At 70.7% G+C, this 230,686-nt stretch carries 194 protein-coding genes, 4 tRNA genes and 4 pseudogenes (1 of these 202 only partly in view); 110 read left to right on the top strand and 92 right to left on the bottom strand.

Annotated elements, in window-relative coordinates:
• Positions 1-687, bottom strand: the 5' portion of a protein-coding gene (locus QSK37_RS11375) for a GDP-mannose 4,6-dehydratase (protein WP_285620090.1). It extends 348 nt beyond the left edge of the window; the window shows 687 of its 1,035 coding nt (coding positions 1-687); the start codon lies at positions 685-687; the stop codon falls past the left edge of the window.
• 178 nt (positions 688-865) lie between these two features.
• On the opposite strand from QSK37_RS11375, the gene QSK37_RS11370 reads away from it, so the two are divergent.
• Positions 866-1,303, top strand: coding sequence for a Rieske (2Fe-2S) protein (locus tag QSK37_RS11370; protein ID WP_285619647.1), 438 nt, complete (start codon positions 866-868; stop codon positions 1,301-1,303).
• Here QSK37_RS11370 and QSK37_RS11365 read toward each other — a convergent pair.
• Both QSK37_RS11365 and QSK37_RS11360 read right to left on the bottom strand, forming a co-directional pair.
• Entirely contained in the window at positions 1,267-1,830 is a 564-nt protein-coding gene (locus QSK37_RS11365) for a CGNR zinc finger domain-containing protein (protein WP_285565785.1), read from the bottom strand. The genes QSK37_RS11370 and QSK37_RS11365 overlap by 37 nt on opposite strands.
• 84 nt (positions 1,831-1,914) lie before the next feature.
• The gene (locus tag QSK37_RS11360; protein ID WP_285619646.1) at positions 1,915-2,496 is read right to left on the bottom strand and encodes a hypothetical protein; all 582 of its coding nucleotides are present in this window, start codon (positions 2,494-2,496) and stop codon (positions 1,915-1,917) included.
• A gap of 369 nt (positions 2,497-2,865) precedes the next feature.
• Between QSK37_RS11360 and QSK37_RS11355 the strand changes: the two genes are divergently transcribed.
• Complete coding sequence (locus QSK37_RS11355) at positions 2,866-3,501, top strand: PaaI family thioesterase (protein WP_285619644.1); 636 nt, start codon at positions 2,866-2,868, stop codon at positions 3,499-3,501.
• A 77-nt stretch (positions 3,502-3,578) separates the two neighbouring features.
• On the opposite strand, the gene QSK37_RS11350 is transcribed toward QSK37_RS11355, so the two are convergent.
• Positions 3,579-5,327 (bottom strand): S53 family peptidase, encoded by a 1,749-nt coding sequence (locus QSK37_RS11350; RefSeq protein WP_285619642.1) that lies wholly within the window; start codon positions 5,325-5,327, stop codon positions 3,579-3,581.
• A gap of 335 nt (positions 5,328-5,662) precedes the next feature.
• Here QSK37_RS11350 and QSK37_RS11345 point away from each other — a divergent pair, with 335 nt between their 5' ends.
• Complete coding sequence (locus tag QSK37_RS11345; protein ID WP_285619640.1) at positions 5,663-7,087, top strand: NAD(P)/FAD-dependent oxidoreductase; 1,425 nt, start codon at positions 5,663-5,665, stop codon at positions 7,085-7,087.
• Between the two features lie 19 nt (positions 7,088-7,106).
• Here QSK37_RS11345 and QSK37_RS11340 read toward each other — a convergent pair whose 3' ends face one another.
• Both QSK37_RS11340 and QSK37_RS11335 read right to left on the bottom strand, forming a co-directional pair.
• Positions 7,107-7,406: a hypothetical protein gene (locus tag QSK37_RS11340; RefSeq protein WP_285619638.1), complete on the bottom strand. Its 300-nt coding sequence runs from the start codon at positions 7,404-7,406 to the stop codon at positions 7,107-7,109.
• Positions 7,407-7,473: 67 nt separating this feature from the next.
• Positions 7,474-8,436, bottom strand: a complete 963-nt coding sequence (locus tag QSK37_RS11335; protein WP_285619637.1) for a zinc-binding dehydrogenase — start codon at positions 8,434-8,436, stop codon at positions 7,474-7,476.
• Between the two features lie 334 nt (positions 8,437-8,770).
• Between QSK37_RS11335 and QSK37_RS11330 the strand changes: the two genes are divergently transcribed.
• The 3 genes from QSK37_RS11330 to QSK37_RS11320 all read left to right on the top strand — a co-directional run bounded on the left by QSK37_RS11330 (position 8,771) and on the right by QSK37_RS11320 (position 10,455).
• The gene (locus QSK37_RS11330; RefSeq protein ID WP_285619635.1) at positions 8,771-9,031 is read left to right on the top strand and encodes a hypothetical protein; all 261 of its coding nucleotides are present in this window, start codon (positions 8,771-8,773) and stop codon (positions 9,029-9,031) included.
• On the top strand, positions 9,031-9,681 hold the full coding sequence (locus QSK37_RS11325; RefSeq protein ID WP_285619634.1) for an AAA family ATPase: 651 nt from the start codon (positions 9,031-9,033) through the stop codon (positions 9,679-9,681). Before QSK37_RS11330 ends, QSK37_RS11325 begins: the two co-directional genes overlap by 1 nt.
• 189 nt (positions 9,682-9,870) lie before the next feature.
• Positions 9,871-10,455, top strand: coding sequence for a TMEM165/GDT1 family protein (locus tag QSK37_RS11320; RefSeq protein WP_285619633.1), 585 nt, complete (start codon positions 9,871-9,873; stop codon positions 10,453-10,455).
• Between the two features lie 72 nt (positions 10,456-10,527).
• Here QSK37_RS11320 and QSK37_RS11315 read toward each other — a convergent pair whose 3' ends face one another.
• A complete protein-coding gene (locus QSK37_RS11315) occupies positions 10,528-11,244 on the bottom strand; it encodes a helix-turn-helix transcriptional regulator (RefSeq protein ID WP_285619632.1) in 717 nt (238 codons plus the stop codon).
• A 313-nt stretch (positions 11,245-11,557) separates the two neighbouring features.
• On the opposite strand from QSK37_RS11315, the gene QSK37_RS11310 reads away from it, so the two are divergent.
• Together QSK37_RS11310 and QSK37_RS11305 are read left to right on the top strand one after the other, a co-directional pair.
• The gene (locus tag QSK37_RS11310; protein ID WP_285619630.1) at positions 11,558-11,713 is read left to right on the top strand and encodes a DUF1259 domain-containing protein; all 156 of its coding nucleotides are present in this window, start codon (positions 11,558-11,560) and stop codon (positions 11,711-11,713) included.
• Between the two features lie 127 nt (positions 11,714-11,840).
• Positions 11,841-12,389 (top strand): EF-hand domain-containing protein, encoded by a 549-nt coding sequence (locus QSK37_RS11305; protein WP_285619629.1) that lies wholly within the window; start codon positions 11,841-11,843, stop codon positions 12,387-12,389.
• A gap of 13 nt (positions 12,390-12,402) precedes the next feature.
• Here the strand turns inward: QSK37_RS11305 and QSK37_RS11300 are convergent, their stop codons facing one another.
• Positions 12,403-13,233, bottom strand: coding sequence for an SMP-30/gluconolactonase/LRE family protein (locus QSK37_RS11300; protein ID WP_285619627.1), 831 nt, complete (start codon positions 13,231-13,233; stop codon positions 12,403-12,405).
• A 141-nt stretch (positions 13,234-13,374) separates the two neighbouring features.
• Between QSK37_RS11300 and QSK37_RS11295 the strand changes: the two genes are divergently transcribed.
• The 10 genes from QSK37_RS11295 to QSK37_RS11250 are packed head-to-tail and all read left to right on the top strand — an operon-like array spanning position 13,375 to position 23,662.
• A complete protein-coding gene (locus QSK37_RS11295; RefSeq protein ID WP_285619625.1) occupies positions 13,375-14,415 on the top strand; it encodes a substrate-binding domain-containing protein in 1,041 nt (346 codons plus the stop codon).
• 26 nt (positions 14,416-14,441) lie between these two features.
• A complete protein-coding gene (locus QSK37_RS11290) occupies positions 14,442-16,013 on the top strand; it encodes a sugar ABC transporter ATP-binding protein (RefSeq protein ID WP_285619623.1) in 1,572 nt (523 codons plus the stop codon).
• A gap of 56 nt (positions 16,014-16,069) precedes the next feature.
• Positions 16,070-17,017 carry an ABC transporter permease gene (locus QSK37_RS11285; RefSeq protein ID WP_285565758.1) on the top strand — a complete coding sequence of 316 codons (948 nt, stop codon included), beginning with the start codon at positions 16,070-16,072 and terminating at the stop codon, positions 17,015-17,017.
• 37 nt (positions 17,018-17,054) lie between these two features.
• Positions 17,055-18,134 carry a zinc-dependent alcohol dehydrogenase family protein gene (locus QSK37_RS11280; protein ID WP_285619621.1) on the top strand — a complete coding sequence of 360 codons (1,080 nt, stop codon included), beginning with the start codon at positions 17,055-17,057 and terminating at the stop codon, positions 18,132-18,134.
• Positions 18,127-19,419, top strand: coding sequence for a DUF4380 domain-containing protein (locus QSK37_RS11275; protein WP_285619620.1), 1,293 nt, complete (start codon positions 18,127-18,129; stop codon positions 19,417-19,419). The genes QSK37_RS11280 and QSK37_RS11275 overlap by 8 nt, the downstream gene beginning before the upstream one ends.
• Positions 19,416-20,171, top strand: a complete 756-nt coding sequence (locus QSK37_RS11270; RefSeq protein ID WP_285619618.1) for an SDR family NAD(P)-dependent oxidoreductase — start codon at positions 19,416-19,418, stop codon at positions 20,169-20,171. The genes QSK37_RS11275 and QSK37_RS11270 overlap by 4 nt, the downstream gene beginning before the upstream one ends.
• On the top strand, positions 20,168-20,944 hold the full coding sequence (locus QSK37_RS11265) for a FadR/GntR family transcriptional regulator (RefSeq protein ID WP_285619616.1): 777 nt from the start codon (positions 20,168-20,170) through the stop codon (positions 20,942-20,944). The genes QSK37_RS11270 and QSK37_RS11265 overlap by 4 nt, the downstream gene beginning before the upstream one ends.
• A complete protein-coding gene (gene dgoD / locus QSK37_RS11260; protein WP_285619615.1) occupies positions 20,941-22,086 on the top strand; it encodes a galactonate dehydratase in 1,146 nt (381 codons plus the stop codon). The genes QSK37_RS11265 and dgoD overlap by 4 nt, the downstream gene beginning before the upstream one ends.
• Positions 22,080-22,718, top strand: a complete 639-nt coding sequence (locus QSK37_RS11255) for a bifunctional 4-hydroxy-2-oxoglutarate aldolase/2-dehydro-3-deoxy-phosphogluconate aldolase (RefSeq protein ID WP_285619613.1) — start codon at positions 22,080-22,082, stop codon at positions 22,716-22,718. The genes dgoD and QSK37_RS11255 overlap by 7 nt, the downstream gene beginning before the upstream one ends.
• Positions 22,715-23,662 (top strand): sugar kinase, encoded by a 948-nt coding sequence (locus QSK37_RS11250; RefSeq protein ID WP_285619611.1) that lies wholly within the window; start codon positions 22,715-22,717, stop codon positions 23,660-23,662. The genes QSK37_RS11255 and QSK37_RS11250 overlap by 4 nt, the downstream gene beginning before the upstream one ends.
• Before the next feature lie 7 nt (positions 23,663-23,669).
• Here QSK37_RS11250 and QSK37_RS11245 read toward each other — a convergent pair whose 3' ends face one another.
• The gene (locus QSK37_RS11245) at positions 23,670-25,490 is read right to left on the bottom strand and encodes a HAMP domain-containing protein (protein WP_285619609.1); all 1,821 of its coding nucleotides are present in this window, start codon (positions 25,488-25,490) and stop codon (positions 23,670-23,672) included.
• 359 nt (positions 25,491-25,849) lie between these two features.
• Here QSK37_RS11245 and QSK37_RS11240 point away from each other — a divergent pair, with 359 nt between their 5' ends.
• Positions 25,850-28,327, top strand: coding sequence for a WD40/YVTN/BNR-like repeat-containing protein (locus tag QSK37_RS11240; RefSeq protein WP_285619607.1), 2,478 nt, complete (start codon positions 25,850-25,852; stop codon positions 28,325-28,327).
• Positions 28,328-28,374: 47 nt separating this feature from the next.
• On the opposite strand, the gene QSK37_RS11235 is transcribed toward QSK37_RS11240, so the two are convergent.
• Positions 28,375-28,986, bottom strand: a complete 612-nt coding sequence (locus tag QSK37_RS11235) for a hypothetical protein (RefSeq protein WP_285619605.1) — start codon at positions 28,984-28,986, stop codon at positions 28,375-28,377.
• A 305-nt stretch (positions 28,987-29,291) separates the two neighbouring features.
• Here QSK37_RS11235 and QSK37_RS11230 point away from each other — a divergent pair, with 305 nt between their 5' ends.
• Positions 29,292-30,704, top strand: a complete 1,413-nt coding sequence (locus QSK37_RS11230) for a phospholipid carrier-dependent glycosyltransferase (protein WP_285619604.1) — start codon at positions 29,292-29,294, stop codon at positions 30,702-30,704.
• A gap of 220 nt (positions 30,705-30,924) precedes the next feature.
• Positions 30,925-34,401 (top strand): phosphodiester glycosidase family protein, encoded by a 3,477-nt coding sequence (locus QSK37_RS11225; protein ID WP_285619602.1) that lies wholly within the window; start codon positions 30,925-30,927, stop codon positions 34,399-34,401.
• A gap of 99 nt (positions 34,402-34,500) precedes the next feature.
• Here the strand turns inward: QSK37_RS11225 and QSK37_RS11220 are convergent, their stop codons facing one another.
• Genes QSK37_RS11220 through QSK37_RS11195 form a run of 6 tightly spaced genes read right to left on the bottom strand, consistent with a single transcriptional unit; the run spans position 34,501 to position 40,268 of the window.
• On the bottom strand, positions 34,501-35,304 hold the full coding sequence (locus QSK37_RS11220) for an SDR family NAD(P)-dependent oxidoreductase (RefSeq protein ID WP_285619601.1): 804 nt from the start codon (positions 35,302-35,304) through the stop codon (positions 34,501-34,503).
• On the bottom strand, positions 35,301-36,152 hold the full coding sequence (locus QSK37_RS11215) for a carbohydrate ABC transporter permease (RefSeq protein ID WP_285619600.1): 852 nt from the start codon (positions 36,150-36,152) through the stop codon (positions 35,301-35,303). Before QSK37_RS11215 ends, QSK37_RS11220 begins: the two co-directional genes overlap by 4 nt.
• On the bottom strand, positions 36,152-37,093 hold the full coding sequence (locus tag QSK37_RS11210) for a carbohydrate ABC transporter permease (RefSeq protein ID WP_285565736.1): 942 nt from the start codon (positions 37,091-37,093) through the stop codon (positions 36,152-36,154). The genes QSK37_RS11215 and QSK37_RS11210 overlap by 1 nt, the downstream gene beginning before the upstream one ends.
• Positions 37,093-38,358, bottom strand: a complete 1,266-nt coding sequence (locus tag QSK37_RS11205) for an ABC transporter substrate-binding protein (RefSeq protein WP_285619598.1) — start codon at positions 38,356-38,358, stop codon at positions 37,093-37,095. The genes QSK37_RS11210 and QSK37_RS11205 overlap by 1 nt, the downstream gene beginning before the upstream one ends.
• A gap of 39 nt (positions 38,359-38,397) precedes the next feature.
• Positions 38,398-39,390, bottom strand: coding sequence for an NAD-dependent epimerase/dehydratase family protein (locus tag QSK37_RS11200; RefSeq protein WP_285619597.1), 993 nt, complete (start codon positions 39,388-39,390; stop codon positions 38,398-38,400).
• Positions 39,391-39,413: 23 nt separating this feature from the next.
• Positions 39,414-40,268 (bottom strand): IclR family transcriptional regulator, encoded by an 855-nt coding sequence (locus tag QSK37_RS11195; RefSeq protein ID WP_285565733.1) that lies wholly within the window; start codon positions 40,266-40,268, stop codon positions 39,414-39,416.
• 115 nt (positions 40,269-40,383) lie between these two features.
• Here QSK37_RS11195 and QSK37_RS11190 point away from each other — a divergent pair, with 115 nt between their 5' ends.
• The 5 genes from QSK37_RS11190 to QSK37_RS11170 all read left to right on the top strand — a co-directional run bounded on the left by QSK37_RS11190 (position 40,384) and on the right by QSK37_RS11170 (position 45,166).
• Positions 40,384-41,577: a mandelate racemase/muconate lactonizing enzyme family protein gene (locus tag QSK37_RS11190; protein WP_285619596.1), complete on the top strand. Its 1,194-nt coding sequence runs from the start codon at positions 40,384-40,386 to the stop codon at positions 41,575-41,577.
• A gap of 2 nt (positions 41,578-41,579) precedes the next feature.
• Entirely contained in the window at positions 41,580-42,476 is an 897-nt protein-coding gene (locus tag QSK37_RS11185; protein ID WP_285619595.1) for a dihydrodipicolinate synthase family protein, read from the top strand.
• 131 nt (positions 42,477-42,607) lie between these two features.
• Entirely contained in the window at positions 42,608-43,255 is a 648-nt protein-coding gene (locus QSK37_RS11180) for a bifunctional 4-hydroxy-2-oxoglutarate aldolase/2-dehydro-3-deoxy-phosphogluconate aldolase (protein WP_285619594.1), read from the top strand.
• Positions 43,252-44,199, top strand: a complete 948-nt coding sequence (locus tag QSK37_RS11175; RefSeq protein ID WP_285619592.1) for a sugar kinase — start codon at positions 43,252-43,254, stop codon at positions 44,197-44,199. Before QSK37_RS11180 ends, QSK37_RS11175 begins: the two co-directional genes overlap by 4 nt.
• 115 nt (positions 44,200-44,314) lie before the next feature.
• Positions 44,315-45,166, top strand: coding sequence for a helix-turn-helix transcriptional regulator (locus tag QSK37_RS11170; protein ID WP_285619590.1), 852 nt, complete (start codon positions 44,315-44,317; stop codon positions 45,164-45,166).
• A gap of 27 nt (positions 45,167-45,193) precedes the next feature.
• Here QSK37_RS11170 and QSK37_RS11165 read toward each other — a convergent pair whose 3' ends face one another.
• Entirely contained in the window at positions 45,194-46,204 is a 1,011-nt protein-coding gene (locus QSK37_RS11165; protein WP_285620089.1) for a Dyp-type peroxidase, read from the bottom strand.
• A 209-nt stretch (positions 46,205-46,413) separates the two neighbouring features.
• On the opposite strand from QSK37_RS11165, the gene QSK37_RS11160 reads away from it, so the two are divergent.
• Positions 46,414-47,757 carry a right-handed parallel beta-helix repeat-containing protein gene (locus QSK37_RS11160; protein WP_285619589.1) on the top strand — a complete coding sequence of 448 codons (1,344 nt, stop codon included), beginning with the start codon at positions 46,414-46,416 and terminating at the stop codon, positions 47,755-47,757.
• 7 nt (positions 47,758-47,764) lie between these two features.
• Here QSK37_RS11160 and QSK37_RS11155 read toward each other — a convergent pair whose 3' ends face one another.
• Positions 47,765-48,562 carry a hypothetical protein gene (locus QSK37_RS11155; RefSeq protein ID WP_285619587.1) on the bottom strand — a complete coding sequence of 266 codons (798 nt, stop codon included), beginning with the start codon at positions 48,560-48,562 and terminating at the stop codon, positions 47,765-47,767.
• 700 nt (positions 48,563-49,262) lie between these two features.
• On the opposite strand from QSK37_RS11155, the gene QSK37_RS11150 reads away from it, so the two are divergent.
• A complete protein-coding gene (locus QSK37_RS11150; protein WP_285619585.1) occupies positions 49,263-51,662 on the top strand; it encodes an SdrD B-like domain-containing protein in 2,400 nt (799 codons plus the stop codon).
• 89 nt (positions 51,663-51,751) lie between these two features.
• On the opposite strand, the gene QSK37_RS11145 is transcribed toward QSK37_RS11150, so the two are convergent.
• Positions 51,752-52,147, bottom strand: coding sequence for an MmcQ/YjbR family DNA-binding protein (locus tag QSK37_RS11145; RefSeq protein ID WP_285619584.1), 396 nt, complete (start codon positions 52,145-52,147; stop codon positions 51,752-51,754).
• A gap of 360 nt (positions 52,148-52,507) precedes the next feature.
• On the opposite strand from QSK37_RS11145, the gene QSK37_RS11140 reads away from it, so the two are divergent.
• The 12 genes from QSK37_RS11140 (at position 52,508) to QSK37_RS11085 (ending at position 66,445) form a co-directional block, all read left to right on the top strand.
• Entirely contained in the window at positions 52,508-53,533 is a 1,026-nt protein-coding gene (locus QSK37_RS11140) for a lytic polysaccharide monooxygenase auxiliary activity family 9 protein (RefSeq protein WP_285619582.1), read from the top strand.
• A gap of 28 nt (positions 53,534-53,561) precedes the next feature.
• Positions 53,562-54,944, top strand: coding sequence for a glycoside hydrolase family 10 protein (locus QSK37_RS11135; protein WP_285619580.1), 1,383 nt, complete (start codon positions 53,562-53,564; stop codon positions 54,942-54,944).
• Between the two features lie 101 nt (positions 54,945-55,045).
• The gene (locus QSK37_RS11130; protein WP_285619579.1) at positions 55,046-55,642 is read left to right on the top strand and encodes a phosphotransferase; all 597 of its coding nucleotides are present in this window, start codon (positions 55,046-55,048) and stop codon (positions 55,640-55,642) included.
• A gap of 110 nt (positions 55,643-55,752) precedes the next feature.
• On the top strand, positions 55,753-56,571 hold the full coding sequence (locus QSK37_RS11125) for an alpha/beta fold hydrolase (protein ID WP_285619577.1): 819 nt from the start codon (positions 55,753-55,755) through the stop codon (positions 56,569-56,571).
• 7 nt (positions 56,572-56,578) lie between these two features.
• A complete protein-coding gene (locus QSK37_RS11120; protein ID WP_285619575.1) occupies positions 56,579-57,418 on the top strand; it encodes a VOC family protein in 840 nt (279 codons plus the stop codon).
• Positions 57,419-57,429: 11 nt separating this feature from the next.
• Positions 57,430-58,179, top strand: coding sequence for a 3-hydroxybutyrate dehydrogenase (locus tag QSK37_RS11115; RefSeq protein WP_285619573.1), 750 nt, complete (start codon positions 57,430-57,432; stop codon positions 58,177-58,179).
• A gap of 71 nt (positions 58,180-58,250) precedes the next feature.
• Complete coding sequence (locus QSK37_RS11110) at positions 58,251-58,877, top strand: cysteine hydrolase family protein (protein ID WP_285619571.1); 627 nt, start codon at positions 58,251-58,253, stop codon at positions 58,875-58,877.
• Positions 58,874-59,650, top strand: coding sequence for an alpha/beta fold hydrolase (locus tag QSK37_RS11105; RefSeq protein WP_285619570.1), 777 nt, complete (start codon positions 58,874-58,876; stop codon positions 59,648-59,650). Before QSK37_RS11110 ends, QSK37_RS11105 begins: the two co-directional genes overlap by 4 nt.
• Positions 59,647-61,278, top strand: a complete 1,632-nt coding sequence (locus QSK37_RS11100; RefSeq protein WP_285619569.1) for an FAD-dependent monooxygenase — start codon at positions 59,647-59,649, stop codon at positions 61,276-61,278. Before QSK37_RS11105 ends, QSK37_RS11100 begins: the two co-directional genes overlap by 4 nt.
• Positions 61,279-61,299: 21 nt before the next feature.
• Positions 61,300-63,402, top strand: a complete 2,103-nt coding sequence (locus QSK37_RS11095) for a hydantoinase/oxoprolinase family protein (protein WP_285619567.1) — start codon at positions 61,300-61,302, stop codon at positions 63,400-63,402.
• Positions 63,403-63,412: 10 nt separating this feature from the next.
• Complete coding sequence (locus QSK37_RS11090) at positions 63,413-65,737, top strand: hydantoinase B/oxoprolinase family protein (protein WP_285619565.1); 2,325 nt, start codon at positions 63,413-63,415, stop codon at positions 65,735-65,737.
• 60 nt (positions 65,738-65,797) lie between these two features.
• Positions 65,798-66,445 (top strand): TetR/AcrR family transcriptional regulator, encoded by a 648-nt coding sequence (locus QSK37_RS11085; protein ID WP_349497957.1) that lies wholly within the window; start codon positions 65,798-65,800, stop codon positions 66,443-66,445.
• Positions 66,446-66,587: 142 nt separating this feature from the next.
• On the opposite strand, the gene QSK37_RS11080 is transcribed toward QSK37_RS11085, so the two are convergent.
• The 12 genes from QSK37_RS11080 to QSK37_RS11025 form a co-directional block, all read right to left on the bottom strand.
• Complete coding sequence (locus QSK37_RS11080) at positions 66,588-68,027, bottom strand: glycoside hydrolase family 15 protein (RefSeq protein ID WP_285619564.1); 1,440 nt, start codon at positions 68,025-68,027, stop codon at positions 66,588-66,590.
• 125 nt (positions 68,028-68,152) lie between these two features.
• Positions 68,153-68,599, bottom strand: coding sequence for an ester cyclase (locus QSK37_RS11075; RefSeq protein ID WP_285619561.1), 447 nt, complete (start codon positions 68,597-68,599; stop codon positions 68,153-68,155).
• Positions 68,596-69,741, bottom strand: a complete 1,146-nt coding sequence (locus tag QSK37_RS11070) for an NDMA-dependent alcohol dehydrogenase (RefSeq protein ID WP_285619560.1) — start codon at positions 69,739-69,741, stop codon at positions 68,596-68,598. The genes QSK37_RS11075 and QSK37_RS11070 overlap by 4 nt, the downstream gene beginning before the upstream one ends.
• On the bottom strand, positions 69,738-72,032 hold the full coding sequence (locus tag QSK37_RS11065; RefSeq protein ID WP_285619558.1) for a hypothetical protein: 2,295 nt from the start codon (positions 72,030-72,032) through the stop codon (positions 69,738-69,740). The genes QSK37_RS11070 and QSK37_RS11065 overlap by 4 nt, the downstream gene beginning before the upstream one ends.
• A 1-nt stretch (position 72,033) precedes the next feature.
• On the bottom strand, positions 72,034-75,453 hold the full coding sequence (locus QSK37_RS11060; RefSeq protein WP_285619557.1) for an FAD-dependent oxidoreductase: 3,420 nt from the start codon (positions 75,451-75,453) through the stop codon (positions 72,034-72,036).
• Positions 75,450-76,178 carry a thioesterase domain-containing protein gene (locus QSK37_RS11055; RefSeq protein ID WP_285619555.1) on the bottom strand — a complete coding sequence of 243 codons (729 nt, stop codon included), beginning with the start codon at positions 76,176-76,178 and terminating at the stop codon, positions 75,450-75,452. The genes QSK37_RS11060 and QSK37_RS11055 overlap by 4 nt, the downstream gene beginning before the upstream one ends.
• A 113-nt stretch (positions 76,179-76,291) precedes the next feature.
• A complete protein-coding gene (locus QSK37_RS11050; RefSeq protein WP_285619554.1) occupies positions 76,292-77,893 on the bottom strand; it encodes a PfaD family polyunsaturated fatty acid/polyketide biosynthesis protein in 1,602 nt (533 codons plus the stop codon).
• On the bottom strand, positions 77,890-82,620 hold the full coding sequence (locus tag QSK37_RS11045) for a beta-ketoacyl synthase N-terminal-like domain-containing protein (RefSeq protein WP_285619552.1): 4,731 nt from the start codon (positions 82,618-82,620) through the stop codon (positions 77,890-77,892). Before QSK37_RS11045 ends, QSK37_RS11050 begins: the two co-directional genes overlap by 4 nt.
• Entirely contained in the window at positions 82,617-84,350 is a 1,734-nt protein-coding gene (locus tag QSK37_RS11040; protein ID WP_285619550.1) for an SDR family NAD(P)-dependent oxidoreductase, read from the bottom strand. Before QSK37_RS11040 ends, QSK37_RS11045 begins: the two co-directional genes overlap by 4 nt.
• Positions 84,347-88,879, bottom strand: coding sequence for a type I polyketide synthase (locus tag QSK37_RS11035; protein ID WP_285619548.1), 4,533 nt, complete (start codon positions 88,877-88,879; stop codon positions 84,347-84,349). Before QSK37_RS11035 ends, QSK37_RS11040 begins: the two co-directional genes overlap by 4 nt.
• Before the next feature lie 236 nt (positions 88,880-89,115).
• Entirely contained in the window at positions 89,116-91,926 is a 2,811-nt protein-coding gene (locus QSK37_RS11030) for an ATP-binding protein (protein WP_285619546.1), read from the bottom strand.
• Positions 91,927-92,179: 253 nt separating this feature from the next.
• On the bottom strand, positions 92,180-93,679 hold the full coding sequence (locus tag QSK37_RS11025) for a carboxylesterase/lipase family protein (RefSeq protein WP_285619545.1): 1,500 nt from the start codon (positions 93,677-93,679) through the stop codon (positions 92,180-92,182).
• Between the two features lie 961 nt (positions 93,680-94,640).
• Between QSK37_RS11025 and QSK37_RS51435 the strand changes: the two genes are divergently transcribed.
• The 3 genes from QSK37_RS51435 (at position 94,641) to QSK37_RS11010 (ending at position 97,408) form a co-directional block, all read left to right on the top strand.
• Positions 94,641-94,814, top strand: a complete 174-nt coding sequence (locus tag QSK37_RS51435) for a hypothetical protein (protein ID WP_349497956.1) — start codon at positions 94,641-94,643, stop codon at positions 94,812-94,814.
• A gap of 13 nt (positions 94,815-94,827) precedes the next feature.
• Positions 94,828-96,651 carry a bifunctional sugar phosphate isomerase/epimerase/4-hydroxyphenylpyruvate dioxygenase family protein gene (locus QSK37_RS11015; RefSeq protein WP_285619544.1) on the top strand — a complete coding sequence of 608 codons (1,824 nt, stop codon included), beginning with the start codon at positions 94,828-94,830 and terminating at the stop codon, positions 96,649-96,651.
• Positions 96,652-96,739: 88 nt separating this feature from the next.
• Entirely contained in the window at positions 96,740-97,408 is a 669-nt protein-coding gene (locus QSK37_RS11010; RefSeq protein ID WP_285565664.1) for a TetR/AcrR family transcriptional regulator, read from the top strand.
• Between the two features lie 11 nt (positions 97,409-97,419).
• Here the strand turns inward: QSK37_RS11010 and QSK37_RS11005 are convergent, their stop codons facing one another.
• Genes QSK37_RS11005 through QSK37_RS10995 form a run of 3 tightly spaced genes read right to left on the bottom strand, consistent with a single transcriptional unit; the run spans position 97,420 to position 100,200 of the window.
• Positions 97,420-98,208: a citryl-CoA lyase gene (locus QSK37_RS11005; RefSeq protein WP_285619543.1), complete on the bottom strand. Its 789-nt coding sequence runs from the start codon at positions 98,206-98,208 to the stop codon at positions 97,420-97,422.
• Positions 98,205-99,389 (bottom strand): CaiB/BaiF CoA transferase family protein, encoded by a 1,185-nt coding sequence (locus QSK37_RS11000; protein WP_285619542.1) that lies wholly within the window; start codon positions 99,387-99,389, stop codon positions 98,205-98,207. Before QSK37_RS11000 ends, QSK37_RS11005 begins: the two co-directional genes overlap by 4 nt.
• A 31-nt stretch (positions 99,390-99,420) precedes the next feature.
• Positions 99,421-100,200 (bottom strand): IclR family transcriptional regulator, encoded by a 780-nt coding sequence (locus QSK37_RS10995; RefSeq protein WP_285565657.1) that lies wholly within the window; start codon positions 100,198-100,200, stop codon positions 99,421-99,423.
• Positions 100,201-100,576: 376 nt separating this feature from the next.
• Here QSK37_RS10995 and QSK37_RS10990 point away from each other — a divergent pair, with 376 nt between their 5' ends.
• The 7 genes from QSK37_RS10990 to QSK37_RS10960 are packed head-to-tail and all read left to right on the top strand — an operon-like array spanning position 100,577 to position 109,472.
• Complete coding sequence (locus tag QSK37_RS10990; protein ID WP_285619541.1) at positions 100,577-102,052, top strand: aldehyde dehydrogenase family protein; 1,476 nt, start codon at positions 100,577-100,579, stop codon at positions 102,050-102,052.
• Entirely contained in the window at positions 102,049-103,035 is a 987-nt protein-coding gene (locus QSK37_RS10985) for a zinc-dependent alcohol dehydrogenase (RefSeq protein ID WP_285619540.1), read from the top strand. The genes QSK37_RS10990 and QSK37_RS10985 overlap by 4 nt, the downstream gene beginning before the upstream one ends.
• Positions 103,032-104,825, top strand: coding sequence for a thiamine pyrophosphate-binding protein (locus QSK37_RS10980; RefSeq protein WP_285619538.1), 1,794 nt, complete (start codon positions 103,032-103,034; stop codon positions 104,823-104,825). The genes QSK37_RS10985 and QSK37_RS10980 overlap by 4 nt, the downstream gene beginning before the upstream one ends.
• A 35-nt stretch (positions 104,826-104,860) precedes the next feature.
• On the top strand, positions 104,861-106,027 hold the full coding sequence (locus QSK37_RS10975) for an ABC transporter substrate-binding protein (RefSeq protein WP_285619537.1): 1,167 nt from the start codon (positions 104,861-104,863) through the stop codon (positions 106,025-106,027).
• A 6-nt stretch (positions 106,028-106,033) separates the two neighbouring features.
• The gene (locus tag QSK37_RS10970; RefSeq protein ID WP_285619536.1) at positions 106,034-106,903 is read left to right on the top strand and encodes a branched-chain amino acid ABC transporter permease; all 870 of its coding nucleotides are present in this window, start codon (positions 106,034-106,036) and stop codon (positions 106,901-106,903) included.
• Entirely contained in the window at positions 106,900-108,720 is a 1,821-nt protein-coding gene (locus QSK37_RS10965) for a branched-chain amino acid ABC transporter ATP-binding protein/permease (RefSeq protein ID WP_285619534.1), read from the top strand. The genes QSK37_RS10970 and QSK37_RS10965 overlap by 4 nt, the downstream gene beginning before the upstream one ends.
• Positions 108,717-109,472, top strand: coding sequence for an ABC transporter ATP-binding protein (locus QSK37_RS10960; protein WP_285619533.1), 756 nt, complete (start codon positions 108,717-108,719; stop codon positions 109,470-109,472). Before QSK37_RS10965 ends, QSK37_RS10960 begins: the two co-directional genes overlap by 4 nt.
• A 41-nt stretch (positions 109,473-109,513) precedes the next feature.
• On the opposite strand, the gene QSK37_RS10955 is transcribed toward QSK37_RS10960, so the two are convergent.
• Positions 109,514-110,500 (bottom strand): ThuA domain-containing protein, encoded by a 987-nt coding sequence (locus QSK37_RS10955; protein ID WP_285619531.1) that lies wholly within the window; start codon positions 110,498-110,500, stop codon positions 109,514-109,516.
• Between the two features lie 223 nt (positions 110,501-110,723).
• On the opposite strand from QSK37_RS10955, the gene QSK37_RS10950 reads away from it, so the two are divergent.
• The 6 genes from QSK37_RS10950 to pqqE are packed head-to-tail and all read left to right on the top strand — an operon-like array spanning position 110,724 to position 115,992.
• A complete protein-coding gene (locus QSK37_RS10950; RefSeq protein WP_285619529.1) occupies positions 110,724-112,862 on the top strand; it encodes an outer membrane protein assembly factor BamB family protein in 2,139 nt (712 codons plus the stop codon).
• Positions 112,863-112,914: 52 nt separating this feature from the next.
• A complete protein-coding gene (gene pqqA / locus QSK37_RS10945; protein WP_285619527.1) occupies positions 112,915-113,043 on the top strand; it encodes a pyrroloquinoline quinone precursor peptide PqqA in 129 nt (42 codons plus the stop codon).
• Positions 113,044-113,053: 10 nt separating this feature from the next.
• Complete coding sequence (gene pqqB, locus QSK37_RS10940; protein WP_285619525.1) at positions 113,054-113,938, top strand: pyrroloquinoline quinone biosynthesis protein PqqB; 885 nt, start codon at positions 113,054-113,056, stop codon at positions 113,936-113,938.
• Complete coding sequence (gene pqqC, locus QSK37_RS10935; RefSeq protein ID WP_285619524.1) at positions 113,935-114,648, top strand: pyrroloquinoline-quinone synthase PqqC; 714 nt, start codon at positions 113,935-113,937, stop codon at positions 114,646-114,648. The genes pqqB and pqqC overlap by 4 nt, the downstream gene beginning before the upstream one ends.
• Entirely contained in the window at positions 114,638-114,907 is a 270-nt protein-coding gene (gene pqqD, locus QSK37_RS10930) for a pyrroloquinoline quinone biosynthesis peptide chaperone PqqD (RefSeq protein ID WP_285565638.1), read from the top strand. The genes pqqC and pqqD overlap by 11 nt, the downstream gene beginning before the upstream one ends.
• Positions 114,904-115,992 carry a pyrroloquinoline quinone biosynthesis protein PqqE gene (gene pqqE / locus QSK37_RS10925; protein WP_285619523.1) on the top strand — a complete coding sequence of 363 codons (1,089 nt, stop codon included), beginning with the start codon at positions 114,904-114,906 and terminating at the stop codon, positions 115,990-115,992. Before pqqD ends, pqqE begins: the two co-directional genes overlap by 4 nt.
• A 22-nt stretch (positions 115,993-116,014) precedes the next feature.
• On the opposite strand, the gene QSK37_RS10920 is transcribed toward pqqE, so the two are convergent.
• The 7 genes from QSK37_RS10920 to QSK37_RS10890 all read right to left on the bottom strand — a co-directional run bounded on the left by QSK37_RS10920 (position 116,015) and on the right by QSK37_RS10890 (position 125,655).
• Positions 116,015-118,330 (bottom strand): transketolase-like TK C-terminal-containing protein, encoded by a 2,316-nt coding sequence (locus tag QSK37_RS10920; protein WP_285619522.1) that lies wholly within the window; start codon positions 118,328-118,330, stop codon positions 116,015-116,017.
• A gap of 34 nt (positions 118,331-118,364) precedes the next feature.
• Complete coding sequence (locus tag QSK37_RS10915) at positions 118,365-119,822, bottom strand: aldehyde dehydrogenase family protein (protein WP_285619520.1); 1,458 nt, start codon at positions 119,820-119,822, stop codon at positions 118,365-118,367.
• Complete coding sequence (locus QSK37_RS10910; protein ID WP_285619518.1) at positions 119,815-120,903, bottom strand: ABC transporter ATP-binding protein; 1,089 nt, start codon at positions 120,901-120,903, stop codon at positions 119,815-119,817. Before QSK37_RS10910 ends, QSK37_RS10915 begins: the two co-directional genes overlap by 8 nt.
• Positions 120,904-120,906: 3 nt before the next feature.
• Positions 120,907-121,779: a carbohydrate ABC transporter permease gene (locus QSK37_RS10905; protein ID WP_285619517.1), complete on the bottom strand. Its 873-nt coding sequence runs from the start codon at positions 121,777-121,779 to the stop codon at positions 120,907-120,909.
• Positions 121,779-122,630 (bottom strand): carbohydrate ABC transporter permease, encoded by an 852-nt coding sequence (locus tag QSK37_RS10900; RefSeq protein ID WP_285619515.1) that lies wholly within the window; start codon positions 122,628-122,630, stop codon positions 121,779-121,781. The genes QSK37_RS10905 and QSK37_RS10900 overlap by 1 nt, the downstream gene beginning before the upstream one ends.
• A gap of 105 nt (positions 122,631-122,735) precedes the next feature.
• Positions 122,736-124,073: an extracellular solute-binding protein gene (locus QSK37_RS10895; protein ID WP_285619513.1), complete on the bottom strand. Its 1,338-nt coding sequence runs from the start codon at positions 124,071-124,073 to the stop codon at positions 122,736-122,738.
• A gap of 31 nt (positions 124,074-124,104) precedes the next feature.
• Positions 124,105-125,655, bottom strand: coding sequence for an N-acyl-D-amino-acid deacylase family protein (locus QSK37_RS10890; protein WP_285619511.1), 1,551 nt, complete (start codon positions 125,653-125,655; stop codon positions 124,105-124,107).
• A gap of 96 nt (positions 125,656-125,751) precedes the next feature.
• On the opposite strand from QSK37_RS10890, the gene QSK37_RS10885 reads away from it, so the two are divergent.
• From QSK37_RS10885 to QSK37_RS10840, 10 genes are all read left to right on the top strand, one after another.
• Positions 125,752-126,495: an IclR family transcriptional regulator gene (locus QSK37_RS10885; RefSeq protein ID WP_285619510.1), complete on the top strand. Its 744-nt coding sequence runs from the start codon at positions 125,752-125,754 to the stop codon at positions 126,493-126,495.
• A gap of 12 nt (positions 126,496-126,507) precedes the next feature.
• The gene (locus QSK37_RS10880) at positions 126,508-127,593 is read left to right on the top strand and encodes an alanine racemase (protein WP_285619508.1); all 1,086 of its coding nucleotides are present in this window, start codon (positions 126,508-126,510) and stop codon (positions 127,591-127,593) included.
• Positions 127,594-127,612: 19 nt separating this feature from the next.
• Complete coding sequence (locus QSK37_RS10875) at positions 127,613-128,542, top strand: succinylglutamate desuccinylase/aspartoacylase family protein (RefSeq protein WP_285619506.1); 930 nt, start codon at positions 127,613-127,615, stop codon at positions 128,540-128,542.
• Entirely contained in the window at positions 128,532-129,263 is a 732-nt protein-coding gene (locus tag QSK37_RS10870) for an MBL fold metallo-hydrolase (protein WP_285619504.1), read from the top strand. Before QSK37_RS10875 ends, QSK37_RS10870 begins: the two co-directional genes overlap by 11 nt.
• A gap of 14 nt (positions 129,264-129,277) precedes the next feature.
• On the top strand, positions 129,278-130,024 hold the full coding sequence (locus tag QSK37_RS10865) for an SDR family NAD(P)-dependent oxidoreductase (protein ID WP_285619503.1): 747 nt from the start codon (positions 129,278-129,280) through the stop codon (positions 130,022-130,024).
• 8 nt (positions 130,025-130,032) lie between these two features.
• Positions 130,033-131,082, top strand: coding sequence for a threonine aldolase family protein (locus QSK37_RS10860; RefSeq protein ID WP_285619501.1), 1,050 nt, complete (start codon positions 130,033-130,035; stop codon positions 131,080-131,082).
• 30 nt (positions 131,083-131,112) lie between these two features.
• Positions 131,113-131,421, top strand: coding sequence for an RICIN domain-containing protein (locus QSK37_RS10855; RefSeq protein ID WP_349497955.1), 309 nt, complete (start codon positions 131,113-131,115; stop codon positions 131,419-131,421).
• Positions 131,422-132,141: 720 nt separating this feature from the next.
• Positions 132,142-133,632, top strand: coding sequence for a cellulase family glycosylhydrolase (locus tag QSK37_RS10850; RefSeq protein WP_285619499.1), 1,491 nt, complete (start codon positions 132,142-132,144; stop codon positions 133,630-133,632).
• Positions 133,633-134,619: 987 nt separating this feature from the next.
• Complete coding sequence (locus QSK37_RS10845) at positions 134,620-136,068, top strand: endo-1,4-beta-xylanase (RefSeq protein ID WP_285619498.1); 1,449 nt, start codon at positions 134,620-134,622, stop codon at positions 136,066-136,068.
• An 18-nt stretch (positions 136,069-136,086) separates the two neighbouring features.
• Positions 136,087-137,508: a non-reducing end alpha-L-arabinofuranosidase family hydrolase gene (locus QSK37_RS10840; protein WP_285619496.1), complete on the top strand. Its 1,422-nt coding sequence runs from the start codon at positions 136,087-136,089 to the stop codon at positions 137,506-137,508.
• Positions 137,509-137,713: 205 nt separating this feature from the next.
• Here QSK37_RS10840 and QSK37_RS10835 read toward each other — a convergent pair whose 3' ends face one another.
• Together QSK37_RS10835 and QSK37_RS10830 are read right to left on the bottom strand one after the other, a co-directional pair.
• Positions 137,714-140,050 (bottom strand): ABC transporter permease, encoded by a 2,337-nt coding sequence (locus QSK37_RS10835; protein ID WP_285619494.1) that lies wholly within the window; start codon positions 140,048-140,050, stop codon positions 137,714-137,716.
• Positions 140,047-140,757, bottom strand: a complete 711-nt coding sequence (locus tag QSK37_RS10830) for an ABC transporter ATP-binding protein (protein ID WP_285619492.1) — start codon at positions 140,755-140,757, stop codon at positions 140,047-140,049. Before QSK37_RS10830 ends, QSK37_RS10835 begins: the two co-directional genes overlap by 4 nt.
• 151 nt (positions 140,758-140,908) lie before the next feature.
• Here QSK37_RS10830 and QSK37_RS10825 point away from each other — a divergent pair, with 151 nt between their 5' ends.
• Both QSK37_RS10825 and QSK37_RS10820 read left to right on the top strand, forming a co-directional pair.
• Positions 140,909-142,195 carry a sensor histidine kinase gene (locus tag QSK37_RS10825; protein WP_285619490.1) on the top strand — a complete coding sequence of 429 codons (1,287 nt, stop codon included), beginning with the start codon at positions 140,909-140,911 and terminating at the stop codon, positions 142,193-142,195.
• The gene (locus QSK37_RS10820; RefSeq protein ID WP_285619489.1) at positions 142,192-142,863 is read left to right on the top strand and encodes a response regulator; all 672 of its coding nucleotides are present in this window, start codon (positions 142,192-142,194) and stop codon (positions 142,861-142,863) included. Before QSK37_RS10825 ends, QSK37_RS10820 begins: the two co-directional genes overlap by 4 nt.
• A 139-nt stretch (positions 142,864-143,002) precedes the next feature.
• Here the strand turns inward: QSK37_RS10820 and QSK37_RS10815 are convergent, their stop codons facing one another.
• From QSK37_RS10815 to QSK37_RS10795, 6 genes are all read right to left on the bottom strand, one after another.
• Positions 143,003-143,800 carry an endonuclease/exonuclease/phosphatase family protein gene (locus QSK37_RS10815; RefSeq protein WP_285619486.1) on the bottom strand — a complete coding sequence of 266 codons (798 nt, stop codon included), beginning with the start codon at positions 143,798-143,800 and terminating at the stop codon, positions 143,003-143,005.
• A gap of 133 nt (positions 143,801-143,933) precedes the next feature.
• Positions 143,934-144,395 carry an anthrone oxygenase family protein gene (locus QSK37_RS51690; RefSeq protein ID WP_432705553.1) on the bottom strand — a complete coding sequence of 154 codons (462 nt, stop codon included), beginning with the start codon at positions 144,393-144,395 and terminating at the stop codon, positions 143,934-143,936.
• 66 nt (positions 144,396-144,461) lie between these two features.
• A complete protein-coding gene (locus QSK37_RS10810; RefSeq protein ID WP_285619485.1) occupies positions 144,462-144,794 on the bottom strand; it encodes an alpha/beta hydrolase family protein in 333 nt (110 codons plus the stop codon).
• Between the two features lie 10 nt (positions 144,795-144,804).
• Positions 144,805-145,329, bottom strand: a complete 525-nt coding sequence (locus tag QSK37_RS10805; RefSeq protein ID WP_285619483.1) for an alpha/beta fold hydrolase — start codon at positions 145,327-145,329, stop codon at positions 144,805-144,807.
• A gap of 5 nt (positions 145,330-145,334) precedes the next feature.
• Complete coding sequence (locus QSK37_RS10800) at positions 145,335-146,192, bottom strand: NAD(P)H-binding protein (protein WP_285619482.1); 858 nt, start codon at positions 146,190-146,192, stop codon at positions 145,335-145,337.
• Between the two features lie 226 nt (positions 146,193-146,418).
• The gene (locus QSK37_RS10795; RefSeq protein ID WP_285619481.1) at positions 146,419-146,715 is read right to left on the bottom strand and encodes a hypothetical protein; all 297 of its coding nucleotides are present in this window, start codon (positions 146,713-146,715) and stop codon (positions 146,419-146,421) included.
• 151 nt (positions 146,716-146,866) lie between these two features.
• On the opposite strand from QSK37_RS10795, the pseudogene QSK37_RS10790 reads away from it, so the two are divergent.
• Positions 146,867-147,115 (top strand): annotated as a pseudogene (locus tag QSK37_RS10790) (IS3 family transposase); the annotation flags it as partial.
• A 59-nt stretch (positions 147,116-147,174) separates the two neighbouring features.
• Here the strand turns inward: QSK37_RS10790 and QSK37_RS10785 are convergent.
• The 3 genes from QSK37_RS10785 to QSK37_RS10775 form a co-directional block, all read right to left on the bottom strand.
• Positions 147,175-147,516, bottom strand: coding sequence for a putative quinol monooxygenase (locus QSK37_RS10785; RefSeq protein ID WP_285619480.1), 342 nt, complete (start codon positions 147,514-147,516; stop codon positions 147,175-147,177).
• A 200-nt stretch (positions 147,517-147,716) separates the two neighbouring features.
• Positions 147,717-148,568, bottom strand: a complete 852-nt coding sequence (locus QSK37_RS10780; protein WP_285619479.1) for an alpha/beta hydrolase — start codon at positions 148,566-148,568, stop codon at positions 147,717-147,719.
• Positions 148,569-148,646: 78 nt separating this feature from the next.
• Positions 148,647-148,949: a putative quinol monooxygenase gene (locus tag QSK37_RS10775; RefSeq protein WP_285619478.1), complete on the bottom strand. Its 303-nt coding sequence runs from the start codon at positions 148,947-148,949 to the stop codon at positions 148,647-148,649.
• 79 nt (positions 148,950-149,028) lie between these two features.
• Between QSK37_RS10775 and QSK37_RS10770 the strand changes: the two genes are divergently transcribed.
• From QSK37_RS10770 to sigJ, 4 genes are all read left to right on the top strand, one after another.
• The gene (locus QSK37_RS10770; RefSeq protein WP_285619477.1) at positions 149,029-149,682 is read left to right on the top strand and encodes a TetR/AcrR family transcriptional regulator; all 654 of its coding nucleotides are present in this window, start codon (positions 149,029-149,031) and stop codon (positions 149,680-149,682) included.
• 407 nt (positions 149,683-150,089) lie between these two features.
• Positions 150,090-151,034, top strand: coding sequence for an NAD-dependent epimerase/dehydratase family protein (locus tag QSK37_RS10765; protein ID WP_285619476.1), 945 nt, complete (start codon positions 150,090-150,092; stop codon positions 151,032-151,034).
• 25 nt (positions 151,035-151,059) lie between these two features.
• Positions 151,060-152,295 carry an alpha/beta hydrolase family protein gene (locus tag QSK37_RS10760; protein ID WP_285619473.1) on the top strand — a complete coding sequence of 412 codons (1,236 nt, stop codon included), beginning with the start codon at positions 151,060-151,062 and terminating at the stop codon, positions 152,293-152,295.
• 61 nt (positions 152,296-152,356) lie between these two features.
• On the top strand, positions 152,357-153,256 hold the full coding sequence (gene sigJ / locus QSK37_RS10755) for an RNA polymerase sigma factor SigJ (protein ID WP_285619471.1): 900 nt from the start codon (positions 152,357-152,359) through the stop codon (positions 153,254-153,256).
• Here sigJ and QSK37_RS51685 read toward each other — a convergent pair.
• Both QSK37_RS51685 and QSK37_RS10750 read right to left on the bottom strand, forming a co-directional pair.
• Complete coding sequence (locus tag QSK37_RS51685; RefSeq protein ID WP_432705561.1) at positions 153,238-153,567, bottom strand: Lrp/AsnC family transcriptional regulator; 330 nt, start codon at positions 153,565-153,567, stop codon at positions 153,238-153,240. The two genes, sigJ and QSK37_RS51685, sit on opposite strands and share 19 nt — an antisense overlap.
• Positions 153,568-153,571: 4 nt before the next feature.
• Positions 153,572-154,144, bottom strand: a pseudogene (locus QSK37_RS10750) (Lrp/AsnC family transcriptional regulator); the annotation flags it as partial.
• 36 nt (positions 154,145-154,180) lie between these two features.
• Here QSK37_RS10750 and QSK37_RS10745 point away from each other — a divergent pair.
• Positions 154,181-155,284, top strand: coding sequence for an alkene reductase (locus tag QSK37_RS10745; protein WP_285619466.1), 1,104 nt, complete (start codon positions 154,181-154,183; stop codon positions 155,282-155,284).
• 116 nt (positions 155,285-155,400) lie between these two features.
• On the opposite strand, the gene QSK37_RS10740 is transcribed toward QSK37_RS10745, so the two are convergent.
• The 4 genes from QSK37_RS10740 to gad all read right to left on the bottom strand — a co-directional run bounded on the left by QSK37_RS10740 (position 155,401) and on the right by gad (position 160,051).
• Entirely contained in the window at positions 155,401-156,570 is a 1,170-nt protein-coding gene (locus tag QSK37_RS10740) for a zinc-dependent alcohol dehydrogenase (RefSeq protein WP_285619464.1), read from the bottom strand.
• Entirely contained in the window at positions 156,567-157,478 is a 912-nt protein-coding gene (locus QSK37_RS10735; RefSeq protein ID WP_285619463.1) for an SRPBCC family protein, read from the bottom strand. Before QSK37_RS10735 ends, QSK37_RS10740 begins: the two co-directional genes overlap by 4 nt.
• 270 nt (positions 157,479-157,748) lie before the next feature.
• Entirely contained in the window at positions 157,749-158,615 is an 867-nt protein-coding gene (locus tag QSK37_RS10730; protein ID WP_285619461.1) for a class II glutamine amidotransferase, read from the bottom strand.
• A 32-nt stretch (positions 158,616-158,647) separates the two neighbouring features.
• Entirely contained in the window at positions 158,648-160,051 is a 1,404-nt protein-coding gene (gad, locus tag QSK37_RS10725; RefSeq protein ID WP_285619458.1) for a glutamate decarboxylase, read from the bottom strand.
• 584 nt (positions 160,052-160,635) lie between these two features.
• On the opposite strand from gad, the gene QSK37_RS10720 reads away from it, so the two are divergent.
• Complete coding sequence (locus tag QSK37_RS10720; protein ID WP_349497954.1) at positions 160,636-161,736, top strand: glutathione-independent formaldehyde dehydrogenase; 1,101 nt, start codon at positions 160,636-160,638, stop codon at positions 161,734-161,736.
• 116 nt (positions 161,737-161,852) lie between these two features.
• Here QSK37_RS10720 and QSK37_RS10715 read toward each other — a convergent pair whose 3' ends face one another.
• The 3 genes from QSK37_RS10715 to QSK37_RS10705 all read right to left on the bottom strand — a co-directional run bounded on the left by QSK37_RS10715 (position 161,853) and on the right by QSK37_RS10705 (position 164,938).
• The gene (locus QSK37_RS10715) at positions 161,853-163,235 is read right to left on the bottom strand and encodes an NAD-dependent succinate-semialdehyde dehydrogenase (RefSeq protein WP_285619456.1); all 1,383 of its coding nucleotides are present in this window, start codon (positions 163,233-163,235) and stop codon (positions 161,853-161,855) included.
• A 23-nt stretch (positions 163,236-163,258) separates the two neighbouring features.
• A complete protein-coding gene (locus QSK37_RS10710) occupies positions 163,259-163,933 on the bottom strand; it encodes an adenylate kinase family protein (protein WP_285619454.1) in 675 nt (224 codons plus the stop codon).
• Positions 163,934-164,092: 159 nt separating this feature from the next.
• Complete coding sequence (locus QSK37_RS10705) at positions 164,093-164,938, bottom strand: LLM class F420-dependent oxidoreductase (RefSeq protein WP_285619453.1); 846 nt, start codon at positions 164,936-164,938, stop codon at positions 164,093-164,095.
• A 109-nt stretch (positions 164,939-165,047) separates the two neighbouring features.
• On the opposite strand from QSK37_RS10705, the gene rpsD reads away from it, so the two are divergent.
• From rpsD to QSK37_RS10680, 5 genes are all read left to right on the top strand, one after another.
• Positions 165,048-165,683 carry a 30S ribosomal protein S4 gene (rpsD, locus tag QSK37_RS10700; RefSeq protein ID WP_285620086.1) on the top strand — a complete coding sequence of 212 codons (636 nt, stop codon included), beginning with the start codon at positions 165,048-165,050 and terminating at the stop codon, positions 165,681-165,683.
• A 287-nt stretch (positions 165,684-165,970) separates the two neighbouring features.
• The gene (locus tag QSK37_RS10695; protein WP_285619451.1) at positions 165,971-166,828 is read left to right on the top strand and encodes a DUF2267 domain-containing protein; all 858 of its coding nucleotides are present in this window, start codon (positions 165,971-165,973) and stop codon (positions 166,826-166,828) included.
• Complete coding sequence (locus tag QSK37_RS10690) at positions 166,828-169,743, top strand: helix-turn-helix transcriptional regulator (RefSeq protein WP_285619450.1); 2,916 nt, start codon at positions 166,828-166,830, stop codon at positions 169,741-169,743. The genes QSK37_RS10695 and QSK37_RS10690 overlap by 1 nt, the downstream gene beginning before the upstream one ends.
• A 166-nt stretch (positions 169,744-169,909) precedes the next feature.
• Complete coding sequence (locus QSK37_RS10685) at positions 169,910-170,341, top strand: Hsp20/alpha crystallin family protein (protein ID WP_285619449.1); 432 nt, start codon at positions 169,910-169,912, stop codon at positions 170,339-170,341.
• Positions 170,342-170,437: 96 nt separating this feature from the next.
• Positions 170,438-170,788 carry a hypothetical protein gene (locus QSK37_RS10680; RefSeq protein WP_285619447.1) on the top strand — a complete coding sequence of 117 codons (351 nt, stop codon included), beginning with the start codon at positions 170,438-170,440 and terminating at the stop codon, positions 170,786-170,788.
• 143 nt (positions 170,789-170,931) lie between these two features.
• Here QSK37_RS10680 and QSK37_RS10675 read toward each other — a convergent pair whose 3' ends face one another.
• A complete protein-coding gene (locus QSK37_RS10675) occupies positions 170,932-172,173 on the bottom strand; it encodes a GAF domain-containing sensor histidine kinase (RefSeq protein ID WP_285619444.1) in 1,242 nt (413 codons plus the stop codon).
• A gap of 354 nt (positions 172,174-172,527) precedes the next feature.
• On the opposite strand from QSK37_RS10675, the gene QSK37_RS10670 reads away from it, so the two are divergent.
• The 8 genes from QSK37_RS10670 to QSK37_RS10635 all read left to right on the top strand — a co-directional run bounded on the left by QSK37_RS10670 (position 172,528) and on the right by QSK37_RS10635 (position 181,494).
• Positions 172,528-172,977 carry a DUF1931 family protein gene (locus QSK37_RS10670; protein WP_285619441.1) on the top strand — a complete coding sequence of 150 codons (450 nt, stop codon included), beginning with the start codon at positions 172,528-172,530 and terminating at the stop codon, positions 172,975-172,977.
• Positions 172,978-173,202: 225 nt separating this feature from the next.
• A complete protein-coding gene (dnaK, locus tag QSK37_RS10665) occupies positions 173,203-175,137 on the top strand; it encodes a molecular chaperone DnaK (protein ID WP_285619439.1) in 1,935 nt (644 codons plus the stop codon).
• A complete protein-coding gene (locus QSK37_RS10660) occupies positions 175,130-175,618 on the top strand; it encodes a nucleotide exchange factor GrpE (protein ID WP_285619437.1) in 489 nt (162 codons plus the stop codon). The genes dnaK and QSK37_RS10660 overlap by 8 nt, the downstream gene beginning before the upstream one ends.
• Positions 175,602-176,585, top strand: a complete 984-nt coding sequence (locus tag QSK37_RS10655; protein ID WP_285619435.1) for a DnaJ C-terminal domain-containing protein — start codon at positions 175,602-175,604, stop codon at positions 176,583-176,585. Before QSK37_RS10660 ends, QSK37_RS10655 begins: the two co-directional genes overlap by 17 nt.
• Positions 176,585-176,908, top strand: a complete 324-nt coding sequence (locus QSK37_RS10650) for a chaperone modulator CbpM (RefSeq protein ID WP_285619434.1) — start codon at positions 176,585-176,587, stop codon at positions 176,906-176,908. Before QSK37_RS10655 ends, QSK37_RS10650 begins: the two co-directional genes overlap by 1 nt.
• On the top strand, positions 176,899-179,484 hold the full coding sequence (gene clpB, locus QSK37_RS10645; protein ID WP_285619430.1) for an ATP-dependent chaperone ClpB: 2,586 nt from the start codon (positions 176,899-176,901) through the stop codon (positions 179,482-179,484). Before QSK37_RS10650 ends, clpB begins: the two co-directional genes overlap by 10 nt.
• Positions 179,485-179,495: 11 nt before the next feature.
• Positions 179,496-179,921, top strand: coding sequence for a thioredoxin (gene trxA / locus QSK37_RS10640; RefSeq protein WP_285619428.1), 426 nt, complete (start codon positions 179,496-179,498; stop codon positions 179,919-179,921).
• Positions 179,905-181,494: an FAD-dependent oxidoreductase gene (locus tag QSK37_RS10635; protein ID WP_285619426.1), complete on the top strand. Its 1,590-nt coding sequence runs from the start codon at positions 179,905-179,907 to the stop codon at positions 181,492-181,494. The genes trxA and QSK37_RS10635 overlap by 17 nt, the downstream gene beginning before the upstream one ends.
• Positions 181,495-181,587: 93 nt before the next feature.
• Here the strand turns inward: QSK37_RS10635 and QSK37_RS10630 are convergent, their stop codons facing one another.
• The 3 genes from QSK37_RS10630 to QSK37_RS10620 all read right to left on the bottom strand — a co-directional run bounded on the left by QSK37_RS10630 (position 181,588) and on the right by QSK37_RS10620 (position 182,730).
• Positions 181,588-181,947 carry a DUF5335 family protein gene (locus QSK37_RS10630; protein WP_285619423.1) on the bottom strand — a complete coding sequence of 120 codons (360 nt, stop codon included), beginning with the start codon at positions 181,945-181,947 and terminating at the stop codon, positions 181,588-181,590.
• A 20-nt stretch (positions 181,948-181,967) separates the two neighbouring features.
• Positions 181,968-182,453, bottom strand: a complete 486-nt coding sequence (locus QSK37_RS10625) for a YflT domain-containing protein (RefSeq protein WP_285619421.1) — start codon at positions 182,451-182,453, stop codon at positions 181,968-181,970.
• 100 nt (positions 182,454-182,553) lie between these two features.
• Positions 182,554-182,730: a hypothetical protein gene (locus QSK37_RS10620; RefSeq protein ID WP_285619419.1), complete on the bottom strand. Its 177-nt coding sequence runs from the start codon at positions 182,728-182,730 to the stop codon at positions 182,554-182,556.
• A 585-nt stretch (positions 182,731-183,315) separates the two neighbouring features.
• On the opposite strand from QSK37_RS10620, the gene QSK37_RS10615 reads away from it, so the two are divergent.
• Entirely contained in the window at positions 183,316-184,221 is a 906-nt protein-coding gene (locus tag QSK37_RS10615; RefSeq protein WP_285619418.1) for a glucose-6-phosphate dehydrogenase assembly protein OpcA, read from the top strand.
• Positions 184,222-184,256: 35 nt separating this feature from the next.
• A complete protein-coding gene (locus tag QSK37_RS10610) occupies positions 184,257-184,592 on the top strand; it encodes a hypothetical protein (RefSeq protein WP_285619417.1) in 336 nt (111 codons plus the stop codon).
• Between the two features lie 235 nt (positions 184,593-184,827).
• Here the strand turns inward: QSK37_RS10610 and QSK37_RS10605 are convergent, their stop codons facing one another.
• Entirely contained in the window at positions 184,828-185,193 is a 366-nt protein-coding gene (locus tag QSK37_RS10605) for a hypothetical protein (RefSeq protein WP_285619415.1), read from the bottom strand.
• Between the two features lie 147 nt (positions 185,194-185,340).
• The gene (locus tag QSK37_RS10600; protein WP_285619414.1) at positions 185,341-185,703 is read right to left on the bottom strand and encodes a Gfo/Idh/MocA family oxidoreductase; all 363 of its coding nucleotides are present in this window, start codon (positions 185,701-185,703) and stop codon (positions 185,341-185,343) included.
• A gap of 279 nt (positions 185,704-185,982) precedes the next feature.
• Here QSK37_RS10600 and QSK37_RS10595 point away from each other — a divergent pair, with 279 nt between their 5' ends.
• Positions 185,983-188,127 (top strand): FUSC family protein, encoded by a 2,145-nt coding sequence (locus QSK37_RS10595; protein ID WP_285619412.1) that lies wholly within the window; start codon positions 185,983-185,985, stop codon positions 188,125-188,127.
• Between the two features lie 244 nt (positions 188,128-188,371).
• Here the strand turns inward: QSK37_RS10595 and QSK37_RS10590 are convergent, their stop codons facing one another.
• The 13 genes from QSK37_RS10590 to QSK37_RS10530 form a co-directional block, all read right to left on the bottom strand.
• Positions 188,372-188,950, bottom strand: a complete 579-nt coding sequence (locus QSK37_RS10590; RefSeq protein ID WP_285619410.1) for a DsbA family protein — start codon at positions 188,948-188,950, stop codon at positions 188,372-188,374.
• A gap of 179 nt (positions 188,951-189,129) precedes the next feature.
• A complete protein-coding gene (locus QSK37_RS10585; protein ID WP_285619409.1) occupies positions 189,130-189,618 on the bottom strand; it encodes a PNPOx family protein in 489 nt (162 codons plus the stop codon).
• Between the two features lie 77 nt (positions 189,619-189,695).
• Positions 189,696-189,944, bottom strand: a complete 249-nt coding sequence (locus QSK37_RS10580; RefSeq protein ID WP_285619404.1) for a non-oxidative hydroxyarylic acid decarboxylases subunit D — start codon at positions 189,942-189,944, stop codon at positions 189,696-189,698.
• On the bottom strand, positions 189,941-191,362 hold the full coding sequence (locus QSK37_RS10575; protein ID WP_285619403.1) for a non-oxidative hydroxyarylic acid decarboxylases subunit C: 1,422 nt from the start codon (positions 191,360-191,362) through the stop codon (positions 189,941-189,943). Before QSK37_RS10575 ends, QSK37_RS10580 begins: the two co-directional genes overlap by 4 nt.
• 93 nt (positions 191,363-191,455) lie before the next feature.
• Complete coding sequence (locus QSK37_RS10570) at positions 191,456-192,118, bottom strand: UbiX family flavin prenyltransferase (RefSeq protein WP_285619400.1); 663 nt, start codon at positions 192,116-192,118, stop codon at positions 191,456-191,458.
• A gap of 120 nt (positions 192,119-192,238) precedes the next feature.
• The gene (locus tag QSK37_RS10565) at positions 192,239-192,874 is read right to left on the bottom strand and encodes a UbiX family flavin prenyltransferase (RefSeq protein WP_285619398.1); all 636 of its coding nucleotides are present in this window, start codon (positions 192,872-192,874) and stop codon (positions 192,239-192,241) included.
• A 208-nt stretch (positions 192,875-193,082) separates the two neighbouring features.
• A complete protein-coding gene (locus QSK37_RS10560) occupies positions 193,083-193,589 on the bottom strand; it encodes a MarR family winged helix-turn-helix transcriptional regulator (RefSeq protein ID WP_285619396.1) in 507 nt (168 codons plus the stop codon).
• A gap of 729 nt (positions 193,590-194,318) precedes the next feature.
• Positions 194,319-196,247, bottom strand: coding sequence for a hypothetical protein (locus tag QSK37_RS10555; RefSeq protein ID WP_285619394.1), 1,929 nt, complete (start codon positions 196,245-196,247; stop codon positions 194,319-194,321).
• Between the two features lie 45 nt (positions 196,248-196,292).
• Complete coding sequence (locus QSK37_RS10550; protein ID WP_285619392.1) at positions 196,293-197,114, bottom strand: carbohydrate ABC transporter permease; 822 nt, start codon at positions 197,112-197,114, stop codon at positions 196,293-196,295.
• Positions 197,104-198,054: a carbohydrate ABC transporter permease gene (locus QSK37_RS10545; protein ID WP_285619391.1), complete on the bottom strand. Its 951-nt coding sequence runs from the start codon at positions 198,052-198,054 to the stop codon at positions 197,104-197,106. Before QSK37_RS10545 ends, QSK37_RS10550 begins: the two co-directional genes overlap by 11 nt.
• Positions 198,054-199,313 carry an ABC transporter substrate-binding protein gene (locus QSK37_RS10540; protein WP_285619389.1) on the bottom strand — a complete coding sequence of 420 codons (1,260 nt, stop codon included), beginning with the start codon at positions 199,311-199,313 and terminating at the stop codon, positions 198,054-198,056. Before QSK37_RS10540 ends, QSK37_RS10545 begins: the two co-directional genes overlap by 1 nt.
• Positions 199,314-199,323: 10 nt before the next feature.
• Positions 199,324-200,931 carry an FAD-dependent oxidoreductase gene (locus tag QSK37_RS10535; protein WP_285619388.1) on the bottom strand — a complete coding sequence of 536 codons (1,608 nt, stop codon included), beginning with the start codon at positions 200,929-200,931 and terminating at the stop codon, positions 199,324-199,326.
• An 8-nt stretch (positions 200,932-200,939) separates the two neighbouring features.
• Positions 200,940-201,959: a LacI family DNA-binding transcriptional regulator gene (locus QSK37_RS10530; RefSeq protein WP_285619387.1), complete on the bottom strand. Its 1,020-nt coding sequence runs from the start codon at positions 201,957-201,959 to the stop codon at positions 200,940-200,942.
• A gap of 176 nt (positions 201,960-202,135) precedes the next feature.
• Between QSK37_RS10530 and QSK37_RS10525 the strand changes: the two genes are divergently transcribed.
• The gene (locus QSK37_RS10525) at positions 202,136-203,110 is read left to right on the top strand and encodes an alpha/beta hydrolase (RefSeq protein ID WP_285619385.1); all 975 of its coding nucleotides are present in this window, start codon (positions 202,136-202,138) and stop codon (positions 203,108-203,110) included.
• 233 nt (positions 203,111-203,343) lie between these two features.
• Here the strand turns inward: QSK37_RS10525 and QSK37_RS10520 are convergent.
• Positions 203,344-203,550: pseudogene (locus QSK37_RS10520) on the bottom strand (transposase); the annotation flags it as partial.
• 17 nt (positions 203,551-203,567) lie between these two features.
• Between QSK37_RS10520 and QSK37_RS10515 the strand changes: the two are divergent.
• On the top strand, positions 203,568-204,221 hold the full coding sequence (locus QSK37_RS10515) for a hypothetical protein (protein ID WP_285619384.1): 654 nt from the start codon (positions 203,568-203,570) through the stop codon (positions 204,219-204,221).
• A 123-nt stretch (positions 204,222-204,344) separates the two neighbouring features.
• A complete protein-coding gene (locus QSK37_RS10510; protein ID WP_285619382.1) occupies positions 204,345-205,079 on the top strand; it encodes a COG4705 family protein in 735 nt (244 codons plus the stop codon).
• 82 nt (positions 205,080-205,161) lie between these two features.
• Here the strand turns inward: QSK37_RS10510 and QSK37_RS10505 are convergent, their stop codons facing one another.
• The 3 genes and pseudogenes from QSK37_RS10505 to QSK37_RS10500 all read right to left on the bottom strand — a co-directional run bounded on the left by QSK37_RS10505 (position 205,162) and on the right by QSK37_RS10500 (position 207,061).
• Entirely contained in the window at positions 205,162-206,334 is a 1,173-nt protein-coding gene (locus tag QSK37_RS10505; RefSeq protein ID WP_285619380.1) for a hypothetical protein, read from the bottom strand.
• A gap of 312 nt (positions 206,335-206,646) precedes the next feature.
• A pseudogene (locus tag QSK37_RS51680) lies at positions 206,647-206,733 on the bottom strand (hypothetical protein); the annotation flags it as partial.
• Between the two features lie 19 nt (positions 206,734-206,752).
• Positions 206,753-207,061, bottom strand: a complete 309-nt coding sequence (locus tag QSK37_RS10500) for a hypothetical protein (protein WP_285619378.1) — start codon at positions 207,059-207,061, stop codon at positions 206,753-206,755.
• A gap of 188 nt (positions 207,062-207,249) precedes the next feature.
• On the opposite strand from QSK37_RS10500, the gene QSK37_RS10495 reads away from it, so the two are divergent.
• The 4 genes from QSK37_RS10495 (at position 207,250) to QSK37_RS51675 (ending at position 211,442) form a co-directional block, all read left to right on the top strand.
• Positions 207,250-208,308, top strand: coding sequence for an alpha/beta hydrolase (locus tag QSK37_RS10495; protein ID WP_285619377.1), 1,059 nt, complete (start codon positions 207,250-207,252; stop codon positions 208,306-208,308).
• Positions 208,308-209,798, top strand: a complete 1,491-nt coding sequence (locus QSK37_RS10490; protein ID WP_285619375.1) for a hypothetical protein — start codon at positions 208,308-208,310, stop codon at positions 209,796-209,798. Before QSK37_RS10495 ends, QSK37_RS10490 begins: the two co-directional genes overlap by 1 nt.
• Positions 209,795-210,748 (top strand): alpha/beta hydrolase, encoded by a 954-nt coding sequence (locus QSK37_RS10485; RefSeq protein ID WP_285619373.1) that lies wholly within the window; start codon positions 209,795-209,797, stop codon positions 210,746-210,748. Before QSK37_RS10490 ends, QSK37_RS10485 begins: the two co-directional genes overlap by 4 nt.
• A 496-nt stretch (positions 210,749-211,244) precedes the next feature.
• Positions 211,245-211,442, top strand: coding sequence for a hypothetical protein (locus QSK37_RS51675; RefSeq protein WP_432705552.1), 198 nt, complete (start codon positions 211,245-211,247; stop codon positions 211,440-211,442).
• An 83-nt stretch (positions 211,443-211,525) separates the two neighbouring features.
• On the opposite strand, the gene QSK37_RS10475 is transcribed toward QSK37_RS51675, so the two are convergent.
• The 3 genes from QSK37_RS10475 to QSK37_RS10465 form a co-directional block, all read right to left on the bottom strand.
• Positions 211,526-211,600 (bottom strand) — tRNA-Val (locus QSK37_RS10475).
• A gap of 21 nt (positions 211,601-211,621) precedes the next feature.
• Positions 211,622-211,692 (bottom strand) — tRNA-Cys (locus QSK37_RS10470).
• 28 nt (positions 211,693-211,720) lie between these two features.
• Positions 211,721-211,793 (bottom strand) — tRNA-Gly (locus QSK37_RS10465).
• Between the two features lie 149 nt (positions 211,794-211,942).
• On the opposite strand from QSK37_RS10465, the gene QSK37_RS10460 reads away from it, so the two are divergent.
• The 6 genes from QSK37_RS10460 (at position 211,943) to QSK37_RS10435 (ending at position 219,958) form a co-directional block, all read left to right on the top strand.
• Positions 211,943-212,662 carry an ArsR/SmtB family transcription factor gene (locus QSK37_RS10460; RefSeq protein WP_285619371.1) on the top strand — a complete coding sequence of 240 codons (720 nt, stop codon included), beginning with the start codon at positions 211,943-211,945 and terminating at the stop codon, positions 212,660-212,662.
• A gap of 243 nt (positions 212,663-212,905) precedes the next feature.
• Positions 212,906-215,059 carry a fibronectin type III domain-containing protein gene (locus QSK37_RS10455; RefSeq protein ID WP_285619369.1) on the top strand — a complete coding sequence of 718 codons (2,154 nt, stop codon included), beginning with the start codon at positions 212,906-212,908 and terminating at the stop codon, positions 215,057-215,059.
• Positions 215,059-216,048 carry an AAA family ATPase gene (locus QSK37_RS10450; RefSeq protein ID WP_285581023.1) on the top strand — a complete coding sequence of 330 codons (990 nt, stop codon included), beginning with the start codon at positions 215,059-215,061 and terminating at the stop codon, positions 216,046-216,048. Before QSK37_RS10455 ends, QSK37_RS10450 begins: the two co-directional genes overlap by 1 nt.
• 2 nt (positions 216,049-216,050) lie before the next feature.
• Positions 216,051-217,178, top strand: coding sequence for a DUF58 domain-containing protein (locus QSK37_RS10445; RefSeq protein WP_285619367.1), 1,128 nt, complete (start codon positions 216,051-216,053; stop codon positions 217,176-217,178).
• Entirely contained in the window at positions 217,175-219,547 is a 2,373-nt protein-coding gene (locus QSK37_RS10440) for a transglutaminase TgpA family protein (RefSeq protein WP_285619365.1), read from the top strand. Before QSK37_RS10445 ends, QSK37_RS10440 begins: the two co-directional genes overlap by 4 nt.
• A gap of 24 nt (positions 219,548-219,571) precedes the next feature.
• Positions 219,572-219,958 (top strand): VOC family protein, encoded by a 387-nt coding sequence (locus QSK37_RS10435; protein WP_285619363.1) that lies wholly within the window; start codon positions 219,572-219,574, stop codon positions 219,956-219,958.
• Between the two features lie 120 nt (positions 219,959-220,078).
• Here the strand turns inward: QSK37_RS10435 and QSK37_RS10430 are convergent, their stop codons facing one another.
• Complete coding sequence (locus QSK37_RS10430) at positions 220,079-221,785, bottom strand: serine/threonine-protein kinase (RefSeq protein WP_285619362.1); 1,707 nt, start codon at positions 221,783-221,785, stop codon at positions 220,079-220,081.
• 99 nt (positions 221,786-221,884) lie between these two features.
• On the opposite strand from QSK37_RS10430, the gene QSK37_RS10425 reads away from it, so the two are divergent.
• From QSK37_RS10425 to QSK37_RS10415, 3 genes are read left to right on the top strand one after another with little or no spacing between them, the layout of a single operon-like run.
• Positions 221,885-223,654, top strand: a complete 1,770-nt coding sequence (locus tag QSK37_RS10425) for a carboxyl transferase domain-containing protein (protein WP_285619359.1) — start codon at positions 221,885-221,887, stop codon at positions 223,652-223,654.
• A 15-nt stretch (positions 223,655-223,669) separates the two neighbouring features.
• The gene (locus tag QSK37_RS10420) at positions 223,670-224,644 is read left to right on the top strand and encodes an anthranilate synthase component I family protein (protein WP_285619358.1); all 975 of its coding nucleotides are present in this window, start codon (positions 223,670-223,672) and stop codon (positions 224,642-224,644) included.
• The gene (locus QSK37_RS10415; protein WP_285581038.1) at positions 224,641-225,474 is read left to right on the top strand and encodes an aminotransferase class IV; all 834 of its coding nucleotides are present in this window, start codon (positions 224,641-224,643) and stop codon (positions 225,472-225,474) included. The genes QSK37_RS10420 and QSK37_RS10415 overlap by 4 nt, the downstream gene beginning before the upstream one ends.
• A 78-nt stretch (positions 225,475-225,552) precedes the next feature.
• On the opposite strand, the gene QSK37_RS10410 is transcribed toward QSK37_RS10415, so the two are convergent.
• Positions 225,553-225,972: an SsgA family sporulation/cell division regulator gene (locus QSK37_RS10410; RefSeq protein ID WP_285581039.1), complete on the bottom strand. Its 420-nt coding sequence runs from the start codon at positions 225,970-225,972 to the stop codon at positions 225,553-225,555.
• 198 nt (positions 225,973-226,170) lie between these two features.
• Between QSK37_RS10410 and QSK37_RS10405 the strand changes: the two genes are divergently transcribed.
• The 3 genes from QSK37_RS10405 (at position 226,171) to QSK37_RS10395 (ending at position 227,293) form a co-directional block, all read left to right on the top strand.
• Entirely contained in the window at positions 226,171-226,542 is a 372-nt protein-coding gene (locus QSK37_RS10405; RefSeq protein ID WP_285581041.1) for a TIGR02611 family protein, read from the top strand.
• A 79-nt stretch (positions 226,543-226,621) separates the two neighbouring features.
• Positions 226,622-226,693, top strand: a tRNA-Val gene (locus QSK37_RS10400).
• A 156-nt stretch (positions 226,694-226,849) separates the two neighbouring features.
• Positions 226,850-227,293 carry a hypothetical protein gene (locus QSK37_RS10395; protein ID WP_285619356.1) on the top strand — a complete coding sequence of 148 codons (444 nt, stop codon included), beginning with the start codon at positions 226,850-226,852 and terminating at the stop codon, positions 227,291-227,293.
• A 122-nt stretch (positions 227,294-227,415) separates the two neighbouring features.
• Here the strand turns inward: QSK37_RS10395 and pntB are convergent, their stop codons facing one another.
• Positions 227,416-228,873 (bottom strand): Re/Si-specific NAD(P)(+) transhydrogenase subunit beta, encoded by a 1,458-nt coding sequence (gene pntB / locus QSK37_RS10390; protein WP_285619355.1) that lies wholly within the window; start codon positions 228,871-228,873, stop codon positions 227,416-227,418.
• A gap of 62 nt (positions 228,874-228,935) precedes the next feature.
• Positions 228,936-230,465: a Re/Si-specific NAD(P)(+) transhydrogenase subunit alpha gene (locus tag QSK37_RS10385; RefSeq protein ID WP_285619353.1), complete on the bottom strand. Its 1,530-nt coding sequence runs from the start codon at positions 230,463-230,465 to the stop codon at positions 228,936-228,938.
• Positions 230,466-230,686 lie beyond the last annotated feature (221 nt).

Here is a 230,686-nt window from a genome sequence, read left to right as displayed (position 1 = left end):
GCCCCAGTCGCGCCGGGCCTCCAGGTTCCCCAGCGTGAGCTTGTCGGTCAGGCCGAGCTTGATCCGGGCCACGCCGAGCGAGATCTTGCGGGTCACGAACTCCGCGCCCCGCCGCGGCGACTCGTGGTTGAACAGGATGCCGCTGACCGCGAACATGCCGTACGACTCGCGGTAGTTCTGCGTGATGAAGTGCCCGTAGGTCTTGGCGACGCCGTACGGGCTGCGCGGGTGGAAGGGCGTGCGCTCGTTCTGCGGCGTCTCGCGCACCTGGCCGAACATCTCCGAGGAGGACGCCTGGTAGAAGCGGATCTGGCCGCCGCCGGGGGTGCGCGATCCGCTGATGCCGCTGACGACGCGGATCGCCTCGAGCATGCGCAGCACGCCCATCCCGGTGACCTCGGCGGTGATCTCCGCCTGCTGCCACGACATGGGCACGAAGGAGATCGCGCCGAGGTTGTAGACCTCGTCGGGCCGCACCTTCTCCACGGCGGATATGAGGCTGCCCTGGTCCAGCAGGTCGCCGTGGACCAGCCGCACGTCGCCGATGTGCTTGCGCAGCCTCGAGACGTGCGGGTTGGCCTGCCCCCGGACCAGGCCCCAGACCTCGTACCCCTGCTCCAGCAGATGCTCGGCGAGGTAGGAGCCGTCCTGCCCGGTGATCCCGGTGATGAGCGCTCGCGTGGTCAGCGGAACCTCCCAGCTCACGGGACTATGCCCGTTACGTGAGAAAAGAGATTATCCGTCCGGCCGGGGGCGCGGCGACCGAAGAGGGGCCCCCGGGACCGAATCGCGTTCGAGATCTCGCTCACGCTCGGGCCCCACCATGCTGGATCGCGCCGTTGATGTGCGAGAGGATCACGGCATCATGCTGCGCGTCGCGGGGATGCTGAGACGCCGCCGCCGCGACGACGCGGGGCTGGTCCTGGTGTGCGCGGACGGCGATCTGGCCGACGGCGAGATCCGCCGCGTCGACGGGTTGCCCGTCGTGCTGTGCCGCTCCCGCGGCGCCCTCTACGCCCTCGGGCTGCGCTGCCCGCACGCCGGCGCGCTCCTGGTGAAGGGCGCGATCGTCGACGACTGCCTGGAGTGCCCGCTGCACGGCGGCCGGTTCGCCCTGGACGGCGGCGCGGTGCGCGGCGGGCCGCCCCGCCACGGAGTGCCCGTCCACGACGTGCTGGTGAGCGACGGTCTCGTCTACGTCTCGCGGCGCCCGCGGAAGATCCCGCGCCGCTCGTGGGGCGCTCGCCGCTTACCGAAGCCGGCGGCTCAGCCCGCGGCCGCCTCGCGCTGGCGCGCCCGGTAGGCCGCCACGTGCATGCGGTTGCCGCACGTACGGCTGTCGCAGTAGCGGCGGCAGCGGTTGCGGGACAGGTCGACCAGCACGCGGTCGCAGTCCGGGGCCTCGCAGACGCGCAGCCGGTCGAGCTCGCCGGCGGCCACCACGAAGGCGAGCGCGATGCCGCACTCCGCGGCGAGGCGCTCGGCCAGCTGCGAGCCGGGGGCGGAGAAGTGCACGTGCCAGTCGTAGTCGTCGTGGTCGGTCAGGTGCGGCATCGTCCGCGCCTCGGCGATGATCGCGTTGATCCGGCGTACGGTCAGCCCGGTGTCGTCCGGCGTGCGGAAGACGTCGTGGAACCGGTCGCGCAGGCGCAGGACCGCCTCCAGGTCGTCGCCGTCGAGGTCGCGGACGTCGCTGACCTCGCAGCGCTCGACCAGTGACTGGAGCGCCACGAGGTCGGACAGGTGCTCGTCACCGGTCGCCGCCGGTCCGGTGTTGACCAGCTCGACCACGTTGCCGAGCGCGTGCTCGGTGTCATGACTGAAAAGCACTGGGGCTCCCGTTCGCGTCGGCCCGACGCCGGCGTCGCCGTTAATCCTGCCACTACCGTCACGGTACGCGGCGCGTTCCGCTCGTCAGCGTGCGTAGTGGGGGTCCGCGAGCACCGGGTAGAGGGCGTCGGCGTCCCGGTGCCGCACCGTCATCACGATCGTCGTGCCCTCCAGGTGGTACTCCGCGGGGATCGCGCGGTACAGCGAGTCGTAGCCCCAGGGAGAGTAGAACCGGCCGACCGTCGCTCCGTAGCGGTCGTGGACCACGTCGTACCCGCCCGAGGGCGTGGGGTCCAGCGAGAGGCCCTCGCCGAGCCGGAGCGGGAACCGGAACTCCTCCGGTGCGCCGGGTCCGTGCAACACGGTGATGAACCGGACGCCGGCCGTCGTGGTCTGGCCGATGACGTCGGTCTCGGTTTCCAGCCCCGGGAAGACGCGCATGCTGGGCCTGATCACGCTGGCCAGACGGTCCTCGGCGGCCGCCCCCGCGACGCCGATGTGGACGCGCTGTCCGTCGCGCGTCGGCGCCCAGACGCCTTCGCTCGCCAGTTCTCCCCAGCTCACGTCGGGATTCTCGAATTCGGGAGGTTCGGAACGCCCGCTGATCGAGAGGATACGGGTGGCGGCCTCGACGGCCGTGGTCACCTCGTCACGCGCATGTCTCATGGCGGATCCCCTTCGCCCTGTATCTATCCGTATGTCTGATGCTGCCCCGTAGAAGTATCAGATCCAGGCACTCTGCAACGAAATCGGGGTGGGTTCTGGCTGTTTCGCCGAAGTGGAGGTTGCAAATTAATTACATTGCGCGGCGTGTCGGCGTGGACGCCGTCATTTCGGACGATCGACTGGCGATCGAGTGGCGTCACCGGCGTTTTCGCACGTGAGAGACGTGTTCCGCGCACCGGCCGATACCGGGGCGTGGCCGCGTCCAGAACGGGCGCGGTGTCCAGGAAGCTGGGATCCTGGGGCGGTGCCCGGTGAGCGGGGTACGCACGTCGTGGGCGTGAAGACGTCGGCGCGAGTCGAAGGAGTCCTATGACGGACCAGCACATGGCGGACCAGGAGACGCCGGAGCGGCAGACGCCGGACCGGCAGATGACCGACGCGCCGGCCGTCGGCGACCCGGCGGCCGGTCGGCCGGAGATCAAACGGGTCAGGCAGCCGGAGATGCCCTCCGGCACGGTCCGGATCGTCGACCTGCCCGAGTCCGACCGGGAGTTCGTGCGTTCCGCGCTCCGCCGGGACACACCGCTGCACGACCTGCTCGGCCTGGAGATCGTGGAGATGGGGGACGACTACGCCGTCCTGTCCATGCCGGTACGCCCGGAGGCGTTCAACAGCACGGGCAACCTGCACGGCGGCGCGATCGCCACGCTGATCGACGTGGCGGCGGGCACGGCGGCGGCGCGGGGGAGCGGGTTCGAACCGGGGCGGCAGAGCCTGGTCACCGCCGACCTGCACGTGCGTTACCTGGGGCGGCCGCACGGCGACACGGTGTTCGCGCGGGCCGACCTTCTCAAGGCGGGGCGTCAGCTCATCGTCGTCGAGTGCCGGGTGACCGACGTGGAGGAGCGGGTCATCGCCTCGGCCGACTTCAGCATGATGATCGTGCCGTTGCGCAAACCGCTGCGGCCGGTGGCCAGCGCCAAGGACACCGACCCGGACCTGTGAGCGTCACCTGCCGCGGGGACCGGTGCGCGGCCGTACGGTGACGGCCCCGCACCGGGAGCGGACTCCTGCCCGCCGGCTCAGTTCGAGTTCAGCAGGATGTTGAACAGGTTCGGGGCGTTGGGGGTGCCCAGGCCGGTCGACAGGTCGTAGCCGGCGGTCGCGGGGTAGTAGAGGTTGTTGCCCGTCGCCACGTCGAAGTACGGGGTGTTGGCGCCGCCCTGCCCGACCACGTGGTAGAAGGTGTCCGGCCCGTACCAGAAGACGCGCTTGCGGGTCAGCAGGCCCTGGTTCACCAGCGTCATCCCGGCCGCCCAGATCGGGGTGGCCGCGCTCGTGCCGCCGAACCCGACCCACTGGCCGCGGTAGACCACCGGCAGGTCGATCGCGGCCGCCGACACGTCCGGCACCTGCCGGTAGCCGGTGCTGTACTGGTTCTGCACGCCCGGCGCGGTCTGGTACCACGGCTTGGGGAAGACCTTGCTGACGCCGCCGCCGCTGCCCCACTGGTTCTCGCACTTGGACAGGTCCGACCGGTCCGACCAGACCTCCTCCAGCGTGCGGGCGCCCGTCGGGGCGAACTGCATGTGGGTGCCGCCGACCGCGACCGCCCAGGAGGACGTCGACGGGAAGGACACGTCGAGCGGCCCGTACACCCGGTCGCCGTACGCGCCGCAGTCACCGGTGGCGACGTAGACGGTCATGTGCTCGGCCTGGGTCAGGATGCGCAGGTTCTGGTCCACCGCCTGCATGGTGGCCTGCGACATGTAACCCTCCGAGCCGCCCAGGCTGATGCTGACGGCGCTGCCCGGCCGGGGGTTGTCGGAGTTGTCGTCGATGATGCGCTGCAGGGCGTTGTTGAAGGCCGTCCAGGAGTCGGTCCCGGAGCCGGTGCTCAGCAGCGCGGGGTCCTCCTGGTAGTCGACGATGCGGGCGTTCGGGGCCAGGCCGGCGATCATCTCGATGTCCAGCGTCGCCTCGCCGCCGGGCGTGGGGGCGGAGGCGCCGAGGTTGACGTTCTGCAGGGAGATGTGGGCCCCGGTGCAGGCGACGTACTTCTGGATGTCGGTCGGGTCGTACCCGTCCATCTCCACGAGGTTGATGGTCATGTTCTCGCCGTGCCAGCCCTGCTGCCAGAGCTTGTCATAGCCGTACGCGGCGGCGACCTTCTGGTTCGACGCGATCCGCTGCGGGAACTGCGGGCACTGCCCGGCCCTCGTGGGCGTGGCCAGCGGCGTCGACGCCATGGCACGGGAGTGCGGCGCCTCGCTGTAGCTGTCCAGGCCCGTGACGGACAGGATGTAGCCCGCGACCTGCGTGGGGACCATCGGCGGGTGCGCCGGGTCGGGCGTGAAGAAGCTCCGGCCCTTGAGCTTGTGCGTCACGAACGAGGTCTTCAGGAGCTGGCCCGCCACGCCCGCCTTGGCGTCGAACGTCAGGCTCGTACGCGTCTTGCTGGGCTTGGCCTGGATGTGCGCGCTGGCGAAGTACTGGTTGAGCTTCTTCAGCTCTTCGTCGCTGACGCCCAGCTTGCCGGCGAGGCCCTTGGCGCCGTCGGTGGTGCTCTTGCCGTGGCCGAGCTGCTTCCACGTCGCGTCGCTGATCTTGAGCGTGACGCCGATGTGCAGGGTCCTGTCGCTGGGGACCTTCCCGGTGACGGGCGCGTTCAGCGCCTCCTTGGGCAGGCCGAGGTTCAGCGGGGTGTACTGGACGGACGGGCCGTCGACCGGCGTCGATGACGGCTTGCTCGAGTGCCCCGAGCCCCCGCACCCGCTCAACACCGTGAGCGCGAGCAGGACGCGGAGCATTGCGGTCCGGCGATTACGCACGGATCTCCCCTGTTCCCTGATTGTGGTTCGTCGCGCACGTCCTGGCCTGTCGACGCCGGTTTCCCCGCGGTGCCGGCCCGTGGGCCTCGCGACCGGTGGGCGGCCGGTACGGAGCCCGGTAGCCGCCCCGCTACACCTGGTACGTGTGCACCGATACCTTGACAGAACGCAAAACGTACTAGCAACACTTCGAAGAACCTAGAAACGGACTTTTTTCGGTCGTATACAGCTATGTCGTCAGACGCACGCTGTGCCCGTACGGTGCCGCCGACCTCGTGCGACTTTTCGGCCTGAGCTGTATCGTTCGTTGCGGTTTGGTGCTTGGAGGGTGCTTCGTGGCTGATCCGCGAGTGGGCTCCGGTTTCGTGAACGGCGAGGTCTCCTTCTGGTACCGCCAGGCCGGCCTGCCGTCCGCCCGCGCCCCGCTGCCTGGCGCGCGTGAGTACGACGTGTGCGTGGTCGGCGGCGGGTTCACCGGTCTGTGGACCGCCTACTACCTGAAGCGCGCGCGGCCTTCGCTGCGAATCGCGGTGCTGGAGCGGGAGTTCGCCGGGTTCGGCGCCTCCGGGCGCAACGGGGGCTGGCTGACCGCCGAGCTGGCCGGCTCCGCCACGCGGTACGCCCGCGACCGCGGCGAGGCGGCGGTCGTGGCGCAGCAGCGGGCCATGTTCGGAGCGGTCGACGAGGTCATCCGGGTCGCCTCCGCCGAGGGCATCGAGGCCGACATCGTCAAGTCCGGCGTGCTGAACGTCGCGACCAACCCGGCCCAGCGGCGCCGGCTGCACGCCGAGCTCGCCGCGGCGCGCGACCAGGGTTTCACCGAGGCCGACCTGCGCCTGCTCTCACCCGATGAGCGGGAGGAACGGCTGCGCGTCGCCGGCGCGCTCGACGCGACGTACAGCCCGCACTGCGCGCGGGTGCAACCGGCCCGGCTCGTCCAGGGCCTGGCGCGCGTCGTCGCCGGACTCGGCGTGGACATCTTCGAGGGCACGACGGTCACCGAGATCCGCCCGCGTTCGGAGGGACGCCCGGCCGTGGCGGTGACCGCCAGGGGAGACGTGCGCGCGGAGTACGTGATCCGGGCGACGGAGGGTTTCACCGCCGGACTGGCGGGCCAGCGGCGGCAGTGGCTGCCGATGAACAGCTCGATGATCGTCACCGCGCCGCTTCCCGAGGACACCTGGGAGCGCATCGGCTGGACGGGCTGTGAGCTGCTCGGCGACCACGCTCACGCGTACATCTACGCGCAGCGCACCGCGGACGGCCGGATCGCCCTCGGCGGGCGCGGCGTACCGTACCGGTTCGGCTCGGGCTGGGACCGGCGGGGCGCGACCCAGCCGCAGACGGTCACCGCGCTCGCGCGGATGCTCGCCGCGCTGTTTCCGGCGGCGGCCGACACGACGATCGAGCACGCCTGGTGCGGCGTGCTGGGCGTACCGCGCGACTGGTGCTCGACGGCGCACGTCGACCACGAGACGGGCGTGGGCTGGGCGGGCGGTTACGTGGGCACGGGCGTGGCGACGACCAACCTGGCCGGCCGTACGCTGCGCGACCTGATCCTGCGCGAGGACACGGAACTGACCACGCTGCCGTGGGTCGGCCGCCGGGTCCGCCCGTGGGAACCGGAACCGCTGCGGTGGATGGGCGTACAACTGATCTACGCGCTGTACCGCACCGCCGACCGCCGGGAGAACCGCGACCGCGGCGGGGACCGCACGTCGGCGTACGCCCGGCTGGCCGGCCTGATCTCCGGCCGCTGACGCCGCCGGCTCCCGGGTCCTACGGGCCGGGCGGCCACCGGATGAGCACGGTGCGGTCGGCGTCCTGGACCCGGAAGGTGACCTGCCGGCCGCGCTCCCGAGGAGTCCAGCCCTGTCCGAGCGCTTCGCGGATGACCCACGCGACCAGTCCGGGTGCGACGACCGTGCCGTGCTCGACCCACGTGACCATCCGCCGGCCGGGTCCGTCGGCCCGCTCGACGACGATCGCCAGGCCCGGCTCGTCATCCGGAGCGACGACCCAGCGGAACCGCTCACCGTCGACGACGATGATCCGCGTTCCCTTTCTCGCCAGCGTCACATCGACAGGTGATACCACGAGCCGGCCCGTGGAAGCGCGCCCCTCTCGGCCGTGTGAACCGCGGGGGTCACGGTGTCAGCACGATCCGGCCGAACACCTCGCCGGCGTCCATCTTCCGATGGGCCGGCACGGCTTGCTCCAACGGCAGCAGCTCGTGCACCACCGTCTCCAGCTCGCCGCGACCCGCGGCGGCGAACTGCTCCGTCCGTACGGCGCGTCGATCGGCCGGGGACACCGTCGCGGCGCTGAATGTGGCGAACGACATCGACTTCTGGAACGCCGCCATCATCGTCATGCCGAAGTCCGCCGGCGGCGGGCCGCCGACCGCGCCGACGGCCACCATGCGACCGTTCGGGTTCAGCCGGGCGAAGAAGGAAGACATGTCCGCACCGGCGACGACGTCGATGATGACGTCGTAGCCCGCGGGAGCGTCCTCGCCTCCCCCGCCGGAGCGGTCCAGCACGTGGGTCGCGCCGAGCCGGCGCAGCCGATCGCCGCGCTGGGCCGACGACGTCGTGACGGCCACCGCGCCGGCGCCGGCACGGGCGGCGAGCTGCACCGTCATGATCCCGATGCTGCCGGCCGCGCCGCGCACCAGCACCGACTCGCCAGGGGCGAAACGGGCGTGGGAGAGCCCGAAGTGGGCCACCACTCCCGAGCTGCCGAGCGTCACGGCGTCGGCGGCCGGCAGGTTCGCGGGGAGGTCGAGGATCTCCTCGACCGGAGCGATGGCGTGTTCGACGTAGCCGCCGCCCACGCCGGTGAACGCCCACACGCGCCGGCCGATCCATGAGGCGTCGACGCCGCCGCCGACCGCGGTGACGGTGCCCGCCACCTCGCTGCCGGGGACATGGCCTTCCCGGAAGCCGTACGCGGCGAGAGCGCCGCTGCGGACCACGGCGTCGACCCCGCCGACGCCGATCGCCTCCACGGCGATCAGCACCTCGCCGTCGGCGGGAGCCGGGACCGGGAGGTCGATGACCGCCAGACCTTCAGGGCCGCCGAACGCCTGGATCGTGACTGCTTTCAAGATCGCCTCCATGCTTCGGCGCCGATCGGGACTGTTCTCGCACGCCGTACGCCGGGACGTTAACGGACGCCGCCGTCCGATTAGCCGAAGTGAGAGCGGTGAGCGCTCGTTTGCCTCACACCCCGCCTTGTATGCTGGCGAACTCGAAGGGGAGTAGCCCTGTGAACCGGTCGTCGACATCCTGGAACCGTGAGGTTCCCGGTGGCCGGGCCGGCGGGTGGGCGAGACCTTCGATCCCGAACGATGACGCTGAGGCGTGTTCGTTGGGGGTCGGGGTCGCCGGCGCTCCTCGCTGACAGCTTCGACCTCCGCGACTCGCGGAAGGTTGAGGGCTGTGGCGGTGTGGCACTTCATTCTGCCGATCCGGAGAATTCGAGGCCGATGGCCGTGGGGCGCGTTCGGAACGGCACCGCCTGAGCCGGTGGTCACGGCGACCACCGGGGCCGCCTCCGGGCAAGAGGACATCGGCGTCGGCGCCGCGGTGGGCGGCCTGCTGGTGCCGGCCACGGTCACCTACGGTGCGACCGGCGCGGCGCTACTGATCGGTGGAAACCGGACATCGCTCTCGCGATCAACTGATCGACGGAGCCTGTGATGACCCAGCGAACCCCGACCTCCGCGACCGTTCTCGACCTGCGCGGAAAGACGATTGAGCAGGTCGCCTACCCGTCCGACGCGGTCATTCTCGTGGCCGGTGTTCCCGGCGCGGGAAAGAGCACGCTGCTACGCCGCGTCTTTCCCGGCCGGTCCGCGACGGGCCGTGCCGCGCAGGACAGCGTGGCGATCATCGACTCGCACGACGACCGTGACCGGTGGCGGCGTCGGCTCGGACGATTTCCGTATCCGTTGTGGCGGCCGCTCGTACACCTCAATCACTACCGGCGCATTCGCTCCGCGATCAGTGCCGTGCCCGGCCCGGTGGTCGTCCACGAGTGCGGAACGAGACGCATGACGTTGGCGCTCATCCGTCTTTGGGCCGCACGTCACCGCCGCCCCCTCCACCTGCTGCTCCTCGATGTCACGCCGACCTCGGCGCTCGCGGGCCAGCGCACCCGGCGACGTCTGGTCTCCGCACGCCGTTTCACCGCCCACTGCCGTCGCTGGCGACGAATGATCGTCGATATCAACGATCGTCCGCCCCACGGCGCGGCCTCCGTCGTCATCATCGACCGCCCGGCGGCCGACGGATTGCGTCGCATCGGGTTCGGGCCGCCGAGTGGGAGGACCGAACCAGGGGTCTGCTAACGTTCCTGCCGGCGAAGGGGAGTAGCTCCCTCACCGGTGCGTCGACATACTGGTCCGTTTCCGCGGACCCGGCGACCGGGGCACAGGGCGTGACGGCACTGTGCTGAGCGAGACCTTCGGCCGCAGCCGACCGCTGCCGTGCCGAAGCGTCCCCTGCGTTCCGGCTCGGCCTGTCCCCAAGGAGCCGATTTGAACATCGCCGTCATGGCGACCGTGTTCGGAATCATCTTCCCCGCCGAACTTCCGGACAAGACCGCCTTGGCCAGCCTGGTGCTCGGTTCGCGGTATCGCCCGCTGTACGTGTTCGTCGGCGTCGCACTGGCGTTCGCGGTGCATGCGGCTCTGGCGGTCGCGGCGGGCAGCCTGCTCAGCCTGCTGCCCCACCGGATCCTGGAGGGCGTCGTCGCGGCGTTGTTCCTGCTGGGCGCGGTGCTGCTGCTACGCGGGCGGCATGAGGACGATGAGGATCACGGTCTGCCGGGTGGGCGGAGCGCGAACCTGCCGCGGGTCGCGTTCATGAGCTTCATGGTCATCCTCGTCGCCGAGTTCGGCGACCTCACGCAGATCGTGACGGCGAACCTCGCGGCCAAGTACCACGACCCACTCGCCGTGGGAATCGGCAGCGTGCTGGGCCTGTGGGCGGTCGCCGGACTGGCCATCGCGGGAGGCCGTAACCTGCTGCGGCTGATTCCGATCACCTGGATCAGCCGCATCGCCGCCGCCGTCATGGCGATCATGGCCGTCTTCAGCATCGTCAGCGCGGTACGCGGCTGACCGCCCGCCCGCCCGCTCGCACCGCCGCCAGGCGCACTGATGCCAGGAGCCGCGCCTGGCGGCGCCGTCCGGTCAGGTGCGGTCTCTGCCGGCCCGCCCGCGGGCATCGGCGGGCGAGAGCCGGACGCAGCATTCGCCGGGCTGGGGTGACAGGACCGCCTGCAGGCCGGTGACCTGCAGGCCGTCGAGGTAGCCGGTGATGAGGGCGTGGTTCATGGCGCAGATCAGGCCAGGTGCCTTGGCGGCGAGCGGGTGGAAGGGGCAGTTGCGCAGCCGGAGCCGCGTGGTGGTCTCGCGGACGGGCTCGAAGCCGTGGTGCTCCAGCATGCGTTCGCAGAGCGTCAATCCACGCTCGGCGCCCAGGCGTCCCGGGCGGGTCGTCCGGCGTTCGGTCGCGCCGAGGTCGTGACCGCGTTCCCCGGCCACGCGTACGGCTGCCTGCTGAGCGTCCTCGGCGCGGGTCTCGGTGAGGACGGCGTCCATGAGCAGGTCGGCGAGGAGTTCGTGGCGGCGCTCGGGGATGGAGACCTGGATCGTGGCGTCCGACGGCTCGTAGCGCTTGGGCTGGCGCCCGACCTTGCGCAGGCCGCCCGGGTGTTCGTAGTGGGCGCGGAGCAGGCCGGCGTCGACCAGCTTGTCCAGATGGAACGCGGCCAGTTTCCGGGAGCTCCCGACGCCGGCGGCCGCCTCGTCGCGGGTCACCGGCCGGCCGGCACGGCGGACGAAGGCGTACATGCGCCGCCGGGTCTCCTCGCCCAGCACGTTGACCGACCTCAGGGCGGTATCCACCGGGACAGGCGGGTTCGGATCGGATGCCACGTCATCCACGTTATCTCCTGCCGCCGTGGGTAAAAAGCCGCATGCACTCAGCACGCGCAGGGTATCGACCTCCGGCGGAGATAAGTCCAATACTCATTGGCGAAACGGAGGTGAGTCGGTGTGACCGGCGAACCACAGTTCTCACGGGCGATGCAGCCGGTCAGCGCCGCGCCGGCCGGCCCGTACGGGCATCCGTTCCATCCGATCCTGGCCACGGTGCCCATCGGCGCCTGGGTGGCGAGCCTGGTCTTCGACATCGCCTCCCGCTTTCCCCGCGACCACCGTGGCGTACGCAGTCGACTTCGCCTGGCGGCACAACCACAGCCTCGACGAACGGCCCCGCCTGTTCTCCATGCACTTCTGGGCCACCGGCGACGGCGTCACCCTGGCCGAGACGCCACGCCCGGCCGTGGACGCCACCAACCCGGCCACCGGCTGAGCAACGGGCGGATCCCGCACCTCGGTGCGGATTGCCGAAAGTGGCCACATGGCCACTTTCCGTAGCAGGTCGAGCGCGGCGCGGGTTACAACCATGACCAGGCACGTCCATTTCAGGGAGGCTCGTCATGCCGCTCACCGAGTCCCAGGCGCACGCGCTGGCGCTGCGGTTCCAGCATTGGGATCGCGACCGCAACGGGTTCATCGAGTGGTCCGACCTGGAGGCGGCCGTGGCGCGGCTCGCGGAGGCCTTCGGGCGAGACCCGGGCGCGCCCGAACGCGGTGCGCTCGTGAGCTCCTGCCGTAAGTTCTGGCGGGTGCTCCTCCGGCACGCCGACGCCGACCACGACGGACGGATCAGCCAGGACGAGTACGTCGTCGCCTTCGGCAGTGGAGTGATGGGCGATCCGGGCGTCTTCGATGACGTGTTCCGAGCCCTGCTCGCCGACGTGATGCGGCTCGCCGACGCCGACGGCGACGGCCGCCTGGGGGAGGAGGAGTTCGTCCGCCTCATGGGTAGCTGGTACAACGCCGGCGAGGCCGACGCCGCCGCGCTGTTCGAGCTGCTCGACACCGACGGTGACGGCCACCTGAGCCGCGGCGAGTTCGTACGCGCGGCCTCGGACAGGTTCGTCGACGAGAAGTCGGTCTCACACGCGCCGCCCGCGAGCCGCTGACCGGCGCCGCGCGTCACCCGGCGAACCGCCGCACGGCCTGCCCTCGGACCCCGACGGTCGCGTGGAAGACGCAGCCGGCCAGCGGGTCGTCATCGGGTGTCAGTCCCTCGCGCGATGTCGTGACGAACAGTTCGTCGCCGCCCGGGCCGCCCAGGGCGCAGGCGGTGACCTGCCGCGCCGCGACGGTGACGACCTCGTCGAGCCGGCCGTCGGGGGCGTAGCGGCGTACGGCCGAGCCACCCCACAGCGCGACCCAGACGCCGCCCTCGCCGTCGACGGTCAGCCCGTCCGGGGTGCCGTCGGCCGGGGCGATCTCCGCGAAGGTCCGCCGGCGGGTCAGCCCATCGTCGGGGGACCAGTCGAACAGGTCGATGCGTCCCGTCGGCGTGTCCACGTAGTAGGCGGTCGTGCCGTCGGGGTGCCAGTCCAGACCGTTCGAGATCGTCACATCGGTCAGCTCGCGGGTCACCGACAGGTCGGGGGCCAGCCGGTACAGCGCACCACGTCCGGGGCCGGCGTCGTAGGCCATCGACCCGCACCAGAAGCTGCCGTCCGGGGCGCACGCGCCTTCGTTCATGCGCACCCCCGGATCGCCCCACACCGGCTCGAGCGTCCGCACTGACCCGTCCGGGTCGCACAGGGCGAAGCCGCGCTCGACCCCGGTGACCGCGCCGCCGCCGATCCGCGGCCGCAGCGCCGCGGCCACGTCGCCGACGTGGTGGCGCTCGACCCGTCCGTCCGCCTCCAGGCTCAGTACGTCGCCGGCCAGCATGTCCACCCACCGCAGGCGGCCGTCGGGCCACCAGACCGGCCCCTCGCCGTGCTGAGCGACGGGTGCGGTCAACGTCCGAGCCTCCACCGGCACCTCCCATATATTTTCATAATTTATGTTGACTTGCTGTATCGCGCAGGTTAACACTGGTCACCGCCTCGATCGAGGCAGGTCAGCAAGCCGATGGGCTTCCTCGTGTGTTGGAGGTTTGGGTTGGACAGACGTCCCCGGCGCTTGGCCGCGCTTGCCGCGGCCGCCGCCGCATTCGTACTCCTCGTGGGTCTCTCGGCGTGCAGCAGTGGCACGGCGAGCGGCGGCTCTTCCGGTTCCAGCGGATCGGTGAAGGGCAAGTCACTGCGCATCGGCGCGGTCTTCCTTGACTCGCAGGGCTTCTACGGCGGCGTCAAGGCCGGGTTCCGGTCCGCCGCCTCGGCATCCGGCGCCAAGCTCAAACTCGTCGAGAGCAACCCCGGCGACGACGCGTCCAAGGAGGCTTCGTTCGTCTCCACGCTGGTCAGTTCCAGAGTGGACGCCCTGATCATCTCGGCCAGTTCCCAGACCGGCTCGGTGCCGGCCATCCGGTCCGCGGCCAAGGCCGGCATCCCGGTCATCTGTTACAACACCTGCATCGACCAGGCCGACCTCGGCAAGTACGTGTCGGCCTACGTCCAGGGCGACCCGGTCGCCTTCGGCAAGAACACCGGGAACGCGGCGGCCGACTACTTCCTGAAGGCCGGGATCACCCACCCCAAGATCGCCGTCGTCAACTGCGAGTTCGTCCAGGTGTGCACGCTGCGCCGGCAGGGCTTCGAAGAGGCGTTGAAGGCCAAGGTGCCCGGCTACCAGATCGTGTCGAACCAGGCCGGTACGACCGAGGACAAGTCCGTCAGCGTGGCGACCAACCAGCTGCAGGCCCACCCTGACCTCAACGCGTTCTACGGTGAGTCCGGCGGGGCCACCTTCGGCGCCTACAAGGCGATCCAGTCGGGGAAGAAGGCCGGAAAGGTCGTCGTGTTCGGCAGCGACATGACCACCGACATCGCCAACGCGCTCGCGGACGGCACGGTGATCAAGAGCATCACCGACATCTCCGGCAAGGTCACCGGCAAGCTGGCCTGGGAGCAGGTCCAGCGCGTCCTCCAGGGCGACCACTCGCTGGGCAAGACCGTGGATGACCCGATCACCGGGTACACCGCGGACGACAAGACGGCCGTCCAGCAGTGGCTGACGGCGCACGCGGACGGTCTGCCGTAACCATGGCGTCGATCAACGATCAACCTGTGGCCGGGGGCGCCGGGTCGGAGCGCGGCTCCGACCCGGTGGCCCGGACCCGGGGAGCGGTCCGCCGCTACCCCGGCGTCCTCGCGCTCGATCACGTCGACTTCGAGGTGCACCCCGGCGAGGTGCGCGCGCTGCTCGGCAAGAACGGCGCGGGCAAGTCGACGCTGATCCGGCTGCTGTCCGGGGTCGAGAAGGCCGACGAGGGAACGGTCGAGATCGCGGGCACGGCGCTCACCGGCGGCGGCAGCCGCGAGGCGAGCCAGCTCGGCGTCGCCACCGTGTACCAGGAGCTCAGCCTCATCCCGAAGCTCAGCGTGGCCGAGAACTACCACCTCGGCGCGCTGCCGACCGGGCGGGGCGGTCTCGTGCGGACCGCGCACATGAAGGACGCCGCGGACGCCGCGCTGGTGGAACTCGGCGTGAAGGTCGACCCGGGCATGCCCGTGGGAGCGCTGCCCGTGGCCGAGCAGCAGATGGTGGAGATCGCGCGGGCTCTTCGCGGATCGCCGAAACTGCTGATCCTCGATGAGCCGACGAGTTCGCTGGCCGCCGCGGCGGTCGACGTGGTGCTTCAGGCGGTGACCCGGATCGCCGCGACGGGCGTGGCCATCATCTACGTCAGCCACCGGCTCAACGAGATCAGGCAGATCGCGCACTCCGCCTCGGTCATGCGCGACGGCCGCCTCGTCGAGACCGTGAACACCAAGGGCGCCAGCAGCGACGAAATCGTCTCATTGATGCTCGGCGACGCCGCGAGCGCCACCGAGGCGACGGCACGCCACACGTCCGCGCCGGCGACGGACCGGCCGGTCGTCCTGTCGGTACGCGAACTCTCGGTGCCGCCGAAGGTGCGCGACGTCAGCTTCGACGTGCATGAGGGGGAGATCCTCGGCATCGCCGGCGTGCTGGGATCGGGCCGTAGCGAACTGCTCCGGTCGATCGCCGGGCTCCTGCCGCCCGCGTCCGGCACCCTCACGGTCTTCGGTGAGGAGCTTCGCCGCTGGTCGATCCGGGACATGATCCGTCGCGGCGTCGGGCTCACACCGGAGGAGCGCAAGACCGACGGCATCGTCCCGCTGCTCGGCGTCGACGAGAACATCGTCCTCGCCGATCGCGGCTCGGTGCGCCGGGGACCGCTGCTGTCCACCGGGCGTCAGCGCGCGGCGGCCGCGAAGCTGGTGTCCGCGCTGTCGGTCCGCACCCCGGACGTCGGCGTGCCGATCGGCGCGCTGTCGGGCGGCAACCAGCAGAAGGCCGTGATCGCCCGGTGGCTGCACCGCGGCAGTCGCGTGCTACTGCTCGACGAGCCGACCCGCGGCGTCGACGTGCAGGCCAAAGCCCAGATCTACGACCTGGTGCGCAAACTGGCCGACGACGGCGTCAGCATCGTGTTCGTCTCGAACGAGCTCGAGGAACTGCCGCTGGTCTGCAGCCGCGTCGTCGTACTGCGCGACGGTGCGATCGCCACGGAGCTGACCGGCGCCGACATCACCGAATCGGCAATCTTCGCCGCCACCCTGGCCGACGGCACCGGGAGCGCGGCCGCGTCCACCACCGGGGAGTCAGAGTGAGTTCGACCGTGCAGACCCAAACGGCGACCGTCGATGCGCAGCGACAGGTACGCCGGATGAGACTGAGCCGAGGCGTCAACGAGCTCGGCCTGCTCGCCGCCATCATCGTGTTGTACATCGTGCTGGGCACGAAGGCGGGCGGCTTCCTCACCAGCGGCAACCAACTGGGCATCCTGCGCGACGCCGCACAGATCGGCATCGCCGCCTGGGGCATGACCCTGGTCATCATCGCCGGTGACATCGACATCTCGATCGGCCCGGCGGTGGCGTTCGGGTCGGTGATGGTGGCCAAGGGCGCGACGGCCTGGGGACTCGGAGTGCCGCTGGCGGTCGTCCTGACGCTGGTGATCGGCAGCGCCATCGGCGCGTTCGCCGGCTTCCTACGGGCGCAGTACAACGTCCCGGCCTTCATCGCCACGCTGGGCGTGTACAGCGCGCTGCGCGGTCTCGCCCAGTTCATCAGCAACGCGTTGCCGGTCCCGCTGCCGGACTCGGGGTTCTTCGACTTCCTGGCCGGATCCGTGGCCGGCGTACCGACCCCCGCCGTGGTGATGATCCTGCTCCTGGTCGTCTTCCTCGTCATCGCCCTGAAGACGCCGTACGGCCGAGCGGTCTACGCGCTGGGAGGCAACCCCCGCGCCGCCGAACTGGCCGGCATCGCCGTCAAGCGGATCCGGATCTCGCTGTTCGCCGTGAACGGCCTTCTCGCCGCCATCACCGGTGTGCTGCTCGCCGCCCGCCTCGGCTCGGGCAACGGCGGGGCGGCGATGGGCCTCGAGTTCGACGTCATCGCGGCGGTCGTCATCGGCGGCACGGCGCTGGCCGGCGGTTCGGGATCGATCCTGGCCACCGCTCTGGGCGTCATCTTCATCACGCTGATCGGCAACGGCCTGGTCCTGCTGGGCGTCAACCAGTTCCTCCAGGACGTGGTTCGCGGCGTCATCATCGTGCTCGCCGTGCTGGTCAACGTCCTGCTCGGCCGTCGCAACCGATTGACCTCCTGACGACAGCCACCATCAACCTCGACTTGAAAGTGTGACCATGTCCGACATCCCGCAGCGCATGCGCGGCGTTTACCTACCCGGCGACTCCACCGCGGTCGTCCGCGACGTCGAGGTCCCCGAGCCGGGCCCGGGCGAACTGCTGGTACGTGTCGGCGCGTCCGGCATCTGCGGCAGCGACATCGGCTATATCTATCGCGGCTACAAGGGCCATCGCGGTGAGGAGGGCGCCGCGTACCGCGGCGTGGTGGCCGGGCACGAGCCCGCCGGGACCGTCGTCGCCGCCGGCCCGCGGACGCGGCGCTTCGGCGCCGGCGACCGGATCCTGGCGTACCACATCGTCGGGTGCGGGGTATGCCACAACTGCCGGGGCGGCTGGATGATCAGCTGTACCGGGCCGACCCGCGCGGCCTACGGCTGGCAGCGCGACGGCGGCCACGCCGACTACATCCTGGTGGACGAACGCACCGCGATCGCGCTTCCCGACGAGCTGTCGTTCGTCGACGGCGCGCTGATCGCCTGCGGGTTCGGCACCGCGTACGAGGGGCTGCACCGGCTGGGCGTAGCGGGTGCCGACGACGTGGTCGTGGTGGGGCTCGGCCCGGTCGGCCTGGCCGCGGGAATGATCGCCCGGGGCATGGGCGCGCGGCGTGTCATCGGCATCGAGCCCAGCGCCGTCCGGCGCGGCTGGGCCGACGGCCTGAAGCTGTTCGACGCGACCGCCCACCCGGACGACGCCGCCGAGTCGGTCGCCCAGGTGACCTCTGGAGTCGGCGCCCAGGCCGTCATCGACTGCTCGGGCAGCCGGGCCGGTCGCGGCACCGCGATCGAGTCGGCGGCCGAGTGGGGCCGGGTGTCACTGGTCGGTGAGGGCGGGACGCTGGAGACCGAGGTGTCCGACGCCCTGCTGCACAAGCAGCTCACGCTGTACGCGTCGTGGGTCACCTCGGTGCAGGGGATGGAGCAGATCACCGCCGACCTGGTGCGCTGGGGCCTGCGTCCGGAGACCGTCGTCAGCGACCGGTTCGACCTCGACCAGGCGGACGACGCGTACCGGCTCGCGGCGGGGGAGAGCCGCGGCAAGGTCGTGCTGATCCCGGGGTACCAAGCTCATGACTGACGTCCCATCAGGGTCCGTCGAGGTCAGCGCCGACACGTCCGGACCCGACGAGGTCGTCTGGCTGCGCGCGGGAGCGATCGAGCTGGGCGCGGTGCCCGCGCTGGGCGGACGCGTTCTCGCGCTCCGCCTCGCCGGCCGCGAGGTGCTCTACCGCAACGACGCGCTGCTCGACGAACGCCTGCACCGCCGGCCCGACCACGGCCCGGAGCCCGACGGCACGATGGCCACCTGGCGCAACTACGGCGGCGACAAGACCTGGCCGGCGCCGCAGGGCTGGGACGGCCCCGGGCAGTGGGCCGGCCCGCCCGACCCCGTGCTGGATTCCGGCCCCTACGGCTGGACGGTCGCCGAGTACGGCGGGCGCGCCCGGCTCACCATGACCAGCGACGCCGATCCGCGCAGCGGCCTGACCGTCGTACGGGAGGTCGACGTCGAGACCGGCACCAGCACGGTCACGGTCACCCACCGGCTGGTCAACACCGGTGGTCGCCCGGTGCGATGGGCGCCGTGGAACGTGCTCCAACTGCCCGGGCCGGTGGCCGGCGACGGCTGGTTCGCCGGGGTGGACGACAGCGCGGCACCGGTCCGCGGGCTGCTCGCCGGCACCGGCCTGCCGGCGTGGACGGTCGACGCCGGCGTCGCCCGCGTCGAAGGCCAGGACGTGGTCGGCAAGCTGGCGCTGCCCGGGGCGTCGGGCTGGCTCGCCACGGTCAGTGGCGGGTACACCGTCACCCAGCACTTCGCCGTCGACCCGGCCGGGCTTTACCCCGACGACGGGGCGCGCGCCGAGGTGTGGCTGGAGTGCCCGCAGGAGCGGGGCATCGAGTCGCTCGGCGGCCTGCGACCCACCGCCCGAATCCTGGAGAGCGAGGTGGTGGGCCGGCTCGCGGACCTCGCACCCGGCGAGCACACCGAGCTGACCGTACGGCTGTCGGTCTGCCGCAGTGCCGGTACGCCGCGCCGCGTCCGCCCGGCGGGCGTCGTGTTGCGAGACCTGACCGCGGAGAACACCGCCACCGGCCTACGGCTCACCGGCGGCTACGCCACATTCGCCGACGGCGACGTGCTCTGCCGGGTCCTCGGCGCCGACGGCCGGCCGCTCGCCGAGCGTCCCGTCGCGGCCGCCCGGGCCGGTGGTGAGCTGTCGCTCGACGTCCGCCTGACGGCTCAGCCCGGAGCGCACGCCGTCGAGCTCCGGGTGGCGCGTCCGATGGGACCCGCCTCGGCGCTCGACAATGCGATGATCAGCCCGACGCTGCGAGACTCTGGGAGTACCTCATCGTGACAGCCTCGGATTTCGACCGACGCGTCGTCGTCGTCACCGGCGCGGCCGCCGGTATCGGAGCGGCGGCCGCCCGGCACGTCGCCGCGCAGGGCGCGGCCGTGCTGGTGTGCGACGTCGATCCGCGCGGTGAACAGGTCGTCGCCGCGATCGCCGCCGACGGCGGCACCGCCTCGTACATCTCCGCCGACGCCGCCTCGGAGAACGACTGGCAGCGGGTCGTCGACCTCGCGGTCGGCAGCTTCGGTGGTCTCGACGTCCTGGTCAGCAACGCGGGCACCGTCGAAGTGGCGCCCGCCGACCGGCTGAGCCTGGCGTCGTGGGACCGGCAGCTCGCCGTGAACCTGACCGGAACGTTCCTCGGAGTCCGGGCCTGCCTGCCGTACCTGCGGGAGAGGCGCGGCAACGTCGTCGTGATCTCGTCGGTGCACGCCGTCGTCGGCCTGCCCGGGCATCCCGCCTACGCGGCGGCCAAGGGCGGACTCACCGCGCTCACCCGGCAGCTCGCGGTCGAGTACGGACCCGATGTGCGGGTCAACTGCGTCGTGCCCGGTCCGATCCTGACCCGAGCGTGGGACCGGGTCTCCGAACCGGACCGCCAGGCGAGCATCGAGGCCACCGTGCTGCGCCGGTTCGGGCAGCCGGAGGAGATCGCCGAGGCGATCGCGTTCCTGGCGTCCCCCCGAGCGTCTTTCGTTACCGGTGCCACCCTGACCGTCGACGGCGGGTGGAGTGTCGTGAAGGACTCCGCATGAGTGAGAGCGCCCGAGTCGAGCCGGCATCCGAGCCGGACGGCGGATCACCGACCCGCGCCTCGAGGCGCCGTCGCGGACTGCACGGCGAGGTCGTCGAGATCATCGGCCATCGCATCGTGAGCGGCGAGCTGCCCGAAGGCGCCACCATCAACGTCAACGCGCTGGAGGAGGAGCTCGACATCAGCCTGACGGCGGTGCGAGAGGCGTTGAAGGTGCTGGGCGCGAAGGGCCTGGTGGACGCGAGGCAGAAGCGGGGCACGTTCGTCCAGCCACGCGCCAACTGGCACCTGCTGGACGCGGACGTCATCCGGTGGCGGTTCGCCGACGGTGTCGACCACCGGTTCCTGGCGCAGCTCGACGAGGTACGGGAGATCATCGAGCCGGCGGCGGCGCGGCTCGCCGCCGAACGCCGCACCGACGCCGACCTCGAACGGCTGGAACGCGCGCTGAACGCGATGGTGGCGGCCGACGGCCCCGAGCCGGCGGTCTCCGCGGACCTGGCGTTCCACCGCGCGCTGCTGGTGGCGACGCACAACGAACTGCTGGAACAGATGGAGATCGTGCTGGAGGTCGGCCTCGCACGACGTGACCAGATCGTGCACGCGGCCGGCCACATCGACGACGCGATCCCCAGCCACGCGGCGGTGCTGAGCGCGGTCCGCGACGGTAGTCCCGCCGCGGCCGAGCGGGCCGTACGAGACCTGCTGAACAAGGCGCAGGCCGACTCGCAGCGGGCTGCGGCGTCGCGACAGCACGGGGAGGGAACCGCGTGAGGATTGAACGGATCGAGACCTTCCTCGTCCCGCCGCGGTGGCTGTTCTGCCGCGTCGAGACCGACGACGGCGTCGTCGGCTGGGGCGAGCCCGTCGTCGAAGGGCGCGCGGAGGTCGTCCGCACCGCGGTGGAACTGTTCGCGGAGTACCTGGTCGGCCGCGATCCCATGCGCATCCAGGACCACTGGCAGGTGATGACCAAGGGCGGCTTCTACCGCGGCGGCCCGGAGATCTCCAGCGCGGTGGCCGGGCTGGACCAGGCCCTGTGGGACATCGCCGGAAAGTCGCTCGGCCTGCCGGTGCACGCCCTGCTCGGCGGCCAGGTCCGCGACCGGGTCCGGATGTACTCCTGGGTCGGCGGCGACGAGCCCGCGGAGCTTCGCGACGCGGTCCAGGAACAGATCGAGCACGGTTTCACCGCGGTCAAGATGAACGCCTCCGGCCCGTTCCCGTCCGCGGCCTCGCCGGCCGACACCCGGGCGGTGATCGAGCGCGCGGAGACGGTCCGCGAGGTACTCGGGCCGGAGCGCGACATGGCCCTGGACTTCCACGGCCGCGTGAGCGTCGCCGACGCCAAGCGCCTGCTCGTCGCGCTCGCGCCCCTGCATCCGCTGTTCGCCGAGGAGCCCGTGCTACCCGAGCACGGAGGGCGGCTCGCCGAGGTCGTCGCGTGCAGCAGCGTGCCCATCGCCTGCGGGGAACGGCTCTACTCGCGGTCGGAGTTCCTGGGGTCGCTGCAGGCGGGTATCGCGGTGGCGCAGCCGGACCTGTCGCATGCCGGCGGTATCACCGAGGTCCGCCGGATCGCGGCACTGGCCGAGACGTTCGACGTGCTGCTCGCCCCCCACTGCCCGCTCGGGCCGATCGCGTTGGCCGCGAGCCTGCAGGTGGCGTTCACGACGCCGAACTTCCTGATCCAGGAGCAGAGCGCCGGCATCCACTACAACCAGGGCGCCGACCTGCTCGACTACGTCACCGACCGCCGCCCGTTCGACTTCACCGGCGGTTACGCGTCGCTGCCCACCGGTCCCGGCCTCGGCGTCGAGATCGACGAGGCCGGCGTCCGGCGTGCCGACAAGACCGGCCACGCCTGGCGCAACCCGATCTGGCGCGACGAGAATGGAGCATTCACCGCATGGTAGCCACTGACGACCTCAGATCCCTGCTCCGGAGCGATGGGCTGCTGGCGATCGTCCGCGGCACCGACCCCGATGCGTGTGTCGCCTCGGTCGAGGTGCTCGCCGATGCCGGCATCCGGCTGGTCGAGGTATCCCTCACCAGCACCGACGCTGCGAAGATCATCACGCGGCTGGCGGCCGCCGACCTCGGGATCACCCTCGGCGCCGGCACCGTGCTCACCGCGGCCGACGCCCGCCGCGTCCAGGACGCCGGCGCCACGTTCGTCGTCACGCCCGGCTCCGGCCCCGGCGTCGACGAGGCCGCCCGGCTCGGCATGCCGGTCCTCGCGGGATGCCTCACCCCGACCGAGGTGATCGCGGCGGACCAGGCCGGCCACATCGTCAAGTTGTTCCCCGCGTCGGCGTTCGGCCCGTCGTACCTGCGCGCGCTGCGCGACCCGCTGCCGCACACCGACGTCGTACCGGTCGGTGGCGTCGATCTGGACGCCGCTCGGGAGTACCTGGCCTGCGGAGCGATCGCCGTGGGCGCCGCGTCGCCTCTGCTCGGCGACGCACCACGCGGCGGAGATCTGACCGCGCTCGCCGCTCGGGCGTCGGCCTTCCGCGCCGCCGTCGACGAGGCGCGCCGGCCGTGACCGACGTTCTCACCGTCGGCGAGACCATGGCCTCGATGCGGGCGGTCGCGCCACTGCGGCTCGGCGGAGCGATGTCGCTGTCGGTCGCGGGCGCGGAGAGCAACGTGGCCATCGGCCTCGCCCGGCTCGGCCACCGCGTCAGCTGGGTGGGCGTCGTCGGCGCCGACGAGCTCGGCGCGCTGGTACTCCGGACGCTGCGCGCCGAGGGCGTCACGCTGGAGGCGGTTCGAGTCGACGCGGACCGCCAGACGGGGGTCATGGTCGTCGAACGTCGAATCAGCGACCTCAGCGGCGTCATCTATCACCGTTCCGGATCCGCCGGCTCCACCGTGTCCGCCGAGGACGTCACGGCCGGCTTCCGCCCACCGCCGTCATGGGTGCACCTGACCGGCATCACCCCGGCGCTCGGCGACCGAGCACGGGGAGCCGTCGACGCCGCGGTCGCGCAGGCGCGCCGCACCGGCATACCGATCAGTCTCGATGTGAACTTCCGGCGCCGGCTGTGGACGGAGAGCGCGGCGGGGGAGTGCCTGCGCCGGTTGGCGCCCCACGCGCGTCTGCTGGTCGCCTCCGAGGACGAGCTGCATCTGGCGGCGCCGGCGGACGCTCGTAACGAGGAGGACCGGGTCGCCGCGCTGCTCGCCGCCGGCGTCGCCGAGGTCGTCATCAAGCGGGGAGCGCGTGGCGCGTCACTGTACGGCGCCGACGGCCGGGTCGACCGCCCGGCCCACAGGGTGCGGGTGGCCGACACGATCGGCGCCGGTGACGCGTTCGTCGCGGGGCTGCTGTCCGCGACGCTCGAGAACCTTTCCGTGCCCGACCGGCTCGAGCGGGCGGCCACCTGCGGAGCGTTCGCCGTGGCCTCCACCGGTGACTGGGAGGGCCTGCCGACCCGCGCCGAGCTGTCACTGCTCGACCTGGAGGCCGGAACCACGCAGCGCTGAGAAGCGGTCAGTCGATGGGGATCTCCGCGTGCAGAGAGGTTCCCTTCCCGGCGGGGCTGGTGAGGTCGATGCGCCCGCCCAGGGCCTCAACGCGATCTCGGATACCGATGAGACCCGAGCCTTCGCCGAAGTCGGCCCCGCCGACGCCGTCGTCGCGGACGCACAGGTGTACGGTCCCGTCCCTTACCTGCATGGCGACGTGGACGGCGGACGCGTTCGCGTGTTTGGTCGCGTTGGTCACCGCCTCGGACACCGTGTAGTAGGCGGCCACCTCGGCGGGCTCGGGCAGGCGGCCGGGGAGGTTCAGGTCCAGCTCGATCGGGAGGCTGGAGCGGTGCCGGAGCGCCTTGAGCGCCGTCTCGAGTCCGCTGCGTGACAGGATCGCCGGGTGCAGGCCGCGGGAGATCTCCCGCAGGTCCTCGACGATCTCGGTCAACCGGCGGGAGGACGCCGCCAGCCGTTGCCTGGCCTGGCCGGCCGGCACCAGTTCCTGGATGGCGCACAGTTCCAGGCCGAGTGAGATGAGGTGCTGCTGCGTGCTGTCGTGCAGATTGCGTTCGATACGGCGGCGCGTCGCGTCGGAGGCGGTCACCATGCGTGCGCGGGACGCCCGCAGCTGTTCGCGGCTTTCGGCACTGGCGATCGCGGTGCCGATGAGCTCGGTGAACTCCACCATGCGCTTCTCAGTGCCTTCGGGCATCGGATCGTCGGACTTGCTGAGGACGAACACCATGCCCCAAAGTCGTCGGTCCACCACGATCGGGCAGCCGACTCCGGACTTGAAGCCGTGTTCGTGGCACCACCGGGCGATGTCGCTGGTGGCGTCACCGTAGGTGATCCGCGCAGGCCGGCCGGTCCGCATGATCTGTGACGCCACGGTCTCCCCCTCCAGGGGCCACCGTGAGCCGATGGGGACCACCGGCTCCGCCACGCCCCACGCGCCGAGGACGGTGAAAGTGCTGTCGGGTTCGAAGCGTTCTGTCACGCCGTACATCAGGCCCAGGACGCGGCCCATCTCAGCCGCCGCCGCGTTGAATATCGCCTCCGGCGGGGCACTTCGCGTGACGAGGGTGGCGATGCGCTTCAGCGCCCGCTGCTCCTCGGCGTTTCTCTGGACGGTGGCGCAGCTCTCCTCGAGGACGCCGGCGATCGTGTTGAAGGAGCGTTCGAGGACACCGATCTCACCGGGCGAGGTCTCGGGTACCCGCACCGTGAGCTCGCCCCGGGCAAGATCAGCGGCCATCGCGGAGACGCGGCGGACGGGACGTACGACCGTCCGGCTCAGATGACCGGCGAAGAGAGGGACCGAGAGGAGGCACATCGCCGCGCCGATCAGAGAGATGATCACAGTGCGGGTCGCCGCGGCGTCCGCGTTCGCGGACTCCACCTCGATGGCTTCGCGCTGCGCGGCCGCGAAACCATCGAACCGCGTCCGAAGGTCACCCAGACCCCGCTCTCCTTCGTCGCCCCGGGGATCGACGCTCGTCGCCGAGGGGTTTCGTTGAGCGGCCAGGTAGGAGGAGCTCGCTCGAACGATCTCGGCGGCGCGCGTGCGCTGGGCCGGACCGGCCGCCTCGGCGTGCCGCCGCAGCTCGGCGGACTCGGCGGCGAAGGCGGCGCGAGCGGTGTTCCATGGCTGCGAGAAGCGCTTGTCGCCGGTCATGATGAAGCCGCGCTTGTCCCTTTCCAAGTCGGCGGCCAGTCGTTCGAGGCGGTCAGCCGAGATAAGCAGCGCCTTCGAATGTCTCACCCGGCTCGTCGAGTCATTCAAATTGGCGATCGTCGTATATAGCACTCCGAGTACGCCGACGATGACCAGCAAGAACACGCAGCTCACAGTCAACATACGACGGCCGGTGACGGTGCCCGGCCGTAGCAGTGGTATCACCGCGCCCCCCTGATAACCGAAAACCACAAAACGCATCGGCCCCAATGTTTTTTACTCTACGGGGCGGCTCGCCACGTGCGGACCGCAGTTACTCACGTGGCGATGGGTGACGCGTGAAAAACCGGTTCCCGGTCGCAGATCACGAATCCCGGTGCCGGGGGGCCTGCCGATGGCGGCCGTGGCGACGACAGCGGGCGTGGCAGCGTTTTGTCCAATATCGGACACCCTGTGCCTGATGACGCGCGCCTGTCTGATCTTTACCGTCTGGCCGGGAACCACGCCGACGGCCAGGAGGCGCAATGACGGACGATCATCCAGGCGAGACCGGACACGGCGCACCAGACTCGCCCCCTGAACTGCGGCAACGCTGGACCACTCCGAGACTCATCCTCGCGAGCGTGCTCTCCCTCGCGATCGTTGCTCTCTTCGTCCACGGGCTCACCGCAGCGAACAACGCGAGCGGCGGCGATCGGAGCGAAGCCGCCGCCGAACGCGTACACGGCGATGCCGACGGCGGAAAAGACGAAGGAGAAGAGGAGGGCGGGGAGGAAGAGGAGGAAGACGGCGGTCCGACGGCTCCGGCCGAGTACCTCACGCAGAAGTTCACCTCCGGCCACGACGTCGAGCCGGACCAGATCAAGCGCGCCCGGACGCAGGCCAGGGCGCTGAAGCCCGGCGGCGGGAACTGGGGGCAGGTCGGACCCACCAACGTCGGCGGCCGGGTCACCGACCTCGTCGTGGACCCGAACCACCCGAACACGTTCTACGTGGCGGTGTCGGGCGGCGGCATCTGGAGGAGCATCGACGCCGGTAAGACCTTCACCCCGGCCTGGCCGGTGGACCAGACGCAGACGATGGGGGCCATCGCGCTCGGCTCCGACGGCGCACTGTGGGCCGGCACCGGTGAGGCGAACCCGTCCGGCGGCGGCCTGACGTTCTTCGGCGACGGCGTCTACAAGTCGACCGACGGCGGTGCGCACTGGAAGCAGTGGGGTCTCACCGACAGCGGCGCGATCGGGAAGATCGTCGTCGATCCGGCGAACCCGAAGCGTGTCTTCGTCGCGGCCGCCGGCAACCTGTCCGGCACGGCCGGTCAGCGGGGCGTCTACCGGCTCGGTCCCGACGGCAAGAGCTGGAACCTGGTGCTCAAGACGCCGAACAACACCACGGGCGGCATCGACCTGGCGCTCGACCCGACGAACGGCGACCGCGTCTACGCCGTGTTGTGGGACCACAAGCGCAACAACGGCGCGCGGGTGTACGGCGGGGTCGGCTCCGGCCTGTTCCGCTCCGACGACGGCGGCGACCACTGGAAGCGGCTGGAGAACGTCGTCGGCACGCACCCGGCCGACACCACCGGCACCGGCCTGAAGAGCGACGCGAGTCTCGGCCGGATCGGTGTCGCGATCGCCCCGAACGATCCCAAGCGCGTGTACGTGGTCAGCGGCAGCCCGTACGGTCCGGACAAGGGTTTCTACGTTTCCAATGACGGCGGCGACACCTTCACGCCCGGCGGCCGGCCCGGCTCCTCGGGTGGCTACCAGTGGTGGTTCGGGCGCATGTGGGTGGATCCGAAGGACGAGAACCACCTGTTCAGCGCCGACGTCAGCCTGCGTGAGTCCAAGGACGGCGGCGCCACGTGGTCCGACTCGGGCGGCGTGCATTCGGACCAGCACGCGATGCAGTGGGACCCGAAGGTGGCCGACCGGATCTACCTCGGCAACGACGGCGGGATCTATCGTTCGGACAGGAACGGCGCGAGCGGCTCCTGGGTCCATGCGACGTACGCGCCGTGGAACCAGTCGTACCACCTCGCGGTGGCGGCGGACGACCCGAACCGGCTCGTCTCGGGCCTCCAGGACAACGGCAGCGTCCGTACCTGGACCAACACCGCCGGTGCGTCGGACCTGTCGCAGTGGAACGCCTACGGCGGCGGCGACGGGCACAACGTCCTGATCGACCCGAGCGACCACGACATCTACTACGAGTGCTCGCAAGTCGGCGTGTGCACGCGGCACGAGGACAGCGACGGCACCTCACGCGGTTTCCGGTTCGGGCAGCGGCATTCCGCGCGCATCACGACGGACGCCCCGATCGTGCTCGACCCGAGCAACCCGTCGGTGCTGTACTTCGGCGGCAACGTGCTGGACCGCTCGACCGACCGCGGCGCGACGTTCACCCAGATCAGCCCGCCCGGTGACTACCTGACCGGCCCGGTGCCGCCGGACGAGGACGACCAGGGACCGTTCTACGCGAACCAGTACGCCACGATCACCTCGATCGCGCCGGCCAAGGCGGACGGAAACACGATCTACGTGGGCACCGACACCGGCCGGCTGTGGAGGACGACCGACCTCGGCGCGCACTGGACCGAGTTCACGGGCAAGGGACTCCCGGTCCGGTGGGTCAACGCGATCGTCGTCGACCCCGCCGACGCCGGCCATGTGTACGTCGCCTACTCCGGCTACCGGGAAGGCGACACCGCGGCGAACGTGTGGGAGACCACGAACGGCGGCGACAGCTGGCACAACATCAGCGGCAAACTGCCGAACGCGCCGGTCGAGATGCTCACCTACGACCAGGTGAGCCACCAGCTGTACGCGGCGACCGACTACGGCATCTTCTACGACAAGAACGACAAGAAGAACTGGAAGCGCCTCGGCAACGGCCTGCCTGACACCCCGGTGTTCGACATCAAGATCACCGGAGACCACCGCACGATCTACGCGGCGACGTTCGGCCGCAGCGTGTGGAAGATCCCAGTTCCGAACAACTGACCACGGCGGGCGGGGACGGACCTGACATCCGTCCCCGCCCGTGTGGCTCATTCAGGTCCGCTGTCGGAACGGCCGTGCCAGTCGATGGTGTACGAGGGCCCGTAGTACTTCTGAAGGTGCTGCCCTTCGGAGCGGTACAGCGGGAACTTGAACTTGGAGCCGTCGGGCCAGGTGATGGCGCGGGTGCGGAGGTTGATCTCCGGGCACTGTGGCTTTCGCGCCTGCCAGAGGATTCGGGGCGGCTCGGCGTCGGCCGGATCCATGTAGGTGGATCCGGTGTCCACCACCGCGAGGCTCGACGGCGAACAGACCAGCCAGGGCCCCTTCGCGCGCCGGAGCTTGTCCAGGAGGTCGAGTGCCATCGCGTCCGCCGGGCCGGTCACCCGGATCTCCCGCCTGAACGGGTTTCCCACGCCGCCGGCGGTGAACAGCATGAAAACGTTGATGACGAGGCCGGCCATGCCGCGTGCGATGTTCCAGAAGAAACGACGGACGAGCCGCTTCCCCTTGACGGTGCCGTCCAGCCGCCTGCCGGGCACGTCGAATCCGGGGTCGCAGTTCTCGTCCAGGCGTAGCGCGATCACGGGTTCGCGCCACTGGCCTCGCATCAGCTGCTCGACACTTTCCCGGAACTCGGGACGCACCAGAATCCGGTCCACTTTGGCCTGCGTCCGCTGCTCGAATCCGGCCGGCCGCGGAGATTTCCGCGGTTCCGCTCCGTGCTCCGGCCCTCGTCGATTACTTGGTGGAACCACGGCTCGCACTCCAGGGGTTGGCGGTGTTCATCTGTTGACGCCCTTGGTTCGCCTGCCGGCGGTCTGATGGACATGGTCTCGTCATCTTCGCGGCTTGGCGGGTCTGGCAGGCTACACGTCGTTCTGGATGAGAATTTCTCATAATCGAGCGTGCTGGGGAGTGGCCGGTGTCCGGTCCGGCGGAGCCTTCGTCCGTTGAGCGTCGCGTCGTGGTCGGTCGTGTGCCGGCGGACTGGTGGGGTTCGCATCGGGGGTTCGCCTGTGTGCTGGCCGCCGCGGCGTTGTTGCGGGTCGTCGCGTTGGTGGCCTTCCCGCCGTTGTGGTTCAACGACAGTTTCGACTACACGCGGATCGGGTTGCATCCGTTCCCGCATCCGTTGCGGCCGGACGGCTACGGGTTCTTTCTGTGGTTCCTGCGCCCGTTCCGCAGTTTCGTCCTTGTCGTGGCCGTGCAGCACCTGATGGGGCTGGCCATGGGGGTCATGGTGTACGCGCTGGTGCGTCGCCGGTACGGGCGTGCGCGTTGGGTGGCGTGCCTGGCCGCGGCACCGGTGCTGTTCGACGCGTACCAGGTGCAGCTCGAGCAGCTGGTGATGTCGGACGTGTTGTTCATGTTCCTCAGCCTCAGCGCGGTGACCGTGGCGCTCTGGCGGCGGAGGCCGACCTGGCGGGCCGGGATCGCCTCCGGTCTCCTTCTGGCGCTGGCGGGCTTGACCCGTACCGTCGGCCTGCCGCTCGTCGCGCTGCTCGTCGTCTTCCTGCTGGTGCGGCGTGCGGGCTGGCGTACGGTCGTCGCCGTCGCCGGGGCCGCCGCGCTTCCGGTCGCCGCGTACGCGTTGTGGTTCCAGTCCGCGACGGGGCATTTCGCGATCACGAACGTGGACGGTGTCTTCCTGTGGGGCCGTACGGCCGCGTTCGCCGACTGTTCGAAGATCAAGCCGCCGCCTGACCTGGCGATGATGTGCCCCCGCCGGCCGGTGGGGGAGCGGGAGGCCTCGTCGTCGCAGATCTGGGAGAAGGGCTCGCCGGTCGCGAGCCTGGACGACGCGGCGAACGTGCGTGGCCGCCGGTTCGCGCTGGCGGCGATCGAGGCCCAGCCGTGGGACTACGCCGTCACCGTCGGCGACGGGCTGAAGCTCACCTTCGGCTGGACCCGCCATGACTACCCCAAACACAGCGTGTCGCGGCTGTACGAGTTCCCTGTCGACACCAGAACACAGCCGGGTTATCCGCTCATGCAGGGCAAGGAGTCCACGGCCGTCATCGCCTATGCCGGCCCGGGGCCGACCGGGTCGATCCACGGCCCGTACGCGGGCTGGCTGCGGACCTACCAGGGCTGGATCTTCGTCCGGGGTCCCGTCCTGGCCTTCATCCTCCTGCTGGGCCTCACGGCCCTGCGCCGGCGGGAGCGTCTGGACGCGGCCCTGGCCTGGTCGGTGGCCGCCGGCCTACTGATGGTTCCGTTGCTGACCGCCGATTTCGACTACCGGTACATCCTCCCGGCCACCCCCATCGCCTGCGTCGCCGCGGCACTCGCCACCCGCAGGACCCGGCCGAGCGAAGCGGGAGAAGGCGAGTCGTCCGCCGGACAACGAGCCCGGGTACCCGCCGAACCCCGGTGAAGAAGGTCGGCCGGACCCCGGCGGCCTCAGATGCGGCCTCCGCTGGCGTCGCCAAGGCTCGGCACGGTCAATTCCTCGGGAGTTCATGAGGCGGCCGGAGTGGAGCTATGTCTGCTTCCGGGTGGTTTCTGAAGATCAGGCGCGCCCAGAGATCGATTTGGGTGTAGCGGGGTGGCGTTGCCCCCCGTTCCTTGTCTGATTCGAGGTACATGTGAGAAAGATGGTCTTGAGCCATCGGTCGTTGCTGGTGGCGTTCGCCGCGGCGACCATCGCGGTGGCCTCCCCGGTCGCCGCGCACGCGCAGGGCAGTCCGCCCGCGCCGGTCACCGGTGGGATCCCACTGATCGACACGACCGAGATGATCGGTCCGGGCATCAGCCTGCGGCACCTGAAGGCGCTCGCCCAGTCAGGCTGGTACGACGGGCAGTTCATGACGGTGGACCTGTCCAACAGCGCCGTCAGCACCGACCTGCTGACCTCCGGACCGGTCGCATCCGGCGGGCCGCTCAGCACGGCCGCCAACAAGGCCGGCGCCGTCGGGGGCGTCAACGGCGAGTTCTTCGACATCGGCAACTCCAACGCGGCGCTCGGTGGCGAGATCCAGGACGGGCGGCTCGTCAAGACCGCCGACATCGGCGGCCGCCAGCACGTCGGCGTCAGCGCCGACGGCATCGCCCAGCTCGTGGACCTCACGGTCAACACGGCCGCGAACTTCGCGGGCGCGGACCACAAGGTCCTGTCGATCAACGCCGCGAACGGCGGCGGGGTCCCCGCGGACGGCATGATCGCGTTCACGTCCGCGTGGGGCACCTACAGCCGCAACCGTGGCCTGACGAGCGTGGCCAACGACCAGATCGCCGAGGTCCTGGTGGAGAACGGCAAGGTCGTGTCCGTCACGCCGAACGGTCCCGCGGGCTCGGGGACGATCCCGGGCGACGGCTTCGTACTCGTCGGGCGCGGTGCCGCGGCGACCGCGATCCGCGCGCTGAGGCCCGGCGACCCGGCGACGCTCAGTTACGCGCTCGCCGACAACCTCGCCAAGAAGATGAAATTCGCGCTCGGCGACGGTGGCACCATCGTCTCCGGCGGCAAGGTCGTCGGCGGTCTCGACACCTCGATCGCCCCGCGTACCGCGCTCGGCTTCAAGGACGGCGGCCACACGCTCGTGCTCGCCACCTGGGACGGCCCGGGCGGCACCGGCAAGGGCGGCATCGGGATCGACGAGGAGGCGCGTGAGCTCGTCACGATGGGCGTGCAGACCGCGGTCAACCTCGACGGCGGCGGCTCGACCACGATGGTCGCCCGCGCGCTCGGCGCGGACGACGCGACCGTCCGCAACGTCCCGTCCGACGGACACGAACGCGACGACCCGAACGGCGTGGGGGTGTTCGTCTCCAAGGGCGACGGCAAGCTGCACCAGCTCCTCGTCAACCCCGCGCCGGGTGCGGCGTCCGCCGACGGTGGCGTCAAGATCTTCCCAGGGCTGCACCGTACGCTCGTCGCGGAGGGCATCGACGACCACCAGACGCCGGTGACGGTCAACCCGAAGTCCGTGCGGTGGTCCGCGCCCGGAGCGTCCGTCACGGGCGGCACGCTCAAGGCCCCGGCCAAGGCCGGGCCGCACGGCACGATCACGGTCAACGCGCAGGTGGGGCACGAGAAGGCGCGACAGAAGGTGACCGTCCTCGGTCCGGTCGACAGCGTCGAGCCGTCGTCCGAACGCCTGTCGATCGCCGACGCGACGCCCGCCGACGCGACCACCGTCTCCGTGACCGGCCGCGACGACCAGGGCTACACGGCCCCGATCGACCCGCAGGACCTCGCGCTCGACTACGACCACGGCGTCGTCGCCATCCAGCCCGTGGACGGCAAGCTGAAGATCACCCCGCTCACCGACGCGGCCACGATCCTCACGGTCGCGGTGGGCGGCAAGTCGGTCCGGCTCCCGATCACGGTCGGCGTTCAGACCAAGACCGTCTACGACTTCGACGACGACGTGCTCGCGCGCTGGCGCAACAACAGCACCGCGGCCACGAAGTTCTCGGTGGATCCCGACGGCCTGCGGATCGACTTCGACGCGATGCGCAACGTGGGCATCACGGCGGCATCGGCGGCCCAGCGCATCCAGGTGTCCGGCCAGCCGCTGCGCCTGCGGGTACGGATCAAGTCGAGCATCAACGTGCCGAGCGGGCTGACCTACCTGGCCTACACGGACGCGAACGGCAAGGGCAACGGCGTCTACGGCACCGCCCTGACCGCCAGCGACGACTGGCAGTACGCGACGTTCACGCTGCCGGCCAACGCGGCGTTCCCGATCGCGATCTCGGGCTTCCAGGGCATCAACACGAGCGTCGCCCAGCAGAAGGCGGGCACGTTCGTCCTGGACCGCGTCGAGGCCGACGTTCCGACGTCGATCGACCTGCCCGCCCAGCCCGACCTGCGGCCCGACCCGCTCGTCTCCGACGACGGCTCGCTGCTCCAGAGCCACGACACGTGGCAGTTCGCGACGCTGTCGGACGTGCAGTTCACGGCCGACAACCCGGCGCTGTCCCAGGTCGCGACGGCCGCCATCGAACGGATCCGCAAGACTCACCCGGACCTGATCGTCCTCAACGGTGACATCACCGACCGTGGCCTGCCGCAGGACCTCGCGCTCGCCCGCCAGGTGCTCACCAACGCCGGGTGCGACCTCATCCCGGTGGGCAAGGAGCCGTCGGCGAACAGCACGCCGGACCCGAAGACCGGCTCGATCCCGTGCTACTACGTGCCGGGCAACCACGAGTCCTACGGCCTGGGCAACGTCCAGTCCGACCTGACGAACTTCATCAAGGAGTTCGGCCGGCCGTACCGGACGTTCGACCACAAGGGCACGCGGTTCATCCTCCTCGCCAGCTCCCTCGGGTCGCTGCACGGGACCGCGTGGGACCAGCTCCCGATGATGCGGAAGGCGCTCGCCGACGCGAAGAAGGACCCGTCGATGCACAACGTCATGGTCTTCGCCCACCATCCGGTGGACGACCCGAGCGAGACGAAGGCCAGCCAGCTCGGCGACCGCGACGAGGTCGGGCTCATCGAGAAGATGCTCACGGGCTTCCGCGACTCCACCGGCAAGGGCGCCGCGATGGTCGGATCCCACGCCCAGGTCGCCAACGTCCACCGCGTCGAGGGCGTCCCGTACACGGTGCTGCCGTCGTCGGGCAAGGACCCGTACGGCACGCCGGATCGGGGCGGTTTCACCGGCTGGGTCGACTGGTCCGTCGACCCGAGGAAGAGCGCGGACCAGCGGTGGATCGAGGCCGACGTCCGCGCCTTCGCGCAGGGCATCACGCTCGACGCCCCGGACTCGGTCGAGGTGAGCGAGACCGCGCAGATCTCGGGCAGCATCGTTCAGCCGGAGGGTGTCTCGACCGGCACGCGTGTGGTGCCGCTGCGGTACCCGATGTCGGTCGGCTGGAGCGGCTCGTCCAACCTGGCGATCGGCAGCGGGAAGGCGGCCATCGACGAGGCTCGCCACAAGGGCAGGGTCGCGATCCTCGACCCGCTGACCCGGACGCTCACCGCGCTGCGAAGCGGCTCGGTGACCGTATCGGTGACGAACGACTCGATGCGTCCCTACACCGACGACGGCTCGCTCGCACCGATCACGACCTCGAAGACCATCAAGGTCGTGCCGTCCACGGGCGACGGGCCACGGTGAGGATCGGTGCCGCCGGCCCGGCGGGTCGGCCGACACCGTGACCGCACCGGGGTGGACGCGGCCTGCGTCCACCCCGGTGCCGGCCGGCGGGCGACGCGGTCAGGTGTCCTCCTGCCGTCGCGGGTCGTCGCGGTAGTGCAGGGGCGGCCGATGCCAGGCCGCGCGGAGGCCGGTCGAGACGACGGCGGCGGGCGAGGTGACGACCAGGCCGCCGTCGACCGGCAGATCGACGCCGGTGACGAACGCGCTGCGGGATCCGGCCAGGAACGCCACGGCCTCCGCGACGTCGTCCGGCCGGCCCACCCGGCCCAGCGGGTACGGCTCGATCAGCAGCGCGCGGTCGACGGCGTCGTCGGGCCCGTCCTCGCCTTCGGGGAGGACCAGACCGGGCGACACACTGTTGACACGGATCCCGTGCGGGCCGTACTCGACGGCGAGCTGCCGGGTCAGGGCGTGCACCGCGCCCTTGGCGGCCGTGTACGCCGCGTGCCCCGGATTGCCGACGAGCCCGTTCACCGACGCGACGTTGACGATCGAACCGGACCGGGCCCGCAGCATCGCCGGCAGCACCGCCCGGGTCGCGGCCTCGACCGGCTTCAGCACTCCGGCGAGCGTGGCCTGCCAGTCCTCCGCCGACGACTCGTGCAGGGCCCCCCGCCGGTACGCCGCGGCGTTGTTGACCAGTGCGGCGATCGGTCCGACGCCGAGCACGCCCGCCATGGCCGTGGCGTCGGTGGCGTCGGCGGTGACGGCCCGGACGTTCGCCGTACCCGTGAACCCGCGCAGGCCGTCCTGGTCGCGGTCGACGGCGACGACGTCGAAGCCGTCGCGGACGAGTGCCTCGACGACGGCCGCGCCGATGCCACGGGCCGCCCCGGTGACGACGGCGGTGGGTCGGGTCATCCCTTCGTCGCCCCCGAGGTGAGGCCGCGAACGAGCATCGGCTCCAAGAGGACGAACAGGACGATCATCGGGATCATCGACAGCGTGCCGGCGGCGAGCATGCCGCTCCAGTCGATGTCGTGGGCGCCGATGAACGAGGTGACGCCGACGGGCATCGTCCAGCCGTCGGGGTTGGTGATCAGCGTGCGGGCGAACAGCAGGTCGCTCCACGAGAGGATCGCGGCGTAGACGGCGGTGGCGCCGAGGCCGGGCAGGGTCAGCGGCATCACGACCCGCACCAGCGCGCCGAGCCGCGTGGTCCCATCGATCATCGCGGCCTGCTCCAGTTCGCGCGGCACGCTGTCGATGAAGCTCTTCAGCATCCACGTGGTGAACGGCACCGTGATCGTGATGTCGGCGAGGATGAGCGAGCCGAGGCTGTCGATGAGGCCGAGCTTGCCGAACACCACGAACAGCGGGATGGACAGCATCGTGCCGGGCAGCATGCGGGCGAGCAGGAGGGTGTACCCCACGCTCGTCGGCCCCACGCCGCTGAAGCGGGACAGGCTGTAGCCGGCGAGCAGCGAGATCACCATGCTGATCACGCTGACCGCGGCGGTGACGATGAGCGAGTTCAGCATCCAGTGCGCCACCGGGCGCGCGGTCAGGTCCTGGACGAAGGCGTGCAGGGTCAGCCCGTGCGTCGGGATCAGCGGCGGATCGGTCGAGAGCGTGATCGACGTCGGCAGGAGCGCGCCGACGATCATCCAGTACACGGGGAAGATCACGATCGCCGCGACCACGGCCGTGACGACGAAGGTGATACCCCGGCGCCGGCCGGAGCCGGCCGCCGCTCGCGTCGATGCCATCAGAAGAACTGCTTTCTCATGATCGGGAACACCGAGGCGACCACCACGAGGGCCAGCACGACCGACAGGATGCCGAGGGCGCTGGCCGAGCCCGGATGGAAGAAGGAGAACGCTTCGGTGTAGATGCGGATCGCCCAGGTCTCGGTGGCGCCGTCCGGCCCGCCGCCGGTGAGCGGATAGATGAGGTCGAACGTGTGGAACGTCCACAGGCCGGTGAGGATGATGCCCAGGACGGTCGTCCCGCGGATCGCCGGCCAGGTGATGTAGCGGAACCGTGCCGCCGCCGAGGCGCCGTCCACGCGGGCGGCCTCGTACAGCTCGTCCGGGATCGCCTGCAGCGCGGCGAGCAGGATCAGAGTGAAGAACGGGAAGCCCTTCCACACGGTCGGCGCGATGACGGCCGCGAGCGCGGTGGACGGGTCGAAGTACCACTGGGGGCCGTGCTCGGTCAGCCCCACCGATCGCAGGATCCAGTTCACGACGCCGTACGACCCGTCGAGCATGAAGAGGAAGACCACGCTGGCCACCACCCCCGGCACCGCCCAGGGCACCAGGATCAGTGTCCGCAGGAGCCGGCGGGCGGGCATGTCGCGGCTCAGGAGCAGCGCGGTGCCGAGCCCGATCAGCAGGCTCAGGAACGTCGAGATGACCGTGTAGAGCGCCGTGATCCAGAGGCTGTGGTAGGTGTCGCCGTCGGTGAGGACGTCGACGTAGTTGCTGATCGACCACGGTTCCTGGCCGATCGCCGAGATGTTCATCGCCCGGCCGTCGCGCAGGCTCATCTCGACGACGAGCACGACCGGGTAGGCGATGAGGCCGAGGACGAGCAGTGCGGGCGGGCTCAGCAGCGCGTAGGGGTACCCGCGCTCCCGCAGGCGCCCCCACCGCGTCCGAGGGCCTCGGCGCCGGACGCCGCGGCCGGCGGCTGTCAGGTCCGTCATTACTTGATCGCTCCGTTGACCTTGTTCTGCAGATCGGCCATGACCGTCGCGGTCGGGGTCGACGACGTCTGCAGGCGGACGCAGGCGTCCATGATGAGCTTCTGGACTTCGCTGAAGTTGGTCACGATGTCCTTGTTGTCCGGTGTGGCGTCGACCGCGCTGTCGGTCACCGACTGGAACAGGCCCAGCTCAGGCCGCTTGTCGATCATCGCCTGGGTGACGGCTCCCCTGCGCGGCGACGGCACGCCGTAGAGCTGCGCGTACGACGCCTGCGTCTGGGGCGTGGTGAGCGACTTGATGAACTCCCACGCCATGTCGGCCTTCTTCTTACTGGCCTGGGTGGAGACGTGGATGCTGTTGGACGGGTAGCCGGGCTGCTGGACGAACGGCGCCTTCGCGAGCTTGACGTGCGACTTCACGGACGCGGCCGCCTTGTCGAGGCCGGCGTACACGAACGGTCCCTCGATCATCATCGCGATCTTGCCGTCGAAGAACAGCGTGCGCTTCTGCTCGGACGGCACTCCCTTGGGGGAGTACCTCGCCAGCGTGCGGTAGTCGTCCATCGCCTTGACCACGGCGGGGTCGGTGAAGCGCAGTTTCTCCCCGGCGCTCCAGCCGCCGCCCGCGCCGTAGACCATCCAGGTGGCCTCGCTGTACGTGCCGGGATGCGAGGTCGTGGTGGCCCCGTAGCCGTACACCCCGCCGCTGGTGAGCTTCGCCGCCGCGGCGATCAGCTCGGGGAACGTGGTCGGCACCGCCACGCCCGCGTCCTTCAGCAGCTTCTCGTTGTAGTAGAGGACCGGGGCGTACCCGAGGACGAGGAGGCCGACGTTGTGGCCGTCCCACATCATGGTCTTCTGGACCTTGGTCCAGTTGCCCAGTATGTCGGTGCCCTTGAGCCGGTCATCGAGGTTCGCCAGCCAGCCCTGCGCGGCGAACGAGCCGAACGTGGTCGTCGGCAGGTGCACGATGTCGGGCGCCTTGCCGGCCGAGAACCGCGAGGTCAGCGTGTCGGTGTAGGTGGCGAACGGCACCTGCTGCAGTTTGATCGTCACCTTGGGGTGCGTCTGCTGGAACGACGCGATGGCCTGCCGCCACCAGGTCTTGACGCCGGCCTCGTCGCCCTGCCAGGTGGGGAAGTCCAGCGTCATGGTGCCGTCGGAGGAGGTATCACCGCCGCCGCACGCGCCGAGCGCGCCGGCGCCCGCGACCGCGAGGGTGCCGAGTCCGGCCCTGTGCAGGAACTGTCGTCGATCCAAATTCATGGCTACCTCCGGCGGATGGAGAGAGAGGGGGTGACGGGATCAGGCCGAGCGGGCAGCCCACGCGGTGACGGCGCGGTCCACCATGTCGTCGTAGCGGAGGGCCGGGCGGAAGCCGAGCAGCTCCCGCGCACGCGCGTTGAGCGTCCAGTAGTTGGCGGCGGTGTCGGGAACGGTGATCTCGGCGACCCGTAGCCCCGTCCGCCGCCCCATCTCACGGGCCAGCTCGGCCAGGTCGACCGGCTCGTCGGGGCCGACGCCCAGCGTCTGTCCGACGGCGCGTGGCGACTCCAGCGCGAGCAGGACGGCCGTGGCCATGTCGGAGGCGGCCAGGATACCCATGCGCACGGGCATGCCGTCCTCCCTGGTGGCCGCGATGAGGGCGTCCTTGTCGCCGTCGGTGTGCGCGGCGAGGGCGGCGGCGGACCGCTCGTTGCCCGCCGCGCGCTCCCGCGCGATCCGCCGGCTGAGGAAGAAGCGCGGGCCGGAGAAGAAGCTCTCCGGGTCGAGCAGCTCTTCGGGATCCTGCACGTGGGAGAAGCGGAGGGTGACCGCGGGCAGGCCGTGCTTGCGCTCGTAGAAGCGCACCAGCTCCTCGCCGAGCGCCTTGGTCATGCCGTAGTAGCTGGTCGGGCGGCGCGGGTGATGCTCGTCGATCGGGAGATACACCGGCGTCAGCTCCGGGTACACCTCGCCGGTGCTGGCGAACACGAACCGGCGCAGCGGCCGCCGGGCCACGGACTCGAGCAGCCGGAACGTACCCGTCACGTTCGAGTCCACCATCGCGGCCGCCTCGGTGTCGTTCCACGACATCAGCGCCCCCAGGTGGATCACCGCGTCGACGTCGTCGAACACGGCGTCCGTCGGGGTGAGCTCCTCCAGCCGCCCGGTGACGTACCGCACCCCGGCGACGGGCGACAGCGGCGCTCGCGCGTCCAGGCCGGTCACCGCGTGACCCGCGGCGGCCAGCGCCGCGACGACGTGTTGTCCGATGCGTCCGGCGGCTCCGGTGACCAGCACCCGGGGTGTGTACATGAGACCTTCCTTCGCGGTGTTCGTCACTGTCGGCTCGATGAGGACGCCGTACCGGCCGACGGCCCGGCGTGCGGGCCGAGATAGCCGAGGCCGATGCTGATGCGGTCCGCGCTCTCGATCACGATCTGGGCCAGCTCGGTCTCCCTGGTGGACAGGTCGAGCAGGGAGAGCGGGCCCGACAACGAGATGGCGGCGGTGACCTGGGAGTCGCGGCCGCGGATGGGGGCGGCGATGCATGCGCGACCGGCGGCCAGTTCTTCCAGCTCCATCGCGTACGAGCGCTGCCCGACCAGGGCGAGCTCGTCGTCCAGCGCCTCATGCGTGGTGATGGTGTTGCGGGTGAAGCCGTGCAGGCCGGACTCGCCGAGCAGGTCGCGGCGCTCTGCCGCCGAAAGGCCGAGCAGCAGGCACTTGCCGAGGCCGGTGGCGTGCAGCGGGTTGCTCTGCCCCATCAGCGTGTACGACTTGCCCGCGATGGGGCCTTCGGCGTTGAGCAGGTAGAACACCTTGTCGCCGCGGCGGATGGCGACGTTCGCGCCGAACCCGTACTTCGAGGCGAGCATCTGCACGACCGGCCGCGCCTCCCGGTGGACGGGGTGCTGGTTGACCGCGGCGCCGCCCAGTGTGATCAGCGCCGGTCCCAGCCGGTAGAGCTGGCTGACCGGATCGCGTTCGACGTACGCGACCGACTCGAGCGTGGCGAGCAGCCGGGACGTGGTCGACACCCCGAGGCCCACCGTGCGGGCCACATCCGCGACGCGCAGCTCGGCCCGGCCGCCGACACCGCCGTCCAGGAACGCGCGGAGCACCGCGGCCGAGCGCTCGACGCTCTGGTTGGTGCCGCTGTCCCGCGATCCCGAACCCTCCGTCGTCGCCAATTCACACTCCTGACAGTGGTTGATGGGTCCCATAATGTGCAAGGGCCGTGCAATATGCAGACAGAGTATGCGTAATATGGTCGCTGTCAAGCGCTATCTGCATGATTGGGGTCTGATGAGGATCTCCGAGGTACGGACCTACACGCTCAAGCTCGCGCCCGACGACGAGGAGGGGGTGTATCTCGGACGCCGTCGCGACGGAGGCGCCCTCGCCCCGGACGACGGCTATGTGATCCGTGAGCCGTGGCGCAGCCTGTACTCGGCACGGTACGAGACCGTGCTCGTCGAGCTGGTCACCGAGTCCGGCGTCTCCGGCTGGGGTGAGGCGCTCGCACCGGTGGGCCCCGAGATCGTCCAGACGGCGATCGACACCCTGCTCGCGCCACAGCTGCTCGGCGCCGACCCGCGCCAGGTGCGGCCCGTGTCGTTCGCGTTGCGCGAGCTCATGCGCGAGCGCGGTCACCTCGTCGGGCACCAGGCCGACGCACTCGCGGCGGTGGACATCGCGCTGTGGGACCTCGCCGGCCGGTCGCACGGTCTGCCGGTCGCGGTCCTGCTCGGCGGGGCGTACCGGGACCGGCTGCCCTGCTACGTATCAGGGCTGCCGGTGCCGACCGACGCCGAACGGGCGAGGCTCGCCGCCGACTGGGCCGGGCATGGAGTGACCGCGATCAAGCTGCACCTCGGCCACGGCGTCGAGGCGGACCTCGCGACGTACGACACGGTCGCCGCCGCGGCCCCCGGCGTGCGCGTCGCGGTCGACGCGCACTGGGCCTACGATCGGCGCGACGCCATCCGCCTCGGCCGTGCGCTGGACGAGCGCGGCGCGTTGTTCCTGGAGGCACCGCTCCCGCCGGAGGACGTCGCCGGACACGCCGAGTTGCAGGGCCTGCTCGCCACGCCGGTCGCGGTGGGGGAGACGCTGCGCAACCGGTACGAGTTCGACCAGTGGCTCGGCGCGCGGGCGCTGTCCGTGGCCCAGCCCGACGTCGGGCGCACCGGCATCACCGAGGCGATGGCGATCGCGGAACTCGCGGCCGCCCGGCACCTGCCGGTGGCGCCACACCACTCGGTCGGCCTGGCCGTGTCGCTCGCCGCCGGCCTGCACGTGGCCGCCGCGGTCGAGAACCTGCTGCTGTTCGAGTACCAGCCCTCGACCCTGCGCGCGGCCACCCGCATCCTTCGAGAGCCGCTCGACCTGCCGCCCGACGCCGTGCCGCTACCGACCGGGCCGGGGCTCGGCGTCGACGTCGACGCCGAGTTCGTGCGCCGTGAGGCCGTGTCGACGACCAGCGTGAAGGAAGGCTGACCATGACGCATGCCGTAGCCGGGCTGATACCGATCCTCGCGACGCCGTTCCACTCCGACGGCTCGCTCGACACCGAGTCGCTCGCGCGGCTGGTCGACTTCTCGCTGTGGTGCGGAGTCGACGGCGTGGCGACGTTCGGGATGGCCAGTGAGGGGTTCGCGCTGACGGCGGACGAGCGGGCGCGGATGCTGGAGGTGTTCACGGCGCGGGTGCCGTCGGGCATGCCGATCGTGGCGGGGATCGGCGCGACGAGCACGGTCACCGCCGTGGAGCAGGCACAGCTGTCCCGCGACGCCGGCGCCACCGCGCTGATGGTGCTGCCGCCGTTCATGGTGAAGGCGTCGCCCGCACAACTGGTCGACTTCTACGGCACGGTGGCGAGCACGAGCGGCCTGCCGGTGATGGTGCAGGACGCGCCGGCCGTGACCGGCGTCTCGATGCCGGTGCCGACCCTGGTCGAGCTGAGCAAGCTCGACGGCGTGACCTCCGCCAAGATCGAGGCGCAGCCGACCGCGCCGAAGGTCGCGGCGCTCGTCGACGCCGTCGACGACTTCGCCGTCCTCGGCGGGCAGAACGCGCTGTTCGCGCTGGAGGAGTACGGACGGGGCGCGGTGGGGACCATGCCGGCCTGCGAGTTCGCCGACGTGTTCGCCGCGGTCCTGTCGGCGTGGGCGGAGGGCCGCGACGCGGACGCGCGGGAGCGGTTCGCGCGCCTGCTGCCGTTGATCAGGTTCGGCATGCAGGGTCCGATCGCCTGGGCGGTGCACAAACACGTGCTCGTCCACCGCGGGGTGATCTCCGACCCCGCCGTACGCGCCCCGGCGGCTCCGCTGGACGCCGCGAGCGAACGCGACCTGCGACTCATCCTCGACGACCTGCGGCTGCCGAGTTTCCCGTGAGCGACCACGGGCCTTGGCATGGGCCTTCCAAGGCCCGGCCTCCGCGTCGAGCCGGGGCGCCACCGGACGGCGGGCGTCCGCTTCACCGAGCTGAGCAGGCGGCCGGAGGCGGCCGCGGAACGGGAAGGGCGATGGCTGGACAGGCAGAACGGGACGAGGCAGCCGAAAAGCTGCGGGAGGCGTTGGCCGCCCGGCGGATGCTGGCCATCGTGCGGGGCGGCGACGCCGATGCCGCCCTCCGCACGGTGATCACGCTCGTCGAGGAGGGCGTGGAGCTGGTGGAAGTGTCCCTGGTGTCCGCGGACGCGCTGGGAGTGATCCGCCGGGCGCGGGCGGCCCTGGGGGATGGCGTCCGGCTCGGTGCCGGCACCGTGGTCACCGCCGAGGACGCGGAACGGTCCGCCGAGGCGGGGGCGTCCTATCTGGTCACCCCCGCGCTCGGGGAGGGGGTGACCGCCGGACGCCGGCTCGGCCTGCCCGTCCTCGCGGGCGCGCTCACGCCCACCGAGGTCGTGGCCGCGCTGGAGGCGCGGGCGGCCGCCGTCAAGCTGTTCCCCGCCTCACTCGGCGGCGTCCCGTACCTGCGCGCGCTGCGCGATCCGTTCCCCCACGTGCCGTTCATGCCGGTGGGAGGCGTGGACGCCGCGGCGGCGGCCGGTTACCTGCAGGCGGGCGCGATCGCCGTCGGGGTGGGCTCGCCGCTGGTGGGCGACGCCGCGAATGGGGGAAGCACCGAGGAACTCCGGGCTCGCATCCGCGCCTTCAAGGACATCCTGTGATCGACGTGGCCACATTCGGGGAGACCATGGCCGCACTGCGCGCCCTGGATCCGATCAGACTCGGCGGGGCGATGCGGCTTTCGGTCGCGGGAGCCGAGTCCAACGTCGCGATCGGCCTGGCTCGCCTGGGGCACCGGGTGCGGTGGACCGGCCTGGTCGGCGCCGACGAGACCGGCGAGCTCGTGGTACGCACCCTGCGGGCCGAGGCGGTCGACGTGACGTACTGCCGGGTCGACCAGCGCGGACCCACCGGGCTGATCCTGTTCGAGCGGCGGGTGGGCGAACTCACCCGGGTGATCTATCACCGGGCCGGCTCGGCCGCGTCCTTCCTGACGCCCGCCGACGTCCTGCCCGCGCTGGACCCGCCGCCACGGATCCTGCACGTCACCGGCATCACCCCGGCGCTCGGACCCGAGCCCGCCGAGGCCGTCGAAGCGGCGGTGACCACCGCCGCCTCGGCCGGAGCCGCCGTGTCTCTCGACGTCAACTACCGCTCCGCCCTCTGGGACCGGTCCCGGGCGGCCCGGACGCTCCGCCCACTGGCGCCCCGGCTCTCGGTCGTGGTCGCCTCGGAGGACGAGCTGGAACTGGTCGCCCCGGCCCCGGCCACAACCGAGGCCGATCGGGTGGCGGCGCTGCTGGAGGCCGGGGTCGCCGAGATAGTGATCAAGCGCGGCGCGGACGGTGCCACCGTCCACACCACGGCGGCGACCGCGCATTCGCCGGCCCGCCAGGTGCCGGTGGCCGACCCGGTCGGGGCAGGGGACGCCTTCGTCGCCGGATACCTGTCCGGCCTGCTCGACGGGCTGGATCCGGCCGCCCGCCTGGGCCGAGCCGTCACCACCGGCGCCTTCGCCGTCGCCTCCTCCGGCGACTGGGAGGGCCTGCCCACTCGCGACGAACTCAGCCTCCTGGACTCCTTGCCCGGCACCACCCTGCGCTGACGGGTTCGCTCGTCCCGTGGGCGATGGGCCCGAAGGGGGGATCGACGCTCCGTGGCTGGCGTGCGCGTACCTGCGGTAGGAACGATGGAGCATCGGGGAGAGAGGGAGGCAGGCCGTGATCGACCGGGCTGGACTGGCCGAGTTCCTGTGGCGCCGCCGGGAGTCGCTGCAACCGGAGGACGTCGGTCTCCCGCGTGGGCGACGCCGCAGGACCAGCGGGCTACGTCGGGAGGAGGTGGCCTCGCTGTGCCACATGTCGACGGACTATTACGCGCGACTTGAGCGGGAACGCGGGCCCCAGCCCTCCGAGCAGATGATCGCCTCGATCGCGCAGGGGCTGCACCTCTCGCTCGACGAGCGCGATCACCTGTTCCGGCTCGCCGGGCACAATCCACCCACCCGGGGCGCGACCAGTGAGCACATCAGCCCCGGCCTGCTGCGAGTGCTCGATCGTCTCGCTGACACTCCCGCGGAGATCGTCACCGAGCTGGGTGAGACGCTGCGGCAGAGCCCGCTCGGCGTCGCCCTCACCGGTGACACGACCGGATACACCGGCCCGGCGCGCAGCCGCGGCTACCGCTGGTTCACCGACCCGGCGACCCGGGAGCTGTACGCGCCCGAAGACCACCCGTTCCTGTCACGGATGTTCGTCTCGGGTCTGCGCGGGATCGTCACACTGCGCGGACCCGGTTCGCGGGCGGCGCACCTCGCCGACCTTCTCCTCACCCAGAGTGAGGAGTTCCGGAGCCTGTGGAAGAACCACGAGATCGGCATCCGTCCCGACGCGTCCAAGCGTTTCGTCCACCCCGAGCTCGGCGCGCTGGAACTGAACTGCCAGACGCTGCTCGACCCGGAGCAGGGGCACCTCCTGTTCGTCTACACCGCGGTTCCGGGCAGCGAGAGCCACGACAAGCTGCAGCTGTTGTCCGTGATCGGCACGCAGGCGCTTCGCAGCGGAAATGGATGAGCGGCCGCGCGGCCGTTCTCGGCCTGTTCAGCGGAAGAGCTGGGCACCGAGCGGGTGTTGTCGGTCGAAGCCGGGAAGTATGAGGAAGGTCCCACTGGCGGTCGTGGTCGTGAATTTCATCAGTGCGTCGGAATCATCCATATGGGTGAGGGTGCTGGTGAATGTTCGTATGTCGTTCTGGAAGCTCATGAAGAGCAGGCCGGGGGAGGGTTCGTCGGTACTGTAGGAGCGACGGAGCATGAGGCCGACGCCGACCACGTTGGGGTTCGCCCTGCGGACGTGGGCGTCCGCCGGGACGAGGTAGCGTCCGTCCGGCGTTTTGGCGCCGAGGTCGGGGTCCGAGACGATGGTGTCACCCGACAGGGGCACGCCAGTGGCTCGGTGTCGGCCGAAGACGGCCTCCTGGTCGGCGACGGACAGCTTGGCGAACCGCGGCAGGTCGAGCTCCATGCGTCGTAGTACGGCAAGGGTGCCGCCGGCGACTGGAGCCGGCCCGGCCAACCACAAATGGCGTTGTTGTTCGACCGGCGTGTGGGGGCCCACGATGCCGTCGATGAAACCGAGCAGGTTGCGTGGCGCGGTAAGGCCCTGACCTACTGGAATGTTCGAACCGCGGCGTCCGGACTGCCGCCAGCGTTCGTGTATCCGGTCACCGGCCTGGTCCAGGAGCGCGGCAGCGACGATCGGTATCACCAAGGCGTCGCCGGCGCAGATCTGTATCAGCAGATCACCGCCGCGTGCCTGTGGGGCGATCTTCTCGCGGGAGAATCGCGGGAGGTCCACCGCGCCGGGCAGGGAAGGATCGACCATGCGCACCAGCCGGGGGCCCACCCCGATCGTCACGGTGAGATCGCCCGGCGGCAGCCCCAGCAGTCGTGCATCGGTCCCCGAGGTGAGTGTGCGGATGGTCTGGCCGAGTTCGACCAGCAACGGGCCGACGGCCACGGCGTCACCGACGTCGGCCACCACGGCCAGCAGGTTCGGTTGGGCCGGTTGCGGGAGCGTGATGCCCGCCTGGTATCGGCCCGTTGGTGACACCGATGGGGTCGGCGCGGGGGCGTCGGACGGGTCTGACTGGGCGGAACGCGATTCGCACCCGGCGGTGAGACCGGCGGCCGCCACGGTGCCGGTGGCACTGAGGAACGTGCGGCGTGACGGGCGGGAGTCGGGTAGGCGCACAGTGTGAACAATGCCATATCCGTCCTGACGCCGCCGAATCCGGCGGACGCCCGTGCCAGGATGCGGCCATGCCTCGTCTCGGTTTTCGAGTGTCGGCCGCCGTGCTGGGCACACTGGCACTCGTACTGGCCGGCTGCGGCTCCGGCGATGACGGATCGAGCCCCGGCCGACGACCGTCCGGTGTGCATGTGACGATCAAAGTGCCGGCCGACGCCCCGACGATCTCGGCTGCGGTGTCTCTGGCGCAGCCCGGCGATCTCGTGTTGGTCGCGCCGGGCGTTTACCACGAGTCGGTGAAGATCTCCACGGCTCGCATCACTCTTCGGGGCGAGTCTCGGGACAAGGTCGTCATCGACGGGCGGTTGCAGCAGCCGAACGGCGTCGTCGTCGCGGCTCCCGGGGTAGCCGTGGAGAACCTGACCGTGGAGAACAACACGCAGAACGGGGTCCTGGTCACCGGTTCGGCGGAGGCGGTCGCCGGGTTGCCGGGGCGGTCGGGCGGCTACGACACCGGCGATGAGCCCGTCGCCTTCCTGAAATCATTCCTGGTCTCCTACGTGACCGCGACCCGCAACGGGCTGTACGGCATCTACTCGTTCTCCGCGCAGGACGGTGTCATCGAGCACTCGTACGCGTCGGGCGGGGCCGACTCGGGGATCTACGTCGGACAGTGCAGGCCGTGTCGCGTCGTGGTGCGGGACAACATCGCCGAACTCAACGCGGTCGGTTACGAAGGCACCAATGCCAGTGGCGACATGTATGTGGTCGGCAACCGCCTTGTCGGTAACCGGGTCGGCCTCACCACCGACTCCGACCACCAGGAGAAGCTGCTCCCGCAGCAGGGTGCCGTCATCGCGGGCAACCTGATCGCGGCCAACCAGCAGACGGCGACCCCCGAACAGGCCGACGGCGGGTGGGGCATCGGCATCGGCATCGATGGCGGCACCGACAACCGGTTCGTCCGCAACCGAATCACCGGCAACAGCAGCGCCGGGCTGGTGATCACCGCGACCGCTGACATACCGCCGGACGGCAACCAGATCCTGGACAACACCTTCGCCGCCAACGGCGTCGACGTCGGCTGGACGTTCCCCACCGCCACGCGGGGACGGAGCAACTGCCTGCACGGCAACGATCTACGAACCACGGTGCCCGCCCATCTCGCGAAGACCGCGTCCTGCCCGCTTCCCGCCCGGTCGTCCTCGCCGTCCGGAACGTGGGCGACGCCGAAGGCGCCTCGCGGTATTCCGTTCACCAATGTGGCGGCGCCCGCCACTCAGCCACAGTTCCCGAACGCCACCACCACGGGCGCCACCGCCGTTCCGGCCGTTCCAGCCCTGCCGGACACGAAAGGCATCCCGCTGCCGCCGGCGTCACTGCTCGCCGCGGGCGCGCGGGTGCAGACGTCCTGAGTGGCGGCTACCGCGTCGGGGTGATGCCGGGCACCGGCCGGACCGGAACGTACTTCTGGGTGTCGAAATCGATGACCACCGGCTGCGATTCGGAAGCCACACCAACGTGAACCTGGTACATGGTGCCGTCCGAGCCGATCCAGTAGCGCACGGAACCCGCCGTACCGGACGTGGCACGGGCGCTCGGCCCGGTCATGACGTCCACCTGGTGCCCGTTCAACCGGTCCTTTCCGACCCAGGCGGCACCGTTCTGCGGCAGTAGTTCGGCATTGTCCGGCCTATCGCTACCGAGACTCAGTGCGATGGCCAGCGAACTGTCCAGCGAACTGCCGGACGCCCGCAGCGCACGGCCGTACCAACCCGACCCCGGCGGCGATGCCGGGGCCTCCGCCGGGGCGTCCGCCATCGGGTGGACGAACACGGTGGTGGCCGTCCATTCGATCAGCCCGTCGCTGGACGTATCGCGTCCGGTGCCGTGCACCGCGCCGTAACCGAGTTTGTCGCGGTAGTCGATGGATCCGGTGATGATCAGCCCGCCGGCGGTGCCCGGCACGTTGATGGTCACGGCGCGACCGCCCGCCTGGTAGTTGCGGAACCGCATGATCGCCAGACGGTTGGCCTGATCCGAGGTCAACGCGCGCGGACCGGTAGGGGCGGAGTCGTTGCCGGCGACCAGGAGCGCGGCCACCGCGACAGCCGCACCGGCGATGACGGCTGCCGTCCAGCGTGGCCGCAGCCATCGGCGCCGGCCGGCCGCGCGCCGCGAGTGATCCTGCTGAGTTCTTATGCTCCGCACGCGCAGCAACGCTACACGTTTCACTCATTCATCCTCTGATTTCCCCGATCTCACTCTTGGCGCACACGCGGTACAGTATTGTGCTCGTTGGGGTGCTTGGGCGACCATTCTGACTCTGTTCCCTTTCTGCGAGTCGTTAACTGTGATGGTTTCGGGGCGAATGTCGTGTCCTGTCCAGGTTCCCGACGGGTGAAGGCAGGGCTCGACGGCGTCTTGCACGGTGTGCGCGCCGCTGAAGTATGGCGTATGGCGATTGGTATCGGGGGGCGATAACACGGTGATTGAGTTGCACCGCAAGCCGCGCAATCGGAGCGGGGTTCTGTGCACCGCAGCCGCTTCCATCGCCTCGATCGGCACCGTGTTCTACCGTGTTCTCCCACGATAAGCCTGGGCAAAGTCCCGCCCCAGGCAACGAACGCTGGATACGCCGATCGGCGTGACGCCCTCACACGCGGCGGACTCTGACTCAGCCTTCGAGGAAAATCGCGAAGCCGGGCCCACGGAAACAGCGGTGGGCCTCTTTTCGTAGTCGGCATGTCACCCGGGGCCGCGAAGCGAATGTGCAGCTCGAAGCGGGTGTCTGGTTTACATGACAAGGGAGTGATGGCCTATGGGCCGAGTCGATACAAGAATGCGCCGGACGGCCGGGAAGCGTACGGGTCCGCTGGCGCGAGTGGGCATTAGCGTTCTCTTGCTGGCGGGTAGCACCATGGGCGCGACGCCGGGGACGGCCGCCGCTTCGACTGGCGACGGCACGTTGACCGTTCAGGTGCTGCGGGATTTCTTCGGCACGGGCGTGATCAACGCGACCATGGACGCGCCGCAGCGGGGCATGAAGGTCCAGCTGACCGACCCGGCCGGCCATCATGTCACCGGCATCACGGATGCCACCGGAAAGGTGGCGGTCTCCCGGTCGACCGCGCTGACCGGCGGCCACTACCGCGTGGATGTCACCGTCCCGGCGCCGTACAGCAATTATCTGCGGGCGGCGCCGGCCTCGACGGCGGCGAACCACTTCGACAGCTTCACGACCTTCGTGGACGTGTCGGGTGGCAAGAACGCCTCGGTGATCACCGGGGTCTGGGACGCGGCCGACTATGCGCTGCCGGACTCGCGGTATTTCGTGCCGATACAGAATGGTCCCGGCGGGAAAGACACCCGGTCATTGGTGGCGTTCGGGACGAACGTTCGGGGTACGTGTCCTGACCACGCGGCGTGCCCGAGCGTGCTCGACACGCAATCCCAGGTGGGCACGACGTTCGCGCTGGCCTACGACAGGTACCGGCACCGGCTGTTCCAGGGCGCGTTCGCCCGGCGGCACAGCCCGTACGGGCCGAACGGCGGTAACGCGATCTACACCGTACCGGCCAACGGCGGGGGCGCACCGACCCTGTTCGCGAAGGTGCCGGGCGCCGCGGTGACGCCGCACGACACCGCCAACCTGAACAAGGACCCTGGGTTCACCAATGCGCCAGGTAAGGAGAGCATCGGCGGCCTGGCTCTGTCGGAGGACGGCTCGACGCTGTACGCGGTGAACCTGCGGACCCGGACCCTGGTCAGCTTCAACGCGACCAGGGCCGCCGCATCCGCACCCCGAGCGACGGTGCCCATCCCGAACCCGGGCTGCGCGGCGCGCACCGACTGGCGGCCGTTCGGACTCACCACGCACAACAACACGCTCTACGTCGGCGGCGTGTGTAACGCCGAGAGCACGCAGAACCGCGGAGACCTGAAAGCCATCGTCTACGCCTACGACGGCAAGCGGTTCGCCACGGTGATGACCCACCCGCTCACCGGCGAGCGCGGTTCCGTCTATCGCGGTGCCGAGGGAATCGCCCAGGCCAACCAGTGGAACCCGTGGAACACCAACCTGTTGACCTGGGACAAGCACAGGATCAGCAATGTCATCGTCGATCCGCAGCCCGAGCTCGCCAGCCTCGCCTTCACGCGGGACGGGTCGATGATCCTCGGTTTCCGCGACCGGTTCATGGATGTCGGTGCGGGTGGACAGGACCCCCGGCCGCTCAACAACACCCCGGAAAGCGGCATGTCCGGTGGTGACATCAACATGGCCTGCGCCAAACCCACCGGTGGATACTCGTGGGAAGGCACCGGAAATTGCCCCAATCACGCTAAATACGCCACCGACGGCGGCGAGAACAGCGGCGTCGTCGAATACTTCCCGGGCGACTACGTTCGGAACAACGGCGCACCGAACGATCCCGTCGGGGTGCACAACGAAGCCTCGCAAGGGTCGGTTGCCTACATTCCGCAGCAGCAATGGGTCATCAGCACAGAGATGGACCCGACCGACAACTACGGCACTGACGGGACCGGTTACTACAACGTCGAGACCGGTCAGGGGCCCGGTAACAACCACTCCGCCAACGCGTACCAGTTCGTCGGTGCGAGCCAGAACGGGTTCGGTAAGGCCGGCGGGCTCGGCGATATCGCGTATGCCGCGGCGAACGCTCCGATCCAGATCGGTAACCTGGTGTGGTTCGACGGCGACCACAACGGGATCCAGGATCCGGTGGAAGTGCCGCTGCCGAACGCGACGATCAACCTGGTGAGCGCCAGTGGCAGGCAGGTCGCCACGACCAAGACCGATGCCGCCGGCGAGTACTACTTCGGTGGGGTCGGCGCCGCCCAGCAGCTCACGCCGGGTGCGAAGTACACGGTGCAGTTCGACGTGTGCACCGCGAACACCGGCAATGTGCCGGGTCGGCCGCCGGCCGCCATGCTGCGGTTCACGCTCCCGCTGGCCGGTAACGACCGGGCACATGACTCCAACGTGATCCCGCCGACGACCGGGCAGCCGTGCAACGGACACGCACCTGTCACGGCGCCGGGCAAACCAGGAGAGGTCGACCACACGATCGACGCCGGCGTGTACGTCTCCAAGGCGCCGCCGACTTCTCCGCCTCCCACCTCTCCGCCGCCCACCAAGCCGCCGCCCCGGCATGGCGCAAGCCCGGGTCCGCTGCCCTTCACCGGTATGTCCCACTTCCTACAGATGATCTCTATCGGTGCCTTGCTGCTCGTTGCGGGCGTGGCACTCGCGTACCTGGGCCGGAAGCGTCGCGCCAGGCGACTGGAACAAGGCTGAAAGACGGGTCGTCTGCCCGCCCACGACCCCCTGCGGGCACGGGCGGGCAGACGACGCCTTCAGGTCACGTTCGGTGGCCGGTCAAGCGTTCACCCCGGATCAGTGTTGGACGACACGCCGGCCTCATCGAGGTCGCCGACGAGCGCGTCCGGCGCACGCATGCGCCACGCGTCGGTGATGAGTTCTTTCAGGCGTTCGAACCCCACCTCTGCCAGGCGCAGCATCACCAGGGGCAAGCCGTCGTAGCCGGGCGTGGTGAAGAAGAGGTCGGGCTCGCCGAGGAGGAGAGCCTGCTTCTCGGCCTCGTCGCCGACGAAGAGCACCGCGATATCGGTTCGGATGAGGCGCGGCTTCCCCGGCGTGCGCTCGGGATAGGACCAGACGAACCCTTTGTCGGCCACCCGGAAATCGAAGCCGTCACTGTCGATCTCCACCACGTGAGGCAGAGACAGCGCCAACCGGCGCACATCGTCGGCGTCAGCCACCGAGATCCCTCCCAGAGCGCACGATCCGCATGTGCAGAGGCTAGCGCCGGCCGCCGAACCGCGGACGAGGGGTACCTTCAGCAGCCACCTGTGTGCCGTCTTCGCGAAACTCGGCATCCAGTCGCGCGTGCAGCTGGCGAATGTGTTCCACGCCGAGATGACGAACTAGAGCCGAAAACAGCACAGTCCTTCACCTTTCATCGGTTTTCATTAATGCCGCGTCCGGCGACCGATGAACGTGCAGGTGAGAGGCCTTCCCATGGATCGGCCGCCGAGGTCGCTTGATATGTCGCGGGAAAGCACGATTCTCGTGCTGAGAGCGCATTCGCCACCCTCTGCCGACGGTCGAAGGGAAGAATCTTGACGAGACAACGGAGAAAGTTACTCGCCTGCGTGCTGTCGATGCTCGTCGCGGCACTGGTGGGCACGAATCTGCTGACCGCCCGGCCGGCCCTGGCGCACGGCGCCTTCATGGAGCCGGGCAGCCGTACGTTCCTGTGCTGGGAGGACGGGCTCACCGAGACGGGCGAGATCGTCCCGAAGAACCCGGCGTGCGCGGCCGCGGTCGCGCAGAGCGGCACGAACTCGCTCTACAACTGGTTCGCGGTGCTGCGCTCGGACGGCGCCGGCCGCACCCGCGGGTTCATCCCGGACGGGCAGTTGTGCGCCGGCGGCAACCCGAACTACACCGGCTTCGACCTGCCGAGCACGGACTGGCCGGTCACCCACCTGACGAGCGGGGCGAACTTCGACTTCCGCTACAACAAGTGGGCCGCGCATCCCGGCAGCTTCTACCTGTACGTCACGAAAGACGGCTGGGACCCGACCAAGCCGCTGACCTGGGACGAGATGGAGTCCTCCCCGTTCCTCGTCGCCGACCACCCGCCGAGCATCGGCCCGACCGGCAGCGTCGACGGCTACTACTACTGGTCCGGCGCTCTGCCGGCGAACAAGACCGGACGGCACATCATCTACTCCGTCTGGCAGCGGTCCGACAGCAACGAGACCTTCTACGGATGTTCCGACGTCGTCTTCGACGGCGGTAACGGCCAGGTCACCGGCGTCGGCCAGGGAGGCGACCCGGGCACCAGGCCCTGCGACGCCACTTTCGCGGTCACGAACTCCTGGTCCGGCGGGTTCCAGGCCGAGGTGACCGTGAGCAACCCGGGCGACACGGCGCTGAACGGGTGGACGGTGAGCTGGCTGCCGCCGAGCGGTCAGACGGTGAACAGCGTCTGGAACGGCACCCTCACCGTCAACGGCGACCTGGCGAGCGTACGGAACGCCGACTGGAACCGGTCGGTCCCCGTGGGCGGATCGACCACGTTCGGGCTGGTCGCCAACGGCCCGACCACGGCCCCCACCCTCACCTGTGCCAGCCCGTAGGCCCGGCCCTGTCATGAGGAGAAACGCGATGCCATCCCGGCGAGGACCGGTGGCCGTCCTGGCCTTACTGGCCGTACTGGTCACCGTCCTCGCGGCGCTCACGACACCGGCGGCCGCCGCCGCGTCGACGCTGAACCAGCTCGCCCGGGCCCAGGGCAAGTACTTCGGATCGGCCACCGACAACCCCGAACTCTCCGACGGCGCGTACACCGCGATCCTCGGCGGGGGAGAGTTCGGCTCGACCACACCCGGCAACTCGATGAAGTGGGACGCGACCGAGCCCCAGCAGAACCAGTTCAGCTACGCCCAGGGCGACGCCGTCGTCGACTTCGCCGACGCGCACGACATGATGGTGCGCGCCCACACGCTGGTCTGGCACAACCAGCTCCCCAACTGGCTCACCTCCGGCAACTGGAGCGCCCCCCAGCTCACCTCGATCCTGCAGAACCACATCGCCAACGTCGCGGGACACTACAAGGGCGAGGTCTACTCCTGGGACGTCGTCAACGAGCCGTTCAACGAGGACGGGACGTACCGGTCCGACCTCTGGTACAACACGCTCGGCTCCGGTTACATCGCCACCGCCCTGCGCGCCGCCCGCGCGGCCGACCCGAACGCCAAGCTGTACATCAACGACTACAACACCGAAGGCAGCGGCGCGAAGAGCGACGCGATGTACGACCTGGTCAAATCGCTGAAGGCGCAGGGCGTGCCCATCGACGGCGTCGGCTTCCAGGCGCACCTCGCGGTGCAGTACGGGTTCCCGTCGGGCATGCAGGCCAACCTGCAGCGCTTCGCCGATCTCGGAGTGGACGTCGCCATCACCGAACTCGACGTGCGGATGGAACTGCCCGCGGATTCCGCCAAGGTCGCCACGCAGGCCACCTACTACGCGAACGTCACCAAGGCGTGCATGGCCGTCGCCCGGTGCGTCGGGATCACCATCTGGGACTACACCGACAAGTACTCGTGGGTGCCGGGGACGTTCAGCGGCCAGGGTTCGGCGCTGCCGTGGGACGAGAACCTCAACAAGAAGCCCTCCGTCTATGACGCCATCGCCACCGCCCTGGGCGGCTCCGGTGACGGCGGGGGCGGCGGCACCGCGAACTGCGAGGTCGCCTACTCGACGAACGACTGGGGATCCGGCTTCACCGCGAACATCACCCTCACCAACCAGGGCCCGGCCATCAGCGGCTGGACCCTGAAATACTCCTACGCCGGCGACCAGCGGCTGTCGCAGGGCTGGAGCGGCACCTGGTCGCAGTCCGGCAAGGACGTCTCGGTCACCAACGCCGGGTGGAACGGCACCCTCACCACCGGTGCCTCGACCTCGATCGGCGCCAACTTCACCTACAGCGGTTCCAACACCGCGCCGACCGCGTTCACGCTCAACGGCACGACCTGCGACTGACCACCGCCACACGCGATCACCCAGGACGCCCCAGGGCGCCTGGGTGATCGCATCTCGCGTGGGCGACCTGCCAAGACGGCGGCGATGAAAGGAGGCAGCGGATGTCTGAGATCGTTGACGGCGTCGTCCCTCTGCGAGGAGGCCGCATCACCCGCGGCGTCGTCCGCATCGGTGACACGGTCCGGAGGCCGGCCTCGGGTGCCTCGCCGTTCGTCGCCTCCTTGCTTGATCTGTTGGAGAGCCGAGGGTTCACCGGGGCCCCGCGATATCTCGGTCGGCATCAGGTCGTGTGCCATCACGACCTGGGGCCGAACAACGCCGTCTTTCAGGACGAGAGGCCGGTCGCCTTCATCGATTTCGACATGGCTGCGCCGGGCAGTCCGCTGGAAGACGTCGGGTACATGTCCTGGCTGTGGTGCGTGTCCTCGAAGGCGGGGGCTCCTTCCGCGGACGTCCAGGCCACCCAGGTGCGCGTGCTGGCCGACGCCTATGGTCTGGCTGGTCCTGAGCGTGCTGTTCTGGTCGACGCGATGCTGGAACGGCAAGTCCGCAATGCCCGTTTCTGGGCGGAGGTGCAGGCCGGCTTCCCGGCCGTCGAAGTAACTGACGAGCAGATCTCGGATCGCATCACCTGGTCCCGGCGCGAGCACGGGCACGTCGCTGAGCACCGCAAGGTGTTCGAAGACGCCCTGAAGTGACGCGCCGGGGAGATCACCTGATCAGGCGACTCCTGCCGCTCGTTCACCCCTGTCGCAAGCACAGATGATCTTGTATAGTGAACGCTACATACACAGAGGATGGTGCTCCTGTGACAAGCACGCTTGATGTCGGGGATCTCGAACTGGCCTACACCGAGTCCGGTACGGGCGCTCCCGTCGTGTGGCTGCACGGCTCCGGGCCGGGCGCCACGGGGATGAGCAATTTCGGCGCGAATCTCCCGGCCTTCGATGACTTCCGCAACATCGTGGTGGACCTTCCCGGGTGGGGGCGTTCCCCGCGGCCCGCGATGGATGAGCCGCTGATCTTCCACGCGGCCGAGCGCGTCGGCCGGGCCATGACGGCGCTCGGGATCGACCGGGCTCATCTGGTCGGCAACTCCTACGGCGGCGCCGTCGCGATGCGGATCGCCATGAGCCACCCCGAACGGGTCGACCGGCTCGTCCTCATGGCGCCCGGTGGCGTGCTCCCCGCGGACGCCCCGCCGTGGCCCGTCGGGCTCGAGCGCCTCTTCGGTTACATGGCGGCGGAGAGACCTTCACGGGAGGCGATGAGCGAGTTCGTGCACCTCATGGTGTACGACGAGACCCTGGCCACCGACGCCCTCATCGACGAGCGATACGAGTCGAGCCTGCGGGCGCACCCCGAGCTGCCGGTCCCCCCGAACTTCGGCGACCTGACGCCGGACCTGGGGCTCATCGGCGCACCCACGCTGCTGCTGTGGGGACGCGAGGACCAGACGGTGCCGCTGAGCTGGGCGACCAAGATCCTCAACGGCATCCCCGATGCCGAACTGCGGGTGCTGCCGAACTGCCGCCACTGGGTGCAGTACGAGCGCGCGCCCGAGTTCAACCAGATCGTTCGCGAGTTCCTGACGCGCGCCGCCGCGGGTGTCACGCCGAAGGAGTAAGACGGTCATGGGCATTCGCAAGCTGGGGTACGTCGGCCTCGACGTCACCGACGTCGACGCCTGGGCCGACCTGCTCGGCCGCACTCTGGAAGTCGGCGTCACGGCCGAGAAGGACGTGACCCTCGCCGAGCTGGACGAGTTCAAGTACCGGCTCGCGCTGCATCCCGCCGCCGAGGACAGGCCGAAGCACGTGGGGTGGATCGTCGACTCACCACGCGAACTCGACAGGCTCACCGGCCGGTTGACGGACGCCGGCTACGCGGTCACGGAAGGGTCCGCGGACGAGGCGGGGCTGCGCGGCGCCACGCGATTCCGGTGGTTCACCGATCCGGTCGGGTACCGCGTGGAGCTCGTACTCGGCGAGGCCAAGGTCCGCACCGGCCCGGGCCGCGGCGTCATCGGTCTCGGTCACCTCGTGCTCGCCGGCCCGAAGCTCGCCGAGCTTCGCGAACTCTACGAGTCGGTGCTCGAGTTCAGGCTGACGGACTACCGCGCGCCGGGCCTCTACTTCTTCCGCTGCAACTCCACCCACCACAGCATCGCGCTGGCGCACGCGGAATCGCCCTCGATCCATCATCTCGAGCTCGAACACGGCTGCCTCGACGACGTCGGGCGCGCCTACGACCGCGCTCGGACCAACGGCGTTCCGATCTCGATCAGCCTGGGCCGGCACATGAACGACAAGGCCGTCTCCTTCTACGTCAAGAACCCCAGCGGGTTCCACCTCGAGATCGGCTGCGGCGGCATCGAGGTCGGTGACGACTGGGTTCCGCATGACTTCGGGGTTTCCGACATCTGGGGGCATCACCACGCCGATGCCAACCCCTTCGCCTCGCCGGCCTCGTGATGGACACGCCGATGGTTCCCGACCTGTCGGGCAGGCGCGCCGTGGTGACCGGCGCCGCGAGCGGCATCGGTGCTGCGGTGGCGGGCCGGCTCGCCGGTCTGGGCGCCCACGTCGTGGTGTGCGACGTCGACGCGGACGGTGCGGCACGCACGGCCGAGCGGGTCGGCGGCGAGGCGCTGGTCCTGGATCTGAGCCGGACCGCCGATCTGGCCGATCTGCGCCTCGACGCGGACATCCTCGTCAACAACGCCGGGGTGCAACACGTCTCACCGATCGAGCAGTTCAGCCCGGAGCGGTTCGCCTTCGTGCTGAGGCTGATGCTCGAGGCCCCGTTCCTGCTCAGCCGCGCGGTCGTCCCGGGCATGTACGAACGGGGCTGGGGCCGGATCATCCACATGTCCAGCGCGCACGGCATCCGGGCCAGTGCGTACAAATCCGCTTACGTCAGCGCGAAACACGGCCTCGAAGGGCTTTCGAAAGTCATCGCGCTCGAGGGCGCGGCCCGGGGTGTCACGAGCAACTGCGTGTGCCCCGGCTATGTCCGTACCCCCTTGGTCGAAGAACAGCTCGCGGATCAAGCAGAGGTCCACGGCCTCGGCGTGGACGAGGTGGTCTCGGAGGTCCTGCTGGCGCGGTCGGCGGTGAAACGGCTCATCGAGCCCGAAGAAGTCGCCGGCGCGGTCGCGTACCTGTGCTCACCGGAGGCCGCCTCCGTCACCGGCACCCGGCTGGTGCTCGACGGCGGATGGTCCGCCTCCTGACCGTCGCACCGAGGCTGGTTAAAGCCCCGGCACATCCATTCCTTAAGCCCCCTTGAGCGGAGGAGGTCGTGGTGACCGCACCCGTGATCGACGTGGACCGCACGGCGGTTCTCGTCATCGACATGCAGAACGATTTCATGGAGGAAGGCGCGCCTCTGGAATTTCCCGAAGGCCGCCGCGTCGTCCCGAACATCCAGAAGGTCCTCCACGCGGTACGCGAACGCGGGATGCCCGTGCTCTACGCCGCTCACGTCCACCGCCGTGGCGGCGCCGACATGGGAATCCACCGCGACCTCTATCCGCCCGTCGCGGCCGGAGAGGCGCTGGTCGACGGCGAGCGGGGAGGGGAGATCCATCGTGACCTGGCGCCGCGACCGGGTGAGCCGGTGATCAAGAAGCATCGCTACAACGCCTTCTACGCCACCGATCTGGAGCTGTTGCTGCGCGGGCTCGACGTCGAGACGGTGGTCCTCGCCGGGATGACGACTGAGTGCTGTGTGCTGGGGACGGCGCGCGGCGCGCTGGAGCGCGGGTTCCGGTCCGTGGTGCTCGCGGACGCGTGCGCCTCGTGCGACTACCCTGACCTGGGATTCGGCACCATGTCCGCCGCTGACATGCACGAGGCGGCGCTGCGGGTGATGACCCTGACGTCGTCGGAGGTCGTCGGCACCGACGAGTACCTGTCGCGGCTGCCGTGACGGAGCAGGCGACAGCGGGCGGCACCGGCCTCGTGCTGCTCCACGGTGGCGGGCCGGGGGTCGACGCCGCGAGCAACTGGGCCACGGTGTGGCCCAGGCTCACGTCCCGGTTCACGTGCCTGGCCCCCGACCTGCTCGGCTTCGGCACGCGGATCACGGATGTCGTGGGCGCGGAGCGGCCACGCGGCCCGCGCGCCTGGGCACGAGCCCGTGCCCGGCAGGTGCTGGAGTCGCTCGACCGGTCCGGCATGACCCGTGTCCATCTCGTCGGCAACTCGGTCGCAGGCGGCGCGGCGGCCCTGGCCCTCATGGCCGAGGCGCCCGAGCGGGTCGGGCGTGCCGTTCTCATGGGCGGCGCGGGCACCGGACCGCTGCCGGCCGCCGTCCCGTTCTACGACCGGCCCACGAGGGAGTCCATGCGCGTTACGCTCGCTCGGCTGGTCGCGGACGAGAGCGCGCACCGCGAGCTGCTCGACGAACTCGCGGACCTGCGGGTACGTCAGGCGCTGCGCCCCGGCGCGGAGGCGGACTTCCGTGCGATGTTCGCCGATGTCGCCGGCCAGCCGCCCCCTGTCGACCTCGGGAGCATCACCTGCCCGGTCCTGGCCCTGCACGGGGAACACGACCACGTCGCGCCGGTCGAGGTCTCCGCGCGGCTCGTCGAGGCGCTGCCGTACGGGCGCTTCGAGGTCGTGGCGGGCGCCGGGCACTGGATCCACGTCGACCGGCCGAAAGAGTTCTGTGACCTGGTGGAAGACTTCGTGAACACATGAGACGAACAGCGAGCGGTGACGGCGAACGCGTCGGTGTCCTCATCGTGGGGGCCGGGCCCACCGGTCTGACCCTTGCCATCGATCTCGCCCGGCGAGGCGTCGAGTGCCATGTCGTGGAGGCGACGGAGCAGCGCGCCGTCAACCCACGGTGCAACACCACGTCCGCCCGGTCGATGGAGATCTTCAGACGGCTCGGGCTCTCCGGCGACATCCGGCGCTCCGGCCTGCCGGCGGATCACCCGACCTCGATCCAGTACCGCACGAGCCTGCGCGGCGAGGAGATCTTCCGCATCGACCTGCCTTCCGCCGGCGAGGTGCTGGCGGGCGCGGGCAGGGACGGCTGGCCCACGCCGGAACCGCAGCACAGGATCTCGCAACTGTTCCTCGAACCCGTCCTGGAACGGCACGCGAACAGCCTCCCCGGGCTGACCCTCGAACGCGGCGCACGGCTGACCGGACTGCGGCAGGACGAGGACCAGGTCGAGGCGGTGGTGGAGTCCGCCGCCGGGACCCGGGTCCTGCACTGCGACCACGTCGTCGGCTGTGACGGCGCCCACAGCACCGTCCGGCGGCACCTCGGGATCCGCTACCAGGGTGTCGACGCCGTCCAGAAGTTCGTGTCGACGTTCGTCCGGTCACCGGAGCTGGGCCGTCTCGCGGCCCGGGACCGGGCCTGGACCTACTGGACCTATGGACGCCGGCCCGCGTCCATCATCGCGATCGACGGGCGCGACCTGTGGCTCAACCACGTGGCCTTCGATCCCGATCACGACACGGAGCACGAGGACCCCGAACGGCTTCTCCGGGAGGCGGTCGGCGGCCCCGTCGAGCACGAGGTACTCGGCGTCGTGCGCTGGACCGGCCGCCGGCTCGTGGCCGAGCGGTACCACGAGGGGAGGGTGTTCCTGGCCGGGGACGCCGCGCACATCTGGATTCCCGTCGGCGGATTCGGCATGAACGCCGGCATCCAGGACGCGGCGACGCTGGCCTGGATGCTGGCCGCGGTCCACCACGGGTGGGCGCCCGCGGACCTGCTCACCGCCTACGAGCTGGAGCGCAAGCCGGTCGGCGAGCAGTTCGCCCGCGCGGTGGGCGCGGCCGCTCGCGTCTCACTCGCGGACGTCTCACCCGACATCCACCTGCCCGGCGCGGACGGCGCGCGCGCCCGTGCCGAGCTCGCGCGACGGCTGGCGGCCACGGAACCGCATCGATACTCACCCGACGGTTTCAGTTTCGGATACCACTACGCCGGTTCCCCGCTCGTGATCGGCGGCACGGAACAGGCCGCCATCGACATGGGCGGCTACGAACAACGGGCCCAGGCGGGTTTCCGGCTGCCCCATGTCTGGCTCGACGACACCCGGTCGGTACTCGACGTGCTGGGGACCGGTTTCACGCTCCTGCGGACCGACCCCGGTGTCGAGGTGACCGCCTGGGCCGGCGCCGCGAGTGAGCTGGGCATCCCGCTGACGGTGGTCGACCTGCCCGGGCTCCCGCCCGACCGTTACCCCGGGCCGCTCCTGCTCGTGCGCCCTGACCAGCACGTCGCCTGGATCGGTGGGGCGGACGCCCGCCCCGGCGAACTGCTGCGGACGGCCACCGGGCGCTCCGTTTCCCAGCGGCGGTGACACATCGTGAGGAGAAAGCACATGCCATACGCACTGGGCATCGACGTCGGCGGCACGTTCACCGACGCCGTCGCCTCCGACGGCGCCGGCCGGATCGTGTCGGCCAAGACCCCGACGACCCCGTCCCACCGCGAGGTCGGCGTCCTCAACGCGATCGAGGAACTCGCGGGCGAACTCGGGATCGGCGTCGAGGAGCTGCTCACGCAGACCGACTACATCGCCCACGGCACCACGGCGTCGATCAACGCCCTCGTCCAGGGGACGGTCGCCGACGTGGGGCTCATCGCCACCAAGGGTCACCGGGACTCGATCTACATCATGAACGCCGAGGGCCGCACCCTCGGCAGGTCGGCGCACGAGATCCAGGACACCCTCCGCCGGCGCAAACCGGCCGCCCTGATCCCGAAATACCGCGCCCTCGAGGTCACCGAGCGGATCGACTACGCCGGCCGGGTCCTGGTACCCCTCGATGAGGACGAGGTACGCGAGGTCGCGCGGTCCCTCGTCGACCAGGGAGTCGAGGCGATCGCGGTCTGCCTGCTGTGGTCGTTCAAGAACGACGCCCATGAACGGCGGGTCCGGGAGCTGATCCACGAGATCGCCCCGCAGCTGTACGTGACGCTCTCCTCGGAGGTCAGCCCGCGGATCCGGGAGTTCGCGCGCACCTCCACCACCATCATGAACGCCCAGGTGGGCCCGCGGCTGCGCAGCTACCTGACCCCCCTGCGGCAGCGCCTGGAGGACGGGGGGCTCAAGGGACCGCTCCTGGTCATGCAGAGCGAGGGCGGGACCATCACGGCCGAGCGTGCGCCGGAGCAGGCCATCACCACCGTCGGCTCCGTGCTCTCGGGCGGCGTCATCGGCGGAATGCGCCTGGCCGAGCAGCTCGGGCACCGCAACGTCATCACCACCGACGTCGGCGGCACCACGTTCCTCGCCGGACTGATCGTCGACGGAGAACCGGTCATGGCGCCGGGCTCCATCGTGAACCAGTTCCCGATCAACGCGGCGACCATACGGGTGCACACCATCGGCTCCGGCGGCGGGGCGCTCGCGTCGGTGGACACGGGCGGGAACCTGCGCCTGGGCCCGCAGAGCGCCGAGGCCGTTCCCGGCCCGGCCTGCTACGGAAACGGCGGCACCCGGCCCACCAACACCGACGCCAACCTGGTCCTCGGGATCCTGAGCGAGCGCGGTCTGCTCGGCGGCAGGAAGCCGTTGCGGATGGACCTCGCGCGGCAGGCCATCGGCGAGCACGTGGCCGCGCCGCTCGGGCTCACGGTCGAAGAAGCGGCCATCGCCATCCACGAGGTGCAGAACGCGCAGGCGGGAGACCTCCTGCGGCGGGCCGTGGTGCAGGCCGGCTACGACCCTCGTGACTTCGTCGCCTACGCCTTCGGCGGCGCCGGTCCCGCCCACTGCGCCGGCTACTGCCGTGACCTGGGGGTGAGCGAGGTGGTCGTGCCTCTCGGCCCCGTCGCCTCCGCCTTCTCCGCCTACGGCCTCGCGGCCTCGGACGTCGCCGTGAGCACCGAGCTGTCCGATCCGTCCGCCTTCCCGATCGACCACCGGGCGCTCGAGTCGCACTACACCCGGCTCGAAGCCGATCTGCAGCGCGCGCTCGACCGCCAGAAGGTGAAGTTCCACGACGTCACGCTGCATCGCGAGATCGACCTGCGCTACTCGATGCAGGTCAACGAGCTCGCGGTCGCCATCCCCGACACGCGGTTCACGGAGCGCACCGGCGAGGAGATCCTCGAACGCTTCGAGGAACAGTACGAGCGCATCAACGGATCCGGGGCCGGCTATCGCGAGGCCGGCGTGCAGGCGATCACCTATCGCGTACGGGCCAAGGCCACGCTGGGCTTTCCCGTCGTGCTCCCCGAGATCGAGCAGGCCGACGGAACCGACGCGTCCGAGGCGCTGCTCGAAGAACGCCCCGTCTGCCTGGACTCGCAGACCGGCTTCGTCTCCACCCCCGTCTACGACTACGCACGACTGCGCGCGGGACACGAACTGGTGGGACCGGCCGTCGTCGAGGTGCCGACCACCGTGGTGGTGGTCCCCGCCGGAGTCACGGGCCGCGTCGACCGTCTCGGCAACCTCGTACTGAGCTACCAGTGAGGACCATTCGATGAAATCCGCCATTCCCGGGTCGGATGAGTTCACCAGCCGGCCGTTGCCCCGGGCGGAGCTGCTCAGCCGGATCTCGCCCCGGCTGCCGCTCCACCAGCTCGACGACGAGCAGACGCATCAGGTCAACGCCCTGACGTACGAGGTCGTCCGGCACCGGCTGTGGGCGATCACCCAGGAGATGGGCGAGACGCTTCGCAGGATGTCGGGCTCGCACGTCGTCACCGAGTCCAACGACTTCAACTTCTCCATCTGCGATGAGCTCGGCGAGCAGGTCCAGGTCGGCACCTACAACATCGGGCTGATCGGGTCCATGGACCTCGCCGTCACCTGGACGCTCCAGCACCGCAGCGACAACCCGGGCATCGCCGAAGGCGACATGTTCCTGTGCAACGACCCGTGGATCGGCGGCGGGCTCCACCAGAACGACGCCGCAGTCCTGGCTCCGATCTTCCACGACGGCAAGCTGTTCGGCTGGACCACGGCCATCGCCCACCAGGTCGACCTTGGGGGTCCGCGTCCCGGCTCCTTCAGCCCGTCGGCGCACGACGTGTTCGGAGAGGCGGTGCCCACACCACCGGTCAAGGTCGTACGTGACGGCGTGCTGCAGCGCGACATCGCCGACGCCTGGGTGCGCCGGTCGCGCCTGCCGCACCTGGTGGGGCTCGATCTGCGGGCCAAGATCGCCGCGAACAAGAACGCGGGGGAGCAGATCCTGCGGCTCATCGGCAAGTACGGCGCCGACACCGTCAAGGCCGTCATGCGCCGGATGATGAACGACGCCGAGCGCCGCCTGCGGGCCAAGCTCGAGACCCTGCCCGACGGCACCTGGACCGCGGTGGGGTATCAGGAGCAGGCGCACACCGGCGACCGCGGCCTCCATCCCATCAAGGTGGCGATGACGAAGGAACGCGACAGGCTCGTCTTCGACTTCCGCGGGACGGCCGGGCAGACCGGCATCATCAACTGCCCCTACCCGGGGCTGCGCGCCGGGATCGTCTTCACCGTGCTGCCGCTGCTGGCGGGGGACATCCCGTGGGCGGCGGGCGGGCTCATGCGGTGCTTCGAGATCGTCACCGACGAGGACACCATCACCAACGCCTCGTTCCCGGCCGCGGTCGGCAAGGGACCGTTCGGGCCGGCGTGGGGAGCGGGCAACCTCGTCGCCGAGGTGCTCGCCAAGATGCTGGACGCCAAACCGGCGCGCCGCGGCGACGTGCAGTCGATCTGCAACGGCACCACCGACCTGTGCGTGGTGTCCGGCGTCGACGTCCGGAGCGGCGCCCGCAAGGGATTCGTGTCGCCCGTCTTCGACGTCATGGCCGGCGGCTACGGCGCCCAGGTGCACTACGACGGCGTGGACACCGGCGGGCGGCTCATCATCCCGTCCGCGCGGGCGCCCGACGTCGAGATGACCGAGTACCTGTATCCCCTCGTCGCCCTGTGGCGCCGCGAGCAGACCGACTCCGGCGGACCGGGGCGGCAGCGCGGCGGGATGAGCGGTTCGGTCTGCTACGTGCAACACCCGGACCAGACCGGGACGATGTCGCTGGTCGTGTCCGGCACCGGCAAGGCCGCGAACCAGAACGTCGGCCTGGCCGGAGGCCATCCGGGCAACTCCCAGCTCGATCTGGTGGTGCGCGGCATCGACGTGCCCCGTCTCGCCGGGGCGACGGCCATCCCGGCCGGCCTGGACGAGCTCGGCGGCGACATCGAGGTGCTGCCCTGCGAGGGGGAGTCCCACCTCGGCCCCGACGACGCGCTCTACCTGCACTGGCAGGCGGGCGGCGGCTACGGCGACCCGCTGCTCCGCCCGGCCGGGAACGTACGGGACGACGTGCTGCACGCCCGCGTCTCGGCGGAGGCCGCGCGGGACGTCTACGGCGTCGTCCTCCGGGAGGACGGCGAGGTGGACCCGGCCGCGACCGACGAGACGCGCGGGAGGCTCCGGCAGCAGCGCGCGACCGGCTCCGGTCTGCCGGGCACGCGGCCCGCCCCGATCGGCGCGCCGGATCTGAGCGGCGCCCGCCGGCTCGACGACAACCTCGCCGTCCTGGAGTCGCCGGACGGCGGGACCGTCGTGTGCACCCACTGCGGCACGGGGATCGGGCCGCTGGCCGGGGGAGCGTTCGTCGCGGCGCTGGCCCGCCGCGACGCGGCCCCGGCCGACGCCGGCCCCCACATCTGGCGCGACCCGTCGGTGTACGTCGACGCGGAGATCGTCTTCCGTCAGCTCTTCTGCCCCGGCTGCCTGACCGCCGTCTACTCCAGGGTGGTTCCGGTGCATCACCCGCTCCCCGACGACGACTACCGAAGCTGGACGTGACCGTCTGACGGTCGCTCATCGACGACCGGGTGGCCATGCCGTTCGCCCTATCATTGACTGGTGGTGAGGGAATCCAGCTCTGCGGCGCCTGCTGTCGGCTCGAGCAGCCGTGACATCATCCTGGATACGGCTCGGGCCCTCATCACGAGCAGAGGGTACGACGGCATGGCCATCTCGGACCTGAGCGCGCGGTCCGGGCTGCCGCCCAGTTCGATCTACTACCACTTCGGCAACAAGCTCGGCGTCCTGGCGGCGCTGCTCGACCGCACCTTCGACGAACTGCACGCCTTGTTCCCGAACCCGTCGTCGTTCGACGACCGCGAGCCGCTGGAGCGCTTCGAGACGTGGGTCACGGCGGCGTGCGCCTCTCTCGACCGGCGGCCCGAATACCTCCGCATCCTGCTGGCCATCAGCGTCGGCCCGCACAAGGACACGGAGCCGGTGCGGAACACCGTGCGCCGGATCCGCGACTACGCGCACGCCTCCTGGGTGGAAGCCCTCACCCCGATCTTCGCGCCGAACGGCGGCGAGGACGACGAGGCCTTCGTGGACCAGCTGGCCGTACTCGGGCGGGCCATGACCGACGGGCTGTCGGTGACCAACAGCTTCGACGGCGTGAGCTACAGCTCGCACGTCGCCGCCTTCGTGGCCCTGATCCGTGGTCTCGCAGAACAGCAAGACCACGGATCAGCACCTCCGATTCACTGACTCGAAGCCGCAGACAGGGCACGTCCGATCAGCGGCCGATCAGCCGCATGTCGGCTTCTTATGCGGCGCGGGGAGGCCAAGCCGTTCCGTCATCCGCGAGTCGGAGAACGCCTCCCGGTAGCTTCCACGATGGCGAGCGAAATCACGCCGGAGGCGCGGGTACCCGGTCGCCGTCCAGTTCGGAAAGGGCCAGCACGGTGATCGCGCCGGTCCAGACGAGGGGTACGACGGACGCCGGCGTACCGGTCATGTCGATCTTCTCCGGGAGCTCACCCAGCGCGTCGCGGTGGTCGAGCAGCCAGTCGACGACCTGCCCGGCCTTCTTTCGCTCTCCCGTCGATGACCAGGCGAGGGCGAAGAACGCGGTCTCCGGGCCCCACGCCGTAGGCCACTGATGGTCGGGGTCGTCGCCCGGGACCACGCCTCCGTTGGGCTGGAGCAGTGCCTCGTACGTGCTGTCGATCGCGCTCGAGAGGTGGGCCGGGGCATGGTTGAAGGGCGGGGCCATGAACGTGACCGCCGAGTCCCGGCCGTGCGCCCCGTCGACGGTACGGGGATAGCCGAGCGGCGCGAAGTACTTCTTGATGCCCGTCGTCAGGTGACGGGCCGCCCGGTCCCACGTACGCGCGTCCTGCGGGTGGCCGCTGTGGCGGGCCAGGTCGGCCGAGGCGTGCAGTCCGGCCAGCAGCGGGGCGGCCGTTCCGATGTTCGGCGTGGTGGTGGCGACCTCCCAGTAGTCCGGGCCGGCCGGCGGCAGTCCGTGGGCGTCCAACGAGTCCGCGGCGTACGTGGCGGCCTTGTGAACCGTGGGATAGAGCGCCTCGAGCAGCCGGCCGCGCTCCTGTGCGGGCGCCGCCTGGTACCACTGCCACACCGCCCAGGGGACCCAGCCGTTGGCGTCGAGCTGCCACTGCCGGCCGTCCGGGGGGCCCGAGCCGTCGAGCTTCGTCCGGGCGTCCCAGGTGCCGTCCGAGCGCTGGGTTCGCGCGTTGTAGCCGAGGATCTCATACGCCTCCGTGAGGTGGCCCGTACGAGCCAGCGCCGCCGCGACGAAGCTCGAATCACGAGGCCAGGAGTACTCCCACGCGCCGTACCACGCGGCCGCGACCGCGCCGTTGCGCCGGGTCAGCAGGCGCATCGACAGGAGTGCCCGCTCGGCGGCCGACTTCTCCTCCGCCGTACGTCCGGGGATCGTCCCGGCCGCCAGCCAGGCGCGGGACTCCGCGATCTGGGCCTCCGCGTCCTTGTCACCGGCCGGGACCGTCACCGGCTGACCGCCTTCGGGCAGGTAACGCCACCGGCCGTCCGGCAGCCGCAGCACATTGCTGCCCGGCACATAGGACGCGCCGTTCGCCTCGGCAGGCGACACGGCGGCCGTGGTCTGCCGCGTACCGATGAGTCCGGCCGTGTACGCGGGCGACTGGTCGGCGAACGCCGTGGGCAGGCCGGTCGCGGCGGATTCGATGACCGCCAGCAGCGACACCGCGGCCAGCGCCGCGGGAAGACGCCGGACCGTGCGTAGGCGGCGGCGTCCGAGGGGATCGGTGGCCGGAATCGGACGACGGGGGTGCTCACTCGACATGCCCTGCGCTCCTGCGAGTAGATCGCGAACCACCGGCCCCCCGCCCGGCGAAGATCGAACAAGAGGTAAGCAGTCCGGCTGATCACGCGTCAAGGACGGTGTCCGCGATCACCGACGGTCGCCGCTCACCGCGGTCCGACCGTCTCCACGCCGAGCTGGGTGAGCAGCTCCACCTGGTCGTAGTAGAGCCGGATGTAGGAGACGACGTCGTCACGGACCACCCAGCGCTCGGCGTAGTGCACGACGACGCGGTTGCCGGTGGGGGCGATGACCCGGCCGTCGGCCAGCTTCAGCTCACCCAGGTGGGTGCCGGTGAACGTGCCCTCGACGCAGCCCTGCTCGCCGTCGGTGAACATGTTCTCCGGCCGCAGCTCACAGTCCGGGAACGCCGAGTGGTAGGTGTCGTAGAACAGCGCGGCACCCTTCACGCCGCTCAGCGTCGACCCGCCCGGGCCGGTGAACCCGGAGCCGGGGCCGTACCGGGTCAGGAACGACTCCCTGTTCCCGGCGTTCCAGTCCTTCACCCCGGCCAGCACGAACTCGCCGAACTCCATCCGCTCCTCCTCGGTCATGCCGGATCGTGCTCATGGACGATCAGGTGGCGGACTCCGTGCCCGCCGTGCAACCGGCGATAGCCCTCGCTGATGTCGGCGAGCCGGTAGCGGCCGCTGACCAGGCTGTCCAGCTGAATCTCCCCGCGCCGGTAGAGGTCCACGATCAGCGGGACGTCCGTGAGGGTGTTGACGCCGCCGAACAGCGCGCCCTGCAGTCGCTTGTGGCGCAGCGCGAGCAGGGTGCCGTTGAGCTGCACGGTGTTCTCGGTCGGGTCGCCGATCCCGGCCAGGGTCACCGTGCCGCCACGGCCGATCACGTCGACGGCCCGGGACACCACCTCCGGGGTGACCGTGCCGACCAGCACCACGCAGTGGTCGGCCAGGCGCCCCGCGGTGAGCTGGGCGACGATGCGATGCGCCTGCTCGGCGTCCGCGGCGGTGTGCGTGGCGCCGAGTTCCTCGGCGGTGTCCCGCCGCGAGGCGACCGGGTCGACGGCCACGATGTGCCGGGCCCCCGCCCAGCGCGCGCCCTGGACCGCGTGCACGCCGCTGCCGCCGATGCCATAGATCACCACTGTCTCGTCCGGTCGCACCTCGGCGGCCCGGACCACCGTGCCCCACCCGGTGAGTACGCTGCACCCGATCAGCGCCGCCGCCTCGAACGGGATGTCCGGGCCGACCGGCACCAGCGATGCCTCGGCCACCACCGCGTACCGGGCGAAGGTGCCCAGGTAGCTCATCCCGCCGAAATCCTGCCCGTCGGCGTGGAACCGGTACCCGCCGGCCGGTGTGTAGAGCGCGCCGTCGAGGCCGTTGCCACCCAGCTCGCACAGGTTCTGCCGGCCCTGCCCGCAGCGTCGGCAGGTGCCGCACGCCGGCACCGAGGAGCAGACCACGTGGTCGCCCGGACGGACCCGGGTCACGCCCTCACCGACCTCCTCCACCACGCCGGCGCCCTCGTGACCGCCGACCATCGGGTAGCGGACCGGCAGTGTGCCGGCCGGCAGGTGCCGCAGATGCTCGTCGGAGTGGCAGAGCCCGGCCACGAGCATCCGCACCCGGACCTCGCGCGGGGCCGGCGGGTCGAGGTCCAGCTCGACGATCTCCCACTCCCGCCCGGTTCCCCGGATCACGGCCGCCTCGGTGCGCACCGTCCTCACCCGCCCCTCGTGTCGGTCGCGTGGCCCGACCCCCAGCCGGAGAGGTCGAGCGGTACGTGGTGGGCGTGCAGCCGGCTCAGCGCCCGCACCAGCGAGGACTGCGCGTCCACCCCTTTGCGGTCGAGCGGGATCGCCACGTGGTCCTGGCCGGCGAGGGTCGCCTCGACCAGCCGGGTGAGCATCCCCGCCGGGCCGACCTCGACGAACACCCGCGCCCCCGCCGCGTGGGCGCGCTCCACCAGGGCCCGGAAGTCCAGATGGCGGACCGACATCTCGGCCAGCCGGTGCGCCACCGACTCGGCCTCGAGCTCCAGGGGACCGGCGACCGCGGCGGACAGGAACACCGGCCGGTCCACCGCCGTGGTGACGTTGCGGTTGAGGGTGACGAACGCGGCGAGCTCGGATTCCGCCGGCGGCGCGTGCAGCACCTGCTGGTAGGGCAGCCGGACGTGCTCGCAGCCCAGCCGCGCGACCAGCTTCGCGCAACCGCCGGGGTCGCCGCACACCACCACCTCGCGCGGCCCGTTGATGATGGAGATCCAGGTACGGTCCGGTGCGGTGATCGCGGCCCGAACCTCGTCCGGAGCGGCGAGCAGCACCAGCACCTCCCACCCAGGCCGCGCGGGTGGTTCCGGCAGCCGGGCCCAGTACTCCCGCACCGCGTCCAGTGGCCCGCTGAGCCGGGTGCGGAACAGCGGGGAATCGCGGAGCTCGGCCATCCGCGCGTCGGCGTCCGGGGCGGCCCAGACACCGAGGGCGCGCAGCATGCTGGACTCGCCGAGGCTGTAGCCGAACGCCACCGCCGGCCGCACTCCGAACACCTCGCGCAGCGCGCGCGTGAACAACACCGCGTAGGACATGCTCGCCGCCATGAGAGCGGAGGGTTCGGCGGCCAGCGCCCGCTCGGTGGCCGCGATCTCCCGGGCCGTCGGACGCCCCGAGAAGCACGGGTACAGCCGGTCCACCGCGAATATCCCGGCGGGGTCGGAGGTCATGGCCGCCATGCCGTGCAGGGTCGGCTCGAACAGCCGGAAGGCGTTCCGCGCGGCACCCGGATAAGCGGAGAACGCACCCGGGTACATGAACGCCACCGATCCCGCGCCGCCGAGCGGGCGGCCGGTCAGCGCACTGCCCCTCGGGGTGGACAGCTCCAGCCGCCCCTCGCCGAGCGCCCGCCGGCAGGCCTCGACCTCGGCGCGCAGCTGAGCGGCGTCCGCGGCGACCACCCCCAGGTGCAGCGCCCCGGCCGGGGGTCCCTCGACGTGCCCGGTCCGGGCCCGGCTCAGGGCGGCCCCCGGGTCGTCGTCCAGCGCGTCCAGCCGGGCCGCCAGGTCGGACGGGTCGGCGGCGCGCACCGCCACCAGGGTCACCGGCGTGGTCGGCACCAGGGCGGTACGGCGCGGCTGCGGGACGGCCGTGTCGGTGAACACCAGTAGCCGCGCGGGCTCAACGGCCAGCACCGCCGACCGGCGCGGCTCTCGGCCCCCGCGCAGCCACGGTCGTGGCGCCACCGGGAATCGCCGCTCGATGCCGGACTGGCGGGCCGTTGCCCGCACCGGGTCGTCCGCCCGGGTGCCCGGAATGAAGTTGCCGCGCAGCGCGAGGACGGCGCGCACCACCGCCTCGGCCCAGCCCAGCGCCTGCTCCACCGCGCGCCCCGGGACCGCGCCGAGGGCCGGCCGGGCCGGGGCCGGGATCAGCGCGTCCAGCACTGCGGCTGCCCGGTCCAACGCCGACGGCGGGCAGTCCAGCTCGACGTGGCTCGATCCGAGCGGGGGCCGGGTCGCCGGGAACGGTGCCGTCACCACTTCCTCCAGCACGGCGTAGCCGGTGGCTCCGGCGGTGGCCGGCGCCAGCACGAACGCCACCCCGCCGCCGCGCCTGTCGGTGGCGACGAGCAGCACCTGGGCGGCCGTCCCGGAGCGCAGCGGTTCGGCGGCGTCGTCCGGCCACCCGGTGCGCAGCACCGACAGCGCCCGTCCCCGCGTCGGGCCGGTGAGCCGGAGACGGGCGGAGACCAGGGCGGCGATGCCATCGGCGGCGCCGGCGTCGGCCGCGCCGGCCAGTACCGCGATCGGGCCGCCGGCCGGCGCCCGGCAGTCGGTCAGCGCCGCCCGGGCGAGCGCGGTGGCCGTCTCCGGTTCGGCCGTTTCGGCGGCCGCGGCGGTGTTCTCGGAGGGTTCGGCCGGACGACGGCGGCCGTCGTACAGCGCGGCCTCCACGGCGTCGAGGTCGCCGAACCCGCCGAAGCGGGCGGCGAGGCCGATCACGGCCAGCGGTATCGTCGCCATGTCAGGCCCGCGAGGGGCCGGCGGCGAGAGCGCTCTCGGCGGCCAGGTCGTCCGCGATGGCCCGAGCCACCTCGTCGATCGTCGGGTACTCGACGAGGACCGCCGGAGCGATCTCCCAGTCCAGCCAGGCGGACATCTCGGCGATCAGCTGCACGATCGCGAGCGACTCCAGCGGGTAGGCGTCCAGCGGCGCGTCCGCGTCGACCTCCGCCACCGCCAGGCCCAGCCGCCGGGCCACCTGAGCGCGCATCCAGTCCCGGATCTCGGCATGGTCCGGCACCCCGGCGAGGAGCGGACCGGCGTGCGTCGGCGCGGCCGGCGGCGGCGCGGACGCCGGCTCGGCCCCGGGCGTTCCGGCGAGAGCCGGGAAGTGCCGGCGCACCAGCTCCCGAGCGTGTACCGCCGTCGGCTCCACCAGCTCGAACGCGAGCAGCGACCCGGCATACCAGGTGTTCCGCGCGCCCTGCAGCCCTTCCAACCGGGAGAAGAACCCGGCGGCGGCGTCGGAGGCCTCGACGTGCGGGAAATAGTCCCAGCGGCGCGAGGTGTGCACCGCTTCGAGCCGCCCGCCCATCCGCCGCACGTCCTCGGCGAGCGTCCGCTGCAGCTCGCCGGCCGTCTGCCCGGGGCGGCCGTAGCCGTAGAAGGTGTACACGTCGGTGTCCGGGTAGCGGTGGTGGAACGACACGCAGTGGCCGACGGTGGCCGGGTCGTCGACGTGCCGGTCCACCAGGTAGAAGCCCTCACGCGGCAGCCCCGTCGCCTCGGCCACCACCGTCCAGTAGTCCAGGTACCGGATGCGGGCGAACAGCTCGCGCTCCTCGTCGCCGAGGTCGAGGAACTCTCCGGTCCGGTCCAGCGGCATCGCCAGCACCAGGTCGTCGAACTCCTCCTCACCGTCCCGGGTGCGCACCCGCACCCGGCCGTCGGCGCGGGTCACCGACTCCACCCGCTGACCGACGCGTACGTCCGGCAGCCGGGCGGCCACCCGCCGCCAGAGGTCCATGAACCCGCCGGCGACCGTCCACCGGGTGTGCCGGGCGGCCGACTCGGCGTCCGCGCCCAGGAAGGAGAACACCCCGGCGAACTCCGCGAACCGCAGCGGGTACAGGGCGGGCAGCGTAGCCGAGCCGAGGAAGCCATAACCGGAGCCGGTGTAGCCGGGAACCAGCGCGGTCAACGCCGCGAAGTTCCGGTCCGTGGCCCACCGCGCCGCCGGCAGGTCCAGGCTCCGACCGGCGTCCACCAGCCCTGAGCCGCCGATCCCCGGGAACTCGGCGTCCCGCAGCCGCTGGTACGTCCGGATGGCGGCGGTGTCCAGCAGCAGCCCCCGCCTCCGTACGATCGAGCCGGTCCCGGCGTCGACGACGTGCGCCGGTGTGGCCGGCTCGGTCCCGGCGCCGACCTCGGCGGCCAGCTGCCGCACGTACGTGTGCTCACCGATGCACAGATGCCCGCCGAGGTCGTACCAGCGGCCGTCCACCGCGACCGAGGCGCATTTGCCGGCCACCGCGTCCGCCTGCTCCAGGACGGTCACCCGGTGGCCGCGCCGGTGCAACTCGTGTGCCGCGACCAGCCCGGCAGGCCCGGCGCCGATCACGCACACCCGGCGTGGGCCGTCGTCGAAGCGGGCCAGCGCGTGCTCCCACTCCTCGACCAGCAGCCCGGCGGCCACGGCGAGAGCCAGCTTGGCGTGCCGCTCGGCCTGGTCGACCGGCCGGGCGAAGTAGTCCTCGACCACCGTGTCGGCGTCCTGCTCGGCGGTGACCGGCCGCTCCAGGTACTCGGTCTCCAGCACCGCACGCAACGCCCACCGGTCGCCGTCCCGCACCGCCGTGCAGGTGTACTCGGACAGCACGGCGCTCGCGGTGCCCGGGTCGACGCTGGCGAACCGGGCGACGGCGAGCACCTGGTCGTCGCCCACCGGCACCGCCAGGGCCAGCCGGGACAGCGCCGGCAGCACCCGGGTGACCCGCTCGGCGTAGGCCAGGTACTCGCCGTGGTCGCGGTAGTACCGGCAGGTCAGTACCCCGTTCCAGAAGATCGTCTCCATGCACACCGGGCGGTAGGCGGTGAGCACGTCCGCCAGCGCGGCCATGCTCCCCGCTTCGGCGCGGTGGAAGCCGGCGGTCAGCCGGTCCAGCATGGCCCGGAAGCCGTCGGGGACCGCGCCGGCGTCCGGGCGGCCGGCGTCGGCCGCGGCCCGCAGCCCCGTGGCCACGCGGGCCAGCGCCGGCTCGTGCCGGGCGAGCGGTCCGCCGGCCAGCACGGCCAGGATGTCCGCCACCGGGTCGGCGGAGTCCTGCCAGCGAAGCCGGTGCATGTCGAGGGTGGCACCGACCAGGGCCTCTCGCAGCCCGGCGAGCGGGGGCGGCAGGTCGTCCACCGGCCGCCGCCCGGCGACCAGCGCACTCAGCGTCGCGTCGATGGGCAGGCCCAGCCGGGCGTGTGCGGAGGCCCGGTAGGCGACCGCCCGGACATGGTTGACCGACGCCGGGTCGGTGGCCGAGGTGGCCGGGATCAGAGCCAGCTCCGGCGGGGCGTGGCCTGGATTGAAGGTCAGCATCTCGGCCGCGGCGGGGTCGGTCAGGTGGTCGAGCTCCACCTCGGCGGCTGCCACCCAGGCGAACCGCTCGGGCGGCCAGGGCCGGGTCGGATCCAGTGCCTCCCGGTCGCCCTCGTCGGGTCGCAGCTGCAGCTCCAGCAGGTACCGGGCGTCGCCGCGCCGCACCCGCCGGCGGAACTCGTCGCGCAGGTGGTCGCCGGCACGCGGGTCACCGTCCCGGCGCACCTGCGGCAGCCGCAGGTGCGCCGGGTCGACGCGGCCGCCGTCCGGACCGCCGTCGGCGCTCCGCAGCCGGTACCGGACCAGCCTGGGGATCCCGTCACGGCCGATGAACCGGTAGGCGACCTGCGAGTAGTAGTACACGTCCAGGTAGGAGTCCGGGTCCCGGATCAGCTCGGTGAGGGCCTGCGCGATGCCCGGGTCGTCCGTCATCAGGGCGGACCGTCCGGCTGCCGTCGCCCGGGTCCACTCGGCGAACGCGGCGGCGTGCGGGGACACGAACCGCTCCCCGGTGACCAGCACCAGATCCACCAGCGGCGACGTGTCGCCGGTGGGCCCCAGCAGCCGCAGCGCGGCGCCCCGGCCGTCCAGCACCGCGTCGTCGGCGAAGCCGCGGGCGTTGGAATGCCGGAGCAGCACCCGGTACTCCGCGCCCGGGTCGAGCACCCGGTGCGCCGGCAGCGCGGGGTCGTCGAGCACCCGCAGCCGGCCGCCGGCGGCGACCCCGACACCGTGCGCCGCGCGGCTCGAGCGAGTGCGCGCCACCCGGTAGGCGGCCGACACCAGCTCGCCCAGCACCTGCCGCAGCCCGGGATCGGAGACATCGCTCCAGTCCGGTGTGACATCCGCGGTCACCGTGGTACCTCCGTCCCGGCCAGCACGGCCCCCAGTCGGTCGGCGAGGACTCGCACCCTCGGCTCGCGCAGGAAACTCCAGTGGTGCCCGGGCACGTCGACCACGTCGAACCCCGCCCTGGTCACCGAGGCCCACCGGCGCGCGGACACGTACACCCCGCTCGGCGTCAGTCCGCGCAGCCGCCACACCTGGGCCCGGAACAGCACCACCGGGCCGGGGTAGGGCGCCGGGCGGTACCCGGCCGTGGCCCGCACGTGAACCTCGTGGCCCCGGTCGGTCCACATCGCGTACGCGGTCCGTATCCAGCGGGGCGCACCGTCCCGGTCGGCGAAGCTCGCGCGCCGGGCCAGCCACCGGCCGAACCGGTCGGCCGCGTAGCCGGCGCCGGTGATCCGGCAGGGTGTGTCCAGCAGCGCGACCAGCGGGGGAGGGCCGTCGTGGCGCATCCGGCGCGCCAGCTCGAGGGCCAGGTAGCCGCCGCAGGAGTTACCCGCGAGCACCAGTGGTCCGGCCGGGGAGACCGACGCGATGTCGGCCAGGTAGCGGTTCAGCAGGGCGTCGAACAGCTCGGCGCGGGGCAGGTCCAGGTCGAGCGGCGCCTGCAGGGCATAACACGGCTGCTCGTCGTCCAGCAGCCGGGCCAGCTGCGCGACCGCGAGCACGTCGCCGTGTCCGGCGCACACCACGAACAGCGGCGGGCTGCTCCCGGTGCGCCGCAGGGCCACCAGCGTCGAGACCCTGCCCCGGCGACGCCCCGGCCGGTGTGCCGTGGCGGAGCGGGAAGCGTACGGATCGCGCCCGGCACCCGGCCGTTCGGGCCGGGGCGCCCGGCCCCGGGTCAGCACGGCACCGCCCGGGGCGCCGGTGCCCCGGGTTCCGGCCGGTAGCGCCGCAGCGCGGCCGGCAGCGTCACGCCCAGCGCGTCCAGGTGCGCCACCCGGCGCAGATAGGCCGCCCCGGTCATCAGGTGCCGCGCCACGTCCACCACCCGGCGGTCGGCCGGGTCGGCGAGGTGGCTGCCGCGCACCCAGTCGTTGAAGGCACCCATCGCCGGGCCGCACCAGATCTGGTAGTCACCCTCCCGGCCCGGCTCACCGACGTTCGACCAGCGCGACGAGCGGCCCAGGTACCAGCGGAACACCAGCGCCATCCGCCGCTTCGGGTCCTGCTCGGCGCGGACCACCTGGGCCGGGTCCCGGGCCGCGAAGTACTCCCGAGTGCCCCGCCATACCTCGTCGAGACTCTGCCGGAAGACCTGCCGCTCCAGCCTGGCCCGCTCGTCGGCGGGGATCTGCTCCAGCCCGTCGTACGCCCGGTACAGCGCGTACAGCCGCTGCGCCCGTACCGGGAACAGCGTTCCCCGCTTCACCACCTGCAGCCGTACGCCGAGCTCGAACATGTCGGCGGCCGGCGCCATCGCCACGTCGGCCAGGTCCACCTCGGCCAGCAGCCGCTTGGTGTGCGCCGACGCGGCGGCCTCGACGCACGACTGGTTGACCGACCCGGTGACCACGTACCCGGCGCCCAGGACGAACGCGGCCAGCGTGGCGTGCGGGGTGCCGATCCCGCCGGCCGCACCCACGCCGACCGGCTCGGCGAAGCGGTACCTGGCCTGCAGCTCGTCGCGCAGCTCCACGATCGAGGGCAGCAGCACCACGAGCGGCCGGTTGTCGGTGTGCCCCGCGGAGTCGGCCTCCACGGTGACGTCGTCGGCCATCGGCACCCGGGCCGCCAGCTCCGCCTGCCGGGCGGTGACCAGCCCCTGACCGGCCAGCGCCGCCACCAGCTCCGGCGGGGGCGGGCTGAGGAAGTGCCGGGCCACCTCGCGGCGGGACACCTTGGCGATCACCCGGTTGCCGATACGGACCGCTCCGGACGGCTCCTCGGACAGCCCGGCCACCCGATACCGCACCACGTGCGGGGTGAGCGTGAGGAACGCGGCCGCCTCAACGGTACGGACGCCGTGGGCGAGGTAAAGCTCGACGGTCCGGCGTTCCAGGGCCTCCTCGGCCGGGCTGTGGATCAGGTTGAAGGCGTACGGCCCGCACGGGAGCGCGTCGGTGATCCGGGCGATGGCCGCCTCGATCCGGTCCGGCAGCAGGCCGGCCGCGCCGAAGGAGCCAAGGACGCGGTCGCGGCCGAGCGCGATCACCAGTTCCTCGGTGGCGATACCGCCTGCCATCGCGCCGGCGGCGTAGCACCGCGCCACCCCGTGGCGGCGGCGGAAGCCGGGATCGCCAAGGGTCTCCGGCGGCGCCGCCGGCGCCTCGGCCAGCACCTCCGTGCCGGACCGCTCGCCCGCGCCACCGAGTACGCCGATCCCCGACGCGTCCCGGACCACCTGGACCGGCTCGTCCAGCCGGGCCAGCAGGCGACGCATGCCGGCCTCGTCCCGGGCCGGCCCGGGACGGCCCGCGACCAGCGCGCCCGGGGAGGTCATGCGCCCGCCTCGACGACGGCCACCGCCAGGCCGGCGACGTGGTAGATCCGCAGGCCGTCCTTCCAGAGGTCGCCGTCGCCGATCACCACCACCCGGTCGTCCTCATCCCGGACCTCGGTGACGTGCACCTCCACCAGCATCTCCCGGTCGGTGCGCACGATCTGCCCCCGGTACTTCCAGACGGTGCGATGTTCGACCGCCTGGGCGAACCGCGGCCGGGCGAACCGCGCACCCAGTCCGGCCGCCGCGGTGTAGGCCTTGAGGGCCTGCAGAAGGGCCTCGACCCCGAGCGAGCCGGGCATCACCGGGTCCTGGAAGAAGTGCGCGTCGAAGAACCAGCTCGACGGGTCGACCTTGGTCCGGCCCCAGGCGCAGCCGCGCCGCCGGGTGCCGCCGTCGAGTGCCACGGTCACCTCGTCGAGCAGGTCGAGCTGCCCGTCAGGCATCGGCAGGCGCGAGCCGGCGGGATCGAACGGGGCCGCAGTGCCGGTCGACCACGCCGGTTTCCGCCGGCCTCCGTCCAGGCCGATCTGGTTGGCCAGCGCGTCTCGGCGGAAGTAGCCGAAGGCCGTGCTACCGCGGTAGATCGGGACGTCCGCGCAGCCGAGCACGAAGTCGAACTTCTGGATGATCACGCCCTCCAGGGCGGTCGAGGCGCACAGCCGGGCCCGGGTCCACACGGTCCGCCCGGCCAGGGCCGGGTCGGCGAGCAGGCGGGCGTCCCCGTCGAGGTTGCGGAAGTAGAGGTCCTCGTCCGGGGTGGCCAGCGTCGAGCCCAGCCACCCGGAGAGAAACCCGCACGGTTGCAGGGCGATCTCCATCAGCATCGAGTACGGCAGCGAGTCGCGGCCACCGTCCGGGTCGAACCACGGCCGGGCCGGCACGTCGTACTCCGCGAGCAGCTCGGTGCCGATCCGGAAGTCGTGGCGGGTGCCGTCGATCGAGACCACCCGGCTCATCAGGTGCAGGTCGCCGTTCGGGATCCGGGGGACGCGGCGTTCGGCGTAGCAGTCGTACTCCGGTCCGAAGCAGGCCGTCATCGACCCGGTCGCGAACTCGGCCAGCTCCCGCGGCCCGAACAGCGCCCGGCTCGCTCGGACCGGGGTGCCGGCCAGGCGTACCGCGAGACCCTCGAACGCGACGATCACCCGGCCGTCCAGCACCACGTCGACGTCGGCCTTCGCGTACGGGTTCGGTTCCAGCTCCACCTCGACCAGGCGCGCCCGGTAGGTCAGCAGCCGATCGGCCGGCGTGACCTGGCCGCGGCAGCGCACCCGCTGCGGCACCCCGACCACCGGTTCGAACGTGGCGTCCTCGACCAGGGTCTGCAGGCCCAGCGCCAGCAGGTGGGTCTGGAGCAGCTGAACGCAGCCCTCGGCCATCAGGGACCCGGCGAGCACGGGGTCGCCGAGGAAATGGCAGGGGAAGTACCAGTCGTCCGGCCGCAGGTCCTTCTCACCGACGATCTCACCCAGCCCGCGCGGGCCACCGGCCGGGTCCAGCCGGACGATCCGGTCCAGCATCCGAATCCTCGACGGCGCCAGCCGCAGCGCGGGGTTGCGCCCGCCCTGGTCGTACTCCGGCCCGAACACCGCCGCCAACGCGCCGTCGCTGAGCCGGTCCAGGTCGGCGGCGTCCAGGGTGACCCGGTCGGTGCGCAGCGGGGGCTCGAACCGGGCCCGCCCGAGATCCACCCGGGACCGCCCGCCGAGCACCCCTTTGCCCTGCGCCAGCTCCTCGTCGGTGAAGAACCCGGCGCACCCGCCGCGCATCTCCATGATCTTGCGCTCGCCCGCGAAGCAGTCGTAGTGGAAGAAGAACAGCAGCGTGTCGGCGGTGCGGGCGAAGGAGTCGATGTGGATGTCGTAGCGCAGGGTGTCGCCCTCGTGGGGCAGCCGGCCGAGGAAGGTGAGGGTGCAGTCCAGCAGCCGATAGACCCGCTCGCCCCGGTTGCCGAAGTCGACTCCGAGGTAGGAGATCAGCAGCAGGTCGCACTGACCGGACTCGATCGTGACCGACCACGGAACCTGGCCGTCGACGGCGTACCAGGCCGCCCTCGGCACGTCGTACTCCGTGGTCAACGCCGAGGGCCCCAGCACGTTCGGGGTGGCGTCCAGCCGGGTCACCCGATCGACCAGCAGGTACGGCGGCATCGGCAGCCGGACCCGGCGCCGGTGCTGGTCGATCTCGGCGAACTCCGGACCGAACACCGCCGCCGCGTCACCGCGCGCGAACTCCAGCAGGTCCTGCCGGTCCCAGACCACGCCGGCCGCCCGAGGACCGCCCTCACGCCGGCCCCGGCCACCCGCCGGCGCGATCCGGCCGGCTTGGCGGGCGCGCAGGAAGTCCTCGTGACCGGGTCCGGTGGCGGCCTGCGGCGGCGGGGCGGCGGGCGCCGGCCGCGCCCCCGACACGCCGGGTGCCCGCCGGGGCCGCGGCAACCCGGCGGCGGCCAGCGATTCGCGCAGCCGGGGACCGCCGGTGGCGATCCGGGTGGCGACCCGGGGCATGACCGCGACCTCGCGCTGGTGAGCCACCGCATACGCGGCCAGGGCCCGGCAGTCGTCCAGCCCGTCGGGCAGCTCGTACCGGCGCCCGCGCGGGTCGGCGGGGCCTCCGGCCGGCACCACGACCAGCGCGGCGGCGCAGTCCACCGGCTCGCCGGCCGGACCGGTGGCCAGCACCACCTCCGGGGCACCGGCGAGGTCCACGGCCGCCACCACCGCCGCGTCGACCTCACCGCGGGCCAGCATGCCCTCGGCGGCCGCCCGGGCTTCGCGCAGCCCGCCCGAGCCGGCGGCGGTGACGGTGAACGCCGGGCCGCGCAGGTCCCACAGGCCGGCCACCCGGGTGGCCATGATGTTGCCGATGTAGCTCAGGTACCGGTTGACGCCCAGCTCCTCATGCAGCGCGTCGCGCGCGGCCGTGATGAGCGTGGCCAGCTCGTCCGGCTCCGCGGCCAGGCCGGCCCGTGCGAGCACGTGCGGCAGCCGCCGGCCGGCCTCCAGCCGGGCGACGAACCGGTGCAGGGTCGGGTCGCCGGCCATCGCCACCACCACGGCGACCGTCGTACCGGGCTCGACGCCGGAATCCCGCAGCGCCCGGTCGGCCACGTCCAGCACCATCATCTGCTGCGCGACCGGCACGTCGGCCGCGCCCGGCGGGGCCTTGAACCGCAGCGCGTCCACCACCACCGCGTCCAGGTAGCGGCCAGGCGGCGGGTCGCCGGCGAACCCGTGCGCGCGGAGCAGCTCGTCGTCGTCCAGCCCCCGCCAGCGCCCGGCGGGCAGCTCCCGCCGGTCCCCGAGCAGGCCCGCCAGGCCGACGACGGCCACGTCCGCCGGCCGGGGGCGCACGGGCGGCCGCCCGCTCAGGGACGCGCCGTCCGGCGCCGCGTCCACGACCAGGTGCGCGTTCGCGCCGCCGAAGCCGAAGGCGTTCACCGAGGCCCGGCGGGGTCCGGTGCCGGTGGGCCACTCCCGGGCCGCGCCGACGATCCGCTCCGGCCCCACCGCGCCGCCGTCGGAGACCAGCGGGGTCCGCAGGCCGGCGGTCGCCGGGATCACGCCGGCCCGCATGGCGAGGATCACCTTGAGCGTGCCGGCCATCCCGGCGGCGGTCAGCAGGTGGCCGACGTTCGACTTCACCGCGCCGACGAGCGGGACCCGGGCGCCGAAGACCCGCTCGATGGTGTTCAGCTCGGTGAGGTCACCGAGCGGGGTGCCGGTCGCGTGGCACTCGACGTAGTCGACCGTGGCGGGATCGATCCGGGCCGCCGCGTACGCCCGCTCCAGGGCCGTCCGCTGGGTGGCCGGGTTCGGCGCCAGCGGGTGCCGGCCCGCGCCGTCGTTGGACATGCCGATCGCCCGGATCACCGCGTGGATCTCATCGCCGTCGCGCTCGGCGTCCCGCAGCCGCTTGAGTGCGATCACGCCCGCGCCCTCGCCGGCGAGCAGCCCCTGTGACGAGCCGTCCAGCGGGAGGCTCGACACCCCATCGCGGGGGTAGGCCTGGAACGTGCTGAACGCGACATGGATCAGCAGCCGGTGTGAGCCGCTGACCCCGCCGGCCAGTGCGAGGTCGCAGCGCCCGGCGGCGAGCAGATCACAGCCGAGCTTGATCGCGTAGAGCGAGGAGGCGCAGGCGGCGTCCAGCACCAGCCGGGGCCCGCCCAGTCCGAGAGCCGCGCTGACCGACTCGACGAGGTCGGCGCCGAGCATCGACCCCTCAAGACGCCCGATCCGGGTCCGCTCCGCCGGTCGTAGCGCCGGCACGTCGAGCACATCGGCGAGCGCCGCGGCCAGCCCCTGCTCGTAGACCGGACCGAGCGCCGCCACCGACGCCTGCGTGGGGAACGCCAGACAGCCCAACACGAGCCCGCAGCGCCGCCGGCTGGACTCGTCCAGGTGCCCGAGGCCGGCCAGCGCCTGCCGCGCCGCGTCCAGGGTCCACAGCCCGGACGGGTCGAAACCGGCGATCCGGTCGGCCGGCAGCCGGTAGCCGTCGAGGTTGAAGTCGCGCTGGCGGACGTACCCGCCGTTCAGGCAGTAGGTGCGGTCCGGGGTCGGCTCGGAGGCCAGGAACACGGCCGGATCGGCCCCGAGGTCGGCGGCGGTCGCCCGCGTGATCGACCGTTTCCCGGCCAGGAGGTTGCGCCAGAGGGCAGCCGGATCGGGCGCGTCCGGGAAGACGCAGCCGAGGCCGACCACCGCCACCGGATCGTTCATGCCGACGCTCCCACCGCGCGGAAGCGCTCCGCGAGCCGCGCGCTGACCGTGACCTCGGCGCCGGCCAGCCGCAGGTGGACCCGCCCGCCGGCGTCGCACAGGACGACGTCGGCCGCCATCGAACCGGCGTCGTGGCGGCGCACCTCGGCCCGGGCGTAGAAGGTACGGTCGAACGGCAGCGGCCGATAGATGTCGCTGCCGGCGCAGCTCAGCGGGAGAGAGGCCATCCCGGTGTGCAACCGGACCCACACGAGCATGGCCTGGAACCCCACGTCGGCCACGAAGTGGTTCACCGACCGGACCGGGAACTGGCCCTGTGCGGAGACCGGCACCTCGGGCAGCCGGCACTCGAGCCAGATGTGCGAGGCGTCGTGGGAGAGCACCCGCCGGATGCCGCGGAACAGCGGTCCGTGGAACAACGTCCCGTCCTGGTAGAGCCGCTCGCCCTCGGCCGCTCCCGGCACCGGCGACGGCGGCGCGTCGACCCGGGGGGCTCCGGGCGGGTGCGGGCTGAGGGCGAGGCGTGCCCCGTACCGGGGACGCGACCCGGAACCGGTCTCCGACCACACCTTGGCGGCGAGCACCACGTCGTCGCCGCCCATGCTCACCGGGGCCGCCTCGGGCGTGAGCTCCAGCGTCAGCTCCACCGGGGTGTCGTCGGTCAGCACCACCCCGTTGAACACCCGGAAGTCCCGGATTGCGACGACTCGGAGCCCGGGTAGCAGTTCCTCGGCGGAGTTGACCAGCCACGAGCCGCTCACGACCGCCGGGAGCACCCGGCGGCCGTCGACGACGTGGTCACGCAGGAACGGGTTCGCCGCCGGGTCCAGCCGGCGACGGACCCGGTGCACGGCCGGCGGTCCGATCGGGGACGGGCGTGCCGCCGGCGCCCGGCCGACCACGACCTCCACGTCCCCGCCCGGATGCCGGGCCAGCTCACGGGCCAGCAGGTCGGCACCGGCGGCCGGATCGATCAACGGGACGTCGCGCCCGGCGAACAGTGCCCTCAGGGAACCGGTCACCATGCCGCCATCCCACGGGCCCCAGTTCAGCACCAGCATCCGGCACCCCGGCCGGCGCCGGCGCAGCAGCAGCGCGGCCTTGTTCAGCACCTCGTTGGCCAGCGCGTAGTCCGACTGGCCGGGATTGCCGAAGAACCCGGCCGCCGAGGAGAACAGCACGACCTGGTGGAGCCGCTCCTCCGGCAGGCACGCCAGCAGGTTGACCAAGCCGGTGACCTTCGGTCCGACCACCCGTTCGTAGTCGGCGACGGTCTTGCGCCCGATCGGCCGGTCGGCCAGCACGCCTGCGCCGTGCACGAGCACCACCTCGCCGGCGCCGTCGGCGAGGGCCGGCGTCAGCGCACGCCGCAGCGCCGCCGCGTCGGTGACGTCGACGGGCAGGTACTCCGCACGGCCGCCGGCGTGCGTGACCGCGTCCAGGGTGGCCCGCACCTCGCGGCTCGCCACGACCTCCGCCACCGACCGCTCCAGCTCGGTCGGCGTCGTCGGGCGTCCATGTTCACCGCGGGCGCGCAGCGCGGCCTCCCGCAGTTCCGCCGGGCCGGACGCGCCCGCCGACCAGGTCGGCTCGGGCGCTCCCGGGTCGGTGCGCCCGAGCAGCAGGTACCGGCCGCCGAACCGGCCCGCGAGCTCGACGACACAGCGCGCGGTGATCCCCCGCCCTCCGCCGCTGACCACGAAAAGCGTGTCCGGGCCCGGAGGGCTCATCCCCTCACCGCCGGGGCCGGCTCGGCCGATCCCTCGTCCGCGGCCACGAGCTGAACCCGGCGGTCGGCGGTCAGTGCCACCTCGGCGACCGTGCGGTCCGGATCGCGCAGCTCGGCGATCACCAGCTCGGCCGCGCGCTCGGCGGGGACCTCGGGATGCAGATCGACTGCGCGGCAGAACACGCCCGGCCACTCCAGCGCCAGCGTCTTGACCAGTCCGAACAGCCCGCCGGCGGCGGCGGAGAAGTCCCGGTCGCCGGCCAGCCCGAAGCCGCCGTCGAGACGAGCGACGGTGGCGAACACCGGCCGGCCCGGGCCGTGGTAGCGCGCCAGGCCGGCATCCAGCGACCGGGCCGCCACGAACACCTGTCGCAGGAGGGTCTGCTCATGCTCGCCGAACAGCTCGTGGGGGCCCGGCGGCGTCGCGGGATGCAGGTGCACGAAGCCGCCGATGGGCCCGTGTTCCCGCTCCACACCCACCAGCGCGTCGCTGATCGCCTCGTCGCGGCCGTCGGCCGGCACCGGTGCCCCCTGGGTGGCGTCGAACAGCGGCAGGACGGCCACGTGCGACCATCCCCACGCCCGAAGGGCCCGCGCCAGTGAGTCGGCGAGTGGCGACCCGTCGGAGGTCAGCACGCAGACGTGCCCTTCGGGCGGCGGGACGAGCAGGGTGTCGGGCCGGGGCAGCGTACGCAGCCGGGCCCCGTCGGCGGTCAGGCGCTCGATCGCAGCGGCACCGTTCCCGACCGGGGCGGCACCGTTCCCCGCCGGCGTGGACGCCGGCGTCCCGGCCGCGGCGGGGAGGCCGAGCAACTGCTCCATCCGCTCCACGATCTGGCCGAGCCTGCGCAGCTCGCCGACCTCCTCCTGGCGGAACGGCGGCAGCTCCGGGTACCGGGTGCTCAATGCCCCCAGGATCTCCACCCGCTTGATCGAGTCGATGCCGAGATCCGCCTCGATGTCCATGTCGAGGTCGAGCATGTCGACCGGGTAGCCGGTCTTGTCCGCCACGATCTCCAGCAACGTCGCGCCGGCCTCCCCGCCGGCCGGACCGGATCCCGGCTCGGCCACCGAGGCCGCCGGCTCCGCAACCGGGACCAAGGGCTCGGCCAACGCGGTCGCGGGCTCCTCCTCCGCCGCCGGGGGAGTGGCCGCACGCTCCGCGACCGGAGCGACCGGCGGTTCCAGCACCGGCGGTTCCAGCACCGGCGGGGCGGTGTGGACCACCGGGCCGGGCACCGTGCCGTCGGCTGAGCCGAGAAGCGCGCGGAGGAACTGCTGCCGCTGACCGAGGTGCGTTCCATGGTTGCGCGAGACCGCCAGCTGCTGCTCGTGCAGCATCTCCATCGCCCGGGCCAACGTGGTCCGGCCTTCCGGCGCGATGCCGTTGGCCGCCGTCCGCGCGAGATCGGTGATCATCCGGGCGGCCTCGCGCTGGTGGTGCAGGTAGTGCTCGTGGGTGCGCTCGGATTCCCGTTGCGCCGCGAACGGAGCGGGCTCCGCGGCGGTCGCCGGGGCCGCCTGCGCGACGGCGACGGGCGGTGGCACGGGCGGTGGCACGGGCGGTGGCGGAACCGGGTCGGCGGAGTCCGGGGCGGCTGGTGTCGGGTTCATGGGCGCGCGTACCTCCGTTGCGTCCCGATGGCGCTGAATCGTGAAGCCGTCGGCGAGGGCGGCTTCGAACCTCTCGGTGGTGCGCGAGCTCACGTGGTTGGCGCCGTTGATGCGCACCGTCGCCGGGCCGCGAGCCTTTGCCGGCGGCGGAAGGGCCGCGTACCGGTCCAACGGGCGCAGCGCCAGCCCCGCGACGCGCAGCCGCATGGCCGCGAGCTGCAGCTGTCGCACTGGACAGGACCGCTGATCCGGGTTGACCGACACCACCAGGGCGGGCCGGCCGGCCAGTGTCTGCCGGACCAGGCCGGCCAAGGTGCCGCCCGGACCCACTTCCACGAAGCACCGCGCCCCGGCGGCGTACAGGTTCTCCACGGTCTTCGCGAACAGCACCGGGTTCAGGATCTGGTCGACCAACTGGTCGCGGACCGCCTCCGGCTCGGCGGGGTAGGGCGCCGCCGTCGCGTTGGCGTAGACCGGAATCGCGGGCGCGGCGAAGCCGACTTCGGCGGCCGCCGCCGCGAACGGTTCCCGGGCGTGCGCCACCAGGGGAGTGTGGAACGCGGCCGCGACCGGTAGGTCGGTGACGCCGATCCCGGCGCTGACCAGCGCGTCCCGTACCGTCGCGAGCTCGGCGTGGGCCCCGGCCAGCACCACCTGCCTCGGCGCGTTGATGTTCGCGACCCGCACGCCCGTACCGGAGGCGGCGAGCAGCCGCCGTACCTCGTCCTCACCCGCGAGCGCGGCCAGCATGCCGCCGGGGCCGGCCCCGGGCGTCGGCGCGGCCATCGCACGACCACGGGCGTCGGCCAGCGCCGCGATGTCCCGCTCGCCCACCGCCCCGGCCGCCCACAGCGCGGTCAGCTCGCCGAAGCTGTGCCCGGCCAGCATGTCGGCGCCGAACCCGGCCCGGACCAACAGCGTCCACAGCCCACGGCTGACCGCTCCGATGGCCGGCTGCGCGTGCTGGGTCTGACGCAGGCGGTCAGCCTCCGCCCGGGGGTCCGCGTCCGGCACCGGCGGCGGGTGGATCACCTCCGAGATCGGCGATCCGCCGGCGGCCAGGGCGACCTCGTCGGCCAGCGCCAGCGCGGCGCGCAGCTCGGGGAACGCGGCCGTCGTCGCCCCGCCCATGCCCACGTACTGCGAGCCCTGCCCGGGGAACAGCGCCGCCACCCGCCCGGTCGGCTCGAGTGCCGCCCGCCGGTAGCCGATCGCGAGGTCCTCGCGGTGCCAGTCCTGCGCGTCCGGCTCGGCGCCGATCAGCTCTGCCGCCCTGGTCAGCCGTTCCGCCGCCGAGGCGGCGTCGGTCACCACCGTGCCCACCCGGGGTGCGGCCGGAGGCGGCGGAGGCAGCGCCACCAGCTCGGCCAGAGCGGCGCCCGGCTCCGGTCCGGCCAGTCGGCCCGCCAGCTCGCGGCACCGGTCCGCGAGCGCGCTCGGCGTGTCGGCCCACACCACGACCGCCTCCGGTAGCCGCTGCCACCGATAGGGCCCGTCGTGGTCCCCGCCGTACTCCTCCAGCACGACGTGGTAGTTGGTGCCGCCGAACCCGAAGGAGCTGACGCCGCCCCGGCGGGGCGCCCCGGGGCTCAGCCAGGGCCGGGCGACGGTGCTCAGGTAGAACGGCGAGCCCGGATCGCGGAGTCGCTCGGCCGGGACGTCCACGTTGATCGTCGGCGGCAGCACCTTGTGGTGCAGCGCCAGCGCCACCTTGATCAGCCCGGCGGCGCCGGCCGCCGACTTGGCGTGCCCGATCTGCGACTTGACCGAGCCGAGCCCGACGCGGTGCGGAGGGGCCGAGGCGAAGACCTCGTGCAGCGTGGTCAGCTCGCAGGAATCGCCGGCGGCGGTGCCGGTGCCGTGCGCCTCGACCAGCCCGACGCTGTCCGGGTCGCAGCCGGCGTCCCGGTACGCCCTGCGCAGCGCGACCGCCTGGCCGGAGGAAAGCGGCGCGTAGATGCTCGTGCTGCGGCCGTCGCTGGAGCTGCCGATGCCCCGGATCACCGCGTAGATCCGGTCCCTGTCACGTTCGGCGTCGGCCAGCCGCTTCAGCACGTACATGCCGAGGCCCTCGCCGATCATCGTGCCGGTGGCGTCGGCGTCGAACGGGCGGACCTGTTCCCGCCGGCTGAACGCCGGGGTCTTGCTGAAGCACATGTACATGAGGATGGTGTTGTCGGTGTCGACCCCACCGCTGATCACCAGGTCGGCCCGGTGCTCGACCAGCTCGCTGACCGCCATCTTGAGGGCGGCGAAGCTGGACGCGCAGGCGGCGTCGACCACGCAGTTCGTCCCGCCCAGGTCGAGCCGGTTGGCGACCCTCCCCGCGATCACGTTGCCCAGCATTCCGGGGAAGGACGCCTCCACCCAGGGCACGTACGCGAGCTTGATCTTCTCCACCAGCACGGCGGTCTCCGGCTCGGTCAGGCCGGCGGCGCGCAGTACCCGCTGCCACACCGGGTACTGCAGGCGGGAGGTGAGCGGGGTGAGCAGCTTCTGGCCACCGCCGATCCCGAGCACCACGGCGGTTCGCTCCCGCAGTGCGGCATCCGCCTCGGCGTACCCGGCGTCCCGCAACGCCTCCTTGGCCACCATCAGCGACAGCAGCTGTGCGACGTCGGTGACCTCCAGGCTGTTGGGGGGCAGGCCGAACTCCAGGGGGTCGAACTCCACGTCCGGGATGAATCCGCCGCGCCGGCAGTAGGTCTTGTCCTCGGCACCGGGGTCGGGGTCGTAGTAGTCCTCGATCCGCCAGCGGTCGGCCGGCACCTCGCTGGTGCAGTCGACGGCGCCGAGGATGTTGCTCCAGTAGGTACGCAGGTCAGGCGCCTGGGGGAAGATCCCGGAGAGCCCGACGATCGCAATGGGCTGGTCGCCAAGCCGGAACTCGCCTTCGCGGTTCCGAACCTCCGCCACGGCCACGTTCCGCCCCCGTCCGCCGTCCCGACCCCGCAGCCATGCTCGGGATCGCGGCAGAGCCGATTTCTCCCTTGCCGCCGGACCATCGTGGGTCGTGTGCCCTGAGGTCTGCATCGGGGACTGTCCCGTAGTTTTAGGCACCGTCCGCGGCCGGCGGCGGCGCCGATCCGACCGGGCGGGCTGGTGGCGAGGCCCGCTCGGGGCACCCTTGCGTCGGGGGGATGCCCTGATCTTTATCCGAGCCCGGACCAATGGTCGGCAGGTTCCGGCCGAGGGAGATGGGCCCGCAGCTCTCGCTTGGAGCGCACGCTCAGCTTGCGGTAGATCCGGGTCAGGTGTGTTTCGATCGTCTTCACCGACAGGGACAGTTGGTGCGCCACCTCGGCGTTCGTCAGACCCTGCGAGGCCAGCGATGCCACTCGCGTCTCCTGGGCCGTGAGCTGCCCGCGCGGCTCCCGCTGGGAACGGCGACGTCCTCCGGCCACCCGCAGCTCGGCCGCGGCACGCGCCGCGAGCCCGACCGCGCCGGCCCGTTCCGCGATCCCGAGCGCCTCGGCGAGATGCTCGCGGGCCGCCAGAGGTTGGTTGACGCGCCGCAGCCATGATCCGGAGTCCAGCAGCACGCGGGCACGTTCCAACGGCAGCGGAACGGGAAGGGCCACCGCTTCGGTGTACAGCGCCAACGCGCTCCGCCTGTCGCCCCTGGCCGCGGCCAGGCCCGCTCGCCCGGCCGACGCGGTCAGGCGGGGCCACATGCCGGGCAGATCATGCATCACCGCCTCGACCCGGCCGCAGACGCGCTCGGCGTCCTCCAGACGGTCCGAACGCAGATGTGCGCGGATGGCGAACGGCGCCCAGGGAACAACGCACGGGTCCCGCACGCCCAGCTCGTCGATCAGCCGTTCCAGCTCGAGATAACCGGCGGAGGCCGCGTCGGTGTCCTCGTCGTTCAGCCTGATCACGGCTTCCAGATGAGCTGCCCACACCCGGCTCATCCACATCAGGTGCGGTGGGCCGGCGGCGGTCAAGAGCGCGCGGGCCCGTCCGGTGTCACCGAACTCACAGGCCAGGGCGGCACGGCTGAGGTCGATCGTTTCGTGCATCAACGGCACCACGTCCGCGACCCGCCCGCAATCGTCGAGCACGCCTCGCGCCTCGGTCAGCCGGCCCTGGCGCAACAGGCTGTCGACCTTGGAGATGTCCAAGGCGAGCTGCGCATGAATGAGTCCCCGGGCCGTCGCCCGCTCCCGAGCTCGACCGCGCACCCGCTCCTCGTCGTCGAACCGCTCACTGAGGCAGGCGATGCTGAGGTAGAGCAGCGTGGGGTCGAAGGGCGAGTTCTGGTCCTCACCGATGTTCAGATCCGTATCGTCGCCCACGAGCGCGCTCAACTCATCGAGGGCGCCGGCGTCCGCATGGGCGTAGTAGTTGACGAAGCTCCGCATCGCGCGCAGCCCGGGGTCGCGGAGCTCGCTCTCGCCGTACAGAGCGTCGATCAGGACGGACGCCGGTGCCGGGCCGGAGCTCTGCCACACCGCGTGTACCTGCTCGACGATGACCGAGCCCACCGTCTCCGGAGCCGACGCGCGGGCGTACTCCAGCGCCTCCTCGGCGGCCCGTCCGGAGCTCGGGATGTCGCTGGCGAAGGCCATCGCCCTTGCGAGCAGCCGCAACGCGCGCACCCTGGGCGCACCGACCAGGTCCGCGGTCGAGGCGGCCGAGCGGCAGCATTCGGCGGCCCGTGTCGGCTGCCCAGCGGCCAGCCAGGCCTCCCCGAGCCGCAGCCACAGCATCCCGGGAACCTCGCCCGCGCACAGTTCGACGGCGGCCTGCAGGTGCTCCACCGCACGCCGCACCGCGCCGGCGCACATCGAGGCGTCGCCCGCCGCGGTCACCGCCGCGATCGCGGCCGGGTCGCCCACCAGGTCGGCCGCCACGGCGTGATGTGCGGCGAGGGAGACCTCACCCAGGCCGGCCAGACGCTCGAAGGCGCGCGCGTGCAGCCGGATTCGACGCACCGGGGACAGGTCCTCGTAGACGGCTCGCGCGATCAGTGGATGGGCGAAAGCCGCCCAACCACGTCGGGTCTCGGTCAGCAGGCCGTTCCCGAAGAGCGCTTCGAGACCGTCGGCTGCCTGTTCGGGATCCAGGCTCGCCACGGGTGGTACGAGGGCCAGCCGGAACTCGCTGCCGAGCACCGAGGCGGCGCGGGCGTACTCGATGGCCTGCGAAGGCAGCGCCGCGAACGTCGACAGCAGTAGCACCCTGCGGAACTCGCCGAGATCGATGCCCTCGGGCTCGGGCAGGCCCCCCTCAGAGATGACGATCTTTGCCAGCTGCTCGATGAGGAACGGGTTCCCCCCGGCCAGGGTCCACGCCCGGCTCGCGAGGTCTCCGCCGTCCGGCCCATCGACCCGGACGCGGTGTTCGGACTGCCGCGAGAGCAGCTCCGCGAGCATCAACTGCGCGCCGGGCCGCGACAGCGGCGCCAGCTCGACGCTGTCCGCGGTGCCGTCGGCCACCAGCTGATCCACCAGCTCCCGCGCGGCGGGCGGCCACGGCCGCAGCCCGGCGATGATCCCGACGGGGACCTCTCGGATCCGCCGGCTGAGGAATGCGATCAGCTCCAGCGAGTCCGGGTCGGACCAGTGCAGGTCATCCAGGAGCAGCAGAACCGGGGTGGTCGACGCGGTCGTCTCCAGCCATGCCCGGGCTCGAAGCCATACCGCCACCCGGGACTCGGCAGGCTCCGCCGCGATCGCGGACGGACCCAGGCGCAGCCCGCCCAGCGGCTCCAGGGCCTGGGCGGCCAGCCCGAGACGGAGCTCCACCTCCATCGCCTGCCCGCGTGCCCGGGCGACCTTCACCCGCGGCCCGGCGCGGTGCGCGGCCAGGTTGAGCAGCGTCGTCTTGCCGAGCCCCGTGTCACCCGTGAGAAACAGTGCACCGCCGCCACCCTTTCTGAGCGCGTGGAGCAACCGGTCGATCGCGCGAAGGCCAGCTGATCGCTCGTGTAAGCGGGCCCGTGAAACCGATTGATCCATTAGCGCCCGAGCGCGGAGTGACGGCGGATCGTGTGGCAGCGGGTCACGTCGGGAGATGGACGGAGGGAGAGAAGACGGCGAATGGAGCTGGCCACAGGCGTCTCCAGGTGGGGGCTCATGATTTCGCACGGAGGTTATCCCGAAGCGGAGATCGTGATAGCGATCCTCTCCGTGACGATCACGTCACCTGTCGTACGGCGCGGGCGGGCGTCCCAGACCGAGAACGCGCACCGGTCGAGGGGCGCCCGATCCGCTATCGGGCCCCTTCCCAGAGCCTGCGTTCGCGGCCTGACGGGTCGCGCACGACGGCGGAGTCCGTGCCGGTGAAGCGGAGGACTGAGCGATGCGGAAGGTAGGAGGGCCAGGCGGGTAGCCGGTCCGTGTCGGGCCGTCCGTGGCGGGCGAAGGAGGTCCACGCGGCGCGCATCCGGTCGGACAGATCGTGGGGAGCACCCGGCCCGCGGAGGGGGTCAGTGGGATTGCCGAAGACGAAGCCGATCTCGGCCATGTGGCAGGCGCCCAGGCGTCCGTCCCGGGCAGGCGAAGGCCAGGCGAACTCGTAGACGAAGGTCGGCGCGCCGTGGGCGGCGCGGGCTTCGGCGAGGCGGATGGCGGGGATGCGATAGGCCATGTCGGTCATCGCGGTGGAGAACAGATCACCAGGCGAGGCGTCCGGACGTGCCGCGCGGTAGACGGCGAGCGCGTTCACGGCGTCCAGACCGAAGGCGGAGAGAAAGCCACGCACGAGGTCGTCCGTGATGTGATCGGCGATGCCCAACGGCACGAGGAACAGCCGGAACTCCTCGGCGTTGGTGCCGGTGAGCACGTCGACCTCGTGGCCGGCTCCCGCGGCGATCGCGTCGATGGGACGGGCCGGCAGAGTGGTTCCGTCGACGACCGGCAGCACGGTGGTGCCGCCGCCGGCGGACTCGCCCCACTCACCCGGGTCGGCGGCTCGGGAGATCTCCTGGGAGAGGGCGGCGTTGGCGGCGATGAGGCGCTCGGGCGGTGTCGTGGCCAGGGCCTCGGTGGTGTGCTCGACACCGGCGAGGGCGGCGAGCCGTTCGGTGATCTTGCGGCCGAGGTGCGCGGAATGGGCGTGGTGTCCGGCACCGCTTTGCAGGATGGCGCGGCGGAACAATCCCTTTCCCCGGGGCATGGCCATCAGGGCGGCGATACTGATGGCACCGGCCGACTGGCCGAAGACGGTGACGTTGTCCGGGTCGCCGCCGAATCCCGCGATGTTCTCGTGGACCCACCGCAGGGCGGCGATCTGGTCGAGCAGGCCGAGGTTGGCGGTGCCGTCGGGTAGGAGGAGAAAGCCCTCGGCGCCGAGCCGGTAGTTGATACTGACGCAGACCACGCCGTCAGCGGCGAGTTTCCCGCCGTCGTAGGTGGGAAGCGAGCCGGACCCGTTACGGAACGCGCCTCCGTGAATCCAGACCAGCACGGGAAGGCGACCGCCGGCGCGCCCGGGAGCCGGGGTCCAGATGTTCAGGTTCAGGCAGTCCTCACCGGGACCTTCCGCCGCCACCAGGAGCCCGGCCAGAGCGGGAAGATAACCCGGCTGGAACATCGAGTTCCCGTGCCGGCGGCAGTCGCGCTCGCCGGACCACGACTCGGGAGGCAGCGGAGGCCGCATGCGGCGAAGGCCGTACGGAGGAGCCGCATACGGAATTCCCAGAAAGGCCGCGACACCGTCCCGCTCCAGTCCGCGTACCCTGCCATGGACGGTAGAGACAGTGATATCCAATATGTGGCTCCTTCGTTCCAACGCTCAGCGGTGATTGTAAACGCGCTCGGGGTTGCTTATCGGACCACCTCGATCACGATACTGACGGTCTTGATCACCGTGGTCGCCGGCCTTGGCGTGCGGTCCGTCCCGGCCGTCCTGTGGCAGACCGGCGAAGGGCTCGAGCGCGACCTTGAGCCGCTTCCCGGCACGGGTCAGGCGCCAGGTGCCCGCTGTGCGCTTCAAATTGTTGCTTCTGGGTGCATTTACTAATTGTTCGGATCTTTACTCCGGTCGAGTCGGGTGGAAATTCTCAGTCCTTGGTGTCTGGGAAGCCGGCAGGCACTAGCGTCAGATCGTCGTCTTAGGGCCACCACGCTCCATATCGACACCCGCAACGGTTTACGGACGCAGGAGAGGAGTTGGCATGGAGACGGGATATGTGACCAGAATTACGGCGCGGCGGCGTCGGCGTTGCGCCCTCACGGCCAAAGTCGTCATGGTCATGGGGTGCACGGCGGCCGGCTTCACGGCAGGAGCGATATACGTACTCAAGGCGACGGCGGGCACGGCCGGACTCCTGGACAAGTAGACCCGGCCGTCCTCATCGCCGCCGTCGACCCTGACGGCGATATCCAATGTGACGTCACCCCTGAGGAGCCGTCCGATGTCGTCGGCCTCGGCATCCGGCCCTGTCGCAGGCGCCGGCCGGCCGCATCGCGGTCATCACCTGACCACGGCCATACGCAGTGCTATAACGTACTAGTTCGTACATTGCGACCGGTCGCTCCGGCGTCTGTCCTGGCTGTCCGAGAAGGAACGGGCATGACTTCATACCTGATCGGGCCGATCGAGTCCGACATCGGGACCTCATCACCCGCCGACCTGCTGGCGGACGCGGACGGTCTCGTCAACGCGACGTCGGTCGGCATGGCCGCGCATCCCGGACGGTGCCGCCGCCCTGCTCCGGCCGGATCTGTGGGTGGCCGACGTGGTCTATCGCCCGCTGGAGACCGCGCTGCTCCGTGAGGCGCGGCGGCTCGGCGGCGGGGAATGGGTCGTCTTCCAGGCCGACGGCGCCTTCCGGCTCTTCACCGGAATCAGGCCCGACGCCGAGCGGATGCTCGTCCACCTGGCCGAACTCATCGGTTCCTGACCCGGAGGAAGGCATGCGCAAATCCATCGCCACGGTGTCGCTCAGCGGCCCGCTGACCGGCAAGCTCCCCGCCGCCGCCGATGCCGGGTTCGATGGCGTGGAGATCTTCGAGGCCGACCTGCTCTCCAGCCCGTCGGCGCCTGAGGAGATACGGGCCAGAGCGGCCGACCTCGGCCTGAGCATCGACCTGTTCCAGCCGTTCCGGGACTTCGAGGCGGTGCCGTCCGACATCCTCGGCCGTAACCTGCGCCGCGCCGAACACAAGTTCGCGGTGATGGAACGCCTCGGAGCCGACCTGCTCCTGGTGTGCTCGAGCGTCTCGCCCGACACGATCGCCGATGACGGGCTCGCCGCTGAACAGCTGCGTCTTCTCGCCGGCCGGGCCGCCGAGCACGGCATCCGCGTCGCCTACGAAGCACTCGCGTGGGGGCGGCACGTCGACGACTACCGGCACGCCTGGCGGATCGTGGAACTGGCCGACCATCCGGCCCTGGGCGTCTGCCTGGACAGCTTCCACATCCTTTCGCGGGGCTCGGACCCGGCCGGCATCGAGGAGATCCCGGCCGAGAAGATCTTCTTCCTCCAGCTCGCCGACGCGCCGTACCTGTCCATGGACGTCCTGCAGTGGAGCCGCCACTACCGCTGTTTCCCCGGGCAGGGCGCCTTCGACGTGGCCGGGCTGGTGGGCCACGTCCTGCGGGCCGGCTACCGGGGACCCCTGTCGCTGGAGGTCTTCAACGACATCTTCCGGCAGGCCGACGCCGGCCGTACCGCTCGCGACGCCATGCGCTCCCTGATCGCATTGGAGGAGTCCGTCTCCGCGCGCCTCGGGCCGGAGGCGACCGGCCTCGTCCCGCCGCCCGCTCCCGTCGTGCCGACCGGCTTCGCGTTCGCGGAGCTGGCCACGCCCGACACCGGGCGGCTGAGCGGGCTCCTCACCGCCCTCGGGTTCGCCCGTACCGGCGGACACCCCACCAAACCGGTTGAGCTATGGGAGCAGGACCAGGCCCGCATCCTGCTGAACACCGGCGACCCGGACAGCGCGACCGGCCCGGCCCTGTCCGCGATCGGCCTGGAGACACCCGACCCGGCGGGTTCGGTCAAGCGCGCGGAGTCGCTGCTCGCACCGGTCCTGCCGAGGCGCCGCGGTCCTCGCGAGGCGCCCCTGGACGCGATCGCGGCGCCGGACGGCACCGCACTGTTCTTCTGCCGTACGGCGCGGCCGGACCATCCGAGCTGGACCGACGACTTCACCGAGGTGCCGAGCGACCCGGTGCCGTCCGCCGGGATCACCCACATCGACCATGTGGCGCTCACCCAGCCATGGCACTACTTCGACGAGGCGTCGCTGTTCTACCGCAGCGTGCTGGGGCTGCGACCGGACGAGAGCCTGGAGCTCGCCGACCCGTACGGCCTGCTGCGCAGCCGGGCGGTGGCCGGCCCGGACGGCGCCGTACGCGTCGCGCTCAACGTGGCGTATGTCGGGGCGCGACCGGGTGCGCCGCAGATCCCGTGGCAGCACGTCGCACTGGGCAGCCGGGACATCGTGGCCACCGCACGGCGGCTGCGCGCGGTCGGGGACCTGCTGCTGCCCATCCCCGCCAACTATTACGACGACCTCGAAGCCCGCCACGACCTGGGCGCCGAGCGGCACCGGACCCTCCGCGAGCTCGGCCTGCTGTACGACCGCGACGACCACGGGGAGTTTCTCCACCTCTACACGCGGACCACCGGGCACGTCTTCTTCGAGATCGTGCAGCGCGTCGGAGACTACCGAGGGTACGGAGCGGTCAACGCGTCCGTGCGACTGGCCGCCCAGCACACCGGCTCGGACTGAGCCCGGACACTACGGTACGGCGGTTCGCTCGATGAGAGGAGAATCGTGTACCGCCGGTGAAGACCCGATCTCGTCCCCGTGGAGTCACATGTCCTCGCAGCCCGCCACCGCCGCCTCGGAGGAACGCCGCCGCGACGCCGACCGCACCAGGGCCGAGATCCTCGAGGTCGCCCACCGGGAGTTCGCCCGGCAGGGATACGCCGGCGCCCGGGTGGACGAGATCGCCGCCCTGACGCGGACGACCAAGCGGATGATCTACTACTACTTCGGCGGCAAGGAGAACCTGTACATCGCCGTTCTGGAGAAGGCCTACGCCGAGGTCCGCGCCGCGGAGTCGGCCATCGACGTCGAGCACCTCGCGCCGGTGGAGGCGATCCGCACCCTGGCCGAGCTGACCTTCGACCACCACGACGCGCACCAGGACTTCATCAAGCTGGTGAGCATCGAGAACATCCACCGCGCCGAACATCTCCGGCGGTCCCAGACGCTGGTGAACCTCGGCACGCCGGTGACCGACCTGATCTCGCGCATCCTCGACGCCGGCCGGGCCGCCGGCGACTTCGTCGCCGCCGCCGACGCCATCGACGTGCACATGATGATCAGCTCGTTCTGCTTCTTCCGCATCGCCAACCAGCACACCTTCGGCGCGCTCTTCGGACGGGATCTGACCGCGCCGGAACACCGGGAGCGGCACCGGACCATGGTCGGCGAGATGACCGTCGCCTACCTCACCGGAGCGGGCGTACGACCGGAGTGACGGCGACGCCGTCAGGCGATGTGGGCGGGGAGGATCGAGCGGGGGATCGGGCCCTTGTTGCGCCGCCCCTGCTCCATCTCCTCCCACGCGTGCGCGAGGATGCCGATGCTCCGGCTCAGGACGAACAGCCCGCGTGCGAGTGGGGCCGGGAAGCCCAGCTCCGCGTAGACGATGGCGGTGGCGCCGTCGATGTTCATCGGCACCGGTCTGCTGCGCTCGCGGCCCAGGACGGTCTCGACCGCCCGGCCCGCACGTAGATGGTCTCCGGCGACCACACCGTCGGCCACCGCCGCGTCCACCAGGGACAGCAGGGGGCCGCGGCGGGGGTCGACGGGATGGAACCGGTGCCCGTAACCGGGCAGATAGCGCGGGCGTGACGCGATGACCCGTCCGGCGGCGGCCTCGATGTCGAGGCCGCCGGCCTCGGCCGCGAGGACGTCGGTGAGCAACTCGACGCACTGTTCGCCCGCTCCGCCGTGCGAGTCGCCGAGGCTGTTGACGCCGGTGGCCATGGCGTTGTTGAGGCCGACCCCGCAGGTCGCCGCCATGCGCGCGATGGCGATCGAGGGAGCCTGCGGTCCGTGGTCGACGGCGGAGACCAGGGCCGCCTCGAGCAGCGCCGCCTGTGCCGGATCGGGTGTCTCTCCCCGCAACATGAGCCAGATCATGGAGCTGAGGCTCGTGGTCCCGATGAGGTCCTGGACGGGACGTCCCCGCAGTTCGATCACACCGGGCTCCATGTGGGAGACGGCGGTCGCCCACCACCCGGCGACCTCTCCGGTCGGGTCGACATCACTCATGAAGCCTCCGCACCCTTCCACCGCGCCGCGAGTGCGGGCAGTTCGTCGTTGTCCTGGCCGAGGAGGGGCGGCGGCGCGGCAGGACGCAGGGGTTCGCCGTCGTGCAGCACTCCACTGCCGGTGACGCGTACGGTGCGGGCGGACCCGTCGGGAAACGGCAGGTCGGTCAGGAACCCGCGATGGCGCAGCTGCTCCAGCCGGAGGGCCTGCGGCACGGTGGCGATCCGGGCGGCCGGCACACCGGCGGACGTCAGGATCCGTTCCCATTCTTCGGCGGTACGGCGGCGCAGCGCGGTGTTGAGCTCCCGACCCAGCGCGCCGCGGTGGCGTTTGCGTGCCTCCCGGTCGGCGAACCGGGGGTCGGTGGCGAGTTCGGGCCGGTCGACCAGCCGGCAGAGCGTCTCGAACTGCCGTTGCTGGTTGGCCGCGATGTTGAGCGGTCCGTCCGCGGCCGTGAAGGTGCCCGACGGGGCGGCCGTGGCGTTCTGGTCGCCCATCGGTTCGGGTGCGGCGCCGCTCACCAGGTAGTTGGAGACCGTCCACCCCATGGCGGAGATGGCCGCCTCGAGCATGGACACGTCGAGGAACGTCCCCGTGCCGGTCACCGAGCGCCTCGCGAGCGCCGCGGCGACGTGCAGGGCGGCGGCCAGGCCGCCGACCGTGTCACAGACCGGGAAGCCGACCCGCAGCGGCGCCGTCTCCGGTGTCCCGGTGACGCTCATCATCCCGGACAGGCCCTGGATGATCTGGTCGTACGCGGGCGCCTGACTCATCGGGCCCGTCTGCCCGAAGCCGGAGATGGCGCAGTAGACGAGGCGTGGATTGATCTCTTGCAGCCGCGGCCAGCCGAAGCCCAGGCGGCCGAGGGTGCCGGCCCGGAAGTTCTCCAGCAGCACGTCCGCGCCGCGGAGCATCTCGGTGAACCCGTCCCGGTCAGCCGGGTCCTTCAGGTCCAGTTCGACGGACTTCTTGCCGGCGTTCTGGGCGAGGAAGGAGGCGCCCAGCCCGGCGCCGTTGAGCGCCGGGTCCGGGCCGAGACGCCGGGCCAGGTCGCCCTGGCCGGGCAGCTCGACCTTGACGACCTCGGCCCCGAGCAGCATGAGCTGGTAGCTGCAGTACGGCCCGGCGAGCACGTTGGTCAGGTCGAGTACCCGGACTCCGCTGAGCGGGCGTTCGTGCATTCGTGGACTCCTTCGGCGGGCCGCGCGTCGGTCAGATCGTGGGACTGAGCGGATGGTCGAAACCGCGTTCGGACATCTGCCGGGCGGCGTCGCGCAGGTCCTTGGCGAACTGCTCGACCTGCTGGTCGGAGAACCGGACGGTGGGGCCGCTGAGTGACAGCGCGGCGACGACCGTGCCGGACCGCCCCACGACCGGGACGGCGACGGCCGACAGGCCGTCCTCCCGCTCGCCGTGGCTCGCCGCCCACCCGCGATGGGCGGCCTCCTCGATCCACTCGGTGAGCCGCTTGACATGCCCTTCTCCGTACGGGGAACTGCGCGCCACACGCCGCAGGAGGCTTTCCGGAGCGTCGCGGAGCAGCACCTTCGAGGAGGCTCCCGCCCACAGCGGGAGCTCGTCGCCGACGTGCACCACGTGGCGCAGCGGCTGAGGGCTCTCCTGCTGGGCGATGCAGACGCGGTGGATGTCGCGGAGCATGTAGAGGTTGACGGTCTCCCGCCGGCGCGCGCCGAGGTCGCGCATGAGCTTCTGCGTCTCGGGTGGCAGCTCCCAGCTGCTGCGCGCCAGGTGTGCCCACCGCCAGAGCCCCGGCCCGGCGAGGTAGCCGCTGGGCGCGGCCCACAACAGGCCGTTCTGCTCCAGTGTGTGGACCAGGCGGATCACTGTGGTCTTGGCCAGGCCCGTCGCCTCGACGATGTCCCGGATCGACACCGAGGGCCGCTCCTCGCTCAGCAGCGACAGGATGTCCAGGGCCCGCTGGACGCTGCGGACGCCGGGAGCCTCGGCCGATGATCCGTTCTCTGTGCTCACTGCTCTTCATCCCCGATCGTGACTGCGGACGGTCCGTGTCCGATGGTGCCTTCCACGCCGGCGGCCGTCCGCAGAACCCGTCCGGACTGAGGACGGTTCGTACGGTACACCCCGTCCATGAAGCGGTCTAGCGAGACCGCCTGACGGTCCCCGGCGAGGCGGGGATTGGGTCTTCCCTCGGTTCGGCGCTTCCCCTATAACTAACTCACTGGTTCGAACATTGGGTCCCGTCCTTCGGTCGCGGCCCTGACCGATGGTCGCGCGGTCCGCGATTTTCGGGGCGGTGACTGTTGCCAGGACCGGCCGGAGCGGCCTACCGTGGCCCGGCAGTCCGTGCAGTGGTTCGATAAGTCCGCTCAGTGGTCCAGGAGGATCAATGCTGCAGACGCTCCTGAAGGTCGGAGACGATCTCGTGCAGGCCGCCGCGCTGGTGGCCGGGGAGTGGGGCGGTGAGGGGCCGCAGACCGAACGGGCCGGACCGTACCTGCGCCGTCCGGTCAGCCGGGCGCCCGTGGCGCGCCCGGCCGACGTCGCCGCCGTCCGCGACTACGCGCGGGACGCCGCCCGCCGGGTCGCCCGGCTGTCCCCGGCCGCCCGCGCCGACATCCTCGAACGCGCCTCGGCCGGCGCCGTGCGAAACCGCGACGCTCTCGCCCGGCTCCTCGCGCTCGAGCTGGGCAAGCCCGTCAGGGACGGGCGCGGCGAGATCGATCGGGTGGCCGACACTTTCGCGGTCTGCGCCGCCGAGGCACGGCGGATCGGCGGGGAGAACCTGCCGGTCGCGGGCTGGGGGAGAGGGGTCGGCACCACCGCCTTCACGTACCGCGCGCCGGTGGGCGTCGCACTGGCGATCACCCCCTTCAACGCCCCGGCCAACCTCCTGGCCCACAAGCTCGGCGCCTCGTTCGCCGCGGGCAACACCACGATCGTCAAGGCGCCGCCCCAGGCGCCCGCGACCTCGACGGCGATCGTGGCGCTGCTGCTCGAGGCCGGCATGCCGTACGAGGCCGTCCAGCTGCTGCACGGCGGAGGCGAGGTGGGAGCCGCGCTGTGCGCCGCCGAGGAGGTCGGCGTCATCAGCTTCACCGGCAGCGCGGAGACCGGCGACGCCGTCGCCCGGGCCGCCGGGGCCAAGCGGCTGGTGCTGGAGCTGGGCGGAAACGCGGCCACGATCGTGTGCGAGGACGCGGACATCGCCGAGGCCGCGCGCGTCTGCGCGCGCACCGGCTACACCAACTCCGGGCAGAGCTGCATCTCCGTGCAGCGTGTCTACGTGCAGCGGACCCGGATCGCCGAGTTCCTCGAGCACTTCACCGCGGCGGTGGGCGCGCTCAGGGTCGGCGACCCGCTCGACGACGGCACCGACGTCGGTTCGATGGTCGACGACGAGGCCGCGGAACGCGTCGTGCGCTGGAGCGCAGAGGCCGCCGCCGGGGGCGGCCGGATCCTGCTCGGCGGAACGCGGGAGGGTGCGACCGCCGCGCCGACCATCGTGGCGGAGCCGCCACCGGACGCCTCCGTCATCACCCGCGAGGTCTTCGGGGCGCTGGTCGCGGTGCAGCCCTACGACACGCTTCCCGAGGTGATCGACCGCTGCAACGCGAGCCGGTTCGGGCTGCAGGCCGGGCTGTTCACCCGCGACATCGATCGGATCGTCACGGCCTGGCGGGACCTGGAGGTCGGCGGGCTCGTGGTCAACGGATCCTCCAACTTCCGCCTGGACCACGTGCCGTTCGGCGGCGTCAAGGACTCCGGCTTCGGGCGCGAGTCGCCCCGCTGGATGATCGAGGACTACACGACCGTCAAGACCCTGCTGCTGCGCGGCACCTCCCTCTGGGGTGACCACGCGTGAGGGCCGTCACCCTCGTCTCCCCGGGCGCCGTCGCCGTCATGGACGACTGGCCGGAGCCGGTCTGCGGGCCCGGTGAGGTCGTCGTCGCCGTCCACGGCGTCGGGCTGTGCGGGTCCGACCTGGCCGTGGTCGCGGGCCACCGTCCGGTGCCCGCTCTGCCCTGGGTGCTCGGCCATGAGGCGTTCGGCGTGATCCTGTCCACCGGCCGGGAGGTCACCGACCGGCGTCCGGGCCAGCGCGTGGTGGTGGAGCCGAACTACCCCTGTCTGGCCTGCGGACCCTGCCGCGCCGGCGTCACGTCGGGCTGCCGGGCGCGTCGCGCGGCCGGCATCTCCGAGCACGGCCTGCTGGCCGAGCGCGTCGCGGTCCCCGCGCGGTTCACCTGGCCCGTGCCCGACTCGTGGGACGACGCCGACGTCGTCTGCGTCGAACCGCTCACCGTCGCGGTCGGCGCCGTCCGGGCCGGCGGCCTGCGCGCCGGCGATCCGTGCCTCGTCGTCGGGGCCGGGGCGCAGGGACTTCTCGTGTGCCTGGCGGTCCGGCAGGCCGGCGGGGTGCCGTACGTCGTCGAACCGCACGAAGGCCGCCGGGCGCTCGCGTCCGAGGTCGGCGCCGGGATCGCCGCCGAGGGCACGAGGTTCCCGGTCGCGATCGAGACCTCCGGCGTCCCCGAGGCGTTCGAGGCCACGGTGGACCGCGTCGCCGACGGCGGCCGCCTCATCGTCGTCGGGCAGAGCAGCCGGCCCGCACGGCTGTCCACGTTCACGCTGGTGCAGCGGCGGCTCACCCTGCGGGGCCGCCTCATCTACGACCACCCCGGCGACTTCGCCCACACGATCGCGCTGCTGCGCGACCACGACCTGCGGCCGGGGCGCGTCCTGCGCGCCCGGTTCGAGCTCGCCGACGCTCCGGCCGCCTTCGCCCAGGCAGCCGATGTGCCCGGCAAGTCCTGGATCAGCCTGCCCCGTACGGAGGACTCATGACTGTGGAGACCCGGTCCGCTATGAGCGACCCCGCCGGTGACCCGCCGAGCGTTCCGGCGGCGCAGGCCCTCGTCGGCCAGCTGGAGTCGTACGGCGTGGAGTACGTCTTCGGCACCTGCGGGCACACCAACATCGCGTTGCTCGACGCGCTGAGCCGCAGCTCGATCGGCTTCGTCATCGCCCGGCACGAGCAGGCCGCCGCGCACGCGGCGGACGGCTACGCCCGCGCCTCCGGGCGACCGGGGGTCCTCCTCACGCACGTCGGGCCGGGGATGATGAACGCCGTCACCGGGGTCGCGACCGCCGCGCTCGACTCGGTGCCCCTGGTGGCGATCTCCGGCGACGTGCCGTCGTACTACCACGGCCGGCATCCGCACCAGGAGGTCAACCTCCACGCCGACGCCGACCAGACCGCGATCTTCCGGCCCTTCGTCAAGCGCGCCTGGCACGTCCACCGCGCGCAGGACCTGGGCCGGTTCGCCGAGCGTGCGTTCTGGACCGCGACGTCGGGCCGTCCCGGGGCGGTGTTGCTCAACGTCCCGATGGACCTGTTCTCCCGCCCGGTACGGCCGACGGCCCGTCCGCTGCCGGTCACGGCCCCGGCGCCCGCCCTGCCCGAGGAGGACGCCCGGCGGATCGCCGGCCTGCTAGCGGAGGCCGAACGGCCCCTGATCTACCTCGGTGGCGGCCTGCGGCGAGGCGAGGGCCGGGCCGCCCTGCTGTCGATCGCCGAGCGGTTGGACATCCCGATCGCACACTCGCTCATGGGCAAGGGCGCGATCCCCGACGACCACCCGCTCCTGCTCGGCATGCCCGGGTTCTGGGGACTGGAGCTCACCAACGCCCGCACTCGTGAGGCCGATGTCGTGCTGGCGCTGGCCACCCGGTTCGCCGAGACCGACGCCAGCTCCTGGGAACCGGAGTACAACTGGAACTTCCCCGCCTCCCGGCTGATCCAGATCGACGTCGACCCCGCCGAGATCGGCCGCAACTACCCCGTGGAGATCGGCGCGGTCGCCGACGTGACGCTCGCGGTGCGGGCGATCGACGCCGCGCTGCGGGAACTCCGGCCCGAGCCGGTCGCCCGGCCGGCCCTGCGCGAGCGGATCCGCGCCGCCCGCGGCGAGCTGTTCGCGGGCAGCCGCGAGCGCGGCCGCAGCGATGCCTTCCCGCTGCGTCCCGAACGCATCCTGAACGACCTGCGCGAGGCGCTTCCCGCCGACGCCGTGCTGGTCACCGACGTGGGATGGAACAAGAACGGCGTCGCCCAGTGCTACCCGCTGCCGCCCGAGGGGTGTTTCGTCACGCCCGGCGGCGCGTCCACGATGGGCTTCGGGCCCGCTGCCGCCGTGGGCGTGCAGATCGCCGAGCCCGGCCGCGTCGTGGTGGCCCTCGTCGGCGACGGCGGCATGAGCGCCCAGCTGCCGGCGGTGCCGATGGCGGTCGAGCAGGGGCTCCCGGTCATCTTCGTGGTGATGAACAACCGCGCCCACGGGACCATCGCGGACCTGCAGGCGACGAGCTTCGGCGGCACCTACGGATGCGAGTTCCGCGATCCGGACGGCCGGGCCTACAGCCCGGACTTCGCCGCGTACGCCCGCGCCTGTGGGGCGGACGGCCACGCGGTGGCCTCGCCCGGCGAGCTCCTGCCGGCGCTGCGCTCGGCGGTGAGCCGGCGGCGCCCCGCCGTGCTCGACGTGCCCATGGTCAACGAGCCGGTGCCCACTCCCGGGCACTGGAACATCAAGGACATCTACCAGGGCGTCTTCCCCGACGACGACGCGTCCTGATCCTCCAACCGCCCCCCACCACAGAGGTGACCTCCATGTCCCATCGTGTCGGCCCGACCAGAATCGGTTCTCGCGCGTTCGCCGCGGTGGCCATGGCCGCCGTCCTCGCCGGAGGTTGTGCGGCTCCCGGCGAGTCCAAGGACTCCGGCTCCAGCGGATCCGGCCCCATCAAGATCGCAGTCATCGACGCCCAGAGCGGGCAGCTGAGCTCGCTCGGCAAGTGGGAGTACAAGGGTGCCAAGCTCGCCGTCGACGAGTGGAACAAGGCCGGTGGCGTGAACGGCCGGAAGATCCGGCTCGACGTCTTCGACGACCAGGGCGACCCCACCGTGGGCACCACGCTGGCCCGCAAGATCGACAGCCAGAAGTACATCGCGATGCTCGGCACGGCCGAGAGCGCCGTCACGATCGCGATGGCCCCCACGCTCCGCCAGGCCGAGATCCCCAACATCGCCTCGGGTCAGTCGCCGGGGATGGTGGCGCTGAAGAGCCCCTTCCTGTTCCTCAACGGGCCGACCAGCACGACGTACGACGACACGCTCGCCAAGTACCTCATCGACGGCAAGAAGCTGAAGAAGATCGCGATGATCAGCAACAACGGCGCCTACGGCAAGGGTGAGCACGACGCGTTCCTCAAGGCGCTGTCCGGCCGGGGGATCACCCCGGCGGCCGACGAGGTCGTCACGACCGACCAGAAGGACTTCAGCGCGCAGCTCACCAAGATCCGCCAGAAGCAGCCCCAGGCGGTCTTCATCGGCTCGGAGGAGGTGGAGTCCGGGCTGATCGTCAAGCAGGCCCGGGACCTGGGGATCACCGCGCCCTTCGCGGGAGCGGCGCCGCAGGGCACGCCGGTGTTCCGCGACACCGCGGGCGTCGCCAACGTCGAGGGCACCATCGTCAGCTCGCCGTACCTCAGCAACGACACGAGCGACGCCACGAAGAAGTTCGCCGCCGCCTACAAGGCGGCCTACGGCGAGGAGGCCGAGTTGCACGGCGCGAAGGCCTACGACGGCGCGCAGATCCTGCTGACCGCGCTGAAGAACTCGGGCGTCGCGACCGGCAGGAAGCTCGCCGACGCGATCCGCGCGGTGAGGTATCAGGGCCTGATGGGCGACTTCGCCTTCGACCAGACCGGGGTGGGCATCTCCGCCACCTCCATCGGGGTCATCAAGAAGGGGAACCTGGTCAAGGCCGAGGGCTGACGAACCATGCAGGTCTTCCTTCAGACGCTGATCGGCGGGCTCAGCCTCGGCGCCGTCTACGCGCTGGTCGCCATGGGCTTCTCCCTGGTCTACCGGACCATGGGGCTGGTCAACTTCGCGCACGCCGACGTCCTGATGATCGGGGCGTACACCGCGTCGACGTTCTACACGTCCACCCGGCTGCCCTTCGCCGTCGCCATGGTGTCGGCGATCGCCGTCACCGGCCTCATCGGGCTCGTCATCGAGCGGGTGCTGCGTCCGCTGGAGAACAAGGACGTCACCCTGATGCTGATCGGCACGATCGGGTTCGGCATGGTCCTGCAGGCGGTCGCCATCCTCATCTGGGGCGCGACCGGGCGGGCCGTCCCCTCGCCGGTCAAGGCGGCGCCGCTCCAGGTCCTCGGGCTGCGGATCCGGACCTACGACCTGGTCGTCGTGGCCGTCGCCGCGGTCGCCGTCGTCCTGCTCGTGGCCTTCCTGCAGCGCACCAAGCGCGGCGCCGCGATGCAGGCGGTCGCGATGGACCACGAGGCGGCCACCGCGGTCGGCATCCACGTCGGGCGCAGCAACGCGATCGCGTTCGCGATCGGCGCCGGGCTGGCGGCCCTCGCCGGCGGCCTGGTCGGCCCGATGCTGTACGTGAGTCCGACGATGGGCGGCACGCTCGGCATCAAGGGGTTCGCCGCGGCCATGCTCGGCGGCTGCGGCAACATCCCCGGCGCCGTCGTCGGCGGCCTGGCCATCGGCGTCCTGGACTCCTACGCCGCCGGGCACTTCCAGGGGTACTCCGAGCTGGTGGTGTTCCTCGTCTTCACCGCGATCATCATGATCCGCCCGACCGGCCTGTTCGGCGAGACGACGGTGAGCCGCGCATGAGCCTCTCACCCCGACGTTTCATCCGCCCGGCGGGCCTGGTGGCGCTGGTGGTGGTGGCCTGGGCCCTGCCGTACGGGCTGGGCGGCTATGCCATCCACGTCGTCGACATCGCGCTGGTGTTCGCGCTGCTGGCGATCGGGATGGGCCTGGCCATGGGCATCGCCGGCCAGATCAACCTGGCGCAGATCGCCTTCTTCGGCGTGGCCGCGTACGCGACGGCGATCCTCACCACGCGAAGCGGCCTGGGCTTCTGGACGGCCGCGGTGCTGGCCGTGCTCGCGACCGGGCTGATCGGCCTGCTCGTGGCGATTCCGGCGCTGCGCATGCAGTCGCACTACCTGGGCATCGTCACGCTCGGCCTGGCCCTCGGCTTCATCAACTGGACCACGAACGCCGAGCTGGCCGGCGGCGCGGACGGCATCTCCGCGATCCCGGTGCCGCCGCTGTTCGGCGTCGACCTGTCGAGTGAGTACCTCTACTACTACCTGGAAGTGGTGGTGTTCGCGGTCGCTCTGGCGTTCGGCCTGTTCGTGGCCCGTACGTCGCTCGGCCGCCGGATGCGGGCGATGCGCGACGACCCCCTGGCCGCGGGAGCGGTCGGGGCGCAGATCCCGCTGCTGCGGATGACCGCGTTCCTGCTCGCCAGCGTGTACGGGGGAGTGGCGGGCGTGCTGTACGCGGGTCTGGTCCGTTTCGTCGCGCCCGACACGTTCAACATCGCCAACATGTTCCTGCTGCTGGCGATGGTCGTCATCGGCGGGCGGCAGAGCCTGGTCGGCTGTGTCATCGGCGCCGCCGGCCTGTCGCTGGTACGCGAGCAGCTCGTGGACCACGCCACCTACGCCCAGCTGGGCTTCGGCGTCGTCGTGGTCGGCATGGTCGTCTTCGCGCCCACCGGCCTGGCCGGAATCCCGGCGCGGCTGCGCGGCGTGCTGGAGCGGCGGCGGGGCTCGGCCGTACGCGCGACGCTGCGACCCTTCCAGCCGTACGAGCCGGCCGGAGAGACGGAGAGGGACGACGGGCCGCCGATCCTGGAGGTCCGCGAGGTCGGCAAGCGGTTCCGGGGGCTGAAGGCCCTGGACGGCGTGTCGCTGACCGTGTGTCACGGCGAGATCCGGGGCATCGTCGGGCCCAACGGCTCGGGCAAGACGACGCTGTTCAACGTGGTCAGCGGGTTCTACCGCGCGTCGGCCGGGCAGATCGCCCTGGCCGGGCGGCCCGTGTCCGGCGCCCGCCCGTACCGGCTGTCCCTGCTCGGCCTGGCCCGCACCTTCCAGAACCTGCGGCTGTTCGACGACCTGACAGTCAAGGACAACGTGCTGGTCGCCCTGGACCGGACGCCGACGCGGGCGATCTGGCGGTACGTCCTGTGGCCGGTCGCCATCTGGCGGCGGGAACGCCGGCTCGACCACAGGGCCGACGAGCTGCTCGCCCGCTTCGGGCTGACCGAGTTCGCCGCGACGCGGCCGAGCTCCCTGCCGTACGGGATCCAGCGCCGGATCGAGATCGCACGCGCCATGGCGGGATCGCCGCGGCTCCTGCTGCTGGACGAGCCGGCCGCCGGCCTCAACGGTGAGGAGGTGCGGCAGCTCGCCGAGATCGTCCGCTCCATCCGCGACAGCGGCGTCACCGTCGTGCTCATCGAGCACAACATGGGCCTGGTCATGTCGCTGTGCGAACGCGTGACCGTGCTGGCGGGCGGCTCGATCATCGCCGAAGGCACCCCGGCCGAGGTGGTCGGCCACCCCAAGGTGATCGAGGCCTACCTCGGCGACTCGGCGATGGCCGACCTGCCGCTGCCGGAGGTGACCCAGTGAACGAGCCCAGGACCGTACCGGCCGAGAAGGAGACCCCGCCGGGCGACACGCTCACCGTGGAGGGGCTGTCGGTGCACTACGGCGGCGTCCGCGCGGTCCGGTCGGTCGACTTCACCGTGGCCCCCGGCCAGGCGGTCGGTATCATCGGCGCCAACGGAGCGGGGAAGACCTCGACCCTGAAGGCGCTGATGGGCCTGGTGCCGCGCAGCGGGCGGATCCGGTTCGGTGACACCGACATGACGGCGGTGCGGGCGCGAGACGTCGTCCGCCACGGCATCGGGTACGTCCCCGAGGGCCGGCACGTCTTTCCCGGCCTGACGGTCGAGCGGAACCTGCTGCTCGGGGCGTACACCCGTCCGTGGCGATCCGGGCGGACCCGGCGAGCCCTGGGCGAGGCGTACGAGCTGTTCCCGGTGCTGGGGGAGATGCGCGGCCGGCTGGCCGGCGCGCTGTCGGGAGGCCAGCAGCAGATGCTGGCGGTGGGCCGAGCGCTCATGGCCGAGCCGAGGCTGCTGCTTCTCGACGAGCCGTCGATGGGCCTGTCGCCCAAGCTCGTCGAGGACATCCTGGCAGTGCTGCGCCGGCTGCGGGAGGAGGGCCTGAGCCTGCTGCTGGTGGAGCAGAACGCCAAGCTCACCTTCGAGGCGACCAGTGACTGCCTGGTCATGGAGAACGGCGAGGTCGTCATGACCGGCACCTCCGCCGAGCTGCGCGACGACGTCCGCGTCCGCCGGATCTACCTGGGGCTCTAAACGTCGGTGGCGGCCGGCGAGCCGGCCGCCACCGGCGCGGGTCAGCGACAGAAGGGTTTCATTCCCATGGCCGACTCGATGCCGCCGAGGACGAGCCGCTGGAACGACGGGGCGCCGGCGAACGCGCCGCCGTCGTCGGTGTAGGCCTTCGCGTCGTGTCCGAGCGTGGTGAGCCAGGCGCGGCCGCCGTCGTAGTACTGGCACCAGGCGACCGGGTGGAAGTCCCCGTGGCCCGGGTGCCCCTGCGAGCCTCGGACGCCGTTCGGCAGGGAACCCTCGTCGACCGTGGCCAGGAACCGTACGCGGGAGGGGAAGGGGACCAGGTTGTACCACTCGTCGCTGAAGTCCCACCGGGCCGGCAGTGCGGCCGTGGAGACGTCCTTGTGGTCGAGCGTCTGGACGGTGCCGGGCTGGGCGGGACCGTGGTCGTAGTAGTTCGCGCCGCCGAGCAGGCCTTCGTACCAGGGCCAGTTGTACTCGGTGCCGAACGCGTTGTGGATGCCCACGAAGCCGCCACCGCCGCGGATGTACTGGCGCAGGGACGTCTGCGCGGCGTCGTCCAGCGCGTCGCGCGTCGTGCTGAGGAAGACGACGGCGTTGTAGCGGAACAGCTGCTGCGGGGTGGCGAGCTGCGCGACGTCCTCGGTCCAGTCGACGCCGAAGCCGTTCGCCTTGCCCATCGCGACCAGGGCGTTCTGCGCGACGTTGGCCGATGCCAGCGGCGGGTCGAGGCCCGGGCCGAGGGCCGGCCCGAGGTTGGCGTGCCGGGGGCCGGCGGTACGGCTGTAGACCAGGATCCGATAGCCCTTGGCCGGGTCGAAGTCGCCCCAGTCGTGGTAGCAGCGCGGATCGGTGCCGCGGCAGACGCCGTAGTCCGGGTCGCCGAGTTCCTGCGCGCCGCGGTCCTTGGAGCCGGCCGCGCCGCCCGCGGCCGGAAGGCCGCCGAGCAGGGCCGTCGCGACGAGGACGGCGGCGGTACCCGCGGCGGTCGCCGCCACGGCGGCCAGGTGGGAAAAGGGTCTCCTCATGCCACGATGTCCTTCCTGGCGTGAAACGCCAAGGTCCGTCTAGTGGTACAGGTGAACCATCTAGAGGTGCGGTTACCATCTCACGGCGAATCCGTGTCGGCAATGCCGATGTCCCGCTGATTCGGCGAATCTGGGCCTTGTCAGACGCAAGGAGGGCGGCTTACGGTGTCGACCGCTGCACGGTAAAGCAGGTCCGCAGAGTGGACCAGTTGGGGAGGACGGCATGAGACGACGGAGATTCCTCACCGGCGCCGCGGTCGCCGGAGGCGCGGCCGCTCTTCACCCGCTCGGCGACCGGGCGGACGCCGAGGCGGACGCCGTCCCGGCGCAACCCGCCGGTCTCGTGGCGGCCGGCCGGGACTTCCCCAAGGTCGGCGGGAACCTCGGCAACCACAACCACTCGACGCTCGCGCAGGTCAACCGGCACAACGTCCACCGGCTCGGCGGCGCGTGGCACGTCAACCTCGAGGGCGGCAGCACGAGCAGCGCCCAGCAGAGCACCGTCGTCGCGCAGGACGGCGTGCTCTACGTGCAGACGACCCAGCAGAACGTCTTCGCGATCGACGGCCGGACGGGCGCCGTGAAGTGGAGGACCAACGTCGGCTCCGAGCCGACCAACATGCGAGGCGTGGGCCTCGGCGACGGCCTGGTCTTCACCACCTCCGGCGCGAACATCGTGTACGCCCTGGACCAGGAGACGGGCGCGGTCGTCTGGCAGCGCGAACTGCTGATCCCCGGCGAGGGCGACCCCGGCTGCGACCCCCAGAACGGGCAGTGCGGAGGCAACCGCGGCGGCCTGGCCGGGGCCATCGTGCACTGGGACGGGCTGATCTACGTCGGCACCGAGGGCAGCACGGCCGGCGCGCGCGGCCGCGCGTACGCCCTGAACGCCCGCACCGGCGAGGTCGCGTGGACCTTCTGGGGCCCTCCGGGACCGGGGGAGTACGGCAACGACACCTGGGAGGGCGACACCTGGAAGACCGGCGGCGCGGTCTGCTGGATCCACCCGGGCCTCGACCCCGAGCTCGGCCTGGTCTACTGGACCTTCGGCAACCCGTATCCGCGTACGAACGGTTCGACCCGCGCCGGGACGAACCTGTTCGCCAACTGCCTCGTCGCGATCGAGGCGAAGACCGGGAAGCGGCGCTGGCACTTCCAGTCGGTGCACCACGACATCTGGGACTACGACGGCGTGATGTCGCCGGTCCTCATCGATCTGCGGATCGAGGGACGCCGGCGCAAGGTCGTCGTGTACGGCAGCAAGACCGGGATGTACTACATCCTCGACCGGGCGACGGGCGCGCCGATCCACGGCATGACCGAACGCCCGGTGCCCCAGGATCCGCGGCAGAAGACCTGGCCGACCCAGCCGTTCCCCGGCGGGGAGCCGTTCGTGCACCAGGGGCCGCGGTTCGACGACAGCACCCGGCCGGTGCCGTACTACCGGACCGGAGGGATCTTCACGCCGTTCTGGGACGACGCGACGATCCTGTTCCCGGGCGCCGGCGGCGGCGCCGACTGGTCACACGTCTCCTTCAGCCCGCACACCGGGTTCGTCTACGTCGGGTACGGACTCATCAACTCCTCCTACTCCGACACGAACGGTGGCCGGGTCAACACCGCGCGCCCGCTGGGGGAGTACTTCTCCGGCGGCCTCGTCGCGGTGGACCCGCGGACGAACCGGCCCGTGTGGCGTAAGGAGGGCGACTGGTCGCTGGCCCACGGCAACGGCATCCTCAGCACCGCGGGCCGGCTCCTGTTCCAGGGCGGGCCGGACGGCGTGCTGCGCGCCATGGACGACCGCGACGGCCGGGAGCTGTGGAGCTGGCAGTGCGGCGCGGGCGTGCACACCAGCCCGGTCGGCTACGAGATCGACGGCGAGCAGTACATCGCGGTGTTCGCCGGCGGCAACGGGCTGCCGTACCCCGACATCCCCAAGGGCGACCACCTGTGGGCGTTCCGGCTCGGCGGCACGGTGCGCCCGGCCCCGGCGCCGACCCCGCCGTCCAAGCGCAACCAGATCCGTACGGCGGCGGTCACGGGCGAGACCGCGCACGACACGGTCACCCTCGGCAGGATCTGGGACTCCGCCGCCGGCGCGCCCGGCGCCACCGAGAACATCGTGGCGCAGAACGCCATGGCCCCGCAGCACCTGACCGTGCCCGCCGGTACGACCGTCACCTTCGTCAACCCGGCCGACAACGCCCACAGTCACGGCGCGGCGTCGTTCTTCGAGCACGTGTTCAACACCGGCCGGCTCAGCCCGGGGCAGTCGCACACCCACACCTTCGACCGGCCCGGCGAGTACTTCTACAACGATCCCGTCTTTCCCCAGAGCACCGGCAAGATCGTCGTCCGTTGAGACGGCCGCGGTCGACGCCGGGTACCAGATGAGTGAGCGAAAGGAGCACCAGATGGCCGTCCACGGAGCGAACGGGAAGCAGCGGCAGGGCGGAGAGCGGACCACCTGCTGGAGCCGCCCCGACTACGAGGCGATCGAGACGTCGATGGAGGTCACGGCCTACTTCGTCGCGAAGGGCTGACCCGGTACCGATGCGGGTGCGGATACTCGGCACCGCGGCGGGCGGGGGCGTGCCCCAGTGGAACTGCGCGTGCGGCGGGTGTGCCACCGCACGCGACGACCCCGCCCGGCGCCGCCGGCACGCCTCCCTCGCCGTCCAGGGCGGCGCGGGCTGGTGGGTCGTGAACGCCACCCCGGATGTGACCGAACAGATCGAGGCCACCGCGGACCTGCGCCCGTACGCCGGCACCCGCCGGAGCCCGGTGGCCGGCGTGATCCTCACCGACGCCGAACTCGACCACACCCTCGGTCTGCCCCGGCTCCGGGAGGCGGCGAGCCTGCGGGTCGCGGCGACCCGTACGGTCCGCGGGGCGCTGTCGGCGGGGCTGCGGCTGGACACCGTCCTCGCCCCCTACACCGACCTGACCTGGACCGAACTCGACGACGGACCGGTCCGGCTCGACGGCGCCCTGGAGGTCCAGGCCGTCCCGGTGTCCGCGAAGCGCCCGCGCTACGCCGCGGACCTCGACGTGCCCGGCGACTCCTGGGTGGTCGCGCTTCGCGTCACCTCCGGCGGCCGGTCGCTGCTCTACGCTCCCTGCCTCGCCGCCTGGCCCGCCGAACTCGACGCCGCGGTGCGCGACGCCGACTGTGCCGTTCTGGACGGCACGTTCTGGGACGACGACGAACCCCGGCGCACGGGCATCTCCCGGCGCACCGCGACCGAGATGGGGCATCTGCCGATCAACGGCCCCGGCGGGACGGCCGAGCGCGTGGCCGCCCTGTCCGGCCCGCAAGTCCTCTACACCCACCTCAACAACACCAATCCGCTGGCCGACCGCGATGGCGACGAGCACCAGGCCCTCGTCGCCATGGGACTCGGCGTCGCGGCGGAAAGGACGGCGATCGAGCTGTGACCACACCCGTGCCCTGGACACCGGACGAGCTGACGGCGCGGCTCCGCACCCTGGCCGACGAGCGTTACCACCATCGCCACCCGTTCAACCTGCGCATGCACGACGGTGATTTGTCCCCGCAGGAGCTGCGGTGCTGGGTCCTCAACCGCTTCCACTACCAGCGGCACATCCCGGTCAAGGACGCGCTCATCCTGGCCAAGCTGCACACCCGCGAGCAGCGGCAGGGCTGGATCCGGCGGATCCACGACCACGACGGACGTCCCGGCGAGGAGGGCGGCATCGAACGCTGGCTGCGGCTCGGCGAGGCCGTCGGCCTCGACCGCGTGCTCCTGCTGTCGGGCGAGGGCGTGCTCCCCGCCGTACGGCTGGCGGTGGACGGCTACGTGAACTACTGCCGGAACGGTACGCCGCTGCAGGCGGTCGCCTCCTCGCTGACCGAGCTCTTCGCACCCGACCTCATGAAGGTGCGGATCGGTGCGTGGGAACGCCACTATCCCTGGATCGAACCGTCCGGTCTGCACTACTTCCAGGTACGCGTCCGGCAGGGACGCCAGGACGCCGAGGAGGCGCTGGCCCTGGTCGGCGAATGGGCGCGGACGCGAGCCGACCAGGAGCAGGTCCTGGCCGCGTTCACCTTCAAGTGCGACGTCCTGTGGTCCCTGCTCGACGCGGTCGAGCACGCCTCCTCGGTGCGGGCCGATGCCCGCTGAGTCCCCCGGCTGGCGGCCGTCGCTGGCCCGCTCGATCGTCCTGCGCCACGACCGCGTCCGCGACGCCGACCTCCTGCTCATGCCGGAGCGCGCCGTACTGCTCAACGTTGAGGCCGGTCACATCCTCCGGCTGTGCGACGGCCATCGCACCGTCGCCGAGATCGTCGCCCACCTCGCCGAGACGTTCCCCGGCGCACCCGTCGCCGAGGACGTGCCGGAGTTCCTGGACCGCGTACGCGGGGAGGGGTGGGTGCGGTGACCGAGGCTCCCTGGGCCCTGCTCGCGGAGGTCACGCACGCCTGCCCGCTGCACTGCCCGTACTGCTCCAACCCGCTGGAGCTGGTCCGCCGTCGCACCGAGCTGACCACCGCCGAGTGGTCCCGCGTGCTGGCCGAGGCCGCCGACCTGGGCGTCGTCCAGGCGCACGTCTCCGGCGGCGAGCCACTGCTGCACGCCGACCTCGCCGAGATCGTCGCCGCCGCGCACGCGGCGGGCATCTACACCCAGCTCGTCACCAGCGGGCTCGGGCTGGAGGCGGGCCGCCTGGACGAACTGGTCCGGGCCGGCCTGGACGCGGTGCAGCTCTCGGTCCAGGACTCGCGAGCGGAGGGCTCGGACCGCATCGCGGGAAGACCGTCGTTCGCCGCCAAGGAGCGGGCGGCAGGCGTGATACGCCGCGCCGGCCTGCCGTTCGGCCTCAACGTCGTCCTCCACCGGCACAACCTCGACCACATCGCGGAGATCATCGAACTCGGCGTCCGCTGGGGCGCCGACCGGATCGAGCTCGCCAACACCCAGTTCTACGGCTGGGCACTGCGGAACCGCACCGCGCTCCTGCCCACGCGAGAGCAACTGGAGTCCGCGAAGGACACGGTCGTCACCTGGCGGGAACGTCTGGGCGGACGGCCGGAACTCATCTGGGTCGTGCCGGACTACTACGAGGGCGTGGCCAAACCCTGCATGGGCGGCTGGGGCGCCCGGTCCATCACCGTCGGCCCCGACGGCGCCGCCCTGCCGTGCCCGGCGGCCTACGCGCTCCCGGACCTGTCACCGCCGAACGTGCGAGACCACTCTCTCGCCTGGATCTGGGCTCGATCGGCCGCCTTCAACGCCTACCGCGGAACCGCCTGGATGCCCACGCCGTGCCGCGAATGCCCGCGACGCGAGATCGACTTCGGCGGCTGCCGCTGCCAGGCGTACGCCCTCACCGGAGACGCCGCCCGCACCGACCCCGCCTGCGCACTGTCCCCCGACCACCGGCTCGTACGCGATCCCGCGACGACCGCGAGCCGCGGCGGCCCGGAGCAGAACCTCACCTACCGCCGCCCCGCCCGGAACGGATGACCTGGACCGTCGCCGATGACGGTCATTCGGCCAAGTCGAGAGCGGATCGGATAATGGAGTCGGTGTCGATGCCGTGGTGGCGGTAGACGTCCTCCAGCGAGCCTGACTGGCCGAACCGCGTGACGCCCAGGGCCATGCCGCGGACGTTGTTGACACCGGTCAGGAACGCCAGCGTGTGGGGGTGGCCGTCCAGGACGGTCACCAGCGGCGTGGCACGGGCGGATGGGAACACCTGGTCCAGGATCCAGCTCGGCCCCTCGGCGCTGCCCTGCCGGGACAGCAGCGCCTCGAAGAGCAGGCCGGGGCTGGTCACGCAGATCACGTCGGTACCGACTCCGGCCGATTCCAGGCGCTCCGCGGCGGCCAGCGCCTCGGGCACCAACGCCCCCATCGCGGCGATCGTCACGGCCGGATCGTCGGCACGGCGCAGCGGGTAGGCGCCGGCCACGACCTGGCGTCGGCGGCGTTCACGCGCTGCGGGGTCGGCGGGGACCGAGGCCAGTGTCTGGTCCACCGGACGGGTCGACAGGCGGAGATAGGCCGAACCGCCGTCGGGCCGGCCGAGCCTCGCCAGGCTCGCCAGCAGGGTCCATTCGACGTCGATGGCGAAGGCCGGTTCGTAGGCGACGCAGCCCGGCTGTTCCAGCGCGATCGACGGGGTGGTGATGGACTGGTGCGCTCCTCCTTCGGGCGCCAGCGTCACGCCGGAGGGAGTGCCGATCAGAATCGACTGTCCTCCCGCGTAGATGCCGAACGACCAGGGTTCCAGCGCCCGTCCCACGAACGGGTCGTACAGCACGCCGATGGGGAGCAGCGGCTGGTTCCAGCGGCTCCAGGTCGCGCCGAGTTCGCCCAGCAGCCCGACCAGGTTCGTCTCGGCGATGCCGAGTTCGATGTGCTGCCCGGCGGGGGACTCCCGCCAGTGCAGGATCGTCTCGGCGTCGTCGGCGAACCAGTCCCGCCGATCCGTCGGTGACCAGACACCGATCTTGTTGACCCAGCCGCCGAGGTTGGTGGTCGAGGTCACGTCCGGGCTCACCGTCACGACGCGCTTCGCGGCCTCGGGTGCCTCGCGGGTCAGGTCGAGCAGCACTCGGCCCAGGGCCGCCTGGCTCGTCGCGGCTCCGGTCGGGGTGCGCCCGATATCCACGGGCAGTGCCGGCGGCGGCTGGAGCGGCGTCGGCTCGCGCCGCAGTCGTGCGGCCGTCGCCGCGCACGACTCCGCCGCGGGTGAACCCGCCGCGAAGCGCCGCCACGGGTCGTCCAGCTCGGTCCCCAGGCTGGCCGCGAGCTCCCGCATCTGCTTCTCGCTCAGCAGCGAGGAGTGGTTCTGCGGATGCCCCTGCGTCGGCAGGCCGTGGCCCTTCACGGTGTAGGCGAAGATCACTGTCGGTCGGGTGTCCTCGATCGCCTCGATCGCCGCGCTCAGGCTGTCGAGATCGTGTCCGCCGAGATTGCGTACCGCGGCCACGAGTGTCGCGTCGTCCAGGTCTACGATCAGCCGGGCGATGGTGGGATCGCCGCCCGGCAGCCGCCTGCGCAGCTCACCGGCTTCGCAGCGCAACAGCCGCTGGTACTCGGGATTCGGCATGGCGTCGATCCGGGTCCGCAGCGCGTCCCCGCCGGGACGGGCGAACAGGTCCTCCAGCAGCCGCCCGTACTTCACGGTGAGCACCTGCCATCCGGCGGCGGCGAACATCACCCGCAACCGGTCGGCGGCCAGGTGCGGTACCACCCGGTCGAGCGACTGGCGGTTCAGGTCGACGATCCACACGACCTCGCCGAGCTCGGCCACGCCGGGGTCCAGGACCGCCTCCCACACGGCGCCCTCGTCCAGTTCGGCGTCTCCGACCAGCGAGTACTGCCGGCCGCCGGGCGTACTGGGGATCTTTCCGTCCAGGTAGCGGCGGGCGAGCGCGCCCCAGATCGGGGCCGTCGCGCCGATCCCGACCGACCCGGTGGAGTAGTCCACCGGATCAGGGTCCTTCGACCGGCTCGGATAGCTCTGCAGGCCGCCGAACTCGCGCAGCGTCGTCAGGTAGGACTCGTCCAGGTTCCCCAGCAGGTAGTTGATCGCATGCAGCACCGGGGAGGCGTGGGGCTTGACCGACACACGGTCCTCGGCCCGTAGATGGCGGAACCACAGCGAGGTCATGATCGAGACGGTCGACGCCGACGACGCCTGGTGCCCGCCGACCTTCAGCCCCGACGGGTTGGGGCGCACCCGGTTGGCATGGTCCACGATCGCCGTGGACAACCAGAGGACTCTCCGCTCGATCTCCCGGATCGCCTCGGCGTCCTGAGCCGTTCGCGCGGAACCCGTCGCCGTACTGATCATGCTTTCCTCCACAAGATTCCCGCGGCCGGGCGGGTCAGCGCCAGGGGGATGTCAGGCTGATGGAGATCGACTGCAACTCGGTCACCGTCTCGGCCGCGTGCCTGCCGCCGAGACGTCCCTGTCCGCTGGCCCGGCCCGGCGCCCCACCGAACGGAAGGTGCAGTTCCCAGTAGTTACTGGTGTCGTTGATGGTCACTTGGCCGACCCGCAGGCGGCCGGCCACGGAGAGCGTACGGTCCAGGTCCTGTCCGAAGACGGCCGAGCTGAGACCGTGGACCCCGGTGTTGGCGACCCCCACGATCGCGTCGATGTCGTCATCGACCCGGTGGATGGGGGCGATCGGCCCGAAGGTCTCCTCCCGCATGACCGCGGTGTCGGCGCGCACGTCGGTGAGAACGGTCGGCTGCCAGTAGAGGGGGGTCGGGCGGTCGGGCAGCGCGGCGCCGCCGAAGACGACGCGCGCCCCGCGGGACCCCGCGTCCGCGACGTGCCGGGCCATCGTGTCCGCCACGCCTCGTGAGTGGACCGGGCCCATGGTGGTCGCCGGATCGAAGGGTGATCCGACGATCTCTCGCCTCGCCTGTTCGACGAGACGTTCTTCGAGTTCCGCGGCGACCGAACCGGCCACGATGACCCGGCCGGCCGCCGAGCACGACTGGCCGGAGTTCATGAACGCCGAGGAGGCGACCGCGGCGGCGGTGCGTTCCAGGTCCGCGTCGGGGAGCACGACGATGGGCCCGTTGCCGCCCAGCTCCATCAGCTGCGTCTTGCCGGCCGCGAGTTCGGCGATCTCCGCGCCCGTCCTCGAGCTGCCGGTGAAGCACACGCCGACGACCTTCGGATGCGACACGAGCGTCCGGGCCGGTCCGACGTCGGTGCCGGTGACAAGGTTGATCAGGCCGGGTGGCACGTCGGCGGCCTCGACGCAGTCGTACAGGGCCCCCGCGACGGCGGCGGTCGACGGGGCGGGCCGCCACACCACGGCGTTTCCGCAGGCCAGCAGCGGGCCGAGATATTCGACCGGGATGTTCACCGGAAAGTTGAACGGGGTGATCGCGGCGAACACCCCGCGCGGCTTGCGGGTGGTCAGGACGAGCTTGTTCTGGTCCTGGACGGGAATCGTCTCGCCGGTCAGCCGCTTGGCCTCCTCCGCCGCCAGCCGGAATCCCTGGGCCGACAGCATGACCTCGGCTTCGGCCTGGGCGAGAGGCTTTCCGTGTTCGAGAGAGAGAAGCCGGCCGAGCTCGGCCATGCGGCTCTCGATCACGTCGGCGATGCGGTGACACCACGCCGCTCGTGTGAACGCGGTCTCCTGCAGGTGCGCCTCGAACGCCGCGGCCGCGGCCGAGACGGCGGCCTCGACGTCCTCCTCACCCGCCTGCGCGATACGCGTGAAGCCCTGACCGGTCACCGGGCTGACCGCCTCGTACGTCGCTTCGCCGGCCGCGGGCCGGGTGCGGCCGCCGATCCGGAGCAGGACGGTTTCAGACATGCCGACCTTCCTTCGCCATTTCCGTTCGGGGGAGTGCGTCACCGCTGCCGGAGTCGAACAGGTGCGCCTTGCCGGCCCGGATCCCCATCGTCACGTCCGCGCCGGTGTCGAAGTCGGTGTCGGGGTCGGTCCGGGCGACGATGTCGCCGAACGGGAACGCGGTCACGACGATGGCCTCGATGCCGAGCCGCTCGACCATCCGTACCCGCCCGGACGTCTCGCCCGTACCGGGCGACAGCGTGACGTCCTCGGGGCGTACGCCGAGCGTGACGTTCTCGTGGGACGGCCCGGACCAGCCGGTCGGGACGGACCAGCCGTCCCCGGCGAACAGCCCGTCGTCGCCGAGGGAGCCGGTGACGAGGTTCATCGTGGGCGTGCCGACGAATCCGGCGACGAACCGGTTGGCCGGCCGCCGGTAGAGGTCGAGGGGCGGCGCGTCCTGCTGAACGATGCCGCCGTTCATCACCACGACCTGGTCCGCCATGCTCATGGCCTCGCTCTGATCGTGCGTGACGTAGACGAACGTCCCGCCCAGTTCCTTCTGCAGTTCGCGCAGGCCGATCCGCATGTCGGCGCGCAGCTTGGCGTCGAGGTTGCTCAGCGGCTCGTCGAGGAGGAAGACGTTCGGACGGCGTACGATCGCGCGGGCGAGGGCGACGCGCTGCTGCTGGCCGCCGGACAGCTGCCGGGGCTTGCGGCCGAGGAGTTCCTTGATGTTCAGCAGCTCCGCGGCCTCCTGGACGCGGTGCTGAATCTCATCCGCGGGCATCTTCCGCAGCTTGAGGGCGAAGGCGATGTTCTCCCGGACCGTCCGGTTGGGGTACAGCGCGTACGACTGGAAGACCATGGCGACGTCGCGCTTGTGCGGCGGTAGGTGCTGTATCTCCCGGCCGTCGAACAGGATCTTCCCGGCCGACACCTCCTCGAGGCCGGAGATCATGTTCAGCGTCGTCGTCTTGCCGCAGCCGCTCGGTCCCAGCAGCACGGTGAAGCTGCCGTCCTCGATGGTCAGGTCGATCGCGTCGACGATCAGTGTCTCGCCGAACCGCTTGCTGACCTGCTGGAGTTCGATACCGGACACCGGTCACACCTTTCCGACGCCTGAAGTCAGGCCACGCACGAGGAATCGCTGCGATATGAGGGCGAGCAGCATCGTCGGCAGGGCGGCCAGCAGGGTGCCGGCGGCCATGATGCCGAAGGACTGTTCGCGCACGTTGTAGAGCCCGGAGATCGCCGGCTGGATCAGGGTCGAGTCCGTCTTGGAGTTCAGGACCAGCGCGAAGAGGAAGTCGTTCCAGGACACCATGAAGGAGAACAGGCCGACGCTGATGATCCCCGGCCGGGCGAGCGGCAGCACGACCCGGTAGAACACCTGCCACCGCGTACAGCCGTCGATCATCGCGGCCCGGTCGACCTCGATGGGGATGCCGGCGAAGAACGAGCGCATCATCCATACCGAGAACGGCACCGTGAAGCTCAGGTGCGCGATCACGATGCCCACCGTGGAGTCCGTGAGGCGCAGCGAGTGCAGGATGACGTAGAAGGGCACGACGAGCGCGAAGACCGGCACGAGCTGGCTGCCGAGCATCAGGCCCGGGATGAACTTGGACCCGGGGAACCGGAAGCGCGCGAAGGCGTAGCCGGCCATGCTGCCGATCACGACGTTCAGCACGGCTACACAGACGGCGACCACCGCGCTGTTCTGGATGCCGGGCAGGATCAGGTCGCTGGGGTTGGACGGCGGCGCCGAGCTGAACGCCGACTTGAAGATGCTGTGGAAGCTGCCGAAGTCCATGGTCGGGATCCACCGTGGCGGGGTCCGCAGCGAATCGGACTTGGAGGTCAGCGCGACCAGCAGCAGGAAGTAGAACGGCAGCAGCACCCACAGCAGCAGAGCCGTCACGACGAGCGCTCTCAGGACGCGCGTGAGCAGGCGTCCACGGGTTCCGGCGGCCATCACGCGGCCCTCCTTTGCCGGCCGCGCCCGCTGATGGCGAACGCGGTCAACGATGCGAGGATCACCATCGCCAGGGTCATCAGGTAGAAGATCGCCGCGCCCCGGCCGAGGTCGAGGTCGCGGAACGCCGTCGTGTATCCCCACCAGGACAACAGCGTGGTCTCGGTGCCGGGACCGCCGCCGGTGAGGATGTAGATCAGCGCGAAGGCCAGGAACGCGTTGATCAGCGCGAGGACGGCCACCACGAGCACGGTGTCGCGGATCCAGGGCAGAGTGACGAAGAAGAACCGGCGTACCGGCCCGGCGCCGTCGATGCGGGCCGCCTTGTGCAGGTCCTCGGGCACCGTCTGCAGCGCTCCGAGGAGGAGCAGCGTGGCGAAGGGCACGAGGCTCCAGATGAACGCCACGGCCATGACGATGAGCGCCACCCGCCCGGAGGCGAACCAGGCGACGTACTTGTCGATCAGGCCGGCGTCGAAGAGGGCGCCGTTCAGCGGGCCGAAGGTCGAGTTGAAGATCCAGCCGAAGGTCAGGGCCAGCGTGATCTGCGACAGCGACCAGGGCAGGATCAGCACGCCGCGGACGATCGACCGTCCAGGGAACTCCTGGTTCAGGGCCAGGGCGAAGGTCATCCCCAGCAGCAGGGTGCCGGCGACGACCGCCACGGCGAACAGCACGGTCCGGGTCAGCGACGGAAAGAACGTCGGATCCGTGACGACGGAGGTGTAGTTGTCGATGCCGACCCACTTCGCCGGCCGGCGGCTGCCCAGCGTCTGCTCGTGCAGGCTGACCCAGAACGAGTACACGAGCGGATACGCGAGCAGTGCCACGGTGACAAGGAGGGCCGGCATGGCCATGGCCATGCCGAACCTCGCCTCGCCTCGCCCGCGACCGGTGCGGCCGGGTTGCCGGCTCCTGAGTGTCATCATGTGCAGGGGGTTCCGCTTCCGTTACGGCTACTTCTGCGCGGTGACGAAGTCGTTCATCGTCTTCAGACCGTCGTCCGACGACTTCTTGCCGAGTACGACCTCCTGCAGGGTGGCGCAGGCCATGTCGGCGAACTTCGGGTACCACGACCTGGTCGTGACGGTGCCGAGGCTGACCGTCTTGCCGAGTTGTTCGGTCAGCGCGTCGACGTCCGCCCACTTGGCCCACGACTTCAGGACGGCGGGGTCATGGTCGACGCTCCGGTAGCCGCTGGACAGGCCGAGGTCGGTGGCGACCAGGTTCTTCGGCACGTGGTACGACCCGTCCTTTCCGGCGCCCCCGAGGTAGTCGATCAGCGTGAGGGCGTTCTCGCTGTTCTTCGATGTGTCGGACACCATCCACGATGCGCCAAAGCTATGCGTTTGTCGGGTTTGTCCTGGCATCAGCGTGTTCTTGACGGCCTTGGCCACCCTGCTCTGCTTCGGGTCCCTCCATCCGACGACCTGGGCCTGATAGCGCATGGAGAAGCTGCTCTTGCCCCCGCCGAAGATGTTCGTCACGCCGCCGTAGTCGGTCGTGAACAGGTCCTTGGGGACGAGCCCTTCCTGGTAGAGCGTCCGCCACCGCTCAAGCGTGGCGCGGGCGACCTGGTTGCCGACGAGGTTGGGCTTGGCGTCCGCGCCGAACAGGGCGCCGCCCCCTTCGGAAGCCGTCTCGGCGGCGAACTGGTGCCACATCAGGAAGGCGTACTTGATCCAGTACGGGGAGTACGGCGTGGCGCTCACCCCCTTGCGCTTCAGCTCGCGCACCTGGTCGAGGAACTCGCCCCAGGTCGTGGGCGCCTTGGCGTTGATCTTCTTGAGGTGGTCGGTGTTGACCACGAACAACTCGGCGCCCTGGAAGTAGGGCAGCGCGTAGAACTCGCCGTCGGGGCCCTTGAGACCGTCCGCGACGCCCGGGTTCATGTCCGCGACGAGCTTGTCCAGCCCGGAGTGCCCCTTCAGCGAGCTCACCCAGCCGTTCTTCGACCACGACTCCAGGTAGCCCTCGTCGGCGAAGAGCACGTCGTAGGAGGCGTTGCCGCCGGCGAGTTGCTGGTTGGTGACCGTCAGGTAGTCCTGCGCCACGTACGACGTGCTCAGCCGAAGCGGCTTGTAGTTGGTGTTGAAGTAGGTGACGTAGGGCGCGAACAGCGGGCCGACCGCCGCGTCATGGTGCATCTGCAGGTCATTGGTCGGCTTGGACCCGTCCGACGACGAACAGGCGGCCAGCAGGCCGGTGGAACCGAGGCCCGCCGCCACGCCGAGCATCGTGGAGCCTCTGAGGAACGAGCGCCGGTTCATCGGCGGGAAACCGTTGGTGGCCATGGGGTGCTCTCTTCCGTTTCGTGCCGAGGGATCATGAGGCGCGCAGGACCTGTCCGGGGCGCCGGCCGGTGGGCTTGGCGTCCTCGATGACGGCCTGGCCGTTCACGAAAACCCAGCGCATGAGGTCGGGGTAGGAGTGGGCGGATTCGTTGTCCGGCTGCCGGGCGGCCCTCGCCGGGTCCGCGATGACGACGTCGGCGTAGGAACCGGGCCGGAGGGCGCCCCGATCCGTGAGGCTCAGCCGCCGGGCGGGGGCGGTGGCCAGCCGGCGCACCGCCTGGATGATCGAGGTGCGCCCGAGCAGGGCCGGGGCGAGCACCCGGATCGTGCTGAACAGGTTGCGCGGGTGTTCGTACCGTGCCCGCGCCGCGGTCATGAGCCAGCCGTCACTGCCGTGCATGGCGGTGGGGTGGGCGGAGACACCGGCGAGGTCGTCCTCGGACGCGGCCGGCACGATCATGGTGAGGCGCTCGCCCTCGTCCAGAATGAGCTTGAGCAACGCCTCCACTTCGGTACGGCCGTCGGTTCCCGCGAGGTCTTGGAGGGCCCGGCCGGAGGCCTCCGGCCAGGTGCGGGAACGGCCGATGATGATCTCGTCGGGCCGAAACTGGGCCGAGCTCTCCAGATGCCGGAGCAGGCGCAGACGCTCGGCGCTCTCGTCGGCTCGCTCGCGCAGGGTCGTCCAGCCGCCGTCCAGTGAGCCGTCCGGCAGCAGACTCGACACCCCCGTGCTCCCGGAGGTGTACGGATAGTAGTCGACGGCGACATCGCTGACGCCGCGGCGGTTGGCCTCGTCGATCATGGAGAGCGTCTGCCGGGTACGGCCCCAGTTCGCCCGGCCCAGCGCCTTGTGGTGGGAGACCTGGAGGGCGACGCCGGCCGCCTCCGCGGTGGAGATGGCCTCCGCGACGGAGTCGACGAGGCCGTCCCGCTCGTCCCGCAGGTGCGTCGCGTACAGGCGTCCGGCCCGCGCGACCGGGGCGAGGACGTCGCGGATCTCGGCCGCGTCGGCGTACCTGCCCGGCGTGTAGACCAGCCCGCTCGAGACTCCGAAGGCGCCTTGTTCGAGCGCCTGCTCGACGAGGCGCCGCATCGCCGCGGCCTCGGCGGCGTCCGGCGGCCGGGGCGCAGGCCCGAGGACGTGCTCCCGCACGGCGCCCAGCCCCACCAGCGGCGCTATGTTGACGGTCGGGCGTTGTCTCCGCAGGTGGGCGGCGTAGGAGTCGAGATCCGGCCACCCGTGGGTGATGCGCGAATTGAAGAACGAGCCGAAGCCGATGCACCCGGCGGGCAGCGGAAACGGGGAGAACCCGCAGTTCCCGGTCACGTCGGTGGTGATCCCCTGATGGAGCCGGGCTTCGGCGGCCGGGTCGTCCTGCAGGGTGAAGTCGCTGTGCGTGTGCATGTCGACGAAGCCCGGCAGGACGACGAGTCCGGCGGCGTCGATCACCGTGGCGCCGTTGGGCGGGGCGATGCGCGGCGCGGCCGAGATCACCCGCTCCTCGTCGATGAGCAGGTCGAGCACCGCGTCCGTCCCGGAGTCCGGGTCGACCACGCGTCCCCGCCGGATGAGTATCGCCAAGATCATTCCACTCTGTGGGATGGTATTCCGCTAAGTGAGATAATGTGGCAACCTAATCACGTCGTGCGCTCCGGTCAAGAGATTCAGGAGGCGGCAATGGTCCAGGTAGTCGACCGTGTCGGTGCGCTGCTCAACGCGTTCTCCCAACAGGAGCCGGTGCTCGGGCTCGCCGAGTGCGCCGAACGGGCCGGGCTCAGCAAGAGCTCCGCGCACCGGCTTCTCATGGGGATGGTCGACATCGGGTTGCTCGAACGCGACGCCGCGGGCAACTGGCAGATCGGGGACCTTCCCCTCCGGCTCGCCGCGATCCGGCTGTCCCATCGCAACATGCGTGCCGAGGCCGGCGCGGCTCTGGTCCAGCTCGGGCAGCGGTACCAGGCGGCGACGGCCTTCTCGGTGCCCAACGGCAACGAGATGGTCTACATCGAGCGCACCGACAGCAGCATCCCGTTCGCGCCCAGCGCGCGGCTCGGCAGCACGGCGGCGATGTGGGCGGGCGCCGCCGGGCGCGCGGTGCTGGCCACGCTCGCCCCCGCCGACCGCGAGACCCGTTGCGCGTCACCGGAGTGGGATGCCCTGTCCGACGCCGTGCGGGTGCGGATCATCGAGGAGGTCGCCCAGGCCGCCGAGCGCGGCTACTCCGTGGACCGGGAAGAGTTCTTCGACGGGGTCGCGGGGGTCGCGGCGGCGCTCGGGCATCCGGGCGAGCCGGTCGCGGCGATCAGCCTGATCGTGTCGCCTGAGCGGATGTCGGCCGAGCTCGAACGAGAGATGGGCGAGGCGGTACGCCGCCTGGCCGCCGAGATCACCGTACGGACGACCCTCCCGACGATGGGCTGAGTAGGAGTCATCATGTGGACAGCGGCCTGCGCGGACCAGGGGCGGCCGACCCCGTTCCTCGCGGTGGATCACACCCGGATCGAACGGAACATCCGGGACATGGCCGATCGCGTCGCCGGATACGGGGGACGATCGACGCCGCACCTCAAGACGCACAAGTGCCTGGAGATCGCCCGGATGCAGGCGGCCGCCGGGGCGCGTACGGCGACGGTCGCCACCGTCACCGAGGCGCATCTGGCGTTCGACGCGGGGTTCGAGTCGGTGCTGGTGGCCTATCCGCCGGTGCCGGACTGGCGGGCCCGCGCGCTGCGTGAGCTGACCGAGCGCGGCTCCGTGGGGGTCGTCTGCTGCCGGGCCGAACACGTCCGTTCCCTGGAGCGCACCGGCGCGTCCTTCGACGTCTACTGGGAGGTCGACTCCGGCGCCGCCCGGCTCGGCACCCCGCCGGGGGAGGCGACCGCCGCGGCGATCGCCTCCGCCCCGTTCGGCGACCGGCTGCCGCTGCGCGGGCTGATGACGTTCGCGGGTCACGCCTACGGCGCCCACGACGCCGCGTCGCTGGCCGCCGTACTCGACGAGCAGGATCGCGCTCTGCGGGAGAGCGCCGCCGCGCTCGCCGCCCACGGCGTCGGCGCACCGGTGCGAAGCGTCGGCGTCACCCCGCTGGCCCGGCTGGAGTCGGGCGAGGCCGATGAGTACCGCTACGGCAACTACGTCTTCTACGACGCCACGCAGGTCGCGCTGGGCGGCCCGGGCGTCGACGAGTGCGCGCTGGTGGTGGTCACCACGGTGGTGGACGTCCCCGCCCCGGACCGGTTCGTCGTCGACGCGGGAAGCAAGAGCCTGCCGGCCGAGCGGATGACAAGCCTGACCGAGGGGTTCGGGTCGGTCGCCGGCCGCCCCGGTCTGGTACTCGCCAAGTTGTACGAGGAGCACGGCCTGGGCACCGCCTCCGCGCCCCACGGCCTGCGGCCGGGGGAGCGGATCGCGGTCATCCCCAACCACGCCTGTACCGCGGTGAACCTCTACCACCAGTACGCCGTCTACGACGACTCCTCTTTCGTGGAGACCTGGCCCGTCCACGCCCGCCGGCAGTGACAGCAGATCGGAGCTCCTTGTGATTCAGGTGGACCACCTGGCGGCCGGACCGGACCTGTCGCTGGAGGCCGTACGCATCGGCGCCGGAGGAGGGCCGCGAGTCGCGATCCTCGGCGGCGTGCACGGTGACGAGATCGAGGGCGTGCTGGCCGCCCAGCGGCTGATCGCCGTGCTCGGCGCGCGGCCGGTCGGCGGCACGGTGACGGTGCTCGCCCGCGCCAACCCGCCGGCCCTCGCCGCCGGGACACGGCTCGGCGCGGACTCGGAGAACCTGGCCCGCGTATTTCCCGGCGACGCGCGGGGCAGCCTGAGCTCCAGAATCGCGGACACGATCAGCAGGGAGCTCATCGACGAATGTGACCTGCTGATCGACCTGCACTCGGCCGGCCGCCGGTACCGGATGCCGGCCCTGTGCGGCCTGCCCGCCCAGGGGGAGATCGGCGGGCGGCCGCTCCTGGACCTGGCCCGGGTGACGACGTTCCCCTTCCTGTGGTCGCACCCGTCGATCGGGCCCGGGAGATCCGTCAGCCACGCCGAGGCCCGCGGCACGCCGTGGCTGTACTTCGAGTGCGGCGGAAGCGGTTCCCTGCTGGAACCTGACATCGACCGCTACGTCACGAGCACGCTGCGTCTCCTGACGGAGATCGGCGTACTCGGCGGGGAGCCGGTGCCGCCCGGCGACCGCCAGGTGGTCGTGACGGACGGGAACGGCGACACCGACGCGGGCATCGCCTTCCGCTCGTCGGGCTTCTTCGTCTCGCGGGTCGCCGCCGGCGACACCGTCGAGCCCGGCCGGCCCCTCGGCGCGGTGTACGACCAGACGGGCGCCGAGCGGGAGATCGTACGCGCGGTCTCGGCCGGGGTCGTGATGATGCTGCGGCACGACTACCGCGTGGAGGTGGGCGACGTGGCCGCGATCGTCGCCGGGACGGACGACCGTGCGGCTTGACGAGACCGTCGATCTGGTCGGCGGCGGACGGCTCGGTTCCGGCCTGACCAACGCCTACGACTGCAACGTCTACCTGCTGCGCGCCGGAGACGACACGTGGATGGTCGACACCGGGTGCGGCCTCGAACCCGACCTGCTCATGGGGCGGGTGCGCGACTCGCTCGCCGGGAGGCCGCTGTCCGGCGCCCTGCTCACCCACGCCCACCCGGACCACGCGGGCGGCAGCGCGGCGCTGGCCGAGCGGGGGATCGCCGTCGTGGCGGGGAGCGAGACGGCCGCGCTCGTGCGCTCCGGCGACGCCGACCGGCTGGGGCTCACCGCAGCGCTCCGTGCCGGGATCTATCCCGCCGACTATCGCTTCCGCGCGTGCGAGGCGGTACGGACCGTCGGCGAGACCGGCCTGTCGTCCACGGCGGGCCCGCTCCGCGCGGTGGCGACCCCCGGGCACAGCGCCGATCACACGGCCTACGTCTTCACCGGCGGCGGCACGACGTACCTCTTCACCGGCGACCTGCTGTTCAGCCGGGGCCGGGTCGTGGTGCTCGGCACGGACGACAGCGACGTTCGCGCCCTCAGGACCTCGCTGGAACTGCTCCGCGACCTGCGTCCTGACGTGCTCCTTCCCGGGCACGGCACGCCCATCATGTCCGACGCCCGATGGCACATCGAGCGGGCGCTCGAGGCCTTCGAGCTTGGCCGGCTCCCGGCCGCGTTCAGCTGATCGAGGGATGGTCCATGAGTCGAAGCGTGATAGTCACCGGCGGCGGGGGCGGCATCGGATCCGCCATCGCCCGCCGTCTGTGCGCCGAGAACCGCGTCGTCGTGGTCTTCGAGCACGATGCCGAGACCGTCGAGCGGGCCCGTGAGGCACTGCCCGGTGTCGAGGTGACCCAGGTCGACGTCGCCGATCCGGCCGCCATCGCGGGCGCGGTGAGCGAGGTCGCCGCGGCCCACGGCCCGCCGGAGATCCTCGTGAACTGCGCGGCGGTCACCGGCCTGCCCGCCAAGGCGTCCCTGCTGGAGACCGGCGATGACCTGCTGCGGCGAATCCTGGCGGTCAACACGCTCGGCCCGTTCGTCTGCGCTCGTGAGGTGGCCCGGCACATGGTGGCCGAGAAGTCCGGCACCATCGTCACCATCGGCTCGATCGCCGCCCACCGCGGCCAGATCGACGCGTCCGCGTACACCGTCAGCAAGTCCGCCCTGGTGGGGCTCACCCGTGCGCTCGCCCTGGAGCTGGGACCGTACGGCATCCGGGTGGTCCAGGTCGATCCGGGCGACATCAGCACTCCGGGCAGTGACCGGTTGGTGGAGATGGTCGACGCCGAGCAGGTCCGGTCTGGTGTGTCGGGTTTGCCTCCCCTCGGGCGGCGCGGCCGGCCGGAGGAGATCGCCGACGTCGTGTACTTCCTCTGTTCCCCCGGAGCCTCTTTCATCTCGGGAACGCAGATCGTCGTCGACGGCGGATACCTCGGCGGATAGGAGACCCAGTGACCTCGATCGATTTGCGGTCGGACGTGATGACCCTGCCCACGCAGGGCATGCTGCGGGCGATGACCAACGCCCCCCTCGGCGATGAGCAGGAGCGCGAGGACCCCACGGTGCTCCGGCTCGAGGAGGAACTCGTCGAACTGCTGGGCCAGGAGGCCGCCGTCTTCGTGCCCAGCGCCACGATGGCCAACCAGCTCGCGTTGCTGTGCCAGGTTCAGCGCGGGCAGGAGATCCTGGGCGAACAGCACAGCCACATGTTCCGGTACGAAGCGGGCGGACCGGCCTTCCTGGCCGGTGCGGTGGTCACCGGCCTGAACGGCGACGCGGGGGTCTTCACCGGCGACGACGTACGAAGAATCGCGCAGGTACGTGACTCCGAGCACCGACCCAGGACCGCGATGGCCGTGGTCGAGGACACGCACAACGTCTCAGGCGCCCGGGTCTGGCCGCTGGGAGCCCTCGACGAGCTGTACGACACGTGCGCGGAGCTCGGGCTCGCGGTACACATCGACGGTGCCCGGGTGTTCAACGCGGCCGTCGCACAGCGGGTACCGGTCGCGCGCATCACCGGGCGGGCACAGACCGTCGCCGTCTGCTTCTCGAAGGGGCTCGGCTGCCCGGCGGGTGCCGCTCTCGTCGGCCGGGCAGACGTCCTGGCCCCCGCACGCCGCCTGCGCCAGATGCTCGGCGGCTCGCTACGCCAGGCCGGTGTGCTCGCCGGCGCCGCCCGGTACGCGCTGGCGCATCATGTGGACCGGCTGGCCACCGACCACGCTCTCGCGCGCGAGTTCGCCGACCGGTTGGCCGAGGCGGACCTGCCGGTGGACCCCGGCACGGTGGAGACCAACTTCGTCTTCATGGACCTGTCCGCCACCGGGCTCTCCCGCGACGCCGCCCGAGAGCGGCTCGCCCAGGAGGGGGTCCTGTGGTCCAACGCCCACCATCCCGGCGTGCTGCGCGCCGTTACGCATCTGAATATCGGCGCCGCCGACATCGCGACGGCCGCCGACCGCACCATCAGAGCCATCCGGGCGGCACGCGAAGACTGAGCCGCCGACGGGCAGATCGAGGTCGGCCTGGTGCGGGTGCCGCGCTTGGAAACTCGGCTGCGTGTCGTGAGCCGACGTTTCGCTTTGCGCCCAGCGGGCCGAACAGGCTGGTCGGCGGCAGCAGGGGTGGCGGTGGCGGGCGGTTCGACGTCACAGGGCGTCCCGGACATCGTTCAGCGGGCGCGTAACGGAGGGGCGAACTCGATGTGGCGACCGGTGGCGCAGTCCGACGGGTCGTGGGCGTTCCCGAACCAGAACAGAGGCCTGTGCCTGGACGTCCACGGCGCGGGTCAGCAACTGGACCAGTGGCCGTGCGAGAACGCGGCCGGCACCAATTAGGACTTCGCCCCCACTGAGCCCTGACCGGCCTGAACCGGTCATTTCCCATCCCCGGCAGGCAGGCAGGCGGGCGGACGTCGACGTCACGCACGCCTGCCGGCCCTCCGCCGCGAACGTGACCGCCGCGGTCGGCAACTGCGTCGGCCGGTCGGGGAGGCGCGCGACCTGCCGCCGGCTGTTCCATGGCGCGTTCTCCGTGGGTTCTAGCCGCCGCTCGCTCGATGTGCGTCGCCGATTCGTTTTCACTGGTTTTCACGCCGGTGTCACCGGCGCCGACGCACGGCACGGGGCGTTTCCAGGCGTGTCTCCTCGTCGGTTACACCTCATTAACAAGCCGGGACATCTCCCTCTTGACATGAATTCGTACGCCTTGGAAGGTGTGGGAGCGCTCCCACACCCGCCGGCCGAGCCCTCGTGCCCGAAGGGAGTCCTCGCCGTGACCCGGACGGAAACCACCACGCCCTCCGAAATGCGGCAACGCCCTCAACGGCAACAGCCCGTCCGGCGCACTGGCGAACGCCCGCTGTCCGGGCACTGGTTCTCGCCCAGTTGCCGCAGAACGCCCATCCGGCGGCACGCGACGGGGCGAGGACTCGCCCTCGCCGTGTCGCCGGCCGTCGCCCCCGGTGCCGTACGCGCCGGAGGCCTGAATCGCACAACGCGAGATGAGGTGGTGTCATGCTCGTCCCCCGAACACACCCGAGGACCAGGTCCTTGTTGGTGGTGGCCTTTCTCCTGACGTTGCTCGCCGCCTTCACCGGCGGTGTCTCCCTCGCGCCGAAGGCTCGCGCCGCGGGTGGTGGTTACTGGCACACCAGCGGCCGGCAGATCCTCGACGCGAGCGGCCATCCGGTGCGCATCGCGGGCATCAACTGGTTCGGTTTCGAGACGGCGAACCACGTGGTGCACGGACTCTGGAGCCGGGACTACAAGGACCTGCTGAACCAGGTGAAGTCGCTCGGCTACAACACACTCCGGCTGCCGTACTCCGACGACATCCTCAAATCCGGCACGGTACCCGACAGCATCGACTTCTCCAGCGGCAAGAACGCCGACCTGCAGGGCCTCACGTCGCTCCAGGTGATGGACCACATCGTCGACTACGCGGGGTCCGTCGGGCTGCGGGTCATCCTGGACCGGCACCGCCCCGACTCCTCCGGTCAGTCCGCCCTCTGGTACACCTCCAGCGTCAGCGAGGCCACCTGGATCGCTGACCTGAAGGCGCTCGCGACCCGGTACGCGAACAACCCGGCGGTCGTGGGCATCGACCTGCACAACGAGCCGCACGACCCGGCCTGCTGGGGCTGCGGAGACACCTCGATCGACTGGCGGCTGGCCGCCGAACGAGGAGGCAACGCGGTGCTCTCGGTCAACCCCGACCTGCTCATCTTCGTCGAGGGCATCCAGACCTACAACGGCGACTCCGGCTGGTGGGGCGGCAATCTCGAGGGTGCGGGCACATACCCGGTGCGCCTTTCGGTGGCGAACCGGCTGGTCTACTCCGCGCACGACTACGCCACCAGCGTGGCCGACCAGACCTGGTTCCACGATTCTTCGTTCCCGGCCAACCTGCCCGGCGTCTGGAACCGGTTCTGGGGCTATCTGTTCACCCAGAACGTCGCGCCGGTCTGGGTCGGTGAGTTCGGCACCACGCTGCAGTCCGGCATCGACCAGCAGTGGCTCGCCGCGCTGGTGAAGTATCTGCGTCCCACCGCGCAGTACGGCGCGGACGCGTTCCAGTGGACGTTCTGGAGCCTCAACCCGAACTCCGGCGACACCGGCGGGATCCTCAACGACGACTGGACGACCGTCAACACCACGAAGGACGCCTACCTCGCCTCCGTCAAGTCCGCCGCCTTCGATCCGGTCGGCGACGGGGGAAACGGCGGCGGGGGAGGGTCGGGCAGCGCTGCCTGCGTCGCCTCCTACCATGTGGACAACGACTGGGGCTCCGGCTTCACCGCCACCGTGACCGTGACCGATTCCGGAACCACCGCCACGAAGAACTGGAAGGTGACCTGGTCCTTCGGCGGCAACCAGTCCATCACGAACGCCTGGAACGCCACCGCCACCCAGTCCGGCGCGAACGTGACGGCGACGAGCGTCTCCCACAACGGCGCTCTCAACCCCGGCACGTCGACGACGTTCGGAGTGCAGGCGACCTACTCGGGCGCCAACCCCGCCGTCACCCCGGTATGCACCGCCGCATGACCCGTGCCTGATCGCGGTCCGAGGAGGCGTCCGGCCGCGGTGACCGCGCGACCGCGTCCACCGACCGGCCCGTTGGCCGAGAACGGGTCGGTCTCGGTGGAGAGGCGCCCTGGTGTCGACCGGCGACGGACGACGCGGTGAGCCGCCGCGCCGCCGGACAGGGGCTTGTCGGACACGCCCCTGGTGCGTGAGGGCGGCACTTCCTCGACGACCGCCTTCGCGAGAGGGTCAAGCGCCGTTGGACCTAGGCCGCACGGTTCCCTCGCTGGCCTGGGACCAGGGCTCAGAGATGAGCCTGCACCATGAGGCGAACTCAACTCCGGACCACGCAAAACGCTCGGCTGGCAAACCCCAGCCGAGCGCCTCGCTGAACTCCTGACCGCAACCAATTGACCACCGTTGAAGCCGTTGTCGCCACCGGCGCTCACGCTGATCGAAGCGCCGGACGCGACCTCGGGCGCGGTGGGCGGAATGTCATCGCTGACGATCCGGACGGTCGATCGAGCTCCTTTCTTTCGTGGGTCGGTCGAAGGTGGTGGTGGGGCGGAGCAAATATGAGCCGGGGAGGTATGTCAAGCGCCCGCTGCGCATCGCGAAAAACGCGACAGGGCTGACTGTGCCTCAGCTGGTGTTATGGGCGTTGATACGCCTGGCCGGTGAAGCGCCGTCATGAAAGTTTTCATTGGCGAGTCCCTCTCAGGGGGAGATCCTCGAAAGGTTTCGGTGGCATACCTGCCCACTGGAAGAGGTAGGGGACGGGGGCAGACCATGATCAGAAGCCGAAACATTTTCGAAAGCCTTGACACGTTTTCCGGGCGCTATTCACACTGATTCTCCGAGGCGGTTGGGCGTGCCCGGCGTGGCAAGGCCCACCAACTGGCGATGCCTTGGTGGTGTGCGTTCCCGGCGAAGGAACGCGGCGTCGATTCTGCGGGGCTGTCCCCGCGTTTCCGGCATTTCCCGTGCTTCAGTTATGGAGGCTCAGGAGTGAGCACCAGAAAAACACTTTCGCCCGGAACCCGGCGATCGGTCCGCCGTTTCCGCCGGGCCCTGGTCGCCCTCGCCCTCGGCGTCGTCGGGACGACGACCGTTGAGCTGGCGGTGGCGGTTCCTTCGAATGCCGCGGCGAGTACGCTCGGCGCGGCGGCGGCGCAGAGCGGGCGGTACTTCGGCACCGCCATCGCCGCCGGCAGGCTCGGCGACTCGGCGTACACCACGATCGCGGGCCGCGAATTCACCATGGTGACGCCCGAGAACGAGATGAAGATCGACGCCACCGAACCCCAGCAGGGACAGTTCAACTTCAGCGCCGGTGACCAGGTCTACAACTGGGCGGTGCAGCACGGAATGCAGGTCCGCGGCCACACCCTGGCCTGGCACAACCAGCAGCCCGGCTGGATGCAGAGCCTCAGCGGCAGCGCCCTGCGCCAAGCGATGATCAACCACATCAACGGTGTGATGGCCCATTACAAGGGCAAGCTCGCCTACTGGGACGTGGTGAACGAGGCATTCGCCGACGACGGCTCCGGCGGCCGGCGCGATTCCAACCTGCAGCGGACCGGCAACGACTGGATCGAGGTCGCCTTCCGCACCGCGCGGGCGGCCGACCCGAACGTCAAGCTCTGCTACAACGACTACAACATCGAGAACTGGAACGCCGCCAAGACCCAAGGCGTCTACAACATGGTCAGGGACTTCAAGTCCCGCGGCGTCCCGATCGACTGCGTCGGCTTCCAGTCCCACTTCAACAGCGGCGACCCCTACAACAGCAACTTCCGCACCACCCTGCAGAACTTCGCTGCCCTGGGCGTCGACGTGGCCATCACCGAGCTGGACGTCCAGGGCGCCTCGCCCACGACCTACGCCAACCTGACCAACGACTGTCTGGCCGTCTCGCGCTGCGTCGGCATCACCGTCTGGGGAGTACGGGACAGCGACTCCTGGCGGTCCGGCGACACTCCACTCCTCTTCGACGGGAACGGCAACAAGAAGGCCGCCTACACCGCTGTCCTCAACGCCCTCAACGGCGGGTCGTCCTCCCCGCCGCCCAGCGGCGGTGGACAGATCAAGGGCGTCGCCTCCGGCCGCTGCCTGGACGTGCCCAACGCGAGCACGACCGATGGAACCCAGGTGCAGCTGTGGGACTGCAACGGCAACAGCAACCAGCAGTGGGCCTACACCTCCGCCAGCGAGCTCCAGGTCTACGGAAACAAGTGCCTGGACGCCGCCGGCACCGGCAACGGCGTCAAGGTACAGATCTACTCCTGCCACGGCGGCGACAACCAGAAATGGCGCGTCAACTCCGACGGAACCATTGTCGGCGTCCAGTCCGGACTGTGCCTGGACGCCGCCGGCCAGGGCACCGGAAACGGCACCCAGATCCAGCTGTACTCCTGCTGGGGCGGCAGCAACCAGAAGTGGTCCGTCTCCAGCTGACCCGTGAGGAGGGTCCCCATGTACAGATCACGTATCAGGAAGAAGGGCCGCGCGCTGACTTCGGCGCTGGCAACGGTGGCCACGACCGCGGCCGTTCTCGCGGCCGCCCCGATGGCCACCCCCGCTCGGGCCGACGTCACCGGTGCCCTGCGCGGCGTCGGCTCCAACCGGTGTCTGGACGTGCTGGGGCAGAGCCAGACCGACGGCACCTACCTGCAGCTTTATGACTGCTGGGGCGGCGCGAACCAGCAGTGGACCTCGACCACCGGCGGCCAGCTGACCGTGTACGGCAGCAAGTGCCTGGATGTGCCGAACCACGCGACCGCCGCCGGCACGCGGGTGGAGATCTGGACCTGCAACGGTGGTACCAACCAGCAGTGGCGCGTGAACGCCGACGGCACGGTGGTCGGCGTGGAGTCGGGGCTGTGCCTGGAAGCCGTGGGCGCCGGCACGGCCAACGGCACCGCGGTGGACATCGGGACGTGCAACGGCGGTGCCGGCCAGCAGTGGACCGGCCTGTCGGGCACGACCCCGACGTGCTCTCTTCCATCGACGTACCGCTGGACGTCGACGGGTGCGTTGGCGACGCCGAAGAACGGGTGGGTCTCGCTCAAGGACTTCACCGACGTCGTCTACAACGGCAAGCACCTGGTCTACGCGTCGAACGTGTCGGGATCGTCGTACGGTTCGATGGCTTTCAGTCCCTTCACGAACTGGTCCGACATGGCCTCGGCCGGCCAGACCGGGATGAGCCAGGCCGCGGTGGCGCCCACGCTGTTCTACTTCGCGCCCAAGAACATCTGGGTGCTGGCGTACCAGTGGGGCGCGTGGCCCTTCATCTACCGGACGTCGAGCGACCCCACCAATCCCAATGGCTGGTCCTCGCCGCAGGCGCTGTTCACCGGGAGCATCTCGGGTTCCGGCACCGGCCCGATCGACCAGACGCTGATCGGTGACGGTTCGAACATGTACCTGTTCTTCGCCGGTGACAACGGCAAGATCTACCGGGCGAGCATGCCGATCGGGAACTTCCCGGGCAGCTTCGGCTCGTCGTACACGACGGTGATGAGCGACTCGACGGCCAACCTGTTCGAGGCGGTCCAGGTCTACAAGGTCCAGGGTCAGAACCAGTACCTGATGATCGTTGAGGCGATGGGGGCGAATGGGCGGTACTTCCGCTCGTTCACGGCCTCCAGCCTGAGCGGTTCGTGGACTCCGCAGGCCGCCAGCGAGAGCAACCCGTTCGCGGGCAAGGCCAACAGCGGGGCCACCTGGACCAACGACATCAGCCATGGTGACCTGGTCCGCAGCAACCCCGACCAGACCATGACCATCGATCCCTGTAACCTGCAGTTCCTCTACCAGGGCAAGTCCCCCAGCGCCGGCGGCCCGTACGACCAACTGCCGTGGCGTCCGGGTCTGCTGACGCTGCAGCGCTAGCCTGCGTGCTCCACGGTGATCGCGAGCCGGCGACCGCCGACGTGCAGGTGAGCCGGGTGCCCCTCCCGCAAAGGAACCGACGGTGTCGAGTCGACCAGGTTCCCGCGCCGGAGGGGCACCTTCGCAGCGGTTCACGGCTGGCGACCGGGTCTACACCTGCACACCCTGCCCGATTCCTCAGGACGGATCGAATGGACTCGGGCGGTCACTCGGTGCGGAGGGCGACGGCGGTCCGGGTGCGAGTCGCCCACCCGGCGGGCAGCAGAGCGCCTGCGGTCGCGATCACCAGTCCGCCCAGGAGCAGCGGGATCACGAGCGGCAGGTCGTAGACCGCCGCGTCGACGGCCGGAATGTCGGTCCCCGCGGCGCGGCCCATGATCGGAACGACGACACCGTGGAGGGCGACGCCGATGGGAACGCCGACCACGCCGGCGATGAGACCGACACCGCCCACGGACGTGATGATCATGGCTGTCGTCTGCCGCGGTGACATGCCGAGCGCCTTGAGAACACCGAGATCGTGTACTCGTTCGCGGGTGTCGAGGACGGCGGTGTTGAGCACCCCGAGACCGGCGACGCAGAGCAGAAGAATGGTGAGGGCGCCGGCCAGAGCATCCATGGAGACCACGGTGTCGCTGAGCTTGTCGCTGTTCCGGGTCGCCGAGACGCCGAATGGCTCCAGGTCCCGGTTCACCGCCTGGATGTAGTCGTCACGGTTCACGCCCGCCTTCAGGCGGACGTCGAACTGGTACGAGAGAGGGTCCATCTGCGGCCGCAGTGCGGCGATCGACGTCCGGTCGAGCACGATGAGCATGCCCTCCTGGCGGACGTCCAGGACTTCTCCCACGATCTTGACGGTCGACGACCGGGATCCGTTGACGAGCGTGATGTCGTCGCCGATGCGCGTGCCGGTCGCATGCAGGAAACCGGACGCTGCGACGACCTCGCCCGCCCCGTGGAACCAGCGTCCCCGGATCATCTGCCATGACGCCCAGGAGGAATCACCCTGGTAGGAGATCACCGTGGTCGCGCCGGCCAGACCGGCCACGCCGAGATCCGCCTCGGCGCTGTTGAACCACTGCCCGGTGCCCGGCTGCCGGGTGATCGCGGCGTCGACCTTGTCGGTGTTCACGGGCGAGGTCAGGTCGCTGACCACCACGTCACCCGGAGATCGGAGGTTGATGCCGCTCTGAATGTCGTTGAGGGAGAGCGCCAGCCCGATTCCGAACGTGGCGCCGATCGTGCCGATCGCCACGGCGACCGCCATCGTCGCCGAGCGACCGGGACGCGCGAACGGTGTGGCGAGGCCGAGCGTCAGCGGGCGGGGGAGAGGAAGCCGCCCGAGCACCCGTCGGGCCACGCGACCCCGGTCGCCACTCGGCGTGCGACCCACGGCGATGGCCTCGACGGTGCGCAGGTTCCCCGCTCGGCGAGCCGGAGCCCAGGCGCTGGTGGCGATGGCGAGAAGGGTCACCGCCGCGACGAGGGCGTCCACCCAGGGGGCGATGCCGGCTCGGCCGACGCCGTACACCTCTGCCGTGTCGCCCATCACCGGGATTGCCGCGAGGTTCCCGAGGACCAGACCGAGCAGGATTCCCGCACCACCGGGGATGAGAGCCTGCCCCAGGTAGGCCCGCACCACCTGACCGGGCGTGAATCCGAGCGACTTGAGGATCCCGATGCGACGTGTGCCGGCCGCCACCGCGCCGCCCACGACGATCCCGACGACCAGGATCGACATGACGAGACCGAGGATGCCGAACACCACGATGAAGGGCGCGAACGTCGCCGAGGCACGGGTCGCGGCCAGCCGTACCTTGAGCCAGGACTGCACTCCGACCAGCGACTTCCCGGGTGCCAGGGCGGCGACCGCGGTCCGGTCCGCGTCCAGCTGGGCGTTGGTCGAAGCCTTCTTGAACCGGTAGAGCATCTGGTAGTCCGGTCGGCTGCCGGAGGCCGTGAGCGAGGGAATCGTCGTCCGCGGGACCCAGGCGTCGGCCGTCTCGCCGGCCGAACGGGCGATGCCGACGACCTTGAACAGCGGGTCGCCCGGCACCCCCGGGAAGCGCATGGTGTTGCCCAGGACGAAGGGCTCGTTGTGGGCGCTCATCACGATCTCGCCCGGCTTGGTGGCCCAGCGCCCCTTGGTGAGGGTCAGGTCGTCGACCGAGCCGCTGGGTCGACGACCCACGACCGTCAGGTCCGTCAGCTGGATGCCCGGCGGCAGACCCCCGCCGGTGTCCACCGGGGTCGGCTTGACCGACACCAGCGGGTAGGGGCCGGCGGCGGCCGTGACCTGGCGGGCCCGCGCGGTGGCGGACACTTGGGCCGAGGTGATCTGCGACGAGACGAAGCGCGCCGACAGGTGGGCTCCGTGCTTCCGGTTGAACGCGTGGTCGAACGGGCCCTCGGACGCGACGATCAAACCGGCGGCCAGTACGGACGCGGTGACCGCGAGCGTGGCCGTGAGACCCATGACCACGGTCTGGACGCGCCGGCGCCCGACGCCCGCGCGCACGATGGTGCCGAGGCCCCCGGTCATCTGGTGACCGCCGCGCCGTCTCGGGCGAGCCGGCCGTCCACCAGTTCGATCGTACGCGTGGCGCAGCTCGCCGCGAGGCCGGTGTCGTGAGTGACCAGCAGGATGGTCTGACCGCGTTCGTTGAGCTCGCGGATGAGCCGGACGACGCTGCCGGCGGACGCACGATCCAGCGCACCGGTCGGCTCGTCGGCCAGGATCAGGGGCGGGCGGTTCATGAGCGCACGGGCCAGAGCGACACGCTGGCGCTCGCCGCCGGAGAGGCGCCCCGGGAAGGTGCCCCGGTACTGCTCGATGCCGAGGTCGGCCAGCAGTTCGAAGGCGCGCTCGTGGGCCTCGGCCCGGGGCATGCCGGCCAGTTGGGCCGGCAGCAGCACGTTGTCCTGGACGGTCAGGTCGTCCAGCAGGTTGAAGAACTGGAAGACCATGCCGATCGTCGCCCGGCGGTACTTGGCAGAGCCGGCCTCACCGAGCCGGTCGACACGGACGCCGTCCACGGTCACCGTGCCCTCGTCGGGCTCGTCGAGTCCCGCGATCATGTTGAGTAAGGTCGACTTGCCGCTGCCGGAGGGCCCCAGCACGGCCAGCGCCTCGCCGCGCCGAACCTCCAAAGTGAGGTCGCTCAGCGCGGGATCTCCCGCCTCATACCGCTTTGTCAGATGACTGATTGAAATAAGGGGGCCAGCCCCCGAGCTGGTCGTCTTCTCCATACCTCGACGCTAGAAGCGGATCACCGGCCACCGCGTCGTCCGCGATGTGGAACCCGGTCCGAGGTCATCCTCACGATGTACATCGCTCGGACCGGCCGTGTGGTCACCGCGGGCGATGCGTGTCGGCGGGTGCCCCTGCGACACTGTCAAGGTGCACGAAGTCCTTGGCCGATGGAGGGCGAGTATCGCCGCCTTAGGGCGCCCGGGCGGCCCCGCCGGGCCGGTGCCCCGCCGCGCCCTGCTGCTGGACGGCGGGCTGGCGTTCCTGGTCGCCCTCCTCATCGCCGCTCGCGCGGGCGTCCACGGCGACCTGGCCGACTCCACGGCCGCCCTCGCCAGTTCGAGGCGGGCCTGGGGGATCGTGATCGGCCTCGCGGTCGCGGCACCCCTCGTGTTCCGACGGCGGGTGCCGCTGACCACGTTCTGGCTGGTCCTGCTCGTGGTGCACGTCAGCCGTCACGCCTCAGGGGTGGATCCGACATTCCTGGTGGTGGCCACGGTGATCGCGGCCTACAGCGCCGCGATGCACAGTCCGTACCAGATGCCGGCGATCAGCAGTGTCCTGCTCGGCACCGTGGTGCTGCTGGCCGACTACCGGCCCGATCTGACGTCGGTTCGTCCTGGCATTCTCATGGTCGGATTCCTCGTGCCGGTGGTGCTGGCGGCGGCCACCATCCACACCTGGAGGCGGCAGATCCGCGCCCTGGAACTCCAGCAGCGACTCGCCACCCGGCGGGCCGTCGAGGAGGAGAGATCGCGCATCGCCCGCGATCTCCACGACGTCGTCACCCACAACGTGAGTGTGCTCGTGATACAGGCCGGGGCCGCTCGCAAGGTCATGGACAGCCGGCCGGAACTGGCCCGAGAGGCCCTGCTCGCCGTCGAGAGCGGCGGCCGGGCCGCCATGACCGAGTTGCGGCACGTCATGGGGCTGCTCACGATGGACGGCGACGAAGCCCACATCGAGCCGCTCGGCGCAGGCCAGGAGAGCGGGAGCGGCGCGGACAGGACCATGCTCGCACCGCGGCCGGGCGTCGATCAGATCGCGGACATGGTCGGCCGGGTACGCGACACCGGCGCGACCGTGGAGCTGCAGGTCACAGGGCCCGTTACGCCGCTGCCGCCGGGTGTCGACCTCGCGGCCTACCGGGTGGTGCAGGAGGCGCTCACCAACACCCTGAAGCATGCCCCGGGCTCGCAGGTCACCGTGCTGGTCGAATACCTTCCCCGGACGGTCCGGCTCCGCATCACCAACACCGCCGGCGACGCGAACGGTGCCGGGGACCCCCAGCGCACCCGCATGGACGACATGGGAGGTGGGCACGGCCTCGTCGGGCTTCGAGAGCGCATCGGGATCTACGGAGGAACCTTGGAGACCGAACACCTGCCGAGTGGCGGCTACCGCCTGGAGGCCCAGATCCCGACGGACGCCGGATGAGCGACGCCCTCCGGGTCGTCATCGCCGACGACCAGGCCCTGGTGCGGAGCGGATTCACCATGATCCTGGTCGCGGACGGCATCGAGGTCGTCGGTCAGGCCGGCGACGGCGAGGAAGCGCTCGAACTCGTACGCCGAACAAGCCCGGACGTGGTGCTGATGGACATCCGGATGCCGCGGGTCGACGGGCTGGAGGCGACCCGGCAGATCCTTGATCGTGGTGGCCCGGCCCCGCGCATCGTCATCCTGACGACCTTCGACCTCGACCAGTACGTGTACGCCGCGATGGCCGCGGGCGCGAGCGGGTTCCTGCTCAAGGACGTGTCGCCGGAACAGCTGGTCGCGGCGGTGCGACTGGTGCGGACCGGCGATGCCCTGCTCGCACCGGTGATCACCCGTCGGCTGATCCAGCGCTATGCCCGGCGGGATCGTCGGTCCTTCCCCCTCACCGGCGATCTGTCCGCGCTGACGGCCCGGGAACTGGAGGTCTTGACGGTCCTGGCCCGGGGCCAGAACAACGCCGAGATCGCGCAGACCCTGCGGCTCAGCGAGACGACCGTGAAGACGCACGTCACCCGGATCCTGGGCAAGCTGAACCTACGGGACCGAGCCCAGGCGATCGTCCTGGCCTACGAGGTGGGGCTCGTGACGCCAGGCTCGGAGACCTGAGACAAACCGCTCGCGCCCAGGATACGGATCCGGCGGCTGTGGTGTTCGATCATCGCCAGCACGTACGCATCCTCCGCCAATAGCTCACCCTCGGTCACCACCGAAAGAGCGACAGAGCCGGACGTGTGTCTTACAGTCCCTAGAGATCGAGCATCAGGGCGCGGTGGTCGGACACCTCAGGTCGAGCGATGATTTCGAACCGCTGAACGGCACTGGGTTCGGATACCAGCATGTAGCTCGCGTGTCGTAGTGGCTTGGGGTAGCGCGAGGTTCTGGTGTCGGCATCCTGGACAAGGTCGACCAGTCCGAGCTTGGCGAGGATCTGGAACGTCTCGCTGTTGGGCAGTAGGTTGAAGTCGCCGCAGACCACGATCAGGTCGCCTTCTTGGCTGACGCTGGTGATGAGGTCTGCGAGTCGGTCGGCCTGTGCTCGCCGCGCTGGGCTGTCGGTCTTCCCGTTCGGATCCCGCAGGCCGTGCAGGTGGGTGACGGTGACAAACCGCTGTGCTTGGCGGTCGAAGACACGTAGGGCCTGAGCCGCGCGGGGGCGATCACCGGCCGGCCAGTGGCTCTGGTACTCGACGTAGGCGCCGTGTATGAAGGTCGATCGTATGCCGACGAGGGGAAGGCCGGGAGCGGTGAGGGCCATCAGACCGAACTCCTGCTGGTGCAGGCCACCGGTCTGATCGTGGACCGGGCCGGCGTCGTTGGCGGTGAAGAGCGCCTGGTGGCTTGGGAGCAGGGAGCGGATGTCGGATAGGAGATCTGCCCGCTGTGGCAGTGACCGCTCGGCGTCCTCGAAGCGTGTCCAGCCGTTGGCCGTCGGGGTGTGGGTCACTTCTTGGAGGCACAGGATGTCGGTGTCGCAGGTGGCGAGCCAGCGGGTGAGGTCGTCGAACACCGCGCCGCCCCAGGCGTTGAGGGAGATAATTCGCACGGGATATGAACCCTAGTCTCGGTTTTGAGGTGGCGGGGAAGTCCAGGCGGGTGTGTTGTGGCGCTTGGCCCAGCGTAGGAGGTTCCCGGTGGTGCCGCGTTGAGCGGTGCCGGAGGGAACGGGACGGACTGGCTTAGGCATTCGTTGCATGGGGTGCCCGTGAGTTGGTGGGCGGTCTACTTATCGCCGTCGTGCTGAGGAAAGCGAATGCGAGAACGGCCGCGCATGTCCGTACGGCATGTGCGATCTGCCAGCGGTCACGAACGCTCGCCCAATCCGCGGGAGGCGCTTTTACGCTCCAGCCGGTCTGGTCGCTGTTGATTGGCAGGTTGAAGATGATTGTCGTGACGAAGACACTCAGGAGGAGGATGAGTGCCGCCAGGGTCAGCCACAAGAAACGCCCTCGCATCTTGATCGCGGCGGCGACCAGGACCGCTGTGGTGATCACAGCGGGGATGAGGGTTACGGAGGCGAGAGTGTCTAGACGGTCAAGTTCAACCTGCCGAACCTGGGTGTAGACGAAGCGGTCATAGTGGCGCAGGGACGATTCGAGGACAAGGACCCCGACAAGGAACCCCGCAAATATTCCCTGCATGTGTCGTGTGTGCTCTCGCGGCGGCCGGCGGCTCAGGCCGCCGCGAGACTCTCGTCGGAATGTTTGCTATTTCGTCGAGTGGATGAATTCGTCGATGACGGTGGCGAGCATGGGACCTCGGTCCTCCTGTACGAAGTGGCCCGCGCCGGTAATGGTGGTGTGCGGTCGTCCTGCGGCGCCTGGAATACGCTGCCGTAGGATCCGTTCGCCGTCACCGGCTCCGTAATCTCGGTCGCTGAACGCGCACAGGAACGGTGTCTGCAACGTTTCCAGCACGGCCCACGCCCGCCGGTTCGCCGGTGCCGCCTCGTCGAACGGAGCAATGGGGACGAGCAAAGGGAACTGGCGGGCGCCCTGCAAGTACGACTCGTCGGGGAACGGAGCGTTGTACGCCGCCAACACCGCGGGGTCAAGCTCGGTGACGGTGCCCCTGTCGGTGCGCCGCCAGCAGACGCAGCCCCAGCAGGCCACCCCAGTCTTGGCACACCATGGTGATATCGCGGAGATCAACGCGATCGAACACGGTCTCAGCCAGCCATTCGACGTGGCGCTGATAGGTGTAGGTGAAACGATCGGCAGGCTTGTCGGATTTGCCGAAGCCGATGAGGTCTGGGGCTACGCAGCGGTGCCCGGCGGCGACAAGTGGCGGGATGACGTGCCGGTAAAGGTAGCTCCACGACGGTTCGCCGTGCAGGAGCAGAACTGTCTCTCCTGACGTCTTCGCCGGATCGTCCGGCCGTTCGTCAAGGTAGTGCACCCGCAGCCGAGTGCCAGCACCATCGCCGGCGTCAATCTCGACGTAGTGGGGCGCGAATGGGTACTCCGGCAAGGCCTCGAACCGAGACTCCGGCGTGCGCAGCACCTTCATGGCCGACGGATCCTCTGTCGGAGCGCCGGCGCGGACGTCCGTATCCATCATGTGTTGCGATTCCATGGACGTCATCGACTCTGGAAGGCCGCGGCGTGGTCGGCGACCCACTCGGCATAAGTGCGCGCGGGCCGGCCAAGGATCCTTTCCACCTCGCCGGTGACGGCCTCGGCCGGCCCGGTTCCCCGCGCGTACCTGGCCATCAGGGCATCGACGAACGGTTCAGGGATCCCACGCTGGACCATGCCCTGCCGGACCGCCACCGGAGGAATCTCGACGTACTTCAGGGGCCTGCCGAGCACCTCGCCGATAACGGCCACCAGTGCCTCGTGGGAGAGGGACTGCGGGCCGGTGAGCGACAGCTTTTGGCCGGTCAGGTCGGCGCCGAGCAGCGCGCGGGCGGCGACCTCCGCTAGATCCAGTTCGTGAATCAGCGGTTCGGCGAAGCGTGCATACGGGCCGCGAACGACGTCGCCGACACGGACCTGAGGCGCCCACGTACGAAGAGTGTTGATGGCAAAGGAGGCGGCCCGGAGGCTCACCCATTGCAGGCCGCTCCCGACGGCGGCGTCCTCAGCTTCCTTGTTCCTATCTCCCTGGAAGCGCGACGGTTGCTCGGCCAGGTCGTCGTCGACGTTGATCGCTGAGAGCGCCACGACGCGGGCCACGCCTCGCTCCCTGCCGAGTGCGAGAAGCTCACCGGCGGCCTCACCGACGGCGCGGGGGTGAAGGAAGATCGAGGTGACGCCCTCCAAGAACGGGACGATCGTCTCGGGGCGTGACGGGTCGCCCCTCACCACCTCGATGTTGGCGGGAAGGCCGGCGGCGTGCGGATCGCGGGAAACGGCACGCACCACGGCGCCTTCGCTGACGAGCAGGTCGATCAGCGGGCGTCCGACAGTGCCGGTCGCCCCGGTTACCAAGATCATGAAGACAGCCTCCTGAGGATCGTATCCGACTCATAAGCTATGAGATTCATACTATATGGCCTCCGGTAAACCGCTTACGGTCGGCTCAGGTCAGGCAGATTCAAGCTTCGATGTCGCGACATCGATCCCAGGAGGGATGCGTCGGCCGGTCCGGAACAAAGGCGGATTCGCGGCTCACCGCCGGCTGCGACCGCTACGCCCAGGCCGGCGTGGTGACTTGGGGCCGTCACTCGGCCTGGGTGCATAGGTGCAGGGCCCAGCCGTGGACCGTGTTCCCTCGCAGGTCCGGGTTTAGGCGAGTCGATGCGCCACCGAGCCGCCCCTCGGCTGCGGTGGTCGTGGTGACCGGCGCGGAAGGTGAGGCGAGTGTCCGCGCGCCGTGCCACATCAGGTAGCCGCCGCCAAGGACGGTCAGCGCGGTAAGCGCCTTGGGGTTCTCCGCGACCAAGGCACCGACACCGACCGCGACGATGACGGTCATGCCCGCGTAACCGAGTACGAGCCCGCCCACAGCGGGGACCACGGACCGGCCGCAGTCCCGCACTGATGGTGAACGCCCAGTCCGCGCCCGGCACGACGATGAGCGGCAGGGCGACACCCCGGAAAGCGGCTATGGAACCGGCGGGCCTGGGCATGTCTCCAGTCCGTGGCGTTGTATGTGTCGGATCCGGGGGCGGATCACGGCCGAACTGCGCGATGCGGGCCAGCAGGTGAACCATGAGCGCGTCGAGCGGGTGATGCGGATCTTCGGAATCGTCGGGGTGCATCTGCGCCGCAAGGTCCGCACCACGGTGCCCGCCCCCTCACACCAGACGGTGCCGGACCTGATCAAGCGGGAGTTCACCGCCCCGACGCCAAATCAGCGTTACGCCGGCGACATGACCTATCTCCCGGTCGGTGGCGGGCGGTTCCTCTACCTCGCGAGACGGTGATGCGGCCAAGGGCGCGTCCCGGGGGCTGGTAAAGCGTATCGATGGAGGTATCAACCATAGGTGGGAAGTTTGGCCGCCACGACGTCGGTGTAGGTGAAGGACGGCGGCGCGGCGAACAAGTCCATGGCCGCGTCGTCGGTAACCCGAATCTTCCCGGCCTCGAGATGGAACTGTCGGCCGGCTTCGTCCGGGAATGCGTCGACCACTGCGAAGCTGGTCGGGCCAAGACGGATCGCCAGCCAGGCAATGGTGTCGGGTTCCTCAAGGACCGCGGTGAGACCGGCCTTGAGGAGTGCCTCAACCTCTGTCTCCCGCCCGGGCTTGGCTTCGACTCGGACCATGAGTCCCTTGGTCACCTTCGCTTCGGTGTTCTGGGGATGCTGGATGTCCATCTCTGACGCCCTTTCCGTCGTTTTCATGCCGCTTACAGTTCTGTTCCTGTAGGTCAGGAATGCGGGTACGGCACCCGTTGTCGGAAATCGCGGTCCGCTGAGATCTCGCTGCGGCGCCGGCCTTCGTCTGTCACCGCCTGGAACAAGGTCTCGACGCGGCGGAAGAGCCGTCCGGCCGCCTGCCCGTCCCTCGCAAGGGGTCAGGACGTTTGCTGCGACGCCGAGTGTTGTATGAGGAAATGGGTGATTTCAGCGGCGATCACCTCGGGTGCCTGGAGGTACAGAAGGTGGTTGGTGCCGGGAATGTCGGCGTCCGTGCAGCGCTGGAATCGCTGATGGATGAGTTGCCGGCCCTCGCTGAAGAACGGCCCACTGCGCGTCCCGAGGACCGAGAGCACGGGAGCGCTCACTGCGGCGGCGCGCGTCGGGCTGAACGTCCAGGCGGTCAACTCAGGCCACTCCGCCCGGTAGAACATCTCGGTGTCCCGGACGGCCATGTCGAATGCGTCTGGGGCGGCGGTCGCGACGAGTTCCGGCCAGTTCTCGCCGCCGAGCGCGGCGAAGGTCGCGGTGGCGGCGCCCGCCATGTCGCCGGCGGCGTAAAGGCTCATCACCGGGTCCATACCGCTGAAGAACGCCTGGGAACTGGGCGCCTCACTGAGGATCGGTTCCACGAGGATCAGGCTTCGCGTGCGGTCGGGTGCCGCGAGCGCGGCCTCGATGGCGACCGTCGCTCCGTAGGAGTACCCCAGGATGTGCGCGGACGGCAGGTCGAGCGCGTCCAGCAGGCCGAGGGCATCGGAGGCCTGCTGCTCAGTGCTGATCGGCCAATCCCGGCCAGTGCTGCCGCCCACCCCGCGCCGGTGGTACCGCACCAGGCTCAGCGAGGGTGCGCGTCGGCTCAAGGCGGTTGCCAGGGGTCGGAGCCCGGTCGCGATGTTGGAGCCGTGGATTAGCAGCAGCGGCTCACCCTCGCCCGTCAGCTCGTACCGGATGTCGATGTCGTTGACGCGCGCTGTCTTCATGACGCCTTCTTTGAATGGGTTGGTCATGCGGTGTTTTGCTGATGCCTGCCGCACGCTGTCGTGGGGCGCGGCGTGCGGCGGGTGGTCATCTTTGATTGAGGGAGGTCACTCGCCGGGGACCAAGCTGGCGACCACGTCGATGTGCTCGACGGTGGGCGGTTCGGTGAACAGGCCAACACCGGCCGCCTGCAGCGCCGGGAGGTTGGCGTCCAGGTGGGCCTGGCGGTCGGCGTCGTTGGCGAACGCGTCGTAGATCGCGAACGTCGTCGGACCCAGTCGCAGTGCGAACCAGACGACGGCCTTGCCCTCCTTGCGCACGATCTCCACCACCGACTTGAACCTCTCCTCGACCTCCTCGACCTTGTCCGGCTTGGCCTCGACGCGGATGAACAGTCCTACGGTGACCATCAGGCACTCCTCACTTCTGTAACGATCGCTGCAGAAGAAGCTATCAGCCTTTGAGAACGATCGCTATAGAATGCGCTGTATGAGAACGGGACGGCCTCGGTCCTTCGACCGCGACAAAGCACTCGAAGACGCCATCACCGTGTTCTGGGAACACGGCTACGACGCCACCTCCATCTCCCTGCTCACCAAGGCGCTCGGCATCGGTGCGGCCAGCCTCTATGCCGCGTTCGGCGACAAACGGGCACTGTTCGTCGAGGCGCTCGATCGCTACATGCACACCTACGCCGCGTTCACCGAGCGTGCCTTGGCCGAAGAACTCGGCGCCCGCGACGCCGTCCAACGCCTGTTGCGCGAGGCCGCTACCGCCTACACCAGGCCCGACCGTCCACGCGGCTGCATGCTGATCAGCGCCGCGACCAACTGCTCCCCGCAATCCGCCGACATCGCCGCCCATCTGCGGGATCTGCGCGCCGCCGGAGTACGCGCGCTGGAAGACAAGGTCGCCGCCGCCATCCGCGCGGGCGACCTCCCCACCCGCACCGACACCCACGCTCTCGCGACGTTCTACGCGGCCGTCCTCCAAGGCATGTCCGCCCAAGCTCGCGACGGCGCCACCACGACCGACCTGCGGCACATCGCCGAGGCGGCCCTCCACGCCTGGCCGCGAACCGCGAGCCAACAGACTGTTCCCAGCGCGGATGCGGCACCGAAGGAAAGTGGGAGCCGAGGTTGAGTGTGGTCGCAGAGGCGTAGGGTCTTTTAGGGCATTTCGGCGATATCGCCAGACGAACCGGCAGTCACCACGGTGGGGCGTTCGGGCCGGCCCATCGTCGCTGTTCCCCACCGGACGTACTCCGGGTGGGCGTCGGCCTCGTACGTGCCGGCGTGATCCGCGCCCGTAAAGGCGGTGACCACTCCCTGGCCGGGCTCAAGTCCATCCGAACCGCACGCCCTGACGGCGCACCCCCGCCATCCGCACCTGGGACCGCGAACGCGCCCGGTCGGCAGGCCGGCAATCCCTGCAGGTAGTTGTGGTGTGGATCACTCTTCTGGTTGTCACGCGGAGACGGACTGGCTCGTCTGGCTCTCGTATCTGACGGAGCCCGGCGTGGTTAGCCGGGAGGGATCAAGGAGTGATTCATGCGAGTTCTACTCGCGGGAGCCACTGGGGTGATCGGTAACCGGATGGTTCCGCTGCTGACCGCCGTGGGACATGAGGTGCTGGGCCTGGCCCGGCCGGGATCCGACACGACCGCGCTGCAGGCGGCAGGGGCCCGGACAGTAGTCGCGGACGCCCTGGACAGGGACGGCCTGCGCCGGGCGGTACGGCAGGCGGCGCCCGACGTGGTGGTGAACATGCTCACGGCGATTCCGGCCGAGATCAGCCCCAAGCACTTGGCGCGCGACTTCGCGACGACCAACCGGCTGCGTACCGAGAGCACCCGGAACTTGATCGACGCGGCCTCCGGGGCGCGGATCATCAGCCAGGGCCTGGCCTACGCCTACCAGCCGGGCGAGGGCTTGGCCGCAGAGGACGCCCCGCTGTGGCGGGCCGGCACCCCCAAGCAGTTCGTGCCCGTCCTCGACGCGCTAATCGAGCTCGAACAGCTGACCAGGCAGGCGGGCGGACTGGTGCTGCGGTTGGGTCATCTCTACGGACCCGGCTCCATCTATGCTCCCGACGGCTCATTCGTCCGGCAGGTGCGTGCCGGGAAGGTGCCGCTGGTCGGCGGAGGGAACGCGGTGTTCTCCTTCACCCACGCCGACGACGTGGCGGCGGCCGTGGCCGCCGCGCTCGACAAGCCGGACGTCGCCGGCGTGCTGAATATCGTCGACGACCGGCCCACGCCGCTGCGCGAATGGCTGCCGGAGCTGGCCACCGTCCTCGGTGCTCCGGCACCGAAGAAGGCACCCGCCCCCCTGGCCCGGCTCGCAGTCGGAAGCTGGGGCGTGGCGTTCATGAACCGGCTGCGCGGCGCCGCCAACACCCAGGCCCGGCTGCACCTGGACTGGCGCCCCCGCTATGCGTCGGTGACCGAAGGGTTCGCCGCCGAGTTGGCCTCCGAGGCGCGCGTAACCGCGTAAACATCGGACTTAGGGACAATCCGTGATGAAGTCTTCGCCGAAAACGCTACTCGCCGCCCTGGTCGCCGTCGTAACGGCGACCGCCGCCCTGGCCCCGGCGCGCGCCGACGTGGTCTGTGACGAGTCGTGCGAGGCGGCGTGGGCGCGGCAACGCGCCGACGCCGTGCCCCGTACCGCCTTCTACGACGCGCCCAGCCCACTGCGGTGGGCACCGGCCGGAACCCCGATCCGGCAGCAGTCCGCGACCGACTACACCGTGCCCGCGGGGACTAAGGTCACCCGTTTGCTTTACCACTCGCGCACTGCCGATGGACGGGACGTGGCCGCGTCCGCCGTCGTGCTGGTCCCTTCCGGTGCCTCACCGCGTAGAGGCCGGCCGGTCGTCCTCGACGCCCACGGCACCAGCGGAATGGCCGAGGACTGCGCCCCGTCCCTGATGCGGGACCTGTACCACGGCGACCAGTTGGCTCGCTTCCTGGCCAACGGCTATGCCGTCGTCGCGCCCGATTACGCCGGGCTGGGCACCGACGGCGGGCACGCCCTCGGTGACAAGACGGCGGCCGCGAACGACGTCCTCGACGCACTGTCGGCGGCCCGCCGTACCGTACCGGGCCTCTCCCGCGACTGGGTGCTATGGGGACACTCCCAGGGCGGCGCCGCCGCGCTCGCGGTCGCCGAACGCCTGGTGCGGTACCCCGTGAACGGCTATCGCGGTGCCGTGGTGACCTCGCCGACCGCGAATCTGGCTCAGCTCGCCGACCACACCGCCACGGTGCCGGGGTTGGGCGTCTTCATCGCCCTCATCACCGCCGGCGCGCATGCCGGCGACCCGGCGATCGATCCCGGGCGACTGCTCACCACCGAGGCGAACAGCCGCTTGGAGGTAACCCGTTCCGGCTGCCTGGGCGTGGTCAGCGCCGTCTTCAGCGACCTGACCGGCCCGAGTCTGGTCCGTCCCGGCTACCTGACCGAGCCGCGCTTCGCCCGCTTCCTCAAGGCCAACAGCACCGGAACCCAGCCCGTGGCCGGCCCCATCCTGCTGCTACAGGGGCAGTCCGACACCGTCGTACCCGTCTCGATGACCGACGAGGTGGCCACCGCGCTTCGCCGCACCGGATCCAAAGTCGACTACCGCACGTACCCCGGCCTGCAGCATGACACCTACCCTGGCCAGACCGTCGGCATTGACGACGGCGCCATGACTGACATCCTCACCTGGATCGCCGGCAGGTTCGCCGGCGGAATCGGCACGGCCGGGTGAACGTTCTAGCTCCCTGGCGCGGCGGCGAACCCGCCGCGCCAGGAAAGGCAGGGAGCACAAGGTGGACACCGTCTTCGAAGAGCACCGCCGGCTCCTCCTCGGCTTGGGCTACCGGTTGCTGGGCAGCATGTGGGACGCCGAGGACGTGGTACAAGAGGCATTCCTGCGCTGGATGAACACCGACCGATCGCGGATTCGCGAGCCACGCTCGTTCCTGGTGACGGTCGTGACCCGCCTCGCGCTCGACCAACTCCGCTCGGCGCGGGTGACACGTCAGGCCTACACCGGACCGTGGCTGCCCGAACCGGTTGACGAGCAGGAGTTCGGACCGCTGGAGACCGTCGAGCTACGCGACACGCTGTCTTACGCGACGCTGCATCTCATGGAGCGACTCTCGCCGCCCGAACGCGCGGTTTTCGTGCTTCGGGAGGCTTTCGAACTGCCCTATCACGAGATCGCCGAAATCCTCGACCATCCCGTCGCGACCTGCCGCCAGTGGTACCGCCGCGCGGCCAAGTACGTGGAGCGAGATGCGAAGCCGTTCGTCCCGCACCCGTCCGACCATGCCGAACTGCTCACCCGGTTCCTGGCCGCGGCACGGGGCGGCGACATGACCGCTCTCACCGACATGCTGGCCGAGGATGTGGTCGCCTACAACGACGGCGGAGGCAGGGTCCGCGCCGCGCTGCGTCCGATCGTCGGGCGCGACCACGTGCTGGCGTTCGTGGCCGGACTGATGTCGCGCTACCCGCTGCAGGAGGCCCACCTGATCCGGGCCAACGGCGAACCGGCGGTCTGGACGGTGATCGGCCGCCAGCGGCAACTGGTCACCTTCGACGTCCGCGAGGGGCGCATCCACGCAATCTACGGCGTCCTCAACCCTGACAAGCTCACTCGTATCCGGACCGACGAATACGCGCGCGGCGCTCCCGGGCGAGGATGTCACGCGCCGGTGCCGTGATACCGATCTCCCAGTGTGACGGCGTTCTTGACAGTGCGGACGACCGGCGCGGACTCAAGGTGGGTCACAGCGGGTAGCACAGCGATGCGCCGGGTGATGTAGTCGTACAGATCGCTGACGGTGGAGCAGACCACGCTGGCCAGGAGGTTGGTCGAGCCCGTCGTCGCCGCGGTGTAGGCGACCTCGGGGTGTTGTGCGAGCAGCTCTCCGACACGATGGAGCTGGGAGGGGGGGCACCGACAGCCAGAGCAGCGCCCGGAAACGCAGCCCGAGCAGGGTGGGGTCGAAGTCGACGTCGAAATACAGCACACCGGCGTCCTGAAGGTCGGCCATCCGGCGGCGCACGGTGCTCGGCGACCACCGTGTGACCTTCGCGAGATAGTGGAGCGGAGTCCGGCCGTCCTCGCGCAGTGCGGCCATCAGGCGGTGGTCGCCATCCGTGAGGTCGAGCCGCCGGCCGCTCGGCGACGCCGCCCGGAGGCGCCGTGCCTGCTCCGGGCCCAGGATCTCGGCCTTCTCGAGCAGGCCGTGAGCGCCGCCGAGGAAGACGTGGAGCACACAGTGCGCGGTTACGTTGAGGACCCGGGGAGTCCGAGGCAGCCGGCGCAACAGCAGTGATTCCCCGTCGCCTGAATCTTTGGCGCGGACGGCGCAGAGGATGTCGGTGCCGCCCGAGGTGAGCTGGACCCAAGAGGTGTCGCGACGACGGGCGAGCGCCTCGGCGATCGTCGTCGCGGCATCCGGTGTGCAGCGCACACGTGTGAGCCATACGACCTCATCGACGAGGCGGGGGTCGGTCAGACCGATGACGCGCAGTGTGCCTGACTCCCTCAGCCGTGCGTATCGACGGGCGATGGTCTGGCCTGAAACGCCCAACACCTCTCCCACCCGGCTGAATGAGATGCGGCCGTTCAGCTGGAGCGCATGGATCAACTGGCTGCTTTCGACCCAGTCACCGTCGGGGATCTGACGCTGCCGAACCGCGTCGTCATGGCCCCGATGACCCGCAGCCGGGCGTACGGCCCAGGGCAGTCGCCGACCTCGCTGATGGCGGAGTATTACGCGCAGCGTGCTTCGGCCGGTCTGATCATCAGTGAAGGAACGCAACCGTCGGTGGTCGGCCAGGGTTACCCCAGCACACCTGGATTGCACAGCGACGAACAGACCGCGGCCTGGCGTGAGGTCACCGACGCGGTGCACGCGGCGGGAGGGCGCATCTTCGCCCAGCTGCTGCACACCGGCCGCATCGGTCACCCGTTGCTGATCGACGGCCGGCGCCCGGTGGCTCCGTCCGCCGTAAGGCCCAAGGTGTCGGTGTTCACCCCCCAGGGTCTCAAGGATTGCATCACCCCCCAGGCGATGACCGGTGAGGCGATCGAGCAGACCCTGAACGACTTCGTCGTCGCCGCGCGGAACGCAGTCGCGGCGGGGTTCGACGGTATCGAGGTCCATGGGGCCAACGGCTACCTCGTGCACCAGTTCCTCGATCCCACGACCAACCTTCGTACCGACGGTTGGGGTGGTTCGGTCGAGAGGCGGATCCGGTTCGCGGCCGAGCTCATGCGGCGGATCGCCGACGCGATTGGGCCAAGCCGGACCGCCATGCGGGTCTCGCCGGGAAACCCCTACAACGACATGTCCCATTCGGATCCCCATGCCACCTACCTCGCGCTCACAGAAACGCTGCGGACGCTGGGCCTGGCGTATCTGCACGTGGTGGAGACCGGCGACCGAGACCTCACACGGAAGCTGCGTGCGGAGTTCGGCGGGGTGTTCATCCTCAACGCGCACACGGCGCCGCGGCCGACCGGGCCTGAGGAGCTTGCTCTGGTCGAGGACGGTACGACGGATCTGCTGTCCTTCGGTGCGCTGTTTCTAGCCAATCCCGATCTGCCGCGCCGGCTGGCGACCGGCGGACCGTTCAACACTCCGGCTCGAGAGCGGTTCTACGGCGGTGACGAGCGGGGTTACACCGACTATCCGGCGCTGCCCGATCAGCCGCTTGACGGCAGCGGCGTGTCAGGGTGAAAGATCACTGATCTGCCTCGCCGCTCCGACATGGCCTCCGGAAGATGCGACGTCCGGGGGAGCGGCCCTTCGCGCCGCCGGGTAGAGCCGGCCGTGCGATCCCGCGGCCGGCGGCGTCACGGGGTGAGGACGACCTTCAGGCAGTCGTCCTGCTTGTTCTTGAAGATGTCGTAGCCCTCCGGGGCGTCGGCCAGGCGCATCCGGTGGCTGATCACGAAGCTCGGATCGATGTCGCCGGCCCGGATGCGGTCGAGCAGCGGCCGCAGGTACCGCTGGACGTGGCACTGCGCGCCGCGCAGCGTGATCGAGCGGTTCATCAGCGAGCCCATCGGGAACTTGTCGACCAGGCCGCCGTACACGCCGATGACCGAGACCACGCCGCCGTTGCGGCAGGCCATGATGGCCTCGCGGAGCGCGAAGGGCCGGTCCGTCTCCGCCCGCACCAGCTGCTTGGCCCGGTCGTAGCCGTACATCATCGGGGCCGGATGGTGCGCCTCGACGCCGACCGCGTCGATGCACGCGTCGGGGCCCCGGCCGCCCGTCATGTCCCGCAGGGCGTCGAGGACGTCGACGTCGCGGTAGTCGAGGGTCTCGGCGCCCGTGCTCTCGGCCTTGCGCAGCCGGTACGGGAAGCGGTCGATGGCGATGACGCGTTCGGCGCCCATGAGGAAGGCCGACGCGATCGCGAACTGTCCGACCGGTCCGGCACCCCACACGGCGATCACGTCGCCGGGTGTGATGTCGCACATCTCGGCTCCCATCCACCCGGTGGGGAAGATGTCGGACAGGAACAGGACCTTCTCGTCCGGCAGATCGTCCTCGATCTTGATCGGCCCGACGTCGGCGAACGGCACCCGGGCGTACTCCGCCTGGCCGCCCGGGAAGCCGCCCAGCATGTGGGAGTAGCCGAAGATGCCCGCCGGGGCGTGCCCCAGCAGCTTCTCCGCCATCCCGGCGTTGGGGTTGGAGTTCTCGCAGACCGAGAACAGCCCGTGCTGGCACGAGTCACAGGCTCCGCAGGCGATCGGGAACGGCACGACGACGCGGTCACCCGGCTTGAGATTCGACACGTCCGAGCCGGTCTCGACCACCTCGCCCATGAACTCGTGGCCGAGGACGTCGCCCTTCTTCATCGTCGGGATGAACCCGTTGTACAGGTGCAGGTCGGATCCGCAGATCGCGGTGCGGGTGATCCGGACGATCGCGTCCCGTGAGTTGAGCGGCCGGGGGTCGGGCACCTCCCGCACCTCGACGTTGTTCCGGCCCATCCAGCAGGTGCCTTTCACGATCGCCTCCCTGACATCATGGGTTGCGCGGGACGCTGCCGGAGCTGGCGGATCGCGTGTACGCCCTCCGGGCTGCCCTCCGAGCGGACCACCTCGCCGGTCTCCATGACCTGCTTGAATCTCCGCAGGTCATCACGGACCTGCTGGTCGGGATGCTCGCCGATCAGGCGGGCGAAGGCGGCGCCGACCACCCCGCCGGGCGGCTCGCAGCGCAGCTCCACATGCACCTCGGTGCCCCGGCCGCCCGGCGCGTCGACGAAGCGGACCGTCCCGGTGTTGTGCAGGGCTCCGTCGGTGGAGCGCCAGGTGATGAGCTCCTCCGGCCGGTCGTCGACGATGGCGGCGTCCCACTCGATGGCCCGGCCGACCGGCCCCCGGACGGTCCAGTGCGAACGCCGCTGGTCGATCACGCGGACCGACTCCAGGTGGATCATGAACCGCGGCAGGTTCTCCAAGTCCCGCCAGAACCCGTACACCTCTCCGCGAGGCCGCTTGACCGTGATCGCCGCGTGCAGCGCCAGGCCCCGCCTCCACAGGCGCCGGTCTCCGCGCGCGGCGATGTACACGTCAAGGGCGGTGATGGCGGCGACCGCAGCGGTGGCGGCCATCGCCCGGCGACGCCGCGCCCCTCGGCGCCGGGAGACCGCGCAGCCCAACGCGGTGAGGTCCACGGCGTCCCCCGCCACGCGCGTCCACACCCAGCGTTCCGGCAGGCGGCTGCCGAGCAGCGCGGCCGTGTGCAACAACTCCCTGGCGCCGACGAGCGGCACCATGACGCGGGCCACGGTGGAGTCGTCGACCCCTCCCACGCGGCGTACGGTGTTCGGCGCGCCCAGTTGGACCGCGCCGAGCCCCAGGCTGGCCCAGCCGAGACCTCGGGCCAGGGTCCTCAGTCGGTGATCGTTCATGACGTCCCCCCGTGTCTCTTCTTCCACGGGACCTCCTGACCCGGGGGCAGGTCAAAGGGACGCCGGGAAACTTAGGTCAGGCTTTGCCGATGGCGGGCGGCACGGTGGGTACGCCCCAGGGGGACACGGGGACCGCTGGCCGGGACCGATCGGCTGGGTCGGTATGACCGAATGGAGCTCAAGAGAGCCCGACCGCGCCGACTCCGGGCACGGTCACGTTGGTGGAGGGCACCGCGTTCCGCGCTTGCTCGATGTCCGCTGGGATCTGAATCAGGCGGCCTGTTGGGCGGCGGCGGTCCTGGGCGACAGGTCGGTGAGCTGCAGCCGATGCGCGGGCTCCTCGGGTAGGGCGATCCGGCTGGTGACACGCGGGCCGGGTCCGACGTGGAGGAGTTCACCGGGCTCCAGCAGGCGCCAGCCGGGGCTGTCGTCCATCGGTTCGCTGGCGATCACTACGGCGGGAACGCGGGCCATGTCGGCGCAGTGCACGCGCATGCGGCCCGCGGTGCCGCTCTGGTCCAGGTGCCGGGCGCCGTGCTGGCCGCCGCTGGGACGCTGAAGCACGTACAGATGATGGGTGTCGGGGTAGCGAAGCGCCCAGAGTTCGTCCGCGCTCGCGAGGATGAGGTTAAGTGAGTAGAGCCGCAGATTCCGGGCTATCCACCGTGCGGCGTGTTCGATGCCGACGGCGACATCGCCGTGCGTTCTGATCTCTCGGGTGATCAGCGCGAAGAAACGTTCAGAGTCGGTCTCTCCTTCGACCATGGCCAGGTCCGGCCCCAGTTCCGCGTCGAGTTCGGCCAGATCCTCGATCACTCCGTTGTGCGCGAACAGCCGTCCGTCCTGCTCGAACGGCTGGGTATTGCGGTAATCCACTCCGCCGGTGGTCGCGTAGCGAAGGTGGGCCACGAAAACGGCCGATCTCACCTGCTTGGCCTGCTCGGCGAAACACCGGTCCTGGTACGCGGCGATGGGAGCCTTGTAAATGTGAGGGGTCCTGTCGGCGTCGAAGAAACCCAGGCCGGCCCCGTCAGGATTGCGATGACTCTGGTCACTGAGGCTGTCCGGTGCGTCCAGCAGCCAGAAGGTGGCACAAGTACGCTCAGGGGCACTGCTCATTCCGAACAGACGGCACATGCCACGACCTCCCCCTGGCCGGACGACCGGCCCTAGTGATGGAAACTCGTCGCGTCGGCAGGGCCGTGGAAAGGCGCCGGCTGACGTTGTAGCCACGGGAGCAGGCTCCGTAGATCCTCCACGAGCCGGTCGGCCAGGTCGAATGAGAAGCCGTTGCGGCACACCACGCGCAGAACCCCCAGATCCTGGCGGTTCGCCGGGAAGGTGTAGGCCGGCATCAGCCAGCCGAACTCCCGCAGCCGCCGCGACACGTCGAAGACGCTGAACTGGGTGACGTCGTCGGTGGTGGTGAAGGCGAATACCGGCAGCTGGTCACCACGCGTCAGCAGCCGGAAGCAGCCGAGCGCCTCGATCTGCCCGGCCAGGTACATCGCCACCTCCCGGAGAACCCCCTGCACTGCGCGGTAGCCCTGGTGACCCAGGCGCAGGAAGTTGTAGTACTGCGCGATGACCGGGGCGCCGGGTCGGGAGAAATTGAGAGTGAAGGTGGGCACGTCACCGCCGAGGTAATTCACTCGTTCCACCAGGTCCTCCGGCAGTGCGTCACCATCGCGCCAGATCACCCAGGCTATTCCGGGATACACCAGCCCGTACTTGTGCCCCGAGGTGTTGATCGAGGCGACCCGGGCCTGCCGGAAATCCCATTCCAGCTCCGGCTCAAGGAACGGCGCGATCATGCCGCCCGACGCGGCGTCCACGTGAACCGGAACGTACCAGCCCGTACGCTCCTGCAGCGCGTCGAGCGCGAGGCAGATGTCGGCGACCGGCTCGTAGCTGCCGTCCATCGTCGATCCCAGGATGGCGACCACGCCGATCGTGTTCTCGTCGCACGCCTCGGCCGCCTGTTCCGCGCCCAGGTGGAACCGGTCTCCTTCCATCGGTACGACGCGCGCGTCCACGTCCCAGTAGTTACAGAACTTCTTCCAGCACACCTGGGCGTTGGCGCCCATCACCAGGTTGGGGCGGGCGCCGGCGGCGTAGCGAACGGCGTTCCGGCGTGTCCAGCGGCGCTTCAGCGCGATTCCGCCGAGCATGCAGGCCTCGCTGGACCCGACGGTGGAGGTGCCGATCGGGTGCCCTTGGCCGGGGACGTTCCACAGTCGGCCCAGCATCGCGATGCAGCGCTGTTCCATGTCGGCCGTCGCTGGATATTCGTCCCTGTCGACGAGGTTCCTGTCGGCGGCGTCGCCCATGAGCGCGCGAGCTTCCGGCTCCATCCAGGTGGTCACGAAGGTCGCCAGGTTCAGCCGGGGGTTCACGTCCAGCATCAGCTCGTCGCGGATCAGCCGCGACGCGGTCGACGGCGTCGTGGGACCATCCGGCAACGTGTGTCGTGGCAGGACCCTCTTAACGCCGGACACCGGGTCGGCCTCTCCGAGCAGCGGGTTCACCCAGATCGGCCGTCGCCGGCCGTGCTCGCCCGTCTCCGACGCCATTGGCGCTCCCCCCGAACCCGGCGCTGTCGAGGAGAGTCTCGCAGGCGGCCACTACAGGCCGGGCAAGCCGTAGCTAAAGCCGGGTCATGGCTCTGGGGGAGCAGAGGCGATGGATCGCAAGATCTCGGACGCGGTCGGCGCTGGTTCCCGTGCCAGTGCTGATCATGGCATCGACGATGATGCTTGGCTCGACAGCACTGTCCCCACCAGCGCCGGTACCGCCCATAGGTTCGTCGTCGGTCGAGAACGGCCTCGCGAGGACAGGGTGGCGATTCACGCGCATCAATTTGTTAGCCAGGACAAATGGCCTGGGCGGGCTATTGCCGGGTGGCGCCACTGTTCTCGTTGGGTCTCCTGTTAATGGAGAGCCTCTTCTGGCGGGAAAGGTAAAAAAGCCGTCGTTGCGTTGACATGGGCTGCATAGGTGAGAAGCTCGAAAAGGGGGATGTACCTGCGGGGATTGTTTTTCGCGCTGGGTGCTCGACGACATGCGGCCTCTGGCCGCTTTTCGTTAATCGAGGGGATCGAGGTTCGCTATGAGAGGCGTGGTGTACGAAGGGCCGCGGACGGTGAGGGTCGAGGACGTGCCGGACGCGAGGGTCGAACGGCCGACGGACGCGCTGGTGAAGATAACCACCACCAACATCTGCGGCTCTGACCTGCACATGTACGAAGGCCGTACGGACCTGGAGACCGGTCGCGTGCTCGGCCACGAGAACCTGGGGGAGGTGGTTGAGGTCGGCGAGGCGGTGGACCGGGTCAAGGTCGGGGATCTCGTGTGCATGCCCTTCAACATCAGCTGTGGCTTCTGTGAGAACTGTGAGAACGGCCTCACGGCCTTCTGTCTCATCGCGAACCCGGATCCGAACATGGCGGGCGCCGCGTACGGCTTCGCGGACATGGGGCCCTACAACGGCGGGCAGGCCGAACTGCTCCGCGTTCCCTACGCGGACTTCAACTGCCTCGTCCTGCCGCCAGAGGCGGAGGAGCGACAGACCGACTACGTCATGCTGTCCGACATCTTCCCGACGGGCTGGCACGCCACGCAGCTCGCCTGCGTGCGGGCGGGAGAGACGGTCGCCATCTACGGCGCCGGGCCGGTCGGCCTGATGGCGGCGCTGTCAGCGACGCTCAAGAGCGCAAGCAAGGTCTTCGTCGTCGACCGGCATCCGGATCGCCTCCGGCTCGCGGAGGAGATCGGCGCCATCCCGATCGACGACTCGAAGGGTTCGCCCGTCGACCAGATCCTCGACCAGACCGACGGCGTCGGAGCCGATCGCGGCTGCGAGTGCGTCGGTTACCAGGCCCATGACCCGGAGGGGCACGAGCATCCGAACATGACCTTGAACAACCTGGTCAAGTCGGTACGTTTCACCGGCTCCATCGGCGTTGTCGGGGTCTACGTGCCGCAGGACCCGCAGAGCCCCGACCCGCTGTACAAGGAGGGTGAGGTCGCCTTCGACTACGGCCTCTTCTGGTTCAAGGGGCAGAGCATCGGCAACGGCCAGTGCAACGTCAAGGCCTACAACCGCAAGCTGATGCACCTCATCCAGACGGGGCAGGCCAAGCCGTCGTGGATCGTGTCACACGAGCTGCCGCTGAATCAGGCGCCGGAGGGTTATGAGCACTTCGACCACCGCGACACCGGCTGGACGAAGGTGGTACTCCACCCGAACTCCGGCTGACCCGCAGCGCCGCGCTGAATGACCAGACCCGGTGGAGCCAGCCGAACCGGCTCCACCGGGTCGCGCGTGTCGGAAGGAAGGCGATCGGTCCGGACGGATCACGCCGCGCAGAACCGTCACGGCGCGGCGTCGAGCGGAACGACGTCGATCAGCTTCTTGTTGACGAACTCCTGGATGCCGAGCCAGGACAGCTCTCGCCCGTAGCCGGACCGCTTGATGCCGCCGAACGGCAGCTCGGGCGCGGTCCAGGTCGGATGGTTGATGAAGACCATGCCGCTCTCGATGCGGTGGGCGATCTCCTTGCCGTGCTCGACGTCGGAGGTGAAGACCGCGCCACCGAGGCCGAAGCCGGTGTCGTTGGCGATGGCGATCGCCTCATCCTCGTCCCGGACGCCGAAGAACATCGCCACCGGGCCGAAGAGCTCCTGGCCATAGACCGGGTTGTCGCGGCTCACGTCGGTGAGGATCGTCGGCTGGACGAACGCTCCGGTGTCCGGCACGGGCGGACCGACCTCGGTCGCCCGGGCACCGTGCGCGACCGCCTCGGCCACCTGCTCCTTCAGCTTGTCGGCGGCCGACTGGGACGACATCGGCGGCAGGGTGGTCCGCTCGTCCATCGGGTCCCCGGCGACCAGACCACTCAGGGCCGCGGTGAACTCCTCGAGGAACTTGTCGGCGATCTGTTCGTGGATGAGGAGCCGCTTGGTTGCCACGCAGCACTGCCCGCAGTTGTTGAGGCGGCCCCACGCGGCCCAGTGGACCGTCGGACCCAGATCGGCGTCGGGCATGGCGATCAGCGGGTCGCTGCCGCCCAGCTCGAGGGTGATCTTCTTGATCGCCTTGCCGGCACGCGCCGCGACGACACTGCCCGCCTCATCGCTGCCGGTCAGGGCCACACCCATGACGCGCGGGTCGTCGATCACCTTCCCGACCTGCTCCTTGTTGATGAAGAGGTTGGTGTAAACGCCGTCCGGCGCCCCGGCTTCGCGGTAGAGGTCTTCGAAGGCCAGCGCGCACCGGGGGACGCCCGATGCGTGTTTGACCATGACGACGTTGCCCGCCATCACGTTGGGAACCGCGAACCGCGCCAGCTGGTAGTACGGGAAGTTCCACGGCTGCACCCCGAACAGGACACCCAGCGGGCTGCTGACGACGACCGCCTCGCCCTCGCGCGTGTCGATCGGGACCGGCTTGAGGAAGTCCTCGGCGTTGTCGGCGTAGTAGTCGAATATGTCCGCGCTCAGGAGCACCTCTTCGATGCTCTCGCCGATCAGCTTTCCCATCTCCAGGGTCATCAGGCGGGCGAACTCGTCACGCCGGTCCCGCAGAATCCGGGCCGCAGACCTGGTGACAGCCGCTCGCTCGTCGAAGCTCCGCCGACGCCACTCCTCGTACGCCGACCGGGCACGTGACAGGGCGTCCTCGACCTCCGCGTCGGTGATCTCCGCGAATCTGGCGACGACCTCGCCACTGTAAGGATTGACCGATTGATAAGGCATGATTCCCCCCTGAATATGCCTATCTAGGGCTGATCCCCGCCTTGCCGACGGCCGAAACGGCGCGAGGGGAGCCCAAGGAGCATTCGGATCTCCTCCTGGACGGTGTCCGGATCGCGGCTCGCGTCGACGACGAAGACCGGAACCTTGCGCCGGAGCCGGTCCAGCAGGGCGGCGATGCTCTCCCGGTGGTCCTCGATCCTGGCGGTGAGCGCTTCCGGGGTGTCGTCCTCGCGCGTCTCGAGGCGGCCGCCGCAGGAGTCGCAGACGCCCTCACGCCGGGGCCGGCCTCCGATCAGGTTGTAGTCGAGGCCACAGTCGCCGCACAGCCGTCGCGACAGCGCCCGGTCCCGAGCCTGCGCGTCAGACACGTCGAGGCAGATGACGGCGTCGAGGTCGTACCGCTCGAGGAAGAACTCCGCCTGCCGCCGGTTCCGCGGGAACCCGTCGAGGACGAACCCGTGGTTCCAATCGTGCTGCTCCAGGCGCACACGCATGATCCCTTCCACGAGCGAGTCATCGACGAGCCGGCCGGCCGCCATGACCTCACGCACGCGTGCGCCGATCTTGGTGTGGTGGCTGACATGCCAGCGAAGGATGTCCCCGGCGCTGATCCGCACGAGATCGAAGTCGCGGGTCAGCCGGGCGGTGTGGGTGCTCTTGCCGCTCCCCGGCACTCCTACCAGCAGATACTTACGCACCGTAAGACCATCACACACGCCATGTATCCCATGCCAGGAGGGCGAGCGCCGCTGGCCGTTTCCCCGGTCCGCGAACTCGGCGTTTCCGGGTGGGAACGCGGCGAGGCCCCTGAGACCAACCCCTTCGTGGTTTGAAGACCGGCCGCCGGCCAGGACACGTCAGGCGGTGAACGAGCGGGCGACAACCGCGAGCTCGTCCAGCGTCCGGCGCGTCTCCTCGTCCGGCAGCGTGGGTAGATCGAAGAGCACCCGGTCGACGCCGGCGTCGGCGAGCCGGGCGACGGCCTCACGCTCGCCCGGCACGGCGTAGACGGATACGGGGACCCGGCCTCGGCCGGTCTCCATGGCGCGTCGCTCCAGCTCGGCGATCCTGCGGGCGATCTCCTCGGGCCCCAGCCCGTACGTCGGCATCCAGCCGTCGCCGTACTCCAGTGTGCGGTCGAGCGCCTTCGGCCCGTTGCCGCCCACGACGATCGGCGGATGCGGGCGCTGTACGGGCTTGGGCCAGCAGAAGATCGGGTCGAAGTTCACGAACGTCCCGTGGTACTCGGCCTGGTCCTTGGTCCAGATCTCCTTCATCGCCTGCACACGCTCGCGCAGCAGCGCCATCCGGGTCTTCGGGTCGGTGCCGTGGTTCCGCATCTCCTCCAGGTTCCAGCCGGCCCCGATCCCGACGACGGCCCGGCCGTCGGAGACCTGGTCGAGGCTCGCGATCTCCTTGGCCGAGATGATGGGATCCCGTTCGACCAGCAGGAGGATGCCGGTGCCGAGCAGGAGGCGTTCGGTCACCACGGCCGCCGCCGTGAGGGTCACGAACGGATCGAGTGTCCGGTAGTACTTTCGCGGGAGCTCGCCCTCCTCGGGCCATTGCGACTGCCGTTCGACGGTGATGTGGGTGTGCTCGGCGACGAACAGCGACGCGAAACCGCGTTCCTCCAGCGCCTCCCCGAGCCGGGCCGGTGCGATGCCCTCATCGGTTACGAACGTCGCGACCCCGAATTCCATCTGGCCCCCCGGTTGTCCTCTAGAGCGACTCTTTCCAGCCCGGACTCCCAGGCAAACGCGGCCGGACGCCGTGGAATGCAGTCCGGCCGGACCCTCGTTGTCCCTGGAGATGCCCGTACGAGCGTTGCGGGGGTGCACCGTGGACCTCAGACGGTCGAAGGTCAGGTTGAGTCGTGCCCTCGGGGTGGCACTGACTCCGAAGGCGGCCCGGGTGATGGAACGCCGGCCGACCCGTCCCGGTCAGCACGGCCGCGGGCGGGTCAAGGACACGGACTACAAGGCGCGGCTGCTGGAGAAGCAGCGATTGTCCGCCCAGTACAACATCGGCGAACGACAACTGCGCCGCGCCGTCAAGCGTGCGGTACGGCGGCCCGGCCGAACCGGTGAGGAACTGCTGTGCGATCTGGAGACCCGGCTGGACGCCCTGGTACTCCGCGCCGGTTTCGCTCCGACCATCTACCAGGCACGCCAGGCCGTCAGCCACGGCCACATCCGCGTCGACGGGCACAAGGTCGACAAGCCCGCCTACCGACTGCGCCCAGGTCAGGTGATCGAGGTCGCGGAGCGTAGCAAGGCCAAGACGCCGTTCCTCATCGCCGCGACCGGTGAGTACGCCGCGGAGCATCCGGCGTACCTGCGGGTCGACCGGGACGCTCTGCGGGCCCAGCTGCTGCGACCGCCGGCCCGCCCGGAGATCCCGGTCATCTGCGACGATCGGCTCGTCGTCGAGTACTACGCGCGCTGACGGCCGCCAGGACCTTCATCCAGCTGATGTCGTCGCCCCGGGGCCTCGATCGGGGGATCCGGCACCTGGTCGACCCGTACGTCTCGGGACTCCCGGGTCCACGACCGCCTTCATGACGTCCCCCGATGCGCGCGTGGTGCGCTCATTCCCATCACGACACCCGGGCGGGCGCGACCTACCGCAGGACGCCGGGCGGGCGGTGGCTACGGTGGAGGTCATGGCCGTATCGATCGGTCTCGCCGATGCGGGTCGCTCGGCGATCGAGGTTTCGTGTTGTCCCTGACCGATTGACCGAATACGCGCTCGTGGGCGTGTGGTCGCGTTCGTCGCACGCCGCCGAGACGCTCCTGAGCGGGGGAGGAGCGACCGTGGACTACCGTGAGTTCATCCAGGTCACGCAGCGCGAGGGTGGCATCGGCGGCGACTTGGCCGAGCGCGCCGCGCGGGCGACCCTGGTGACGCTGGCCGAGCGCCTGTCGCCCGGACAGGCGCGTGACCTCCTCGAACAGCTCCCCGCGGAGATGAAGCCCTGGCTCTACACCGAACGCGCAGCCGAAGGCTTCGACATCGATGAGTTCCTGCGCCGCGTCGCCGAGCGCGAGGGTGTTGACGTCGAGACCGCCGAGCGGCACGCGCATGCCGTGTTCTTCGCGCTCGGGCAGGCGGTGAGCCGCGACGAGATCGCCGACGTGGCCGACGAGCTGCCCCAGGACTTCGAACCGCTGGTCGCCGAGGCCCAGTGCAGGTTCTTCGACGTCATGCCGGCCGAAGACTTCCTGGCCAAGGTCGCCGAACGCGCGGGCCTCGACGCCGACGAGGCACGCCGCGCCACCGAGGCCGTACTGGAGGCGCTCGCCGAACGCATCGCCGGTGGGGAGGTGGACGACCTGATCCCGCGGCTTCCCCTCGCGCTGCACGGTCCGCTCAGACGCGGCCGGGCCACGAGCGGCGGGGCGGCGCGACGGATGTCGCTCGATCGGTTCGTGGACCGCATCGCCGAGCTGGCGGGCGTGGACCCGCTCGAGGCGCGCGAGTACGCCCGCGCGGTCTTCGCCACGTTGCGCGAGGCGGTACGGGACGAAGAGTACTTCGACGTCACCGTCCAGCTGCCGCCGGACTACCACGTGCTGCTGCCGGAGCCATGATGTCCACCCTTCCGGCGTACTGCACCGAGGAGGCTCACGGGCCGGCGACGATGCGCGGTCGTGCGGCCGAATGGAGCGCCGCCCTCGATCTGCTGGCCGCGGCGCACGAGGGGCGCTCCGGAGTCCTGCTCGTCGAGGGCGAGCCCGGCATGGGCAAGAGCCGTCTCCTCCGCGAGGTGACGCGTACGGCCCGTGCGCGCGGCTTCTCGTTGGTGACGGCCGGCGCGCTCGAGCTCGGCCGGATACCGCTCGTGGAGTCGCTGCTTTCGGCCCTTGGCGAGGACGTGGTCGCCGAGGGCGGGGGACCGTCCGCCGAGCCGGACCGGCGCATGTGGCGGGTTGAGAGGATCCGCGCCGGCCTCGATGAACGAGCAGGAGCCGGTCCCGTGCTGGTTAGCCTCGACGACCTTCAGCTGGTGGCGCCGGCGGCCCTCGTGACGCTGCGGGCCTGGATGTCACAGCTCGCGGGCCGGCCCGTCGCGTGGCTGCTGGCCCGCAGCACGGTGAAGGTGGGGAAGGCCACCGGCCGCCTCTTCGACCTCCTCGAATACGGCGGTGCGCGGCGGATCACGCTGCCGCCCCTCGACGACGACGCGCTGACCGGGATCGTCATCGACATGCTCGGTGCCGTGCCCGATCCGCCGTTGGCGGCGTTCGTCGCCCAGTCAGGCGGTAACCCGTACCTGCTCACCGGGCTCATCGCCGGGCTGTGCGGCGAGGACGGGATCCAGATCTGCGACGGTGGCGCACGTCTCGTCGCGGTCGGCCTGCCGCGGCGGTTCCAGGCGGCGGTACGGCACCTGCTCGACCAGCTGAGTCCGCGGACCCGTCATCTGCTGACCGTGACCGCGATTCTGGGCCGCTCGTTCTCGCCGGACACCGTGGCCGCGGTGCTTGGTACGACCACGGCCGCGATCGTCCCACGGCTCGACGAGGCGCTGTCGGCGGGTGTGCTCACCGTCGCGAGGGAGGAGCTGGCCTTCCGGCACGGCCTGCTGTGGCAGGCGGTCACCGACGCCGTTCCGGTTCCCATCCGGAAGGCGCTGCATCGGGAGATCGGCGACGTCCTGTTCGGCCGGGGCGGGCCCGCGACGGCGGCCGCGGCGCATCTGATGCAGGGCGTCCGCGCAGCCGATTCCCGTGGCCTCGCCGCGCTGGACCGGCTGGTCGACGACGTCCTGCCGGTCTCACCGCGGACCGCGGCGGACATCGCGCTGCGGGTGGTGAACCTCACCGATCCCGCCGACCCGGCCTGGACCGTCCGCACGCTCACCGCCGTCCGCACGCTCATCGAGGCGGGCCGGCTGGACGAGGCCGCCGGTCTCACCGAGTCGGCCCTCACCCAACCGCTGACCGCCGCCACCCACGCGGGCCTGTGCTGCCTCCGGTCGGAGATCCTGCACATGCAGGGCCGGGCGGCCGAGGCCGCGGCGGACGCCGCGACCGTACTGGCCGAACCGGGTCTGCCGGACCGGCTCCGCGACGCCGCCGAACTCGCACTACTCAACGCCCAGGTCGCCGACCGTGACAACACGCTCGCGCGCCAGCACGCGCAGGCGATCGTCGAGGCGTCCGGCGACCACGGCGACGCCCTCGTCACCGGGGCGTTCATCACGCTCGCGCTGGCCGCGTGGGACGCGGACGAGCTGGCCGAGGGCCTGCGGCTCGCCCACGAGGCCGTCCGCCGGGCGGCGTCCACCGACGCTTGGTGCCTTCACCCCCGGATGATCCTGGCGATGCTCCTGACCGACGTCCGGCGGCTGGACGAGGCACGGTCGGTGATGGCGAGCGCGGGCGACGACACCAAGGTGCGCGGACGTCTCGTGTGGGCGGCGGCGCCCGCCGTGCTCCACGCGCGCCTGCATCTGGCCGCGGGCCGCTTCGACGACGCGATCGCCGTGGCCGAGGCGGGCCTGGCGGCCACCAGCGGGCCGGGCCCGCACGTGCTGATGTCGTCCGCGCTGGGGGTGCTGGCCGTCGCCGCGTTGCGGTCCGGGGACCCGAACGCCGCACAGCGGTACGCCGACCGGGCACGGCCGGGGCTGTCGGAGTACGGTTCGCCGCACGCGGAGGCCCGCTTCGCACTCGTGACGAGCCAGATCGCGATGGCGCGCGATGGCGCCGGTGCCGTGGCGACGGCGCTCGCGGAGCTGTGCGAGCAGGTGCCGGAGCACTCCTGGGTGTTGGTCAGCGACCCCACCGCGGCGGCCTGGCTGGTACGCACCGCGCTCGCCCTGGACGATCGCGCGCGAGCCGAGATCGTGGTCGGCGCCGCGGAACGGCTCGCCCGCCACAACCCGGGCTTTCCCACCGTCGCGGCGGCCGCCGAACACGCTCGCGGTCTGCTCGACGGGGACGCGTGCGCACTGGACCGCGCCTCCATGGACCACGCCGACCCGTGGGCACGCGCGTCCGCGGCGGAGGACCTCGGCGCTTTGGCCGCGAGCCGGGGCACCGGGTCACGCCAGTCGGCCATCGCCGGCCTGGACCAGGCCCTGGCCGGCTACGACGGCATCGGCGCGGCCCGGGACGCAGCCCGGGTGCGCCGCCGGCTTCGCCGGCTGGGCGTGCGGCGCCGCCACTGGACACAGGGCGACCGTCCCGTCTCGGGCTGGGGCAGCCTCACCGACACCGAGCGCCGGATCTCCGGGTTGGTCGCCCAGGGACTGACCAACCGGCAGGTTGCCGACCAACTGTTCATCAGCGTGCACACGACCGCCTTCCATCTCCGTCACATCTTCCGCAAGCTCCAGATCGGCTCACGCCTTGAGCTGGCCCGGCGGGTCATGGAGGAGAACCGGCAACGGACGCCCCCCGATGGTGACCGGCCGGACCAGGGAGGAAGGACCCGTGTCGGCAGGAGTACGGCCGGGTATCCGCAAGGGGACGCCCCGTCGGCGACCGTACGCCCTTAGCCGGTCGCGGTGACCGTGGATCTACGGGGACAGCGGACGTCGATATGGGCGCCACTCACGAGAAAATTGGGGGTATGCCATGACTTTGCCGATGAGGCGTGCCAGAACTGGCCGACTACACGGGATGGAGCCGGCCACGATGCTGCGGCGGGATCCTTTCGCGGACGTGCAGGAGCTGGTCAACCGCATGACAGGGCTCATCCAGCCCGGGGTCGAGACCGAGGCCGAACGGCCCTGGGTGCCGGTCGCGGAGATCGACGAGAACGAAGAGGGCTACGTCGTCCGGCTGGAACTGCCCGGCATCGCGCCTGCGGACATCGACATCGCTATTCGTGACCGTGAGCTGTGTGTGAACGGCGAGGTCAGAGAGGAAGAAGAGGGCTCGAACGCACTGCGGCTACGGACCGGGCGGTTTCACTATCACGCCTCGCTGCCCTCCGATGTCGACGCGGACAACGTGGAGGCGTCCATGGACGAGGGAGTCCTGACGCTGCGCATTCCCAAGGCCAAGCGAGGCCAGGGTCACCGCATCGAGATCACGGATGGCCGGTCCGGACGCAAACGGTCCGAAGGCGAACGGTCCGAAGGCGAGCGCTGACGACATCACATCCCGCTGCGCAGCTGCCCGGGGTGACCTAGGACGGTGCCCGGCACGCCCGCCCCGGGCGGCCCGAGCAGCTGGTGAGGGGAAGCCATGGCAGTGAAGCTGAGTGAGCGGTCCTTCGAGTACGCGAAGAAACTGATCGACGAGGGGAGAGCAGTCGTCGACGAGATGGGCGAATGGAGCGAACACCAGCCGTCCACACAGCAGGAGAACGAGTTCATCGAGAAGTTCGGATTCGACGCCTACGGCAGGTGGTACCTCGGCATCGACGACGACTACTCCCAGGACCAGAAGTCCAGATACAAGTTCCCCTACGGGGACTTGGACAGAGTCCACCGGTGCGGTGTGATCGCCGCGGAGGTGCGGGCGGCGCAGCGGAAGTACGACGACATCGAGGTCGCCGCGGCCCACCTGCACGGCATGCTCGACAAGCCGAAGTAACGCCTCCGAGGTCTACCGCTGCGCGTACCGGGCGACCGCCGCGAACTCGTCCAGCGCCCATACGGTTTCGTCCGTGGGGAGGCGGCGGGCCGACGCGGAGGTCTGATCGGTGCTCGCACCGGCGTGGCGGGCGGCCGCGAGCCTCAGTCGTGCAGCGGGATCTTGAGCAGCAGCGACGTGCCCTCGCCCAGGGGGCTCTCGAGCTGCAACGTGCCGCCGAGGGCCTCGGTCCGGTCTCTCAGGCCGATGAGCCCTGATCCGCCGCCGAGCTCGACGCCGCCGATTCCGTCATCGTGGACCGAGACGCGCACCGCTCCGCTGTCTATGGACAGGTCGACGCGAACCCTGTTCGCCTGCGCGTGTCTGAGCGCGTTGGTCAATGCTTCGGACACGATGTAGTAGACCGCCACCTCGACGGGCTCGGGCAGGCGTTCGTCGATGCTCACGTTGAGCTCGACCGGCATCGCGAATCGGCGCACCAGCGACTTGAGGGCGGGCCGCAGCCCACCACGCGAGAGCGAGGCCGGATGGAGCCCGCGCGAGATCTCGCGCAGGTCCTCCAGCACGTCCGTCAAACCCTGAGCGGTCCGGGCCAGCTGGTTCCGGAGCACGGCCTGCCCGGGTTCGAGGCACGCCTCCGCCGCGCGTAGCTGAAGGCCGAGTGAGATAAGCCGCTGCTGCACCCCGTCGTGAAGATTGCGTTCGATGCGGCGGCGGGTCGCGTCGGAGGCGGCGATGACGCGGGCACGGGAGGCATGCAGCTCGGTACCGGTCTCGGCGCTGTCGATGGCGGCGCTGGCGAACACGCCGAGCTCGAGGATGCGTGCCTCCGTGTCCTCGGGCTGCGCTTCGGTGCTGAGAGAGGCGATCATCCCCCAAACCCGTCCCTTGACCATGACGGGGCAAGCGACGACGGACCTGATACCACGCTCGCGCGCCCATTCGCCCATCTCGGTCTCGGCGTGGAGGTAGTCGGCGATGCGCGCCGGCTTGCCGGTCCGTGCCACGATCTCGGTCACGGAGCCGTTCTGGATCGGCCAGTGTCCGGCCAGGGGCGGCATGACGTCGGGGCTCCCCGGCCTGCCCCAGTGGCCGACCGATGTCGTGGTGTCGTCCGGCCCGTAGCGGTTGATGACCACGTAGTCGGTCCCGAGAAGCTCGCCGATCTCGCGGGACACCGCGCCGAAGATCTTCTCCGGCGGTACTGCCTGGGCGGCCAGCACCGCCATCCGGCGGAGCGCCACCTGCTCGTCCGCGAGACTCCTGACCTGGATCTGGCAGAGCTCCAGCTTCGCCAGCAGAGACTCGAAGGCGCCTTCGCAGTCGGCCTCGCCCAGAGGGCCGTCGGGTTCGTCGGATTCAGGGTCCCGTTCCGCGGTCGTCACGCATCGGCGGAGGGGCGCGAGGATGGCGCGGACGGCCCGGGCGAACCTGTGGTCAGCGGTCTGTGCGCGAGGGCGCCGGACTTTCATCGGGGCGTCACCGCTGGATACCGGTCATCGATCCGCATAATGGCAGCGTACGACGCTGGGTGAAACCGATGCGCCTAGCAGTTGGCTGGGGCGCGGGGGCCCGAATCCGCGCGTCGACGTCGACTTGCGGTCACGCGGCTTGGTCGTCGGTCACTGGAAGCACTGGGACCGAGACGCGCCTGGACGCCGCCGCGGCTGATACCCCGTCCGATCGTGGGATGCCGCGAACCCGTCCCGAGTCAAGGCTGGGGGCAGGAGGTGATACCCATGCCCCCGACCGGCATCCCGCAGTTTCAGCGCCTGTTCCGTGCGGCCGCGAGCCTGGACATCGACAAGGACGACCTCAAGCGCTACGACGACTTCGTCGACGGCAAGATCTACGACCTGATCCTCATCGGTCAGGCACACGCGAAGGCCAACGCCCGCGACATCATTCAGCCGCACGATCTACCCGTGACCAAGGGCTTGCAGGAGAGCATCCATGAGTTCCGCAAGCTCGAGGAGGAGATCGAGCTCGCGTCGCTCCTCGAGCGGCTCGCCAAGCATCCGCCGTTCGAGCTGATGGTCGCGGACGAGACCGAGGCCGGCCTGCCACAGATCGCCGGAGGGCTGAGTGTCGCGCTCGCCCGTGCGTTCAAACTGATCGATCCGAAGCTGAAGAACCCGCAAACCGAGCATTGGGAACGCGTCGCCCGCGTGTTCGACCTCCTGCTGTAGGCCGGCACGAGGCCACCCGGCGCCGGCCGCACTACACGATCGGGGATGTCACACCGCGCCATGGCCGGGCAACAGAACCGCCATGTCTACCCAGGCTGAGGATGCGACCGGCCCCACGATGGGCGAGCGTCGAGATGTAGGCGTATCGACACAGGACCTCGGGCATCTGAGCCGGTCAGGTTCCCTCCGAAGTCGAGGCTCCGCCGGACCGGCCGGGAGGATGGCATGGCTAAGGCAGTCGGAATAGATCTCGGCACCACGAACTCCGTCATCGCCACGACGGAGGACGGCCACCCCACCGTGGTCCCGAACAGCGAGGGGTCGCGTACGACGCCGTCTGTGGTGGCCTTCACCGAACAGGGCGAGCGCCTGGTGGGGCAGCTCGCGCGCCGGCAGGCGATCCTCAACCCCAAAGGCACCATCTACTCGGCCAAGCGGTTCATCGGCCGCCGGTACGACGAGGTGGCCAGCGAGATCAACGCCGTATCGTTCGACGTGGTGGCCGGCCCGGACGGGGCCGTCCGTTTCGATGTGCGGGGCAAGCTGTACGCACCGGAGGAGATCTCCGCGCTGGTGCTGCGCAAGCTCGCCGACGACGCCGGCAAGTTCCTCGGCGAGAGGGTGACCGAGGCGGTCATCACGGTCCCCGCCTACTTCAACGACGCGCAGCGCCAGGCCACGAGGGACGCAGGGAAGATCGCCGGCCTCGAGGTGCTGCGGATCATCAATGAGCCGACCGCGGCGGCGCTGGCCTACGGGCTGGACAAGGGCGCGAATGAGACGGTCCTCATCTTCGACCTCGGCGGCGGCACGTTCGACGTGAGCCTGCTCAGCATCGGCGAGGGGGTCGTGGAGGTCCTCGCGACGGCCGGTGACGGGCACCTCGGCGGCGACGATTTCGACCGCCGGATCGTCGACCACATCGCCGATGAGTTCCAGCGGGACAACGGCATCGACCTGCGCAATGATCCGCAGGCGTTGCAGCGCCTGTTCGAGGCGGCGGAGAAGGCCAAGGTCGAGCTGTCCTCGGTTACCCAGACGACGATCAACCTCCCTTTCATCACCGCGGACGCGACCGGCCCCAAGCATCTGAACACCACGCTGATGCGCTCGACGTTCGAGCAGATCACGGGTGACCTGATCGAACGCACCGTCGGCCCGGTGGAGACGGTCATGGCCGATGCCAAGGTCACCGCGAACGACATCGACGAGGTGATCCTCGTCGGTGGGTCCACACGCATCCCGGCTGTGCAGGCTCTGGTGCGGCGCCTGACCGGCGGCAAGGACCCGAACATGACGGTCAACCCGGACGAGGTCGTCGCGCTGGGCGCCGCGGCCCAGGCCGGCGTCATCAAGGGCGAGGTGGAGGACGTCGTCCTGCTCGACGTCACCCCGCTGTCGCTGGGCCTGGAGACGCTCGGCGGTGTCATGACCAAGATCATCGAGCGGAACACCACGATTCCCGCCCGGCGCACGGAGACCTTCAGCACCGCGGAAGACAACCAGACCGCTGTCGACGTGGTGGTCCTACAGGGCGAGCGCGAGCGGGCCGCCGACAACCGGGTCCTGGCACGGTTCCGGCTGGAGAACATTCGTCCGGCCCCGCGCGGCGTACCGCAGATCGAGGTCACCTTCGACATCGATGCCAATGGCATCCTCAACGTCTCCGCCCGCGACAAGGACACCGGCGCCGAGCAGAAGGTCACGATCAGCGAGACCACGAACCTCGACCAGTCCGAGATCGAGCGGATGGTCAAGGACGCCGAGCAGCACCGCTCCGAGGACGAGCGCCTGCGCGAGATGATCGACGCTCGCAACCAGCTCGACTCGATCGCGTACCAGGTCGAGAAGCGGCTGCAGGAGCTCGGCGAGAGCGTCCCCACGCACGAGAAGGCGCGTGCGGAGATGCTCGTCGGCGACGCCCGCCAGGCGATCAAGGAGGAGGCGCCGGTCGAGCGGCTCCGGAACCTGGCCGCCGAGCTGCAGCAGGTCTTCTACGGCCTCACCAGTGCCGCCGCCGGGGCGGGTCCGTCCGGGCCCGGCGGACCGGGCGGACCGGGCGCGCCGGGCGGACCGGGCGCCGGTGGGGGCCCCGAAAGCGGTCCCGGGGCCGGGGGCGACGAGGACGTGATCGATGCGGAGTTCACGACCGATGAGTGAGATGCGGCCGGAAGAAGAGGGCACGGGCTCGGCGACGAAGATCGCCGAGCTGGAGGACCGCTGGAAGCGTGCCCTCGCCGATCTCGACAACCACCGCAAGCGGGCCGCCCGCGACGCCGAGCGGCAGCGCTTCGCCGAACGGGCCCGTACCGTCGCGGAGTGGCTGCCCGTCGTGGACAACCTCGAACGGGCGATCGAGCACGGCGGCGCCGACTGCGCGGTACTCCTCGAGGGAGTGCGGGCCGTACGCGACCAGGCGCTCGAGCTGCTCACCCGGCTCGGCTTCCCGCAGCAGGACGATGTGGGGCGGACGTTCGACCCGACCCGGCATCAGGCGGTGGCCACCGTTCCCGATGCGGACGTGCCGGAGGGGACGGTCGTCCAGGTGACCCGCCCCGGGTACGGCTCGGGGGACGCCCAGTTGCGCCCGGCGCAGGTCGTGGTATCGAAGGGACCACAGGCCGATGGCCCCGGCTCGTGACTTCTACGAGGTCCTCGGGGTGCCGAGGACGGCGAGCCAGGATGAGATCCAGCGGGCGTACCGCAAACTGGCCCGCAAGTACCACCCCGACGTCAACAAGGCCCCGGAAGCGGAGGACCGCTTCAAGGAGGCGTCCGAGGCGTACGCCGTTCTGTCCGACCCGGAGCAGCGCAAACGCTATGACGCGTTCGGCGAGGACTTTCGCCGGGTGCCGCCGGACGTCGACCCGGAGACCTGGGCCCGGGCCCGCGCCGGCGCCGGCGCCGGCGCCGGCGGGCGGGCGGGTGCCGGGGCCGGAGGGTTCGGCGGTTTCGGAGGCGGCTTCGGCGCCCGCGGGGCCGAGGAGGTGGACCTGGAGGACCTGCTCGGCGGCATCTTCGGCGGGCGCGCGGGGGCGAGGCGCCGCCAAGGCGGCTTCGGATGGGGCACGATCCAGGGGGCCGACCAGGAGGCCGAGCTGGAGCTGTCCGTGGAGGAGGCGTACCGCGGCGGGCACCGCAGGATCACGCTCACCGGGCCCGGCGGCCCGCACACCATCGACGTGGACATTCCTCCCGGCGTCACCGACGGCCAGCGCATCCGGCTCGGCGGGCAGGGCGGTCACGGCTCGGACGGCGGGCAGCGGGGTGACCTCTACCTCGTCGTCCGGATCATGCCGCATCCGCGGTACCGCGTCGACGGCCGCGACATCACCGTACGGCTGCCGCTCACTCCCTGGGAGGCCGCGCTCGGCACCACCGCTCCCGTCGACACGCCGGGTGGCGAGGCGAAGGTCAAGGTGCCGGGCGGCACGTCGTGCGGCCGGCGGTTGCGGCTGCGCGGACGCGGGCTGCCCAATCCGCGAGGCCGGCCGGGCGACCTGTTCGCCGAGGTGCAGATCATGGTGCCGCACCAGCTGAGCCCCGAGGAGAGACGGTTGTTCCAGGAACTCGCCGCCACGTCCTCCTTCGATCCGAGGAGGCGTTGATGAGATACGCGCTGGTGCGGCCGGCCCGTCCCGTGCGGCTCGACCTCGAGACGTTCGCCCGCGACGCGTGCGTCCATCCAGAGCTGGTCCGCCGTCTGGTCACCCTGGGCGTTCTCGACGCCGAACGGGACGCCTCCGGCGCGCTGTGGTTCACCCGCGACCAGCTCGCGGCCCTCGCACGCGTCCAGCGGCTCCACGCCGGCTTCTCGCTGAACTACGCCGCGCTCGGCCTCGTATGCGACCTACTCGACCGCATCGCCGCTCTCGAGGCGGCGCAGAGACGACGCGCCCACATACGCTCCGGAGGCCGACCATGGACCTGAACCGACTGACCGAGAAATCCCAGGAAGCCCTGCATGACGCGCAGACCAAGGCCCTGCGCTTCGGGCACACCGAGGTGGACGCCGAGCACCTCCTGCTGGCCCTGCTCGACCAGCCGGACGGCCTTGCCCCCCGGCTGCTCGCGGGGGCCGGCGTGGACACCGACCTGCTGCAGAAGGAGGTCGAATCGCAGCTCGGCAGACGTCCTCGGGTCAGCGGCCCGGGCGCCGCGCCCGGCCAGGTCTACGTCACGCAGCGGCTCTCCCGGCTGTTCGACACGGCCGAGCGCGAGGCGAAACGGCTGAAGGACGAGTACGTCTCGGTCGAGCACCTCGTCCTGGCTCTCATCGAGGACGGGTTGATCAAGGGGGTCACCCGTGACCGGTTCCTCGAGGAGCTGACGAAGGTCCGCGGCAACCAGCGGGTTACCTCGTCGATGCCGGAGGCCGCCTACGAGGCCCTGGAGAAGTACGGCCGCGACCTGGTCGCCGAGGCCCGTACCGGAAAGCTCGACCCGGTCATCGGCCGGGACACCGAGATTCGCCGCGTCATCCAGATCCTGTCCCGCAAGACGAAGAACAACCCGGTGCTCGTCGGCGACCCGGGCGTCGGCAAGACCGCGATCGTGGAAGGCCTCGCCCAGCGCATCGACCAGGGCGACGTGCCGGAAGGGTTGCGGGACAAGACCGTCTGGGCTCTCGACATGGGTTCGCTCGTCGCGGGCGCGAAGTACCGCGGCGAATTCGAGGAACGCCTCAAGGCGGTGCTCAACGAGGTCAAGGCGGCCGAGGGCCGCATCCTGCTGTTCGTCGACGAGCTGCACAACGTCGTCGGCGCCGGCGCGGCCGAGGGCGCGATGGACGCCGGCAACATGCTCAAGCCCATGCTCGCCCGCGGCGAGCTGCACATGATCGGCGCCACCACGCTGCAGGAGTACCGCAAGCACATTGAGAAGGACGCCGCCCTCGAACGCCGCTTCCAGCCGGTGATGGTCGACGAGCCGTCGGTCGAGGACGCCATCTCCATCCTCCGTGGACTGCGCGAACGCCTGGAGGTCTTCCACGGGGTGAAGATCCAGGACTCTGCGATCGTCGCCGCGGTGACGCTCAGCCACCGCTACATCTCCGACCGGTTCCTGCCGGACAAGGCCATCGACCTGGTCGACGAGGCGTGCGCGAAGCTGCGTACGGAGATCGACTCGATGCCCGCCGAGCTCGACGAGCTCACGCGGCGGGTGATGCGCCTGGAGATCGAGGAGGCGGCGCTGTCCAAGGAGGAGGACCCGGCCAGCCGGGCGCGGCTGGATGACCTGCGCAAGGAGCTGGCCGACCTGCGGGCCGAGGCCGACGCCATGCGGGCCCAGTGGGAGGCCGAACGGCAGGCGCTTCGCAAGGTGCAGGACCTGCGCCAGGAGATCGAACGCGTCCGCCGGGAGGCCGACCAGGCCGAACGGAACTACGATCTGAACCGTGCCGCCGAGCTGCGCCACGGCCTGCTGCCGGAGCTGCAGCGCAGGCTGGAGGCCGAGGAACGGCGGCTGTCCGACAAGCAGGGCGGCCGGCGCCTGCTGCGCGAGGTCGTGACCGAGGACGAGATCGCCGAGATCGTGGCTCGCTGGACCGGCATCCCGGTGAGCCGCCTCAAAGAGGGCGAGCGCGAGAAGCTGCTCCGGCTCGACGAGGTGCTGCACCAGCGCGTCGTCGGTCAGGACGAGGCCGTGCGGCTGGTCACCGACGCCATCATCCGGGCCCGGGCCGGGATCAAGGATCCACGCCGCCCGATCGGCTCGTTCATCTTCCTCGGCCCGACCGGCGTCGGCAAGACGGAGCTGGCCAAGGCACTGGCCGCGGCGCTGTTCGACACCGAGGACAACATGATCCGGCTGGACATGAGCGAATACCAGGAGCGGCACACCGTCAGCCGCCTGGTCGGCGCCCCGCCCGGTTACGTCGGCTACGAGGAGGGCGGCCAGCTCACCGAGGCCGTGCGGCGCAAGCCGTACTCCGTCGTGCTGCTCGACGAGATCGAGAAGGCCCACACCGACGTCTTCAACACGCTGCTGCAGGTGCTCGACGACGGCCGGCTCACCGACGCGCAGGGCCGCACCGTCGACTTCCGCAACACCGTGTTGATCATGACGTCCAACATCGGCTCGGACTACCTGCTGGTCGGCGTCACGTCCGACGGCGAGCTCAAGCCCGACGCGCGCGAGGCCGTCATGGACGCTCTGCGCTCGCACTTCCGGCCCGAGTTCCTCAACCGGGTCGACGACACCGTGCTGTTCAAACCGTTGACGCAGCGCGAGATCGAACAGATCGTCGATCTGATGTTCAACGACCTGCGGGCTCGCCTCGCCGACCGCCGGATGACGCTGGACGTCACACCCGAGGCGTGCGCCTTCATCGCCCGACAGGGCTTCGACCCGGTGTACGGTGCCCGGCCGCTGCGCCGGTTCATCGCCCACGAGGTCGAGACCCGCATCGGCCGCGCACTGCTGTCCGGGGAGATCCTCGACGGCGCGGTCATCCGCGTGGACCTGGAGGACGGCGAGCTCAAGGTCTCCTACGAGAACCCGTGAGGGGGGCATCGATGACCGTCCAATGCCCGCACTGCGGCAAGCGCAACCGCGTGCCGGCGGTGGCCGACGGTACGCCGCGGTGCGGAAACTGCCACCGGCCGCTTCCATGGATCGCCGACGCCGGCGACGACGACTTCGCCGACGTCGCCGAGCGTGCCTCCGTGCCGGTCGTGGTCGACCTGTGGGCGACCTGGTGCGGTCCATGCCGCATGGTCAGCCCGGCGCTCGAACAGCTCGCCCGCGAGATGGCCGGCCGGCTCAAGCTCGTGAAGGTCGACGTCGACCGGGCGCCGAAGGTCCAGGAACGGTTCGCCGTCCAGGCCGTGCCGACCCTGCTCCTCATGCGGGACGGCAAGGTGATCGATCGGCAGGCCGGAGCCGCGCCCGCTCCGGTCCTGCGCGCATGGGTGGAGAAGAACATTGCAAGAGACACCTGACGTGCACGGCGCGTGGCCGCGGCTGGACCCCGAGCAGATCCAGCGCCTGTCCGCGCACGGTGAGCGGATCCCGACCCGGCAGGGCGACGTTCTGTTCCGGCAGGGGGAGCCGGACTACGACTTCTTCGTGGTTGTGGACGGCTCGGTCGCGATGGTCGACGCCGACGAGGTCATCCGTGTGCACGGCCCTGGCCGGTTCCTCGGCGAGCTCGGTTTGCTCACCGGGCAGGCTGCGCTCGTCGGCGCCGTGGTCGACGAGCCGGGCGCGGTCCTGCGGATCCCGGTGGATCGCCTGCGCCTGCTGATCGCCCGGGACCCCACGCTCGGGGACCTCGTCCTGCGCGCCTACTTCATCCGGCGTTCGCTGCTGATCGAGCTCGGCGCCGGGTTGCGGATCATCGGCTCCCGGTTCTCACCCGACACCCGGCGGCTGCGGGACTTCGCGGCGCGCAACCGGCTTCCGCATCGGTGGATCGACCTGGAACAGGACACACAGGCCGAGCAGGCGCTGCGGCGGCTGCACGTCCGGCCCGAGGACACCCCGATGGTGATCCTCAACGGCGACCGGATCCTGCGCAACCCGAGCAACGCCGAGCTGGCTCGCGCGATCGGCCTGCCGACACCGGCCGCCCACGGCGACGTCGCCGACCTTGTGATCGTCGGTGCCGGGCCCGCCGGGCTGGCCGCCGCCGTCTACGGCGCCTCCGAGGGCCTGAGCACGGTCGCCGTCGACGCGATCGCCATCGGCGGCCAGGCCGGCACGTCCTCCTGCATCGAGAACTACCTTGGGTTTCCCTCTGGCATCTCCGGTGCCGAGCTCGCCGAGCGCGCGGTCATCCAGGCCGAGAAGTTCGGCGCGCGGCTCGGCGTCCCGGCGAAGGCCACCGCGCTGGAGGTCGAGAACGCCGGCTACGGCATCGCCCTCGGCGACGGCGGCCGGATCAAAGCCCGCACGGTGGTGCTCGCCACCGGTGCCCGCTACCGGCGGCTCGACGTCCCTGGCCTCGAACGGTTCGAGGGCTGCGGCGTCTACTACGCCGCCACCGAGGTCGAGGCGCTGCAGTGTGTCCATGTGCCCGTCGCGGTCGTCGGCGGCGGCAACTCGGCCGGCCAGGCCGCCCTCTATCTCGCCAAGCGCGCGGAGCGGGTCAGGCTGGTGGTCCGGGACGGTGACCTGAGCAAGAACATGTCCCGCTACTTGATCGACCAGATCGAGCGCTCCCCGAACATCGAAGTCCACCTGCGCACCGAGGTACGCGAACTGGTCGGCGACGAGACGCTGGAGGCGGTCGTCGTCGAGGACGACCGCACCGGCGAACGGCGTGTCCACGAGGCCCGGAACCTGTTCATCTTCATCGGCGCCGACCCCTGTGTCGGCTGGCTGGCCGGCCAGGTGGAGCTGGACGCGAAAGGCTTCATCCGCACCGGTGACGACGCGCTGCCCCTGGAGACCAGCCTGCCGGGCGTGTTCGCGGTCGGCGACGTCAGGAGCGGGTCCATCAAGCGGGTCGCGTCGGCCGTGGGTGAAGGCGCGATGGCCGTACGCCTGGTCCACGAGCGTCTCAGCGGTTGATTCGGAGCGCCGCCCGGAGCGTAGCGTATGGTCTCCACGGCCCGCCGGGGCCGGCGGCACCAGACGGTCGCCGCACGGCGTCCACCAGTGTGCTCAGGAAGGCAGGGCGGGTTTCGGACGCAGGCGCAGCAGAGTCGTGGTCCCGTCGTCGCCGACGATCCGGACGTCGGTCTCGGCCGGTTCGGGGACCGTCAAGTCGATCTCCGTGGGATGGTCGATCATGTGACGGAGTAGAACCGGGAATCGTGCCGAGTTCCCCCCGACTCCGATGACGACCACATCGTCGCGGGGATCGTAGGAGGCGTACGCGAACGGCAGCCGCTCGGTCTCGAACTGGTCGCCGAAGTCGGCATCGAGCAGTTCGATGGCGGCGCTTTGACCGGCGTGATCCGCGCTCAGCGTGTCGAAGAACTCCGTCCACTTGCCGTGGTCGACCGTTGTGGCCTGGCTCATCTCGATCTCCTCCCGAAGGGTCACAGCGGCCGGCTCGCGCTGTCGGCCGGGGCCACCCGGGCCGCGGCCAGCACGCGTCGCGCCTCCTCGGCGAACGGTGCGTCGACCAGCACCTGGTAACGGTCGGCGACGACAGCGGGCACCGCGACGAACGACCGCCGCCGCCACATGTATGCGACCACCGCCCAGATGAGGCCGAACACGATGCCCATCACGACGGCGGAGATCACCGCTGCCGCCGCCCACGGACTGACGATCAGGAACACGAACCCGACCAGAAGCCCGATCCAGCCACCGGTGACCGCTCCGGAGGCCAAGGTCCGGCCCAGGGTGAGGCGGCCGAGTACGGCCTCCTGCAGCCTGAGGCCCGTGCCCACGATCTCCACGTGTTCCACCGGGAACTTCTTCTCGGCCAGAACGTCCACGATGTGCTGGGCCGCCTCGTGGCTACCGTACGTACCCAGCACTGCCTTGTGCGGGCCTTCCTCGGCCCTGCCGGTTGACATGTGCCGTCGACCTCCTCTCGGATGATGCCGTGATGCCTGGTCGAATGCGGCACTGCGCGCGCCGACGGGATGGCTCCCACCCGGTCCCGCGTCTACGCCGTCACGCCTCCCTGCCGTCTCGGACCGCCGTCGCCACACCGTCCAGCGCCGACGCGATCGCGAGTGTGGCCTCGACCTGAGCGGCAATGAGCTTCTCGTGACTCATCCTGGGATCCAAGGTGAGCGCCTCCGTGATGAAGAGACGGGCGGCGCTCGTGTGGTCCTCAACGGTTTCCATGCTCTGAACGCTACGTACTGCGGCCTCGGGCGACATCCCCTAATCGGCCAGACCGTCCCAGATGGGTCCTGGGTCACCGGCCGAATCGGCGGTCCCGTCCTTGATCACTTGCCCGCCTTCACGACGAGCGGGATCAGCTCCACCCGCGAGGTCACCTAGAGCGGCCCATCGTGGGGCCGGTCGCATCCTCAGCCTGGGTAGACATGGCGGTTCTGTTGCCCGGCCATGGCGCGGGCGCGCGCAGTCCCCTGATCGGGCCGGGGCGTGGAAGAACGCGTTCCCAATGCCCGGTGTTCGGGGGAGTGGCCGACAAGCCTCCAGCCATACCGCCGTGCGGGTATCGGCAGACTGGGGCGCGTGCCGAGGCGATGACCGAGCACGCCTGCGAAAGGGCCTGCGGCGGGACCGGGCACCTGTCCTGACCGCGTGCCGGACCGCCCAGAGCGGCGGGCGCCATGCGGCGGAATCCGTGTGGAGAGCCGGGGCCGGGGGACGACCACTCGGCCCGGCTAGATTGGACACCACAAGCCAGGACATCGGGCTGTTCCCGGGCCGTGGCCGAAAGGCGCCGTGGCAGGATGGGAATTGTCCGGTGTCACGGCGCGAGTGGGGCCGTACGGAACCGCCGATCTGTTCGTCTTCCCCGTGGGCGGGATCCTGCGGCCGCGAGTCTCCACGCGCGGGGTGGAAATGATCATCGATCTGGTGGACACGACGACCCACAGCATCGAGGACGCGCTGACCGCGGCGCGTGACCGGGTGGGCGGTCCGGCCGTCGGCAACGTGCTCACCCTGGTGATCGTCACGACCGAGGCCGACCAGTACGACGCGCTGCGGGCATCGGCCGAGGCGTCGAGGGAGCATCCCAGCCGGGTCATCGCGGTCATCCCGCGCGGCAGCGACGAGGCGACCCGGATGGACGCGGAGATCCACGTGGCCGAGGCCGGGCCGGGCGAGATCGTGCTGTTGCGGTTGTACGGCCTGCTGGTGCGGCACGCCGAATCGGTGGTGTCGCCCCTGCTGGTGCCCGACGCTCCGCTCGTGACCTGGTGGCCCGGGTTCGCTCCGGAACGGCCCGGTGACGGGCCCCTGGGCCGCCCGGCCCAGCGGCGCGTCACCGACGCCGTCGGCAACGCCGACCCTCTCGGCGCCCTCGAGCGACTGGGCAAGGCGTACCTGCCCGGTGACACCGATCTGTCCTGGACACGCCTGACCCCGTGGCGTTCGCTGCCGGCCGCCGAGCTCGACCGGCCCCACGACGAGGTCACCGGCGCGGTGACCGAGGCGGAGCCGCGCAACCCCAGCGCCGTGCTGCTGGGCGGATGGCCGGCCGGCTCGGCGTGTCGTGCGAGCCGTCGTTCTCGCGCGGGCTGCACCGGCGCCGCGAGGCCGAACTGTTCGCCGAGGAACTGCGGCGCCTCGAACCGGATGACGTCTACCGAGAGGCCCTCCAGCGGTGGCCGCGGAGTGTCGTCGTGCGCGGTCCCCTGAGCATGATCTGAGATGAACTCGGAGGTGCGATGACCATGCTGGTCGATGTCGCGGTCGAGCGCTACAGGTTCGTGTGCGGGCGCTGTGGCCGTGCCTGGACCGCCGACTACGACGTGCAGTACGTGAGCGACGACGTCGGCGCGACATTCGCGTTCTACCGGCTGGACGGCGTGCCGGTGCCACCGCCTACCGGAGGCGAGGTGACCTGTCCGAACTGCGGTGCCATGGGGGTCGCCGTGATCCCCGAGGGGCGTCGCGACAGCTCGCCCGCGCGGCTGGACAGCGACGAGCCCCGCCTCCGCGTCACCACCACCGGCGAACAGCGCCGCGCGGCCGCCCCCCACCTGCCGGCCGTGGTGAGCCGGACTTAGGGGATCTGGCCCGGTGCCGGGGGCGGCCTGGCGGCGGGGTGGTCGCGGTCGGCGGGCCGGGCGTGGTCCACCGGTCATTCGACGTCCCGGATGGAGCATGCCCTCGCCGGGTGCCGAGGGAGAAGCCCGCGGTAACGGTGGGGAGGACCCCGGACAGGCCGAGCCGGTCGGCCGGGACGAACGCGAGGTACGGCGTCAGTAATGACCCGATGATCTGGCCGCCGGCATCTCCTGGTCAGTGGCCGGCGAGCAGATCGGTCTCCGCGGCGTCGAGCAGCCGCTGAAGGTGGAGACCGTGTCGCACGTCCAACGGGTGCGGCCTGCGGTGCCCGACCGCGTCCGCGAACTCCTCGACCATCGTCCCGACAGCCTCGCGCTCGGTCACGTCGCCGCAGTCGATCACGGCGGAGCCGCCCGGCCCGAAGATCTCGATCTCCGCGCGGGCGGGTTGGTCGGCCGGCGCGGTGGCCAGCAGCGAGGCCTCGCTGTACCGGCCGCCCTGGTGTTCCAGCAGCAGGCCCACCCAGCCGCGCGGATCGCCGTGCGCGCGGACGAGCGCCGTGTGGCCGAGGGCGGCGTCGAGAAGGTCTACCACGTCCACCCCCACGTCCATGAGCACGCCCCGCTCGGCCCGCCACGCCGGCGCGTCCGAGGCCGGCGTCGCGGAGATCAGGCGCGCGGTGCCGCCGATGGGCCGCGCCCGCTTGACCTGCGTGCCGAGGTAGGTCCGAACGGCGGGTGCGTAGCGCTACGTCAACGCCACCTGGGAGACCACGTCGTCGGCGACGGCCTCGGCCAGCTCCTCAGCCCCGGCCAGGTCGCCGGCGATCGGCCTGCTCAGCAGGAGGGCCACATGCCGTCCCGCCGCCGTCGCGGCGAGAGACGGCTGCGCGGCGGGCGGCACGGCGAACGCGACCGCGTCGCAATGGTCGAGCATTTCGGCGAAGCCGCCGAAGGAGGGGACCGAATATCGCGCGGCGAGGCTCCGCGCGGCTTCCGGCGACCTCGACCAGACGCCCGCGAACCGGATCGCGGGCGCGGACGCCAGCGAGGGCGCGTACAACTCGGCCGCCGAGCGGCCCGCGCCGGCCAGCCCCACCGACACCCTCATACACCCACCGTAATCACCGGCCACGTCGCGGAGGAGGCGGGAGGGCCTGTGCCCTTCACCCAGGCGGGAACTCGTCGGCGATATACGCGGGCCCGGCCTGAACGTAAGGGCTGATGTGACCGACCCTGGCCGGCCGAGCACTTTGGCCGGCTGGAGGCCTAATGGCCGCTTCATTCCCCGCCCCGGCCACGCGGGCCAAGCGCCTTAGCCGACCGCAGCGCCGGGCATCGTGGTGGGTAAGGGACGGAGACCGCCGCCACGTCGCCAGGGGAGCAGGCCGTGTCATCGCTGTTGTGGCTGCGTCGGGCGTTCGCCACGTTCGAGGGCGGCGCGGCGCCGGTCTACGGGCTGGTGACCGCGGCCGGCGTGTGTGTCCCGCTGGTGGCGGGCCTGATCACCGGGCGTGTCGCCGAGAGCCAGCTCGTCGCCCTGGGGGCCTTTTACGTCGGGGTCATCGCCCCGCAGGGGCGCCAGGGAGCCCGGGCCCGCTCGATGATCATCAGGGTGGCCGTCGTGACACTGTTCTCCTGGCTCGGCGGCCTGGTCAGCGGCCACGACTGGCTGATGGTTGTGGTCACATCCGCGGTCGCAGCGCTGGGCGCGGCCATTCCCGAGCTGGGACCGATGGCGGCGCTGTGCACGCTGGTTGCGGCGCTGCGACCGGCGACCAGCCCAGTGCTGTATGGCGGATTGCTGGAGACGCTGGGCGGTGTGTGGATCTGTGTGCTGCTGCTGGCACCGTGGGTCGCACAGAGGCTTCGGCCGCTGCGCGCCGGTGTCGTCGCCGCCGCATGTTCGGTCGCCGACATGCTCGACGGTCTGGCGGGCCCTGACCTGGACCCGGGCGAATGGTCCCGTCGGCGCGCAACCGCGTATTCGGACCTTCACTCCGCTCGGGTCGCCTACGGCCTCTACCGCTCGGGCGGCTTCGAGGAACAGCGGCGACCGGCTCGGATCATCGCGGCGATCCACCAGGTGATGGACGAGGCAGCCGTCCTGGGCGCGCTGCGCCTGGAAAGCCGACCGTATCCAACGGAGTGGCAGGCCGAATTCGGGGCCGCCCTCACCACCGTCGCCGTCCGGCTGCGCACGCTCGGCCTGGCGATCGAGACGGATACGGACGCGCCGCCCGACACTGTGACGGCGGGCTCGGTCCCGATGGGCCGGTCGGGCGAACACGACAGCCGGGGTATCAGCGGGAGGGCCGGCCTGCCCACCATCGCGCTGCGCTTCCACGCTGACCGGATCATCGGCCGGATGAACGCGTCGGCCGACACGGCGTTCCGGGCCCTGGCGCAAGAGCGGCGCATCGCCGGGCGACGACTGCCCGGGATCCGGGCCTGGTGGGGGCGGTGCGTCGAAGCGGTCAGGATCCGGTCACCCCGGTTCCGGCACGCCGCACGCCTGGGTACGGCGCTGGCGCTGACCATGAGTCTGGCTGTCGGACTGCACCTGTCTCACCCGCACTGGCTGATCCTCACCGTACTGTTCAGCCTGCGCGACTCGTACACCGGCACGGTACGGATGGTCCTGCAGCAGGCCGTCGGCACCACAGTCGGCGCCACAGCCGCCGCCGTTGCCCTGGCACTCATGCCTGGGCGGATCACCCTCCTCGCCTTGATCTTCATCAGTGGCGCACTCGGGTTCACGCTCAAACCGGTGAACACGGGTTATTGGATCATGTTCGGCACGCCGATGACCATGCTCCTCATCGACTTCACCGCGCCGCTGAACTGGCAGGCCGGGATCCTGCGCATCGTACTCAGTCTCGCGGGCGCCCTGCTCGCGCTGCTCTTCGCACAGCTATTGTTTCCGGCCGGGATCCAGCGGCGGACAGCCGAGCGGCTGGCTCGGCTGCTGCATACCCATGCCGCTCTCGCGCGTGCGGTCGCCGAACCGTCCAGGGGCCGCGAGGCCCGGATCCGCGGCGCGGACCGGAAGGCGGCGTCGGCCGCCGCCACGCTCGAAGCGGCCGGCACCAGGCTCAGGCGGAAGGCCGGGTCACCCGACGAACAGGTCTCGCGCATCGGCGAGACGGGCAGAGCCGCGCGGCGGCTACGAGATCGCCTGACGTCGCCGGCGTCCTTCGCCGCCGTCCCGGTCGGTCCCATCGCTACGGCCGCGCGTAAAGTCGCCGACCATCTTGACCAGGGCGCCGACGAGGTCCTCGCCTTTCCTGATCCGGGTCCTGATCCGGGCTCTGCAACGCCGCAGGCCGAAGTCGGCATCCGCGATCAGCGCCCACCGGCGCCACCCGGCCGTAGCCGGCCCGGACTCCGCGGCCACATCGCCCCCGATGCGACTTCGGCGGAGCCTGCGGGTGCTGCGGGCACGCGCGACATGGTGTCCGGGCTGATCGCTGACGCCGAGCGACTCAGGGAACTCAGCCACGCGACGGTGACCGGCCGGCCCGGCGGACGTTGACCGCGCGACGCATGGGTGGCTGCGCTCGCGTCGAGGGCGGCTCGCGAGGAACAGGGAGGCGGAGAACCGGGGAACTGGGCACCGGCCGGCGGATCTCACCCTTGCGGGGGAATCATGCCTGATTCCCGTCTCGGATCGGCGCTCGTTAGAGCGAGAAGGTGATCGGCGGCGTCCTCTCTCGACAGCCCCTTGGCGATCGGCCTCCGAAAACGCTGCCGCTCCTCACACCGATTGACCGGTGACGTCAGCCGGCGACGGTCGCCACGGCCGTCAGAATCGCCCGTGGGTTGGCCGGCACGGACATGCCGTCGACAGTGACCGTGGGTGTCGCGCCGACCCCGCGCCGACCGGCCATGAAGGTCACGTAGGCGGACCAGGCCAGGTACGCCCGGCCGAGCACGCATCGCGCGAACGATGGTTCGGCCAGTCCGACTGAGCGGCCGATCTCGACCAGCGTCTCGTCGGTGAGGCCCGGTCCGCCCTCCGGCGGTTGCCTGGCGAACAGCGCGCGGCCGTACTCCCTGAACCGGCCGCCGTCTGCCGCGCAGCCTGAGGAGGACGACGCACGGGACGAGTAGTGGTCGGTCGACAGACGATCCAGAAACGTCATCGGGTGGAAGACGATGGTGGTCAACCCCTCGGCGACCAGGCGGTCGAGCGTCGGTCCGGCCGTCTCTTCGAACTGCTTGCAGAACGGGCACAGGAAGTCGATGTAGGTGTCGATGGTGACCGGGCCGGCGCCGATGACGATGCCGTCTCCCTCCGCCGACGCCCCGGCCGGAACGCGCTCCGGCGCTGGCGCTTGTGGCATCCATGTGGTCATGCGATCCTCCCTATCGCGGCAGGACATGTGGCTTGACCTTGCAGGTCTTTCCATGCTACGTGGCCGGGTCCGGGGTGCTTCTCCGGTCCCGCGTTCACCCACGCCAAAGGGATGAGAGAGCCTGAACCTTAGGAGCCGCCGGGTGCCCGGCAGGCGCCTTCCGCGTCGGATGTCTGAGATCAGGTCGTGGATACCTCGGCGCTCGCGAGCAACGCACGTTGCCGGCGCCAGTCCGCGACCGCGGTGGCGTGGTCGGGCTGATCGGCGCGGAACGTGATGCCGCTGGTAACGGGCATTCCGGCGTGGACGTCCGCCTCGACGCTCTTCACGGTCAGTTCGAAGCACTCCAGGTTCGCCGTCTCCGGGACCGCCAGCGGGGCGGGTTCGGCCCGGACGTAGATTACGGACCCGGGGGAGATGGCGGCCAGGAGCGCGGTACCGCTGCGGCCGAGGTTGTGCGCGGTGCGCGAGCCGTGCCACAACGCGACCCGCAGGGTCCGCTCGTCGCATATGAGCAGCTCGCCGGCACTGACAACGCAGATCCGCGGCGCTCCGTTCTCGTCGGTGGTGACCAGCAGGAAGCCGGTCTGGTCCTCGTCGGTGAGCGCTTCGTCGTCCAGGGCGTGGACGAGTTCGTCCGGGAGCCGGTCGCCGAGCGTGTCAGCCATGCTGATCGGCCTTTCGTGTCGGGGACGCGCGTGCTTGTGAGGGGCACCCTGACCGGGGTGGGCGCGTCCGGCGGCGGTCAGCGGCGTCGCGGGGGGACGGTCGGGATCGCGGGGATGGACGGGATGTCCGCAGGGTCGATCTTGAACTCCGCGGGGTAGGCCAGCGGGTCCGTGGCGGAGCGGGGCTCGGTCGAGCGCCAGCTGTAGATGCAGGTGTCGCAGACGTACATGGTCCACCGGCCGGGTACGGGCGAGGTGGTCAGGACCCGGACGTTCTCAGCGTCGCAGCGCGGGCAGATGGTGTCGTTCACTGTGGTGTCGTTCACTTCAGGAGTCCCTTGATGATGTTCTCCCAGTCGGCGGTGCCCTCGGGGTTGCCGACCACCTGGGAGTAGTGACCGCGCTCTTCGGGCGCGACGGGAGTCGTGGCGTCCAGTACGACCTTGTGCGTGATGCCGGCCGGGTCGGAGCTGGGGTCCAGCGCGAGCACCGAGAGGTTCGGGATCGTGACGGTGTCGTGCAGGGGGTGGTAGTGCACCGAGAGGGCCCACATCACCTGCGCGAGGTTGAACGGGTCGACATCCTCGTCGACCAGGATGATCACTTTGCAGTAGGCCAGGCCGTGCGGGACGGTCATCGCCCGCATGCCGACCGCCTTGGCGAACCCGCCGAAGCGCTGCTTGACCGAGATGATGCCCAGCAGGCCCTGGGTGTACATGGCGTTGACCGCCGCCACTTCGGGGAACTCGGCCTTCAGCTGCCGGTACAGCAGCACGCTGGTGTTGAGCGCCAGGGTGTAGTCCATCTCGGTCCACGGCATGCCGAGGTAGAGGTGCTCGAAGATCGGGTTACGGCGGTGCATCACCCGGTGGATCTTGATCACCGGCTGCCGGCGGGCACCGGAGTAGTGGCCGGTGAACTCGCCGAACGGTCCCTCGATCTCCCGCTCACCGGCGATGATCTCGCCCTCGATGACGACCTCGGAGCCCCATGGCACGTCGAAGCCGGTCACCGGCGCCTTCGTGATGCGGTACGGGGCGCCCTGGATGGCGGCCGCCATCTCGTACTCGGACTGGTCGTAGGCCAGCGGCATGCCGGCCACCGTGGTGATCACCGGCTCGTTGCCGAGGGCAATGGCGACGGGCAGGTTCTCGCCCCGCTCCTCTGCCCGCTGGAGATGCAGTCCGATGTCGTGCGCCGCGAGGGGCTGGATGCCGAGCCGGTCCTTGTCCTTGACCTGGATCCGGTAGATGCCGACGTTCTGCTTGCCGAAGTTGTCCGGGTCGTCGGGGTCCCGGCTGATGACGGCGGCCTTGTCGATGTAGCAGCCGACGTCGTAGCTGTTGAGCCGGAACAGCGGCAGCAGTTGGAACAGGTCGATGCCCTCGGTGAGGGTCACCTCCTGCCACGGCGCGTCGTCACGCCGCTCGATCGGACCGGGGAAGGCGTCCCAGCGGCCGGCGAACTCGAAGAACTGGTCCTTGACCGTGGTGTTCTTGTCCAGGCCCAGCATGAGTGCGTGGTTGGGCCAGGACCCGACGGTGTTGAGGGCCACACGTCCCTTGCCGGGCTCGTAGCCGTTGATGTCATCGAACAGCAGGGCCGGACCGCGGTCGGTGAGGTTCGCGGTGGCGCGGGCCGCCGCTGCCAGGTCGGGCTCGGGGTTGACGGGGTCGGAGTAACGGAGCAGCTGACCGTCGCGGTCCAGTGTCGCGAGGAACTCCCGCAGATCGGCATAGGCCATGTTCGGATCTTCTTTCGAGTGGAGTGGCCCGGGAGAGCGAGGCTTCCCATCGGTCTTGGAGCCCGGGCCGGTGAGGCGGTGGAGCCGCGCCCATCAGGCCGTGGCGACCACGGTGTCGTCGATCGGCGCGTGGCCGGCGGCAGCGGTCGCTGTGCGCTGGTCGTAGGACGGAGCGGCGGCTCTTGGGCGCGCGCCCTCCCGCATTCCAGTCCAGCGGCGCGCCGTGGGCAGGTCCAGCTCGAACTGGTCGAGCGTGCGTCCGACGATGTGCTCGACGATGTCGCCGATGGTCGAAGGGTGGTTGTAGAACGCGGGCGCGGGGGGCAGCACCGTGGCGCCCATCTGGGAGAGCGCGAGGAGGTTCTCCAGGTGGATCGTTGACAGCGGGGTCTCGCGTGCCAGCAGCACCAGCCGGCGACGCTCCTTCAGCGTGACGTCCGCCGCACGGCCGATCAGGTCGTTGGCGTAGCCGGTACGGATGCCGGCGACCGTCTTCATGCTGCACGGCACGACCACCATGCCGTCCGTGCGGAACGAGCCACTGGAGATAGCCGCACCTTGGTCGTCCGGCGGATAGCTCACGCTCGCCAGGCTGGTCACTTCGCGCACGGTGTACGGAGTCTCCTCCGTGATGGTGGCCCGAGCCCAGCGGCTCACCACCAGATGGGTCTCCACGTCGAGCTCACGCAGGGCAGTCAGCAGGCGTACCCCGATGATCGCGCCGGTGGCCCCCGTCATGCCAACAACGAGTCGCACGGCAACCTTCCAGAACAGATCAGTCACACACAGTTAGAACGTGTACGTCCTAATACGGCTCACACGATACTCCGTGTACGTCCTAACGCAAGTCCGGGGTTCGGAAGGCCGCCTGGCCGGTTACGGTGCCCCGGTGTGCTCTCGCCGGGCCGGCGTGCTGGAGCCGTCCCACCGGTACCGGTCGGTGTGCCTCAGCCCCAGCAGCTGCAACACGCGCTCGACGAGTTCGTCCTGCAGCTCGCCCAGCGTCTGCGGAACGTTGTAATAGGTCGGGATCATCGGATACACGATGGCGCCGGCCTCGGTGACCGAGACCATGTTGCGCAGGTGGATCAGGTGCAGGGGCGTCTCCCGCAGGCAGAGCACGAGCCTGCGGCCTTCTTTCAGTGCCACGTCGGCCGCCCGCTCGATCAGGTCCAGCGCCAGGCCTTGGGCGATGCGGCCGAGCACTCCGGCCGCGCACGGCAGGATCACCATCGCGTCATACGGGTAGCTGCCGCTGGTCACGGGGCCTGCGAGGTCAGTCGGGTCCAGCATCCGTACCTTCGGCGATGTGCCCCCCAGCGCCTGCGCGACCGACTCCGGATCCTCCTGCGTACCGAACTCCAGCGCCGCCAGCTTGCGGCCGTTGGCTGACACCAGCAGGTCAACGTGCGTGACGCGGTCATCCTCCTGGAGTGCCGCCAGCAGCCGCTTGGCCGCGCCGGTGCCCCCGGCGCCGGTGACCGCCACCGTTATTCTCCGGTCTTCGGGCATGGTGTCCGCTCCTTCGCGAGCGCAGGCAGTCCCGGATATCCGAGGAGGTCGATCGCAAGACTTCCCGTGCGGAAGACAGCGAAAACCTTGCGCGTCGCGCCCGGTAGGGGATGCCCTGACCAGGGCGGATATGGTTGCGTCGGGACCAAATGCGCACACCGGAGCGCCGTGCGCACGACGCGTGCACGCCCTCCCGGAGCGTCCGGGCTCAGCGCGTTTTTTCGGTGTCCAGCACGCGGTCCGTCAGCCGCAAGAACTCCTCGCGCTCGGCCGCGCTCAGCGCCCCGAGCAGCTGTTCGTCGACATGGGCGGCGAACGGAGCGGTATGGGTCACGATCTGCCGGCCCTCCGGGGTGAGGTCCAGCAGTTTGCGCCGCGCGTCGGCGGTGTCCCGTGTGATGACGAGCAGGCCGCGACCGCGCAGCCGTTCGACGATCGGGGCGGCGGTGGACTTGTCCAGACCCGCATGCTGGCCCAAGGTGCCCTGGTCCATGCTGCCGTGTACGTACAAGGTGCCCAGCACGGTGAACTGCGGGCCCGTGAGGTCGTAGGGCACCGTCTCCTGCCACATCCGCGTCCGGAGCTGGTACAGCCGCCGGATGATGTGCCCCGCGCCGCTGGTCCCCTGCTGTACGAGCGCCCGGATCTCCCCCTCATCGGGGCGGGTGGCCGGACTGGAGCCGGCGACTCCGGGTGTGTCGTCCGCACCGGTCATGCGGGCACTCCTTCGCGTTCTTCGGACGTGCACGGAGTATAGAGCGCGCGTTGCTCCGCACGTCATAACGCCCGCGATGCGGGGGTGGGTCAGGCTTTCCGGACGCGGCGGCGCTTGTCGTCCAGAGGCTGGGTCGACGCCCAGACGCGGCCCCAGTGCGCGACCTGCCCACCGTTCCCGTCGTCCTCACCGGCCGGGACCCTCGATGTCCGCCGTGGGGTGACGGGTCCGCCGGTGGCGAAGAAACCGCTGCGGATCGTTACGCCGACTGAGTTCGAGTCGATCGTCGATGCGTTGCCCGGCGAGCAGTGGAGCCTGGGCCGTCGACGAGATCCGCTACGCGACCGATCAGCTGCAGGCTGACGGGTTCGCCGCCGTGACCAACTACGACGGCGTGTACTTCGGCGACAGCCGTTTCGAGGCCGCACGGACTACCCGCCGGCGGGTTCCGACACCATCGCCGACACGTCAAAGAAGCTCCGGACCGCCCTCGACCGTGCCGCGCAGCGGCACGGTCGAGGGCACCTTCGCCCACCTGTTCCCGCGCGCGGCCGGGACTCGCCGCCGCACCGGGCACGCCCAGAACGGGCGATGGAGACCGCCGATGACACCGGCTCGGCGCCGGTCCCCGATCCTCGAAACGGGTGGCTCCCGCCCCACATCGCCGGACCGCGTGCGGATGTCGCGGTTACGGGAGAGGGAGCGACCCGAAAGTCGGAAGAGACTGCTTCAGGCGAGCTTGATGACGGTGTCCAGCCTGCCCCCATGAGGAATGCGCAGCACGTGGATGAGGCGTTCGCCGTCGCGGAAGTACGTCGACGCGCCGTGCTGGAGAGTGGCGGGCCGGGCCGTGCCCCAGCGGATGGCGATCACGGTGTTTCCGCGGCGTAGGTCCAGGCCCGTGGCGGTCGCGCCGGTGTCGGCGCCGTACGTCGCGCGGGTGCCGTCGGTGAAGGTCACCTTGTCGGTGGGGTGCAGGATCAGCGGGATCTGTTCGGTGGCGGCCGACGTGGCCTGCACTGAGCGGCGTACGGTGTCGTGAGTGAGGATCACGTCGGTTCGGACGCTGGAGTTCGCCGTGTGGTAACGGATCCCGAACGTGCCCTCGCTGTGCGAGCGTTTCCCGGTCCAGGCCGGTCCGCCCGGCTCGCCGTCGAAGTACTCCGCCGGCTGGTTCGCCGCGGCGTCCGGGTTGCCGTTGCTCAGCACCGTGGCCCAGCAGGTTTCGTTACTGTCGTTGAGCGAGTGCACCACCATGCCTGCGGCGGGATGCCACAGGAAGGTCAGGCCGGTACGCGTGTGGGTCGTCGCGCGGGTGCCGAAGTAGCCACCGACGTAGAGGCCGGGACGCCGGACGTACAGGAAGTCCTGCCCCAGGTCACTGCGCAACTCCACGAAGTGGGTCTTCTTCAGGTACGGCAGGTCCGCGACGGCCTTCTTCTTCTCCTTCCTGGTCGGGAAGTTCTCGCCGTAGATCGCGTGGGTGAGGATGCGCGGTGAGGTGTCCTGCTTCTGCAGCGGGGGCACCGGTGCCGGGTCGGCCGCCCAGGCGGCACGCGCGGCGGCGAGGTCCTCCCGCGTGGTCAGGAACGCGCCCAGTTCGGGCACCTCCCGGACGAACGTCCAGTTCAGCGCGGTCCGGTCGGGGTCGGACCGGATGTCGTCGTAGTAACGGCTGCTGGTGCGCGTGGACGGGGCGATGTTGGCGATGTAACCGGAACCGTCGGGCTCGCGAACCAGGTTGTAGCCGAGCCAGTCGGCGAAGGCGCGCGCCATCGACACGAACGTCTTGTCTCCGGTCTGGTGATAGGCGTCGGCCGTCTCCGGCAGCATGACCTCGAAGTTGTAGTTCATGTCCATGCCGCGCTGCTCGATGAAGAACCCGGCGGGGCTCTGGCCCGTGCGGGCGAGTCGCGCGATGGCGTCCGTCAGACGCTGCCGCAGGAACGAGTCGGGGTCGAGGTTCAGCGCGAGGGACGCGCCGGCCAGCCCGGCGGTGGCCTGGTTGGCGTACGCCAGAGGTGTCTGCCAGATCGCGGTGGTGGCCGGATCCAGAAACCACGTCATGGCGGACCGCAGGGCCGTCCGGATCTGAGCCTGACGCTCGGGCAGGACGCGGGCCTTCCGCAGGATGCCCAGAGTCTTGCTCAGGTACCCCATGGCGAAGCCGGTGGCCGGCATCGAGTGCTCGCCGATGGAGTACTCCGGCCACGAACCGTCGTCGTGCTGCAGGCTCAGGTAGTGGCCGAGGCCGGCGTCCAGAGCGGCGAGCAGCGCGGAGTCGCCGGCGTAGGGGTTCCAACGCCGGGCGTTCGCGTAGAACCAGCTCAGGGTGTAGACGTGCTCCTGGACGCGAGCGTTGTACGGCGCGGCGGGCGACCGCCACCAGCCGCCGGCGAAGAAGCCGTCGTCGTCCATGTCGTCGACCATCGGCGCGAGGGTCACCAGGTACGGCGCGTAGCGCTGCTCGGCCGGGGCGAACACCTTGCGGTCCGGCGCTCCCGGCGGCAACGGTGCCAGGTCCGGCAGGGCGCCCGGCGCCGAGGCGCCCGCCCGGCTCACCGGCAGGGCGACGAGCAGGGCCGCTCCACCGGCCGCTGTGAGCAGGCCACGGCGGCTCAGGGGGCGTGTCGAGGGCAGGGGAGAGTGCGGTTTCACGGAAGACCAACTCCTTGGGGACGGAACACTTCCGGGATTCGTCGGTTACTTGAGGCCCGTGTGCGCGAGTCCTTCGATGAACTGCCGCTGCGCGATCACGAAGACGATGATCACTGGAACGGCCGTGAGCGAGGCCGCGGCCAACTGCACGTTCCACATCGGCCCGCCGTACGCGTCGACGTACTGGGTGAGCGCCTGGGGCAGGGTGAACCTCTCCGGTGAGGAGAGGTAGACGATCGGTTCGAGGTAGAGATTCCAGCTCTGCAGGAAGGTGAAGATGGCGACCGCGCCGAGCGCGGGGCGCGCCAGGGGCAGCGCGATCCGCCAGAAGGTGGCCAGCCGGCCCAGCCCGTCGACCTGAGCCGCCTCCTCCAGTTCCTTCGGCAGGACCAGGAAGAACTGGCGCATGATGAAGGTGGCGAGCACGCTCGGCGCACCGAAGATGGGCACCAGGATCAGCGGCCAGTGCGTGTTGATCAGGCCCCACCGGTGGAACATCTGGAACAGCGGCACGATGGTGACCTCGCTGGGGATCAGCAGGCCGACCAGGATCACGAAGAACAGGGCGTTCGCGCCGCGGAACCGGATGCGCGCGAACGCGTACCCGGCGAGTGAGGAGACCGCCATCGTGCCGATGGTGACGACGGCGGCGATGTAGAGACTGTTGACGTACTGCCGTGCGAACGGCTGGAGGGTGAAGACCTGGCGGTAGGCCCCGGCGTCGATGCCGGAGGGGAACAGCGACGGCGGCGAGGCGAAGATCTGGCCGACCGGTTTGAGCGACGAGGTGACCATCCACCAGGTCGGGAAGACGAACGGGACGCACAGCACGCAGAGCAGCCCGTACAGCACGGTCTTACGCCTCATGGAAGACCCACCTCCTCCGGAGGCGCCACTGGAGCAGCGTGAGCACCAGGACGATCGCGAACAGCAGCACCGCGAGGGCCGACCCGTAGCCGAACTGGTGGAACTGGAAGGCCTGCTGGTACAGGTAGTAGACGAGCACCGTGGTCGACGTGCCCGGTCCGCCCTGCGTGAGGACCGCGATCTGGGCGAAGACCTGCAGCGAGCCGACCACGGTGATGATCGAGGTGAGCAGCAGTGTCGGGCTGATCAGCGGCACGGTGATGGAGCGGAACCGCCGCCAGGCCCCCGCCCCGTCGATCCGCGCCGCTTCGTACACCGACGCCGGCACGTCCTGGAGAGCGGCGAGGAACAGCACCATGTTCAGGCCCACGTTCTTGAAGACCTGCACCATGATCACGGAGAACATGGCCCCGCCGCCCGTGCGCAGCCAGTTGGGACCGGTCACGCCGACCACGGACAGCAGACCGTTGATCCCGCCGTTCTTCTGCAGGAGGAAACCCCACACGATCGTCCACGCCACCAGCGAGACGACCACCGGGGAGAAGAACAGGGTGCGGAAGACCGCGGTGCCGCGCAGCCTCTGGTTGAGCAGGACCGCCAGGAGCAGGGCCAGGGTCAGGTTGACCGCGACCAGCCCGGCCGAGAACAGGGCCGACGCCGTGAGTACGGAGGGCAGCTTGGGGTCCTCGGCCAGCCGCCGGTAGTTGTCCGCGCCGACGAAGTCGAACGTGCCCGCCAGCACGTTCCACTCGTTCAGGCTGTACCAGACCACCATGCCGAGGGGTACCAGGACGAAGATCACGCTGCCGATGAGCTGTGGCGCGACGAACAGGTAGCCGACGAGGTGGTCGCGGCGCCGGGCGGTCCAGAACCGCCCGGCTTTTCGGGGGGCGCTCGTACGGCCGGTGACGGCCGTACGAGCGGGAGTCCGAACCGTCATCACTTGGCCAGCAGCGGTTGGACGGAGCCGCACACCGAGGCCATCACCTTCGGGACGTCGGCCCCCGGCCGCCAGAGCGGGTCGAGCGCGGCGCGCACCGTCTGGGCGATTTCGGCCTCGCCGGTGTGGTTGGGCTTGACCCGGCCGTTCGCGATGCCGTCGAGGACGACCTTCTGCAGTTGGTCGGGCTTGAGCAGCGGGTTGCTCTTGGCCAGGGCGTCGGCCGTCAGCAGCGATGTGCGCGGCGGCGGGAAGTACTGCGCGAGCTTGGCGGAGTTGGCCGGGTCGGTGAAGAAGGCCAGGAAGTCCGCCGCCGCGTCCGCATGCTTGCCATTCTTCAGCACCCCGAGCCCGCCCTGGCCGATGACGTTGTACGCGCCGTTCGGCCCGGCCGGAAGCGGCACCAGATCCCAGTGGAACTTCGCGCCCTTGAGCAGGGCGGCCCGGCTGATCTGGGTGATGGTCATGGCGGCGTCGCCGGCGAAGAAGTCCGGTGACGTGCCGGGGCCGGGCATCGCCTTCTGGTCGAAGATCGCCTTGTGCAGGAAGGTCATCGCCTGGACCATCTGGGGCTTGGTGAAGCCGCAGGTCTTACCGTCCTCGCTCCACGCCTCGGCGCCCCACCCGCCCCATACGGTGGCCAGGTTGTCCCACGCCTTGTAGTCGAAGTCGCGGACCACCAGGCCCGCCTTTCCGGTCCGCTGGTGCACCGCGGACGCGGACGCGATCGCCTGGTCCCAGGTCCAGCCGGCGGCGGGGGGCTTCTGGCCGGCCTTCTTGAGCAGGTCGGTGTTGACGAAGACGCCGAACGGCGAGGTGGAGAACGGGTAGGCGTAGAGCGATCCGTCCTGGCGCCACAGCCGGGTCGGGCCGGCGGCCAGGTCGCCGTACTGGTAGCCGGGGTACTTCTTCAGCTTGTCATCGAGCGGGAGCAGCGCGTGAGAGGCGACGAAGTCGGGCGCCGTGTTCTCCAGGATCCAGGCGAGGTCCGGCGGGTTTCCACCGGCGATCTGCGTGGTCAGCGCGGTGCTGTAGGTCTCCACCGGCAACGGGTCGAACCTGATGGAGGCGACGTTCGGGTGCGTCCGGCGGTACTCGTCGGCGATCCCGTTGAACAGCTTGAGATGGTCGGCGTTGTTGGTCCAGATGGTCATGCGCAGCGAGACTTCGCCCTTGTCCTTGCCCGACCCGCCGCCCCCACAGGCGGCCAGGCCGAGCAGGATCGCGAGCCCGAGGCTCAGCAACCTGGTGATCTTCATTGGGGGCTCCTTAGTAGCCGACGATGTCCGGCCAGTGGAGTTCGACTCCTTGGTCCTCGAGGCGGGCCTGGAAGTCGGTGAGCAGCCCGGGATCCTCACGGACCGCCCTGGGGGTGGTCCCGAGATCCAGGCAGAAGGCGGCCAGCGCGCCGGCGGCCTCGCCGATGTTCCATTCGACGGGGTGCAGGCGATAGCAGCCGTTGGTGATGTGCGTCGTGCCGATGTTCTTGCCGGCGGCGAGCAGGTTGTCGACACGCTGGGGGAGGAGCGCGCCGAGAGGGATCTCGAACGGGCTGTTCGCCACGTCGAAGTAGTTGTCGCCGCCGGTCGAGGGATGCAGGTCGATGCGGTACATCCCGATGCCGACCGAGTCGGGGTAGCGTACGGCGCCCTTGTCGCCGCGCACGGCGATCGACAGATCCTGCTCGACGATGGTGCGTTCGGCCCGGATCCGGCGGCTCTCCCTGATGTACGGTGCCTGCGCCAGCCCGTCGGGTGACCCCGTGACGTCACCGCGCAACCGCAGGCCGGGGAAGCCGGTGCCGCCGTCCGGACGCGGTGCCTCGGTCTGCAGCCAGTAGAGCACGCACCGGGACAGTTCCCTGACTCCCCGGAGATGCCGGTCCGCGTCGTCGGTGTCGAAGACCGGGCCGAGGAAGTAGTCGATCATCGGCCAGTTGACCAGCGTGATGTCGCTTTCGTACGCCCCCTCGGTGAACAGCCGGCGAGCGGCGATTCTGCGGAAGGTCCACAGGTTGCCGTCCCCGGGGTTGCGCCGCTGGTCGGCCCGGACGGCCAGGGGATCGTCGTCCGGGTTGGGGGTGAAGCTCCGCTCGGTGATCTCCAGCGTGCGAGGGTGGGGTGAACGCCAGCCGAGCAGGTTGCCGCCCCAGAACGGCGGGGCGTAGTCGCGCCAGAACGCGTAGTTCGGAGGCCGGTCGATGGTGTGGTCCCCGGGCACGTGGTCGATCGCGAAGCATACGGAGACCGCCTGCATGTTGTGCGGCTGCGCCTCGGCGGGAGCGCCGGGTTCGCCGGTGTCGGACTCCGCCTCGAATCCGGTCACGTACTCGGTGCCCGTCAGCGGCAGCAGCTCCCCGGTCTCGGTGGCGTCCAGGACGTACGGCGCGGAGATCGTGATCTCGTCGCCGCCGTACCGATGGGCGACCTGTACCGCCGTCACCCGGTCCCCGTCCGTGTCCGCCGCGACCGGCCGGTACGGCTGCAGCACGACAAGCCTGCCGCCGCCCCGGTACGGTGCGAGCATCGCCTCCAGCACGGCCACGGCGACGCGCGGCTCGTGGCAGAGCGGGCTGACCCAGCCGGCCCCTGGATTGAGCTCTCGCCATGCACGTGCCCGTTCGGTGAGCGGGAAGTGCCTCCGGTAGAACGCGCGGATTCCGTTCCGCAGCTCCCGGTAGCCGGCGGTGACGCCGAAGTGTTCCACCCAGGTGTGCTCATCCGGCGGCACCGCCTGGCTGGTGAGCTGACCGCCCAGCCAGTCGTACTCCTCGGTGAGGACGACACGGCGCCCCGCGCGCAGCGCGGCGAGCGCCGCCGCGACTCCGCCGAGCCCTCCCCCGACGACCAGCACGTCGGTCTCCATCTCCGTCAACATGGCTCCTTTCACGCCGCGGGGCCGCTGAGTGTCGAGCCCACGACCAGTTCGCAGGGCAGCAGTCGCTGCACGAGAGGGCCGCCCTCCAGCAGCCGGGTCAGAACCTGGATGGCCTGCCGGCCCATCTCCCGGCGGGGGATGCGGAAGCCGGTGAAGTCGATGTCGGTGCGCGCCGGGCGCGTCGGATCGCCCAGGGTCACGATCGACAGGTCGGCCGGTACGGAGAGACCGCGCCCGAAGGCCTCGTCGACGAGCGCCACCGCGTCCGCGTACTCCTCGGCGAAGACGACCGTGACCCCCTCCAGCGCGTCGAGCCACTCGGCCGGGCCGCCGGCGGTCGGGCGTACGTGTCGTACCGGCAGGTCACCCGCACCTTCGCGGAAGCCGACCATCCGGTCCGCCAGGGACTCGGCTCCTTCGCCATGGCCGAGGTAGGCGAGGCGGGTGTGCCCGAGCGCCCTGGCCCGCTCGACGAGCGCGCGGACGGCCGGACCGTAGGCGGTCCCGACGTACGGCACGGGGCCGCCCGCGTCGTCGCGCCGCCCGACCGAGACGAACGGGAAGTTCTCCGAGACCAGGCGGGCGAGCTCGTCGCGGTCGAGAGAGCGGCCGAGCAGGACGCAGCCGTCGGCGAGACGAAGGCGGTTGGCCTCGTGGTAGATGCGGCGCCGCCCGTCGATGACCGGCACGCTGGTCAGCAGCAGCAGGTCGCAGCCCAGCCTTTCGGCGCATTCCTCGATGCCGACCAGGAACGGATGGTAGAAGTCGGCCGTGGCGCTGGGGAAGACCGGTTCGTACGTGAAGACGCCGAGGATCCGGTTGTGTCGGTCCGCCAGGCGTCGCGCGACGGGATCGGCCACGTATCCGGTCTCCCGGATCACCGAGAGCACCCGGTCCCTCGTCTCCCGGGGAATCCGTGTCTCGTCGCCGGGCCGGTTGTTGAGCACCAGAGAGACGGTCGTCTGGCTGACCCCCGCGAGTCTTGCGATGTCACGCTGGGTGATCCGTCTCGACGCCGCGTCCGACATCCGGCCCCCTCCTGCTAATACGTATTAACCTGGCCTAATGAACGGATCTTGGAGGATGGGTACGGGCTGCGTCAAGGGTGCTAATACGAATTAGCGATCGGCTGTGCCATTGACCATCCGATCGCCGAGAGTCGAGACTCTCCGGGAAACTCGCGCTTCGAGCAAGGAGGCCGGCGATGCCCGAGATGTATCTGGACCCCGAGTTGGCCGCGGGCCTGGCCGCGGCACCGGTCCGCCCGTTCGACGCGTCCGAGGTCCGGTACGAGGACCTGCCGGCGTTCCGGAAGGAGCGCGCGGCCCTCGTGGTTCCCGAGGCGTCCGACGAGCGGATCACCATCACCGAGCGCCACATCCCGGTCCAACTTCGGATCTACCGCCCGGTCGGCCCGCCGGGGACGCTTCCGTGCCTGTACTGGATTCACGGCGGAGGCATGATCATGGGGAACGTCGAGGCGGACGACGCCCGGCTCGTCGAGTACGCGCTCGCCGTGGGCTGCGTGGTGGTGTCGGTCGACTACCGGCTGGCGCCGGAGCACCCGTACCCGGCGGGGGTGGAGGACTGCTACGCGGGGTTGGTGTGGACGGCCGACCATTCGGACGAGCTCGGAATCGGCGCGATCGCCGTCGGCGGCGCGAGCGCGGGAGGAGGCCTGGCGGCCGCGGCCGCGCTGCTGGCGCGTGACCGTGGCGGCCCGAACCTGGTGTTCCAGCTGCTGTGCTACCCGATGCTCGACGACCGCAACGAGACGCCGTCCAGCTTCATGGAGGTTCCGTCCTGGGGCCGGCGGGAGAACGTCTTCGCCTGGACGGCCCTGCTCGGCCCCTCTCCCAACGAGGTGCCGCCGTACGCCGCGCCGGCGCGGGCCACCGACCTGTCCGGACTGCCGCCCGCGTTCATCGACGTCGGCCAGGTGGACATCTTCCGGGACGAGTGCCTCGACTACGCTCGCCGTCTCGCCCAGGCCGGCGTGCCGACCGAGTTCCATCTGTACCCCGGCGCTTACCACGGCTGGGACTCCCTTGTGCCTGACGCGGCCCTCAGCCGCCGCGCGGTCCGGGAGCGGATCCGGGCCCTGCGCGAGCGCGTCGCCCCCTGTCCCTCTTCCCCGTACGGTCCCGGCGTCGGCCCATGGGCCGGATGGCCGACGTAAGCCAGGAACGATACGTAGGCCAGGAACGATGGCGACAGCATGGCGGGGTCTGCGATGCGCCAGTCGGCGATGGACAGGGGCAGCCGGCGAGCTCGATGTCCCGGCCCGATCGGTCCTACGCTGCTGGAGACATACCTGTTCGCTCGCCGCTGCCGCCTCGTCTTCGCCCGACGCCGGTTTCGCGGGCCGGCTGGTCGAATGAGCGGCCCGCGTGCTCGGCATCATCGTCCGCATCCGTGCGCGAGCCCCTTGGCCGACAGCGACAGCACCATCTCATCCGCGCCGGTCAAACGACGCTGCCGCTTACGGACGATCTGTGGCTCGAAGGTGCCGGCGACGTCCCGGGGCACCTTCACCTCGACCGGGCCGACGTCAGTCAGCACGGTCTTGGCAGGAGCGCGCCTTGCTACTATTCGGGTAGTAGATCGCGTGTCTCCCGTGGTGAGGACGTCTGTCGATGTCGAGTGCTCGTCTTGGTGTCCTGGCCGGTGCCGTCCTCCTCCTCGTCCTCGCTTCGACGGTCGGCTGGTATGCGTTCCGCGTGGTCCTCAAGTCCGGGCCGGGTTGCGTGGTCACCGCCGTGTCGGGCACGGGCTCGGGCGACTACACGCTCACGACCACGCAGGCCGACAACGCGGCGACGATCGCCGGCGTCGGTATGCGGATGGGCGTTCCCGATCGCGCCGTGTCCGTCGCGCTTGCCACGGCGATGCAGGAGTCCGGGCTCGTTGACCTGGCCGGCGGCGATCGGGACTCTGCCGGGCTCTTCCAGCATTCGGCGAAGCCGGACGCGTACGCCAACTGGGAGCCGGAGGCGCGAGCCCTCGCGAGCGCTCTCGCCGGTGAGAGGGCCGCCGCGCTGAGCTGTCACGACCTTGCGACCACCACGGCGGCGGTCACCGAGCTCGGCACCACGAGTATCAGTGGCACGCATGGCCGCGCGCGCGGCTGGGCCTTCAGCGGCTGGCTGGTCGCCCACGCGGCGCGGCTCGGTATCGAGCAGGTGAGCTTCGGTGGTGACACCTGGACGGCGAGCTCTGGGAAGTGGTCTCCCGCGTCTGTCGCGACGGATGTCCTGAGTCTCCGCGAGGTGGCGGATTCCCGATCCTAAAATTTCATTTACTTAATGGCCCTACTTGGGCCGTCTAAGAATGTGCAATCATTCCTTTTCGTGACAACAACGCAACTCGGCCGGAATGGAAGTCTTGCTCATTCGCGGCGTGCGCTGAGCAAGGTGCCGGAAGTCGCGATCTACTTCTGGATCGTAAAGGTTCTGACCACCGGGATGGGTGAGACCACCTCGGACTTCCTCGCCCATCGAATCAATCCGATCATCGCCGTCGGCTGCGCGGGAGCCGTTCTGGCGATTTCTCTTTCAGTGCAATTCTATGTGCGACGGTATATTGCGTGGATCTACTGGAGCGGCATCGTCGCGGTGAGCGTCTTCGGAACGATGGCGGCCGACGTGCTCCACGTCGGACTGGGCGTTCCGTACTTCGCCTCGACCGCTGTCTTCATCGTCGTTCTGGCCGTAATCTTCGTGGTCTGGTACTGCGCCGAGAGAACGCTGTCCATCCACAGCATCCACACCTGGCGGAGAGAGTTCTTCTACTGGGCCACGGTCATCGCGACCTTCGCCCTCGGCACCGCCACCGGTGACATGACCGCGGTAACGCTGCACCTGGGCTATTTCACCTCCGGCCTGATGTTCGCCGCGCTGATCGCCGTCCCCGCCGTGGCCTACCGGCTCGGCCTGAACCCCGTCCTCTCCTTCTGGCTCGCGTACGTGATCACCCGTCCGCTGGGCGCCTCGTTCGCGGACTGGGCGGGAGTGTCGCGAGCGCGCGGCGGCCTCGGCCTGGGCACGGGACCGGTGAGCCTCGCCCTGGCCGTCGTGATCGTCGTGTTCGTGGGCCATCTCGCCGTCAGCCGGAAGGACGTCGAGCGAGGCTCGCACCGCCGCCGGTGAGCCGCCGGAACGGCGTAGCCGGTGGGCAGCGCCGTACCGTTCCGCCTGCCGGGCCGCTGACCGCCACGCCTATCTACCTGATCTAGCCGCAGGCGTGAGCGGCGCCCGCATCATGTCCGCTCATCGGACGGCGGCTGCCGGGAAGCAGCGTGACCGCAACCACGACGAGAACATATCCGACCCGCAGCAACCCGAGAACATGCAGTGAGATCGGTGCGACGTGTGCCACGAGACGTGCGACGTGCAGCATCAGCAGACCGCCGGTCGTCAGCCAGGGCCATCGCCGATCGGAGGCCACCAGGTCGTACGCTACGGCGCCGAGCAGGATTCCGGCCGTGTAGTAGGAGTACACCTCCGGGTCGAGCAGGATCCGCGCGGCCGTGGCGAGCACGATGACCGCGGGCCATCGGCCTCGGATCACCGCGAGCGTACCGAGCAGGCAGCCGAGTGCCAGCTGGGCCGGCCGGTCCCATGAGGGGGTGCGCGGGTAGGTGAAGCCGAGCGCGCGCAGGCCCGACGACGTCGCCGTCGGGATGGCGAAGCTCGCCGCGGTCAGCGTGTGCCCGTCGTAGAGCAGGAACGGCAGCCAGGCCACCGCCACGCCGGCCGCGCACGCGGCCGCCGCACGCCATCGATCGGGGCGCGCGACCGCGAGCACGAGAGGAGCGAAGGCCGCGGCCCACGGCTTGGCGTCGGCGGAGGCCGCGACCAGCAGGCCGGCGGCGACCGGATGGCCGGATCTGACCGCGTGCAGGGCCGCGACGGCGAAGAGCAGCGCCAGGACGTCGTCCAGGTGGCCGGCGTGGGTGACCAGTTCGGCCCAGACCGGAAGGAAGAGCAGTCCGGTGGTGAGCAGCCGTGATGGTTGCCGCGTACCCGCCGGGGCCAGGCGCCACAGTGCGTACAGGACGAGCGGCCCGGTGAGGCTCATCGCGGTGAGCGCCAGCAGACGGCCAGGTGTGGCTCCGAGTAGCCGCAGCGGTGTTGCGACCAGGAAGGCGATCGGCCCGATCTGCAGGTCGGGATGGGCGGCGTACAGGTGGAGGCCCTGGCCCGGATCGTCGCCGAACAACAGCCGGCTGCCCTGGGCGAAATAGTGCCACGAGCCGCCGCCGCCCGGCAGGCGCAGGCCGGTCCATATCGCCGTCCAGGTCCACAGGCACCACCACACGGCTCGGGACCGCCGATCGTGCTCCGGGCTCGTTTCGCGGGCCGCAGGTGAGGCTCCGTCGTGTACGACCTCCTGTTCGATCATCGCGCCACGTCGTGGTGATGCCATGATGACCTGTGCATTCTCCGGCTCCTCCCTATTGGTGGGGCCAACGTAGGGAGAGCCGGGTAAGAGGCTGGAAAGACGGCGGCAAGCGACCGGCTTACTGGAGCCGCGGAGTAAGCGAGCAGTCGCCAGGTAACGTCGCGCTCGGTTCGTCGGGCCGAGGCCACCGTCACTGCGTGCCTGGGAGAGGTGGTCCCCGCTGGAGGCGCCGAAGGGACGGGTCAGGATGTAGGCGATCCAGAAGGTCAGGACCGCGTTCACGTTGAGACCGAAGTGGGAGAAGGCCACGAGCGCGATCGCCGCGCCGAAGATGAGCGTGGCGGCCAGGTAGCCGAGGCTCAGCTTCTTCGAGAGCAGGTCGCCCGCCGCGGTGCCCAGTGTGTCAGCGGTCCCGTTATCAGCCGCGGGGCAGGGAGATGACGAATCGTCCGGCCGCGTCGATGGCGATGTCTCCGGGACCGTCGTCGGTGATGATGATCTCCACGTCGGCGGTGCACTCCACGGTGATCTGGTTCCGCGCGTAGCGGCGGGCATTGTTCAGCAGAGGCACGAGGATGCGCTCGACCAGGTTCGCGGGCACCCCGGCGGTCACGTCGTTACCGGCGACCACGATCGGCGGCCCCTCGGTGCTGCGCTCGGCGAGGTCACGGGCGAGGTGGAGCGGCGAGCATCGGCCCCGGACCTGAACGGCCGGCTGAGCCTCCACCGGGTCGGAGCTCCGGATGAGGTACCCGCCGAGAGCCAACCATCACGCTCGGTAAAGATCCTTTACGACGGGGATATCGGTGCGTCAACGGACGGCAAACGCCCTTCTATTCGCCGGTCTGGACACGGTAGACCGGGTCTAGCCGTCTTGCGAGCCCGCGGCGGCCGTATCGGAGTCAGGGGGGTGCGGTGGGTCTGCTGGGCTGGCCGCTCCTTGCGTTGATGCTCATGCTCGCCGTGGGATGCCCGGCGGCGTGCGTCCTGCTGTGGGTGCGCGTACACGGTCTGTTCGCGCTGCCGGCACGCGTGTCGCTGGTCGTGGCCAGCCAGGTCGCGGCCGTGCTCGCGGTGGGCGTGGTGGTCAACGACAAGTACCAGTTCTTCGCCTCGTGGAGTGACCTGATCGGCGGGCAGAACGGCACGAATACGCCGATCGAGCAGCCGAACTACGGCGGCCCGCCGATGGCGGGCGGCCCACCGCGCAACGACTTCCGCCCGGGTCCGGACCACACGCTGGAGGCGACGGTCGTCGGGACGGGATCGCGGATCCGCAGCAAGATCTGGGTGTGGCTGCCGCCGCAGTACCGCACCCAGCCGCGGCGGCGATTCCCGGTGGTCGAGCTGTTCACCGGTTACCCGGGCACCCCGGAAACGTGGTTCCACGCCATGCAGGGGCCCAAGAAGCTGCAGAAGGCCATGAACACCGGGGCCGCGCAGCCGTACATCCTGGTGGCGCCGACGATCACCGTGCAGCCGGGCCACGACACCGAGTGCGTCAACGTCCCGCACGGCCCGAAGGTCGCCACCTGGCTGACCGAGGACGTACGGCGGATCATCACGTCGAACTTCCGCACACTGCCCGGCACGGACTCCTGGGGCACGATGGGGTACTCCACGGGCGGGTTCTGCGCCGCGAAACTGCCGGTCCAGTACCCGAAGCTGTTCCGCGCCGGGGTCAGCATCGCCGGGTACTTCAGCCCGTTCACCTCCGCTCTCGCGAGGCTGCCCGGTGAGAACGTACCGGCGCTGATCCGGCAGCGGCATCCCCACGTCGACCTGCTCCTCGCGGCGAGCAAGCAGGACCCCGGCACCGTCGGCTCGGTCGGCACCATGGTGAAGGTGGCCAGGCCGCCGACGCTCGTCTACACGTACGTGGTGCCCCGCGGCGGGCACAACACCGGAGTCTGGGCCGCCATGCTGCCCAAGTGCTTTCAGTGGCTGACGACGGAACTGGCGCACGGACACTGATGCGAGAGGCCACGACGCAAGAGACGACGCGGCCGCCGGTCGCGTCCCTGGCCGATCCGCTTCGGTGGCCGGCGCTGCCGCTCGCGGGGGTGGCAGCGCTGCTGACCGCGGCCCACCTCGCCGTGGTGACCCGGCACGGCGGGGTGGGCTGGGACGAGGCGCTGTACATCAGCCAGGTGAGCCCGCGATTCCCGGCGGCCGCGTTCAGCGCGCCGCGGGCGCGCGGCATCACCTACCTCATCGTCCCCGCGGTCCAACTGACCGGGTCACTGAACCTTCTCCGCGCCTACCTGACCGTGCTCGGCGGCGCGGCACTCTTCCTCGCGTACTGGCCATGGCTCGCGCTGACCTCGCGGCGGTCGATCGTCACGCTGGCGGCGCTGCTGTTCGGAGGCCTCTGGGTCACCGGGTTCTACGGCTCCGAGGTCATCCCGAACTTCTGGGTCGCGGTGGCCGGCCTCGCCATGACCGGCTGGTTCGTCCGATGCGCGCGCTCGGGCGGGCGGGCCGCTCACACCGGGCTGGTGGTCTCCGGAGCGGTCGCGGCGCTGATGCGGCCGGGCGACGCCTTCTGGATCTGGCTGCCGCTGCCGGTGGCCGCGCTTTTCGTGCGCCGGTGGCGGCGGCCGGGGCTCCTGCTCGCCGTGGTGGCGGCGCCGGTGCTCGGCCTCGCGCAGTGGACCGTCGAGTCGTTCCAGCGGTACGGCGGGCCGCTCGAACGGCTGCGGCGGTCGAGCGCGATCGAGGGTGGTCTCGGCTGGCATCCGCGGGCGATCTTGTTCGAGCTGCACGCGATCAATGGGCCGCTTGAGTGCCGTCCGTGCGGCACGAGCGTCCCGCACACCCCGATCATCCTGTGGTGGCTCGCCGTCCCGCTGCTCGCGGCGGGAGGTGTGGTCCTGGCCGTGCGCGCCCGCCGGGCGGAGCCGACGGTGATGGCCGCCGTGTGCGGCGTGTCCGCAGGAGTGCCCTACCTGCTGCTGGTCGGGTACTCCGCACCGCGATTCCTGCTTCCCGCGTACGCGCTGCTGGCGCTGCCCGTCGCGGATTGCCTGGCGGACCTGCCGTCACGCCTGCCGAGGTTCCGCTGGGCCGTGGCCGGCCTGGTCGGCGTTGCGCTCGTCGCCCAGGTCGGTAGCCAGCAGGTCGAGCTACTCCGGACCGCGCGGCAGAACGCCGCGCAGCGCAGGATCTACGCGAACGGCGCCGCGGGCCTGCGCCGGCTCGGCCTGCGGGCACCCTGCCTGCTAAGCGGCTCGCGCTCCGTGCCGGTGGCGTTCTACCTGGGCTGCCGGACGGACCAGCCGGGCGGGATTCTCCAGTCGACGACGCCAGAACGGATCGTCGCGGACGCACACCGCGTGCCGACCGGAGTCCTGGTGCGCGGCGCCCGGCCGCCCGCCTACGCGGCGGACTGGGTCCGGCATCCGCTGTCCGGGCTCGGCCGGCACTGGTCGGTCTACCTTCCGCCCTGGTATCGGCCGTCGTGATCGCGACGGTGCTGCGCGTGGCGGGGCCGCTGGCCGCCGGCCTCCTGCTCGTCGGGTGCACCGGCGACGGCGCGCATCCGGCGCAGCCGCCCGCTCCCGCGCCGACGACGAGCCAAGCCTCGGTACCGACGCAGGCGGCGCGGTTCCGGATCGCCCGCCGGACCTCGGCCGGCCCGATTCTCGTCACGTCGCTGAAGGGCGCCAAGTCCGGGATGACCGGCAAGGTCTGGGTGTGGCTGCCGCCGCAGTACCGCGATCCCGCGTACGCCAGGACGCGCTTCCCGGTGCTCATGCTGTACCCGGGCGGCAGCGGCGCCGGCTACAACTACTGGACCGACCCGAAGGTCGAGCCGATCCAGGAGGAAGACATGCTTCTGGCCCGGCAGGGCCGGGCCCACCCGTTCATCATGGTGATGCCGATCATGCAGCCGTCCACGCGCGAGGACACCGAGTGCAGTGACATCCCCGGACACGTCCGGATCGGCACCTGGCTGGCCGACGACGTGCCCGCTCTGGTGCGCGCGTCCTTCCACACCCTGACGAGCCGGAACGGCTGGGGCACGGTCGGCGCGTCGTCCGGGGCCTTCTGCGCCGTGAAGATGGCCGCCGAGCGCTCTGGCACGTACACGGCGGCAGTGTCGTGGGGCGGCTATTTCACGCCCGACACGACCCTGAGCTGGTCCCCGCGCGACCGGCAGGCCAACCGCCCGGACCTGATCCTCCAGCGGACCAGGCCCGACCTCCGGCTGTTCCTCCTCGCAGGCGGCGACCCGAAGATCCACGCGGACGTGGTGCGGATCGAGGCGCTGACCAAGACGCTCCGGCCGCCCACCGCCGTCACCACCTACATCCAGCCACACGGCCTGCACCAGACCTCCGACCTGAAGAAACTCCTGCCGGCGATCCTGGAGTTCCTCACCCGGAACCTGGCCGGCCCCTCCTCCCGATAGGCCGTCCCGACCCTGATCGTGCGAGGCGCACCGCCCGGCGGCCGAGGGATCAGACCATCGCGCGGATGATTCCCACTCGGCGGGCCGGCTTGGCAGGCACGTCGACGACCGTGATCTGAATCTCGGCGCGGCGGGCCGAGGTCGTGATCGGTGGCGGGTTGCGCTGGGGTGAGCTGGTCGAGCTGCGCCTACTGAGCCCCGGAGATCACTCTCACGGGTCCCGTCCTCTCCTGGGGATCTCGGTGTTACGGCTCCGAATGCGGCGGGGCGCCGGTATCGGCATGGCACGTTGAGCGGATACTCGATGGGCCGATGTCGATGTCGGCATTGCCGAGGTGCGTACGTTCGCTACCGGGCGATGCGTCGCGCGGCCGGTATGGACCATCCACGGTCCCGACGCCTGCCGGACACCGATGGGCATAGCCCGCGCGATTGGTTCCGCAAGCAGGCATGGGACCCGACGATCGAAGCCGCCAACGTCGGACGCCGTGTGCGGGTGCGGGATCCGCGGCACGCGCACGCGTCCTGGGTACTGGCTGGGGGAGCGGACCTGCAGATCGTCAGGGAACGACTTGGGCACGCCGGCCTGCGGGCCACCGAACGTTACCTGCACACCCTGCCCGACGCCGACGACACCGCCCTGGCGGCCTTCGCACGGCCCCGGGCCGGCGCCGGCCGAACGGTGGCGTCGTGACACCGGCCACGGTCAAATGACGGTCGAACGAGCGAAAGCCCGGCCACCGTATCCGGTGTCCGGGCTGCTGACCAGGCATTACCTGGTGGGCGATACTGGGATTGAACCAGTGACCTCTACCGTGTCAAGGTAGCGCTCTCCCACTGAGCTAATCGCCCTCATGAAGCCGAGTGCTTCAGAGGTGGAGACGGGATTTGAACCCGTGTACACGGCTTTGCAGGCCGTTGCCTCGCCTCTCGGCCACTCCACCGAGTGAGGCCTTTGGCAAGACCTCTCCGAGCGGACGACGGGATTCGAACCCGCGACCCTCACCTTGGCAAGGTGATGCTCTACCAACTGAGCCACGTCCGCGTGGTGTCTCCTGGGAGGCTGTCCCCCCTGGCGACACGCCAAACACTAGCGGATTCTCAGCCCTACCCCCAACTCGGTTACGCCTTCGGGCCCACCGGCGTGGCGTTCTTTCGACGGGCGTCTAAGCATCCTGGGCGTAACGTCGTCCTATGCCCGAACCCTACGGCTCCGATATCGCGCCGGTGGCGGCGCTGCTCGCCGATCGTGCGCGGGCGGCGATGCTCACGGTGCTGCTCGACGGGAGGCCGCTGTCCGCCGGTGAGCTGGCCCGTACGGCCGGAGTCAGTCCGGCCACGGCGAGCTCGCATCTCGGCAAGCTCCTCGACGGTGGGCTCGTGAGCGTCGTCAAGCAGGGGCGGCACCGCTACTACCGGCTCAAGGGCGCCGAGGTCGCCTCGGTGATCGAGACGCTGAGCCTGATCAGCCCGCGGGTGCAGGTGCGCAGCCTGCGGCAGTCGAGGCAGGCGGTGGCGCTGGGAGAGGCGCGTACCTGTTACGACCACCTCGCCGGCCGGGCCGGGGTCGCGCTGTTCGACGCGATGATCACCCGTGGGCTGCTCGAACCGGCGCTGGACGCCGTCGCCGACGAGCCCGAGCGCAGCGCGTACGAGGTGAGTGACAAGGGGGAGAAGAGTCTCGGCGCCATCGGCGTCGACGTGGCCGCGGTCCGCGCGTCGCGGCGGAGGTTCGCCGGGCACTGTCTCGACTGGACCGAGCGCCGTCCACACCTCAACGGCGCTCTCGGCGGCGCGGTGACGGCCGGCATGATCGAGCACGGCTGGTTCGAGCGGGGCCGGTCCCGCCGCTCCCTCCTCCTCACCGAGAGCGGGCGCACCGGCCTCGCCGACGTTTTCGGCTGCGTCATCTGAGAACGGAGCCGGCGGAGAAGCGGAGGAACCGGCTCGCCTGTTCGTACGTCCAAGCGCTCGAAGCAGGGGCCTACAGGACGTCCTCTTCCACGGAAAGCGACGTCCATTTCGGTCACTCACCGTCGCTGGTCAGAGAAGTGTGTCACCAATTGGGCACTACCGACATTTGACCGGCTTGGACACATTAAGGTGACCCTTGCATCACCGATGGGCCGGGGTGCGACGCGCGGGAGGTAGGAAACGGTGAGCGGGGAGCGCAGGTTCTTCCGTCGTGATCGGCTGACCGGGCATATCGCGATCGGAGTCGTGGGCGTGCTGTGCGCCGCCGCCGTCGTGTTCGGCGTCGGAATGGCCAGTGCGAAGTACCACCTGTCGGACGTCGGCGGCTGGCTGACCTCCGTCCACCGGGGCGAGCTCGTCCACGTCAACGGGCTGTCCGGCAAGGTGGACGGCAAGGTCACGCTGTCCGGCTCGACCGGTCACCCGATGAAGGTGATCCAGCAGGGCGGCGTCGTCCTCATCGTCGACGAGGTGACCGGCGTGGTCAGCCGCGTCGACCCGGCGCATCTCAACGTCGTGCAGGGCGCCACGTTCCGCGGCGCCGCCGGTATGCAGGTGGTGTCCGGATCGGGCCAGGCGTACGCGCTGGACCAGCAGAAGGGCAGCGTTCAGCGGCTCGACCCGATGACTCTCGCGACGATGGGCTCGCCGCTCGGCCTCACCGGCCCGCTCGGCTCGGCCGGCATCGACGCGACCTCGGTGCTGTGGGTCCCGGTGCCCACCAACGGCCAGGCCGCGCCCGTACGCAGCGGGCAGGCCGCGCAGCCGATCGGCATCGGCCGGGCGGGTGACGACCTGTCGCTCACGATCGCCGCGGGCGCTCCGGTGATCACCGACTTCACGTCCGCGCAGGCCGTGATCATCGGCAAGAACGGCACCCAGATCAAGGTGCGCCTGCCCTCGACCGTCGCCCAGGTGGGCAAGGGCTCGGTGCTGGCGCCCGCGAGCACCGACGGCCAGCTCGTCCCGCTGCTCGCCGGCAACTCCCTCGTCGTGCTGAACACGGGCAGTGGCTCGATCAGCAGCGTCGCGCTGAAGCTGCCGCCCAAGCACAAGCTCGCCGCGCCGCAGGCCCTCGGCCAGAAGGTCTACATCCCGGACCAGAGCTCGGGCGACCTCATCGTGTACGACTCGGCGACCAACCGGATGGCCCCGCAGGTGCCGGTCACCGGGCAGGCCGGCCCGCTCGACGCCTTCGTCAAGGACGGCCTGCTCTGGGTGAACGGCCCGGACAGCGCCAAGGGCGTCGTGGTCGACGGCGCGGGCGGGCACAAGCCGATCCAGAAGTACACGCCGGACGTGCCGGGCAGCCAGAAGAGCCCCGTGCCCCGAGTGGGCGTGCCGGCCGGCGGCGCCAGCGGCCGGCCGAAGCCCGGCGGCGGCGGCCCGACCGCCCCGAGTCACCCGCGGCTGCCCACCAAGCCGCCCGTGACCCCGCCGACGCACAAGCCCGACCCGCCCAAGGTGACGCCGCCGAACGCGCCGACCAACCTGCGGGCGACCCCGCAGCCGGACGGCACGATCAAGGTCGACTTCCAGCCGGGCGGCGGAGGCGACGCGACCGGGTACAAGCTGCTCACGTCGGACGGGCTGACCGCCACGCCGGACAAGATCGGCGCGAACGGTCCCGACTACACGTTCACGGTCAACGGCGGCACCTGCGGCCAGGAGTACCAGTTCGCCGTGGCCGCGCTGTACCACAACCGCGACCACGACTCGGAGGTCGACTCCGAGTACACGACGCCCACCCTGTCGTGCACCGAGCCGGACGCGCCGAGCAACATCACGGGTACGGGCACGGCCCAGGGCGCGAAGATCGACTGGCAGGCGCCGCCGAACGCCGACAACAAGAAGGTCACCTACGCGGTGAACGTGACCGGCCCGAAGACCGGCTCCAACCCGAACCTCACCGGCACCTCGGTGACCTTCGGCGACATCTGGAAGAACGGCACGTACACGGTCAAGGTCACCGCCTCCAACCCGGCGGGCACGAAGTCGGACAGCAAGACCGTCACCCTCAAGGGCCCGTCGGTGAACTATGTGGGCCAGCACGCGGGCAACCCGGGTGACAAGAGCTGGCTTCACCAGACGCCGAGCAACGACGACACCAACGTGTACATCACGGACTACAACGGACAGAACCTCCTCGTCGACTGCCAGAAGATCGGCGGACACTTCGCGCACAGCAACGGTGATCCGTACTACGCCGGCAACCTGTGGGATTACATCCACTACCAGGGCAAAGAGGGCTACATCATCGGCTACCTCGTGGCGACGCCGAAGCAACCCGACTGGCAGAACTACAACGGCCTGCCGCTGTGGGAGTGTGCTGACTGATGACGGCGGAGGCGTACGGGGCGCCTGACGCGGAGGCCTTGGTCGGACGGTTCGCCCAGTTGTTCGGCGCGCTCGCCGGCAACATCGAGCGGGTGATCCGCGGTAAGCGGGAGAACGTCGAGCTGGCGATGCTGTGCCTGCTCAGCGAGGGGCATCTGCTCCTGGAGGACGTGCCGGGCGTGGGCAAGACCACGCTCGCCCGTGCGATCGCGGCGAGCGTGGACGCGCAGTGGACGCGCATCCAGTTCACGCCCGACCTGCTGCCCTCCGACGTGACCGGTGTCTCGATCTTCAACCAGGCCACCAGCAAGTTCGAGTTCCATCCCGGGCCGATCTTCGCCAACATCGTCGTCGCCGACGAGATCAACCGCGGTTCGCCGAAGACCCAGTCGGCGCTGCTGGAGGTCATGGAGGAGCGTCGGGTGTCGGTGGACGGGCGGCCGCAGCCGGTGCCGCGGCCGTTCATGGTGATCGCGACGCAGAACCCGGTCGACATGGACGGCACGTACCCGCTGCCGGAGGCGCAGCTCGACCGGTTCCTGATGAAGATCTCCATGGGCTACCCCGACCACACGTCGGAGGTCGCCGTCCTGACCGGCATGCCGTCCGGGCCAGCCGTCGACCACCTGCCCAAGGTCGCCGGGCGCGACGACGTCAAGAACATGATCGACTTCGCGAGCCGGATCCACGTCGCGCCGCCGCTGTACGACTACCTCGTGCACATCGTCGCCGCCACGCGCCAGCACCCCGACATCCGGCTCGGCGCGAGCCCGCGTGCCAGCCTGGCGCTGCTGCGCGCGGTCCGCGTTCGCGCCGCCGCGGCCGGCCGTTCGTACGTCGTCCCGGAGGACATCAAGGCCCTCGCGCCGCACGTGATCGCGCACCGGCTCATGCTCACGCCGGAGGCGGAGCTGCGCGGCCGTACGGCCGCCGAGCTGGTCGCCGAGGTGCTCGGCCGGGTTCCCGTGCCGCAGGCGGCCGGGGTCTGACCGTGCTGACACGGCTCGGCTGGGGGATCGCCGTGCTCTCGGTGCTGCTGTACGCCGCCGGGGCGTGGCTCGGGTACGCAGAGCCGGTCGTGCTGGCCACCGGTGGCCTGGTGGCCGTCGTCACGGCCGTGCTGTGGACGCTGCCGCGGCCGCGGCTCACCGTCCGGCGGGAGATCACGCCGGACCGGGTCGCGCGCGGCGAGGCGGCCGGCGGCGTGCTGCACGTCACCAACACTGGGCGGCTCCGCCGCGCCGGGATGCGCGCCCACGACGCGTGCGGCGCGGACGCCATCGACGTCGAGCTGCCCGGCCTGCGGCCGAACCGCCCCGAGACGGTGAGGTACGCGCTGCCCACGGACCGGCGCGGGGAGATCCCGGTCGGTCCGCTGCGTCTCGTGCGCGCCGACCCGTTCGGCCTGGCACGGCGCGTACGGGAGTACGGCGACGTCCAGAACCTCCTCGTACGCCCGCGGACCGTCGGGCTCCCGCTGATGCCCTCGGGCCGCAACCATCACCTGGAGGGCCCGACGACCGACACCGCCCCGGCCGGCACGGTCACCTTCCACGCGCTGCGCGAGTACGTCGTGGGCGACGACCTGCGGTACATCCACTGGCGGTCCAGCGCGCGCACCGGCACCCTCATGGTCCGCCAGCTCGTGGACGCGAGCCTGCCGCAGACGACCATCGTGATCGACACGAACGAGAACGCCTACCCCGACCCGGACGACTTCGAGCTGGCCGTCGACGCCGCCGCCTCGGTCGCGGCCGGCGCCTCCGCGGCGAACTTCCCGGTACGCATCCTGACCGGCGACGGGCCTCTCGTGGAGACCCGCGGCGGGCCGCACGACATCGAGCTGATCCTCGACCGCCTGGCCGTGCTCAAGGCGCACGACGTGCCGCACGAGGCGCTCGACGTCGCCCGCCGGGTACGCGCGGGCGGGTCGCTCGTGGTCCTCACCGGCGCGCGGGGGGAGATCTCGCGGGCGGGCACGCTGCGACGCCGGTTCGACCGGGTCGTGTGCGTGCGGATCCGCCCGGAGGCCCCCGGCCCCGGGCTGCCGGGCATCGCGCTGATCGAGATGGCGAACCTCGACGAGCTGCGCGCGGCGTGGGCGGGAGCCGTTCGATGACCACTCCGGACGACGCGCCGCCGCCTCAGGCCCCCGGCCCCCCGCCGGCACCGGAACCGGCGGCCGCTCCTCCGGCCGACGACCGGTCCAAAGGCGAGGCGCCGCCGGACCCCGGACCGTACGGCCCGGGCCCTGGTACCGCCCACGGCTCCGCCGGGAACGGGCCGGAGCGGCCGGCCGCGAAGACCCCGCCCGTACGGCGTGCTCCGGCTCCCCGGCCGGTCTCCGCCGTGCGCCTGGGCCTCGCGCTCGTCGTCACGGCGGCGCTGGCGGCGGCCGCCGGACTCGGCTTCCAGCGGGTCTTCGCCCTCCGCGACATCGGACCGGTCGTCGCGGTCGCGGCCGTCGTCCCCGTGCTCCTGTCGGCGCTGGTCTCCTGGCCCCGGCGCCGCAGTTGGCCGCTCTGGATCGCGATCCTGCTGACGGTGGGCGGCTGGACGCTCGTCACCGGCCTCGTCCTGTTCCACGGCGACTTCGGGGTGATCGGCGGGTCCCTGCGCGACTCCTGGAAGGCCATCCTCACCACGCTCATGCCCGCTCCGGGCCGCCCGGAGCTGCTCGTGCTGCCGCAGGCGCTGACCTGGTTCGCGGCGGCCACCGGGGCCGAGACGGTGCTGCGGTCGAGGACGAAGGCGCTCCCGGCGCTGCCGTCCGTGACCGTCTTCGGGGTCGCGCTCCTGCTCGGCGTCGGCGGTCCCGGCTCGAACCTGCCGGTCGCGGCCGCGCTGGTCGGCCTCGCCGCCGTGCTCGTCGTCGTCCGGGGCGACGGCCGGGCCGGGCGCGCGCCCGTCGGTGTCGCCGCGGCGGTCGCGCTCGGCCTGGTCGCGGTGTTCGCCGGGCCCCTTCTGCCCGTCGCCGGCACGCCGTACGACCCGCGCCAGTCCGTGGAGGCGCCGCCGCCGGAACAGCGCGACAGCGTCAGCCCGCTCGACCGGGTCTCGGCCTGGCTACAGACGCCGGACCAGCAGATGTTCACCGTGCACACCACCGCGCCGGAGAACTGGCGGCTCGCCGTGCTCGACCGGTTCGACGGCGTGACCTGGACCTCCGGCGGGAACTTCGTCGCGGCCGGCAACCGGATCCCCGCGCCGGAGCACGTGACCAGGCACCGGTCCAGCACCCGCGTCGACCAGCGCTTCACCATCCAGAATCTGCCCGGCGTGTGGGTGCCGGCCGCCGACCGGCCCACGACCATCACCGGCCTGGGCGTCACGGTCGACCCCGGCAGCGGTGTGCTCACCACCGTCCAGCCGCTGCGCACGGGCCAGACGTACGCGGTGCGATCGGCGGCCCGCGACTACGACGCGGACGAGCTCGCCGACGCCGAGCCGGCCCGCGATCCCGAGGCGCTGGCCGCGACGTCTCTGCCCGAGTCGCCCGGCACGACCGCCGCGAACGCCCAGGTGCCGGCCTTCCACAAGCTCGCCGAGCAGATCACCGCCGGGCAGAGCACGGGTTTCCTGCGGGCGGCCAAGCTCGCCGACTACCTGCGCGCGACGGACAAGTACGACGTGTCCGGCCTGCCCGGCCACACCTACGCGCAGCTCCAGTACTTCCTCACCCGGTCCAAGCGCGGCACGTCGGAGCAGTTCGCCACCGCGTACGCCGTCCTGGCCCGCTCGCTCGGCCTGCCCACGCGCGTGGTCGTCGGCTTCCGTCCGGGCGTCGGCGGCGACGGTGAGTTCCAGGTGCGCTCCGGCGACGTGCTGGTCTGGCCGGAGGTCGACTTCACCGGGCTGGGCTGGGTGCCGTTCTACCCGACGCCCGAACAGCAGGGCCGCTCGCAGAAGTCCGGCTCGGTGCCGGCGGGGGACACCCAGCAGAAGCTGGAGCAGGCGCAGAAGAACGCCGCGGCCAAGAACAAGGGCAACGGCGGCTCCACGCAGCCCAAGCAGCCGACCCCGCCGCCCGCCACCAAGAAGACGCCGCACAAGGCGACGCCCTGGTGGATGTACGCCTCGGCCGCGGCTCCGCTCATCCCGATCGTCTACCTGGTGGCCGTGCTCGTCCTGCCGATGCTGCGGCGTCGCCGCAGGCGCTCGGCGGCCACGCCCGCCGAGCGGATCGCCGGAGCGTGGGAGCAGACCGTCGAGACGCTGAACGCCGTCGGGCTCCCGCGGGCGACCTCGTTGACCGCGCACGAGGTGGCCGGCTTCGGCGGGCGTACCGTCGCCGGCACCGAGTCCCACCTGCGCCCGCTCGCGGACCTGGTCAACCGCGCGGAGTACGCGGAGCGGCCACCGGACCCGGCCGCGGCGGAGGCCGCCTGGCGGCACACGGACCAGATCGGCCGTCTCGTCGCCCGCGCGGCGAGCCCGCTACGCCGCGCCGGCCGCCGCCTGCACCCGCGCAGGCTGCGAGCGCGCTGAGCGGCGTGTCCTAAAGTCGGGATCATGCTCAGACTCGGATTCCCGGTGATCGGTGTGACCGACCTTCCCCGCGCAGTGGCCTTCTGGACGTCCGCGCTGGACCTGGTGCCCACTTCGGAGTGGGAGAGCGAGACCTGGAGAACACTGGAACACGCGGACGGGTCAGGCCGGGTCCTCGGGCTGATGCGCAGCGAGTCACCCGCCCAGGCGCGTCCGCGGATCCATCTGGACCTGCTGGTGGACACGACCGCCGAGCAGGAAACCGAGGTCGAACGCCTGATCGAGCTTGGAGCCGACCGGATCGCCTGGGACCTGTACCCGCCGAACCCCGACTTCGTCGTCCTCGCGGACCCGGACGGCAACGCCTTCTGCGTCGTGGACCTGAGCAGGGCCCCGTCCGGCACGGCGTAGGCCGCGCGGCCGTCAGGTTCGGTTCGTGACGGACCGGCGGCCGGCCGCCTCGACGGCCCGGGTGGTCTCGTCTCGAACGGGCCGGGGCTCGGGAACACCAATGGCCGGGCAGGCCGGGCCCTACCCCGCGTGCGCGCCGCGGACGCAGGCCGGTTTCGACCAGGCGACCGTGGCGGGCTGGCGGTCGCCCTGCCCCATGGCGACCATCGCGCCCACGACGAAGCAGTAGCCCTTGGTGGGGTCGAGGCCGCTGATGGTGGTGCTGAGCGTGCGAGGCGGGAGGGCCTGCGGGGGCTCCGAGCCCGCCTGGTCGGCCTGCTGCACGAAGATCGGGTAGTCGTTGTTCTTCGCCAGCCTCCAGCGCAGGCTGACGAGCTGGCCCTTGCCGACCGCGTGGACGGAGCGGGGCGTCGCGGCGCGGATGACGGCCGTCGGGACCGCGGGGCTCGTGTTCGGAGTCGACGGCGTCGTCGGAGCCGCCGTGGTCGGGTTCGGCGTCGGCGTCGGCGGCTTCTTGTCGCCGCCGAACACCAGCACACCGGTGATGCCGGCGCCCGTCCCCACGACCACCACCGCCAGCACACCGGCGATGAGGCCGGCGCGGCCCTTCAGGCCGCCGGACGGGGACGTGCCGCCGGTCTGCTGGAGCATGCGGGGCGTCGGCGTGTGCGTCGGGGGAGAGGTCGTCTGCGCCGGCCCCGGCGCGGGCCGCGGCTGAGGCGCCCACGTCTGCGTCATCGGCTGCGCCTGCGGTTGTGCCTGAGGCTGAGCCTGCGGGTGGGACGGCGCCGGCGGCGTCGTCGGGGGCTTCGGCGGCGGCCCGGACGGTCCGGTGTCGGAGCCCGGCGGCCGCTGCGGCGCGGCATTGGGGTGGGCGGCCGGCACGTGCGGCTCGAACGAGCGCACCAGCAGGTCGAACCCGGGGCCGGTGAAGCCGGAGTGGTCGACCTCCGACGGGGACGCGGCCGGCCCGGAGACGGCGCCGCTGCTCGCCAGCTCGGTCACCGGCAGCCGCAGCTCCATCTGCAGGTGCTGCAGCCGTGTGGCGAACGCGACCGCGCTGGGGTAGCGGTCGCTGGGCGACTTGGCCATGGCCTTGGCGATGACCTCGAAGACCTGCGGTGGCACGTCCGCGCGGTCGATCGGCGGCGGCGGCTCGTTGAGGATGCGCATCATCAGCGGGCCGATGCCCGAGCCCGAACCGGCGCGGAAGGCCGGCCGGCCCGCCAGCAGCTGGTACATCGACGAGGCCAGCGCGTAGATGTCGGAGGTCACGCCCGGCGGCTGCCCGTTGACCACCTCCGGCGCGGCGTGGTGCGGCGTGAACGCGTTGGTGTGCGTGGCCTCGGAGGAGTCGACCAGCCGCGCGACGCCGAAGTCGGCCAGCGCCGGCTCGCCGTAGCGGGAGACGAGGATGTTCTGCGGCTTGACGTCGCGGTGCAGCACCTCGGCCTCGTGCGTGGCGGCGAGCGCTCCGGCGATCTTCACGCCGATGCGCAGGACGTCCGGCAGCGGCAGCGGGCCCTCGTTCCTCAGCCGGTCGCGCAGCGAGCCGTGCTCGAAGTAGTCCATCGAGATGTACGGCTTACCGGAGCTCGTCATGCCGGTGTCGAGGACGGTGACGACGTTCGGGTGACCGGTGAGACGCCCGGTGATCTGGCACTCGCGTTCGAACCGGCGCATCGTGTCGTCGTCGACCGCGTCGACGGACAGCACCTTCAGCGCGACGATGCGGTCGAGTCGCTCCTGGTGGGCGCGGTAGACGACGCTGAAGCCGCCTTCCCCCGCCCGTTCGAGGATGCGGTAGCCGGGGACCTCGTCGATCATGCGGTCCCTTCTTCGTCGATCACGGGCATGAGAGGCAGCGGGGGGTGTGTCGTGTTGATGGTAGTACGTGTCCCTGACAACGGAGAGAGGTTGCAGCGCATGGACACGACCCCCGTCACGGCGCCCCTGCAGGGCATTGTCGTCAGTATCGACGTGACCCCCGGCCAATCCGTTCCCGCCGGCGCCCCGCTGGTCGTGCTCGAGTCGATGAAGATGGAGTACGTCGTGGTCGCGCCGGTCCCCGGTGTCGTACGCGACGTCGCGGCCGTCGCCGGCGCGCTCGTCGGCGAGAACGACACGCTGGTCGCCATCGAGGAGGGAGAGGTCGAGGCGGAGGACGCCCCGGCCGACGCCGCGGCGGGGGAGCGGCCCGACCTGGCGGAGGTACGCCGCCGCCACGAGATCGGCCTGGACGCCGCGCGCCCGGACGCCGTACGGCGCCGGCGCGCCACCGGGCACCGTACGGCACGGGAGAACGTCGCGGACCTGTGCGAGACGTTCACCGAGTACGGCGCGCTGGCCGTCGCCGCGCAGCGGGCGCGCCGGCCCCTGGACGAGCTGATCGACAAGACCCCCGCGGACGGCCTGGTCGCGGGGGTCGGGGACGTGAACGGCCGGCCCGCGGTCGTGCTCGCCTACGACTACACGGTCCTGGCGGGCACGCAGGGCGCGATGAACCACTACAAGAAGGACCGGATGCTGGAGCTCGCCGAGCGCCGGCGGCTGCCCGTCGTCCTGTTCGCCGAGGGCGGCGGCGGGCGGCCCGGCGACACCGACACCGCGTCCATCTCGGGTCTGGACACCATGGCGTTCCACCTGTTCGCGCGGCTCAGCGGCCAGGTGCCGCTGGTCGGCATCGCCTCGGGACGGTGCTTCGCCGGCAACGCCGCGCTGCTCGGCTGCTGCGACGTCGTGATCGCCACCGAGGACGCCAACATCGGCATGGGCGGACCGGCCATGATCGAGGGCGGTGGCCTGGGCGTGTTCGCGCCGGAGGAGATCGGCCCGATGGCGGTCCAGGTGCCGAACGGTGTCGTGGACGTCCCGGTCGCCGACGAGGCCGAGGCCGTCCGCGTCGCCCGGCGCTACCTCGGCTACTTCCAGGGACCGGCCGACGCCTGGGAGGTCACCGGGCAGGAGGCGCTGCGCGACCTCGTCCCGCTGGACCGCAAGCGCGTCTACGAGGTCCGTACGGTGATCGAGACGCTCGCCGACGCCGGCTCGGTGCTGGAGCTGAGGGCGGCGTACGGGCCCGGGATCGTCACCGCCCTCGCCCGGATCGAGGGCGTGCCGGTCGGCGTGATCGCCAACAGCCCCGCCCATCTCGGCGGCGCGATCGACGCCGACGGCGCGGACAAGGCATCCCGGTTCATGAAGCTGTGCGACGCGTTCGGCCTGCCGCTGGTGTCGCTGTGCGACACGCCGGGGTTCATGGTCGGCCCGGACGCCGAGAAGACCGCGACCGTACGGCACTTCGCCCGCATGTTCGTCACCGGCGCGAACCTCGGCGTCCCTCTCGTCATGGTCATCCTGCGCAAGGCGTACGGGCTCGGCGCGCAGGCCATGGCCGGCGGCAGCCTCAAGGTGCCGGTCGCGACCGTGGCCTGGCCGACCGGCGAACTCGGCGGCATGGGCCTGGAGGGCGCCGTGCGCCTGGGGTACCGCCGGGAACTGGCCGCCGCCGAGGACCCCGACGCCCTGTTCGACGACCTCGTCGCCCGCGCGTACGAGCGGGGCAGGGCCCTGTCCGCCGCGACGGTCTATGAGATCGACGACGTGATCGACCCGGCCGAGACCCGCCGCTGGATCGCCATGGCGCTGCACGCGGCACCGCGCCGCGAACGCCGGACCCCGCTCGACACCTGGTGACGGCAGACTGGTGCCATGTTCGCCCACGCCGGCGGGTTGCTGGCCACCGAACTGACAGATGTGACCAGCGATCTGACCGCCCTCGACTCATCGGGGCACTGGGCCGTCGTCGTCACGTACGAGGGCGAGGTCACCTGCGCGCGGTTCGGCACCGTACGCCGGACACCGCTCCCGTACGCGCCCTGGCAGGGGCCGCCGCGCGAGTCCTGGACCAGCTCGCTCGGCCGGGACGCCTACGTCGCCGGGGTGGAGACGATCCGCGCGGCGATCGCGGAGGGCACCGTCTACCAGGCCAACCTGTGCCGCGTGCTGTCCGCGCCGCTGCCCGGGAGCGACCTGCTCGGCCTGGGCCACGCCCTCGCCCGCGGCAATCCCTCCCCGTACGGCGCGGTCATGCGGCTGCCGGGGCTCCAGATCGCCTCCGCCTCGCCGGAGCTTTACCTGTCCCGTGCGGGAGACGTGGTCGAGTCGCGCCCGATCAAGGGCACCGCCCGTACGCCGGAGGAGCTCCTGCCCAAGGACCGGGCCGAGAACGTCATGATTGTCGATCTGGTCCGCAACGATCTCGGCCGGGTGGCCGAACCAGGGTCGGTTTCGGTTCCCGCCCTGTGCGCGCTGGAGGAACATCCCGGTCTGGTGCACCTTGTCTCGACGGTACGGAGCCGGCTCCCGGCCGGAACGGGGTGGCCGGAGCTGATCGCCGCGACCTTCCCGCCCGGATCGGTGACCGGCGCGCCCAAGTCCAGCGCGCTGACCCTCCTCAATGAGCTCGAACCGGTGCCCCGCGGCCCGTACTGTGGAGCCATCGGCTGGGTGGACGCGGATTCCCGGCGTGGTGCGCTCGCGGTCGGCATCCGTACCTTCTGGGCAACCGGTGATCTGCTCAGGTTCGGTACCGGAGCGGGCATCACGTGGCATTCCGACCCCCGGCGCGAATGGCAGGAGACCGAGCTGAAGGCGGCTCGGCTATTGGAGGTAGCTTCGCGATGAGTTCCGGTCCGGTATGGATCAATGGGGCGCTGCACGCCCCCGAGGACGCACGAGTATCCGTGTTCGACCACGGCATCCTCGTGGGTGACGGCGTCTTCGAGACGATCAAGGCCGTGCGCGGCCGGTCGTTCGCCCTCACCCGTCACCTGGACCGGCTCGCCGTCTCGGCCGCCGGGCTCGGCCTGCCCGAGCCGGACCTGGACGCCATCCGCCAGGGCACCCTCGACGTCCTCGAGGCCGCGCCCAAGTGGGAGCTCGCCCGCATCCGCATCACCTACACCAGCGGCGAGGGCCCGCTCGGCTCCGACCGCGGCACGACCGGCGCGACCGCGATCGTGGCCGTCGCCGAGCAGCAGCCGTTCCCGGCCACCGGCGACGTCTCGGTCGTGCCGTGGCCGCGCAACGAGCGGGGCGCCCTGTCCGGGCTGAAGACGACCTCCTACGGCGACAACGCCAAGGCCCTCGCGTACGCCCACGACCACGGCGGCGCCGAAGCGATCTTCGGCAACCTCGCCGGAAACCTCTGCGAGGGCACCGGTTCCAACGTCTTCCTGGTCCGCGGCGGCCGGCTGATCACCCCGCCGCTGTCCTCCGGCTGCCTTGCCGGGATCACCCGCGCGCTCGTGCTCGAGTGGGTCGGCGGGGAGGAGACGGACGTGCCGCTGGGGGAGTTCACCGAGGCGGAGGAGGCCTTCCTGACCTCCACGACCCGTGACGTGCAGCCGATCAGGGCGGTCGACGGCACGGTGCTGCCGGCCGCGCCGGGTCCCGTCACCCGCAAGGCCATCGAGGCGTTCGCCGAGCGGGGCGCGGCCGACCTCGACCCGTGATCGTGCGTACGGCCCCGCGCCGTCGGGTGTGGGCCAGCGCTGGGAGGCGCTTGGCGCGGGGCCGTACGGTCCGTTGGGTCAGGAGTGCCAGAGCAGGTCGTCCAGTTCCGCCTCGATGTCGATGAAGTCCGACTCCCGGCCCGCGGCCACGATCTCGTACGTGCGGTTGAGAAAGTCGGTCAGGGGCGTGAGCGGAGCCTCGAAATGGGCGGTACCAAAGGGTGACGAAAGAGACAGGTTCAACGAGCGGTCGCGGACGTCGTCCGCGGGCCACACCTGAACGTCCCCGTCCCCGACCCGCCGCACCACACCAACGGTCAGCAACTCGCGAGCAAAGATCCACTCGACTGGATCATCATCACCGACGTGAAACGCGACACGGATGGCATAGGGGTCGTCGGCGGCGTATTCAAGGGTCGCGAGCAGCGGGACCGTCGTGCGGTCGGGAACGACGAGCCGAAGGCCGACCTCGGCCGAGGCGGTGCTGCTGCTGTTCATCGGGCCATTCCTTCAGGCATCGGACCCGCATCGCGGGCTCTGGGTGAGGACGTCGCTCCCTCCAACGGGTGTCCCCTTCGGTCTCTGACCCGTAACTGCGAGAACTCCTAAGAACATTCCGCCCCCCGAACACAGAGCTGACCGGCCTCACCGACCTGATACCCGCTCTGACCTGCGCGGAAGCGCTATGGTCGATGCGTGTCCGAGCACCTGACCCGCTGGCGCGAGCGCGTACGACGTAACACTCTGTTGAACAACGCGTGGCGTGTCGCGGTGTTCACCGTGGGCACGGCGGTGCTGCTGGCCGGCGTCGCGATGCTCGTCCTGCCCGGCCCGGGCTGGGCCGCGATCTTCGTCGGCTTCGCCATCCTGGCCACGGAGTTCGCCTGGGCCCGCGTCGCCCTCCTGTGGGCCAAGGACACGGCCACCAAGGCGAAGGACAAGGCCCTCGACCCGGAGACCCGCAGAAGAAACCAACTGATCGCCATCGGCGGGGGAGTGGTGATCGCGGCCGGCGTGATCATCTACCTGGAGCGGTACGGCCTGAACCTGCCGTGGACCGCGCGCTGACCGACACCGCACCACCGGGCGGCGCGCGAAGAGGTGCCGGAATGCGCTAATCTTTGCTGGCGACGGGGAAACCCGTCCGGGGCGATTAGCTCAGTGGGAGAGCGCTTCGTTCACACCGAAGAGGTCACTGGTTCGAACCCAGTATCGCCCACCCACCTCGAAGGCCGGTTCCGATCAAGGAACCGGCCTTTTCTGTGCGTACGGCCGCGTGGTCCAGCGGTAGGGCTGGTAGCGGCGGCGGATACGATCCGATCGGGTCAGTCGTGCGGCTCGCCGCGGGGCGCGCTGCCGCGCGCGGTGAGAACGCGTGGAGGGGGCGGATCTGAGGATAGTCAGCGCGGTGATCCTTCTGGCGGTCGCTGGTTTCGCATTCTTCATGGCGCGCGCCGTGTTGGTGGCGGCATCATCCGGCATGTACCTCAAGCTGCGCGGTGTTCGGGCACGGGGCACGTGCGTCGGGAGTGTCCCCGGACGGTACGGGAGCGGAGTGGCGGTGCGGTTCGAGGACCTCGCCGGGACCACTCGGACGGCGAGCGTCTACGGGTGGAACGGCACGCTGTTGCCGGAGACGGGAGAGCCCGTGGAGATCGTCTACAGCCGCCGCAACCCCCGGAACGCCGATCGTTGGCCGGTGCGGACGCAGAATGCGGTCGGTAACGTCCTCTATCTAAGCCTGTGCGGCTTGGTGATCGGCGCGTTGGGCGCCGGAGCATTCTGGGTGGCCGTTCTGGCGGCTTGGTCGGCATTCTGACTTACTAGCGAGATCCGAGACAGGACAAGCCGAACGGCGCCGGCCGGAGGCACTGCTGGGGTGGCCACGACGCTCGTTCCGGGTGCGGCAGTGCATGACGAACCGCCCGCGTGCCGTGGTGCCTAGCCGACCGGGTCGAGCGTTCGGCCTCGGCCTCTCAGTTGGTCCGGCTGTGTCGACAGCGCGACAAGGATGTCCTCGACCCGTGCCTTGGCGTCGCCGAAGAGCATCTGGCTGTTGTCGCGGAAGAAGAGGGGGTTCTGCACCCCGGCGTAGCCGACCGCCATCGAGCGCTTGAAGACGATGACATCCCTCGCCTCCCAGACCCGCAGCACCGGCATGCCGGCGATGGGGGAGTCGGGGTCCTCGGTGGCGGCCGGGTTGACGGTGTCGTTGGCGCCGATGACCAGGACGACATCGGTGTCGGCGAGGTCGTCGTTGATCTCGTCCATCTCCAGGACGATGTCGTAGGGCACCTTGGCCTCGGCGAGCAGCACGTTCATGTGCCCGGGCAGACGTCCGGCGACCGGGTGGATGCCGAAGCGGACGTCGACGCCGCGTTCGCGCAGCTTCTTGGTCAGCTCGGCCACCGGGTACTGCGCCTGGGCGACCGCCATGCCGTAGCCGGGCGTGATCACCACCGACGAGGCGTCGCGTAGCAACTCGGCCGCGCCGACGGCGTCGATCTCGCGGTGTTCGCCGTAGTCGGTGTCGTCGGCCGGTCCGGCTTCGACGCCGAAGCCGCCGGCGATGACGGAGATGAACGAGCGGTTCATCGCCTGGCACATGATGTAGCTCAGGTAGGCGCCGGACGAGCCGACCAGCGCACCGGTGACGATGAGCAGGTTGTTGTCGAGCAGGAAACCCGACGCCGCCGCGGCCCAGCCCGAGTAGCTGTTGAGCATCGACACGACCACCGGCATGTCGCCGCCTCCGATGGAGGCGACCAGGTGCCAGCCGAGGGCGAGCGCGACCGCGGTGACGGCGATCAGCAACGGCAGGTTCGGTGAGTGGACGAAGAAGACGGTGAGCACGACGAACGCGGCCAGGGCGCCGAGGTTGATGTAGTTCTTGCCCGGCAGCATCAGTGGGGACGAATTGATCCGCGCCGACAGCTTGAGGTTGGCGACGATCGAACCGGTGAGGGTGACGGCACCGATGAAGACGCCGATGAACACCTCGGCGTGGTGGATGCGCAGCAGCGATCCGGCGAATTCGCGCTGGCCGCTGTTGTGCTCGACCGAGTAGTAGCCGTCCCAGCCGACCAGTGCGGCGGCCAGGCCGACGAAGCTGTGCAGCAGCGCGATCAGTTCGGGCATGCCGGTCATCTCGACGACCCGGGCCCGCCACAGGCCGATGCCGGCGCCGACGACGATCGCGACGACCAGCAGCACGACGGCCACGGTACGCGCGTGCTCGGTGGCCACGCCGATGGTGGCGGCCAGGGCGATGACCATGCCCGAGATGCCGAAGACGATGCCCTGCTTGGCGGTCTCGTGCTTGCTCAGGCCGGCGAGGGACAGGACGAACAGCAGCGCGGCGACGATGTACGCCGCGTCCGCGACCGAATGAGTGCTCACTTTGACGCCCCGTGGTGTTTCTGGCTGTGGAGAGGTTCGTGGTCGGACCGTGCCGTAGTGCGCTACTCCCTCGTGAACATGCTCAGCATGCGTCGGGTCACGGCGAAGCCGCCGAAGATGTTGATGGACGCCAGCAGGATGGCGACGGCCGACAGCACGATGACGACGGTGTCGTCGCCGCTGCCCTGGATGCCGATCTGCAACATGGCGCCGACGACGATGATCCCGGAAATGGCGTTGGTGACCGACATCAGCGGCGTGTGCAGCGCGTGGTGCACCTTGCCGATCACGTAGTAGCCGATCACCACCGCCAGCATCAGCACGGTGAAGTGCTCGGGGATCGGCGGCGGGGCCAGTGCCGAGATCAGCCACAGCACGACGATTCCGACGCCCACGGCGGCGAACTTCACCCAGGCCGGGCGAGGCGCCTTCGCCGGCTTGAGTTCGGCCGCCGGGCCGGGGGCCGCGGCCGGGGTCGCGGACACCTGGACGGGCGGTGGCGGCCACAGCTTCTCGCCGTCGCGGACCACCGTGATGCCGCGCTGGACGACGTCGTCGAGGTCGAGCACGACCTTCCCGTCCTTGTCCGGCGTCAGCAGCTTCATGAGGTTGACCAGGTTGGTGCCGTACAGCTGACTGGCCTGCGCGGGCAGTCGCCCGGCGAGATCGGTGTAGCCGATGATCGTCACGCCGTTGCCCGTGGTGACGACCTCTCCGGCCACCGAGCCCTCGACGTTGCCGCCCTGTGCCGCGGCCATGTCGACGATCACCGAGCCCGGCTTCATCGTCGCGACCTGTTCGGCGCTCAGCAGCTTGGGCGCCGGTCGCCCCGGGATCAGCGCGGTGGTGATGACGATGTCGACGTCGGCGGCCTGCTCGGAGTAGATCTCGGCGGCCCGCCGATCGTAGTCCTCGCTCGTCGCCCGGGCGTAGCCGTCGCTGGACGCCTTCTGCTCGGCCTCGACGGCCAGGAACTCACCCCCCAGCGACCGCACCTGGTCGGCCACTTCCGGCCGCGGGTCGGTGGCCCGTACGATCGCGCCCAGGCTCGACGCCGCGCCGATCGCGGCCAGTCCGGCCACTCCGGCGCCGGCCACCAGCACCTTGGCCGGCGGCACCTTGCCCGCGGCCGTCACCTGGCCGGTGAAGAACCGGCCGAAGACGTGAGCCGCCTCGACCACCGCGCGATATCCGGCGATGTTGGCCATCGAACTCAGCACGTCCAGTGACTGCGCCCGCGAGATCCGCGGCACCGCGTCCATCGCCAGCGCGGTGATCGGCCGCGCCGCCAGGGCATCGAGCAGCTCCGGGTTCAGCGCCGGAGCCAGCAGCGACACCAGGATCGCGCCGTCGTGCAGCCGGGCGATCTCCTCGGTCGTCGGGGCGTTGACCTTGAACACGACGTCGGCGGCCCACGGGTCGCCGATCGTGGCCCCGGCCTCGGCGTAGGCGTCATCGGTGAAGCTCGACCGCTCACCTGCCCCGGCCTCGACGACCACGTCGTACCCCAGGCCCTGTAACTGCCTGGCCGTCTTCGGGGTCGCGGCTACCCGAGTCTCGTCCTGGCTCTCGTTGACAACACCAATGAGCATCCTGCGGGTCCATTCGGAAACCGGCGTGGCGCGTAGGCCAGCCGCAGAATTTTCATGACCGAGTCATCCAACCATTTCGGTGGCGGCAACGTGTCCCCGGGTCTGCCGAACCAGTGGTATAGGGGACGTTTGCGCGGTCCAGCACACGGGCGCGGCCTGGTCAGGCGGGGCGGGGCGTGTGGGGAAGGGCGCCTCGGTGGAGCATGACGCTCACGCGGCTC

Source organism: Actinoallomurus iriomotensis (assembly GCF_030269445.1).
Classification (GTDB): domain Bacteria; phylum Actinomycetota; class Actinomycetes; order Streptosporangiales; family Streptosporangiaceae; genus Actinoallomurus; species Actinoallomurus iriomotensis.
Note: the sequence above shows the minus strand (reverse complement) of the source record. Positions and strands in the feature narration are given on the sequence as shown.

Excerpts from the sequence above, each read along its gene's own strand:
- QSK37_RS11120 (WP_285619575.1), top strand. The coding sequence starts at position 56,579 with ATGGGCATTCGCAAGCTGGGGTACGTCGGCCTCGACGTCACCGACGTC.
- QSK37_RS11065 (WP_285619558.1), bottom strand. The coding sequence starts at position 72,032 with ATGGCGACGATACCGCTGGCCGTGATCGGCCTCGCCGCCCGCTTCGGC.
- QSK37_RS10460 (WP_285619371.1), top strand. The coding sequence starts at position 211,943 with ATGCCCGAACCCTACGGCTCCGATATCGCGCCGGTGGCGGCGCTGCTC.
- QSK37_RS10780 (WP_285619479.1), bottom strand. The coding sequence starts at position 148,568 with ATGACCAACCCATTCAAAGAAGGCGTCATGAAGACAGCGCGCGTCAAC.
- dnaK (WP_285619439.1), top strand. The coding sequence starts at position 173,203 with ATGGCTAAGGCAGTCGGAATAGATCTCGGCACCACGAACTCCGTCATC.
- QSK37_RS11045 (WP_285619552.1), bottom strand. The coding sequence starts at position 82,620 with ATGAACGATCCGGTGGCGGTGGTCGGCCTCGGCTGCGTCTTCCCGGAC.
- QSK37_RS10660 (WP_285619437.1), top strand. The coding sequence starts at position 175,130 with ATGAGTGAGATGCGGCCGGAAGAAGAGGGCACGGGCTCGGCGACGAAG.
- QSK37_RS10440 (WP_285619365.1), top strand. The coding sequence starts at position 217,175 with ATGACCACTCCGGACGACGCGCCGCCGCCTCAGGCCCCCGGCCCCCCG.
- QSK37_RS11090 (WP_285619565.1), top strand. The coding sequence starts at position 63,413 with ATGAAATCCGCCATTCCCGGGTCGGATGAGTTCACCAGCCGGCCGTTG.
- QSK37_RS10835 (WP_285619494.1), bottom strand. The coding sequence starts at position 140,050 with ATGACCGGGGGCCTCGGCACCATCGTGCGCGCGGGCGTCGGGCGCCGG.
- QSK37_RS10800 (WP_285619482.1), bottom strand. The coding sequence starts at position 146,192 with ATGATCTTGGTAACCGGGGCGACCGGCACTGTCGGACGCCCGCTGATC.
- QSK37_RS10915 (WP_285619520.1), bottom strand. The coding sequence starts at position 119,822 with ATGTCTGAAACCGTCCTGCTCCGGATCGGCGGCCGCACCCGGCCCGCG.
- QSK37_RS11050 (WP_285619554.1), bottom strand. The coding sequence starts at position 77,893 with ATGACCTCCCCGGGCGCGCTGGTCGCGGGCCGTCCCGGGCCGGCCCGG.
- QSK37_RS10670 (WP_285619441.1), top strand. The coding sequence starts at position 172,528 with ATGCCCCCGACCGGCATCCCGCAGTTTCAGCGCCTGTTCCGTGCGGCC.
- QSK37_RS10705 (WP_285619453.1), bottom strand. The coding sequence starts at position 164,938 with ATGGAATTCGGGGTCGCGACGTTCGTAACCGATGAGGGCATCGCACCG.
- QSK37_RS10590 (WP_285619410.1), bottom strand. The coding sequence starts at position 188,950 with ATGACCACATGGATGCCACAAGCGCCAGCGCCGGAGCGCGTTCCGGCC.
- QSK37_RS11265 (WP_285619616.1), top strand. The coding sequence starts at position 20,168 with ATGAGTGAGAGCGCCCGAGTCGAGCCGGCATCCGAGCCGGACGGCGGA.
- pqqB (WP_285619525.1), top strand. The coding sequence starts at position 113,054 with ATGCGGGTGCGGATACTCGGCACCGCGGCGGGCGGGGGCGTGCCCCAG.
- QSK37_RS10525 (WP_285619385.1), top strand. The coding sequence starts at position 202,136 with ATGCCCGAGATGTATCTGGACCCCGAGTTGGCCGCGGGCCTGGCCGCG.
- QSK37_RS10785 (WP_285619480.1), bottom strand. The coding sequence starts at position 147,516 with ATGGACATCCAGCATCCCCAGAACACCGAAGCGAAGGTGACCAAGGGA.
- QSK37_RS10895 (WP_285619513.1), bottom strand. The coding sequence starts at position 124,073 with ATGGCCACCAACGGTTTCCCGCCGATGAACCGGCGCTCGTTCCTCAGA.
- QSK37_RS10415 (WP_285581038.1), top strand. The coding sequence starts at position 224,641 with ATGAGTTCCGGTCCGGTATGGATCAATGGGGCGCTGCACGCCCCCGAG.
- QSK37_RS10550 (WP_285619392.1), bottom strand. The coding sequence starts at position 197,114 with ATGAGGCGTAAGACCGTGCTGTACGGGCTGCTCTGCGTGCTGTGCGTC.
- QSK37_RS11255 (WP_285619613.1), top strand. The coding sequence starts at position 22,080 with ATGGTAGCCACTGACGACCTCAGATCCCTGCTCCGGAGCGATGGGCTG.
- QSK37_RS10690 (WP_285619450.1), top strand. The coding sequence starts at position 166,828 with ATGTCCACCCTTCCGGCGTACTGCACCGAGGAGGCTCACGGGCCGGCG.
- QSK37_RS10990 (WP_285619541.1), top strand. The coding sequence starts at position 100,577 with ATGCTGCAGACGCTCCTGAAGGTCGGAGACGATCTCGTGCAGGCCGCC.
- QSK37_RS11370 (WP_285619647.1), top strand. The coding sequence starts at position 866 with ATGCTGCGCGTCGCGGGGATGCTGAGACGCCGCCGCCGCGACGACGCG.
- QSK37_RS11160 (WP_285619589.1), top strand. The coding sequence starts at position 46,414 with ATGCCTCGTCTCGGTTTTCGAGTGTCGGCCGCCGTGCTGGGCACACTG.
- QSK37_RS11285 (WP_285565758.1), top strand. The coding sequence starts at position 16,070 with ATGAGACTGAGCCGAGGCGTCAACGAGCTCGGCCTGCTCGCCGCCATC.
- QSK37_RS10505 (WP_285619380.1), bottom strand. The coding sequence starts at position 206,334 with ATGATCGAACAGGAGGTCGTACACGACGGAGCCTCACCTGCGGCCCGC.
- QSK37_RS10840 (WP_285619496.1), top strand. The coding sequence starts at position 136,087 with ATGTACAGATCACGTATCAGGAAGAAGGGCCGCGCGCTGACTTCGGCG.
- QSK37_RS10715 (WP_285619456.1), bottom strand. The coding sequence starts at position 163,235 with ATGCCTTATCAATCGGTCAATCCTTACAGTGGCGAGGTCGTCGCCAGA.
- QSK37_RS10920 (WP_285619522.1), bottom strand. The coding sequence starts at position 118,330 with ATGATCAGTACGGCGACGGGTTCCGCGCGAACGGCTCAGGACGCCGAG.
- QSK37_RS10765 (WP_285619476.1), top strand. The coding sequence starts at position 150,090 with ATGCGAGTTCTACTCGCGGGAGCCACTGGGGTGATCGGTAACCGGATG.
- QSK37_RS10585 (WP_285619409.1), bottom strand. The coding sequence starts at position 189,618 with ATGGCTGACACGCTCGGCGACCGGCTCCCGGACGAACTCGTCCACGCC.
- QSK37_RS11360 (WP_285619646.1), bottom strand. The coding sequence starts at position 2,496 with ATGAGACATGCGCGTGACGAGGTGACCACGGCCGTCGAGGCCGCCACC.
- QSK37_RS10745 (WP_285619466.1), top strand. The coding sequence starts at position 154,181 with ATGGATCAACTGGCTGCTTTCGACCCAGTCACCGTCGGGGATCTGACG.
- QSK37_RS11005 (WP_285619543.1), bottom strand. The coding sequence starts at position 98,208 with ATGAGTGATGTCGACCCGACCGGAGAGGTCGCCGGGTGGTGGGCGACC.
- QSK37_RS51690 (WP_432705553.1), bottom strand. The coding sequence starts at position 144,395 with ATGCAGGGAATATTTGCGGGGTTCCTTGTCGGGGTCCTTGTCCTCGAA.
- QSK37_RS11275 (WP_285619620.1), top strand. The coding sequence starts at position 18,127 with ATGACTGACGTCCCATCAGGGTCCGTCGAGGTCAGCGCCGACACGTCC.
- QSK37_RS10425 (WP_285619359.1), top strand. The coding sequence starts at position 221,885 with ATGGACACGACCCCCGTCACGGCGCCCCTGCAGGGCATTGTCGTCAGT.
- QSK37_RS10600 (WP_285619414.1), bottom strand. The coding sequence starts at position 185,703 with ATGAGGGTGTCGGTGGGGCTGGCCGGCGCGGGCCGCTCGGCGGCCGAG.
- QSK37_RS10880 (WP_285619508.1), top strand. The coding sequence starts at position 126,508 with ATGTGGACAGCGGCCTGCGCGGACCAGGGGCGGCCGACCCCGTTCCTC.
- QSK37_RS10970 (WP_285619536.1), top strand. The coding sequence starts at position 106,034 with ATGCAGGTCTTCCTTCAGACGCTGATCGGCGGGCTCAGCCTCGGCGCC.
- QSK37_RS10760 (WP_285619473.1), top strand. The coding sequence starts at position 151,060 with ATGAAGTCTTCGCCGAAAACGCTACTCGCCGCCCTGGTCGCCGTCGTA.
- QSK37_RS10535 (WP_285619388.1), bottom strand. The coding sequence starts at position 200,931 with ATGTTGACGGAGATGGAGACCGACGTGCTGGTCGTCGGGGGAGGGCTC.
- QSK37_RS11225 (WP_285619602.1), top strand. The coding sequence starts at position 30,925 with ATGGTCTTGAGCCATCGGTCGTTGCTGGTGGCGTTCGCCGCGGCGACC.
- QSK37_RS10575 (WP_285619403.1), bottom strand. The coding sequence starts at position 191,362 with ATGGCCTATGCCGATCTGCGGGAGTTCCTCGCGACACTGGACCGCGAC.
- QSK37_RS11205 (WP_285619598.1), bottom strand. The coding sequence starts at position 38,358 with ATGAATTTGGATCGACGACAGTTCCTGCACAGGGCCGGACTCGGCACC.
- QSK37_RS10905 (WP_285619517.1), bottom strand. The coding sequence starts at position 121,779 with ATGGCCGCCGGAACCCGTGGACGCCTGCTCACGCGCGTCCTGAGAGCG.
- QSK37_RS11210 (WP_285565736.1), bottom strand. The coding sequence starts at position 37,093 with ATGACGGACCTGACAGCCGCCGGCCGCGGCGTCCGGCGCCGAGGCCCT.
- QSK37_RS10770 (WP_285619477.1), top strand. The coding sequence starts at position 149,029 with ATGAGAACGGGACGGCCTCGGTCCTTCGACCGCGACAAAGCACTCGAA.
- QSK37_RS11130 (WP_285619579.1), top strand. The coding sequence starts at position 55,046 with ATGTCTGAGATCGTTGACGGCGTCGTCCCTCTGCGAGGAGGCCGCATC.
- QSK37_RS10885 (WP_285619510.1), top strand. The coding sequence starts at position 125,752 with ATGGTCCAGGTAGTCGACCGTGTCGGTGCGCTGCTCAACGCGTTCTCC.
- clpB (WP_285619430.1), top strand. The coding sequence starts at position 176,899 with ATGGACCTGAACCGACTGACCGAGAAATCCCAGGAAGCCCTGCATGAC.
- QSK37_RS10540 (WP_285619389.1), bottom strand. The coding sequence starts at position 199,313 with ATGAAGATCACCAGGTTGCTGAGCCTCGGGCTCGCGATCCTGCTCGGC.
- QSK37_RS10820 (WP_285619489.1), top strand. The coding sequence starts at position 142,192 with ATGAGCGACGCCCTCCGGGTCGTCATCGCCGACGACCAGGCCCTGGTG.
- QSK37_RS11220 (WP_285619601.1), bottom strand. The coding sequence starts at position 35,304 with ATGACCCGACCCACCGCCGTCGTCACCGGGGCGGCCCGTGGCATCGGC.
- QSK37_RS11215 (WP_285619600.1), bottom strand. The coding sequence starts at position 36,152 with ATGGCATCGACGCGAGCGGCGGCCGGCTCCGGCCGGCGCCGGGGTATC.
- trxA (WP_285619428.1), top strand. The coding sequence starts at position 179,496 with ATGACCGTCCAATGCCCGCACTGCGGCAAGCGCAACCGCGTGCCGGCG.
- QSK37_RS11075 (WP_285619561.1), bottom strand. The coding sequence starts at position 68,599 with ATGACCGAGGAGGAGCGGATGGAGTTCGGCGAGTTCGTGCTGGCCGGG.
- QSK37_RS10515 (WP_285619384.1), top strand. The coding sequence starts at position 203,568 with ATGTCGAGTGCTCGTCTTGGTGTCCTGGCCGGTGCCGTCCTCCTCCTC.
- QSK37_RS10950 (WP_285619529.1), top strand. The coding sequence starts at position 110,724 with ATGAGACGACGGAGATTCCTCACCGGCGCCGCGGTCGCCGGAGGCGCG.
- QSK37_RS11095 (WP_285619567.1), top strand. The coding sequence starts at position 61,300 with ATGCCATACGCACTGGGCATCGACGTCGGCGGCACGTTCACCGACGCC.
- QSK37_RS10530 (WP_285619387.1), bottom strand. The coding sequence starts at position 201,959 with ATGTCGGACGCGGCGTCGAGACGGATCACCCAGCGTGACATCGCAAGA.
- QSK37_RS10435 (WP_285619363.1), top strand. The coding sequence starts at position 219,572 with ATGCTCAGACTCGGATTCCCGGTGATCGGTGTGACCGACCTTCCCCGC.
- QSK37_RS11325 (WP_285619634.1), top strand. The coding sequence starts at position 9,031 with ATGACCCAGCGAACCCCGACCTCCGCGACCGTTCTCGACCTGCGCGGA.
- QSK37_RS11000 (WP_285619542.1), bottom strand. The coding sequence starts at position 99,389 with ATGCACGAACGCCCGCTCAGCGGAGTCCGGGTACTCGACCTGACCAAC.
- QSK37_RS11180 (WP_285619594.1), top strand. The coding sequence starts at position 42,608 with ATGGCTGGACAGGCAGAACGGGACGAGGCAGCCGAAAAGCTGCGGGAG.
- QSK37_RS10610 (WP_285619417.1), top strand. The coding sequence starts at position 184,257 with ATGCTGGTCGATGTCGCGGTCGAGCGCTACAGGTTCGTGTGCGGGCGC.
- QSK37_RS11355 (WP_285619644.1), top strand. The coding sequence starts at position 2,866 with ATGACGGACCAGCACATGGCGGACCAGGAGACGCCGGAGCGGCAGACG.
- QSK37_RS10655 (WP_285619435.1), top strand. The coding sequence starts at position 175,602 with ATGGCCCCGGCTCGTGACTTCTACGAGGTCCTCGGGGTGCCGAGGACG.
- QSK37_RS11150 (WP_285619585.1), top strand. The coding sequence starts at position 49,263 with ATGGGCGCGACGCCGGGGACGGCCGCCGCTTCGACTGGCGACGGCACG.
- QSK37_RS11135 (WP_285619580.1), top strand. The coding sequence starts at position 53,562 with ATGCCATCCCGGCGAGGACCGGTGGCCGTCCTGGCCTTACTGGCCGTA.
- QSK37_RS10490 (WP_285619375.1), top strand. The coding sequence starts at position 208,308 with ATGCGAGAGGCCACGACGCAAGAGACGACGCGGCCGCCGGTCGCGTCC.
- QSK37_RS10980 (WP_285619538.1), top strand. The coding sequence starts at position 103,032 with ATGACTGTGGAGACCCGGTCCGCTATGAGCGACCCCGCCGGTGACCCG.
- QSK37_RS10420 (WP_285619358.1), top strand. The coding sequence starts at position 223,670 with ATGTTCGCCCACGCCGGCGGGTTGCTGGCCACCGAACTGACAGATGTG.
- QSK37_RS10560 (WP_285619396.1), bottom strand. The coding sequence starts at position 193,589 with ATGACCGGTGCGGACGACACACCCGGAGTCGCCGGCTCCAGTCCGGCC.
- QSK37_RS10410 (WP_285581039.1), bottom strand. The coding sequence starts at position 225,972 with ATGAACAGCAGCAGCACCGCCTCGGCCGAGGTCGGCCTTCGGCTCGTC.
- QSK37_RS10735 (WP_285619463.1), bottom strand. The coding sequence starts at position 157,478 with ATGAACGATCACCGACTGAGGACCCTGGCCCGAGGTCTCGGCTGGGCC.
- QSK37_RS10385 (WP_285619353.1), bottom strand. The coding sequence starts at position 230,465 with ATGCTCATTGGTGTTGTCAACGAGAGCCAGGACGAGACTCGGGTAGCC.
- QSK37_RS11185 (WP_285619595.1), top strand. The coding sequence starts at position 41,580 with ATGACGCATGCCGTAGCCGGGCTGATACCGATCCTCGCGACGCCGTTC.
- QSK37_RS10975 (WP_285619537.1), top strand. The coding sequence starts at position 104,861 with ATGTCCCATCGTGTCGGCCCGACCAGAATCGGTTCTCGCGCGTTCGCC.
- QSK37_RS11305 (WP_285619629.1), top strand. The coding sequence starts at position 11,841 with ATGCCGCTCACCGAGTCCCAGGCGCACGCGCTGGCGCTGCGGTTCCAG.
- QSK37_RS11190 (WP_285619596.1), top strand. The coding sequence starts at position 40,384 with ATGAGGATCTCCGAGGTACGGACCTACACGCTCAAGCTCGCGCCCGAC.
- QSK37_RS10680 (WP_285619447.1), top strand. The coding sequence starts at position 170,438 with ATGGCAGTGAAGCTGAGTGAGCGGTCCTTCGAGTACGCGAAGAAACTG.
- QSK37_RS10545 (WP_285619391.1), bottom strand. The coding sequence starts at position 198,054 with ATGACGGTTCGGACTCCCGCTCGTACGGCCGTCACCGGCCGTACGAGC.
- QSK37_RS10775 (WP_285619478.1), bottom strand. The coding sequence starts at position 148,949 with ATGGTCACCGTAGGACTGTTCATCCGCGTCGAGGCCAAGCCGGACAAG.
- QSK37_RS10565 (WP_285619398.1), bottom strand. The coding sequence starts at position 192,874 with ATGCCCGAAGACCGGAGAATAACGGTGGCGGTCACCGGCGCCGGGGGC.
- QSK37_RS10630 (WP_285619423.1), bottom strand. The coding sequence starts at position 181,947 with ATGAGCCAGGCCACAACGGTCGACCACGGCAAGTGGACGGAGTTCTTC.
- QSK37_RS11010 (WP_285565664.1), top strand. The coding sequence starts at position 96,740 with ATGTCCTCGCAGCCCGCCACCGCCGCCTCGGAGGAACGCCGCCGCGAC.
- QSK37_RS10830 (WP_285619492.1), bottom strand. The coding sequence starts at position 140,757 with ATGGAGAAGACGACCAGCTCGGGGGCTGGCCCCCTTATTTCAATCAGT.
- QSK37_RS11100 (WP_285619569.1), top strand. The coding sequence starts at position 59,647 with ATGAGACGAACAGCGAGCGGTGACGGCGAACGCGTCGGTGTCCTCATC.
- QSK37_RS10430 (WP_285619362.1), bottom strand. The coding sequence starts at position 221,785 with ATGATCGACGAGGTCCCCGGCTACCGCATCCTCGAACGGGCGGGGGAA.
- QSK37_RS10965 (WP_285619534.1), top strand. The coding sequence starts at position 106,900 with ATGAGCCTCTCACCCCGACGTTTCATCCGCCCGGCGGGCCTGGTGGCG.
- QSK37_RS10625 (WP_285619421.1), bottom strand. The coding sequence starts at position 182,453 with ATGTCAACCGGCAGGGCCGAGGAAGGCCCGCACAAGGCAGTGCTGGGT.
- QSK37_RS10730 (WP_285619461.1), bottom strand. The coding sequence starts at position 158,615 with ATGTGCCGTCTGTTCGGAATGAGCAGTGCCCCTGAGCGTACTTGTGCC.
- QSK37_RS10865 (WP_285619503.1), top strand. The coding sequence starts at position 129,278 with ATGAGTCGAAGCGTGATAGTCACCGGCGGCGGGGGCGGCATCGGATCC.
- QSK37_RS11030 (WP_285619546.1), bottom strand. The coding sequence starts at position 91,926 with ATGGATCAATCGGTTTCACGGGCCCGCTTACACGAGCGATCAGCTGGC.
- QSK37_RS11240 (WP_285619607.1), top strand. The coding sequence starts at position 25,850 with ATGACGGACGATCATCCAGGCGAGACCGGACACGGCGCACCAGACTCG.
- gad (WP_285619458.1), bottom strand. The coding sequence starts at position 160,051 with ATGGCGTCGGAGACGGGCGAGCACGGCCGGCGACGGCCGATCTGGGTG.
- rpsD (WP_285620086.1), top strand. The coding sequence starts at position 165,048 with ATGCCCGTACGAGCGTTGCGGGGGTGCACCGTGGACCTCAGACGGTCG.
- QSK37_RS10805 (WP_285619483.1), bottom strand. The coding sequence starts at position 145,329 with ATGGAATCGCAACACATGATGGATACGGACGTCCGCGCCGGCGCTCCG.
- QSK37_RS11015 (WP_285619544.1), top strand. The coding sequence starts at position 94,828 with ATGCGCAAATCCATCGCCACGGTGTCGCTCAGCGGCCCGCTGACCGGC.
- pqqA (WP_285619527.1), top strand. The coding sequence starts at position 112,915 with ATGGCCGTCCACGGAGCGAACGGGAAGCAGCGGCAGGGCGGAGAGCGG.
- QSK37_RS10450 (WP_285581023.1), top strand. The coding sequence starts at position 215,059 with ATGACGGCGGAGGCGTACGGGGCGCCTGACGCGGAGGCCTTGGTCGGA.
- QSK37_RS11080 (WP_285619564.1), bottom strand. The coding sequence starts at position 68,027 with ATGTCGAGTGAGCACCCCCGTCGTCCGATTCCGGCCACCGATCCCCTC.
- QSK37_RS11200 (WP_285619597.1), bottom strand. The coding sequence starts at position 39,390 with ATGTACACACCCCGGGTGCTGGTCACCGGAGCCGCCGGACGCATCGGA.
- QSK37_RS10900 (WP_285619515.1), bottom strand. The coding sequence starts at position 122,630 with ATGCCGGCCCTCCTTGTCACCGTGGCACTGCTCGCGTATCCGCTCGTG.
- QSK37_RS11115 (WP_285619573.1), top strand. The coding sequence starts at position 57,430 with ATGGTTCCCGACCTGTCGGGCAGGCGCGCCGTGGTGACCGGCGCCGCG.
- QSK37_RS10650 (WP_285619434.1), top strand. The coding sequence starts at position 176,585 with ATGAGATACGCGCTGGTGCGGCCGGCCCGTCCCGTGCGGCTCGACCTC.
- QSK37_RS10955 (WP_285619531.1), bottom strand. The coding sequence starts at position 110,500 with ATGAGGAGACCCTTTTCCCACCTGGCCGCCGTGGCGGCGACCGCCGCG.
- QSK37_RS11280 (WP_285619621.1), top strand. The coding sequence starts at position 17,055 with ATGTCCGACATCCCGCAGCGCATGCGCGGCGTTTACCTACCCGGCGAC.
- QSK37_RS11040 (WP_285619550.1), bottom strand. The coding sequence starts at position 84,350 with ATGAGCCCTCCGGGCCCGGACACGCTTTTCGTGGTCAGCGGCGGAGGG.
- pqqD (WP_285565638.1), top strand. The coding sequence starts at position 114,638 with ATGCCCGCTGAGTCCCCCGGCTGGCGGCCGTCGCTGGCCCGCTCGATC.
- QSK37_RS10620 (WP_285619419.1), bottom strand. The coding sequence starts at position 182,730 with ATGGAAACCGTTGAGGACCACACGAGCGCCGCCCGTCTCTTCATCACG.